The organism is Oceanicaulis sp., assembly GCA_040112665.1.
Taxonomy (GTDB): domain Bacteria; phylum Pseudomonadota; class Alphaproteobacteria; order Caulobacterales; family Maricaulaceae; genus Oceanicaulis.
In genome coordinates, this window is record CP157796.1 from 1523221 (window position 1) to 1746619 (window position 223399).

Sequence of the window (223399 nt, forward strand, 5' to 3'; positions counted from 1 at the left end):
AGCTCGAACCGGAGTCGATCGAGGCCCTGCGCGATATCGGCGTGTCCTACGACCGGATCGGCGACATCCTCGTCGAGCAGGGCGACACGGCCGCGGCGCTGGAGGCGCGCCTCGCCTCGCTTGCGATCTCCGAACAGCTGATCGAGATCGACCCGGAGTCCGCGCTTCATCTGCGCGGCGCGTCGGTCGACCTGCACAAGGTGGGTCACATCCTGCGCGGCCGGAACGATCTGGACGGGGCGATGGCGCACTATCAGCGCGCGTTCGAGATTCGCAGCGGGCTGGCCGAGAAAAACCCCGGCTCCGGCCGGGCGCAGCGCGATCTCACGGTGAGCCTCAACAATCTCGGCGATCTTCACATGATCCGCGCCGAACCCGCCGAGGCGCTCGCCCGGTACCAGGCCGGCCTCGGCGTCCGTCGCGCCCTGGCCGCGGACTATCCGGACTCCATGCAGTTCAAGCGCGATCTGGTGGTGAGCCTGGACAATGTCGGCGAGGCCGAGCTCGCGCTGGGCGATCACCAGGCGGCGCGCGCGGCGCAGACCGAGGCGCTGGAACTCGCCGAGCTGATCTACGACGCTGCCCCGGACTCCGCGCAGGCGGCTCGCGACGTGGCCCAGGCGCTCGTCCGGCTGGGCGCGATCGAAACCGAGGCGGGCGATCCGGCCGCCGCGCTGGACCTGCTCGTCCGGGCCCGATCGATCTATGACGGACTTCTGAGCGACGATCCCAGCTCCGTTCTGGTCCTGGGCGCGATCGCGACGACCGACCAGGCGCGCGGCGCGGCGCTGGCCGCGTCCGGGGCGCCGCAGGAGGCGCGCGCCTCGCCCGACCTGATCGCGGCGCTGAGGGCGCGCCTGTCCGCTGCCCCGGTGACGCTGGCCTATGTCGGCGCCGAGGCGGGCGAGGACGCGCTGCGCATCGCGCTGGGCCTGCGCGAACGGGCGCTGACAGAGACGCTGTTCGACGCGCCGGTCTTCCTGCCCGTGCGCAAGGGATCGGGTCTGCCCGCCCATGAGGGCGGGGCGGCGTTCGCCGCCGGGGTTCCCGTGCTCGCCTGCGCGAGCTGGTCTGAAGTGATCGCCGCTTCGGGCATGCTGGACAGGACGCCGGACGGTCTGGCGCGCGACCATCACGAGGCCTATCGCATCCAGGACGGCGACGGGCCGGCCGCCGCGCCCTGGGAGGCGCTCGCTGAGCGCTTCCGACAATCCAATCGCCGCGCGGTCGCCCATTTGCCCGCCAAGCTGGCGAGCCTGGGGTTCGATGTCACCCCGCTGACCGGCGAGGCCGGGTTGTCTCCGGAGTCCCGGCCGTCGCTCGCACCCGAAGAGACGCTGTACCGCAACGCCACCGAGCTGATGGAGATCGCCCGGCTCGAACACTTGCGCTGGGCTGCGGACCGGCTGGTGGACGGCTGGCGCTTCGGCGAGGTGCGCGACGACGCGGCGCGGACCCATCCCAACCTCGTCGACTTCGACAGCCTGCCCGCCGAGATCCAGGCCTACGACATCCGTCTCGCGGCGCTGCTGAGCCGATGGGTGCGTCCCGGCGAGGGCGGGCTCCGCCGCGTAACGGGCCGCCGCGCCGCCCCCGAAGAGATCGCAGCCGATCGCGCCGCCGTCGAGGCCGCCGGAATCGATCTCGGCGAACTGGCGTAAGCGGCGCGAGCGCCAGACAGCGGCTTGCCGGGTACGGCGATCGTGAGTAATCGATCCTGCATGCGCCGCTCTGTTCTAATCCGTGTCGCCGCCGCGTTCGTCGCGTTGCAGGCGTTATGGTCCGGCTTCGCCGCCACTGCGCTGGCCGCCGGCGTGGACGAGGCGCGCTATTTCTGCGGCGTTCTGACGCCGAGTGCGGAAGCCCGAGCCGCAATGGCCGAGCTCATCGAACTCGCCGGCCTGGAAGACCCCGCGGCGGAAACGGCCTTCACACCTGACGATTGCCCGGCCTGCACCTTCGCGGCCTTGCCGCCGTGTGAGCCGTGTACGCCGTTCAGGCCCGCCTTTACGCTATCCGCAGCCTCCGCCACGCAGGCCGGCGTCCTGACGGTCCGCCAGATTCGCGGCCCGCCCGTCGGCCTCAGGGCGCCGCCTTTCTCCGTCTGAGCTTTCGATCACCATCGACCAGCCGGCCGCCCGGCCGGCGCGGCGCGTGTCTGCGCCTTGCTCTGACGGAAAGATTCCATGACTTCTCTTCTGCTTGCGGGCGCGGCTGCGCTCGCCCTCGACGCTGCTGTCCAGGCGGACGCTCCTGACGCCGACCCGCGCTGGGTCGACGTGATCCAGGTGACCGGCCGACCCATCGAGACCGGCGCGGTTCGCCCCGAAGACGCTCCGGCGCTCGAGGCCGACGCCGCCGCGCTCGCCGCTCGCCTTCCCGGCGCGGCGCTGATCGACAACGGCGCGCTGTCGGGCCAGCTCCAGCATCGCGGCCTGTTCGGCGCGCGCGTGCCCGCCGCGATCGACGGCGTAAGGCTCGCCTCGGGCGGTCCGAACCTGATGGACCCGCCGCTGCATTATGCGCCGACCCCGCTCGTCGAACGGATCGAATTGACCCGCGGACCGGCCCCGGTGTCTGAAGGCCCGGCGCTGGGTGCGGCGGCGAATGTCGTGCTCAAGTCGATCAGCTATGCCCCGAGTGCGACGCCGGAGGTCTCGGGGTCGTTGACGGCGGTCGCCCGAAGCGTCGATGACAGTTACGGCGTAGGCGCCGTCGCCGGGATCGCGACGGCGCGCCAGCGTCTTCAGATCCTCGCCTCGCGCGAGGAAGGCGGCGATCTCGACACGCCGTACGGCACGCTCGACGGGACCGGACATGAGCGCCTCGTGTACGGCGCGGGTTATACGATCCGGCCCGCCAAGGGGATCGAGGCGCGGCTGGACATGCGCCGTCAGGAAACCGGCGAGACCGGCAATCCGCCGTTTCCGATGGATATCCGATTTTTCGACACCACGATCACCCGCGCCGGCGTCACGGTCGAGCGCGGCGGCTGGACGGTCGATCTGACGGCGCGCCATGGCCGGGTCGATCATGCGATGAACAATTTCACGCTCCGACCTGCGCCGGCGCCGATGCAGCGGAGGGAGACCTTCGCCTCGGCGGAAACCACAGGGTTCGAGGCGGAAGCCGCTTACGCGCTGGCGGATGGAGAGATCCGCTTCGGCGCGGATTTCGAAGCCTCAGACCACGACGTGACGATCACCAATCCGGTGAACCCGGACTTCTTCGTCACTCCGGTCAAGGACGCCGAACTCGCCCGCACGGGCGCGTTCGCAGAATGGGACGGGCGCGCGGGCGGGCTGGAGCTTTATCTCGGCGCCCGCATCGACGCCTATGAGGCCGAGGCGCGCAGCCCGCTGATCGGCCCGGCTCTGCCGATGGGTCCGCGCATGCTGGCGGCGGCCTATACGGCGGCGGACCGGGACTGGGACGCGGTGACTGCGGATGCGCTCGTGCGGGTCGCACGTCCGGTCTCGGATACGACACGCCTGCGCGCCGCGCTCTACAGGAAGTCCCGCGCGCCGGGCTATCTCGAACGCTTCGCCTGGCTGCCCACGCCGGCCAGCGGCGGCCTTGCGGACGGAAACACCTATGTCGGTGATCTCGATCTCGACGTGGAAACCGCAACCGGCTTCGAAGTCGGCGTCGATTGCGCCGGCGCGCGCGCCTATGTCCGCCCCACCGCTTATGTCAGCTGGATCGGCGACTACATCCAGGGCGCGCCGGCCGAGCCGGTCACGCCGGGCGTCGTCGACACCCCGCTTGAAATGGTTTCGGCCATGAACGGCGATCCCACGCCGCTGCGCTTTTCCAATGTCGAGGCGCGGCTTCATGGCTTCGACGCCGATTTCGGCGCCGCGCTTTTCGAGGCCCTGGGCGGGGCCTGGCGGGTGGACGGCGTCATCAGCATCGTCAGGGGCGAGCGGACCGATATAGAGGACAATCTGTACCGGATCGCGCCGGACCGGCTGACCGCGACGCTCAGCCATGAGCGGGCGAGCTGGTCGGCGGGGCTGGAGGTGAGGGCTGTCGCCGAACAGGACCGCGTTTCAGCCTCCAACAGCGAGGCGAAAACGCCCGGCCATGTCGTTCTGGGTCTGGTCGCCTCGGCCGATCTGGGCGCAAGGGCTCAGGTCTCGGCCGGCGTCGACAACCTGCTGGACCAGCCCTACCGCGATCATCTCGGGGGCTATAACCGCAATTCAGGCCTCGGCGTGCCGGTCGGCGAGCGTCTGCCCGGCGCGGGCCGCGGGGGCTGGCTGCGGCTGAGCGCGGCGTTTTAGGCGGGCGGCGCGGCGGCCTTGGCCATTCGGCCGCCGCGCCGTACACTGAGCGTGTGAAATGGCTGTTCGCCGTCCTCGCCGTGCTGGTCCTCGTGGAGGCCGGCGCAGGCTTCTGTCAGACCGCCCATGCGGCCGGTCCGACCCCGCACGCCCAGAGCCATGCCGTTCATGATGAAGCTGCGCCGCCCTGTCATGGGGCGGGGGCTTCCCAAGATGAATCCGACGACGTGCGCCCTGCCATGAACGCCGCCGGTCACGACTGCGGCGGCGGGGCGGCCTGCCTTGATTGCGTGCTTCTGACCGCCACGCTGGGCGATATCCCGCAGGCCCCCGCCGCGCCGGAGCCGGGCCTCGTCCGCGCGTTCGCGCCGGCTTCCGCGCCTGATCTCGTCTACGGCTTCGACCCGCCCCCGCCGAGAGGCTGACGCGCATTCAAACGCGTCAACTCTAACGGCAAGGGACTAATTCCATGCGCAAAATCGCGCTCGCCGCAGCCTGCGTCCTCGCAGGCGCCGCGGCGGCCGAAGCTCGTCCGGTCAGCTACGAAGGCGGCTGGACGGTGATCGGCGAAACCGACCGGGAATCCACTTACGGCCTGGTCCATTACACGCCCCACCATGAATGGTCGGTGGGCTGGCGCACCGAATGGATGCGGGAGTCCGACGTTCTGTTCAACGGCGTTCAGGCGACTCATCTGGTCAAGCGCTGGTTCGCGCCCGACAGCCAGGGCAATCTGTACGCCTCCGCCGGCGCAGGCCTGGCCGAGGGGATCGACGCCAACCCGATGGACGCCGAAGCCGCAGGCTTCATCGGCGTCATGGCCGACTGGGAGACCCGCCGCTGGTTCGTCTCCTACGAGGCGCGCCTGTCGGACATGGGCGCGGGCGGGGACGCTATGCAGGCCGCCCGGCTCGGCGTCGCGCCCTATGTGGGCGATTTCGGCGACCTTCACACCTGGCTCATGGTCGAGATCGACCAGCGGGCCGAGCGCGACGAGCCGGTGGCCGTCACCCCTTTGGTGCGCTTCTTCAAGGGGCCCGTCCTGCTCGAGCTCGGCTACACGCCGGTCGACGACGAACCCTTCGCAAGCTTCATCTACCGTTTCTAGGATCGAGAGGACCTCACCATGATCCGCACGCTTCTCACCGCTTCCGCCCTGTCGCTGGCCCTGTTCGCGCCGGCTTACGCCCAGCACGCCGGTCACGGCGACGACCACGCCCATGAAGGCGAGGCGCACAGCCCGACGCTTCACGCCGACATCGAGGCGGCGCTCGCGCAAGGCGGCTCGCTCGTCCTCGCCGAGGTCAACGGCATGGTCTGCGACTTCTGCGCCACCGCCATGACCAAGACCTTCGGCCGCCGCGACGAAGTCGCCGCCGTCCATGTCGACCTCGACACCAAGCAGCTCCAGCTGGTTCTGCGCGAAGGCATGTCGATGGACGACGAAGCGATCTCCGATCTCGTCACCCGCTCGGGCTACGAGACGGTGGCCATCCGCCGCGGCACGGGGGCGTAAATGTTCGCTTCGGTTCGCGAGACCGCCGCGCCGGCGCTCGCGCTGTTCGCCAGCGCCTCGACGCTGATCTGCTGCGCGCTGCCTGCGCTGCTGGTCACGATCGGGGCGGGGGCGGCGATGGCGGGGCTGGCTTCCAACGTGCCCTGGCTGATCGCGCTCAGCGCCCATAAGGGATGGGTGTTCTCCATCGCCGCGCTGATGCTCGCTGGGGCGTGGTACGCGCGCTGGGCGACGCGCAACGCGCCGTGCCCGGCCGATCCGGCGAAAGCCAAAGCCTGCGCCCGCCTGCGCGCCTTCGGCGGCGTCACGCTGTGGGTGGCGAGCGTCCTGCTCGCGGTGGGGGCGTTCTTCGCCTTCTTCGCCGCAGACCTGCTGCTCTAGACGCATCGCCCCGGCCGGACCCTCCGGCCGGGGCCACGCGCCCTACTGGCTGCAGAAGGCGTCCCAGGTGGTCCAGTAGGTCGCCGACTTCCCGTCCTTGCTCGCCACGATGCCCACCATCGAGGCGCAGTTCGCGTTGCAGCCGATATCGGACGGGCTGCCTGACGCCTGAAGCTCGGTCGGCCCCCAGCCCTTTCCGGACGCGACGACCTTTACGTCGAACTCGCCCGACAGGCCCGGCGTCTGCAGGTGCTGATCGCCGGTCTTGCTCATCTTGCCGGTCCAGTTTCCGTCCTTCTGGGTGAGCGTGATCTCCCAGTCGGTCAGCACGTCGGCGGTGTCGTTGCTGGGCGAGATATAGGCCCAGAACTGTGCGCCTTTCGCAGCGCCCACTTCGAGTTTGCGTGTCTGGCTCATGATGGCTGTCCCCTGTGCCTGGTTTCGCGCAGAAGTTTTGCGTAGGCTGTACGCTATCAGAGGTATACAAACCTGCGTAGTGGCCCCGTAGAGAAATCGCGCAATCGTATTTTCTCTCGAAATCGCAGCGCGCAGCGCTAGCATGCCGCCATGCGCGCACACGCCCTCTCGCTTCTGGCGTTCATGGCCGCCGCCTGCGGCGAACCCGAGCCGCTGGCGCGCGGGGAGGCGGGGCGGGTCTGGTCGGGACACGCCTTTGATCTTGAGACTGCCGAGGGGGTCGTGCCCGTCGTGCTCGCCGGCGTGACGGGCCCGAACCGGGAGCTGCATCCCGAGGCCGCAGACGCTACACGCGGCGCGCTGCTGGACAGGGTCGGGCCCGGCCTCCAGGCGCGGCCGGCCTCTGACCCCGAGACCGACCGCTACGGCCGGATGATCGCGGCGGTGACCACGTCCGACGGCGATCTCGCCGAAAGCCTTGTGCGCGCAGGCTGGCTCATCGTCTGGCCGCGCGAAGGCCAGACCCTCGATTTCGGCCCGCTCTACGCCGCCGAGGCCGACGCGCGGGCGGAGGGGCGGGGCGGCTGGGGCGCGGGGGCGTTCGCGATTTCAGACACCGATCCTGACCGGCTCGCCCAGCGGCTGGACGGGCCGGTGATCGTGCAGGGACGGGTGGTCGCGACGGGAGAGGCGCGCGACGGAAGGGTGTTCGTGAATTTCGGTCTGGACTGGCGCAGCGATTTCACCGCCACCGCCGACCGCAACGCGCGAACGCGCTTCGAAGAGGCCGAAATCGACCTTTACGCGCTCGAAGGCGCGGTGGTGCGGGTGAGGGGTTGGCTCTACGCCTATAACGGGCCGGCGATCGAGCTGTCTCACCCTGCGCAGATCGAGATCCTCGACGCGCCGGACGGGCGGGCCTTGCCGCGCTAGCCTGGACTAGCCCGCCGGGATGAGACCGGCTTCCTCGGGATCGCCGACGGTTTCGGTCAGCGCCTTTTTGAGTTTGCCCAGCGCCTGATGCTCGATCTGGCGCACGCGCTCTTTCGAAATGCCCAGACGTTCGCCGAGCTTCTCCAGCGTCACGGTCTCTTCGGTCAGCCGGCGCTCGCGGATGATCAGCTGCTCGCGCTCGGTCAGCGTCTGCATGGCGGTCTCGAGCCAGGAGCTGCGGGTGTCGGTGTCGCGCCGGTCCATCACGGCGGCCTCGGGATCGGGGCCTTCGTCGGCCAGAAGATCCTGCCACTCGCCGTCGCCGTCCTCGGTGAAGGGGGCGTTGAGCGAGCGGTCGACTGCGGCCAGGCGCGCGGCCATCTGTTCGACATCGTCCTCGCCGACTTTCAGCGCCTGGGCGACATAGGCCCGGTTCTCCGGGCTGAGCGCGCCCGAGCCGACATCGCGAATGAGCGCGCGCAGACGGCGCAGATTGAAGAACAGCGATTTCTGCGCCGCGGTCGTGCCGGTGCGCACGATCGACCAGTTTCTCAGCACATAGTCCTGGATCGAGGACCGGATCCACCAGCTGGCGTAGGTGGAAAAGCGCACGCCGCGTTCGGGCTCGAAGCGCGCGGCGGCCTGCATCAGGCCGATATTGCCTTCCGAGACCAGGTCGGGGAAGGGCAGGCCGTAATGCTTGAACTTGGCGGCCACCGCGACGACCAGGCGCATATAGGCGGTGGTCAGCTTGTGCAGCGCCTGCTCGTCGCCCTCCTCCTTCCAGGCCGTGGCGAGCGCGAGTTCTTCCTCGCGTTCGAGCAATGGGGCGGCCATCGCCCGTTTCAGGAAGCGGCGATCAGGATCTGGCGTGCGGGCGGGCGCGGTTCGCGTGGTCATGTCGGGCGGCCTTCGAGCGGTGGCTGCGTCATGGTTCGTTCATATGTACGGACCATTCGCGCCCCCGGTTCACCCCGGCCCGCCGGTTTGTGCAGCAGCCTTGCGAGCGGCCACGAAAAAGCCCCGCCCGGAGGACCGGACGGGGCTCACATCGTGGGCTGAGGAAAGCGCCGGTCAGGCGGCTTTCTTGGTCAGCGTCTGGGTGAGCATCTCGAGCGCCTTGTCGCGGTCGAGCTTTTCGACCGCGGCGACTTCGCGGACCATGCGGTCGAGCGCGCTTTCATAGAGCTGGCGCTCGGAATAGCTCGGCTCGGGCTGGTCTTCCTGGCGGTGCAGGTCGCGGACCACTTCGGCGATGGAGATCAGGTCGCCGGAATTGATCTTCGCTTCGTATTCCTGGGCGCGGCGCGACCACATGGTGCGCTTGACCTTGGGCTTGCCCTTCAGCGTGTTCAGAGCGTCCTTGAGGATCTTGTCGCTCGCCAACGGCCGCATGCCTGCGGAGCTTGCCTTCGCGGTCGGCACGCGCAGGGTCATCTTGTCCTGCTCGAAGGACACCACGTAGACCTCGATGTCGAAGCCGGCCACGGTGTCTTTCTCCACGCCGGTCACCCGGCCCACGCCGTGGGCGGGATAGACGACATGGTCGCCTTTCTTGAAGGTCTTGTTGTCGTTGGCGGTTTTCTTGGTCATGGATGCTCTCTTCTTATTGATCCGGACGCCGGTCCGATTGAGCCTGTCCGTTTCGCGCCCCTGAGCCGCCGGGCCGCCGCGAAGTCCGCGCTGCGTCCGGCACGCAAAAACCTGAACCGCACCCTTGCGGGGCGGCCGAACAGGGGTTTTGATGCCGGTCAGTTCAAAGCGGTGCGTCGTCCCGGATGGTGCGCGAGGCGCGTAACCGAAGACCTTCAACATATCAGAATTTTTAGCGAATTGCAATTTGTTGCGCGCGCGAAGACGCTCAGCGTCCGGAACGTGGTTCCGAAAACTGTAACATTATGTAAAAATTAGGTTAACGGCCTCAGCCGGCTTTCGGGGAGAAATACTTCTCGAGCTTGCCGGTCTCGGTCTCGTACTTCTCGGCGTCCGGCGGCGGGTCCTTCTTGACCGTGATGTTCGGCCATTTGGTCGCATACTCGGAATTGAGCGCCAGCCACTTGCCGTCCTTGTCGTCCTCGGTGTCGGGCTTGATCGCCTCGACCGGGCACTCGGGCTCGCACACGCCGCAATCGATGCACTCGTCGGGATGGATGACGAGCATGTTCTCGCCTTCGTAGAAGCAGTCCACGGGACAGACTTCCACGCAGTCGGTGAACTTACATTTGATGCAGGCGTCGGTGACGATGTAGGTCATCGAGGGAGCGGCCTCGCGGATACGGACGACGTCGAGCGGATTGAGTTTGCGGGAGATTGCCTCCCGCGCCCGGTTTGTCAACGCCGCCGGTGCGCCCGCGTGTGAACTCGGCCTGTCAGCCGGTCTGCGCGCCGCCCTCGGCCGCCTGACGCGCCTCGGCGCGCTCGCGGTCCGACAGCGCCAGGAGCGGTGAGAGCCGGCGCAGCAGCGAATCCTCGTGATCGTCGCGTACGCCGTCGGCCAGGGCGACCATCCACAGATGGGTCATCACCGCCATCCGGTTCGCCTTGGGCATCCGTTTGACGACCTTGGTGTAGCTGTGATGGTCGACCGCGCCGTGGGCGATCTCCTCGGCCTGGTTCAGCACCGCGTCGGCGCGGGCCTGTTCGAGGCGGAAGCCTTCTTTGAGGATCAGGCAGATCTTCTCGCGCTCGGCCTGGGAAAACTCCCCGTCGGCCAGCGCGGCCTGCACCATCAGCACGGCGGCGGCGACTTCCGGAGCCGGGTCGGCGGGCTCGGCCTTGTCAGACCCGCCGCCGGTGAACAGGCGCTTGAGCGCGTCGATCATCACTCTTCCTTTTCTTCGGCCGTCTCGAGGACGTACAGGGTCCGCGCCTCGGCGGGCGGGCCGCGGCGTGCGCCCAGGGCCGTCACCCCGATGCGCACGAGCCGTCCGGATCTGACATACACCAGCCGGTCGCCAGGGCGAACCGGCGCGCTCGCTTTGGTCAAACGCGAGACTGCGCCTGCACGCTCCAGTCGCACCGCGCCGCCTTCGATGAACCGTCCGGCGCCCGAGCGCGACTTGAAGAGCCTCGCGCGGAACAGCCAGACGTCGGCGCGCTGGGTCTCTTCGCTCACGCGCGCGCCTTTCTCATGAGGCGTCAGGTCCGGGCTTGCGCCTGCGGCGGCGCTTTTTCTTCGCAGGCGCTTGGGCGGTCTGGGGCTTTGCAGAGGCTGCAGTCGTCGCAGCCTCGGGCTTGCGACGCTGTTTCGGTTTGCGGCGCTGAGGCGCAGGACCTCGGGCGACGGGCAGCTCGGCGAGGATGGCGAAGGGCGTGTCGGCCGGGGCGGGCGCGGGCGCGGGCTCCTCACGCTGTTTCAGCGATCTCGCGCGCCCGGCCCAGAGCTCGGCCTCGGCGGTTTCACCTTCGCCGGAGCCCTTGCGGACGCGGCGATAGCCTAGCGCCTTGAGGATCAGGCGCAGCTCCTCGTTGGTCGCGCCCAGAAGGCTCGTCATCGCCGGGCTGGGCGTGAAGGCATGCTTGTGGGCGGGATCGCGCGCCTCGCGGATCGTGTCGGCGAGGCGTTCGAGCATGTCCAGGCGCACCGCCCGCGGCCCGCAGCGCTGAAAGCCCGCTGCGCCGTAATCGGCCTCGCCGCGGCGCGGCTCGACCTCGAGGCTCGTCAGGCCCGGCGGGGGCAGAAGCGCGGCGGACGGATCGCCGGCATGGGCGGCTTTCAGAAGCGAAGACAGCCGCGCCGCTTTCGGTTTGAGCAGCGCCGGCATGAACACCGCGTGCTCGCCGATGCGCACGCCGGCGCGGCGCAGCTGGCGGCGCTCGTTTCCAGACAGCTGGGCGAGGTCGGCGGCCAGCGCGCTTCTCGGCGCGGCGCCGTAGCCTTCCACCAGCCGGTAGCCGATTCCGCGCGCCAGCCCGTCCAGGCCCGATCCCCCCGAAACCATGGCGCGCAGCTTCAGAAGCGGGCTCAGCGCCTCTTCGGCCCGGCTCGCCACGAAGCGTTCGAGCCGGCGTTCGGCGCGGGCCACCGCTTCGCCTGCGCCGAGCTCGCCGCCGACCAGCGTGACCGCCGGCGCGAACGGGTCGGGCCCTGCGGCGATGCGGCCGATCCTCTCGTCCTTCCAGTAGAGCACGCCCGCTTCGTCGAGCGACAGGTCGGCGTCCTCGGCTTTGGCGAGGCGTCCCAGGCGCCGGTTCACCTCGGGCCGGACCGCCTTCATCGCGGCGTTGGCGACAGCGCGGCGGGCCAGCGGGCCGCCTTCAGTGTCCGCGTGGAAGCTCAGCCCGGTCAGCCGGCCCACGTAATGACCCTCGACCGTCACCTCGCCCTTGCCGTCGAGCCCGGCTTCGAGATCGGTCTTCTCGCGCAGACCCTTCATCAGCGCGCTGGTGCGCCGGTCGATGAAGCGCGCGGTCAGCTGTTCGTGCAGCGCGTCGGAAAGCTGGTCCTCCACCTCGCGGGTGCGCCCCTGCCAGTAGGCCGGATCGCGCGTCCAGTCGCCGCGATGGGCGGCGTAGGCCCAGGTGCGCACATAGGCGAGGCGCTGGCTGAGCGCGTCGACATCGCCGGAGGTCTTCGCCAGCCGGTCGATCTGGGCCTCCAGCCAGGCGTCGGGCAGCTTGCCGGCCTTGGAGGTGAGATGGCCGAACAGCGTCTTCACCAGCCGGGCGTGGTCGTCGATCGTGGTCTTCCTGAAGTCCGGCGTGCGGCACACGTCCCAGAAGCGCGCCAGCCCGGCGCGGCTCTTGAGCTGGTCTTTCAGCTCCGGATCGCGCGCGCAGATGTCCAGCACCTCCTCGTCGACGGCGTGACGCACGCGTTCGAGCGCAGGGTCGGGCGGGGGCGTGTTCAGGCTGACGCGCAGGGCGTGAAGGCTCGACAGGTCGAGATCGGAATTGCGCCAGATCAGCCTGGTGACCGGATCGAACTCATGGTTCTCGATCCGGTCGATCACGTCGGGATCGGGCGCGCGCGCATCGGCGGTGATCCCGAACGTGCCGTCGGACCGGAAGCGCCCGGCGCGGCCGGCGATCTGGCCGATCTCCTGGGGATGCAGGCGGCGGCGCTTGCGGCCGTCGAATTTCGACAGCGAGGCGAAGGCGACATGGTCGACATCCATGTTCAGCCCCATGCCGATCGCGTCGGTGGCGATGAGGAAATCCACCTCGCCGGACTGGTAGAGCTCGACCTGGGCGTTCCGCGTGCGCGGGCTGAGCGCACCCATCACCACCGCCGCGCCGCCGCGCTGGCGGCGGACCAGTTCGGCGATCGAGTAGACGTCCTCGGCGGAAAACGCGACGACCGCGGTCCGGCGCGGCAGCTTGGAGAGCTTTTTCGAGCCCGCGTAGGTCAGGACCGAGAAACGCTCGCGCTCCTCGATCTCGGCCTCTGGGACCAGCCGGCGCAAAAGGGGACGCATGGTCGACGCGCCCATGAACATCGTCTCTTCGGTCCCGCGCGCATGCAGCAGCCTGTTGGTGAAGACGTGGCCGCGATCGGGATCGGCGCAGAGCTGGATCTCGTCCACGCCCACGAAGGCGGGGCGCAGCTCCATCGGCATGGCTTCGACCGTGCACAGGAAGTACCGCGCCGTGGGCGGGCGGATCTTTTCCTCGCCGGTGATCAGGGCGACCGCGTGCGCGCCCTTCACCTTGACCACCCGGTCGTAGAGCTCGCGGGCGAGCAGGCGCAGGGGCAGGCCCATCACGCCCGATCCGCGCGCCATCATCCGCTCGAGAGCGAGATGGGTCTTGCCGGTGTTGGTCGGGCCGAGCACCGCGGTGATCTTCGCAGCGCCCGGTCTGGGGCTCGTCATGGCTCCGCCCTCGGCGATCTCACCGATCAAGATAGGGCGGGCGCGCGCCGGTTATAAGCGGCGCGCGCCGCTTATGCACAGTCACTCGCTCGGCGGCGCGCCCAGCGTGATGCGGTTGGCCGTGACGTTGATGTTGCCGATCCGCGTGCTCGCGCGGAAACGCACCGGCACGTACACGTCGTCGATCGGCGCGAGCCAGATATGCACCGGCGTGTTCTGCTCTTCTTGGTCGGGCCGGTCGCCGTCGTCATAGCCGCTGATCGGCTCGACATAGGCCCGGCAGCGGATCGCCTCGCCCTGCCAGGCCCGGGTGCGGACCTCGTCCGTGCCGGCGTTTTCAAAGCGCAGATCGTATCGCGCCTTGCCGTCGAACACCGGAAGGCGGCCGCTGCACGGCTCGTCGCGGTCGCCGGGCATGGCCAGGGTCAGACCCAGCATGACCGAGATCGGATCGAGCGCGCCCTGGCGCTCTTCGTCGGACGCGGGCGGCTCGCCCATCGACCCGAAGGGCGGGTTGATGTCGGGCACGGCGCGGCCGTCGGGAAAGTCGATGCCGACCACGCGCCCCTTTTCCGAGGCGTAGTTGATGTGCTCGTACCGGTAGGGCGCGAGGCCCTCGGCGTTGCGGTAGCCGATCGAGGTCGCCACGATGTCGGTGTCGTCGAACCAGCGCAGAAGGCCCGCGCTCTGAAAGCTCGCGCGGGCGGCGTAGTCCGCGTCGCCGAAGCGGGCCGACAGCGACACGTTGGCCACCTGAAGAAAATAGACCGAGCCCGAATAGCTCACCGAAAGCCCTTCGGGCGGGGTCACGGCAGGGCCGTCATCGAGCAGCTGGGCGTTCGCAGCGGGGCCGGCGGCGATCATCAGCGCGGCGGCGGCGAGGCCGGAAAGTCTGAGTGCGTGCGTCATCAAGCAGGCGTATCCGTTTATTGCGGTCCGGCCTGATATGGGACGAGCGGACCGGGCGGCGCAAGCCGGGCGCCGCGAAACCGGGCCTATGATGTATGAAACGCACTTGAGACCGCGATAAGGCGGCTTCATGACCATGCGCCTTGACGCGGGTGCGGGCCTCCGGTAGATCGCCCGCTCCCGCGCCGCACCGTGTATCGATGCGGTCGCGCCGATATTGAAGACGTCCGTATTCACGACGCACGAAAACAGGTGGAAGCCATGTCGCGCCGCTGCGAACTGACGGGCACCGGCCCGGTCTCGGGTCACAACGTGTCCCACGCCAACAACAAGACGAAGCGCCGCTTCCTGCCGAATCTGTGCCAGGTCACCCTGGCGTCGGAGACCCTGGGGCGGTCGTTCAAATTCCGCATAGCCGCGCGCGCCCTGCGCAGCGTGGACCATGTCGGCGGTCTCGACGCCTTCCTTCTGAAGGCCCGCAACGAGAACCTCTCGCCGGCCGCGCTGAAGCTCAAGCGCGAGATCAAGAAGGCCCAGACCGAAGCCGCCGCGTAACGCGCCGCTTCGATCGCCGGAACGAAAAACGCCCGCCGGATCCCGGCGGGCGTTTTGTTTTGGCCGGCGCAGGGGCCTAGCTGCAATCGGCCCCGCCCATCTGGGCCTGCATGTAGCGCTCCTCGCCGACCTTCTCGATCAGGCCTAGCTGGGTCTCCAGGAAGTCGATATGCTCTTCCTCGGAGGCGAGGATCTTGTCGAAGATCTGCCGGGAGACGTAATCGCCGACGCTTTCGCAATAGGCGATCGCTTCCTTGTAGATCGGGTGTGCGCGCCGTTCGGCCTCGAGATCGAGCTCCAGGCATTCCTTCAGCGTCTCGCCGATCAGCACCTTGCCGAGGTCCTGCACGTTGGGCAGGCCTTCGAGAAACAGGATGCGCTCGATCAGCGCATCGGCGTGCTTCATCTCGTCGATGGATTCCTCGTATTCGATCTTCGCGATACGATGGAAGCCCCAGTCGCGGAACATGCGGGCGTGCAGGAAGTACTGGTTGACGGTGGTCAGCTCGAGCTTGAGCGCCTTGTTCAGATGCTCGATGACCTTCGGATCGCCCTTCATCGCAGGCCCTTTCTGTTCGGTTCGTCCTTCAGACTTAGCCGCGACCGACCGCCCCGCCAAGCGCACCGGGCCGGTTATCTTCGCAAGCGCGACGCGTTCGCGGCCCGCCGGGCGGAACGCGGCGCAATATGGAGCGTTCGAGCCTCATGCCCCGTGATCACGCCACGCCTGAATCCGCTCTGCCGCCCGCGCTCGCCCGCGCGCGCGGCTGGGCGAGATTGCTCGACGACCGGTTCGAGATCGCCGGCTTCCGCTTCGGCTTCGACGGCATACTGGGCCTCATCCCCGGCGTCGGCGGGCTCGTCACGCTCGCCGGCGGGATCGTCATGCTGACGAGCGCGCACGAGCTCGGCCTGTCCACCGGGGTGAAGCTGAGAATCGCCGGCTACACCGCGCTGGACGCGATCATCGGCGCGGTGCCGCTCATCGGTGACGTGTTCGACTTCGTCTTCAAGGCTCACAAGAAGAGCCTGAACACGATCGAAAAGGCGCTCGCCAGGCAGGCGGGCCGCTAGCCGGCTGCGGCCGGAGCGGCGACCGAAGCGCCGATCATCTTGGCGGCCTCTTCAAAGCAGCGGCCGCATTTGGGCTTCGCGCCGCAGGCCTTGAACACGCCGGGCACGTCGCTTACGCCTTTCTCGGCGGCGGCTTTGACGTCGCGGCAGCGGATGACGTTGCAGACACAGACGATCATGGGCGGGCGTTCCGGTGGTTGGCGGCGCGCGCTGCGATCAGGCGCATCCGCAAATCATTCTCAGAAACTCATATCGCTCTGCTGCGAACGATTGTCAATCGCGCACGGCGCCGGTGCGGCGCCGGGGCGCACCCGCGCCACCCTCCCGGCGCCGTCTCACCCTTTCCGGGCCGCATCGGCGGCCTAGAACTTCTCCCTGACGCCGCGCCAGCGACCTTGGGCGCGCTTGCACGCCCTGCGCCTTTCATGGTGCAATGCAATAAAGTCCGGACAAATAAGACAGGCCGACCGGGCCGGCGAGCCGACGGTGAGGAGACCGCCCGTGCTCAAATTCATCCATGTCGACCAGCGCTATCCCGACAAGCGGGCCCCCGAGGACCGCAAGCGCGATTTCGGCGAGATCTACGCCCCGTTCGATCCCGAGCGCGGCGAGGATCAGGCTGCGCGCTGCTCGCAGTGCGGCGTGCCGTTCTGCCAGACCGGCTGCCCGCTTCAAAACGACATTCCCGACTGGCTGATGCTGGCCGCCGAAGGGCGCATGGAGGAAGCCTACGAGCGCTCCAGCGCGACCTCGACCATGCCCGAAGTGTGCGGCCGCATCTGCCCGCAGGACCGGTTGTGCGAAGGCGCCTGCGTGATCGAACAATCCGGCCACGGCTCGGTGACCATCGGCTCGGTGGAAAGCCACATCACCGAGACCGCATGGAAGGAAGGCTGGGTGAAGCCGATCCGCCCGAAGGCGGAAACCGGGTTCTCTGTCGGCATCATCGGCGCAGGGCCGGCGGGGCTCAGCGCGGCCGAACGCCTGCGCGAGAAGGGCCACGCCGTCACCGTCTACGACCGGCACGACCGGGCGGGCGGGCTTCTGGTCTACGGCATCCCGAACTTCAAGCTCGACAAGACGGTGGTGACGCGCCGGGTGGAGCGGCTGGAAGAAAGCGGCGTGTCGTTCGTCCTGAACTTCGAGGTCGGCAAGGACGCCACGCTTGAAGAGCTGCAGTTCAAGCATGACGCGGTCTATATCGCCGCGGGCGCCTATGCGGCCCGGGCCCTGACCTGCCCTGGCGGGGGCGGGCGCGGCCTGGTCCCGGCGCTGGAATACCTCACCGCCTCGAACCGCCGCGGCTTCGGCGAGGAGGTCGCCGATAACGGCCGGCTGGACGCGAAAGGAAAGCGCGTGGTCGTGATCGGCGGCGGGGACACGGCGATGGACTGCGTGCGCACCGCGATCCGTCAGGGCGCGGACACCGTCGCCTGCCTGTACCGCCGCGACCGGGCGAACATGCCCGGCAGCGCGCGCGAGGTCGTCCACGCCGAGGAAGAAGGCGTCTCGTTCGAATGGCTCTCCGCGCCCGCCGCCATACTGGGCGATGCGGAGACGGCCACCGGCGTGCGCGTTCAGAAGATGGCGCTGGGCGCGCCTGACGCCACCGGCCGCAGAAAGCCCGTGCCTCAGCCCGGCGAGGAGCAGGACTACGCCGCGGACATGGTCGTCGCGGCCCTGGGCTTCGAGCCTGAGAACTTTCCTCAAGCCTTCACTGCGGAGGCGCTGGAGATGAACGCGCGCGGCACGCTGCGCGTCACCGAAGGCTGCCGCACCTCGATCCCCGGCGTCTACGCCGGCGGCGACGCGGTGCGCGGCGCCTCGCTGGTGGTCTGGGCGATCAAGGACGGCCAGGACGCGGCGAAGACCATCCACGCCGATCTGATGGCGAAAGCCGAAGCCGGGCGCCAGGCCGCGCTCGCGGAGCCCGCCGAATGAGCGATTATCTCACCCGCTACCACACCGAACGCCAGCGCCTGATCGAGGGCGGCGCCTACGATCCCGAGAGCGAGCGCGACGCCTGCGGCGTCGGGCTGGTCGCCGACGTCGAGGGCCGGGCGCGGCGCGAAACCGTCCAGCTCGCCATCGACGCGCTGAAGGCCGTCTGGCATCGCGGGGCGGTGGACGCGGACGGGCGCACCGGCGACGGGGCGGGGCTCAGGGTCGGCATCCCCAAGGCGTTCTTCGAAGCCCAGGTCGAGCGCACCGGCCACGCGCCCGAGGAGGGCACGCTGGGCGTGGGCATGGTCTTCCTGCCGCGCACCGATTTCGCCGCCCAGGAGCGCGGCCGCGCGATCGTGGAGACCGAGGTGCTGCGCGCGGGCATGCGGCTTTACGGCTGGCGGCAGGTGCCGATCGATCCCTCCTGCCTGGGCGACAAGGCTGCCGCGACCCGGCCCGCGATCGAGCAGATTCTGTTCTGCGACCCCAAGAAGCGCTCCTCGGACGCGCTGGAAAGGGCGCTCTATCTCACCCGCCGACGGATCGAATCCCGCGCCCGTGAAGACGCCGTGCCGAGCTTCTATGTCTGCTCTCTGAGCGCCCGGGACGTCGTCTACAAGGGCATGTTCCTGGCCGAGGCGATCGACGTTTTCTATCCCGACCTTCGCGACGAGCGCTTCGTGTCGCCGTTCGCGATGTTCCACCAGCGCTATTCCACCAACACCTTCCCCGAGTGGAAGCTGGCCCAGCCCTTCCGCATGCTCGCCCATAACGGCGAGATCAACACGCTCAAGGGCAATCGCAACTGGATGAAGAGCCATGAGATCCTCATGGCCTCCAAGGCCTTCCGGGACGCCGAGGACGCGGTCAAACCGGTGATCAGCCCCGGCGCGTCGGACTCTGCCGCGCTCGACGAGGTGTTCGAGATCCTCGTGCGCGCGGGCCGCTCCGCGCCCATGGCCAAGACCCTGCTCATCCCAGAAGCCTGGTCGAAACGCGCCGACATCATGCCGGCGGCCTGGCGCGGGCTTTACGAGTACTGCAACTCGGTGATGGAGCCCTGGGACGGGCCCGCCGCGGTGGTCGCCTGCGACGGGCGCTGGGCGATCGCGGGGCTCGATAGGAACGGGCTGAGGCCGCTGCGCTGGTCGCTGTCGGATGACGGGCTGCTGGCGGTCGGCTCGGAGACCGGCATGGCCGAGATCGACCCCGAGCGCGTGACCGAGCGCGGCGCGGTGCAGCCGGGCCGGATGATCGGCGTGGATCTTCAGGGCGGCGGCTTCCGGCGCGAGACCGAGATGCTCGATCTTCTGGCCGAGAAGCACCCCTATGAGAGCTGGCTGAAGAACGTCCGGGAGGTCGAGTCCGACATCGGTCCCGGTCCCGAAGACCCGATCTATGACGAGCCCGAACGCCTGCGCCGTCAGGCCGCGGCGGGACTGTCGCTCGAGGAGATCGAGCTCATCCTTTCGCCCATGGCCGAGAGCGGCAAGGAAGCGGTCGGCTCGATGGGCGACGACAGCCCGCTGGCGGTGCTGTCGAACCGCTACCGGCCGGTCTATCACTATTTCCGGCAGAACTTCTCCCAGGTCACCAACCCGCCCATCGACCCCTTGCGCGAAGGCCGGGTGATGAGCCTGAAGACCCGGTTCAAGAACCTGGGCAACATCCTGGCTGAGGACGAGACCCAGACCAACGTCTTCGTGCTGGAAAGCCCGGTCCTGACCAACGGCATGTACGACCGGCTGATCACGCTTCTGGGCGAGCGGGTGGCGTTCCTGGACGCGACCTTCCCCGCCGAGGAAGCGAAGGGTTCTGGCGGCGGGCTGATGCGCGCGCTCGACCGGTTGCGCACCGACGCGGCCGAGGCTGTGCGCTCGGGCGCCGAGCATCTGGTCCTCACCGACGAGGCGCAGGGGCCCGAGCGCTGCGCGGTGCCCATGGCGCTGGCGGTCGGCGCCGTGCACGCGCACCTGACCCGCAAAGGCCTGCGCACCTACACCTCGCTGAACGCACGCGCCGCGGACGTGACCGACGCGCACGGCCTCGCCGTTCTGATCGGGCTGGGGGCCACCACGGTGAACCCCTATATCGCGTTCGAGACGGTGGCGGCGCGCGCCAAGGGCGGTCTCAAGGGCCTCGATCCCGGAACCAAGGCGGCGAACATGCAGGCCGCCTTCGAGGCGGGCCTTCTGAAAATCATGTCCAAGATGGGCATCTCCGTCGTCAGCTCGTATCGCGGCGGGTGCAATTTCGAGGTGCTCGGCCTCTCCCGCGCCGTGGCGAGCGAGTATCTGGGCGGGGTCACCAGCCGGATCTCGGGCATCGGCCTGTCCGGGCTCGAACAGAAGCTCTCCGAGCTGCACGCCTGGGCGTGGAGTTCGCCCGACGCCGTCAGGCTGCCCATCGGCGGGTTCTACCGCCAGCGCGCCTCCGGCGAAGCCCATGCGGTGGAGGCCCGGTCCGTCGCCGCCCTGCAAAAGGCCGTGCGCGAGGAGAATTACGCCTCGTTTCAGGAGTATGTCCGCCTGCAATCGCGCGAAGAGACGCCGATCCAGCTGCGCGACCTTCTGGAGCCGCGCCCGCTGGGCCCGAAGATCGACGTCTCCAAATGCGAAAGCGTCAACGAGATCCGCCAGCGCTTCGTCACGCCGGGCATGAGTCTCGGCGCGCTGAGCCCTGAAGCGCACGGCGCGCTGAACGTTGCGATGAACCGGATCGGCGCGAAATCCGTCTCCGGCGAAGGCGGCGAGGACCGGGCGCGCTACAAGCCGCTGCCCTCGGGCGACAACATGAACTCCGCGGTCAAGCAGGTCGCTTCGGGCCGGTTCGGCGTGACCGCGGAGTATCTCAACCAGTGCCGCGAGATCGAGATCAAGGTCGCCCAGGGCGCCAAGCCCGGCGAGGGCGGCCAGCTGCCCGGCTTCAAGGTGACCGAGTTCATCGCCAAGCTGCGTCACGCCACGCCCGGCACCACGCTGATCAGCCCGCCGCCGCATCACGACATCTACTCGATCGAGGATCTCGCCCAGCTCATCTATGACCTGAAACAGATCAATCCCGACGCCCGGGTCTGCGTAAAGCTGGTCGCGGCAGAAGGCGTGGGCGCGGTGGCCGCGGGCGTGGCCAAGGCGCACGCCGACGTCATCCTCATCTCGGGCAATGTCGGAGGCACGGGCGCGAGCCCGCAAACCTCGATCAAGTTCGCCGGCGCGCCTCTGGAACTCGGCCTGTCCGAAGCCCATCAGGTGCTCTCACTGAACGGGCTGCGTGAGCGGGTGACGCTGCGCGCGGACGGGGGCATCCGCACCGGCCGGGACGTGGTGATCGCGGCCATGCTGGGCGCGGAGGAGTTCGGCATCGGCACGACGAGCCTCATCGCGCTGGGCTGCCTCATGGTCCGGCAATGCCATTCGAACACCTGTCCGGTGGGCGTGTGCACCCAGGACGACGATCTCAGGAAGCGCTTCACCGGGCTCGCCGACCATGTGGTGAACCTGATGACTTTCATCGCCCGCGACACCCGGGAAATCCTCGCCAAGCTCGGCGCGTCGAGCCTCGAGGAGATCATCGGGCGGGCCGATCTGCTCGATCAAGTCAGCCGCGGCGCGTCCCATCTCGACGATCTCGACCTCAACCCGCTTCTGGTCCGTGTCGACCCGCAGGCGCGTCCGCCGCGCTCCACCCGCAAGCAGCGCAACGCCGTCGCGCCGAGCCTGGACGAGCAGATCCTCAAGGACGCCTCGGCGGTGTTCACCCGGCGCGAGAAGATGCAGCTGGTCTATGACGTCAGGAACGTCGACCGGGCGGTGGGCACGCGCACCAGTTCCGAGATCGTCCGCCAGTTCGGCGCGGACGGGCTCGAGGAAGGCCAGCTCACCCTGCGCCTTCGCGGCAGCGCGGGCCAGTCGCTCGGCGCGTTCGCCGCGCGCGGGCTCAGGATCGAGCTCGAGGGCGACGCCAACGACTATGTGGGCAAGGGGCTCTCTGGCGCGACGATCGCGATCCGTCCCTTCGGCGGCTGCAAGCGCCATGCGCCGGGCGACGTGATCATCGGCAACACCGTGCTCTACGGCGCGACCTCGGGCCGGCTCTTCGCCGCGGGCGGGGCGGGCCAGCGCTTCGCGGTCCGAAACTCCGGCGCGGACGTCGTGGTCGAGGGCTGCGGGGCGAACGGGTGCGAGTACATGACCGGCGGAACGGCGGTGATCCTGGGCAAGGTCGGCGACAATTTCGCAGCCGGCATGACCGGCGGCGAAGCCTTCGTGCTCGACGAGGACGGACGGCTCGAACCCCGGCTCAACACCGACAGCGTGTTCGTCACCGAGGTGAGCGGGGAGGCCGAAGCCCGGCTTCTGGCGATGATCGAATCCCACCGCGAAGCCACCGGCAGCCTTCACGCCGCGGCGATCCTCAACGACTGGGACCGCCGCAAGGCGCAGTTCCGCCATGTCGTCCCGTTCGAGCCTGCGAAGATCGAAGCGGGCGGGCAGAAACGGGCCTGACGGTTCAGCGCCCGAATCATCCTGATCGCGCTAAGCTCGCCCCATGACCCGTCGCAGCGTCACCCTGTCCGGCCAGCAGGTCGATTTCACCGTCGCGCGGTCGAGGCGCCGGCGCACGATCGGGCTGAAGGTCGCCGAGGAGGGGCTGGTCATCACGCTGCCCTCCTCGCTCGGCCTGCACCACGCCGAGCGGGCCGTTCGCGAGAAGGAAGCCTGGGTGCTCGACAGGCTGGAGCGGGCCAGGGCGCGCGCCCGGCCGAAGCTTCAGGGTCTGGACGGCGAGGAGATCGGCTGGCTTGGCGGCACGCTCACCCTGTGCGTGACCACGCACGACCGGGCGCGCACGATCGTCGAGCGCGGACCGGATCGGCTGGAAGTCCGCGTCGATGCGCGCCTCGACGACGCGATGACGGCGGCCACGGTGATCCGCGCGCTGCAGCGCTGGAGAAAAGACGAGGCGCTCAAGCTGATGACCCCGAAGGTCGAGCGCTACGCTGAGGCGCTGGGCGCGAAACGCCCCAGGGTCATGGTGCGCGAGCAGGAGAGCCGCTGGGGCAGCTGCGCGTCGGACGGCTCGATCCGCATGAACGCCAGGCTCGTTCATTTCGACGAAGCGCTGATCGATTATGTCTGCGCGCACGAGGCCTGCCATCTTCTGGTGATGGACCACTCGCCGCGCTTTCATGCGCTGATGGACAAGCTCATGCCCGACTGCAAGCGCCGCCGCCGGGCCCTGCGCGACGCCGTCGCGCCGGGCGTAGCCTTCTAGCGCGCTCCCACTCATGAATTCCCGGCCGGACCCCGGACCTGATCCGGGGGAGGGCCGGGACCTTCCTCAGAACGAGGCGCTTGCTTCTGAAAGAGGTCCCGTACTCGCGGCCTTCGAGCGAGAGATCAGGTTCAGACGAACAAAAAAATCCCGGCGCGCCGGAGGCGGCCGGGATTTTCCTCAAGCCTTGAGAGGCTGAACGCCTAGCGGACCTCGACCGGTTCGCCGTCGGCGGTCACGCGGGTCTCGATGATCTCGGCGGCTTCTGCGAAGGCGGTCTCAGTGTCCTTCGCGCCGAAGAACACGGCCTGGCCTTCGCTGAGCACCGGACCGTAAAGCAGGGTGCCGTCCGCGTCGTCCTCGGTGGTGAAGGCGTCGGCCAGCATGATCTCGTTCCACGCCTCGCGCACGTCCGCCCAGAAGTCCGCCGTCGCGGTCCAGTAGGCTTCCGCCGCGTCGTCACCGGCGAGATCGGTGCGGGTGTAGGTGTTGATGCCGTGCTCGCGGACGATCTCGCGCGGGGTGTCTTCACGCAGCACGACCTTCGCGTTGTCCTGCTCGTGGGTCCAGCCCCAGCTCAGGATGGTGTGGCGGTTCACCGCCTCGATCGCGTCGTAGTCGTCACGCACGGTGGCGTCGCGGCGCGGCAGCGGGCGGTAGGTCGCTTCAGGTTCCCAGGTCGAGGCGCCCGGCGCGTGCTCCCACCGGGCGATGCCGGCGTAGCGCGGGGAATCGTCGACCTGATAGACGGTCTGCGCCCAGGCGCCGGCCGCGTCCTCGGCGCTCACCGGGTCCATCGTCCAGCGATTGAAGCCCTGATAGGCCATCAGACGGCTCGGCTCGTAGGCCCAGTCCTGGCGCCAGTGCTTGATCACCATCGGCTCGTCTTCAGGGCCGACCAGCAGAAGATGCTGCAGCGAGATGAAGTCGCCTTCGTCCGCGATCACGTAGACCACTTCGCGCGCGGGGGTGACCTTGGGCTCCTTCAGCTCATAGCCCGCCTCGATCGGCAGGTATTCGGTGAAGTCGAAGGTCACGGCGTATTCGCCGGCCATGGCCAGGATCGCCTGACGGTCGGCTTCGAACTGCGCCGGATCGACGGGCGCGGCCGGGGCGGCGGCCGCAGCCGGCGCAGCGGCGGTCTGGGTCGAACTGGTCGTGGCGCAGGCGCCGAGCGCGAGTGCGGCGGCGCTGACGGCGATGAGCTTTGAAACGGTGGTCATCGGTTCTGGTCCCTTGCGGCGCGAATGCGCCGGCGTCTTCTGTCCTGGTTTCCCCGGGCCGGGCCGCCGGTTGCGGCGCGGCCGATCATGGCGATGTGATATTGCGAACGATTCCGACTTGCAATCGCAAAACTGAGCGTTCTATACGTCGCGCAAACGCGAACCATTTGCAAGAGGGAGTTCCGGGACGTGTCGTCGCAGGGAAACTTTGGAAGCCGAATGAAATCCGCGCTCGTCATGAGCGCGAGCCTCGCCGCGCTCGCCGCAGCGCCGGCCTTCGCCAAAACCGCCGTTGACGCTGCGGCGGCGGACACCGAGACGAGCGATGTCATCGTGGTGACCGCCACCAGGACCGCGCTGTCGAATTTCGACTATCCGGGCCTGACCAGCGCCATCGTGCTGGAAAATCTCGAACAGGAGCGGCCGACCGATCTGGCCGGCCTGCTCGAGGACGTACCCGGCCTCGAAGTCGCCGGCGGTCCGCGCCGCACCGGCCAGACGCTCAACCTGCGCGGCTTCGGGCGTGAGAGCGTGACGCTTCTGGTCGACGGCGCGCGTCAGAACTTCGCCTCCGCCCATGACGGCGTGCTTTTCCTCGATCCTTCGCTTCTGGGCCGGGTGGAGACGGTGCGCGGCTCGGCCGGCGCGCTTTACGGCTCCGGCGCGGCGGGCGGCGTGATCGCGTTCGAGACGCTGGAAGCCGACGATCTTCTGCGCGAGGACGAGACCTTCGGTGCGCGCGCCTCTCTGGGCTATCGCTCAGTCAACGAGGAAACCCGCGGCTCCGGCGCGGTGTTCGGCGAAGCCGGCGCGTTCGAGGGGATCGCCGCGCTTTCGGTGCGCCGCTCGGGCGACATCGCGCTGGGTTCGGGCACGGATCTGCCGTCCGAAGACGAGGTCGTGTCCGGACTGCTCGCCGGCGAGTGGGACGTCACCGACGCGCTTGAGATCGAGGCGGGCTGGCTCAGCTTCCGCAACGAGGCGCGCGAGCCCAATAACGGGCAGGGCAATGAGACGGTCGGCGGGCTCAACCCGCTGGTCGACAAGGACGTGATCTATGACAGCCTGCGCCTGACCGCCGCCTTCGATCCCGACAGCGCGCTCGTCGATTTGCAGGCCACGGTCTATCGCAATGTCGGCGAGGTCGACGAGGTCGATCCGGCCATCAACCGCTTCATCGAACGCGATCTGGAGACCGACGGGATCCGGCTCGAGAACCGGGCGGTGTTCGCGCTGTTCGGCAACGAAGCGGCGCTGGTCTCCGGCGCGGAATGGTATCGCGACGAGCAGATCGGGTTCGACTCCGCCACCATCGACAACCGCCGCGGCGGCGTGCCTTCGGGCGAGACCGAGTTCACCGGCGCCTGGCTGCAGCTCGAAACCCGTTTCGATCTCGGCGAGGCCGGCGAACTGATCGTCCTGCCCGGCGTGCGCTTCGACAGCTTCGAGACGAGTTCGGACGTCGCGGCGTCGAACTCCGACGACGCGGTCAGCCCGCGCATCGCGGCGACCTGGGCGCTCGATGACGGGGTGCGCCTGTTCGCCAGCTGGTCGGAGGCCTTCCGTGCGCCCTCGCTCAACGAGCTCTACATCACCGACACGCACTTCTCTCTGCCGCACCCGGTGCTGGGCCCGCCCACCTTCATCACCAACGAATTCATCGCCAACCCCGACCTGCGGCCTGAACACACCGAGACGTTCGAGATCGGCGCCGGCTTCATCGAGGAGGGCGTGTTCGCCGCCGACGACCGGTTCGAGATCAAGGGCGCGTACTTCAACACGACGGCTGAAGATCTCATCGATCTCGGCGTGAACTTCGCCTTGTCGCCGACCTGCTTCGCGCCGCCCTTCTTCTCGCCGTGTTCGGCGGGGACGAGCTTCTCGACCAACCGCGCGGAAGCCACGCTGGAAGGCTTCGAGATCGCGGCGGCCTACACCTACGGCCCCCTGCGGCTCGACGCGGCTCTCTTCGAGGTCGACGGCGAGGACGAAGCCACCGGCGATCCGCTCGGCGCGCTGCAGCCGCGCATGGGCCATGTCCGGGCTCGCTATGAGGTCAATCCGCAGCTTACGCTCGGCGGACGGCTCGGCTTTGCGAGCGAATTCAACAAGACCACCGATCCGGCGGCGGAACGCGACGGCTACGCCGTGCTCGACCTCTATGCGGGGTGGAAGCCCTTCACCAGCGAGCGCGTCCGCATCGATGTCGGCGTGGATAACGTGCTCGACGAGGACTATGAGCGCGTCTTCGCCGGCGTGTCCGAGCCGGGCCGGTCGTTCCGCATCGACCTGACTTGGACGGGCGGCTGGTAGGGTCCGCCGCCGCTGAAACAAAAGCCCCTCCCGCGGCCTGCGGGAGGGGCTTTTTTCTTCGGGCCTGAAGCGCCGGCTTAAGCCGCGCCGACCGCGCCGTGGCAGTGCTTGTATTTCTTGCCCGACCCGCAGGGGCAGGGGGCGTTGCGCTGCACCCGGCCCCAGGTTTCCGGATTGCTCGGATCGATCGCCGCCGAGGCGGTGCGAGTGGCCAGCGGGCTGGGCGGGCGCTCGGACGCGCCGGCTTCGGGATCGTCGCCCATCTCGTTGCGGCCGGTGACCGGATCGGCGTGCCGGGCCTGCATGTTCTCGGGCAGTTTCGGTGCAGGCGCGGGCTGGGCCGGCGCAAGGCGCATGTTGAACAATACGCGCGTGGTCTCGAAGCGCAGCTCGTCGAGCAGGCGCTCGAAAAGCTCGAAGGCTTCGGTCTTGAATTCGTTGAGCGGGTCGCGCTGGGCGTAGCCGCGCAGGCCCACCACGCTGCGCAGCGCGTCGAGCTGCTGCAGGTGTTCGCGCCAGTTCTGGTCGATGGTCTGCAGCAGGATCTGCTTCTCGATCCGGCGCATCAGCTCGGGGCCGATATCGGCGACCTTCTCGGCGTAGGCCTCGTCGGCGGCCTTGATCAGGCGCTCCTTGATCTCCTCGTCGGCGATGCCTTCCTCGGCCGCCCAGTCCTTGATTGGCAGATCAAGGCCGAAATGCTTCTTCACGTCCTCGTCCAGGCCTTCGACGTCCCACTGGTCGGCGTAGGCCTTGGGCGGGATATGCCGGGTGACCAGATCGTCGGCGGCCTGAGCGCGCATGTCGGCGACCACGTCGGAGACGTCCTGGGCGGTCATGAACTCGATGCGCTGCTCGAAGATCGCCTTGCGCTGGTCGTTCATGACGTCGTCGTATTTCAGGATGTTCTTCCTGATGTCGAAATTGCGCGCCTCGACCTTCTTCTGGCTGGTCTCCACCGCCTTGGTCATCCAGGGGTGCTGGATCGCCTCGCCGGGCTTCATGCCGAGGGTCCGCATGATCGTGTCCAGGCGCTCGGGCGCGAAGATGCGCAGAAGATCGTCCTCGACCGACAGGAAGAAGGCCGACCGGCCCGGGTCGCCCTGACGGCCAGAACGGCCGCGCAGCTGGTTGTCGATCCGGCGGCTTTCATGGCGCTCGGTGCCGATCACGAAGAGCCCGCCGGCGGCAAGCGCCTCTTCCTTCTTGGTCTTCACGTCCGCGGCGATCTTCTCGCGCTCGGCCCTGATCTCGTCCTCGGAAGGCTCCTTGCCGGCTTCTTTCTGCTGCTCGAGCCATTCGGCGAGGCGGAAATCGACGTTGCCGCCGAGCTGGATGTCGGTGCCGCGGCCGGCCATGTTGGTGGCGATCGTCACCGCGCCGGGCACGCCGGCCTGCGCGATGATGCCCGCTTCCTGCTCGTGATAGCGGGCGTTCAGCACCTGGTGAGGGATCTTGCTCGCGGTCAGCACGTCGGAAAGCTGCTCGGAGCGCTCGATCGAGGCGGTGCCGATTAGCACGGGCTGTTTCTTCTCGTAGGCGGCGCGGATGGCGGCGACGATGGCGTCGTTCTTCTCCGCCATGGTCCGGTAGAGCTCGTCTTCCTGGTCCTCGCGCGCGACGGGCTTGTTGGTGGGGATCTCCACCACGCCGAGCCCGTAAATGCCGGCGAACTCGTCCGCTTCGGTGGCCGCCGTACCGGTCATGCCGGCCAGCTTGTCATACAGGCGGAAGTAATTCTGGAAAGTGATCGAGGCGAGGGTCTGGTTTTCGGGCTGGATTTCCACGCCTTCCTTGGCCTCGATGGCCTGGTGAAGCCCGTCCGACAGCCGTCGGCCCGGCATCATCCGCCCGGTGAATTCGTCGATCAGGACGACCTTGTCCTCGCGGACGATGTAGTCCTTGTCTTTCTTGAAGAGCTTGTGCGCCTTCAGGCCCTGGTTGACGTGGTGGACGACGGAGATGTTCTCCACGTCATAGAGATCGCCGCTTTCGATCAGGCCGCGCTCTTTCAGAAGCTCCTCGATATGCTCGTTGCCTTCTTCGGTGAAGGTGCACGAGCGGGCCTTCTCGTCGATGGTGTAGTCTTCTTCGTCGAGAAGCGGGATGAGCGCGTCGATCGTCTTGTAGAACTCGGTCCGGTCGTCGGTCCGGCCCGAGATGATCAGCGGCGTGCGCGCCTCGTCGATCAGGATGGAGTCCACCTCGTCGACGATGGCGTAGTGATGGGTCGCCTTCTCGATCGGGCGGCCGCCGAACTGAACCATCTCGTTGAGCGCGTATTTCATGTTGTCGCGCAGATAGTCGAAGCCCAGCTCGTTGTTCGTGCCGTAGGTGATGTCGCAGGCGTAGGCCGCGCGGCGCTGGTCGTCGAACATGCCGTGCACGATCACCCCGGTGGTCATGCCGAGCTTGGCGAAGACCTGACCCATCCACTCGCTGTCGCGCTTGGCGAGATAGTCGTTAACCGTGACGATGTGCACGCCCTTGCCGGGCAGGGCGTTGAGATAGGCCGCAAGCGTGGAGACCAGCGTCTTGCCCTCGCCGGTTTTCATCTCCGAAATGTCGCCCTGGTGCAGAACCATGCCGCCCATCAGCTGCACGTCGTAATGGCGCTGGCCCAGCGCGCGCTTGGCCGCCTCCCGGACTGCGGCGAAGGCTTCGGGCAGCAGCTTGTCCAGGCTCTCGCCGTTCTCGTGGCGCTCGCGGAACTCCTTGGTCTTGGCGACGAGCCCCGCGTCGTCGAGCGCCTCGAACTCGGGCTCGAGCGCGTTGATCCGCTCGACGGTGGAGCGCATCTTCTTGACGGCGCGGTCGTTCGACGAGCCGAAGAGCTTGCGGGCGATATTGAGCATGACGTATCAGCCTCGACAGGCGAAGAATGTTAAAACCGCCGCGCTGACGGCGGTCCGGCGCGGCGCGCGCGGCGGGTGCGTAACCTGCGCGCGCGTAAAGGACACCGTGACTTAAGGAGGCCCCGATTGAGTGTCAATCAAGCCAGCCTGCTCGTCTTCGCCGCGCTTGCGGCGCTGGGCCTGTCCGCCTGCAACCCGCCGTCCGATCCGCAGACCGGCGCGCCGGCGCCGTCCGCCCGCGACGGGCTGCGCTTCATGGAGCGCGGCGCCGGTGAGGGCCGCGTGGCCGCGCGGGTCGGCGACACCGTCATCACCGTCGCGGACGTGCGGCGCGAAGCCGCGGTGCGCGAACTGGTCGAGGACCCTGACGCGCTGACGCCCGAAGACGCGGCCTTCCGCGAGGCGCTGGAGGAACTGATCGATCAGCGCCTGCTCGCGCTTGAAGCCGTCCGGCGCGGGGTTCAGAACGATCCCGAAGCGCGCCGCAGGCTCGCCGCGGCCGAGGAGCGCATTCTCGGCAACGTGCTGGTCGAGCAGGCCGTTTCCGACGCGGTGACCGAAGAGGCGATCGCGCGGGTCTATGAAGAACAGTCCCGGCTCGCCCCGCCTGCGGAAGAGCTGCGCGCGCGGCATATCCTGGTCGATACGCGCGAGGAGGCCGACGAGGTGGCCCGCCTGATTGCAGAAGGTGCGGATTTCGCCACGCTCGCCGCCTCCATCAGCCAGGACCCGGCGACCCGGTTCGAGGGCGGCGATCTGGGATATTTCACCCGCGAGGGCATCCTGCCGGCGTTCGCGCGGGTCGCCTTCGCCACGCCCGAGGGCGGGGTGAGCGCGCCGTTCCAGACCGAGAACGGCTGGCATGTCCTCACCGTCGTGGACCGCCGCACCCAGGCCCGGCCCGAACTGGACCGGATGCGGCCCAATATCGTGCGCTTCCTGACCCTGCAGGGGATCGACACGCTTCTGGGCCGGATCCGCGAGACCTATCCGGTCACGATCGTGGCCGGTTCGGTCCCCGCAGGGCTGCGTGCGCCCGAGCCCGCCGAGGGTGCGGACGAGCCCGAAACCGCCCCCGAGGACGCCCCCGGCGGCGCGCCGGGCCGTTAGACTCTCGTAAACCCTGATCGCCGGTTCGCCTTCGGCGGGAGCGCTTTTCATGGCAGTGTCAAAACAGCGCCTTCTTCTCGTCGCGGCGTGCGCCCTGGTCGACACTGACGGCCGGGTACTGATCGCGCAGCGGCCCGAAGGCAAGCCGCAAGCGGGGCTCTGGGAGTTTCCAGGCGGCAAGGTCGAGGCGGGAGAGAGCCCTGAACAGGCCGTGATCCGCGAGCTGCGTGAGGAACTGGGAGTCGAACCGTGCGAACAATGCTTGCAGCCTTTCGCCTTCGCCTCCCATCCGTTCGCGGACGGCCGTCACCTGCTGATGCCGCTTTTCGTCTGCCGGCGCTGGGACGGCTTCGTCGATCCCAGGGAAGGCCAGCAGATCGCCTGGCTGAGACCGGAACGCCTCAGCGACAAGCCGCTGGTCCCCGCCGATCTGCCGCTGGCCGCCGAGCTGCGCGACCGGCTGGTGGGCGCGCGGGTCTGAACAGCTTTCTCGCCGACGAGCGCGGCGCCACGGCGATCGAATACGGTCTGGTCGCGGCCCTCATCACGCTGGTGATCATCAGCGGGATTACGGCGCTGGGCGGGGGCGCGGACGGCATGTGGAGCAATAATTCCGACCGCATCAACGCCGCCTTCCAATCCTCGCCCTAGGCGCCGGACGCGCCGGAGCGCACACTGTCTTTCGGCATCCTGTCGAAACCGGCGCGTCTGGCGCGTCGTGTCTCGTGTGAGGACGCACGGGAGGCGAGACCATGATCACCGTTTTTGCCGCATTGCTGGGCGCAGCCGCGCTTCAGGCCGCGCCCGTCGAGGCGCAGCCGGACCGCATCGAAGCGGGCTGGCTGGAAGGGTGCTGGGAGGGTCGCGGCTTCGGCCTGCCGGCCACCGAATGCTGGATGAGCGCGCCGTCGGGCCGGATGACCGGCATGTTCCAGTTGCTCGAAGAGGACGGCGGCCAGCGCTTTTCCGAGATCCTGATCATCGACACGTTCGAGGACGGGCCCGCCCTGCGCCTGAAGCATTTCGACGCCGAGCTGAAAGGCTGGGAGGAGAAGGACGAGTTTCTGAGCTTCCCCTTCGTCGAGCAGTCCGAAAACCGGCTCGTCTTCCGCGGCCTCGAATTCCGGCTCGAAGCCGAGGACCGACTGGTCATCGATCTCAGCATGCGCCGCGGCGGCGAACCGCACGTCGAACGCTTTGAGTTCGTCCGGGCGCGCTAGCCGCCCGCGGTGTCGCCTGCGCCGTGCTCGCGGGTCCCCAGCGCGTCCGCAAGCCTGTGCGTCGCCGAGCCCGGCCGTTTGGGCCTGGGCTGATCGGGATGGGGCGCCCAGCCGGCGAAATGGATGATCTCGAAGCTCGCCGGGACCTTGCCGTCGTCTTCGGCGAAGGCGTGGGCGTAGGCCTCGGCGGTCTTCACGAACAGCGCTTTCGTGCCCGGCGTGCGGGGCCGGTCGGATAGCGCGCTGGTTTCGCCCATTTTCCGTAGGTCGCGCATCAGAACGAAGGAATTGCCGTAGCGCGCGGTGACCCGGTCGACATCGCCGACCGGCATGGCGAACCCGGCCCGGCTCAGAAGCCCGGCCATGTCGATCGTATCGGCGAAGGGCGAGACGCGGGGCGCGGGTTCGCGGCCCAGTTCGCTCTCTGCGGTCTTCATCGCCTGTCTCAGCTCGGTCAGGGTCGCGCCGCCGAAGATCGCGCCCGCGAAGAAGCCGTCGGCCTTCAGCGCGTAATTGATCTGGATGAGCGCGCCGACGAGATCGTTCGTCCAGTGAAGCGAAAGGCAGCTCAGCACCAGATCGACCGAGCCCTCGCGGACCGGCAGGAATTCCTCGTCTAGGGCGAGGGAAGGATGATCGCTCAGCGCCGCCATGGCGGGCGACAGATCGGCCTCGATCAGCGTGCCGATCTTCTTCGCCGCGCCGGGCCGGCCGGTCAGCGCCCGGCCCACCGCGCCGCCGCCGCCGATCACAAGGCAGGTGTCGAAATCCCGGCTGATCGCCTCGACCCGGTCGAGAAGATCGTCCGCGACACGCGCATGAAGAAAGTCGTAGGATGAAAATTCCCCCGCTGCGCGATCGCGCCGCCGCCTCAACAGCGCGCGGTCGAACAGGCGCGGCGGGCCGTCTTCGGGAGGAGGGGCGGGCTTTGCGGAGATCAGGTTCAGCGCCATGGCTCCGATATGGCCGGAGCGGGCTTGAAAGCAAAGCCCGTGCTGTGTTCGGCGTGTTCGCAGACCTCGTCTGGCCGCCGGTCTCGCCCATGTCGGGGCGGCCCGTTTCCGCGCCGGGCGAGCTCGACGCGGAAGACTGGACGAAGATCACCTTTCTTGACGCGCCCTGGTGCGCACGGTGCGGGGTCCCGTTCGATTATCCGAGCTTCGAGGGCGTGGACTGTCCCGCCTGCAGCGCGAAGCCGCCGCCCTGGGGCAGGGCGCGCGCGGCGATGGTCTATGACGAACATTCCCGCGGCCTGCCTCTGGCGCTCAAGCATGCGGGCCGCACAGACGGGCTCGCCGCCTTCGGGCGCTGGATGGCGCGGGCGGGCCGGGAGTTCCTGCCCGAAGCCGACGCGCTGGTGCCCGTACCGCTTCATCCCTCGCGGCTGAGGCAGCGGCGCTTCAACCAGTCGCTGCTCCTGGCCCGCGCCGTGTCGCGGGCGAGCGGGGTCGCGGTCGAGCCCCATGCGCTGGCGCGGGTTCGCAAGACCGGCACCCAGGGCGGGCTCAGCGCCAGGAGCCGGACGCGCAACGTCGCAGGGGCGTTCCGGGTCCGCGACCGGTCGAAGGTGGAGGGAAGGCGGCTCGTGATCATCGACGACGTGCACACCACCGGCGCGACGCTCGCAGCCTGCGCCCGCGCGCTTTCACGGGCCGGCGCCGCAGAGGTGAACGCGCTCACGCTGGCGCGCGTTGTGAAACCCGTCGATCCGACTAAATAATCGCTGCCGGGGCCGGGCGATTCCCGGCATGTTCGAAGGCAATGCAGGAGGCGCCGATCATGGCCGCCGTCACCGTCTACACCCGCCCGCTCTGCCCTTACTGCGTGCGCGCGGTGTCGCTGCTCAAGCAGAAGGGCGTCGATTTCGAGGAGATCGACGCAGGGTTCGACGCCGAGAAGAAAAAGGAGATGGTCCAGCGGGCGAACGGCGCGCGGACCTTTCCGCAGATCTTCATCGGCGACACCCATGTGGGCGGCTGCGACGACATGATGGCGCTCGAACGCGCCGGAAAGCTCGACCCGCTTCTGAAAGGCGCGGCGTGACCCGATGAAGATCGCTCTGGTTCAGATGCGCACCGGGATCGACCCGGCAAGGAATATCGACGACGCCGAAGCGCTGATCCGCGAGGCCGCCGCGAACGGCGCGCGGCTGATCGCTACGCCCGAGACCACGCATCTGATGGAGCGCGACGGCGACAAGCTGTTCGATCTGCTCTGCCCGCCCGAGGAAGACCCTGCGCTGGTGCGCTTCTCCGACGTCGCCGAGAGCCTCGGGATCACGCTCGTCGTCGGATCGCTGGCGCTTCTGGGCGCCGACGGCCGGGCGGTGAACCGCCAGCACGTCTTCCGGCCGGACGGAAAGCTGCTGGCGACCTACGACAAGATCCACATGTTCGACGTGCGGATCGATTCCGGCGAGGTGTATTCCGAAAGCACGAACTACGCGCCCGGAAACCGCGCGGTGGTCGTCGATGCGGCGGGCACGAAGATCGGCCTGTCGATCTGCTACGACGTGCGCTTCGCTTATCTCTACCGCAAGCTCGCCCTCGCGGGGGCGACGATCCTGACCGTGCCGAGCGCCTTCACCAAGCCCACCGGCCGCGCCCATTGGGAGGTGCTGCTGCGCGCCCGCGCGATCGAAACGGGCAGCTTCGTGATCGCCCCGGCGCAGGGCGGGGTGCATGAGGACGGGCGCAAGACCTGGGGCCATTCCATGGTGATCGGGCCCTGGGGCGAGATCATCGCCCACAAGGACGACGACAAGCCCGGCCTGCTCTACGCCGAGATCGATCCGGTCGAGGCGGAGAAGGCGCGCGCCCGCATCCCCGCGCTCGCCGGCGGCCGCGAGGTTGAAGGGCCGTGATCCGCTACGCGCTGGTCTGCGAGGACGAACACAGGTTCGAGGCCTGGTTCTCCTCCTCGGAGGATTATGACCGCCAGGCCGAGCGCGGGCTCGTGGAGTGCCCGCATTGCGGCTCGGTGCATGTCAGAAAGCAGATCATGGCGCCCGCCGTCTCCACCAGCCGCCGCAAGGAGGCCCGCCAGACCACGATGAGCGGGTCCGGAGACGCGCCCGACTTCGCCGCCCTGGCCCGCAAGGTGCAGGCGCATATCCGCTCCAATTACGACTATGTCGGCGACAGCTTCGCCAAAGAGGCGCGGGCCATCCATGACGGCGAGAAGCCCGAGCGGCTGATCTACGGCGAAACCACGCCTGAAGAGCGCGAGAAACTGAAGGAGGACGGCGTGCCGTGCGCGCCGCTGCCCGCCCCGTTCGCGCCGACGCCGCCGAAAAAGGCGCACTGACGCGCCTTCATTTTTCTTGGTAAAGCCTCCTTGACATCGAAAGCGGCGCGTGGCTATTTAGGTAAAGCTCACTTTACAAAGTTCGCCCTGAGGAGACCCGCCATGCCGAAATCCATCTTCATTCGCCGCCTGCTCGTAGGGCTGGGGGCCGTCGTCTGCCTCGCCGCCTGGGCGGTGGTCGGCGCGTCGGTCCTGCTCGACTGGGAGCGCTCGACCTCCATCGTGGTCTTCGTCATCGCCCTGCTGGCCACCGAAGCGCTGTTCTGGCTGTGCGCGGGGCTGCTCGGCTGGAAGGTGTTCGAGAACCGCGCCGCGATCTGGCGGCGCCTGACCGGGCGGGGCGCAGCCTGATGGGCCTCGAATTCCTGCCCGAATGCGCCTCCGCGCCGCCCCGCGCGCGGCGGCGCTATTTCTTTCGCAGCACGCTCGCCGGCTTGGTGTTCGCCGCGTCGATCGTCGTCGGCTTTGCAGTGCTCGAACCGGGCATGGTGCGTCTGGCGGTGCTCGGGCTCGGGCTTCTGGCCGTCGCGGCCGGGTTTTACGAGTTTTACCGTCTGATGGCCGCCCTCGACGAGCTGCAGCGGCAGATCCACACGACCGCAATGTCCTTCGCCGGCGCCATCGTCATCGGGATCGCGACGGTCTGGTCGGTGCTGTCGGCGGCGCTGGACGGTCCTCAGGCTGAGGCGATCTTCGCCATTCCGGTCTGGGCGGCGGCGTATTACCTCTCGCTCTTCTTCGTCGCCCGCCGATTCGCATGAACAATCGTCTCAAGGAGTTGCGCGCCGAGCGCGGGTGGAGCCAGGCGGTTCTGGCCGAAAAGCTCGACGTGTCGCGCCAGACGGTGATCTCCATCGAGAACGGCAAGTACGATCCCTCGCTGCCGCTGGCCTTCAGGATCGCGCGCACCTTCGATCTCAGGATCGAGGAGATCTTCGACGACGAGGCGTGAGACGCTTGCGTCCCGCCCTGTCCGCAGGCCAGATCGGGCGATGGACGTTTCAGGACTTCGCCGCGCCAGCACGCACTTCGCCGAACTCAGCTTCTGTTCGGGCTTCGCGGCCTATCTCGATTTCAAGGATTGCGGGCTGAAGCCGCAGGCGAACGAGGCGGCGCAGGCGTTTGCGCGCATGCTCGCCGGAGCGCCGCTGGACGAGGCGATCGAAACCGTTCGCGCGCTCGACGCCGGGCGGCGCATGTTCGGCGATCCGCCCGGCTACATGCCCTATCCCGTCGCCATGGCGGCTGCGTCCGTCTGCAAACGCTGGGAGGAGGCAGAACCCGGCAAGGCCGAGCCGCTGCTGCTGCGCGCAGCCTTTGAATGGAACCCCGACCTCGTCACCGAAGCGGTGCGCCGCGAGCCGGGCCATCAGGGTGCGCTCAAAAGCGAAATCCGCCGTCAGCTCGCCTGGATGAGCGACGCGTTTCATCACGCCCACGAAGGCGCGGTCCTCGCCGACAAGCCCGCGCTGCGGGAGGCGATCGCGGAGGCCCGCGCGCTCTGCGGCCGGGTCGAGGAGGCCGAGTTCGTCCAGGCGGCGCAGGCCAGGCTCGACGAGCTCGCCGCGCTGACCGACGGGCACGACGCCTGGGAGGCGCAAGGCCGGCCCGGCGACTTTCCCGCCTTCATGCAGGCGCGCGGGGTGCGGATCGACGCGGCGGCGACCTATTACTTCGCGCGCTGAGGCGGGCTGCGGGACCCGGCCGCCCGCGCCCTGAGACGTTGACCCTCGCGCGCGCGGGTTCTACTTGGCGCCCTCAGGCCGCAACCGCTTTTGAAAGCCCCCGTCATGACCGACTTCGCCGCCCTCGCCGCAGACGCCAAAGCCTGGCCCTTCGAACAGGCGCGCGCGGTGCTCAAACGGGTGGAGAAGGCTGGGCTGGACGGCGGCGCGGTGATCTTCGAGACCGGCTACGGCCCTTCCGGGCTTCCCCATATCGGCACGTTCGGCGAGGTGGCGCGCACCGCCATGGTCCGCCACGCCTTCCGCGTGCTGACCGAGGACCGGTATCCGACCAAGCTCATCTGCTTTTCAGACGACATGGACGGCATGCGCAAGGTGCCGTCGAACCTGCCCAACCAGGAAATGCTCGCCGAGCATCTGGGAAAGCCGCTGACCGCGGTGCCCGACCCGTTCGGGACCCATGAAGGCTTCGCCCAGCACAACAACGCCCGGCTCCGCTCCTTCCTCGACAGCTTCGGCTTCGAGTACGAGTTCTATTCGGCGACCGAGCGCTACACCTCGGGCGCGTTCGACGAGGCGTTGCTGCGCGCGCTCGAGAAGTTCGACGCCATCATGGACGTGATGCTGCCCACGCTCGGCGAAGAACGGCGGGCGACCTATTCGCCCTTCCTGCCGATCTCGCCGACCACCGGCCGGGTGCTCTACGTGCCGATGAAGAAGGTCGATGCGAAGGCCGGCGAGATCACCTTCGAGGACGAGGACGGGACCGATGTGACCATGCCGGTCACCGGCGGGCGCACCAAGCTGCAGTGGAAGCCGGATTTCGGCATGCGCTGGGCCGCGCTGGGCGTCGATTTCGAGATGTTCGGCAAGGACCACCAGGCCAACGCGCCGATCTACTCCAAGATCTGCCGCATCCTGGGCGTCGAGCCGCCCGTGCAGTTCGTCTACGAGCTGTTTCTGGACGAGCAGGGCGAGAAGATCTCCAAGTCCAAGGGCAACGGCATCGCCATCGAAGACTGGCTGCGCTACGCGCCCCAGGAAAGCCTCGCGCTGTACATGTTCCAGAAGCCCCGGACCGCCAAGCGGCTCTATTTCGACGTCATCCCGAAAGCCGTCGACGAGTACCGCCAGCATCTGGCCGCCTATCCCGGTCAGGACGCCGACAAGCGGGTCGAGAACCCGGTCTGGCACATCCATGACGGCGACCCGCCCGCGTCCGGCGCCCCGATCAGCTTCTCGCTGATGCTCAATCTCGTCTCCGCGGCGAACGCGCAGACCAAAGACCAGCTCTGGGGCTTCATCACGCGCTACGCCCCCGGCGCGACGCCGGAGACCGAGCCCTTCATCGACCGCCTCGCGGGCTATGCGCTGGCCTATTACGAGGACTTCGTCAAACCGGAGAAATCCTACCGCGCGCCGACCGGCAAGGAGCGCGCGGCGATGGAAGATCTGATCGCGCGTCTCAAAGCGCTCGACCCGGCCGAGACCGATCCCGAGATCATCCAGACCGAGGTCTTCGCCGCCGGAAAGGCGCACGCGTTCGAGAACCTGCGCGACTGGTTCCAGGGGCTCTACGAGGTCCTGCTGGGCCAGAGCCAGGGGCCGCGCTTCGGCGGTCTGGCCGCGCTTTACGGCGTGCCCGAAACGATCCGTCTGATCGAGCGCGCGCTTCAGGGCGACGACCTGTCCAGGGGCTGAGGCGGGAACGCCCGGCCCGGTTCGGGCGCTTGGCTTGTGACGCAGCAAGCGGAGCGCCCCATGGCCGGAACTCTCAGCCGTTATTTCAGCGCCGCGAAAAGCGCCGCAGGCGACGCAGGCGAGGACAATCTCTCCTTCATCGCCGGCGGCGTGGCGTTTTTCGGCTTTCTCGCGATCTTTCCCGCCTTGTCCGCCGCGATCATGGTGTGGGGCCTGTTCGCCGATCCCGCAGACGTGCAGGACCGGCTGGCCCAGCTCGGCCAGGCCATGCCCGAAGCCGCCTGGGGCGCGATCGAAGGTCAGATGAGCGCGATCGCGGGCGGGGAGGCCTCCACGCTGGGGATCGGGCTTCTGGTGTCGCTGTTGCTCGCCTTCTGGAGCGCGGCGAAGGGCGCCCGCGCGCTGATCGCGGCGATGAACATCTCCTACGCGGAATCCGACGACCGGGGGTTCATCGCGAACAATCTCGTCGCGCTCGCCTTCACCGTCGGGGGGATCTTCTACGCCATTCTGACGATCGTGCTGGTCGGCGCTCTGCCCGCCCTGCTCGCCGCGCTGCAGCTGGGTGATTTCGTCGAGGCGGCGATCCAGGCGGGCCGCTGGCTTGTCGCGATCGGCCTGTTCGTGCTGGCGCTGGCCGCGCTTTACCGCTGGGCGCCGGACCGCGAGGGCGAGGACCGCAAGAAAACCGTCCTGCCCGGCGCGGTCGCCGCGACGCTCCTGTGGGTGATCGCCAGCGCCGGGTTCTCGATCTACACGGCCAATTTCGCGAACTACAACGCCACTTTCGGCGCGCTGGCCTCGGTGGTGGTGCTGATGCTCTGGCTGTGGATCTCGGCCTTCATCGTCTGCCTGGGCGCGGTTCTGAACGCCGAGCTCGAACCCGGCGCGCGCACCTGAGCCGGCCTTGACGGGCCGGCTTCGCCTGATGATGCTCCGCCGCGCTAATCGGAGGGCGGCATGGACCATATCAGAGACGCGATCCGGACCATTCCCGACTACCCCAAGCCGGGGATCATGTTCCGCGACGTCACCACGCTTCTGGGCGACGCGGCGGCGTTCCGCGCCACGGTCGACGCGATGGTGTTTCCCCATGCGGGCCGCAAGATCGACAAGGTGGCGGGCATCGAGGCGCGCGGCTTCATCCTGGGCGGCGCGGTGGCCCATCAGCTCTCGGTCGGCTTTGTGCCGGTGCGCAAGAAGGGCAAGCTGCCCCACGAGGTGCTGAGCCAGGCCTATGAGCTCGAATACGGCGTCGACGAGGTGGAGATCCACACCGACGCGATAGAGCCGGGCGAAAAGGTGCTCCTGATCGACGACCTCATCGCCACCGGCGGCACGGCCGAAGCGGCCATCCTGCTCTTGCGCGCCGCCGGGGCGGAGGTGGTCGGCGCCAGCTTCGTCATCGACCTGCCTGATCTGGGCGGCGCGAAGCGGATCGAGGCGATGGGCGTGAAGACCGCGAGCCTCGTCGACTTCGAGGGCGACTGAGCCGCGTCGCCCGGCGGGCGTCCTCCCCTGCTTGCGGGGGAGGTGGTCGCGAAGCGACCGGAGGGGGCGGGGCTTCAGACGCCGTGCTCACTCGATTGGCATTGTTCGCGAAACCCCCGATATTGCGGGCATGACCGAGGCGGCCGCCCATATTCTCGTCGTCGACGACGACGACCGCATCCGCGATCTTCTGGCGAAGTTCCTGCGCCAGAAGGGCTTGCGCGTCTCCACCGCGTCCGACGGTGCGCGGGCGCTCGCGCTTCTGTCCCAGATGCGCTTCGACCTCGTCATCCTGGACGTGATGATGCCGCAGGTGGACGGCTTCGAAGTCACGCGCACCGTCCGGGAGACCGACGATACGCCGCTGATCCTGCTGACCGCGCGCGGCGAGCCCGAAGACCGGATCAAGGGTCTGAGCCTGGGCGCGGACGATTACCTGCCCAAGCCGTTCGAGCCTGAGGAATTGCTGCTGCGCGTGCAGGCGATCCTCAGGCGCGCCGCCCCCAGGCGCAATGCGCCGGCCGAAGTGGTTTTTGGACCGTGGAGCTTCACCCTGTCCACCGGCCAGCTCGCCCGCGAGGGCGCGCCGGTGCGCCTCACCGGCGGGGAGGCCGCGCTCCTGACCGCGCTCGCCCGCGAACCGGGCAAGCCGGTGAGCCGGCAGTCGCTGTCCGAGAACGCGGCGAACGGCGCGGGCGAACGCGCCGTGGACGTGCAGATCACCCGGCTCAGGCGCAAGCTCGAAGCCGATCCGCGCGCGCCGGTCTGGGTGCAGACCGTGCGCGGGGAGGGCTACAAGCTCGTCGCCGAGCCGGTGCTGAGCCAGGGGCGCTAGACCATGCGCCTGTCGATCAAGCGCTATCTGCCCACGGGCCTCTTTCAGCGCTCGCTGCTGATCATCGTGCTGCCCGTCGCCCTGATGCAGGCGGCGGTGACCTGGGCCTTCTTCGAACAGCATTGGCAGACCACCACCGCGCGCCTGTCTGAAAGCGTGGCCGGCGACGTCGCCATGGTGGTCGCGCTCTACGAACAGCAGGGGCCAGAGAATTTCGACCGCATCGCGCGCACCGCGTTTTCCACCACCGGGCTCAGCGTCGATCTCAGGGAGGGCGCCGAGCTGCCGCTCAGCCGGCGCACGGCGTTCTTCCGCGTGCTCGACCGCACGCTCAGACGCGCGCTCGACGCCCGGCTCGACAACGCCTTCTGGTTCGACACCACGCGCTATCCCGAATACGTCGACATACGTGTCGAGGTGGACGCCGGCGTGTTGCGCTTCATCGCGGTCAGGGACCGCGTCTTCGCCACCACCGGGCACATCTTCGTCATCTGGCTGTTCGGCGCGAGCGTGCTCCTGAGCGCAGTGGCGATCATCTTCATCCGCAATCAGGTCAAGCCGATCCGCCAGCTCGCCGAGGCCGCCGAAGCCTTCGGCCGCGGCCAGGACGCCGAACGCTTCAAGCCCGCCGGCGCGCGCGAGGTCCGCCAGGCCGCGCTCGCCTTCATGGACATGCGCAACCGTCTGAGGCGGCATATGGAGCAGCGCACCCAGCTGCTCGCCGGTGTGAGCCACGACCTCAGAACCCCGCTCACGCGGCTGAGGCTGCAGCTCGCCCTGATGCCCGAGAGCGAGGAGCGCGAGGCGGCCCGCCGCGATCTCGCCGACATGGAATCCGCGCTCGAGGAATATCTCGCCTTCGCCCGCGGTCAGGCCGGCGAGGAGATCGAGCCGATCGATCTGGCCGAGCTGTGCGAGACGCTGGCCGACGACGCCGCGCGCGAGGGCGTCGATCTCGAGCTCGACCTGCAGCCCGATCTGGTGGTTTCCGGCCGGCGCGGGGCGCTCAAGCGCGCCTTCGCCAATCTCGTCCAGAACGCCGCCGCCCACGCCGACCGGGTCGCGCTGAGCTGCCGGGCCGAGGGCGGCCGTGCCGTGATCGTCATAGACGACGACGGGCCGGGCATCCCCGCCGAGGCGCGCGAGGAAGCCTTCAAACCCTTCTCCCGCCTTGACGAAAGCCGCAACGCCAACCGCACGGGCGTCGGCCTCGGCCTCGCCATCGCGCGCGACACGGTCCGCGCCCATGGCGGCGAGCTTCGGCTGGAAGACTCCCCGCTGGGCGGGCTCAGGGCGCGGGCGATCGTTCCGATCTGACGTTTCGCGCGTTGTCCGTCCGGCGAGAGCGAAGTAACCTACCGTTAAGACTTTGCGGCCTGAGGGGGATGCGCAGGTGGACGACCAGACGATCATCGAAAGCGCGCCAGGCGAGCGCCCGGAACCGGGCCTTTTCGCGCCCGCGCCCGGCGAGGGCGAGCGGGAAAACGCCTACGCCATGCGCTCGACCGGTCAAGTGGCGCTTCGGCTCGAAGATGCGGAATTCGACCTCGACCATGACGGCGCAGGCCAGCGCGCGGGTTGGCGGATGCACGCGCTCGCCGCGCTCGCCTTCACCGGCCTGACCGTCGCGCTCGGCTTCGCCGCCGGCTATCCGGGACCTGCGTCAGGGCTCGTCCCTCTGCCGATGGGCGTGATCCCGTTCGCTGCGACGGCGGCTGCTGTGGCCTCTGCGGTCGCGGCCTTCGTGTTCTGGATGGGCGCTGTGAAGCGGGCGGCCAACGGCGGCCCGGCGCGCGGCGCTTCGCGGCTGAGCAGGCGCGCCCTTTTCGTCGGCTCGGGCGCATACGCGGTCTCGGTCGGCCGCGAGGGGCTGGCGGTCGGCTCTGCACGCAAGCGCTTCATCGCCCGGTGGACGGCCTTTCATGGCCCTGACCTCTATGCGACCGACATGCATGCCGGCTTTCCAGTCATCACCGAGGCGGAGGCCAATGGTGTGACCCTTGATGACATCTTCGGTGGCCGTGACGATCACGAGGGACTGAACCGATTGCTGGCGAGCGCGGCCGACTGGGCCAGGAGCAATACGGTCATCCGCCTTCCTCTGAAGAGCGATGAGACCTTCGCCGTACGCAAGACCCGCAAGGGCGTCGAGCGGGCCGTCGCCCGTGTAAGCGAGCGCGAGTACCTCCGCCTGCCGCGCAGCGCCTTCGACACGGGAGAGAGCGATCTCACCTGGCCGCGCTTCGTGGCCGCCTGCGTGTTGATGATCGCCAAAACCGATCCGAGCTGGCCGCACCGCCTCGACCCCGCCTGAAGCGGACCGGCCCGGGACTTGCGTCCGGCGCTTTCATCGTGAGGATAGCCGCCGGGGAGGCGTGCCTTGATGAAACGCATCGCAGAATTCGCCGCGGCGCTCGCGCTGAGCCTGGCCGCGCTGGTGCTGGGCTCGGTCCCGGCGAGCGCGCAGGCGATCGGACCTGAAGAGCGCGCCTATGCGGTCGACAGCAACGAGGGCCGTTACACCGCCCAGTTCCGGCGCGGCGGCCGCTATGAAGACAGCCGCGGCGCACGCGGCTCGTGGAATTTCGACGGCCGCACGCTGTGCATGATCGTCCAGCCGCCGCGCGGCGGGGAGTACGAAGTCTGCCTGCCCTGGCAAAATCTCGGCGTCGGCGAAAGCTTCACGACCCGGTCGTGGACGCCGGACGGCTCGGCGGCGCGCATCACGCGCATCGAATAGGCCGTGCAAGACAGCTCCGGCCCGGTTTGCTAGGCTGGGGATCATCCGCGCCGTGGGGGACGGCGCGCCGATACGAGGGACACCATCATGGGCCGTATTTTCGGGCGCACCGCCAACGCGACCTTCACGATCTTTCTCGCCTTCATCCTCAGCTACGCCATGCTGATCGCCATCGCCCTGATCAGCCCGACCACGCTGAACTGGATGCTGGACGGCGCTGAAATGCTCGAGGACTGGCTGACCCACACCGCGCTGGACGACCGGTACAACAACTGGCTCCGGATCTTCATCGGCGAGGAGCAGATCCTGGTGCTGTTCTTCGCGATCCTGGCGCGTTTCGTCATTGCGCTGCTGGGCAGCTCGTTCAACGCCGCGATCGGCCGGGACGCCTAGAGCCTTTTCAGCGAAAGCGGGAACCGGTTTCGCGGTTCGAAAAGGCGATAATGCAAAGACCTGGAGCGATATCGGGCGATCAGGATCGACCGAAATCGCTTTAGGACAGCACCGCTTTCGGCCGCGTTTCAGGATCGAGCTGGTCGAGCGCGACCAGCACGGCGGCTGTATGCACCGGCAAATCCTCGCGTCGCGCCCGCTCGAGCACGGCGTCGCAAGCCCGGTCGAGCACGCCGCCCCATTCGGTGCGTATCGCGTCTTCGTCCACCGAGGCCGGATCGGCGTAGGCGCGCCATTCGAAGAAGCTCGCCGCAACCCCGCCGGCATTGGCCAGCACGTCCGGCGCGGTCCAGCGGCCGCGCTTTTCCAGCGCCTCGTAGCCGCGCCGTGTGACGGGGGCGTTGGCGATCTCCACGATCGCGCGCGCCTTCACCTTGCCGGCCTTGCTCGCTGTGATCACGTCGGACTTCGCGGCGAGCACGAGCACGTCCGCGTCCGCCTGGATGATCCTGTCCGGATCGCCGCCCTCGCCGACTTTGCCTGTCTCCGACTTGCGCTCGCCGATCGCGTCTGGATCGAGCCCGCCGGGATCTTCGGCGAGGCTCCTGGAGTCCGCGACGGCGACCAGCGTCGCGCCGGCTTTCGTGGCCGCGTCGATGAAGCCCCGCGCCGCCTTGCCGTAGCCCTGAAGCGCGATGCGCGGCTTCGCCGGCGCGCCGCAATCGGGCGCGAGCCGCTCATAGACCCGCCAGGCGCCCTGGCCGGTCGCTCCGGTCCTCAGCGCCAGCCCGCCTTTGTCCTGCGGCAGGCCGGTGACCGGCGCGCGATCCTCGCCCGGCGCGATCCCGAGCGCCTCGGCCATCGCGCCCATTTCCAGCGTTCCCGTCGCCACATCAGGGGCGGGCACGTCGCTGTCAGGGCCGATAATGTCTGAGAAGGCGCGGGCGTAGCTGCGGGCGAGCTCCGCGCGCGCCGCATCGTCGAGACCGGACGGCTCGATCTTCACCGCGCCCTTGGCCCCGCCGAAGGGCAGGCCGAGCAGGGCGCATTTCACGCTCATCAGGAGGGCCAGGCGCTCGGCCTCGTCAGACGAGGCGTCGTCGGAGAACCGGATTCCGCCCTTCGTGGGCGTGCCGGCGTCGGGAAAGCGCACGCGGAACGCCTCGACCGGGCCGTCGGGCCCCTCGATCGTCCGGCTGGTGATCGCCGCCCCCTCGGCGAGCGTGCGCGCGGCCCGCTCGGCGGGCTTGCCGCCATGGCGGCGGGCGAGGGCGCGCATGCGCTGTCTGGCGTCGTCGAGCGGGTCGAAATCGAGCACGTGATCGGCCTCCTGATGCTCGGATGTGAACTGGCCCGCCGCGCTGCGGTTTCAAATTTGCGCGAGCGCGGCGCAGCCGGTTTGCCTTCGGCGGCGGATCGCGCTTTCTTTCCCGGCGACAAAAAACATCATCACCGGGGAGACCAACATGTTGAAATCGCTGCTCACCGCAGCCGCCGCTGCGACAGCCTTCGCCGGGCTCGCCCTGGCTCAGGAGTCTGGTAACGGCGCTTCGGACATTCCCGAGCCTCGCAGCTGGGAGACCCGCGGCCAGGTCACCGCCGACGGCGAACGCATCCGGTATCGCGTCGTCGCGGGCGAGACCTATCTCGAAAACGACGACGGCGAGCCCACGGGCGCGATCTTCTCCACCGCCTATCTGAAGGAAGGCGTGGAGGATCCGCGCACCCGTCCGGTGGCCTTCGTCTTCAACGGCGGGCCGGGCTCGGCCTCGCTGTGGCTGCACATGGGCGTGATCGGGCCGCGTCGCGTGGTCCTGCCCTCCGAGCCGCCGGGCGACGACGGCGCGGCGCCGTTCGACGTGCGCGACAATCCCGAAACCCTGCTCGACGAGGCCGATCTGGTCTTCATCGATCCGGTCGGCACCGGCTGGAGCCGGGCGCTGGGCGACACCGATGCGACTGAAGAGTTCTGGGGCGTCAACGAGGACGCGGCCTCGATCGCCCAGTTCATCCGCCGCTGGCTGGCGGAGAACAAGCGCTGGAATTCGCCGAAATACCTCATCGGCGAGAGCTACGGCACGACGCGGATCGGCGCGCTGATGAACCAGCTCGAAGGCGGCTGGAACGACGTGTCGATCAACGGCGTGGCGCTGATTTCCGTCGTGCTCGACTTCAAGCTCGACCACACCGCCGAAGGCAACGATATCGGCTATGTCGGGCTGCTGCCCGGCTATGCGGCGACGGCCTGGTATCATAACCGGGTCGACCGCTCGGCCTGGAACGGCGATTACGACGCCTTCCTCGACGATGCGCGCGCGTTCTCGACCGACGTCTACCTGCCGGCTCTGGTCCGCGGCGTGACCCTGCCGGACGCTCAGCGCCGCGAGGTGATCGCCCGCATGGCCGCGCTGACCGGCCTGTCGCCGGTCTATCTCGACCGGGCGAACATGCGCGTCAGCCTGTCTGAATTCCGCACCGAGCTGCTGCGCGACCAGGGCCTCAGCGTGGGACGGTTCGATTCCCGCTTCACCGGGATCGAGCCCGACGGCAACCGCACCTGGCCTGAAGGCGATCCGTCCGGCTACGGCATCGACGGGGCCTACACCGCCGCGGTGCTGGACTACTACACCCGCGAGCTGGGGATCGACATCACCACGCCCTACACCACGCTGGGCGGCGTGCGCGAGTGGAACTGGGACGCGGGCCAGGCCGGCGGCGAGAACTCCTACGTCAACGTCTCGCCCTGGCTCGAACGCGCCATGCGCCAGAACCGCGATCTCAGGGTGCTTGCGGCGAACGGGATCTACGATCTCGCCACGCCCTTCTTCGCCACCGAGATGACCTTCAACCGGCCCGGCTATGATCAGGACCGCGTGACCCTGACCTACTATCCGGCCGGCCACATGATGTACCTGCACCAGCCTTCCATCGAACAGCTCGGCCGCGATCTCAGGGACTTCGTGGAGTAGCGCTCGCTGAATCCCCGGCCCGTCTTCGGATCTGATCCGGAGGCGGAGCCCGGCGATTCACGCAAATCACCGCTGTTGCCGCAACCGGCCTGCATCGCTAAACCGCTCGCCTCTTGTCACTGCGACGAAGGCGAGCGGCGATGCGCCATTTCCTGACCACCGAAGACTGGTCCCGCGAGGAGCTTCAGGCTCTGATCGACCGGGCGCGGCAGTTTCGCGACAGCCCGCAGGGCGACGCCCTGAAGGGCAAGTCGATTGCGCTTTTATTCTTCAATCCCTCCCTGCGCACCCGATCGAGCTTCGACATCGGCGCCTATCAGCTGGGCGGTCACGCGGTGATGCTGGACGCGCGCGGTCAGACCTGGCCGCTCGAGTTCGAGGAAGGCGCGGTCATGGACGGCGAGCCCGAGGAGCATGTGAAGGACGCCGCGCGCGTCCTGTCGCGCTACGCCGACCTGATCGCCATCCGTTGCTTCCCCAAGTTTCAGAACTGGGAGACCGAGCGCGAGGACCCGCTGATCACGGCCTATGCGAAATACGCGACCGTGCCTGTGATCAACATGGAGACCATCGTCCATCCCTGTCAGGAACTCGCGCTGATGACCGCGCTGCAGGACCGGATGGGCGAGGTTCAGGGCAAGAACTTCCTTCTGACCTGGGTGCCCCATCCCAAGCCGCTGAACACGGCCGTTGCGAACTCCGCGCTGCTGATCGCGTCGAAATTCGGGATGAACGTCCGGCTTCTGATCCCTGACGAGGTCTACCGGCTGGACGATCGCTACATGGACGCCGCTGCGCGCTTCTGCGCTGAGGCCGGTTCGACCTTCTCGGTGACCACCGACATCCAGGAAGCCTATTTCGGCGCGCACGCCGTCTACGGCAAAAGCTGGGGCGCGCTGCCCTTCTACGGCGCCTGGGAGGGCGAAGCGGAATACCGGGCCAAGGGCGCGGGCTACATGATCGACGAAGCCAAGATGGCGCTGACCGATAGCGGCGTGGTGAGCCACTGCCTGCCGATGCGGCGCAATGTGAAGATCGCCGACGCGGTGGTGGATTCAGACGCATTCCTGGGCATCGACGAGGCCGAGAACCGGCTGCACGTGCAAAAGGCGATCATGGAGCGGCTGATCAAAGGCGCTTCGGCGTGAGCGGGGCTCCGGAGACCGCGCCCGAACGCTCGGTGGTCCGTTCGGCCATCGTGCGGCTTCTGTCGAACATGCGCGACGGCAAGGAGATCCGCGAATACCTCAACCGCTTCTCCCGGCTCGATCAGGAACGCTTCGCCGTGGTGAAGGTGGGTGGCGCGATCATCGAGGAGGATCTCGACGCGCTCGCCGCGGCCCTCGCCTTTTTGCAGTCGGTGGGCCTCGCCCCGGTCGTCGTTCACGGCGGTGGGCCGCAGCTCAATCTCGCGCTGGAAGCGGCCGGTTTTCCCGAAGAGCGGCGCGAGGGGCTGAGGATCACGCCCGACGCGGCGATGGGCGTAGTGCGCGACACGCTGACCGCGACCAATCTCAAGCTCGTCCAGGCGATCCGGGACGCTGGCGGCCGCGCTGCGGCGATCCCCTCGGGCGTGTTCGAAGCCGCGCTGATCGACCCAGACGGTCTCGGCCGGGTGGGCGAGCCCACGAAGGTGCGGCTCGATCTGGTCGCCGCCGCCGCCCGCGCCGGTCAGGCGCCGATCCTGGGCTGCCTGGGCGACACCGCCGACGGCACGCTGGTCAATGTGAACGCCGACAGCGCGGTGCGCGCGCTCGTCCACGAGCTGCAGCCCTACAAGATCGTGTTCCTGACCGGGACAGGCGCGCTTCTGGACGCGGACGGCAAGCCGATCTCCGCGATCAACCTCGCCACCGATCAGGACGAGCTGTTCGCGGCGGACTGGGTCACCGGCGGGATGCGGCTGAAGCTCACCGAGATCAAGCGCCTGCTCGACGATCTGCCGCTGTCGAGCTCTGTCTCGATCACCCGGCCCGCTGAGCTCGCCAAGGAGCTGTTCACCCACGCCGGGGCCGGAACGCTGGTGCGGCGCGGCGAGCGTATGCTCGAGATCGGCAGGCTGGGCGAGCTCGATCAGGCCCGCGCCGCACGCCTGATCGAGGAGAGCTTCGGCCGGCCGCCCGTCGCGGACTATTTCGACAGGCTCGCCTTCGACCGCGCCTTCGTCACCGAGAACTACCGCGCCGCGGCGATCACTGCGACGCTCGGCGACACGGTGTATCTCGACAAGTTCGCGGTGCTGGACGAAGCGCGTGGCGAGGGCCTGGGCGGCGCGGTCTGGAAGCGGCTCGTGGCCTATGCGCCGCGGCTTTACTGGCGCTCGCGGAGCGACAACCCGGTCAACGAGTTCTACTTCAACACCTGCCACGGCGCGGTGAAGACCGGCCGCTGGACGGTGTTCCAGCGCGGCGAGGACGATCTTTCGCGCATGCCCGCCATGGTCGAGAAGATCGCCACCTTGCCGCCCACGCTCGAGGACCGCTGATGAAACGGATCGGCCTTGTCGGCGCGCGCGGCCATACCGGCCGCGAGCTGATCGCCCTGATCGGGCGGCGCAACGACATGACGCTCGATTTCGCCGTCTCCCGCGCCATGGCCGGCGAAGCGGTCAGCGCGGCGGCGCCGGGCGGGCCTTCGGGGCTCCTGTTTGAAAATCTCGGCCCCGAAGACGTCGCCGCGCGCGGTGCTGATGCGGTGATCCTCGCCATGCCCAACGGCGAGGCGGCGGCCTGGGTCGCCGCGATCGACGCCGCCGCGCCGGACGCCGTCATCGTCGATCTCAGCGCGGACTACCGCTTCGACGAGGCCTGGACTTACGGCCTGCCAGAACTTTACGGCCGCGAGCACCTGAAAAAGGCGACCCGCATCTCAAACCCCGGCTGCTACGCGACGGCGGGTCAGATCTGCGTGCATCCGATGCGGGACGCGCTCTCAGGGGCCGCGCATCTGTTCGGGGTGTCGGGCTACTCCGGGGCGGGCACGACGCCGAGCCGGAAGAACGATCTCGCCGCGCTCGAAAACAACCTCATGCCCTACAGTCTCGCCGGTCATCTGCACGAAAGGGAGATGGCGCGGCATCTGGGCGCGCCGGTCCGCTTCAGCCCGCATGTCGCGAGCTTCTTTCGCGGCCTGACCGTCACCGCCCAGCTGAGCTTCGACCACGAAGTCGACGAGGAAGCCCTGCGCGCCGCCTACCACGCGGCTTACGATGGCGAAGCGCTTATCCGCATCTCCGACACGATCCCGGAGATCACCGACGGCGCGAACGCGCCCGGCGCGGTGGTCGGCGGGTTCGCCGTCTCGGCGGATCGCAAGGGCGCGGTCATGGTCTGCGCGCTCGACAATCTCCTCAAGGGCGCGGCGGTGCAGGCGACCCAGAACCTCGCTCTGGCGCTGGGGCTCAGCGAGCTCGACGGGATTTCCTGAACCGATCGCTCGCAGCTTCGTGACTTGGCGCGGCCGCACGCCGGGACAATGTTAAGGCCGAGCCTACAGGAGATCCGCCATGCGCCTCGTCCTCGCCGCGGCCGCAGCCGCCGCCTTCACCGCCGCCGCCTGCGCCCAGGAGGACGGCGGCTTCGTCGAGCCCGCCGGCCCTGACGCCGCGCTTCCGAACGGGCTGGCCCAGGCCGTGTTCGCCTCGGGCTGTTTCTGGTGCACCGAAGCCGATTTCGAAAAGCTCGACGGCGTGGTGGAGGTCGTCTCCGGCTTCGCCGGCGGCGAGGAAGAGAACCCCTCCTATCGCGCTGTGGTGAATGGTCAGACCGGTCACACCGAAGCTGCGCGTGTGATCTACGACCCGTCCGAAGTCAGCTACGAGGCGCTGCTCGATCATTACTGGGTCAATGTCGATCCGTTCGACGGCGCCGGCCAGTTCTGCGACCGCGGAGCGCACTATGCGCCCTTCATCTTCCCGGCCTCCGAAAGCCAGGCCGAGGCCGCCCGCGCGAGCCTGCAGGCCGTCGAGGCGAGGTTCGGAAGGGACGTGGCGGTGGAGATCGAGCCGCTCGACATGTTCTGGCCCGCCGAGGCCTACCACCAGGACTATGCGGACAAGAATCCGGCGCGCTATTCGCGCTATCGCTTCGGCTGCCGCCGCGATCAGCGCCTGCGCGACGTCTGGGGCGACGACGCGCTGGGCGGCGCGCCCTGATCGCACGCGACGGAATGCGCATGTCAGCTCCGTATGGACGATGACGTCTGACGGAGGAATTCGCCGATGCTGAGACTTGTCGCGGCCGTAATCGGCCTAACCGCCACCGTCCCTGCAGCCCACGCCGTGCCCTGCGCTGCGCTTTCGGAGATGAACGCCGAGGCGGGCGGCGTCAGCCTCGTCGTCATCAAGGACGGCGCGCTCGCATGCGAGGATTATCCGGCGCCGGGTGCTCCGGACAGGGCCTGGGAACTCGCCAGCGGAACCAAGAGCTTTTCCGGAATCATGGCCGCTGCAGCCGTGCAGGACGGGCTTCTGAGGCTGGACGAGCCGGTCGCGGCCACGCTCGAAGAATTTCGCGGCGATCCCGCGCTCGAACAGATCACGATCCGCGACGTGCTGAGCCTGACCTCGGGCCTCAGCTTCGGCGAGCACGACCGGATCGGCCGCCCGCCCGCCTATGACCAAGCGGCCGGCGCAGCCCGATCGGTCGCCGCGCGGGGCGCGACCTTCGTCTACGGTCCTGGACCGTTTCAGCTTTTCGGCGCGGTGATGCAGCGAAAGCTGGACGCGGCCGGGCTCGACGCCGATCCGGCCGCCTATTTCCAGCGCCGCATATTCGATCCGCTCGGGATCGTTCCGGCGCGCTGGCGCGACCGGGGCGGGGATCCCCACCTGCCTTCGGGCGTGGCGCTGACCGCGCGCGACTGGGCGGTGTTCGGGGTGTTCGTGCTGGAAGGCGGGGCGTGGGGCGGCGAGCACCTGGTCGACGCCCGGGCGTTCGCGGAGCAATTCCAGGGCACGGCGGCCAATCCCGCCTACGGGCTGGGATGGTGGCTCGCCGAGCCGGTCGATCCCGCGCGCAGCGCCGACATTCGTCAGTTGCGCAGGGCGACCGACATCACCGAAGCCGGCGCCGCCTGGCCTGACGTCTACATGGCCGCGGGCGCGGGCAAGCAGCGGCTCTACGTGATCCCGTCCGAGGGCGTCGTCGCGGTCCGCCAGACCGACCGGGTGATGGCCTCGCTGCGCGGGCGCGGGCCGGACTGGTCGGACGTCGCCTTCGTCGAGCTTCTGCTGTCGGATTAATCGCCCGCGCGCCGTTCGGCGACCCAGGCCTCGAATTCGGCGTCGCGGGCGGCCGGGGCGTACCCTTCGGCCAGGAAAAGGCGGTACCGGCGTTCCCGGCCGCCGCCGAGATCGATCGCGATCTCTCCAGCGGGCTGCATCGTTTCAAAGTCGCGGCGCATGACCTCGATCTCTTCGGGCCGTTCCGAGGCGATCAGCACGCGGCCTTCATATCCGGCGGGAAGCGGCCAAGTCGCCTCGGCGAAGTTCAGCGGATGATCGTAACGCATCCACATGAAGAGCTCCGCGTCGAACTCGCCGTAGCGCTGCATCTGATGGAAATCGTTGCGGTTGTCGAACGCGATCGCGTCGGCGCGGACTTCTTCGGCGACGCGTTCGAGGGCGTCTGCGGTTTCAGGCCATTCCCTGATCCGCTTGAACGCGTTGGCGAGCCCCACCGAATCGGAAAGCGGCGTCGAGGCGGCGAGGGCGATCAGGACGAGGCCGGCGATTGCGTGAAGCCCCAGGCTCACCCAAAGGACGATTCGCCGCCAGCCGGGGCCGGTCATGAGCCAGCTTGCGACAAGGATGGTTCCGGCGGCGTAGGCCGAGGCCGCCCAGTTCGCATGCGCGCGGCTGATGAAGGCCTGAGCGGCGACGATGACGATCGCCGGTGCGCTGAAAAGTGCGAGCATGAGGCGCGGCCGCGCGGCGGCGAGACCGCCGCGGAGCTCCTCACGGGCGGCCGTAACGATCGCAGCGACTAGGGCGAAGAAGGTGAGCGGTCCGAACACGCCGAGCTGATCGATCACGAACTGGGCGAGCTCGTCGGGGCGGAAAAGCGGTCCGCCCCAGTTCGCGTTGGCCGCCGTATGCGAGACCGTGGCGAACTCGTTCGCCGCGTTCCAGGCGATGTTCCCGGCGATCAGTGCGAGGAAGATCGCACCGGCGGCCAGGCCCTTCAGCGAGATCAGGGCGCGCCGCAACGGCGCGTCGACGATCGCCCCGAGTCCCAGGCCCAGCAGGAAATAGATTGTCGCGTATTTCGCGAGGAACGCCCAGCCGGCGGCGACGCCGAGCATGATCGCGAACGCCCAGCTCGGCCGTTCGCGCAGCCGGATGACCGCGTAAAGCCCGGCGCTCCAGCCCACTAACAGCACCGCGTCGGTGGAGATGATCTGCCCGCTCAGCCAGACCGCCGGCATGGTCAGCCAGATCAGCGCGGCGACCGCGCCGGTTCGAGCATCGAACAGGCGTGCCGCGCTCAGGCCCAGGAAAGTCGCCGTCGCGGTGTGCAGGAACGGGGAGGCGATTCGCACCGCCCAGTCCGCATCGCCGAAAATCCCCGTGGTCAGCGCGATGACCCAGGCGATCAGCGGGGGTTTGGAAAAGTAGCCCCAGTCGGGGTTCAGCGACCAAAGCCAGTACTGGGTCTCGTCCGCATAGAGGCTGTTCGGATCGAACAGCAACGCAACGACGCGCAGCACGAGCAGACCCGCCGCTACGGCCAGCGCGGCACGCACGAGTCGGTTATCGTCAGGTGTCTGGATCGCTGCTCTCCCCATGGGCGTCTTCTGGGCGAGGCAGCGAGGCTTGTCAAAGCCAGGCGCTGCAAGGCCTGCCCGAAACCGCCTCTCGGGGCCGTGTTGTTTACGCCACGGCGCCGGTTGGCCGCGCAGTCAATCTGTTCGAGCTCGAATATTCGTACGGGAAATAAAAAGGCGACAATCAATTACGCCCGGCTGCGGTTCGGGTGGCCAGAAAACCGATGTGGCGTTTGTATAGGGCTTGATAAATGCTTCACGAAGTCATCGAGCGTCATAAAACAGTTAAAAACTCGTCGCCTAACCTTCAGCAGCCGCGCCTAATCGCCGCCCCCAGCGCCGTGCTTTCGCCGCGCGCCCATCCTTGCTGACGGTCGATTTAGGGGGACCTCAATGGCTCTGTTCAAAAAGCTCGCCTACGGCGCTTCCGCCGCCGCGCTCGCCGCGCTGGCGCCGGTCGCCGCCGCCTACGCCCAGGAAACCTCGTCGCAGCTGCGCGGCACGGTCGTGGACGCTTCGGGCGCCGAGATCGAAGGCGCTCAGGTGACCATCCTGCACGTTCCGACCGGCACCGCCTCGGTGGCCGTCACCGGCGCGTCTGGCGCGTTTTTCCAGTCCGGCCTGCGCGTCGGCGGTCCCTACACGATCACGATCGTCGCGCCGGGCTTCAATGGTGAGGCGCTCTCCGACGTCAATCTTCGCCCCGGCCCCCAGGCTCCGCTGCGCGTTTCGCTGAACGCCCAGGCGACCGACGTGATCACGGTCACCGGCCAGGCGATCAACACGCTCGACCTCAATAACGGCGTCGGCTCCACCTTCACCAGCCGCGATGTCGCCAACCAGCCCTCGATCGCGCGTGACGTGATCTCCACCCTGGCCCGCGACCCTCTGGCCATCTCCGGCGGCCCGAACAATCTGTCGGTCGGCGGCGTGAACCCCCGCTTCAACGGCGTCACCATTGACGGCGCCCGTCAGCAGGACAATTTCGGCCTGGGCTCGAACACCTTCGCGACCGCCCGCTCGCCGATCAACATCGACATCATCGAGAGCGTGTCGCTCGTCGCCTCGACCTATGACGTGACGTCGTCGGGCTTCACCGGCGGTCTGGTCAACGTGGTCACCAAGGGCGGCACGAACGAGTTCGACGGCTCGGCGTTCTACTACTACCGGGACCAGGACTATGTGGGCGAGTCCACCTTCGGCGGCGCGGGCAGCTTCAATCCGGGCCCGTTCGAGGAGAAGGAATACGGCCTCACCTTCCGCGGCCCGATCATCGAGGACACGCTGTTCTTCTCGCTGAGCTGGGACACGTTCGAGACCGCGGCGTCGGTCGACTTCACCTCCCAGGACGCGGGCGACGGCCTTGATCCGGCGTTCTTCTCCACGCTCAATCAGCTGGTCCAGACGACCTACGGAATCGACATGGGCGGCCGTCCTCAGCAGGGTGCCGTTCCCGAGGAAACGACCCGCTGGTTCGCCCGTCTCGACTGGAACATCAACGCCGACCACCGCGCTCAGTTCAGCTATCAGCAGACCGAAGACGCGGGCGTTTCCAACGTCGGTCAGAACAACTTCGTCTCGGCCTGGTACGACACCCCGACCGAGCTGAAGAGCTACACCGCACAGCTGTTCTCCGACTGGACCGACCAGCTCTCCACCACGGTGCGTGCGAGCTTTATCGATTATTTCCGCGGCCAGAACTGCCGGGCCGCCGACGGCGTCGGCGCGCTCGAGTTCACTCTGAGCGCCGCTGATCTGGTCGGCACCGCGCTCGACGGCCTTTACACCGGCGGGGAGACGACCTTCCTGGGCGGTTGCGATCGTTTCCGCCACGCCAACGAATACGCCGACGAGCGTCTGCAGCTTTCGGCCTCGGCGGACTATATCTGGAACGACGTGGTGTTCACCGCGGGCCTCGAGTACGAGACCCTCGAGCTCTACAACCTCTTCGTCGAGCGCTCGCTGGGCCGTTTCCGGTTCGACAACGTCACGCAGATCCTCAATCAGGAAGCGCGCGTCGAGTATCGCAACGTCACGAGCAACAACGCGCAGGACGGTGCGGCCGACTGGGGCTACGCCCGCTTCTCGATGTTCGGTCAGGCCCGCTGGCAGGCGCGTCCGGATTTCGAACTGACCGCCGGTCTGCGCTATGAGCGGATTTCGACCGACGACACGCCGGTGCTCGATCCGACCTTCCAGGCCGATGTCGGCATCCCTAACAACTCCACCACGGACGGCCTCGACCTGCTGATGCCGCGCGTGGGCTTCCGCTACGAGCCGTTCTCCCGCACCACGCTCACCGGCGGCTTCGGCCTGTTCGCCGGCGGCGATCCGGGCGTGTGGACCTCGAACGCCTTCCAGGTGCCGGTCGTGTTCGCGTCGGGCAACTTCACCGGCGTGACCGGTCAGGACGTCCCCGCGGGCCTGATCGCTCAGGTGGCCGCCGGCACCCCGGTGGCGATCGACGCGATCGACCCGAACTTCAAGCTGCCGTCCGACTGGAAGGCGTCGGTCCGCCTCGATCAGGAGTTCGACATCAACCTGTTCGGCATCGATCTGGGTTCGGACTATCTGGCTTCGTTCCAGGCGCTGTACTCCACCTCGAAGGACAGCTTCCTGTGGGAAGAGTACGCTCAGACCGTGCAGACGCCGCAGGCCAACTTCATCGGCGTGGCGCCGGACGGCCGTCCGATCTACGCCGACCTCGAAGCGCTCGGCGTCAGCAACCGCACCGTGCTGACCAACGGGTCGGGCGATCAAAGCCTGGTGCTGACCGCCTCGCTTGCCAACGAGTTCGACAACGGCTTCGGCTTCTATCTGGCCTACGCCTGGCACGACATCGAGATGATCACCGAGGGCTCGTCCTCGCGCGGTATCTCGTCCTGGCGCGGCCAGCAGGCGCTAGATCGGAACAACCCCGAAGCCCGGACCTCGATCTACGAGACCGAGCACGCCTTCAAGCTGGCCCTGTCCTATGAGCGGGACTTCGTCCGTGACCTGACCACCCGGGTCGATCTGTTCGGCGAATTCACTTCGGGCTCGCCGTTCACCTACACCTTCGACGTGAACAACACGAACCCGCTGTTCGGCCGCGCCGGCAACGGCGAAGGACCGTTCGACAACAACCCGCTCTACATCCCGACGGTCGGCGACCCGCGCGTCGTCTACCGCAGCACGTTCAATCAGACGGCGTTCAACGCCTATATCGACGAAGCGGGCCTGGAGCGGGGCGCGCCGCACGCGGTCAACTCCGACAAGTCGGCCTGGAACCAGCGCTGGGACATCCGTCTCCAGCAGGACCTGCCGGGCGTCCCGGGCGCCGACCGCTTCTTCGGCGACAACCGGTTCAAGCTGGTCCTCGACGTCGAGAACTTCCTGAACCTGCTGCACGACGAGTGGGGCACCCGATATAACGGTCCGAGCAACGGTCAGCTGCAGATCGTCTCTGCCGACCTGGTCCGCGCCGCCGACGTGACCGCGCTCGGCGTCGACGCCGCTCCGGCGCTCGACTACCGGGCGGGCTCTGCCTACGACCCGACGCTCGATCCCTCGCGCGTCTGCGTCGTGGCGACGGACTGCGTGTACCGGTTCAACAGCTTCACCGACCGCGACTCGAGCTTCCGCTCGAACTCCGGCTCGGTGTGGCGCGCTCGTATCGGCCTGCGTTACGAGTTCTAGAATCGGCGGCTGTGAGCGGGGGTCTCGACCCACCGCTCACAGCGCTCACCGACGGAACCAGGGGCGGTCCTTCGCGGGACCGCCCCTTTTGTCTGTGGCTGAGAAGTCACGGTCCCAGGGAACCGATCAGCCGGATCTGCGTTGAGGTGAGGTTATCAACCGGTCCGAAGATGCTTCGGGGCGATATTTTTCGTGCCCGAAACATGCTTGTTTTCCAGCCGTGCAAGAGTGATCGCGGTGAAGGCCGATTATCCGGCCGCGGAGGGTCAAATCATCCGGCTCATAACAAATATGTCACAAATCGTTCGCCGATCTGTCAGCCTGGACCGGTAACCGCCCCCTGAACGACGTGGCTCCGCGTCGTCGCTGCACCCAACACGGTCGATTAGGGGGACCTGTTCCATGTTCAAGAAGCTCGCTTACGGCGCTTCGGTCGCTGCGCTCGCCGCGCTCGCGCCCGTCGCCGCCGTTCACGCCCAGCAGACCGACGCCACCGTGCGCGGCTCCGTGGTGGACGCCAACGGCGCGCCGATCGCCGGCGCCACCATCACCTTCCTCGACACCCGTACCAACGCGGTGGCCACCGCGACCACGTCGGAGACCGGCAACTTCGCCCGTCCCGGTCTGCGCGTCGGCGGTCCTTACACCGTCACGGTCACCGCGCCGGGCTTCCAGCCGCAGCAGGCCACGATCAACGGCCTGGCCATCGGCACCAACCCCGACCTCGATCTGGAACTGGCGCCGGCCGGCACGGGCGACGTGATCGTCGTTCAGGGCCAGCGCATCGGCAACGCGCTGGAAATCCAGAACGGCGTGGGCACGACCTTCACCTCTGAAGATCTGCAGGACCTGCCGCTGCTCGATCGCGACCTGACCAACATCATCAACCTCGACCCGCTGGTCTCGGTCGAAGGCTCTGAAGGCGAATCGGGCGTGGTGTCCTTCGCCGGCATCGAGCCGCGTCTGAACGGCTTCACCGTGGACGGCGCCGTGATCGCCGACCGCTTCAAGCTCGAAGAAGCGTTCTACCCGACCCTGCGTCAGCCGATCTCGTTTGACGTGATCGAAGCGGTCGCGGCCACATATTCGGAATACTCGGTCCTGACCACCGGCGCCCAGGGCGGCCTGGTCAACACCGTGACCAAGTCCGGCAGCAACGAGATCGACGGCGCCGCTTTCTATCGTTACGGCGACGACAACCTTCAGGGTTCGGAAACCGAATTCGGCCCGCTGCCGGGCGAAGCGGACTTCGAAGAGAAGGAATGGGGCGTGACCGTCTCCGGCCCGATCATCGAAGACACGCTGTTCTTCCTGGCGAGTTATGAAGAGTACGAGCAGGTCAACCCCGATCTGTACGACCTTTCGGCGGCTGACCTCGCGGTGTTCGCGAACATCCGCAATATCTTCCAGACCGAGCCGCGTTTCGGCGGTTTCGACCCGGGCGAGAAAACGAACGTCATCGACGATACCCGGACTTCCGAGCGCTTCTTCGGCAAGCTGGACTGGCAGATTAACGACGCGCACCGCGCCTCTGTCTGGTACACCAACATCCAGGAACAGCGCCTGCAGAACCGCGGCAGCTACGAGTTCGCGTTCCCGACCAGCGCTTACGACAAGACCACCGACATTGACATGTATCTGGGCACGCTGCAGTCGGACTGGACGGACAACCTGTCCACCACGCTGCGCATCGTGCGTAAGGAGCAGGTGGTCGGCCAGACCCCGCGCGTCAGCCTGACCAACGGCGTCGCCGATTTCGGCACCTTCATCATCGACGCCGGCCTCGCCGACGACGTGGAAGCCGGCTCCGATCCGTTCCGTCACGCCAACGCGTTCGAGGACGAAGAAACCGAACTCTTCGCTTCGGCCGACTATGTGTGGAACGACCACCTCATCACGGTCGGTGCGCAATATCTGGACTATGGTCTTTACAATCTGTTCGGCCAGTTCTGCCGCGGCGAGTTCGAGTTCGGCTCGATTGCCGATCTGCAGGCGGGCAACGCCGACGTGTCCTACCAGAACACGCCGACCAACGACTGCCAGGACCGCGTTGCGGACTGGGGTTACAAGCGTCTCGACCTGTTCGTTCAGGACGAGTGGCAGATCTCCCCGACCCTGTCGATCAACTACGGTCTGCGTTACGAGCGCTTCATGACCGACGACGAAGCCCCGATCCAGGGTAACTTCGCCGCGGAGTACGGTGCGGACAGCGCCGGCAATCTCGACGGTCTGGACATCCTGCTGCCGCGCTTCGGCTTCAACTGGGACGCGCCGTACGACACGACGGTCCAGGGCGGCTTCGGCCTGTTCTCGGGCGGCGACCCGGTCGTGTGGTTCTCCAACGCCTACTCGCCGATTCCGACGATCGCTTCGGGTTCGGTCACCGGCTACAGCGACTTCTCGCAGATCCCGACGGCTCTGCAGAACCAGGTCGCTCTGAACACCGGTCCGTTCAGCTACGACCACATCTCGCCGGACTTCAACATCCCGTCGCTGTGGAAGGCCTCGATCCGCGCCGAGCGCTTCTTCGACTTCGGCCCGCTCGGTGAGGACTACCTGATCGGCGCGCAGATCGTGTACTCCACGGTCAAGGACAGCGCGGCGTTCATCAACCGGGCCCAGCTGGCCAGCGAGATTCTCGACCCGGCGCTCGCCGCGACGGTCGCGGCCAACACCGGCGTCGCGCCGGACGGGCGTCCGATCTACAGCGACGCGCGGTCGACCGGAGACGCCATCCAGCTGATCAACTCCGACGAAGGCGAAAGCTTCACCGCCTCGATCTCGATCGAGAAAGAGTTCGACTTCGGCCTGACGCTGTACGGCGCCTACGCCTACACCGACTCCGAGCGTCTGATCCCGGGTTCGTCCTCGCGTCACATCTCGAACTACCGTTCGCTGGTGACCACGGACCGCAACTCGGCCAGCCCGGCGGGCACCTCGGTGTTTGAAGTGGAAGACCGTTTCGTCTTCACCGCGAAGTACGAGCGTGACTTCTTCCGTGACCTCGAGACCCAGGTCGTCCTGCGCGGCACGATCGAAAGCGGTCCGGTCTCGAACGTCGGCTATGTGCACTTCTCGAACTCCGGCTTCTCGCGCATCTTTGGTCGTGCGGCCGGCGGTTCGCCGTTCTCGGGTGTGGATATGCTCTACGTGCCGACCCTGAACGCGGCCGGCACCGGGTTTGACGATCCGCTCGTTGTCTTCTCCTCGCCGTCCGTCGAGACTGCGTTCTTCAACGCGGCCCAGGAACTGGGCATCCTTGAGAACGCCGGCGGCACCGTCGAGAAGAACGGCCTGCGCGGTCCGTGGAACCAGCGTTTCGACCTGAGCTTCACTCAGGAGCTTCCGGGCATCCCGGGCGCCGAGCGCTTCGTCGGCGAAAACCGTCTGATGTTCGAAGTGGACATCTTCAACGTCGCCAACCTGCTCAACAGTGACTGGGGCGGCCAGATCCGTGATCCGAACTTCGACACGATCTCGCTGATCCGTCCGGCGCTGGTCACCACGGCCGACGCCAACGCGTTCCGCGCCGGCACGCTGACCAACATCAGCTCGGCGTTCATCCCGTCCAGCGCGGCCGGGGCCACCTGTCAGGTCGCTTCGGACTGCGTGTACGTCTATGACGCGGTCTTCGGCGGCGACAAGTTCGACACCGACCTGAATAACTCGGTCTGGCAAGTCCGCCTCGGCCTGCGTTACGAGTTCTAAGAGCTCGCAACACAGAGTCGAAAGACGAAACTGGGGCGGTCCGGCTTATGCCGGGCCGCTCTTTTCGTATATGAAACAGCTTGATCGTGATCGCTGCGGCTGTCGCGAATCCGTCAAGCGCGGGCGCTATCTCTGCTCCGGCTCGCGTCATGAAGGGGTCTTACAGATGCGCCTGATCCGTCCCGTCTCCCGCCGTCTGATCCTGGTCTCCGCCGCCGCCGGCGCTGCGGCCGCTCTGGCCTCGGGCTGCCGCGTGTCCGGGCTCGAAGGCCGCTCGCCGGTCTTTCGCAACGATCCGTTCAGCCTGGGCGTCGCATCAGGCGATCCGGCGTCTGACGGCTTCGTTCTGTGGACCCGGCTCGCGCCCAACCCGCTCGATCCCGACGGCGGCATGGCGCCCGAGCCCGTCGACGTCGCCTGGGAGATCGCCGAGGACGAGGGCTTCTCATCGATCGTGCGTTCCGGCGTCGAGCGCGCTCTGCCCGCTCACGGCCATTCGGTGCACGCCGAGATCTGGGGCCTGCCGGCGGGGCGGACCTATTTTTACCGCTTCCATGCGGGCGGCGCGACGAGCCCGGTGGGCCGGGCGAAGACCGCGCCGGCCTATGGCGCAGGGCTCGACGCGATGAAGATCGCATGGGCGAGCTGCGCGCATTACGAGCAGGGCTTCTTCCACGCCTATCGCGACATGGCGGCGGAGAACGTCGATCTGGTCATCCACACCGGCGATTACATCTACGAATCGAGCTGGGGCCCGCAGGTGCGCCGCCATGTCGTGCCCGAGCCCTATACGCTCAAGGACTACCGCATGGTCCACGCGCTCTACCGGCTCGATCCCGATCTTCAGGCGGCCGCCGCGATCGCGCCCTGGCTGGTGACCTGGGACGATCACGAGGTGGACAACGACTATGCCGGCGACGTCTCCGAGGAGCCGTTCGTCGCGCTCGAGGACTTTCGCGCCCGCCGGATGGCCGCCTACCAGGCCTATTGGGAGAACATGCCGCTCAGACGCCGCTCGATGATGGAGCGCGCTTCAGGCCGGATGCGGATCTGGGGGCAGACCGTGTTCGGCGATCTCGCCGAGATCAACATGACCGACGGCCGCCAGTTCAAGACGCCGATGGCCTGTCCCACCGAGGAAGATCGCGGCGGTCAGCTGATCGTGCGCGACTGCGCAGAGCGGCTCGATCCTGCGCGCACCTATCTGGGCGAGGCGCAGGAGCGCTGGCTGCGCTTCTCCTTCGCCCGCTCCGGCGCGGCGTGGAGCTTCCTGGTCCAGCCCACCCTGTTCAGCCAGTTCCACGGCGCCGATCCCGAGACCGGCGTCCCCAACGCCTGGTCGGACGGCTGGGACGGATACCCCGCCGCGCGCCAGCGCCTCGTGGACACGTTCGCGAGCCGGGAGGCCGCCGATCCGATCGTGCTGGGCGGGGACACCCATTGCTACTGGGTGAGCGAGGTGAAGGCCGATTACGCCGATCCGGCCAGCGCGTCGGTGGCGTCGGAGTTCGTCACCACCGCGGTCACCAGCCACCACACCAATCACGACGCGTTCGCCGCGAACGTCCCGAACTTCCCGCACATCAAGCATTTCGACGCGCGCGAGCGCGGTTACGGGCTGATCGATCTGACGAAGGAGCGCGCCGAGGTGAGCCTGCGCACGGTCGGCGAGGTGAAGCGCCGCGACGGCTATGCGCCGGCCGACCAGAAGCGCTTCGTCGTCGAACGCGGCGCGCGCCGGCCGGTGCAGGCCTAGAGCTCCAGCGCGGCCTGCACGTCCTTCGTCCAGCCCACGTGAACCGCGCCGCCTGTCTCGATCACCGGGCGTTTGATGAGCGCCGGGTGATCCTTCAGCAGGCCGGCGGGATCGGTGTCCTTGCGCGCGCGCTCGGCGTCGGAAAGCCCGCGCCAGGTCGTCGAGCGGGTGTTCACCAGCGTGTCCGCGCCCACAGCGCCGAGCCAGGCGGGCAGCTTCGCGTCGAGATCGGCTTCGGCGCGCACATCGACGAACTCGGCCGGCTTGCCCGCCGCATCGAGCGCTTTCAGCGCCTTGCGGCAGGTGTCGCAGGTTTTAAGGCCGTAAAGGGTGATCGGGCTCATCGTCTCATCCGGTCAGTGCGAGAAGGTTCAGAGCCGCCAGCCCGAACAGGCACAGCGTCGCCAGCGTGAAAAGCACAAAGCGGACGGGCACGAAATTCACCGTGGCCTGGAAGATCGAGTGAGCGATGCGGAAGGCGACATAGCCCCAGGCGAGCCCGGCGGTCAGCGCGGTCTCCGCGCCCGCGAGATGGGTGTAGATCGCCAGCGCGTAGAAAATCACCGGCTGTTCGTGCAGATGGTTGTAGTTCTCCGCCACCTGACGCACCGATTTGGGCAGGGCGTCGAGCTCGGACTTCTCCTTGAGCTTGGCCGGGTCGATGCCGGCCTTGTTCATCGCCGGGATGCGCGTGGCGTACATCCACAGCCACATCACCAGCGTCCAGCAGACGAGCGCCAGAACCGGCGTCAGGGTCGAGACCATCGGAACCTCTCCAATTTTTCATCATCGCAGACCGAGTCCGGGCCTTCAGGCAAGCGGTTCCGGGCTTGCCGAAAAGCCCCGCCGGGGCTAGGTCCGGGGCCATGACGACCGACCGCGCGCTGCCCCTCTCAGGGGTTCACAACTTCCGCCGCTTCGGCGCCTATGAAACGGCGGACGGGCGGCGCGTGCGCGACCGGCTCTATCGCTCCGGTCAGTTCTCCCGCGCCACCGAGGAAGACCGCCAGACGCTGGCGTCGCTCGGGGTGAAGACCGTCGCCGATCTCCGCCGGCCCAGCGAGCGCGAAGCCGAGCCGTCGCACTGGCCTGACATGCGAGGCGTGACGGTCATCGCCAGCGATCACGGCGGGCCCGCCGAAGCGCCGCATCTGCGCTTCCTGCGCGAGGCCGAGCTGACCTTCGACTCCATCCGCGAATTCATGACCGCGACCTACAAGCGCCTGCCCTATGACACGGGCAATCAGGAGGTCTTCAAGCGCGGGGTGGAGGCGCTCGCCGAGCACGGCGACGAGGACGGGTTCATCGTCCACTGCGCCGCCGGCAAGGACCGCACGGGCGTGTTCTGCGCGCTGGTGCTGTGGGAGCTTGGCGTCGATCACGACATCGTGATGGACGACTATCTGATGACCAACCGCGTGGTCGATTTCGACCGGGTCGCCACGGTGATGCGCGACCGGCTGAACGCGAAATACGGCCGCGAATTCGGCGACGCCGAGTTGAGGGCCTTCCTGGGCGTGGACGCCGATTACCTGCACGCCACCCTGAACGCGATCGGCGATCCGCGCCGCTATCTGCGCGAGGACCTCGGCCTGTCCGAGGACACGCTTCAGCGCATGCGCGAGCGCATGCTCACCGGTTGAGCGCCGTGACGAGCCCGGCCTCCGGCGCGCACGCCTGCATCGAGACCGGCTGGATCGAGCCCGCCGAGGCCTATGCCCGGCTGCGCGGCGCGCCCGGCGCGCTTCTGATGCAGGGCGGCGGGGCGGGGCGCGGCCGGTACAGCTATCTCACCGCCTTTCCCGATTTCACCGTGACCTCGGCCGACGCCGCAGCCGGCTTCGCCGCGCTGCGCGAGGGCTTCCGTCCGTCCGCCCGGCCCCGGCCTGAGGGCTTCAGCGGAGGTTATGCGGGCCTTCTGTCGTACGATCTCGGCGCGGCGTTCGAGCGCGTGCCCGCCTGTCCTCCAGGCCTCTCTGACTGGCCGGCCCTGTCCATGGGCTGGTACGGCGCGGCCGTTCGCTTCGATCATCAGACCCGGCGGGCCGAGGCGCGCGGAGAGCCGGCCGCTGCGGCGCGGCTGGCCGATGCGATCTCAGCGCCCGGCCCCGCGCTGCAAGCCGGAGCCGGCCCGCTCGACATGGTCTGGAGCGAGGCGCGCTATCTCGAAGCGGTCCGCCGCGCGGTCGCCTATGTGCGGGCCGGCGACGTCTTCCAGGTCAATCTCTCTCACCCCTTCAGGGGGCGCCTGACCGGGCCGGACGCGCCGGCTGCGCTCGCCGCGAAACTCGCCGAGGCGAGTCCCGCCGCCTTCGCAGCGGCGCTGCAGCTCGACGACGCCCGCGCCGTGGTCACCAACTCGCCGGAACGCTTTTTCAGGCTGGACGTCGACGGGCGGGTGGAGACCCGGCCGATCAAGGGCACGGCCGCGCGCAAGGCTGATCCGGCCGAGGACGAAGCCGCCGCCGCCGCGCTCGCGGTTTCGGTGAAGGACCGGGCGGAGAATCTGATGATCGTCGATCTGATGCGCAACGATCTGGGCCGGGTCTGCGCCGCCGGTTCCATCGCCGCGCCCGATCTCTTCGCGGTGGAAAGCTTCGCCAACGTCCATCACCTCGTCTCCACGGTGACCGGAAAGCTCGCGCCGGGCCGAGACGTGTTCGATCTTCTGGCGGCGAGCTTTCCGCCCGGCTCGATCACCGGGGCGCCGAAGCCGCGTGCGATGGAGATCATCGCCGAACTCGAGGGCGAGAGCCGCGGGCCCTATTGCGGGGCGCTGGGCTGGATCGGGCCGGACGGGGCGGCCGATTTCAACGTCATGATCCGCACCGCCGCCCTGGTCTGCAGCGGCAAGGACTGGGAGGTGGAGGTGCGATCAGGCGGCGCGATCACCATCGATTCCGATCCCGGCTCCGAACTCGCCGAAACCCATGCGAAAGCCGGCGCGCTGCGCCGGGCGATGGCGGCGCTATGAGCGCCCGGGTCTGGATCGACGGCCGGTTCGTGCCGGCAGGCGAGGCGAAGATCGCCGCCAACGATCGCGGCTTTCTGATGGGCGACGGCGCGTTCGAGACGATGCGGTTCGAGACAGGAAGGCTGCGCCGCTGGCCGCGTCATCGCGCCCGCCTCGCCGCCGCGCTCGCCTGGCTCGAGATCGCCCCGCCCGATTTCGACGCGATCGAACCGGCCGCGGCCGAGCTCGCCGAAGGGCTGGAGACGGCGATCATCCGGCTGACGCTCAGCCGCGGGGCGCATGGCGGCGGGCTGGACGCCCCGTCCGGCGCATCGCCGACCGTGGTGATGACGGCGAGACCACGCCCTGCGCCGCCCGTGTCGGTCAGCCTCGTCACGACGCCCGCCCGGCGGGCTGGTGCCGCCAGCGAACGCTTCAAGCTCGCCCAGTACGCCGAGCCGCTTCACGCCCGCCGCATCGCGAAGGCCTCAGGCGCGGACATGGGGCTTATGGTCGATGGCGGGGGCCGTCCGGTCTGCGCAGACTGCGCGAGCCTGTTCGTGATCTCCGGCGGCGACGTGTTCACCCCGCCTGTCGCCTCGGGCGCACTGCCCGGCACGGCGCGAGCCGCGCTGATCGAGGCGGCGGCAGGGGAGGGGATCGCGATCGGCGAACGCGACGTCGAGCCCGGCCTCGCCGGCGCCGAGGCGGCGTTCGTCACGAACGCCGCGATCGGGCTGGTGGCGGTGTCTTCGGTGGACGGTCGCGCGCTGGCGGCGGATCATCCGATGATCGCGAAACTTTCAGAGATCGAGCGCGGCGCGCTCTAGCCGCGCCGGACCCAGGGGCTGCGCCGGGGCCGCATATAGGCCGTGTCGGTCAGCGTCCAGCCGTCGCCATTATATTTCAGCGGGCTGGAATAGACGTATTGCGCCTCGACCATGACGATCGAGTTCATCGGGGCGAGCAGGCCCTCGGGCAGATCGGGCAGGTCGTCGGTGTCGATCGGCTGGAGGCCGCGCCCCTCGCTCCAGTCCACGAAGATTTCCCCGTCCGCATTCATGCGGACCGAGGTGATCCGCAGCGCCAGCTGAGCGCCGTCATAGGGCGCAAGCACCGCCTCGCCCGCCTCGTAGACGTCGGCGAGATCGTTGTCTGTGACGAAATCGTCCTGGGCGACCAAGTCGGCGACGACGTTCGACGCGCCGGTCACCTTGCGGTCCGCCGTCAGGAGTTGGGTCAGCTCCGCCGAGCCCAGATACATCGCCACCATGACCGGTGCGATCAGCGCGAACTCGACGGCCGAGACGCCCTCGCGGGCGCGGCCGAACTCAGCGAGCAGGGTGAGGGCGCGTTTCATGGTCACTGCTCCGCGTACGGTTCGTTGCGGAAGGCGGTCGCCGCACTGACGAGCCGGCGATTGCCGGGGAGATTGGAGAGCCCGTTCACGAAGCCCGGCCCGAGCAGCTGGTAGTCGTAGAACACACGCACCAGCACCACGTCGCCGGCCGCGCCGGGATCGAACTGGAAGCCGCTCTCGTCGAGATCGCCGTCTTCATCGCGCGGCGTGGTCATATCGATCGAGCCGAAAGCGTTGAACGGGCGGACATCGACCGCCAGCCTGCTGCAATCGGCGACCGTGTTGATCCGCGCGCAGATCGCCGCGCGGAAATCGGCTTCCTGACCGCCGCTGGTCTGAAGCTCGCCGGTGCGGATGTCCCGCGCCGCCTCGCTGACCGCGTCCTCCACGACCGCAGTGGTGAAGAAAACAAGAGCGATCTCGAGAATGCCGAAGAGCAGAATGAAGAAAGGCGTCGCGACGAGCGCGAACTCGACCGCCGCCGCGCCGGAGCGGTCGCGGCGGAACCGCCGGAGAGAGGGGGCTCGGAGCCCGGCCATGGCTAGTTCTGTCCCGGACCGCCGGCCAGAGCCGCCGACGCCTGCCCGCCGCCGGCGGCGGGCACGAGCTGGCAGACCGGATCGCAGGTATAGGTGAGCCGGGCGGTGTTCTTGAACACGTCCACCGAGCCGCGCTCGCTCGCGGTGACGGCGAGATCGGCGGTGAAGATCACCCGGCCCGCCTCGTCCAGCGCGATCAGATTGGTTCGGCCATGCACCTTGCCGGTCACGAACAAGGTGCGGGCGTCATAAAGCGTGGCGTCGGCGATGTCGGGATTGCCCACGACGATGCCGGCCGCATCGGCGGGCAGGCGGACCAGGCTGGCGTGGTCGGCCGGTACGCGCACGGTCTGGGCGAAGGCCGAAGCCGCAGTCAGGGCGGCCAGAGCGAAGGCGGTGAGCACGATGCGCAGCGACATGGAAACGTCCTCTCAAACGGCGTCGCCTACCGGTATCGCGCGCGCGGGTGAAGGAAGTCTGAAGATCGTTCCGCGCTTGTCTATATAGTATAGGTGGCCGCCAAACATGTTTACCAGCTGTTCACCATAAGCATGGGTTTTGGTGTTTACAGAAAATAAAGCATGGATTTTTACCCGACCTCAATCGTCTTGGGTTTTACTCCTCCATGTTCAGGACGGGTCGGGACGGACTTGGCTCCTGGGCCGAGAAAAAGCAAACGGAGTGGATGGGATGAAAAACCTTGTTTCGAAATTCGTCGCCGACGAGTCCGGCGCGACCGCCATCGAGTACGGCCTGATCGCCGCGCTCATCGCCGTGGTCATCATCGGCGCGATCACCACGATCGGCACCAATCTGGGCACCGCGTTCCAGACGATCGCCGACGGCACCGCGCCGGCCGAAGAGTAATCGGCACGCCTCGCCAGGCTCGTCTGGCGACACGAACCAGGGCCGCTTCCGATCCGGAGGCGGCCCTTTTCGTTTCTGCCCCGCGGAAACCTGACGTTAAGCACGCCAGGGTGAAGACTTGGCGCCCGAGCGGACGGAGCGCCCCATGGCCGGAATGATCATCGCCAACACCGCCATTATCGCGTTTGCGGTCCTGATGGGCTGGGCGGCCTGGCGCGACGTGGCCAGCTATACCATTCCCAACTGGATCCCGGCGGCGATGATAGGTCTGTGGCTGGTCGCCGCGCCCTTCCTCGGGCTCGGCTGGGTCGGCGCCGGTCAGTCGCTGGCTGTGTTCGCCGTGGCTCTGGCGATCGGTCTCGCGGTCTGGGCGCCTGGCTGGCTCGGCGGCGGCGATGTTAAGCTGATCGCCGCGGGCGCCTTGTGGTTCGGCTGGCCGGACGCGGTTGCTTTCGTGCTTTACGCGCTTGTTCTCGGCGGGGTTCTGGCCCTGGCGCTGCTCACCTTGCGGCGGTTCACGCCGGCGCTGAAGATCAGCGCGGACCTGATCGGGAAAACCCCGCTTGCCTCGGGGGCTCCGGCGCCCTACGCGGTCGCGATTGCGGGCTCTGCGCTGGTGCTTCTGCCCGGCAGCGTCGTTTTTTCCGCCTACATGCCCTGAAAATAAGCGCCTCTCAGAAACGCTTAACCGCTCCGGTTAACGCGGCTTTGAGGTTTTGACGGCCAGATTCGGCACGCAAAGCAAGCTGCGGGCCAAAGGGGCGTCGCCGTCATGAACATCATCAGGATCGTCGTTCTCGTCGTCGCGGGACTGGCCGCCGTCATCGCGGCGGTCTTCGTGCGCGGCGCGATGCAGCCCGCCCCCGCCGCCGCGCCGGCTCAGGTCGAGGCCCCCGCCGCGCCCGAACCGGTCCGCGTGCTCGCCGCAGCCCGGGACGTGGTCCCCGGCGCGCGGCTGACCGCCGCAGATCTGCGCTGGGCGCCCTGGCCGGAGGAAGCGGTGCTGCCTAACCATATCGTCCGCGAAGCGGACCCGGATGCGGCCGACCGGATCGAAGGCGCGGTGAGCCGCAACGGGCTGACGGCCGGCGAGCCGATCATCGAGGCGCGCCTCGTCCATCCCGGCGAGGCCGGCTTCATGGCCGCCGTCCTGCAGCCGGGCATGCGCGCGGTCGCGGTGCCGACCTCGGCGCGGGCGGGCGCGGGCGGCTTCATCCTGCCCAACGATCGGGTCGACATCCTGGTCGCGCTCGATCGGGACGGCGCGCTGACCACCGACGTGGTGGTCGAAAACGTGCGGGTCCTGGCCATCGACCAGAGCTATTCGGAGACCGAAGACGGCGCGGTGGTCGGCTCGACCGCCACGCTGGAGCTTCTGCCCGACCAGGCCCGCGCGGTCGCGCTGGCGGTCGCCGCCGGCGATGTCAGCCTCGCCCTGCGCTCGGTCGCCGACGGGCAGGGCGGTCCACGCCTGCCCGGAGAGTTGACCGACACCAATGAGGCCGGCGAGCCGGCGCGCTCGGTGCGGGTGTTCCGATATGGGCGCGAGGAAGTCGTCGCCCTGGGAGGCCGTCAATGATCGCCGCCGGTTTCAAAGCCTTCGCCGCCGCCGCGCTCGGCGTCTGCGCGCTGGCAGCGCCCGCCGCAGCCCAGCTCGCCGGCGACCGGATCGAGCGCAACAACACCATGCAGATCGTGATCCGCGAACCCGGCGACGGGCCGGTTTCTGAAAGCGTCATCCTGCCGCTGGGTCAGGCCGCGATCGTGCACCTGCCGATCGACGCCGCCGAGGTGATGGTGGCCAGCGACGCGATCGCCGACGCGGTCGTCCGCACGCCCCGCCGCGCCCTGCTTCTGGGCCAGACGGTGGGCCGGACGAACGTCTTCTTCTTCGCGGCGGACGGCTCGCTGATCCTCGATCTCGACGTTCGGGTCGAGCGCGACATGGACGCGCTCAACGACGCGCTCAGCCGCTTCGTGCCGAACGGCCGGATCACGGCTGAAAGCATGAACGCCAACATCGTGCTCTCGGGCTCTGCCCCCTCGGCGTCCGCCGCCGATCAGGCGCTGCAGATCGCCCGGCGCTGGGCGGACAACGAAGACCAGGTCATCAGCTTCCTCACCGTGGAGGGACGCGACCAGGTCGCCCTTCGCGTGCGCATCGTGGAGATGGAGCGCAACATCGTGCGCCAGCTGGGCATCAACCTGTCCGGCCAGCAGAATTTCGGCGATTTCGATCCGACCACCCGGATCCGCGCCACAAACGATCTCGGCCAGCCGCTCAGCGACGAATTCGGCGCGCCGATCTTCGAGGTCTACGAGCCCGGCCGTTATCAGAACCGCACCGGTTTCTCCACCCAGAACGCGTTCGGCATCGCCGGCGCCGCGCTGGGCGGGCTGTCTGGCACGCTGGGCACGACCAATCTGGTCGACGGCGTGGTGCAGAGCTCTCTGGGCGCGACCCTGAACGCGCTCGAGCGCGTGGGCCTCGTCCGCACGCTCGCCGAGCCGAACATCACCGCGATTTCCGGCGAGGCCGCGCAATTCCTGGCCGGCGGCGAGTTTCCCGTCCCGGTCGGCCGCGACGACGACGGCGCGCTCGCCATCGAGTTCAAGCCCTTCGGCGTGGGCCTGGGCTTCACCCCGGTCGTGCTCAGCGAGGGCCGCATCTCGCTCAGGATCTCAACCGAGGTCTCCGAGCTGTCCAACGAAGGCGCCATAACGCTGGGTTCGAGCCCGATCTTCGACGATGCCGGCAACATCGTCGGCTCACAGCCCTCGATCTCGATCCCGGCGCTGTCGGTGAACCGGGCGGAGACCACCGTCGAGATGCCCTCGGGCGGCTCGCTGGTGATCGCCGGGCTCATCAAGGAAGAAACCCGCCAGGCGCTGGACGGCGTGCCCGGTGTGGAGCGCCTGCCGGTTCTGGGCTCGCTGTTCCGCTCGCGCGACTTCGCCAACAACGAGACCGAACTCGTGGTCGTGGTCACGCCCTATCTGGTCGACCCGACCGACCCCGACGCGCTGAGCGAGCCCGGCGAGGGTCTGGTCGCCGCCTCGACCGTGTCGAACCTGTTCCTGGGCCGAATCAACCGGGTCTACGCCGCGCCGGGCGCGCAAGTGGACGGCCGCGGCTGGCTCGGCCCCGTCGGCTTCGTGCTGGAGTGATCGCCATGATCCGCACCTCTCTCATCGCCGCCGGCCTCGCCGGGTTCGCGCTCGCTGGCTGCGCCAGCCAGGCGCCCGCGCCGCTGCCGCAGGCCAGCGCCGTGCCCGAGACCGTCCGCGTCGAAATGGCGGTCGATCCCCGTGACAACGGCCTGACCTGGAGCCAGATCGATCTGGTCTCCGCGCTCGCCTCCGAATACAAGGCGCGCGGCCACGGCCCTCTGGTGATCTCCTATCCGCGCGGGGCGGGCAACGCCGAAGCCGCGATCGACGCGATCGCCGCGGCGCGTACCCAATTCTACGAAGCCGGGCTCGACTGGCGGCAGATCGCCGGCGGCGCGTATGACGCTTCGGGCCGGGCGAGCGCGCCGGTGATCTTCTCCTTCACCCGCTATCAGGCGGTCGCACCCGACTGCGAAACCGGCTGGGGCGATCTCAGGGGCCGCGACGCATGGGACAGCTTCGGCTGCGCCACCGCGTCCAACCTCGCCGCCATGGTCGCCGATCCGCGCGATCTGGTGAGCCCGCGCGGCATGGACGCGCCCGACGCGGACCGCCGTCAGACCGTGCTCGACCGCTACCGCCAGGGCCAGCCGACCGCGTCCACGCGCGGAGACGGCGAGAGCGGCGCGGTCAGCGACGCGGTCGAGAACTAGGAGGGATGAGATGAGCAAATACGCCGACGCCCTCGACACCGATTTCGACGCCCAGGACGACTTCCTGGACGCCGAGCCGAGCGACACCGATCCCTTCCTCGACGCCGAGGCGGTCGAACGCCGCATGCTCGGCGAGGAGGACATCGATCCGCGCAAGCCCGCCGAGCCCGAACCGCACCGCCCGTTCGGCGCGCGTCTGGCCGAGGCCAACAAGGACGCTCCGCCCATGGCGGACGATTTCGGCGATTTCGAAACCGATTTCGACGGCGAATTCGGCGATCTGGCGACCGAGCCGCGCAATGCGCCGCCGCCGCGCGCCCAGGCAGCGCCTCAGCGCCCTGAACCTGCGCCGAAGCGGGCCGAGCCTGCGCCCGAGCCGGCCCCCGCCGATCCCTTCGCCTTCGACCCCGAAGCCGAAAGCGGCGCGCTCGCCACGGTTCCGGGCGCCGATCTGAGCGTGGTCGGCGACGAGGAGGACGGCGGGCCGGTCCAGCCGGTCCCGCGCATCGCGATCCACGCCTTCTGCGAATCCCCCGACACCGGCCAGCTGATCCATCGCGCCGGCGCGGACCGGCGGCTTCAGAAGGCCCATGTCACCGTCGAACTCGGCGGCCTGGCCGCTGCGATCGAGCGCTTTCACGATGAAAGCACGCCCGAGCTTCTGATCGTCGAGACCGGCATGCGCGGCCGCGAGCTGTTCGGTCAGCTCGACGAGCTCGCCTCGGTCTGCGACCCGGACACGCGGGTGATCATCGTCGGCGCGGCCAACGACATCGCGCTTTATCGCGAGCTGATCCGGCGCGGGGTGAGCGAGTATCTCGTCCCGCCGATGACGCCGCTTCACCTGATCAAGACGATTTCGAACCTGTTTCTCGATCCCGAGCAGCCGTTCGCGGGCAAGTCGCTCGCCTTCGTCGGCGCCAAGGGCGGGGTGGGCAGCTCGACGATCGCCCATAACGTCAGCTGGCACCTGACCGAGTCGCTGCGCTCTGACGCGGTGCTGGTCGATCTCGATCTCAGCTTCGGCACCGCCGGGCTCGACTTCAATCAGGACCCGCCCCAGACCATCGCCGAGGCGCTGGCCCAGCCCGATCGTCTCGACGACGCGCTGCTCGACCGCCTGCTGGTGCGCTGCACCGAGCGGCTGAGTCTGTTCTCCGCGCCCTCGACGCTCGAAAGCGACTGGGACTTCCAGCCCGAGCATTTCGAGACCGTGCTCGACAAGGTGCGCCGCCAGGCGCCGTTCGTCGCGCTCGATCTGCCCCACGCCTGGAGCCCCTGGGTGCGGCGCACGATCCTGTCCGCCGACCAGGTGGTGGTGACGGTCACGCCTGATCTGGCCTGCCTCAGGAACGCGAAGAACCTGTTCGATCTGGTGCGCCAGTCGCGGCCGAACGACGAGCCGCCGAAAGTGGTCGTAAACATGGCCGGCTGCCCGAAAAAGCCTGACATCCCGCTCAAGGATTTTGCCGACGCTCTGGGCGCCGCGCCTGCGCTGGTGCTGCCCTTCGAGCCGGCGCTGTTCGGCAAGGCGGCCAATAACGGCCAGATGATCGCGGAGATCGATCCCAAGTCGAAGGCGGCGGAGGGCTTTTCCCATCTCGCGGCGCTGCTGACCGGCCGCGCCGCGCCGCAGCCCAAGCCCAAATCGCTCATCGGCAAGCTGTTCGGGAAGGGGTAGGCCCGCCTCATGTTCGGCAAGCGCCCCACAACCCCCCAGGGACCCGGCGGCTTCGGCCAGGGCGGCCCCAAGCCTCAGGCGGCCCGGCCCGAGCCCGGCGAGGTCGCGGTCAAGGCGCGGCCCGACACGCCCGAGCGCGTGGCTGAAGCGGCCGCGCCGCGCCGGCCCGCGCCGCAGGCGCAGCCCGCCCAAACGGCCAAGCCCGCACCCAAGCTCGCCGCGGCGAAGCCGCGTCCGAAACCGGCGGAGACCGAGACCGTCGGCGCGGAGCGCTCGGCCGAGTACTATGCGATCAAGACGACGATCTTCAACGCGCTGATCGACACCATCGATCTCAGCCAGCTCTCTCGCCTCGACAACGAGACCGCGCGCGACGAAATCCGCGACATCGTCACCGAGATCATCTCGATCAAGAACGTCGCGATGTCGATCGCCGAGCAGGAACAGCTCCTGCAGGACATCTGCAACGACGTTCTGGGCTACGGCCCGCTGGAGCCGCTGCTGGCGCGCGACGACATCGCCGACATCATGGTCAACGGCGCGGGCGACGTGTTCATCGAGGTCGGCGGCAAGGTCAAGAAGACCAATATCCGCTTCCGCGACAACGGCCAGCTGATGAACATCTGTCAGCGGATCGTCAGTCAGGTCGGCCGCCGGGTCGACGAATCCAGCCCGATCTGCGATGCGCGTCTGGCCGACGGCAGCCGTGTGAACGTCATCGCGCCGCCGCTGGCGCTGGACGGCCCCACGCTGACCATCCGGAAATTCAAGAAAGACAAGCTCAAGCTCTCAAACCTCGTCGATTTCGGCTCGATTTCGCCCGAAGGCGCGCGGATCCTCGAGATCATCGGCGCGTGCCGGGCGAACGTGCTGATCTCCGGCGGTACGGGTTCGGGCAAGACGACGCTTCTGAACTGCCTGACCGGCTTCATCAGCCCGGACGAGCGGATCATCACCTGCGAAGACGCGGCCGAACTGCAGCTGCAGCAGCCCCACGTGGTGCGCCTCGAGACCCGCCCGCCGAACCTCGAAGGGCAGGGCCAGGTCACGATGCGCGACCTGGTGAAGAACTGTCTGCGGATGCGCCCCGAGCGGATCATCGTCGGCGAGGTGCGCGGCCCTGAAGCCTTCGACCTCCTGCAGGCGATGAACACCGGCCATGACGGCTCGATGGGCACGCTGCACGCCAACTCGCCGCGCGAGGCGCTCTCGCGGATCGAATCCATGATCACCATGGGCGGCTACAACCTGCCCACCAAGACGATCCGGGAGATGATCTCCGGCTCGATCGACGTGATCATCCAGGCCGCCCGCCTGCGCGACGGCACGCGCAAGATCACCCACATCACCGAAGTGCTCGGGATGGAGGGCGACGTCATCATCACCCAGGACCTGTTCCTGTACGAGATGCGCGGCGAGGACGCCGAGGGCAACGTGGCCGGCAAGCACGTCTCCACCGGCATCGCGCGCCCCGCCTTCTGGGACCGCGCGCGCTATTTCGGGCTGGAAGGCCAGCTCGCCGACGCGCTCGAAGCGGCGGAGGCGTAAAGCGGTGTCGCCCGATTTCGCCTTCATCGCTGCAGCGGTCTGCGCCTTCATCGCCGTGGCCGGGGTGGGCTTCGCCTTCACCACGGGCGGCGAGCCGAAGACCAGGAAGAGCCGGCTTCAGGCCGCCGTCGGTGCGCCGAACAAGCAGCAGAACCGCCAGCGCAAGGCCGATCCGCGCGCCGACAAGCGCAAGCAGATCGCGGACTCGCTGAAAGAGATCGAGGACCGCCAGAAGGCCGAGCGCAAGAAGTCGCTGACCCTGCGCGCCCGCCTCGAACAGGCGGGGCTGAAATGGAGCCCGGCGAAGTTCTGGATCCTGTCCGCGGTCATGGGGGTGCTCACGACCGGGGCGGTCTTCATCACGGGGCTGAACATCCTTCTGGTGCTCGCCGCCGGCGTGGTGGCCGGTTTCGGCCTGCCGCGCTGGATTCTGGGCATGATGAAGGCGCGCCGGCTGAAGAAGTTCACGGCCAATTTCGCCGACGCACTGGACGTCGTCGTGCGCGGCATCAAGTCCGGCCTGCCGCTCAACGAGTGTCTGAAGATCATCGCGCGCGAAGGCGAACAGCCGGTGAAGGCCGAGTTCGAGATGCTGGTCGAAGGCATTTCGGTGGGCGTGGACGCCGACGAAGGCCTCAAGCGCATGCTGCGCCGGGTGCCGCTGCCTGAACTTTCCTTCTTCGCCATCGTGCTGGCCATTCAGGGAAAGACCGGGGGCAATCTCGCCGAGGCGCTGTCGAACCTGTCCGCCGTGCTGCGCGCGCGCAAGATGATGCGCGAGAAGGTCGGCGCGCTGTCGAGCGAGGCGAAAGCCTCGGCGATCATCATCGGCTCGCTGCCGCCGGGGGTGGGGATCATGGTCTCCATCATCTCGCCGGACTACATGCAGCCGATGTTCACCGAACCGCTGGGCCAGATGATGCTCATGGGCGGCGTGATGTGGATGGCCATCGGCATCTTCACCATGCGCGGCATGATTAACTTCAAGATGTAGGCGAGGAGACGATCATGCTTTCCTTCGCCGACTGGATCACCTCGCCGCAGAATCTGTTCGCGGTGATCGCCGCCGTGCTGGTGTTCGCCACGGTGTGGACGCTGAGCGCGCCGGCGCTCAACAAGGACCAGACGAACAAGCGCCTGAAACAGGTCTCCGAGCGCCGCGACGAGCTTCGCCGGAAGGCGCGCGAGGCGATCGACAAGGAGAAGGGCTCGGCGTCGCTGCGCGGGACCGACACGCGCAGCGTCTACCGGAAGGTCGTCGAACAGCTGAACCTCGTAAAGCTGCTCGAGGATCCCAACCTCAAGACCAAGCTGACCCAGGCCGGCCTGCGCGGGCAGAGCCCGGTCTACGCCTTCTATTTCGCGCGCTTCGTGATGCCGTTCGTGCTGTTCGGCTCGGGCTTTCTCTATCTGGCGCTGATAAACGATTTCGGCCTTCAGACCTTCCAGCAGCTCTCGATCATGATGGGACTTGCGCTGCTGGGCTATTACGCGCCGGGCATCTACCTGTCGAACCTCGCCCAGAAGCGGCGCGACTCGATCATGCAGGCCTTCCCCGACGCGCTCGACCTCTTGCTGATCTGCGTGGAGGCGGGGATGAGCATCGAAGCGGCCTTCCAGAAGGTCGCCTCGGAGATCAGCTCGAACTCGCTTGAGCTCGCCGAGGAGCTGTCTCTGACCACCGCAGAGCTCGCCTTCCTGCAGGACCGCCGGCAGGCCTATGAGAACCTCGCGATCCGGACCGCACATCCCGGCGTGAAATCGGTGGCGACCGCTCTGGTGCAGGCCGAGCGCTACGGCACACCGCTGGGCCAGGCCCTGAGGGTCATGGCCAAGGAGAACCGCGACATGCGCATGAGCGCGGCGGAGAAGAAGGCCGCGGCCCTGCCCGCCAAGCTCACCGTGCCGATGATCGTGTTCTTCCTGCCGGTGCTGTTCCTGGTCATCATGGGCCCGGCGATCCTGACTTACCAAAACATGTGACGAAACCTTCGGGTCTCTTTAGGGTTCGCCTTTCGGCGGGCCGTGTCCGCCGAAAAGCGTTTCGAGGGAGGCCTTCGCCCATGTTCGGCGGGGAGAAGGCGGCAGAGCGCCGCCGCGAGATCATGCGCCTGGCCGACGAGGCCGCCGACCACGCCCTGGACGCGCTGGCCGAAGGCGATCCCAAGCGCGCGAAGAAAGAACTTGAAGCGGTCCCAAAGAAAGTCAGCTTCGCCGACGGCGGCTGGAAGCCGGCGCTGGCGCTGGCGGTCACCGAGCTGCGCCTGGGCAAGCGGCGCGCCGGGCTGTCGCGCCTGATCGAGGTGGTCGCCGGGCTCGACGAGACGAGTCTGAGCCGCGACGACCGCAATTACCTCAGGCTCTACGCGCTCTACCGCGCGATCGAGGCGTCCAAAGACGGCAAGCCGCCCGCCGAGCTGCGCGCGCAGGCCGAGGACTTCCGCTTCGACCAGACGCTGGTCTCCGGAAAGCTCAAATCCCGGTTTCCGTTAAAGAAGATCGAGGAGACCACGCCGGCCCCGCCGCCGATCGCGCGGCGGCCGGACGACGCGGTCTAGGCTTCCCCGAACAGGTCTCAGACCTCGTCGTATTGCGCGATAAGAGCGTTCAGATGACGGCGCTCGGGCGCGAGCCGGGTCAGGAACTTTACAGCCATCCACGACAGCGACACCACGAGCGCGCCGCCGAGCACCAGGGCCGCGGAGCGCATCTCGTGCGGCGCCATCTTGCCGGTCGCGACCAGCTGGTTGAGCAGCACGTAGAGCAGGGGCGCGAACACGACAGTCGCTCCCGAGATGATGACGACTCGCCGAATAGCGGCGGCGTTGTCGGCGCGCAGAGCCTCGAAGGTTTCAAGCAGGGTGTCTGCGGGAGCAGACGCCGGAGCCGCGCGCGCGGCGATCAGGATCAGCGCGACGAACGGGATGAGGGCGAAGGGGACGAGCCCCCATTCGCGCGTCAGGTCGATGCTGTCGGCCTGGCCGGTGAGGATATCGATCCCCATCAGCGCCAGCGGGATGGTCAGCATGACGCCGGCGAACGCCATGAGCCGCCGCAGGCCGGCGCGGCGCCTGGCCAGCATCGCCTGGGCTTCGGCGGCCAGATAGGCGCTGGCGGCTTCGTCAGGCGTGTTGGCGTTCGACGCCCAGACGCGGCGCATCAGGTCATAGTCCATCGTCAGTCTCCATCAGAGCAGTGAGCTTGCTGCGGGCACGGCTCAGGCGCGCCCCGATATTCGTCTCGCTGAGGCCGTGGATGGCGGCGATGTCGGCATAGGACTGGCCCTCCAGCGAGAGCAGGACGATCGAGCGATCGACGCTGGGAAGCTCGCGGATGGCGGCGTACAGGAGCTCCACCTGAGGATCATCCGGTTCGGGGTCTGCGACGTGCAGGCGCTCATACTCGCTTTGGCGGCGGCGCCGGCGCATCTCGCTCCTGCGCCAGGTCAGGGCGCGATTGTGCGCGACCTGGAATATGAAGGTCGTCACCTTGCTGTCGCCGCGAAACGACGGCGCAGCGCGCCAGACCGCAAGCAACAGCTCCTGCAGCAGGTCGCGCTGATCCTCCCCGTCGGCGAACGCGCGTGCGATGCGGTGAAGCACGCCGGCGTGCTCTCTCACCCATCCCTGAAACAGCTCGTCGCCCACGGTTTCCCCCTGTTTTGTGAGATTAGACGCCGCGAGCGCGGCGGTTCTTACGACAAGGGGGAAAGAAAGACGCAGCCGCGCCCGGCGAGCGCGGCTTTGGTGGCTCGAAGTCGGAGAACCGGGAATGTCTCGAGGCGGTTCGTGGCCGCCGAGCCGCTGACCCCGGGCATGGCCCGGTCCGAGCTAGCGCAGGCCCTGGCGTTCCATCTCGCGCAGCCGGTCATAGCTGCGTCCGGTGCTCATCAGGGCGCGGACGTAATCAAGGCTCGCCTGAGCCATTTCAGGCGTGACGTCCACGTTCGCAAAGCGCTCGGCCTCGTCGAACCGGCCCTGAAGCGCAAGGGCGAGCGCGAGGTTCTGGCGCACTTCCGCGCCCGCTTCGTCGCGGTCTGCGGCCCGGCGCAGAAGATCTTCTGCGCGCTCGGGGTGACCGGCGAGCAGATGGGCCATGGCGAGATTGTTCAGCACCACCGGTTCGCCGCCCGACAGAAGCAGCGCCTGTTCGAACTGGGCGCGGGCGCGGTCCGACCGGCCCGACTGTTCGAGCGCGACGCCGAGCGCGTTCGCGAGCTTCCAATCATCGGGGTTGGCGCGCTGGGCCCGGCTTAGCGGTTCGATGGCCTGCTGGCCGCGGCCCGAGGCGGTGAGCGCCAGGCCGAAAGCGGTCTGAAGCTCGGCGTCTTCGGGGTGAAGCGCCAGCGCCTGACGGGCGATCTCCGCAGCGCGGTCGGCGTTCGACAGCTGGCGCAGCACGGTTGAGAGCTTGAAGGCGGCTTCGCGGTCGGCGGGGTTGAGCTCGTAGGCTTCCGCCCAGAACGCGGCCTGGGTCAGCAGATCCTGGTTCTCGATCGCGGCGCGCTCGTCTGCGGTCGCGGGCACGATGGACCGCGCCTGCAGCTCGGCGGCGAGCGCGGCCTCCTGCTCGGTCGGCTGCAGCTCGGCGTGAGTGGCGCAGGCGGTGAGGGCGAATGCCGCCAGACACGTTGCGGACAGGCGCGCGCGCATGCTCTACCTCATGGCTCTTCGATCCGGCCGACCTTGCGCCGCTCCGGGTCAAGAAGCCGTTAAAGTCCGTTACGATCGGAAAAAGGGACACGCCACGCTCATGACCGCCCTGTTCGCCAGCCCCGGTTCGAAAGCCCGCACCGCGCGCATCGTCGCCGCCGCCGATCTCGACGCGGCGCTGGACGCCCTGCCTGATGCGGCCGCCGCGCACGCCCGTTCGAGCGGGTTCGAGGCCGGGCCGAGCCAGGTGGTGATCCTGCCCGGCGGCGCAGGCGTGGACGCGCTCATCGGCGCAGGTCCCGCGCTCAGCGCCTTCGATATCGCCGGCGCGGCCATGGCGCTGCCCGAAGGCGACTGGGCGCTCGAAGCGATCCCGTTCGACCCCACCGAGACCGCGATCGCGTTCGCGCTCGGCGGCTATCAGTTCACCCGCTACAAGGCCGCCCGCCGCGCGCCCGCCCGGCTGGTCGCACCCGAAGGCTGCGAGGCCGCCGAGGCCGAGCGGGTCGCCGCAGGTGCGATGTTGACGCGCGATCTCGTCAACACCCCGGCCGGCGACATGCTGCCGAGCCATCTTGAAAAGGCCGCACGCGGGCTCGCCGAAGCGCATGGCGCGACCGTGTCGGTCGTCGTCGGCGACGATCTTCTGAAACAGAACTACCCGATGATCCATGCGGTCGGTCGGGCGAGCGCGGACGCGCCGCGGCTGATCGAGTTCGAATGGGGCGATCCTTCCCATCCGCGCCTGGCGCTGGTGGGCAAGGGGGTGTGCTTTGATTCCGGCGGTCTCGACATCAAGCCGCCCGAGGGCATGCTGCTGATGAAGAAGGACATGGGCGGCGCGGCGAACGTGCTGGGCCTGGCCTCGATCATCATGGACGCGAAGCTTCCCGTGCGGCTTCACGTACTGATCCCGGCGGTGGAGAACGCGATCTCGGCCAACGCCTTCCGCCCCGGCGACATTCTGAACAGCCGCAAGGGGCTGACCGTCGAGGTGGGCAACACCGACGCCGAGGGCCGGCTGGTGCTCGCCGACGCGATCACAAAGGCGATCGAAAGCGATCCCGAGCTTCTGATCGACATGGCCACGCTGACCGGGGCGGCGCGGGTCGCACTCGGCCCCGAACTCGCACCGGTCTACACCGAGGACGAGGCCTTCGCCCGAAAACTTAGAGAGGCCGGCGCGGCGTGCGACGATCCGATCTGGCCGATGCCGCTCTGGAACGGCTACGACGCGTGGCTGGAAAGCGAGATCGCCGACCTCAGCTCGACCGGCAAAGGCAAGTTCGCCGGCTCCATCACCGCCGCGCTCTTCCTGCGGCGTTTTGCGGGCGATGCGAAGGCGTGGGCGCATTTCGACATTTTCGCCTGGAACCCGTCCGCGCGTCCGGGCCGGCCGGCCGGTGGCGAGATGCTCGGCTCGCGCGCGCTCTGGCGCGTGCTGAAGGCGAAGTTCGGCGGCTGAGATGGCGACGGTCTACCAGGTCACCTCCGGCATCGCGCCGATCCGCAGGACGCCTCAGCCCGACGGGCCGCAGGACACCCAGCTTCTGGCCGGGGAGACGTTCACCGTCGAACGCGAGGAGAACGGCTTCGGCTACGGGACCAGCGGGCTCGACGGCTATCAGGGCTGGGTGGACATGGAGGCGCTGAGCGCGCCGGCTCTGATCCCGACCCATCAGGTCAAGGCGCTTCGGACCTATGTCTTCTCCGAGCCCGACATCAAGAGCGCGCCGGTCTGCCTGATCTCGCTGAACGCGAAGATCGTCGGCGCGCGGCGCTCGGGCCGGTTCGTCGAGGCCCAGCGCATGGGCTGGGTGATCGAAGCGCATCTGCGGCCGGTGGGCGAAGACCACGAGGCCGACTGGGTCGCGGTCGCCGAACGGTTCCTGAACGCGCCCTATTTCTGGGGCGGCAAGGAGAGCCTCGGGCTCGATTGCTCGGGCCTGATCCAGACCGCGATGGAGGCGGCCGGCCGCCTGATCCCGCGCGATTCCGGCCCGCAGGAGGCCTGGGCGAAGGAACGCTGGACGCCGGTCGAGATCCGCGAGGATTTCTCCGGCCTGCAGCGCGGCGATCTGGTGTTCTGGCCCGGCCATGTGGGCGTCATGACCGACGCCGAGACGCTGCTGCACGCCAACGGCCATCACATGATGACCGTCGCAGAACCGCTCGCGCGTGCGGCCAAGCGCATCGCGCACCAATACGCGCCGATGAGCGGAATCTATCGCGATCCTGGGCGCGGTGGACACGGCTGACCGGACGGGGCGACTGCTAAATTCTCTCCGGACCCGGAACGTTTTCTTGCGTTCGCGCGTCTTATGTGACAGATTTGTAAAGTCCCTCGCAGAAAGGGGTTCTGTCATGCCTCGCTTGTTTGTGCCTGTCCTGCTCATCGCCGCCTGGCTCGGTTTCGCGTTCGCCGCGCCGCGCCTGTTCGACGGCGAAACCACCGTCCTGCTCATGCTCGCCGGCATGGCCGCCACGGTGATCGTGCTCGCGGTGAGCGGCCACGTCTCCCGCCCCGACCCGCTCTCGCTCAGCCTGACCGGCCGCCGGCCCTTCCGCGAGACGCGTTAGGGGGGGGTGAAGCCGTCACATCGCGCAAAGAAAAACCCCGGCCGGGCGACCCGGCCGGGGTTTGCTTTTCAGGTGCGGCTTCGAGCTACTCCGCCTGAAGCTGACCGGTCAGGGCGCGGTTGGAGAGCACCTTGTCGAAGTTCGACCAGACGCCTTCATCGCCGTGCCATGCGCCTTTGGTCGCGCCCTTGGAGTACTCGGTGGCGCGCGCTTCGAAGAAGTTCGCGTGCTCGACCCCGTTCAGGATCTCGGTCAGCCACGGGATCGGGTGGTCCTTCACCCCGTAGATCGTCGGAAGCTTGAGCTGCTTCATGCGCCAGTCGGCGATGTAGCGAATGTACGCCTTGATGTCCTCGGGCGTCATGCCTTCCACTTCGCCGGCCTCGAAAGCCAGGTCGATGAACTTGTCCTCGAGCTTCACCACCGTCTTGCAGCAGTCCGCGATCGTGTCCTTGACGTCCTGGGTGAGGGCGCCGGTCTCCTCGGCGAAGGTGTGGAACATCTTCATCATGCCCTCGCAGTGCAGCGACTCGTCGCGCACCGACCAGGACACGATCTGGCCCATCCCCTTCATCTTGTTGAAGCGCGGGAAGTTCATCAGCATCGCGAAGCTGGCGAACAGCTGCAGGCCCTCGGTGAAGCCGCCGAACACCGCCATGGAGGTGAGGATGTCCTTCTCGCTCTCCACGCCGAACTGGCCGAGATAATCGTGCTTGGCCGCCATCTCCTGGTACTCCATGAAGGCGGAGAATTCGGAGTCCGGCATGCCGATGGTTTCCAGCAGCAGGGCGTAGGCGGCGATATGCACCGTCTCCATGTTGGAGAAGGAGGCGAGCATCATGCGCACTTCAACCGGCTTGAAGAGCGGCATGTAGTTTTCCATGTAGTTCGCGCCGACCTCGACGTCGGACTGCGTGAAGAAGCGGAAGATCTGCGTAAGCAGATTGCGCTCCTTCTCGGTGAGCTTGGTCGCCCAGTCCTTGCAGTCCTCGCCCAGCGGCACCTCTTCCGGCAGCCAGTGGACCTGCTGCTGGGTTTTCCAGAAATCGTACGCCCACGGATAGCGGAACGGCTTGTAGGAGAAGCTCGGGGTCAGCAGGCCGGGGCGGTCGGACGCGATCTGGGTCATGGTGACGCTCTTGCTGGGTTGCGGCGGGTTTCCGCGATGGGTTGCGGTCTACAAGGCAGTGATACACTACATCTTGTGTCGCCGCGATTCAGTTTCCAGCTGATTAACGCCTTTTCCACGGCCGATCGCAACGCCGGTTTGCGCTGTTTGATGTGAAGAACCCGCGGCGTTTTTCGTCGGAGGCTGAAACGGAAAAGCGCGGCCGAAGCCGCGCTGATCCGGACCTTTGAGCGGTCTCCCCTACCGGCGCGCCGGCGCCGGAGCTCGTCCTAGCGCCGCCAGGTCAGCGAGAACGCCGCGAAGTTCTCGGTCGTGTCCCAGCTCTGCGAAGGCATGGAGTACTCGGTCTCCCGCATGACGTAGGCGAAGCTCACGTCCGCCGGGCCCATGCGCATGGCCACGCCGGCCTGCGCGTCGCCGACGAGCGCATAGGGCTCCATCGCAAACGCGTCGCGCATGTCCAGCCCCTGTCCGGGGTCGTACATCACGGCCTGACGGTCCGCGCCGGCGAAGAACCACCAGGCGGGGCGGTCGAAATCATTGTCGAGATACTGGCCGAGCCGCACGGTCGCGCCGGCTTCGGCTGCCGTCGCGCCGTCGTCGCCGACAGACAGTCCGGCGCGCGGGGCGAGGCCGAAATCAAGGCCGTCCGAGCCGGTGGTGTCGAACGAGCTTTCATAGCGCACCGCCATGCGGCTCGCGCGGTCTTCCACGCCGAAGGCGCGGCCCGCGCTCTCGGCGAATTCCGGATCGAAGCTCAGCTGCGCCAGGCCGGGCCTGTCGGCGTCGGCGAAAGCGACCGACAACCGGCCCGAACTCCCGAGAGAGGCGATGGTCGCGCCCGGCGCATCGAAGGCGGACAGGCTGTTGCGGCTGACCGGTTCGGCGCGCGCGTTCAGGACGGAGCCTGCAAAATCGGCCGCGGCCGGACGGGTCAGCGTGAAGCGTTGCCCTGCCGTGTCGGCAGGCGCGAATCGCAGGCCTGACACGTCCGCGCTGCGGCCGAAGGCGGCGCCGGGCTGACGCGGCAGAGCCTGCATCTCTTCGTAGAACGGCGCGAGCGTCATGGTGCGCGCGTCGACCTCAGCGGCAGGGGGCTGCTGAAGCGCGCTCGCAGGCGCGGCGGCGGCGAAAACCGCGCCGGCGCAGAGCGCGAACGCAGACGCGGCCTGTGCGGCGCGCGTCATGTCCAGGGAAGGGGAGGCGGTCTTGTTCATGATGCCGTCTCGCCGGGTCCTCGCGGACCAGAGGGCGATCTCCTGTCTCGACCTTGTCTATACCATAATCCCGACCGCTGCAGAGCCTGCTTTCCGCAGTTTTTAGTTAACAACTCCCTACTTACGGGCCGGGGGCTTGACAGGAAAACGGGAGGCCTTCTGGCCGGTTCCGGATGAACGGGGCGTGAAAGCCCGGCGCTGCGGCGGCGCGCCGCATGGGGGCAGGCGATCCGGGGGCTGCAATGAAAACGCCCCGGCCGCAGCGGCCGGGGCGTTCGCATCACCATAAGCGCTGGGCAGCCTACTGGCAGGCGAGGCACTCGTCGTAATCGGTGGGCGCGGCCTGCTCCATGCTGCGCTCCATTTCCGATTTCTCGCCCGAGCCGGCGTAGGCGGCGCGCTGCACGGATTTGGACCGGCAGTAGTAGAGCGATTTCACGCCCTTCTCCCAGGCCGTCCAGTGCAGCATGTGCAGGTCCCATTTGTTGACGTCGCCGGGCAGGAAGATGTTCAGCGACTGGGACTGGCAGATATAAGGCGTGCGGTCGGCGGCGTGTTCGATCACCCAGCGCTGATCGAGTTCGAACGCGGTCTTGAACACGTCCTTCTCGTCCTGGGTCAGGCAGTCGAGATGCTGCACCGAGCCCTCGTGTTCGAGGATCGAGGCCCAGACCGCCGGCGTGTTCTGCCCCTTCGCCTCGAGGATTTCCTCAAGATAGGGGTTCTTCACCGTGAACGAGCCCGACAGGGTCTTGTGGGTGTACACGTTCGCCGGGATCGGCTCGATGCCCGCGCTGGTGCCCCCGCAGATGATCGAGATCGACGCGGTCGGCGCGATCGCGAGCTTGTGGGAGAAACGCGCCTTCACCCCGTGCTCCGCCGCGTCAGGGCAGGCGCCCCGCTCTTCGGCGAGCTTGACCGAGGCTTTGTCGGCTTCCTGGCGGATGTGCTGGAACATGCGCTTGTTCCAGGACTGCGCCATCGCGCTTTCGAACGGCACGTTCATCTTCTGAAGGAAGGAGTGGAAGCCCATCAGGCCCAGACCCACCGAACGCTCGCGGAAGGCGGAGTACTTGGCGCGCTCCATCTCGTCGGGCGCGCGGTCGATGAAGTCCTGCAGCACGTTGTCGAGGAAGCGGAACAGGTCCTCGATGAAGGTCTCGTCGTCCTTCCACTCGAGATACTTCTCCGCGTTCAGGGACGACAGGCAGCACACCGCGGTCCGGTCCACGCCCAGATGATCGACGCCGGTGGGCAGCATGATCTCCGAGCACAGATTGGACTGGCGCACCTTCAGCCCCAGCTTGCGCTGGTGGGCGGGCAGGTTGTTGTTCACCGTGTCGGAGAAGATGATGTAGGGCTCGCCGGTCTGAAGCCGCAGCTCAAGGATCTTCTGCCACAGCTTGCGCGCGTTCACGGTCTTCACGACCTCGCCCGATTTCGGCGAGCGCAGTTCAAACTCGCGATCCTCGCGCACCGCCTCCATGAAGGCGTCGGTGATGTTGATGCCGTGGTGCAGGTTCAGGCTCTTGCGGTTGAAGTCGCCCGAGGGTTTGCGGATCTCGAGGAATTCCTCGATTTCCGGGTGATGGACGTCCAGATACGCCGCCGCCGAGCCGCGCCGCAGCGAGCCCTGCGAAATCGCGAGCGTCAGAGAGTCCATCACGCGGATGAAGGGAATGATGCCCGAGGTCTGGCCGTTCTGACCGACCTTCTCGCCGATCGAGCGCACGCCGCCCCAATAGGTGCCGATACCGCCGCCGTTGGAGGCCAGCCACACGTTCTCCGTCCAGGTGCCCACGATGTCGTCGAGCGAATCGGCGACCGAATTGAGGAAGCACGAGATCGGCAGGCCGCGCTCCGCGCCGCCGTTCGACAGAACGGGCGTGGCCGGCATGAACCAGAGCTGGGACATGTAGTCGTACAGGCGCTGGGCGTGCGCGATGTCGTCGGCGTAGGCCGTCGAGACGCGCGCGAACATGTCCTGATAGGACTCGCCGGGCAGCAGGTAGCGGTCGACCAGCGTCTTCTTGCCGAACTCGGTCAGAAGCGCGTCCCGGGAGGGATCGGTCTTGACCTTCTCGACAAGGCGCAGCTTGACCGCCTTGGGCTTGCCCCGCGGGCTCTCTGCGGCCCGCGTCGCGGCGCCGCTCGTCGATTGGGCGTGATCGAATGGCGTCATCTCGTCCGTCCTTCCAGCTGCGCGCAATTCGCCTGTGCGGCGGAAGCCCCAAACCCCGCGCGCGGCTTGAGAAAACCTAGTTGTGGTGCGAGTTCCGTCCAGGAACGCAACATATAGTGCTCGGCGCTCTGAGGGCCGTCAACGGGTCGAACCCGCCGAACAGCGATTTTTTGGTAAACGAGTCCTTACCCGAAGACCGTCCGCGCCCGGAGTCGTTAAGGAGTCCGAGCAAACCGTAAAACCGGCTTTTGCTGTGGATAGTTCGCGCCGCTTTCAGCCGCGCCGCACCGCTGCGCTTTTTACGCTTTGCGCACGCTCAGACCGGCATGGCGGACGAGGCCCGCATAAGCCGCCGGCAGCGTGATCTCCGCCGTTCCGGCCGTTCGGTCCCCTGCGAGGCGTTCGGCGTCCGCGAGCGCGGCGTCGAGGTCCGGCGCTGTGTCGGAAAGGCGCGCTTGAGCGCCGTCGGCCCGCGTCCAGGCGCCCGAGCGCGGATCGAAACGGTAGTCGGCGGCGAATCGAACGCCGAAGCGGGCGATCTGCGAAATGGCGGCGATGACGTAGTCGCGCTCGGCCGCGCTCATCGACCAGTGAAAGCTCACCCGCACCCAGCCCGGCCGCAAACCGGCGTAGCCGTCATGCACGGCTGCGCGATGGGCCTGAGTGGCGCTGTCGTCCAGGCCCAGAAGCGCGTGACCATAGGGCCCCGCGCAGGAACAGCCCGCCCGCGCCTGGATCCCGTAAAGATCGTTGAGCAGCCGCGCGACGAATCGCGGGTGCAGCGGGTCGCCGCCCTCGGGCCGGATGTTGAAGCTGAACAGCGCGATGCGCCGGCCGGCGTCTTTCGGACCGTAGATCTCCACGCCCCGATTGCCGGACAGCGCCTCCAGCGCGGCCTGAAGATGGCCGTGCTCGATCGCTTCGATCGCGTCCCAGCCGATCTCCTCGAGCAGGGTCAGGGATTCGGCTGCGCGCAGGGTCTGCATCAGCCCCGGCGTGCCCGCCCGCTCGCGCGCCTCGATGTCGGCGATGAAATCGTGATCGCACGGGGTGACGTAGCGCACTGTTCCGCCGCCTGCGACCGTGGGCGCGAGCGCGGCGTCATAGAGCGACTTTCTGAAGACGAGCAGGCCGCAGGCGCCCGGCCCGCCGACCATCTTGTGCGGGCTGAGGCTGACCGCGTCGGGCGCGGCGTCCGGATCGGCCGGGCTCATGTCGATGGGCAGGTAGGGCGCGCTGGCCGCGCAATCGAGCGCGAGGATCGCGCCGTGGCGGTGCAGCAGCCGGGCGAGAGCGGCGACGTCGGTCTTCACCCCGGTGACGTTCGAGGCGGCGGAAAACGCGCCGATCTTGCGCCGGCCCGAAAAGCGCGGATCGCAGAGCTTCGCTTGCAGGTCGCTCAGATCGATCCCGCCGTCGGCGTCGAGGCCGATCGTGACGACCTCGGCGAGGCTCTCGCGCCAGCCCAGCTCGTTGGAATGGTGCTCGTAAGGGCCCACGAACACGACCGGCGCAGCCTCCTTGAGCGCAGCCTCGAAGGCCTCGCCCAGCTGCTCGCGCAGGAGGCGGCGCGTCGCCGGGGGCAGGGCGAGGCCGAGGATCTCCTGAAGCTTGGCGATCGCGGCGGTCGCACCCGACCCGCAGCTGATCAGCGCATGGTCCGCGCCCGCGCCCAGCGATTGCTTGATGCGCGCACAGGCCTCGTGCAGCGCGGCGGTCGCGGCATGGCCGGTGGCGCTGTCCTCGTTATGAGGGTTGGCGTAAAGCGCGGCGATCTGATTGACCCGCGCGTCGATCAGCGCGCTCGGCCGGCCCGACGCGCCGTAATCGGCGTAGACCAGCGGTTTGGTCCCGTAACCGGCCTCCACGCCCGCGCCGTGGCCGTAAAGCGAGCCGCGCACCGCGTCGATCTTCGCGGTGAGCATGGACGCTTGAGCGTAGGGGGAGGTGCGATCGTCGAGCATGAGAGGAGAATGCCACGCATGCAGTGGCGATTGCCGCCAAAATGCGTGTAGGTTCGCCAGGAAGCGTGGTGAAAATCACTACGAAGCTCAGGAGGTGCGGCATGGATCGCTATGACCGGGCGCTGCTGAAGGCGATTCAGGCGGACGCGGACAGGACGGTGAACGAACTCGCCGAGGAGATCGGCCTGTCGCCCACCCCGACCGCGCGGCGGCTGAAGCTGCTGGCCGAGCGCGGCTATATCGAGAAGCGGGTCGCCCTGCTGCGGCCCGAGGCGCTGGGGCTGAAGACCACGCTCTTCGTCTTCGTGCGCACCAGCCGGCACGACGAAGCCTGGCTCAAGCAGTTTTCCGAAGGCGTCTCGCGCATGCCTGAAGTTGTGGAGTTCTACCGGATGGGCGGGGAGATCGACTATCTTCTGAAGATCGTCCTTCCCGAGATCAGCGCCTATGACGCGGTCTACAAGCGCCTGATCGCGGTCGCGCCGCTCGCAGACGTCTCCGCCGCCTTCGCAATGGAGGCGATCAAGAACACCACCGAGCTGCCTTTACCGGCTGCGGGTTAGCGCGGGCCTAGCCGCGCGCGGGAAACCCGCCGGCCTTGGCTAGGGCTGAATAGACCGGGTGCTTGAGCGCAATCTCTTCGAGCCAGATCGCGGTCTTGATCAGCGTGTCGAGATCGAGCCCGGTCTCATACCCGCCCTTTTCGAGCAGATAGACCACGTCCTCGGTGGCCACGTTGCCGGTGGCCTTGGGCGCAAAGGGGCAGCCGCCGATCCCGCCGACCGAAGCGTCGATAACCTCCACGCCCGCCTCGACGGCGGCGTACACGTTCGCGATCGCAGTGTTGCGGGTGTTGTGGAAATGAAGGCGCAGCCGGGCCTTGGGCGCAGCCTCTCGCACCGCCTCGGCGGCTTTCGTGACGTGCCAGGGCGTCGCCACCCCGATCGTGTCGCCCAGCGCAATCTCCACTGCGCCGGCCGCTTCGGCGCGCCGGGCGAGCTCTGCGACGCGGGCGACGTCCACCTCGCCGTCGAACGGATCGCCGAACGCGACCGAGATCGTCGCCGACAGCGGGATCTTTGCGTCATGGGCGAGCACGGCGATCCGATCCAGAAGATCGGCGGTGTCTTCGGGCGTGGCGTTCTGATTGCGCTTTCCGAAGCCTTCGGAGGCGACCATCACGAAATTGATCTCGTCGCATTGCGCCTCGATCGCTGCGCGCATCCCGCGCTCGTTCAGCGCCAGTCCGATATAGGCGACGCCCCGGTCGCGGGGCACGTGCGCCATCAGGTCTTTTGAGTCCGCCATCGCCGGGACGAGCTTGGGGTTCACGAAGCTCGCCGCCTCCATCCGCTTCACGCCCGCCTCGATCAGCCGGTCGACGAATTCGAGCTTCACCGAGGTGTCCAGAAGCACGGGGTCGTTCTGAAGCCCGTCGCGCGGGCCGACTTCAACGATGTCGATGCGGCGGCTCATGGGCGAGGCTCCTGTGCGCAGGCGTGATCGAGGATGAGGATGGATGTCGGGTCGCCGCGGGAATAATTGAACCCCTCCACCAGGTCCACAGCGCAGGCGGTCTCCGTCAGCCGGTCCAGCGCCGCCTGACGGGTTTCGCGCTCGTCTTCGGTCTGCGCACCCTCGAGCCAGCGCGCGGTATCGACCGCCAGAACGAAGGGGGCGGGCGGGGGCTCGGCCGTCACCGCAGCCGGTCCGGTCAGGGTGAGATCGCCCCCGGTCAGGAAAGCGAAGCTGGGTTCGGTGTAGGTGGAATAAAGGGGCGCGCCGTTCGCGGTGCGCTCGAGCGCGATCCCGGCCGCGGGCGGCGAGAGGAAGAGGTCGGACGCGCCCGGCACGATCACCCCGCGCACCGCGACGTGAAAGACGAGCCCGGTGGCGACCGCCGCGATCAGCGCTGCGCCGGGCCGCCGCCGTCCTGCGGTGACGGCGGTGATCACTGCCGCGAGCAGGAGCGCGGAACTCAGCCACCACGCAGCGCCCTCAGGACCGCCATAGCCGGCCGGGACCCAGCGCATCGCCACCGCCAGCGCCAGCGCGCCGGCGAGGAGCAGCGCTGCGCCGGTCCACCGCCAGAGCGGGGCGGTCTCCGACAGCCTGGCGAAACCCAGCCCGGCGAGCACGGCGAGTGCGGGATAGGCCGGGAGGACGTAATGGGGCAGCTTGGTTGGCAGAAGCTCGAATGCAATCCAGATCGGGACCGCGAAGGCGATCACCAGTTTCGCAGCGAGCCCGGCGCGGCGGGCGGCGGGGTCGGAACTTGCGCGCCAGTCCTTGATCGCGGCGCGCACGCCTGCCGGCAGAAAAACGATCGCGGGAAAGAAAAGGACGGGCAGCAAGAGAAGGTGAAGGCCGGGCGGAGCGCCGTGGCCTTCGTCGCCGGAGACGATCTTGGGGGCGAGATCGCCGCCGATCGCGCCGGCCAGAAACCCGCCTTCGGTCATGAGCTGCACGGCGACGAGCCAGGGCGCGACGATGAGCGCGGCGAGCAGCGGGCCCGGCCAGAAGGCCAGCGGCAGAGCCCAGCGCCAGCGCCGCTCCAGCCCGGCCAGAGCCAGTACGGCGAGCCCGGCGGCCACAGGCGCGACCGGGCCCTTGATCAATGCGCCGATCCCCACCGCGGCCCACCAGGCGGCCGCCCAGGCGCGCCCACCGTTCCGGCGCGCGGTCGGATCTGTAAGGTCGAAGGCCAGTCTCAGCCTGACGAAGGCGTAGAACGCCGCCGCGCAACTCGCAGTCAGCACGGCGTCGGTCTTTGCGATGCCGGCCTCGGTCCCGAGAAGGACGCCGACGGCCAGGGTCGCGCCTGCGCCGAGCGCCGCCCGGCCGCCATACAGCCGGCCCGCCGCGAGCGCGGCGAACGCTGCGGCGAGCGCCGCGCCCAGCAGGGAGGGCAGCCGATAGGCCCAGATCGCGCGGGCTTCTTCTGAGGAGACGAGCGCGACCGCGGCGGCCTGCATCCAGTAGATCCCGACAGGCTTTTTATTGCGAGGCACGTCGAGATACCGGATTTCGACGAAATTCCCGCTCTCGATCATCTGCGCGGCGGCCTGGGCGTAGCGGGCCTCGTCGCGGTCCAGAACAGGCAGGGTGAAGACGCCGGCGAGCCCTGCAAACAGCGCCAGAAGGGCGGCGACAACGGCGGCGCGAGCCGGCGTCGGCATGTCGAGGACTCCGCCCTTCAAACCCTCGTCCTTCTGGTTGGAAACAGAAAAAATGCGTGCTTCGCTCAGCGATACGGGTATGAAACGCGGCGATCCGAACTGCAAGCGCGCCGGGCGAGCTGACCCCGGCGGGATGAAACGGCGAAATGACCAACACCTCCACCGCACCGGTCGCGAGCGCGCGCGAAGACCTCGTCTCCATCGTCGCGCCGATGCATGACGAAGAAGGCAACGCCGCCGCGCTGGCCCGTGAAATCTACGCGGTCATGAAAGAGCGTGCGCACGAGATCGTGCTCGTCAACGACTGCTCGAAGGACGGCACGCTCGACGAGCTGGTCGCGGCGAAATCCGACGTGCCGACGCTGCGCGTGGTCAGCCACCGCGCCAACGCCGGGCAGAGCCGTGCCATACGCACCGGCGTGATCTGCGCGAAGGGAGCGGTGGTCTGCACGCTGGACGGGGATGGTCAGAACCCGCCTGAATTCATTCCCGCGCTCGTCGACAGGCTGACCCGCGCCGACGCGCCCGCCGCGCTCGGCATGGTGGCGGGCCGCCGGGTGGGCCGTCAGGACAGTGCGGGCAAGAAGCTCGCCTCACGCCTGGGCAATGGGATCCGCAAGCGGCTCCTCAACGACGACGCTGACGATACGGGATGCGGGCTCAAAGCGTTCAAGCGCGACGCCTATCTGCTGCTGCCCTTCTTCGATCACCAGCACCGCTTCCTGCCGGCCCTGATGAAGCGCGAAGGCTTCATCGTGGAGTTCGAAAACGTGGGCCACAGGCCACGCACCGCGGGTAAATCGAAGTACACCAATCTGGGCCGCCTTTTCGCCTCTTTGAGCGATATGGTAGGTGTTATGTGGCTCAACAGCCGGGCCAGACGGCCTGGCGGCTGGGACGAGTCCTGAAACCCGCCGCTTTGCTTGGGCGTTGTTTCAGAGCACTCGTCGGGGGGAGAGGAGACTGACGATGGCCGGACCCACAGGCAGCGGCGTGGCGGTCGGACTTGCGTCCGCAGACCAGCAAGGCAACCAAGGCGGGGGACTCAGCGTGTTCAACATTTTCCCATTAATGCTCATTCCGGTGCTGATCTACGTGGTCGTAGGTCTGATCACCGGCATGGGCGACGTGACCGGCTTTGTCGGCACGATCCAGGATTTCCAGTCCGGGCTTTGCCAGGGCATGGCCAATGCAGGCCCTGACGCCGGCGCCTGCCGCGTGGGCGCGCTGCATGGCACGCTGTTCTCGCTGGGCCTGCCCAGCGGGGTCTGGACGATCTCCACCGGCGACCTGATCCTGATGATCGGCCTGGTGGTCCTGTTCATCGAGATGATCAAATCGGCCGGTTCGGGCACGGCGACGCTGCTCAATCACGGCCTGTCCATGGCCACCTTCCTGATCAGCATCCTGCTGTTCCTGCTGGTGCCCATGTTCGCCACCTCGGTGTTCTTCCTGATCACCCTGATGGCGCTGATGGACGTCGTCGCGGGCTTCTCGATCACCGCGATCGCCGCGCGCCGCGACCTCGGCACCTAAAGCCGGCGCGCATCACCGAACGGAAAAGCCCGGCTTGATCGAGCCGGGCTTTTTCATGTCCGGGCCAGCCCGGTCAGATCATGAAGAAGAAGACCGCCAGCACGATCGCGCCGTCGCAGGCGCGCGCGGCGAGTTTGCCCGCCCGCGCGCTCACGCCACACGCTCCATGCTGGGACGGCTGGCCGCGGCGGGGCTCTGCGCGCTGGCGTAGGCGCGGCGATAGCGGTCGCGTTCGACCGCGTCCGCGCGCAGGCCGCGGCGCGGCGCCGGGGTGTCGGTCTGAAGCGTGAGGGCGGCGCGCGCGCAGCTGCGCGAGACGGTGCCCGGGACGGTTTCGCGGTGATCGGGCCGCGCGCCGTCGCGGCGCGGCCCGGCGGGGACGAGCGCGCGCTCGCGGCTCTCCCCGCCCGCCTGACCGGCGTCCGAAGACGCCTCGACGCGACGGGCCGCCCGGGTCGGGACGGTGGAGCGGGGGCCGCGCGCGTATGGGTCGAAACCGATCATACACAGGACAATGCAACAGCCGGGCCGAAGTTTAACCCGGGATTCACCTGTGTTGACGTTTCGTTACCGGCCGCACGGGCCGTTCACGCGCAAAAACCGTCCCGAAACGGGACCGCTCAGCTCTCGCCGGCCAGCTTGTCGAGCCGCTTGCGCATCGCTTCGAGTTCGGCGCGCAGCGCCTTCACGTCCTGATCGCCTGCGTCCTGTTTCGGTTCGCTGCGCGCTTCGGCGCCGGGCATGGCCGGGGTGAACATCTTCATGGCCTGCTGGAACATCGCCATGTTGCGCTTGGCGGTCTCCTCGATCAGCGCCATCGAGGCGGCCGGATCGGTCATCGCGCCGGCCATCTTGTCGCGCAGCTCGGCCTGCTGCTTGGCGAAGCTCTGCATGCTCATGTTCAGATAGCCCGGCACCATGGACTGCATGGAGTCGCCGTAAAACCCGATCAGCTGGCGCAGGAACTCGACCGGCAGCAGGGTCTCGCCCTTGCTCTCCTCCTCGAAGATGATCTGGGCGAGCACGGCGCGGGTCAGATCCTCGCCGCTCTTGGCGTCGACGACCTGGAAGTCGCGGCCCTGTTTCACCAGCTCGCGCAGATGGTCGAGCGTCACGTACCGGCTCGCCGAGGTGTCGTAGAGCCGCCGGTTCGCGTATTTCTTGATTACGATCGGCGTTTCGCTTCGGTCTTCCGCCATGGGTGCTCCTCCGTTCGCCGGCGCGCGCCTCCCGCTGCCGGCCCGTCTCGAATTTTCTTGTCCTGCGGCTGACGATCGCCTCGACAGCCGCCGCTTATGAGTCGATAAAACCCCGGTCGGACGGGGCCGCCGGCGCCGTCCTCTCAGACAGCGATTGCTGCGCTAGCGAGGCGGCGTTGCTGCGCAGCATAGACCCATGACGGTCCGGGGGACAGGGAGATTTGAACATGGCGAGGACGGCTCTGGTGACGGGCGGAACCCGCGGAATCGGCAAGGCGATTTCCGTCGCGCTGAAGGACGCGGGCTATACCGTGGCTGCGAACTACGCAGGCAATGACGAAGCGGCGAAGGCGTTCACCGAAGAGACGGGAATCGCCGCTTATAAATGGTCGGTCGCCGATTACGAGGCCTGCGCGGCCGGGATCGCCAAGGTCGAGGCCGAGCACGGACCGGTCGACATTCTTGTGAACAACGCCGGCATCACGCGCGACGCGCCGTTTCACAAGATGACCGTCGAGCAATGGCGCGAGGTCATCGACTGCAATCTCTCCGGCGTGTTCAACATGACCCATCCGCTCTGGAACGGTATGCGAGACCGCAATTTCGGCCGCATCGTCCAGATCAGCTCGATCAACGGCCAGAAGGGCCAGTTCGCTCAGGCGAACTACTCCGCCGCCAAGGCCGGCGATCTGGGTTTCACCCGCGCGCTCGCCCAGGAAGGCGCGCGCAAGGGCATCACCGTGAACGCCATCTGCCCGGGCTATATCGCGACCGAAATGGTCATGGCGGTGCCCGAGCACGTGCGCGAGCAGATCATCGCGACGATCCCCACAGGCCGCCTCGGCACGCCCGAGGAGATCGCCCGCTGCGTGGTGTTCCTGGTTTCCGACGAGGCCGGTTTCATCACCGGCGCCACGCTGACGGCCAATGGCGGCCAGTACATGGCCTCGTAAAGAGCGCGGCTTATACGAGCGATGTTCATCAAGGCGCCGAAAATTGGGCGGCCCGGCGCCCCATAATCGCCACGCGACCGGGTAAGCTGCGCGACCATGATCAGGGGTCTTTCAACCCTTTTCGTGCTGGCGGCCGGGGTGTTGGCGCTGCTGGGCGCGGAAGGGGCCGCGCAGTCGAATCCGTTCCAGCAGCTGGCGCGCTCCGGACAGGAAGCGTCCGGCTCGCACTGGTATGAGCGCGTCGACGGGCGCGGCCGGCTGATCTTCGATCAGTCCGGACGGGCGGGCCTCGTGTGGGAAGAGGGTTCGATGGAAGTCGTCGCGGTCTATCGCAGCCGCGCCGCCGGGGGCGGAGAAGTCTGGCTCACCGACACGGACCGCACGCTGCTGCGCCAGACCAATCTGGGCGGCTGGACGTATTTCCCGCCCGACCGCCGCGACGGCGTCATCATCGAACAGCTCGGCCCGGCGCGCACGATCGTCGGCGCGCCTGCAGGCGAGTCCGAGCTTCAGCGCGCCGCCGAAGAGATGGTCGACCGGCTCGTCCGGCTCAGCCGCAACGAGGTCACCGTCCAGCTCACCAGCCTGTCTGCGGCGGAAAACGCCTATATCATCGACGCGCTGGCCATGATCGTTCTGGGGGCGGAAGCCGCCCCGCGACGCGATCTGCGCGGGCTCGAAGTGGTCCGCGTCGGCTTCGGCGAAGCGCCCCGCGCCGACTATGACGGCCGGACCCTCGACGTGACGGTGGACGTGCGCCGCGGGTATGCGGGCCGGCCGAGCTCGGATTACATCCGCCGCACGATCGAGGACGGCGCCTAGAGCGGCGGGCCGTCCGGCGAGGGCCGCCAGTGCGGCGGCGCCAGCTGAAACCCTGAAAACTCGAAACCGGGCGCGACGACGCAGCTGACCAGCGTCCAGGCGCCGAGCGATTCGGCGGCCTGCCAGGCGTTCGCCGGCACGATCGCCTGGGGCCGTTCGCCCGCTCTCAGATCCGGCCCGAGCCGGGTGGACGCCGCGTTCACGCCGTCTTCTGAGATCGTCAGCGCAAGCGGCGCGCCGGCCTGCCAGAGCCAGATTTCCGCCGCGTCCACCTTGTGCCAGGCCGACACCTGATCGGCGGCGAGCAGGAAATAGATCGCAGTGAAACGCGCCCGCCCGTCGGGCCCCGGACCGTCGCGGAAGGTCTCGACGAACCAGCCGCCCTCGGGGTGCGGGCTCATCGACAGCATGCGCACGATTTCCTGAACCCCCAGATCGCCGGCCGGTCTCGTCATCTCGCACGCCCTGTTCACCAAATTTCCATTTCAATATGCGACTGAGGCCAATCAAACCGGTCACGGCGAACGATGCAAGCATGGCCCGAGACAGTTACGGCAAGCTCAGTTTTCTGAAGCGCGGCGGCTCGACGAGCCGCGTGATCGACCTCGTGTCGATCCGCGAACGGTTCGGCGATACGCCGGGCTGGGCGAAGCGGCCGCTGTTCAGGATGAGCCGGCTCAATCGTGGTTTCGTGGTCAAGCACACCCTACGCGCCTGGGAACGTGATCAGCTGGGCGGCGACCGCACCTCGGCGACGAAGGTCATCATCCCGATCTCCGATCGCGATCTGGATCTCGGCGGGCATTCGATCTTCGTGGAGAGCCACGATTTCGAAGCCAAGCTCTCACACCATCTCGGGGTGACGTCCGATACGCCGGCCTTTGCGCTCGACGCGCAGCGGCTGCGCCAGCTCGCGGGCCTGCCGAGCTTCGATCCCTATCTCCTGCACGAGTTTTTCCGCCGCGAAGGCGCGGACATCGACCCGTGCTATTTCACGATCTCGGACGGCGAGCTCGCGAAGATCACCGAATTCGTCGCCGGCCAGATCGACATGCTGGTCAGAAAGGCGATGGGCGGCTCGGATCTGGCGACGCGCGAGAAGTCGCGCAGGCTCGCGAAGGTGCTTTTCGAAGACGAGAACTCCGAACAGCTCGTCGTGCTGCGCGACGCGCTGCGCATGACCGAGAAGGAGTATCGCGACGGCGTCTTCGGCTGGAAGGGCACGCTCTATTATTCGTGGCGGTCCAGCGACTGCTACGCCGACCTGACCGGGTTCCTGCGCGATCTCACCAGCACGCGCATCGTCGGACTGAGCGACGCCGACCGGTCCGAGATCCGCACCGTCATCGCTTCGATCACCCAGCTGTCCATGGGCCGCTGGAGCCGGCTGAAGAGCCGGCTCGACGCCTATCACACCGAGTTCCGGCGCTTCGTCGAGCGCGGCGACCCGGGCGCGCTGAAGACATTCATGACCCGCGCGCCGACCCTGTTCGTGGAGATGGGCGAGGATATCGGCCGGCTGCAGCACGTCTCGTCCTACTGGCGCTTCTGGACCAAGGACCGGCGCAGCCGCCAGATGAGCGGTATGGAAGCCTTCGACCTCCTGCCTGACTTCGAAGCCGCCCTGCAGGTCACCGACCACCGCGACGCGGCCTGAGTGTCGGCGCCCCCCACCCCGGCCCTCCCCCGAGGGGGAGGGAGGGCTGTCCTTATGGCCGCGTCCGATGATGAACGCCGAGCAGAGGCGGCCTATGCAGGCTTTCGTCAGCCGGCTCGACGCCCCTCCCTCCCCTTGAGGGGAGGGCCGGGGTGGGGTGGAGCGGCCTGCATCAAAGGTCGTTGTTAAAACGCGTCCTTCCGCCGCCGAACCTCGGCGAAGACCTCCCAGTCCTCGGCCTGCTGCAGGCCGAGGCGCGCCCTGAGCGCGGGATCGTCCCAGCGCAGGAACGGGTTCGCTTCGAGCTCTGCGGCCAGCACCGTGGGCACGGTCGGCTCGTTTTTGCTGCGCAGCAAATCGACCTTTTCGGCATAGCGTTGAAGCGCCGGATTCTCCGGATCGACGCTGAGCGCAAAGCGGGCGTTCGCCTGCGTATACTCGTGCGCACAATAGATCACCGTTTCGGGCGGCAGGGCGCGAAGCCGCGACAGTGAGGCGTGCATTTGCTGCGGGGTGCCTTCGAACAATCGCCCGCACCCCAGCGCGAACAGCGCGTCGCCGACGAAGGCCGCGCCCTCGCTTTCAAACCAGTAGGCGATATGGCCTTTCGTGTGCCCGCCGACATCGATGACCTGGGCTTCGAGATCGCCCAGCCGCACCCGGTCGCCATGGCTCACCGCCCGGTCGACATGGCCGATCGCAGCCGCTTCGGCCGCCGGTGCGATCACGGCCGCGCCGGCCGCCTTGCGAATCTCATCGTTGCCGCCGGCATGGTCCCAGTGATGATGGGTGTTCCAGATCTCCGCGATCGACCAGCCGGCCGCCTCGGCCTCTTCGAGATAGCGGTTCGCGTCCGGCGTATCGATCGCCGCGCACGCGCCGGTCTGCGAGCACGCGATGAGATATCCGTAATTGTCCTGAAGACAGGCAAAGCGGCGGACCTGAAGGGCCATGATTTCACTCCGGTTCGCTGGGCGCCTTATCGACGCGGCGCGGCGGGCCTATGTTCCTGATGAACACGCGGGACCCGTCCGCAGGAGAGGCTAGGCATGCGCACCGACGCCGTCGAGATCGAACGCTTCTACCGCAGCATACGCGGCGGGGCGGCCGTTGAAATGGTCGGCCGGCGCCTCGGCGCGCTCTGGCCGGACGTTCAGGGGCTCGACATTCTGGGCTACGGCTACGCCTCGCCCTGGTTGGGCGCCTGGACGAAAACCGCGCGGCGCACCGTCTCCTACATGCCCGCGAGCCAGGGCGCGGTGGTCTGGCCGCAGCGCGCGCCCAGCCTCACGGCGCTCGGCGAAGACGCGCGGCTTCCGTTCAAGGAAGCGATGTTCGACCGGATCGTGCTCGTCCATGCGCTCGAAGAGGCGGGCGATCTCAGGAAATTGCTGCGCGAGCTCTGGCGCGTCATGGCGCCGGAAGGGCGTATGGTGATCGTCGCGCCGCATCGCAGCGGGCTCTGGGCGCGCGCGGACTGGACGCCGTTCGGCCATGGCCGCCCGTTCTCGCGCCGTCAGCTCGCCCGGTTTCTCGAAGACGCCCTGTTCGAGCCCTGCGCCTGGTCGCGCGCGCTCTACGCCCCGCCCTGGCGCTGGGCCTGCGGGCCGAAGGCCGCAGACGCCTTCGAACGCGCCGGAGAAAAGGTCCTGCCCGGGGTGGGCGGGCTCATCCTCGTGGAGGCGGTCAAGCATGTCGGCGCGGTCCGGCCCGGCGGCACGCCGGCCCGGGTGCGGGTCAAGGCGCTTGAAGGCGCCGCCAAGCCCGCGCTATCTCGCGACCGAACCGATAACCAGACGCGGAAAGACGCTTCATGACGCTCACGCCCCGGCCCGGCCTTCTCGACATCAAGCCTTACACGCCCGGCGCCGCTGCGCCGAAGGGTGCGGTGAAGCTCAGCTCGAACGAGAACGCGCTGGGGTGCAGCCCCAAGGCCGCCGAGGCCTTCAAGGACGCCGCCGCGCATCTGCACGTCTACCCCGACGGCGGGGCGACCCATCTGCGCGCCGCGATCGCCGAGGCCGAAGGGATCGACGCGGGCCGCATCGTGTGCGGCGCGGGTTCGGATGAATTGCTGCAGCTGATCGGCCGGGCCTATCTCGATCCCGGCGACAAGGTCGTCCAGAGCCAGTACGGCTTTCTCGTCTACCGCCTCGTGGCGATGCAGTCCGGCGCCGAGATCGTCTCCGCGCCCGAGACCAACTACACCGCCGATGTCGACGCGCTGATCGAGACCGCCGGCGCGGACGCGAAGATCGTCTTCCTCGCCAACCCGAACAATCCCACGGGGACGTGGATTCCGGGGTCCGAAGTCCGCCGTCTGCGCGAAGGCCTGCCCGAAGACACGCTTCTGGTGCTCGACGGCGCTTATGAAGAATTCGTCGACGCGCCGGGCTGGGAAAACCTGATTGCGATCGCCGACGACTACGCGAACACCGTGGTCACCCGTACGTTTTCGAAGATCCACGGCCTCGCCGGTCTGCGTCTGGGCTGGATGTACGGGCCGAGCGAGATCGTCGACGTGATCCACCGGGTGCGCGGACCGTTCAACGTGAACCTGCCCGCCATCGAGGCGGGGATCGCGGCGATCGGCGATCGCGACTTCGTGCGCCGCTCCAAGGAGCATAACGACCGCTGGCTGGCCTATCTGGCCCAGCAGATCGGCGGGCTCGGCCTCGAGGTGACGCCCAGCGTCTGCAATTTCGTGCTCGTCCATTTCCCCGCCGGATCAGGCAAGAGCGCGGACGACGCCAACGCCTTCCTCGCCTCGAAGGGCCTGGTCGTGCGCGGGGTCCAGCCCTACGGCCTGCCCGACGCGCTGCGCATCACCGTCGGCGAGGAAGACGCCAACCGCCGCGTCGTCGACGCTCTGCGGGAATTTGTGGAGGGGTAGCCCTATCAATCCACCGCGCCGACGCTGCCGATCCGTGCGGGGCCGAGGAACAGGCCGCCGTCCTGCAGGCGGAACGGCAGGGCGATGCCGGTGTCCCGGCGCGGCGCCATCAGGGCGAAGAGCCGCAACGCCTCGCCCTGCTCGTCATGCACGAGCCCTGATTCCACCAGCGCGGTGATCAGCGTTTCAGGATCGGTGACGACCAGGGACAATCGGCCGGCCGGGCGCAGCTCGGGGTCGAGCGTGATCTCGCCTGCGCCGTTCAGATCTGCCGGCCCGAAGACCAGCTGGGCGGCGTTGATCACCACCGCTCCGCCGTCCGCGGTCCAGGCGAAGGGATCGCCGGCGGCCAGAACGCTCCACTCGGTCAGCGCGCCGTCCATGCGGAAAACCTGAGCGGTCCGTCCGAAGGCGCGCTCGACCTGGGGGCTGACCGCGGCTTCGGCGAGCACGGCCTGATCGGCCTGAAGGCGGAAGGCGAACTGGTCGTCTTCGCCGATCCGGCCCGACAGCACGACCCGCTCTGCGGCCTGAACCGCCGGCGGCGGTCCGGCTTCGGCGACGAGCGTCAGGTTATCGATCGTCGCGCCGACCTGGGTCGTCGCGCCTTCCTCGCTGGAAAGTGACAGCCGCGCGAGATCCGCCGTCATCAGGTATGAGACGGTCTCGCCGTCGACCTCTGAGACGAAACGCGCCCCCCCGCCCAGCGTCGCGATCCAGTGCGTGAGATCGTAGAACTGCGCCGACACCGCCAGCCGGTCGAGCTCGAGCGTCCAGCCGCCTTCGGCCTGCGGCGCGGTGATGCGCGGCTCGGCGGCCCGCAGCGAAAAGCGGAAGGGGTAGCCGCCCACTCTGAGCCCCGCGTGCTCGATCTCGTATCCCGCCGCTTCCTGCGCGGCGATCCAGCGCCGGGCCCGGTCGTCGAGCCCGCCGGCCACCACGATCCAGTAGATCGCGTGGATCAGCACGACGATCAGAAGGATCAGGAACGGCACGATCAGCCGCATGCGGGAGTTCGACATCAGCCCTGCCATTACGCCGCTCGCTCCTTGTTCGGCGCGGCCTCGGCCAGAAGGGCGTCGGACGCGGTCTCGATCCGGGTTTCCAGTTCGGCCATGAAGCGCTTCTTGTCGAGCCCCGGCTCGATCGGGGGGAGGAACTCGACCACGATCCGCCCCGGCTTGCGGGTGATCCCGTGGGCGGGCCAGTAGAGCCCCGAATTCAGCGCGACGGGAACGCAGGGGACCTTCATCGCCGAATAAAGCCCCATGACGCCGGGCTTGTAGACCTCCGCCGCACCCGGCACGAGCCGCGTGCCTTGTGGGAAGATGACCACCTGCCGGCCTTCGCTCGCCCGCTCGCGGGCCTGCCTCAGCATGTCCTTCAGCGCCTTCGAACCCGCGCCGCGATCGACCGCGATGTTCTTCAGCTTCATCGCATACCAGCCGAAGAAGGGCAGGTAGCTGAGCTCTTTTTTGAGGATGATCGCGGGGTCGTCGAGAATGCGCCAGAAGGCCAGCGTCTCGAACATGGACTGATGCTTGGAGGCGACCAGCGCGCCGCCTTTGGGCATGTGCTCGGCGCCGCGCACCTCGTAATCGACGCCGCACAGAAGCTTCAGCGCCCCGAAAACGAGGTCGAGATAAAAGCGGAAACAGGCCTTCACCCAGCTGCGCGGGCCCAGGAGCGCCGGGCTGAACAGTATGCCCAGCACGACCATAAGGCCGTAGGTGAAGACCACGAAGATTGCCGATCGAAGCGTGTTCACGCGCTGATGTCCCGACCCCTGGGGCGGCGGATCAGTCCAGTGCGTCGCGCAGACCCGCCGCGCGCACCCGGACGAAGACCGCCGCGTACTTGGCGTATTCCTGAAGCCAGCGGCGCGCCTCGGCGGTCTCTGAAAAGGGACCTTCCGTGGGCACCGCATAGGCCAGAAGCCGGGTATCGGGCATGGCGGCCTGCAGTTCAAGCAAAGCGCGCGGCATGTGGTAATCGTTGGTCACCACGATCAGGCTGTCATAGGCGTTCAGCGCCGCCCAGCGCGCGGTCTCCTGGGCGTTGCCGATCGTGTCCAGCGCTTCCGCCCCGGTGTCGATGCAGCAATTGAACAGCTCCGCCGAGGCGCCCGCAGCCGCGGCGATGTCGGCGGGCGGCACGCCGGGATTGACCCCGGAGATCAGAAGCCGCCTTCCCTTGCCGTTCTTCAGGAGCCGCACGCCGGTGACGACCCGTTCCTCCCCGCCGGTCAGGACGACGATCGCGTCCGCGCGGGCGGTTTCGTCAGGCGTCATGGTGCGCGCCTCGCGCAGGAACAGGGCGAAGCCCAGCGCGAAGGTGAACAGGACCACGAAGGCGAGGCCCCTGATGACGGCGGCGAGGCGGTTCATGACGAACCCTCCCGGATCGATGCGATCACGCTCATGTCCAGCGCGCCTTCAGTTCCGCACCGACCGCGCTGCGCGCCGCGGCGGCCGAGATCAGCCCCGCGATCAGGGCTGCCGCGGGCGGGATCGCGAACGCGCTCCAGCCCAGCTCCAGGCTCGGCAGGAAAAACACCGACCCGGCCGCCCCGCCGGCATAGGCCAGCGCGAGCGCGGCGAGGGCGGCGAACACCGCGCCGGTCATCCCCGCCTTCAATCCCAGAAGGAAGAAGCGGGTCTGAAACAGCCCGGTGACGTAACGATCCGGAGCGCCCACGAGATGCAAGGCTTCGGCGACGTCCCATCGCGCAGCCAGCGATGCGCGGGCCGCGAACGCCACCACGGCCGCCGCCGCAGCGGTCAGAAGCGCGACCAGAGCGAGCGCGAAATAGCGCACCGCGGCGGCGGCGCGCTGCACCGAGTCCTCCCATCGGCGATGGTCGTCGACGACGAACTCATAGTCCGAGTCGTCCAGCAGCGTCTCGATCGCGCCGGGCGCAGGCCGGTCTTCAGGATCGACGGTGACGGCGACGAGCCGCGGCACGGGCAGGTCGTCGGGCAGACCGCCGCGTCCGAGCCAGGGTTCGAGCAGGGCTTCTGATTCCGAGCGGTCACGCGCCTGGGCGGCGATGACGCCGGGCAGGTTCGCGATCCGGCTCGCCGCTTCGCGCGCATCGGCGTCCGCGTCCCGTCCGTCTCCGGGCAGGATCTGAACGGTCAGCTCGCCGGTGAGCTGGGCGGTCCAGCCTTCCGCCGCGCGCCAGGCGCCGGCTGCGCCCAGCGCCGCCAGGCACGCCAGAAACACCAGGATCGCCGCAACCGCGAACAGCGGCCGGTCGCGCCCGGCGTCGGGCGGCAGCAGCGGCGCGTCCTTGCGCTTTTTCACAGGTTTGGCGTCTTGCTCGGTCATGCCGCGCGCGCGCCTCCGGAAATCAGCCGCCCGTCGGCGAGTTCGAGCACGGGCGCGTCGAGCGAGCGCACCAGCGCGATGTCGTGGCTCGCCACAAGGACCGTCGTGCCCAGCCGGTTGAGCTCGACGAACAGTCTGAGCAGGCGGCGCGCCATGGCCGGGTCGACGTTTCCCGTGGGCTCGTCTGCAATCAGCAGATCAGGCTTGGAGATCACCGCGCGCGCGATCGCGGCGCGCTGCTGCTCGCCGCCCGACAGGGTCGGCGGGTAGTGGTCGACCTTTTCGCCCAGGCCCACCCAGGCGAGCAGATCGACGACGTCGTCGGCGTAGCTCGACGCGGACTGGCCGGCCACGCGCAGGGGCAGGGCGACGTTCTCGAACACGGTCAGGTGATCGAGCAGGCGGAAGTCCTGAAACACCACCCCGATTCGCCGCCGCACCTCGGGCAGCGATTCGCGCGGCAGCAGCGCGCTGTCGCGTCCGAACAGGCTGATCAGCCCCCGCGAGGGGCGCTCGGCGAGATAGATCAGCCGCAGCAGCGAGGACTTGCCCGCGCCGCTCGGCCCGGTGAGGAAATGGAAACTTCCGCTTGGTAACTGAAAGGTTAGGTCGCTCAGCACCTCGGGGCCGCGGCCATAGCGCATGCCGACCGCGTCGAACCGGACGGCGGGTTCGGTGTCGCCGGGCTTTGCGTCGCGGGTCTGAGGGGACATGGTGACCTTTGCGGAGAACCGCTGAACCGTCGGGGTTTCAGCCGACTATGCCGGAAGAACGAGGCGCGCGTCCATGATCGTGACCTGTCCCAGCTGCGAGGCCAAATATCGCGTCGAGCAAAGCGCGCTCGAAGCGCGCGGCGGCCGCGTGCGCTGTGCGGCGTGCGCGCATGTCTGGACGGTCGAGGACGAGGCGCTGACCCTCAGCGAGCCCGCCGAAGCCCCTGCGCCGAAACCCGAACCCCGGCCTGAGCCGCAGCCCGAACCCGCGCCCGAACCCGAGTTCAAATCCAAGCCGCACGCCGCGATTCGCGCCCGTGCGGCCGACCGCGCGCGCAAGACCCGCCTTGCTGTCGAGGGCGCGGGCTGGGCCGGAGTCGCGGCCTGCCTCGCCGTCGTGCTGGGCGCGGCCTTCCTCTTCCGTGTCGACGTCGTGCAGGCCTGGCCGCGCGCGGCCGGCGCTTATGCTGCGGTCGGGCTGGACGTCGACCCGGTCGGCCTCGCGGTCGAAAACCTCGACGCCCAGCTCACCGAGACCGGCGAAGGCCCCGTCCTCGTGGTCGAAGGCGTGGTGCGCAACACGATCGGACGCGATCGCCGCCTGTCGCCGCTCAAGGCGCAGATTCTCGACGCCGGCGGCGCCGTGCTCGCCGAATGGCCCGTCGCGCTGGAAAGCCCTTATCTGGTCTCCGGGGCCTCGGAACGCTTCCGCACGACCTTCCCCGCGCCGCCCGAAGGCGGGGTGCGGGTCGAGGTGGTGCTCGACGGCTAGAACCGCTCCAGCAGCCGGTCGATATAGTCGAGCTCGTCCTGCGGCCGGCCGCGTTCGGCGGCGCGGCGGCGGAGTTCTTCGAGGATCTCGCGGGCGCGCTGGCGCTCGGCTTCGCCGGGCACGCCGGTTTCCGTGCCTTCGCCGTTCGGGCCTGCGCCGCTCGCCCGGCCCAGCGGATCGGTCTGTCCGTCCCCGCCACGGCCGCCGCGCGCCTGTTCCAGCCGCTCGGCTGAGGCGCGCGCGGCTTCGCGCAGGGCGGCCACGGCCCGGTCCTGGTCTTCCAGAGCGCCCTCTAAGTCGCCGCCATCAAGCGCCTGACGCGCGGCCTGCATGGCCTGACGCGCCGCGTCGATGGCCGCGCGCGCTTCGGGGCTGGCCGCTTCGCCCATGGCGTCTTCGAGCCCGCCCAGACCCTCTTCGATCGCGGCCTGACGCTCGGCGAGCCCGAGGCCGGTTTCGCCCCCTTCCTCTCCGCCGCCGCCCTGGCCTGCGCGGTCTTCGCCGAAACCGCCCGGCTCGCCGCCTGAGCCCGGCTCTGCGCCGGTCATGCCGCCGGCGCCGGGCTGGCCGGGCGCGGGCGCGCCCTGGGCGCCCTGACCCTGAGAGCCTTGACCCTGAGAGCCCTGGCCGGGCGATCCCTGACCTTGCGAGCCTTCGCCTTCGCGGGCCTGCTCGAACGTGTCCTCCATGATCGAGCGCTGTTCGCCGATCTGGTCGCCGAGTTCTTCGAGCGCTTCGCGCAAGGCCCGCTCGATCGGACCTTCGGGGCCGCCTTCACCCTCGCCGCCGCCGCCGAGCGTCATCTGGAGATTTTCCAGAAGCTCTTGTAGCTGGGCCAGCGCCTGGCGGGAGCCTTCGGTGTCGCCCAGTTCCGCGGCTTCGCGCAAAGCGTCCAGCAGGGCCTGAAGCCGGTCCGCGCTCATCGACCCGCCGCCGCCTCCGCCTTCTGCGAAGCGGCCTTCCTCCAGCGCCTCGCGGGCGAGCGCCTGCATGTAGCGCGAGACCGCCTGCTCATAGGCGTCGAACAGGGCGGACAGCTCCATCGCGTCAGCGCCGCGGGCCATGGCGTCCAACAGGGCGCGTTCGGCCGCGCGCAGGGCTTCCTCGGCGTCGGCGAGGCTGCCGAGTTCGGCGCGCAGCGCGATCTGCCAGAGGTCCTCGTCGAGATGGTCGAGATCGTCCATCTCGCGCGCCCGGCGCACCTCGCGCATGGCCGTGCGCAGCCCCATCCAGACGATCGGATCGTCGAAATAGGACGCCGGCGCGTCGGACACCGCGTCTAGCGCGGCCGCGAGCCTGCGGGCTTCGGCGGGCGCGCGCTCGATCCGGCGCTCGGGCTCCTCGCCCATGAAGCCGCCCGCCACCGCGTTCGAGACGCCCTCGGGCATCGGGGCGTAGTCGGCGTCCGCGCCGATGAAGCGCTTGCGCTCATAGGCGACCGCGCGCGCGAGCGGGTCGAGGAAGACGCGCTGGGGCAGGGTGAGGGCGAGCGGGCCGGACACCCCGCGCTGGCCCGCGCCGTCAAGGGCGGCCATGCGGATCACCGCGCGCTCGCCGGCGAGTTCGGAACGCGCCAGATCGATCGTCGCGGTTCTGAGCCCGTCCTCGCCGGGCGGGCTGACCGCGCCGGGTGCGAGCGCGAGCGTTTCGAAGGACTGAGGCTGGCCGCCGTCCTGAGGCTCTGCGGCGTATTCGAGCACGAAGGTCTCGATCCCGTAATCGTCCTCGGCGGCGAACTCCAGGATCAGACGGCCTTGCGCGTCGCCTTCGGGCTCGGCGGCGAGGCGCACGTCAGGGGGCGTGTCCTCGATGATGGTCAGCGCGATCCGGTCGCGCAGCGCGCCGGCGCGCAGTGTCACCGGGCCGTCGGCCTCCGGCCGGATCGCGACCTGGCGCACGTCTTCAGACAGCGCCTCGACCTCGTAGGGCGCGCCGGAGACGGTGGGATCGCGTCTGAGCCCCGTGATACGGGCGGACAAGATCGAGCCTTCAGGGATCTCTGCGGTGCGCCGGTCTCTGAGATAGAGCACGGGGCGGCCGGTGTAGGCGGGCGGCTCCACCCAGAACTCAACGCTCGCATCGAGCCCGCCGCCCGCGAGGATGCGCGGCGCGAAGGAGTCCTTCAGGCGCGGCCAGGCGAGATCGCCCGCCAGCCCGGCGCCCGCGATCACGATCACGATCAGCGAGACGCGCACGCCGTACCGGTCGAGCCGCGCCCAGGCCGCTTCAGGCCGGCGTGCGCGGGCCCCGGCGAGGCGCTCGGCCATGCGCGCGCGGTGCGCCGCCCAGAGCCCGGCCTCGCCGGCGACGGGCGCGTCGCGGAGGGCTTCGTAGGGACGGTTCCTGAGACCTGAGTCGCGCTCGACCCGGCGCTCTGCGTCCGCTTCGGTCGGAAGGGAAAAACCCGGCCAGGCGAGCCGGATCGCGGCGGCCGACGCGGCGAGCGCGAGAAACAGCGCGATCGCGCGCCAGGGATCGCCTGCGACCTCGAACACGCCGTACAGCGCCAGCGCCGCATAGAGCCCGATGGCGAGGGCGGGACCGATCAATAGCGGCGCGGCGCGCTCCCACAGGAGCGCGGCCCGGGCCAGAAGGATCGGGGTCCGCCGCATCATGACGGGCAAGATAGCGTTCGTAGCCGGGCTTGGCACGGGGCTGCGCGCAGCCGCCGGACCTTAGAGAGGCTCGGCCGGATCGGTGATCTCGCCGGGCACGTCCTGGGGTTCGGGATCGGTGGTGTCGATCGGACCGTCGGGCGGCGCGATGTCGCCCTCGTGCTCGCGCTCGGCTTCGGTGCGCATGTCCTCGCCCCAGAGCGGGGGCGGGCGTTCGAGATCGCCGCGGATCCCGCATCCCGACAGGACCAGGGCTGCGGCGGCGCCGAGAAAGGCTGCGGCGTAGGCTCTCATCGCGTCGTCTCCCTTCAAAGGCCCAGCCGGGTTTTCCAGCGTTCGACCTGTTCGCGCACCCGGACCGGCGCGGTCCCGCCATAGCTCGTCCGGCTGGACATCGAGGCGCGGGCGGACAGCACCGCGTAGACGCCTTCGCCGATGCGCGGCTCGATCTTCTGATACTCGCTGAGCGGCAGTTCGGCCAGCGGCACGCCGGCCGCTTCCGCCGCCTTCACCGCCGAGCCGGCGACGTGATGGGCGTCACGGAAGGGCATGTCGAGCTCGCGGACGCACCAGTCGGCGAGATCGGTCGCGTCCGAATAGGCTTCACCGGCGGCGGCCTGCATGACGCCGGTGTCGAAGCTGAGGTCGGCGGCCATGCCCGTCATCGCCGAGATCGCGAGCGCCAGATCGTCGAACGCGGTGAAGACCAGCGCCTTGTCTTCCTGAAGGTCCTTGGAATAGGCGAGCGGCAGGCCCTTGCAGACCAGGATCAGCCCCTGAAGCGCGCCCGCGATGCGGCCCGGCTTGGCGCGGACGAGCTCTGCGGCGTCGGGATTGCGCTTTTGCGGCATGATCGAGCTGCCGGTGGAGAACGCGTCTGTGAGCCTTGCAAAGCCGAACCGGCGCGAGGTCCACAAGACGATCTCCTCGGCGAAACGCGAGAGGTTCACCGCCGTGATCGCCGCCGCGCTGAGCGCTTCCAGGGCGAAATCCCGGGAGCTGACCGCGTCGAGCGAGTTCGCCATCGGCCGGTCAAAGCCCAGCGCCTTCGCAGTCGCCTCGCGGTCGATGGGAAAGGCCGTGCCGGCCAGCGCCGCCGCGCCGAGCGGGCTTTCGTTGAGGCGCTTGCGGCAGTCTTCCAGCCGCCCGCGGTCACGCTCGGCGGCTTCGACCCAGCACAGAAGGTGATGGCCCAGGCTGATCGGCTGGGCGGTCTGTAGATGGGTGAAGCCGGGCATGACCGTGTCGGCGTGGGCTTCGGCCTGTTTCACCAGCGCGGCCTGATACGCGGCAAGGCCTTCGCTCGCGGCCTCCAGCGCCTCGCGCAGCCACAGCCGGAAGTCCGTGGCGACCTGGTCGTTTCTGGATCGCGCCGTATGCAGACGGCCCGCCGGCGCGCCGATCTTGTCCTTCAGCGCAGCCTCGATATTCATGTGCACGTCTTCAAGCTCGGGCTTCCAGACGAAGCGGCCTGCGCGTATGTCCTCGCGCACGGCCTCGAGCCCGCGGCGGATCGCCGCCTCGTCTTCGCTTGAAATCACCCCGCAGGCGGCCAACATCGCCGCATGGGCGAGCGAGCCGGCGACGTCGTGCTCGTAAAGCCGCTTGTCGACGTCGACCGAGGCGTTGATCGCCTGCATCACGGCGGACGGGCCGGCCTTGAAACGGCCGCCCCACATGCCGCTGGGGCCGGTGTCCTCGGTCATGATCGGATCCTTTTTCTCGGCGGAGCGAAGCGCGCGCCGGACAGTACGAAGACGGGAGCGGGCATGAAAGCTTTGAGCTTGAAGAACGGTCTGATCGCCGCGGCGCTGATCGGCGGGGCTGCGGTGATTTATGTCGTATTTTCCGCGCTCGTCAGCTCTGAAAAAGGTCCGATGGACAGTTTCGCCGTCGGCGCGATGAGCGGTTTCCGCACCGTGTCCGACCCGCCCGACCAGCCGCTGACCGCGCTTCTGACCGGCGAGGGCGATGAGATCACCCTCGCCGACAAGCGCGGCAAGGTGGTGCTGGTCAATTTCTGGGCCACCTGGTGCGCGCCCTGCGTGGTGGAGATGCCCTATCTCAACGAGCTGCAGGCGCGGTACGGCTCAGACGAGTTCGAGGTGGTCGCGGTGTCGATGGACCGCTCCATCGAGGACGCGCGCGCCTTCTATCGCGAGCACGGGCTGACCTCGCTGGGGCTCTATCACGACCAGTCCTTCCGCGCCGCAATGGCCGCGGGCGCCCGCGGCCTGCCGCTCACCGTTCTGTATGATCCGCACGGCGGAGAGATCGGCCGGCTCGACGGCGAGGCGGAATGGGCGAGCGAGGAAGCCTTCGCTCTGATCGAGGCCGCGATCGAGCGGTATTAACGCAGCTTCATTCGACAGGCGGACCGATCGGCGCTCTCATCTGGCTCACAAAGATGGAGACCGCCTCATGATCAGAACCCTCGCGCTCGCCGCAGTCGCCTCCGCCGCCCTCATTCAGCCCGCCGCCGCACAGGAGACGCCTGAGGCGGCGGTGCACGCGCTCTACGACGTCATCTCCGGCCCGGTCGGCGAGGCCCGCGACTGGGACCGCTTCCGCGCGATGTTCCTGGACGGCGCGCAGATGACGATCCTCGCGCCCACGCCCGAAGGCGGCGAACGGCTCGTGGTCTGGAGCGTGGAGGATTACATCGACCGCAACGGCGAGGCGCTGTCGCAGATCGGCTTCACCGAGACCGAAACCCGCGGCGAAACGGTCACTTATGGCGGGCTGGCCGTCGTGATCAGCGCCTATGACGCGGTGCGCGCGGACACCGGCGAGACCGTCGCCACCGGGGTGAACACCATCACGCTCGCTCGCGACGGCGAGGTCTGGAAAGTCGCAGCCCTCGCCTGGCGGCCGGCCACCCCCGACTGGCCGGTGGACCGCGCGTTCGAGGCGTTCGGCGACTGACACGGGACGCGGCGCGGGCGCGGCGCCGGACCGAGACCTGCGCGCTGGAACGGCTGCGCTCCGCCGCCGTTGTCAGGCGATGGCCGATCAGGAACATGCCTCTGAAAGCGAAAGCGGGCTGAAGCGCTCGCTCGGGCTCAGCGGGCTGACCTTCTACGGGGTCGGCACGGTGCTGGGCGCAGGGATTTTCGTGGTCGTCGGCGAGGTCGTCGCCGAAGCCGGAGCGCTTTCCCCGCTCGCTTACATCTTCGCCGGGCTGGTCGCGCTGACCACCGCCCTGTCCTTCGCCGAGCTCGGCGCGCGCATCCCGACCGCGGGCGGGCCCATCGATTATGTCGAGCAGGCGTTCGGGGTCAGCTGGCTCGCCAATCTCACCGGATGGGCGCTGGCGATCGCGAACATCGTGTCGGGCGCGACGATCACCACCGGGTTCGTAAGCTATCTCAGCGCCTTCATCGACGTTCCGTTCTGGATGGCCGCCACGGGCCTGCTGCTGCTTCTGGGCGTGATCTCGATCGCCGGGATCAAGCAGAGCGCGTGGTTCATGACGGTGACCACGGTGATCGGCCTGATCACGCTCGTCGTGGTGATCTGGGCGCGGCGCGACGCGGTGATGTCCGCCCCCGCCGAGATGACCGAAGCGTTCGGCCAGCTCGACGCCACGATGCTCGCAGGCCTTTATGCGGGCGCGTTCCTGGCCTTCTATTCCTTCATCGGTTTCGGCGACATGGCCCAGACCGCAGAGGAGACGCGTGACGTCTCGAGAACCCTGCCCTGGGCGATCGTGCTCACCCTCGTCACCGTCTTCGTCTTTTACGTGCTCATTTCCGCCGCGCTGATCGGCGGCGAGCCGGTGGACTGGAAAGCCGCCGAAGCGCCGGTGGTCCGGGCTGCGGAGATCGAAGGCTATCCCGCGTTGCCAATCGGCGTCGCGAGCCTTCTGGTGATCGTCAACGGCGGGCTGACCCAGATCGTCACGGCGGCGCGTTTGCTGCTCGATCTGGGACGCGACGGGCGCGGCGCGCCGGGCTGGCTGGGCCGGGTCAATCCGCGCACCAGCACCCCCGTCCCGGCGACGCTTCTTGTGCTGGCGGTGGTGCTGGCCCTGACCCTGGCGGTCCCCCTCGCGGGTCTTGCGAACGCGACCAGCCTGGTGGTCCTCGTGGTCTTCGTGGCGGTGAACGCCGCGCTCTGGCGGCTGAAGACGCAAGGCCAGCCGGACGGGCCGCCTGACATACCGATCGTCATACCGATCGCCGGGGTGATCCTGTCCACGCTGGCCGCCGCCGGTCAGATCGCGCTCTGGGCCGGGGTCGTCTCCACCTAGTCGATCGGCTCCCAGCCCCCGTCCGGGGTGCGGCACAGGGTAAGGGTCTCGCTGACATAATCGCCCTCAGGGGAGAAGAATTCCGCGTCCGCGCGCCGGCAGGACTGATCGCCATAGCCCTGGATCGGCGCGCCGGCGTGCACCACGCCGCGATAGCCGGTGGCCGGGTTGCGCCAGAAGGCTGCGTCGTCATTGTCGAACGCGATCCTGGAGGCGGTGCTGAACTGCGCCCGGTCGCAATCAGACAGCGCCGCGCCCAGCCGGGCGCCGGTGTCGGTGTCGCCCAGAAGCGCGCCGAGGATCACGCCCGCCGCGCTGGCTTCGGTGTTCGCGCACGCCGCTTCAAAATAGCGGAAATCCCGGCCGGCGAAGCGCTCCATGTACTCGGCGGGGTAGTCGCCGGTCTTATCGCGATAGCCGTGTGCGGGCGCGTGGTCGGGGGGATCGGTCAGGGCGGGCACGGCCAGGACCAGGGCGGCGATGCCGCCAAGGGCGGCGGTGGTGACGATGCGGCTCATCTTCGGCTCCTCAACTGACTGAATAGATGAATAATCGCGCATATAACCGGCGGCCCGGCGCGCCGGTTCCTGCGCCATATTCCCGGCGCCAGCCCGCCGCTCAAGAGGCGGAACCGCTCGCCCGCGCCCGCCGTTCGCCCCTCTGAGATCATCCCCCGAGACCGAGGAGAGCGGCTATGAAAGTGCTACTGGCAGGCGCGCACGGCGCAGTGGGCGAACATCTGATCCGGGCGCTGCACGCGCGCGGCCACGAGGTCACCGCCGGCGTCCGTGACGCGGACCAATTTCCCGAAATGAAGGCCGACGGCGCCGAGCCTGTGATGCTCGACCTCACAACGCCCGAGCAGTTCGACGCCGCCCTATCGGGCGCGGACGCGGTGATCTTCGCCGCCGGCTCCAAGGGCCAGGCGCTCGAAGACGTGGACCGGGACGGCGCGAAGGCCCTGGCCGATCACGCCCGCCAGACCGGGACCGATCGCTTCGTCATGCTCAGCTCGATCATGGCCGACCGGCCCGAGGAGGGTCCCGAAAAGCTCCAGCCGTATCTTCACGCCAAGCACGAGGCGGACGAGCACCTCAAGCAGAGCGGGCTGGACTGGACAATCGTGCGCCCCGGGGGGCTGACCGACGACGCGCCGACCGGCCAGATCCGCACCGGTCAGGGTTTCGAGGGCGAGGACGCGGTGATCCCGCGCGCCGACGTCGCCGAAACCCTGGCCGTCGCGCTGGGCGACCCGGGCACGATCGGCAAGACCTTCGAAATCATCAGCGGCGACGTGGTGATCGAAGAGGCGCTTAAGGAGGTTTAGAGAATTTCGGGAACGCCCGACAAAAAAGCCCCGGAGCGGCGCTCCGGGGCTTTCTCGTTTCAGCGGATCAAAAAGACCTAGTAGCCGATCTTGCCGAGCTCTTCTTCGAGCGCGGGCACGGCCTGGAACAGGTCTGCGACCAGGCCGTAATCGGCGACCGAGAAGATCGGCGCCTCTTCGTCCTTATTGATCGCGACGATGACCTTGGAGTCCTTCATCCCGGCCAGGTGCTGGATCGCGCCGGAAATGCCGACCGCGATGTAGAGCTCGGGCGCGACGACCTTGCCGGTCTGGCCGACCTGGTAGTCGTTGGGCACGAAGCCCGCATCCACCGCGGCGCGGCTGGCGCCCACGGCGGCGTTGAGCTTGTCGGCGACCTTTTCGAGGATCTCGAAATTCTCGCCATTGCCCATGCCGCGGCCGCCGGAAATGACGATCTTGGCCTGGCTGAGCTCGGGGCGGTCGGACTTCGACAGCTCCTCGGAGACGAATTCCGACGCCGCGCTGGGTGCGGGCGTGTCGATCGTCTCGACGCTCGCCGAACCGCCGTCGCCGGCTTTCTCAAACGTCGTCGGACGGACCGTGATCACTTTCTTCGCGTCGGACGACCTCACCGTCATCATCGCGTTGCCCGCATAGATCGGGCGGATGAAGGTGTCCGCGCCCTCGACCGCGGTGATGTCGGAGATGATCGCCACGTCCAGCTTGGCGGCTACGCGGGGCATGAAGTTCTTGCCCACGGTGGTGGCCGCGGCGAGGATCGCGTCATAGCCGTCGGCGACCGAGAGAACGACGGTCTCCATCGCTTCGGCCATCTTCTTGCCCAGCGGCTCGCTTTCGGCGTGCAGCACCTTGGCCACGCCGTCGAGCTTGGAGGCGGCTTCGGCCGCGCCGCCGGCGTCCTTGCCGGCGACCAGGACGTGGATGTCGCCGCCGATACCCTTCGCCGCGGTGATCACCGCGCGCGTGGCGTCGTTCAGCGACGCATTGTCATGTTCTGCGATGACGAGCACGGACATCTAGAGCACCCCCGCTTCGTTCTTCAGCTTGTCGACCAGTTGCTCGACGCTTTCCACCTTGATGCCGGCTTCGCGCTTGGGCGGCTCGGTGACCTTGAGCACTTGCAGGCGCGGGCTGACGTCCACGCCGAAATCGTCAGGCGTCTTGGCGTCGATGGGCTTGCGCTTGGCCTTCATGATGTTGGGCAGCGAGGCGTAGCGCGGCTCGTTCAGGCGAAGGTCGGTCGTGATGATGCCGGGCAGGGCGATCTTGATGGTCTGCAGACCGCCGTCGATCTCCCGGGTCACGTTCAGCCCGCCGTCGGCCTTTTCGACCTTGGAGGCGAAGGTGGCCTGCGGCCAGCCCAGCAGCGCGCCGAGCATCTGACCGGTGGCGTTGCTGTCGTCGTCGATCGCCTGCTTGCCGAGGATGACGAGGTCGGGGCTTTCGGCCTCGACGATCCCCTTGAGGATCTTCGCCACGGCCAGCGGCTCGACCACCGCGTCGGTGGTCACGTGGATGCCGCGATCCGCGCCCATGGCCAGGGCCGTGCGGATCGTTTCCTGGGCCTGGGCCGGGCCGATGGAGACCGCGACGATCTCTTCGGCGTCGCCCTTTTCCTTCAGGCGGATGGCCTCTTCGACGGCGATTTCGTCGAAGGGGTTCATGCTCATCTTCACGTTCGCCAGGTCGACCCCGGTCTGGTCGGGCTTGACCCGGACCTTCACGTTATAGTCGACCACCCGTTTGACGGGGACGAGGATCTTCATCGACGGCTCCGGTCTGTTGTTGCGTGCAAGGGCGGCCGGGGAGGGCTGGCCGCCCGACTTATGTCAGGCTTGAAACTAGGCGCGGAACCTGCCCTCGCCACCTTTCGAAGTCAACGCGCCGCAGGCGGCGTGTCCGGACATATCGCACGCCTGCGCGAAATGCGAACGGCCGGCGCCGGATCGCTCCGCCGCCGGCCGCGCATGGAGCCTCGAGGGGAGGGGCTTATTCGGACGCGTCGTCTTCGGACGTCACCAGCGCCAGCTCGGTCTCGATCGAAAGATCGATCTCGTCGGACACCGCCGGCGCGGCGTAGCCCAGACCCCACTCGGAGCGGATGATCGTGCCGCTGGCGGACAGGCCGGCGACCTGCTGGCCTTCGCGGAAGGGATGATCGCCGAGATGGTTGAGCGTGACGTCGAGCGTGACCGGCTTGGTCGTGCCCAGAAGCGTGAGGTCGCCGGTCATCGTGCCGGTCTCGCCGTCTTCGGTCTCAAAGCCGGTCGCGACGAAGCGGGCGGTCGGATACTCTTCGGTGTTGAAGAGATCGCCGCTGTTGAGGTGGCCGATGAACCGGTCCTGGTTCGCGCCGACCCAGAACCCGCCGGGCAGGTTGAAGGTGATGTCGACGGTGGAGTTCTCCGGCTCTTCGAAGTCGAGCAGCAGGACGCCGTCGTAATCGGTGAAATGGATCGACTGCTCGGACATGCCGAGATGGTTCCAGGTCGCGCGGATCGTGGTGTGGGATTTGTCGAACTCGTACTCGGCCGGCTCGGCGAAGGCGGCGCCGGTGAGCACGGGCGCGGCGAGGAAGGCGGCCAGCGAGGCGGCGGCGTAAGCGGTCTTCATGGGTCGTCCCTTCAGGTCTCTGTCGCATCACGTGCGGCGTCGCGCCGCAGCGGTGAACTTGGGCGCCGCGACGCCGCTTCGCCACCCTCCGGCGCGAAATTTCGGGTTTCCAGGACGGAAAGACTGGCCTAGCGGCTTGCGCCGGGCGTCCATTTCACATCGCCGCGACCCTCGTCGTTGGCGATGCGCGCGGCGACGAACAACAAGTCCGACAGACGGTTGAGATAGGTGATCACAGGCTCGCTCACCGGCTCGCCGGTGGAGGCCAGCGCCACCACGCGCCGCTCGGCGCGCCGGGTGATCGTGCGGGCGAGATGCAGGCGGGCGGCGGCTTCGGTCCCGCCGGGCAGCACGAAGCTGTCCAGCGGGTCGAGCCGGGAATTGAGCGCATCGATCTCGGTCTCGAGCCGCGTGGTCTGCCCCGCGGTCATGCGCAGCGGCTCCCATTCGAGTTTTTCGCCCCGGCCGGGCACGCACAGATCCGCGCCCAGATCGAACAGGTCGTTCTGAACGCGCAGCAGGATCACGGCCAGCTCATGGCCCGGGTCGAGCGCGGCCAGCGCTACGCCGATCGCTGCGTTGGCCTCGTCGACCGTACCGTAAGCCTCCACGCGCGGGTCGTGCTTGTCGGCTTCGCTCATGTCGCCCAGGCGCGTGCGGCCTGCGTCGCCGGTCTTGGTGTAGATTTTCGTCAGTCGGACCATGGGGGCTCCTTCCGCCGCGAAGCTAGTGCCGGCCGAGGGCTCGCGCAAACCGCCGCGCCGAAAATTCCTGATGTAACCCGCAGGTTACTCTTGACGGTGGGTTCGCCGTGGGTCATGTGTTACGAACGTCACCTTTGGGTTACACGCACGAAAGGCCCGCCATGATCCGCACCCTCGCCAGCGCCGCTGTTCTCCTCGCCGCCGCCGCTCCTGCGATCGCACAGGATCTGACGGGCGTCGCCGAAACGCTGCTCAATGAGAGCGGCGCGCCGGGCGCCGCGGTCGGGCTCGATTGCGGCGCGGGCTTTTCCGAAGGCGTCGCCGGCGTCCGGCTTGAAGGCGGCGAGGCGGCCGTCCAGCCGGGCGATTTCTGGCACATGGGATCGAACACCAAGGCGATGACCGCGACGCTCGCCGCCCGGCTGGTGGAGCAAGGCGTGATCGCATGGGATACGACGCTGGGGGCGGCCCTGGCCGGGCTCGATCTGCAGATTCACCCTGATCTGGCCGAAGCCACGCTCGCAGACCTGCTCGCCCATCGCGGCGGTGTGACGGCCAACGCGGGCATGCTCACCGCCCTTCGCATCGCCGGCGCCGATGCGGACCGCGACGTTCAGGCCGACCGGCTCGTCTACGCCGAAGCGGTGACCTCGCAGCCGGGCGGGCCGCGCGGTGCGTATCTCTACTCCAACGCCGGCTACGTGCTCGCCGCGCTGATGCTCGAGCAGGCCGCCGGGGCGCCCTACGAGACGCTGATGCGGCGTGAGGTGTTCGGCCCGCTCGGGATGGACGGCGCGGGCTGGGGCCCGCCGGGGGAAGCGGGCGCCGAGGACCAGCCGCGCGGGCATTCCGGCGGGCTGTTCGGCGGGCTGCAGCCGCGCGAACCCGGCGCGCGCGCCGACAATCCGCCTGCGCTCAATCCGGCGGGCCGTGCGCATCTGCCGCTCGCCGATCTCGCCGATTTCCTGCGCGCGCACGCCGACCGGCCGGACGGCTATCTCGGCGCGGACAGCTGGGCGCGGCTGCAGACACCGCCGGAAGGCGATTACGCGCTGGGTTGGGGCGTGCGCGAGGACGGCGATCTCGTCCACGCCGGATCGAACACGATGTGGTTCGCCCGGATGCTGGTCGATCGCGAGACCGGGTGCGTCGCGGTCGCTGCGGTGAATATGGCGGGCGATGCGGCGCCGGCCGCGACGAACGCTGCTCTGCGGACGCTTATCGTCGACCGCTAGCCGCCGAACGCGCCCTTGGCCCAGAAGCCGACGACGATCACCAGCACGGCGATGAACTGGAACAGCACGCGCATCCGCATCAGCCGGTTCGACCAGGTCCGGCCGAAATCCCCGCTCCGGAAGAGCGCGTAGATGCCCGCCGCGAGGATCAGGAAGACGACGCCGAGCAGGACGTAAAGAAGAGTGTCGATGGTCTGGATCATGGCCGCCCATCTAGACCGGGCGCGCGCTGCGGGCAACGCGGCCCGGCGCCGCGCCAACCGGCATAGAGAAACTCTATGAGGGGTATAAAGAATGACCGTCTGCCGCACCGGTTTGCATTGAATTGTCTGATCATTCGTTCATTCTCGCGATTCAGGGTCAGAAGGCGTCGGTTAATGAGAGACATGCAGTCGCGAATCACGCGGCGCGATCTTCAGCGCGAAGCGACCAAGGCGGCCGTGCTCGACGCGGCCCGCAAGGTCTTTCTGTCTGAAGGGTTCGACGGCGCCACCATCAAGGCGATCGCCGACGAAGCCAACGTCTCTCCGGGCACCGTTCTGAACGCCGAACCCTCCAAAGCCGCCCTGCTCGTGGCGATTCTCCGCGAGGAGAGTCGCACCATGGCGGAGACCTGCGAGCAGATGGAGGGCGCGCTGTCGGGGGCTGCGTCCGAGCGTCTGTCGACGCTTCTGCACATCGTGCTCGACCATCATGTGCGGCATGGTGAGCTTTACGCCGCTGCGATCGGCCATTCCTGGTTGACGGGCGACGGCGATTATCACGCCGCATTCGAGGCGCTCGATTTCGCCTGGGGGTCGATCAAGCGCGTGCTGGAGGACGGCCGGCAGGCCGGCGAGTTCCGCTCCGATCTCGACGGCAACGCCGCGTTCACGGTGATCTGCGACGCGGTTTACGGCGCGCTGCGCTCCGCACGCCGCCATGACGGCCCGGACGCCAGCGACACGCTGACCAAGCGGCTCTCCATCATCATCGCAGGGCTGAAAGCCTAGGTGTGATGTCTCACGACGTTGTTCAGGTCTGAGAGCGCCTGGAGCGGCGTGCGTCGATTGAGAGCGTAGTGCCTTCGGCAGGTGTTGTAACGCCGGATCCAGTTCGGCAGGTCTTCGCGCCTTGCCTCGGCTGAGGGGAAGGGTGCGGCGTAGGCCCATTCTCTCAGCATGGACTGGATGAAGCGCTCGGCCTTGCCGTTGGTCTTCGGCGTGTAAGGCCGGGTGCGGATATGGCGCAGGCCCAGCCGGCGCACGGTGCGGGCGAAGAGCTTTGAGACATAGGCCGAGCCGTTGTCGCTCATCACCCGCTCCACGCCGACGCCCTGATCGCGATACCATCGCACTGCGCGCACCAGGAAGCCTGCTGCGCTGGCCCGGCGCTCGTCAGGCAGCACCTCGGCATAGGCCAGACGCGTGGCGTCGTCGATCGCGACATGGACGAAGTCCCAGCCCGCGCCTGTGTTGCGGTTGCCGGCGCGCACCTTGGTGATGCGGTGGCCGGGCCGGGCGAACCGGCCCAGCTTCTTGATGTCGATATGGATCAGCTCGCCAGGCCGGTCGCGCTGATAGCGCCGCACCGGCTCGGTCGGCCCCAGCCGGGCGAGCCGCGACAGGCCCGCCTCGGCCAGCCAGCGCGCCACGCTGGAGCGGGCCAGGCGCAGCGCTTCGGCGATCTGCTCGCCGGTCATCTTGAAGGTCCGCCGCATCAGCAGCGCCGCCTCGCGATAGCGCGGCGCGACCGCGCGCGGCGAGCGAAGCGGGCGGCTCGACCGGTTCGCCAGCCCCGCCTCGCCCTCCGCCCTGAAGCGAGAGAGCCACTTGAAAACCGTGCGCGGCGAAACGCCGAACGCCGCCGCGATCTCACGCACCGGCACGCCCGCTTCGCGCCGAGCCACCATCGAGGCTCGCGCATACCGCGTCGTTCTGGCATTGATATGACTGTTCATCCGGGCTCCCCCTGTCAGCTAGCTGTCTCGCAACAACCAGCTTCAGGCGGTCAGTCCGGATGAACAACCTTATGAGAGATCACACCTAGGTCCGGTATCGCAGGACGGCGGGTTTGACCGGGTTCTCGAAGGCGCGGCCCTCGGCGCGCGACTTCGCCCATTCGCGCTTCAGCCGCCGGTACCAGACCATCAGCGTGTCCGCGTCGGGGATCTGCATCAGCGGCGGGTCGTGCGCCAGGCCTTCGCCCTGAAGCCGCATGATCCGTGCGTCCTGATCGAGGAAGGTCTTTGTGAAAGGCCGGGCGAACGGCCTTATGAAATCAAGGCTCGGCGCGTTCCAGTACATGATCTCGCGAATTTCGCACAGATCGTTCCGGATCGGCGTGATCGCTGCGAGCCCCAGAAAGCTGTGCCGGTCGGTAGTGATGCTTTCCGCGCGCAGGCCGGGCAGCAGGAACTGGATCTCCACCTTCACGCCGCGGCCCAGGATCCAGGTGTAGAGCGGTGAGTTCACCGGCGCGTGGCTGAGCATGGTGAAGCCCATCTCGCTCGGCGCGTAGTGCTTCTCCTTCTCCTTCAGCGTCTTCGAGCTGCGCCAGAGCGGGCTCTTGTGCACGAAAGGGGTGTGGGCGGGATCGATCAGCCCGATCACCGCATGGTCCATGTGGCAGGCGAGCTCGGCGCGTTCGACGAACTTCACACGGCCCTCGCTCGCGCCCCTGTTCAGGACCATGTTCTGAAAGCGCGGCGGCGGCCCGTCCGGCCGGCTTGCGGCGTCTGCGCCCATGTAGATCCAGATCAGATCGTCCTGTTCGGCGACCGGATAATCCCGCGTGCTGATCTTCGAAACGTCGAAGGCCTGGTCCTCGACCAGCGAGGGAATGTGGCGGCAGACCCCGTCGGCCAGTCCGAACCGCCAGCCGTGATAGGGACACTGCACCGTGCCGGTTCCGTCCGGCTCGACGGTCAGCTCACCGGCCGACAGCGGCACGGCGCGGTGCGGGCAGATGTCTCTCAGGGCGAAAGGCGCGCCGTCCGGCCTGCGGCCCATTACGACCGGCTCGCCCAGGAACATTTTCTTGTAGAGCTTGCCCGCTTTCAGATCGCCGGCGGTCATCGCGACATACCAGATGTCGCGCAGGAACGCGCCGCCTTCGGCCTTGAAGGGCTCCTCACTTCTGGAGCCGCGGATCGGAAGCTCGGTCATGGAGCCGGTGTAGCCGGGCCGGGCGGAGGCGTCGAGACCGCCGGGCGGGCGCGCTGCGCAGCGTAGACGCCGGCGAGCACCAGACCGGCGCCGGCCCACTGGATCGCGATCAGCGCCTCGCCGAAGATCACCCAGCCCGCGACCGCGGCGACGACGGGTTGGATCAGGATGATCAGAGAGGCCAGCGCCGCCGGGGTGCGGCCCAGGCCATAGGCGATCCCGCCCTGACCGGCGCAGTGCGCGAGCACGCCCAGGCCGATCAGCGGCCACCAGCCCGCCGCGCTCGAGGGTAGAAGCGTCTCCCCGAAGCCCAGCGTGATCAGAAGCGTGATCGGGCTCGCCACGAGGGTGGACCAGAACATGACCTGCACCGTCGCCGCCCCGGCCCGCCGGGCGGCGCGCACGGCCAGAAGGTAGCCTGCGTACCAGCACGCGGTCAGCGCGCTCAGCACGTCGCCGGGCAGGCGCTCGGGGGCGAGCTGGAAGTTCGCCGCGCTCAGAAGCACCGCACCGCCCAGCGCTAGCGCGCCGGCGACCAGAAACCGGCCGGTGATCTTTTCACCGAACAGGACGAGCGCGGCGATGGTGACGGGGATCGGCGTGAGATTGGCCAGCAGGGTCGCGTTCGCGGCGGTCGTGATCTTGATGCCCGCGTGCCAGAAGGCGAGATCTCCGGCGAAGAACAGGCCCGCAAGGGCCAGCATTCTCAGCCCCTTCTCACGCTCGGGCAGCAGCCGGACTCGGCCGCGCCGGTGCTCGATAAAAAGCCAGACCGCCAGCACGGGAAGCGCGATCGCCAGCCGCCAGAAGGCGATGGCCTGCGGGCCGAGATCGGAGGCTTTCACGAGGATCGGCGCGAACCCGAGCACCGCGGCCGAAACGAACAGCACCATGACGCCGGCGAGGGCGGCGCGGCTGTCGGCGTCGTCTGTCTGGGGCGTCGCGGCCACGAACCGTCTCCGGAGTCCGCACGGAATGTGCGGGTTTCAGGGCCGTGTGTTTGGATGAAGCTGAACCGGCTGGCAATCGCCAAACGCGCTGCGCCGGGCGCCGCCTCAGCGTTCGAACACCCCCGCTTCGAGCATGCGGTCGATGACGGCGCGCTGGTTGGCGAGCGCTTCCTCCTGGCTCAGCATGCCGCGGCCGGCCATGGCGTTCGGGCCTGCGCGGGTCTGGCCTTCATAAGCGGGCGCGAACGCGCCCAGGGGCAGGCGTGAGGTGAGATTGGCCATGCCGGTCCGGCGGCGCACCGCGCGCAGCTCGGGAAGGTCGATCACCGCGTTTGCGTTAAGGCTCTCCCCGCTCTCGGCCTCGGCCAGCACCGCGCCGTTCCAGTCCACGATCTTGCTCATCGCGTCGGTAGAGGCGGCGGGCACCGGCGTGCCGACGATCTCGGCTGAATTAGACGAGACGACATAGGCGAGGTTCTCGATCGCCCGGGCGCGCTTGGCGACGTCTTTGACGGTGAGGTTGGGACTGCCCACCTCGCTGGTCGGATGCAGCAGGATCTCCGCGCCCTTGAGGCCCAGCATGCGCCCGATCTCGGGATAGAGGATCTCCTCGCTCGCGATCGTGCCCAGCTTTCCGATCGGCGTGTCGGCGACCGGAAACACCGCGTCATAGCCGTAAAGATCGAGATACGCGTCCCACACGTCCCAGGGCGTGGGGGTGTAGAGCGAGATCATGCGGCGATAGCGCAGGATCGTCTCGCCGGTCGGGTCGATGACGAAATTGGCCTGAAAGTAGAGGTCGGGAAAGTTCGGGTCGTTCTCATAGAGATTGCCCGCCAGATACACCCCGAATCGCTGCGCGATTCCGGCCAGCGCCTCGTACTCGGGGCCGTCCATGTCGACGCTCGCCTTCGCCTTCCACGCTTCGCGGCTCTCGCGCAGCGGAAAGCCGGTGAGGAAGTATTCGGGCAGACAGACCAGCTTCAGCTCGGTGCCGTTGAAGGTGCGCAGGAAGGCCTTGGTGGTGGCGATCTGCCCGCCGATCCGCGCGATCGAGGCGGCCATGCGGCTGCGCGCGGCTTCGACGGTCGTGTCCTGATTGACCGCGTCACACACCACCTGCAGCGCCACCGCGGAAAAGCGCGGATCGTCCTGGGCCCGCGCGGCGCCGGGCAGAGCGGCTGCGGCGGCGAGCGCGGCCGCGCCGGTGAAGAGTTCACGACGCGTGGTCATGACCGAACTCCTTCAATCGGTCGGTGTTTTCACCATCCCATTCGGCGAGAAAGCGCTTGGGAGCCTGCTTGCGCCACACCTTGAACAGGTTTGCGCGCGCCCAGTCGGCGTCGAAGGCTTCAGGACGCATCAGCACCATCGCCCAAGGCCTGTGATGATCGGTGGTGAAGAACAGCTCCGGCGCCGCGTCGAGCAGGAAATCGCGTTCCTCCGCAGCCACCTTGAAGACCGGTGCGTTCGCGTCAGCTTGCGGCGCCCACCACGTCCAGAGCTTGCCGTGCGCCTTCAGGCACGGATTGCCCCACGAGACGGCGTCTTCGACGCGCGGCAGTTCGAGCGAGAGCGCGAAAGTGCGAAGATCGTCCCAGCCGTTCATCACTATTCGTCCTTGCTCAGCCCTTCGAACAGACCGGCCGCCTCGCTCGCCGTGACCGTGAGGGTGCGTGCATCGCCTGACAGACCGTCGAGCATCGCTTCGAGCGCGCTCATCCTGAAGGGCTGGCCGGCGACGAAGCCGGTCAGGGTGAAGCCGAGCATTTGTGCGCCGTAGCGATCGTGTTCGGCCTTCAGGTAATCGCGCGCTTCCAGGATCTGCCGGGTCCAGACGTCTTCGGTCTGGGTACGCTCGATCAGAAGCCTGAAATCGTCGAGTTCGTTGTGAAGCGGCAGCGCGCCGAGCCGTCCCGCCCGGGTCTTCATGAAGACCGGGACCTGATCGGTCTCCCAGTCCAGCACGTGCCTGAAGCCCGCCTCGGCCAGAAGATCGGGCGTGGCGAAGCTTTCCTGCCGGGCCGGCGAGAGCCAGGTGACCGGCTCGACGCCCGCCGAAGCGAAGGCTCGCTGCGTCTTCTCGATCAAGGCGCGCTCGTCGGCTTCGGAGAGGCCTGCGTGATGGATCGCATCGCCGTGCAGCCCGGCCGCAGCGATCTCGCAACCTGCCTCCAGCGCCGCGTCCAGCAGCGGCCGCGCCCGTTCGACCAGCGCTGCGGACATCGCCACGGTCGCTCTGATTTTGCGCGCGGCGAGCGCGTCGAGAATACGAAAGGCGCCGACGCGGTTTCCATAATCGCGCGTGGTGTAGTGGCGCAGATCGGGGAAGGGGGTCTTCATCCCGTGCGGGTGGGCGAAGGGGGTTTTCGTCGGGTCGATCGGGTGGTGCTCGCACACCAGCACCGGCATGACTGCGACCAGCGCGCCGCCGGGCAGATCGACGCGGGAGCGGTCCTTCGCAAGCCGCCAGGCGTGACGGTCGATATCCTGGCCGTGCCGGCGCTTGGAATACTCGAGATAGGACGGATCGAGGGTCATGCGGACCTCCTCAGACCGTGAGCACCAGCCTGTGACCGGCGAGGTTCTTGTCGCGCGAAAGCAGCCGCGCGCCTTCGGCCTCGGCCTGCAACAGCAGCATCTCGTCGAACGGATCGCCATGCGGCAGGGGCGGGTCGAGCGCGGCGCAAACCGGGCTGGAGTGCAAAGGCAGGATCGGCAGCCCCAATTCGCCCAGAAGCGTCTGCACGGCGTCGGGCGAGGCGGGGCCCTTGCGCGCGCCGGAACGATGACGGGCGTTCCATTTCAGCCGGATCTCCCACAGCGAAAGCACGCTGGCGGTGAGCGAGGCGCGGTTCCAGTTCAGGAAGGCCCGCTCCTTGGCGGAGGTCCGGACCGGCGCGCCGACGACCGCGTAGACGTAGTGCGTGTCCAGAAGAAGCCTCACCGCCCGGGCGCTTTTTTCTCGCCGTCCTCGGCGCCGAGGACGGAGCGGCCGAAAGCGGGATCGTCGAATTCATCGGTCCATTCGGGCCAGTCGGCGTCCTTGACGCCGAGCCGTTGCTTCGCCGCCTCGGCGTCGGCGAACAGATCGCCCTTGCCCGCCTTGTTCCGGACGAAGTCGACGAGCGCCTCGCGCGCCAGCGCCTCGACCGACATGCCGCGCTCTGCGGCCATGCGCCTGAGGGCGTCGTGGACGTGGTCGGGCAGCTTGCGGATGGTGATGGCCGACATGAGCTCGCCTCCATGGCGAAAATGATATCATCTGATGATATCACGACCCGCTCCACCGGTCGAACTGGGTGCCGCCTGTGGCGAGGCCCCTGGCTTTCAGATCGTCCTGGACCGTCTCCCAGTATTGCGTGCGCCAGTGCTCGGCGATGTCGACCGCACGGGTGATCCACACGTCGGCGGCGTGCGCCTCGACATGCCTGAAGGCCTCTTCGAAGGCGCGCATGCGGTGGGGCTGGGCGACCAGATAGGCGTGCAGCGGGATGCACATCACCGTGCCCGAGGTTTCGCCTTCTTCCAGCAGCCGGTCGAACTGACGCTTGAGCACGTCGGCGTAGCGCCAGGGATCCATCGCCAGCGCGCCGTAGGTGATGACGTCGTTCACCTCCAGCGAGTACGGCATCGAGCACAGCTTTCCGGTCTTCGTCTTCACCGGCTGGGGCTGGTCGTCCTGGAAGAGGTCACACGTGTACCAGAAGTCATATTCGGCGATGAGGTCGAGCGTGCGCGTCGTATGGGTCAGCGCCGGGGCGAGATAGCCGCGAATGCGCTGGCCGGTCGCGTCCTGCACCGTGCGGATGGAGTCCTCGATGACGGCGCGTTCCTGCGCCTCGTCCATCTCGTAGGAATACCGGGTGTTGTAGATCCCGTGGCTGAAGAACTCCCAGCCGCGCTCAGAACAGGCCTCGACGATCTCCGGGCAGTGATCGCACATCGCCACGTTCAGGCTGACCGAGCCTTTTATGGCGTACTTGTCCATCAGCTCCATCAGCCGCCAGTGGCCGACCCGGTTGCCGTAATCGCGCTGGGAGTAGCCGGTCACGTCCGGCGCGGGGCGAGGCCAGCCGGGGCGTTTTGGATTTTTCGGCGGATCGAACTCGTAGAACTCGATATTGGGCGCGACCCAGAAGGCGAGCTTCTTTCCGCCCGGCCAACTGATCTTCGGCCGGTCGCGATACGGGTTGAAATCGTAGAGGTTCGGATCGGCGATCACGACGCGCGCGCCTTTCCCGCGTAAGCCTCCAGCCAGTCATAGACCTCCTTCACCTCCACCACGTCGGCGTATTTCAGCTGCAGGTCGGTGAGATTGGCGAAGTGGTAGCTCTCATGCTTGTCGGCGACGCATTCGATCGGGACGATGGTGCGGTAGCCGTGGCTGAGCGCGTCCACAGCCGTGGCGCGCACGCATCCGCTGGTCGACCCGCCGGTGATCACCACGGTGTCCACCCGGTGCCAGGTCAGAAAGCTCGCCAGCGGGGTTTCGAAAAACGCCGAGGGCATGCGCTTGGTGTAGACCGCGTCGACCCGCTCATCGATCTGCACCCGGTCGTCGAAGGCGTGCCGGTCAGAGCCGTACTTGATGTTCTGAAGGCTGTCGGGCGTGTCGGTGCGCGTGCCCCAGACCCCGGCGTCCGCCGCGTCGTCCATATAGGCGACATGGGTCCAGACCACGGGCAGGCCCTTGGCCCGCGCCCGCTTCGAGATCTCGTCGACATGGGTCAGCTGGTCGGGATCGGTGACGTAGGCGGTCTTGGGAAACAGGTCGGGCCGGGTGTAGGCCTTTTGCGGATCGACATTGACGATCGCCAGCTTCTCTCCGAACCCGAAGCGCGCACGGGACGGATTTGCCCGCACCTCCTCGAAAATCTCCCGCGCGGTCTTGTCGCTGCGGATCATGGTGGGCTCGAATTTCGGCGTGTCGGTCATGGACGGTCCTTCGTGGTCTTACGTCGTCGTATCTTTCTTCCCTCCCCTTGACGGGGAGGGTGTCCGGCGAAGCCGGACGGGTGGGGTGGGGCCACGGGCGCTGAGCTTTCACAAGGCTGGCGCAACCCCCCACCCGACCCGAGGCTTCGCCTCGGCCCACCCTCCCCGCAAGGGGGAGGGAAAGGGCGTCTAGTCTCTCAATCTCCCACCCTGTCATAGGCGTTCGCCACCCCGCCGGGCGGGCCGAACACGGGGGCTCCGCTGGCGGCGTCGCGGCCGAATTCGGAATGGGTGAAGCGGTCGCCGGCGACGGTGAATTCCGCGCCGATGAGCATCTCCACCCCTGAGCGAGACGAGGTGATCCGGCAGGTGTCGTCTGCGACCTCGCCGCGCCACAGCGCGCCTTCGTCATACCAGGAGAAATCGCAGCCCGGGTTGAAGCGCACCAGGTCCGCGGCGCGCAAGCCCGCGAGCCTGTCGAGGCCGGCCTCCTCGAACGCCGCCGGGTCGGCGAATTCGTAGACCGCCATGACGACCTCGCCTTCGGTGTCGCCTTCGCTGAAGGCGTAGACGCGCTGGCGGTAGGTCTCGCCGCCCGGCCCGCCCAGATCGAGCTCGGCGTAGACGAGCACGCCCGGCGCGGCGTCGCTTTCAAAGCGGGCGTGGCGCACGTGCAGGCGCGGCCGGGCGGGATCGCCTTCGGCCTCGATCTGCGCGGCGTTGTCCCAGCGTCCTTCCAGCGCGGTCGCGAGCCGTTCGGGAGAGACGCCGTTGGGATGGGCGATCAGGGCGAGGGCGGCGAGAAGGGTCATTGTGCGGCCTGCAGCGTCCGGATCTCCTCGAGGTCGGCGGGCGGCTCCATCCAGAGCGGGGCTTCAGCCTCGACATAGCTGCGCATGGTCTCGGGCAGGTCGTCATAGTCCTCCACCCGCCAGGTGATCAGGTGCATCACCGCCTGGCCGCCGCCCGCCCAGGCCGGCAGCTGACCGACGCGCGCCCAGCTCAGCTGATGGGGTTCGTCGACCGTGCCTTCGGGGTGGATGAAGAAGTCGTAGTTCTCCCAGGCCTGAATGCGCGCTTCGGAATTGGGGATGGGAAAATCGAGAAACACCGGCGCGGTGAAGACCTGTGTGTCGCCCACCGGACGCCAGCTCAGCGAATCGTCCTCGATCACCGCCAGGCGCGGGCCCGAGCCCTGCTCGACGCGGGTTTTCATCCCGCCGCCCTCGAGCGTGTAGGTGATGAACTGATAAGGGTAGGCGACCGCCACGCTCTCGGGGACGATCTCCAGAGTCTCGGGATCGCGGAAGACGTAGATTTTCCGGTTGTACTGATGGGCCACCGGCGCGCCTTCGCCCTCGGGCCGGAAGGACCGCGCGGAGTCCCAGCCCTCCATGACGTAGCGCACGTCGCCGGAGGGGTAATCGCGCACCGTGCCGATCGAATACCACCAGACCGGCTCGCCCGTCCCGGCGCGGGCGGCGACCCAGTCCTCGAACACCTCCTGGGTGAACGGTTCGGCGCCGGGAACCTGTGCGCCCGACCCCGCTGCGAGGCCGAGGGTCAGTACGGCGGCGGCGATTGCGTGCTTCATCGGTCGTCTCCCCAATCATCGGCGGCGCCCGGGTCTTTGCGCCTTCAGCCGCCCTCGTCGGGCAGGATAGCAAGGCGGGCGCGAGAGGAAACGGAAAAGATATATCCTTTCCAGCCGCGCGCTCTTTCATTGATGACGCTTTCATGTCTCAATACCGCCCAGACGGGGGTCTACGGGATGATCGAGGGAAAGCTGGTCTGATGGGATCCGGCGAACCGGCTGCCGGCGTCGTGCTCGCGACGCTCGTCGCCTACAAGATCGTGCTGATCGCGATCGGGATCTGGGCGTCCCGGCTCAACAGGAACGAATCCGATTTCTTTCTCGGCGGGCGGGGCCTGGGCGCATGGGTTGCGGGTCTGTCCTACGCCGCCTCGACCAGCTCGGCCTGGGTGCTTTTGGGGTTCTCCGGCTTCGTCTACGCGGTCGGCGTCTCGGCGCTGTGGATGGTGCCGGGCATCTGGCTCGGCTACGTGCTGGTCTGGCTGTGGTTCGGGCCGCGCCTGAGGGCGGAGACCGCCGAGCGCGGCCATGTCACCCCGTCCGATTTCATGGCCGCAGAGGCCGGGCCCTGGGCTGCTGCGATCCGCGCGCTCGCAGGCTTTCTCGTGCTCTTCACCTTCGTGTTCTACATCGCCGCCCAGTTCGGCGCCGCCGCGATCGCGTTCGAAAGCCAGTTCGCGCTCAGCCGGTTTGAGAGCGTCGCGATCGGCGCGGGCGTGATCCTGATCTATGGCCTCCTGGGCGGGTTCTGGGCGGTGTCGCTGACCGACACGCTGCAGGGCGCGATCATGGCCGTGATCGCGGTCGTCCTGCCCGTGTTCGCCGTCATCGCGGCGGGCGGTCCGGCCGGGATCGCCGAGACGCTGAGCGCCAGCCAGCCCGCCGCCTATCTCGACCCCTGGGGCGGCCGGGCCGGATTCGCGTTCCTCGGCTTTGCGATCGGCATCGCCTCGATCGGCCTGGGCACCTACGGCCAGCCGCATCTTCTGTCGCGCCTGATGGCGGTGAAGGACGAACGCGCGCGCCGGCGCGGCTTCGTCGTGGCGATGAGCTGGGGCGTGATCGTCTATATCGGCATGGCGGCGATGGCGCTGGCGGGCCGGGCGATTCTGCCGGCGGTCGCCGACGGCGAGGCGCTGTTCTACGAGCTCGCCGCGCTTTTACTGCCCACCGTGCTCGCCGGGATCGTGATCGCGGCGATCCTGTCTGCGGTGATGAGCACGGTGGACTCCCTTCTGATCGCCGCATCCTCCGCCGCCGCGCATGATCTGCGGCTGGTGAAGATCCTCAGGGGCCGGGAGGTGCTGGTCAGCCGGGCCGTCATGGCCGCGATCTGCGCGCTTGCGGTGATCCTGACGCTCAGCCTGCCCGCGACGATCTTCGACCGGGTGCTGTTTTCCTGGTCCGCGCTGGGCGCGGCCTTCGGGCCGGTGATCGTCGCCCGTGTCGCCGGAGTGGAGCCAAAGGGTTGGGCCATCCTGCTGGCCATCCTCGCCGGCTTCTTCACGACCGTCCTCTTCTACGCCTTCGGTCAGGCCGGGACCGAGGGGCTCTCCGGCCTGCCGCTCCTGCTCGCCGAACTCGCCGCCATACCCGGCGATCCGTTCGAACGGATCGCGCCCTGGGCGCTTCCGCTCTTGCTCGTGTTCACCCTGCGCAAGCGCGCCGCCGCGCCTGCGCCCGTCACCCGCCTGGAGACTGCAGAATGACACTCTCTCGTTCGCTGACCATCGCCGTCGGCTCCGGCATCGCCGGGGTCGCCCTGGGCCTGATCATGGCCGGCGGGGTCGACGCCGGGCAGGCCTCGGCCGACACCCACGCCGCCGCGCCGGAAACCGGCGCCTACATGATCGTGCTGGGCACGGTGCATGACCGTCAGGCCTTCATGAGCCGCTACGCCAGCCAGCTCGGCCCGCTCTATGAGCGCCATGGCGGCTCGTATGTCGCGGTGACCGGCGACGTGGAGACGCTCGAAGGCGACACGCCGTTTGAATCGGTCGTCATGAGCCGCTGGCCGGACGAGCAGAGCGCGCGCGATTTCTGGAACGATCCCGAATACCGCGAGCTCGCCGACCTCAGGATCGAAAACGAATGGGGCGACTTCAACGTCGTTATCGTGCCCGCCCTGCCGCAGGCGGGCGATGAGTGACGCCGTTCCGGTCTTAAGGACCGAACGGCTGATCCTGCGCGGCTTAACCGCCGACGACGCAGACGCGTTCGCCGCGATCTGGGCTCATCGCGGCGTCGCCCGCTACATCACCGGAAAACCGTCGAGCCCGGCGGAGTCCTGGGGCCGGCTTCTGCGGCTCGCCGGCGGCTGGGCGCTTCTGGGCTACGGCTACTGGGCGGTGGTGGAGGCTGAAAGCGGCCGGCTCGCCGGCATGGCGGGCCTTGCAGACTTCCAGCGCGAGATCGACGCCGACGTGGCCGGCCTGCCCGAGGCGGGCTGGGTGTTTCATCCCGAGTTTCACGGGCGGGGCTACGCCACCGAGGCGATGCGCGCCGCGCTGGCCTGGATGGATGACCGCCCTGAAGGCGCGCGCAGCTGGTGCCTGATCCACCCTGACAACGCCGCCTCGCTGAAAGTCGCGGCCAAGCTCGGCTACGGGCAGGCGCAGGAGGCGCTCTTCGACGGGGCGGCGACGACGCTGCTCTGGCGGGCGAGGGGGGCTTAAAAAAAGGGCCGGTCCCGCAGATCGCGGTGACCGGCCCAGTCTTGCATACCTGATCGGGGAGGAGACGGTATGCGCAAGGGGAAAGACGTGAAACGCGGTGGCGTTCCGGCGTCGTTCGAGGCGGTATATGCGTCCGCGCCGCGTCCGCCGCAAGGCCGCCCAGCGATAGCGGCTATGCAATTTTGCCGGTCAGCCGCAAAGCGGTCTCATTCGGGTCACCGCTCTGTCATGAAACGGGTTTTCCGGAATAAACGAACATTCCCGCACCTCCGGTGAGGGCTCCTTCGCTAAGCCGTTGACGGCGCGGGCCGGGCGGGCTTGCATCGCGGCCATGAACTTCCTGTCCGACACCACCGCCCCCGCCCATCCCGCCATTCTCGACGCGCTCGCGAGGGCCAACGAGGGCTTCGCGCCGAGCTACGGCGCCGATCTCGTCAGCGCGGGTGTAAAGACCTGGCTCGAAGAGGTTTTCGAGACCGGGATCGAGGTGCTGTTCGCCACCTCCGGCACGGCGTCGAACGCGCTCGCTCTGTCGGTGCTGGCCGGTCCGGACACGATGATCCTCTGCCATGACGAAGCGCACATCCACCGCGACGAGCGGGGTGCGCCGGAATTCTTCACCGGCGGGGCGAAGCTTCTGCCGATCAAGGGCGCGCACGCGAAAATGCCCGCCGACGCGCTGGCCTCGGCGCTGGCCGAATGGCCGTCCGATTTCGTGCACGCCACCCCGCCGGCTGTACTCTCGATCAGCCAGCTCAACGAATCAGGCTGCGCCTATACGCTCGAGGAGATCGAGACGCTGGCCGAACTCGCTCGGAACGCCGGCCTGTTCGTGCACATGGACGGCGCGCGGTTTTCCAACGCGCTCGTCACGCTCAACTGCACACCGGCCCAAATGACCTGGAAGGCGGGCGTGGACGTGCTCTGCCTGGGCGCGACCAAGAACGGCGCGATGGCGGCCGAAGCGGTGATCCTGTTCGGCCGCGCGCGGGAGCGCTTCGCCCAGCTTCAGGCGCGGCAGAAGCGCGGCGGGCACATGCTGCCGAAAATGCGCTATGTCGCCGCCCAGATCGGCGCCTGGCTCGAAGACGGGCTGTGGCTCGACCTCGCCCGGCGCGCCAATGCGCGCGGTCAGGCGCTGGCGGCGGGGCTGGACGCGCTGCCCGGCGCCGGGCTCGCCCATCCGTGCGAGGGCAACGAGGTGTTCGCCCGGCTCGACCCTGAACTCGCCGAGCGCCTGCGCGCGGCCGGGGCGGGGTTTTACGGCTGGCCGGACGGCTCGGCGCGCTTCGTGGCGAGCTGGTGCACGACCGAAGACGAGGTCGAGGCGCTGCTGCGCGCCGCGCGGGGAGCCTGATCGGGGCGAGCGGGTTATACTGCGCACAACCGCCCTGGAGGTTCGTCATGATCCGCCTTCTCTTCGCCGCGCCGCTTTTGCTCCTCACCGCCTGCGTCCTGCCGCCCGACCGGCTGGAGGGCGACGCGCCGCCCCCGGTCGTCGACCAGGTCGATCTCGACCGCTACGCCGGGCGCTGGTTCGAGATCGCCCGCTATGACGTGAGCTTCCAGGAAGGCTGCGAAGGGGTGACCGCGCAGTACGCGCCGCTGCCCAGCGGCCGGATCGAGGTGATCAACGCCTGCCGCAAGGGCGGGCTCGACGGCGAACTCGACACCGTCACCGGCGAGGCGCGCGTTGTGGAAGGCTCGAACGGCGCCAAGCTCGAGGTGAGCTTTTTCGGACCCTTCTTCTTCGGCGATTACTGGGTGATCGAACTGGCCGACGATTACAGCTGGGCGGTGGTGTCCGAGCCGCGCGGCCGGTTTCTCTGGATCCTCTCGCGCACGCCCCAGATGGAGCAGTCCGTCCTCGACGCCCGGCTCGAACGCCTGAGGACGATCGGCTACGACACCGGCGCGCTGCGCTACACCGAGCAATGGGAGAGCCTCGAGGCCGCCCCGCCGCCCGTTCAGCCCTGAGCGGCTGCGGACGTGACGCTTTGGTCACTTGATCGGGGCCGCGCCGAAGCTCATTTTCCCGGCATGCGCAAAATTCTTCTCTCCCTCGCCGCCTTCGGTCTTCTGGCCGGCCATCCCTTCGCCGCTGCGCCTGAAGCTGCGGCGCAGACGCCGAACGCCACGCCCGCCTATCTCGATCTGGGCTGGGCGGATCTTCTGCCCGAGGGCGAGGCCGAGCGGATCGCCCAGCTGCAGCAGATGCAGGCGGTGCAGTCCGGCTTCGACCATTTCGGCGCCGACGCCATGCCGCAGATCCAGACCTTCAACGTGGTCGACGATCTCGACGGCGAGCGGGTGCGCATTCCGGGCTATATCCTGCCGTTTGATTTTTCAGGCTCGGGCGAGGTTACGCGCTTCCTGCTCGTGCCGTATGTGGGCGCCTGCATCCACGTGCCGCCGCCCCCGCCCAACCAGCTGGTCTACGTGACCACCGAGACGCCGATCACGGTGGAGCGGATGTGGGATCCGGTCTTCGCCGAGGGCGTCATGCGGACCGAGCGCCAGGACAACGAGCTGGGCGACGCGGCCTATACGCTCGAGCTGATCGCGGTCACCCCCTACGACAGCTGAACCCCTCCCTGAACGGGTGCTGAACGGGTTCGCCGGAAACCCGCCCCGAGTGGGGCGTCATTTCCTTTTTCACGCGCAAATCACGCCCTTATCGCCCGCCATATTGGGATCGTGGCGGAAGGGGCCTCCCTGCCTCCCGCCGCAAAGAGCCTGAGCGCGGGACGCTTCGGCCGGTCACGCTCCTCCCTGTGCGGCCGGTTCGCAGTGTCCCGCCGGGCCGGACCGGCGCGCCAGTTCCTCCCCCCGTGTGCGGCGGTCCGGCCTTCAGGCCTTGAGTTTCGATCCGGCGCGGGGCCGGACGGCCGGGTCCTCGCCTGCGCGTCTTGCACGCGCCTTGCGTGGCCTGGTCCGGGGCTCGCCCACGCTGTGTCAGCGCGGCACACCTGTCGTCAGAGGGGGGCGATGAGCGCCAGCGCGACCGCTGGGCGGGTCCCACCGCGCCCGGCTCTGAAGGGGGAGCCGGGCGCACCTTTTTTACAGCGCGCTCACACCGACCCACCCTGCCTCGCCCCGCCGCTCCGCGGCGGGGTTTTTTCTTCAAGAGCAATGCGGCGATACAAACGCGCCGGTTGGACTCGGTCCGGCCAGGTGAGCGGGCCGCGGTGCGCCGCGAGCGCCCGCAGGCGCTCGCCAGCACTCAGAACGGCTTCACGCTCGCAAAGAAGCAGGTCGCCGCGATCAGCACCCAGTACATGTAGGCCACGCCCCGGCCGATCCCGATCGAGCGCTTGAGCGCGGTCTCCACCGCCTCGTTCGGGCCCTCGGCGAGGATGCGGAACTTGTGCTGCCATTCATGCATCACCAGCCGCAGGATCACCCCGATGATCAGCGCCAGCCCGTAGGTCAGCACTTTCGCGGCGTACCAGCTCTGGCCCTGGCCCGCCTCGAACGGTCCATAGCCCAGAAGCGAGGTGAGGCCGGTGATGATCAGTGTCGGAATGAGGATGTAGCGCGACCAGTCCTCGATGCCCGACAGAAGCGGCCAGATCGTCTTGCCGCGGGTCAGGAAGGCGCCCCAGGTCACGCCCATCCAGGCCGCCCAGATCACCCACATCAGCAAGAGCCAGTTTCCGCCCAGCGGCTGCACGTTCCACAGATAGCCCATGTGCAGGCCCAGCGGCAGCAGGGTGATGATCCCGGTGCGCGCCAGGATGTCGATGCGGTAGGCGGTGTCCATGTGCCGCATCCGCTCGTCATAGGAGAGCCTGGGGTTCACCACCTTGTAGCTGGTCTGAAACACCCCCCACTCGCCGCCAAGCCAGTAGACCATCGCCAGAATGTGCAGCCAGCGCAGGATCGCCAGCTCGTGCTGGATGATGAAGTCGGCCATGTCGTGTGCTCCCCGCCCGGAACGTCCCTGTTCTGGGTAAATGATATACCATTTACCTGCGGGCGGAACGCAAGCGCGTCGCGACAGCCGGTCGCATGAAAAACCCCGCCGGCGGAACCGGCGGGGCGTTTCGTTTCGCCGCTGAAGCTGCCTCAGCCCTTGGTGGCGCGCAGCATCCAGGCGAATTTTTCGTGCGCTGTGATGCGCGGCGCGACCAGATCGGCGGTGGCTTCGTCGTCGTGTTCGTCGGCGAGCTTCAGCGCTTTGCGCGCGGTGCGGACGACCTGCTCGTGACCGTCGATGAGATTGCCGATCATCGTGTCGGCGTCCGGGGTGGACTGATCGGCCTTCACCGAGGCGCTTTCAGTCATCTCCGCATAGGAGATCGGCGCCATCAGCCCCAGCGCCCGGATGCGCTCGGCGATGTCGTCGGTGGCCGCCCATAGCTCCTGATACTGCTCCTCGAACATGGCGTGCAGGTCGTGAAAGCGCGGCCCCGTCACGTTCCAGTGATAGGCGTGGGTCTTGAAATACAGCGCATAGGTGTCCGCCAGAAGCGCGCCGACGGCCTTCGCCATGGTTTCGCGCTGGCCTTTGTCCAATCCCATATTGATGTCCATGATCGTCTCCGTTTTTCGTCGAGCACCGCCGCAGTATCGCCCCGGCGTCGCCCTTGATCAAATTTATAGTCGCGCTCGATGATATAGGTAGAGGCTATATCTCAGCTCACCGCCTCGCAGAACGCCACGATCCGCTGACCCGCCTCTTCCAGCGCCGCGTCGTCTGTGGCGTAGGACAGGCGGAAGCCCGGCGCCGCGCCGAAGGCTTCGCCGGGCACGACCGCGACCGCCTTCTCGCTCAGGAGCGCGTCGCAGACGTCGAGATCGGTTTTCATCTCCCGCCCGCCGGGGCTGGTCTTGCCGATCAGGCCCGCGCAATCGGCGAAAATGTAGAACGCGCCTTCGGGCCTGGGCGCGGTCAGGCCCGGCGCGCGCTCGATCTTCTCCAGCATCGCGTCGCGGCGCTTCCTGAAGGCCTCGTTGCGCGGGGCGAGGAAATCGTGCGCACCGTTGAGCGCGGCCACAGACGCCCACTGGCTGATCGAGCACGGGTTGGAGGTGGTCTGGCTCATCACCTTGGCCATCGCCTTGATGAGCTTTTGCGGGCCGGCCGCATAGCCGATCCGCCAGCCGGTCATCGCATAGGCCTTCGACACGCCGTTCATGGTCAGCGTGCGCTCGTAGAGCGACGGCACGGCCTCGGCGATCGTGGCGAACTTGAAGCCGTCATAGACCAGGTGCTCGTACATGTCGTCGGTCAGCACCAGGACGTGGGGATGACGCTCCAGCACTTCGCCAAGGGCCTTGAGCTCGTCCATCGTGTAGGCGGCGCCGGTGGGGTTGGACGGCGAGTTCAGCACCACCCAGCGCGTCTTCGGCGTGATCGCCTTGTCGAGGGTTTCGGGCTTGAGCTTGAACCCGTCCTCGACGCCCGCCGGCGCGAACACCGGAACCCCGCCGCACAGCCGCGCCATCTCCGGATAGCTGACCCAGTAGGGGGTGGGGATCACCACCTCGTCGCCCGGGTCGAGCGTCGCCACGAAGGCGTTGTAGAGCACCGGCTTGCCGCCGGGCGACACGTTCACCTGCTCGGGTTTGTAATCGAGGCCGTTATCGCGCTTGAACTTCGCGCAGATCGCCTCTTTCAGCTCGGGCAGGCCGTCGACATTGGTGTATTTCGTCGCCCCGCGCCGGATCGCCTCGATCGCGGCCTCCTTGATATGGTCGGGCGTGTCGAAATCGGGCTCGCCGGCGCCCAGCCCGATCACGTCCACGCCCTGGCTCTTCAGCTCGCGCGCCTTCTGGGTGACCGCGATGGTCGCCGAGGGCTGAACGCGGGACAGCGCCTCCGAGCTGCGCAGGATGTCGGACGTCTTCAAATCGGCCATGAAAGAATTCCTCAAGCGGGCGGAGGCGCTCCGGCGCGGCGGAGCAGCACGAAAACGGTTTCGTTGCGCGCCGGACTTTCGAGCGCCCGGGCGCGGACTTCAAGCCCGAAGGCCTGCGACAAACCCGGCGGACCGGCCGCGCCCCAGCCCGGCTCGGCGCCGTCGCGAACGCTCGCGAGCCCGGCGGTGTTCGACGCAGCCTCACGGGTCTTCAGACCTTCGCGCGCGACGAAGCCTGCGATCTGGCTGAGCGCCTTGGGATGACCGTAAACGCCGATGAGCGGGCCGAGGTCCTCTGCGCGCCTGTAAAGATCGAAGCTCACCGGCAGGGCGATCCGGCCGATCTCCTCGACCGTCCCGGAAGCGAGCACGGCTTGCGTCTCGGCGATCGGGCCGGCCGCGCTGTCGAGGGCCGCGACGGCGAAGGCCGCCTCGCCGTCATCAAGCGCGGCGAGCACGGCCTCGAGATCGGCGTAGGCGGCCAGCATAGCGCCCTCGGGCGCGAGCTTTTGCGCCGCAGCGTGGCTGAAACTGCCTTCGGGGCCGAGAAAGGCGAGGCGGGGTTCGGTCATGACGGCCGAGCCTAGCGCCAGCCGCCGCGCCCGCAAATCGCCTCAATGTTTCACGCCGCCGCCCCAATTGCGTCCATCGGCGGCCCGGAACCGGGCGTTTCTTATTCATACACGGTTCAGCGATCGGCTGGGGCCGCACGACGGGAGCGAAGGGAGGACGCGATGACCAGACGGACGCAAGCGGGAGGGCTCAGCGGGCTTCTCATCGCCGCGGCGTGTCTCGTCGCGACGGTCTTCGTCTTCCAAGGCGACGCCCCCGGCCAGAGCAGCCTGTTCATCGCCGACGCGGGCGTGACGCTGCAGTCACGCTGATCGGGCGGCTCCCGCCCCCTCTCACAGCGTTTTCATTTGTTTGCGCGCACCCGGCGCCCCATTTTCGCGCGGGTGACCGCTTTCAGCCCGACTTCCGCTTTCGCCGCGATCGATCCCGGCGCAGCCGCCGCCGATCCGGCGGTGCGGCGGCGTGCGGCCGCCTATGGCGCGGCGATCCTGCTGCACGGACTTTTGTTTGCGGGGCTGCTCGCCGCGCCGGCGGCGGTGCGTGAAGAAGCCGGCCGGATGGCGCGTGCGATCGAGGTGCGGTTCTACACGGTCGCAGGCGGGGAGGGGGCGGAGACCGACGCCCCGCTGTTCGAGCCGCCGCTGGCCCAGAGCGCTGAAGCGGGCGAAGGGGCGCAGGACGGGGAGACCGAACGCCCGAGCGGCGCCGATCCGGCTGCGGACGAGGCGCAGGCGGGCGGCGCTGAAGCTGCGGAGGTTCAGGAAGCCGCCGAAGATGCTGAACCCGCCGACGCGCCGGAGCCTGTCGCCGAGACAGCCGTCGAGACCGAGGAAGCGGCCGCTGAGCCGGCTCCGGCTGAGACGGGCGATGCGGTCCTTTTCGCTCCCGCAGCCACGCCGGAGCCCGCTGGCGAGAGCGCGGATGCGCCGTCTGCGGGCGCCGCCGCCGGGCCCGCCCCGGCGCCGGCGGCGCCGGCCGATCCGGATCGGCCGATGGCGACGAGCCAGCTTTCCGATCTGCCGCCGCCCGGCGCGCGGCGTGCAGGCCCGCCGAGCTTCGCGGATATTCTGGCGCGCGCCCGCACCCGGCTCGATCCCGCCGATTTCGAAGTCGCCAATCTCGCAGGCGGGGTGAGGCTGACGACACGCGAGGTGTTCTGCCTCAGCTCGGCCTCGGGCAATCGCGACGCGATGGACTGCGGCGACGCGCCGAACGCCGCGTCGGCCGAACTGGCGAAATACGGGCTCATGGATCTGGGCGAGGAGCCGCCGGACTTTCTCGAAGACCTGACGCGGCTCGAGTACCAGCTCCAGACGCTGGGCGCGAACGACAACGCGGTCGCCCGCATCCTGACCGCCCTGCGCGAGGCCCGCCGCGAGGCGATCGCCACCGACCCGATCCAGCGGCAGATGACGCGCGACGGCGAAGGCTACGATAATCTCGGCGTTCGCCGCCGGGATGAAGGCGCGCCCGGGCGCGGCCCGGCGGGCGGGGGCTAGGGCCGAAGCCCGTCGATCCGCGCCGCCTTCATCGCCGCCAGCGTCCCGGAGTCGGGCTGTTTGAGCTTGCGGGTCTCAAGGTCGAGCAGGCAGCCCACCGCTTCGAGCGACCATAGCCCTTCGCCGGTTTCCGGATCGCAGACCCAGTGCACCAGCGTGCGGATCTTGTCGGTGACGTTCGCGATCCCGGTTCTGATCACATAGCCAGAGCCCGCCGCAGGAAAGCGCCGGAAGATCAGCCGGGCTTCGAGCACCGCGCTGGCCGCGGCGATGGGCGCGCCGGTGCGGTAGCTCTCCCATTGCTCGGGAAAGCCCGCTTCGAGATGGATCACGGCGTCCGAGACCTTGCCGAAGGCGAATTCCAGCCGCATCCGGCCGTTCACGTCGGTCTCGTAAGGATGGATCATCCCGCGGGCGAGGGGTTCGAGCCCCAGCGTTTCCGCGCGAACGAGCGAGATGGCTTCCGGCGCGCCGTCGGACAGGCTGCGGGCGGCGAGTTCGGCCGGCGCGTCCACGCGCATCCGGTCGAGCGCGGCGCGGGCGCGTTCGGGCCATGCGAAGACCTTGCCCGAACTCGGATCGGCATGGTCGAGCCGGACCCTGAACACCGCCGCCGGCCGGCCGAGCGCGCGATGGTCGAGCACGAGGGCGGCGGTCAGCCCGGTGTCGTCGTGTTCGAGCACGCCGCCCCGGATCTCCAGCGGCGCGCCGGGCCGGGCTTCGGCCAGGAAGCGGACGACCATCTCGCGGGCGATCAGCGTGGCGGTGGCCGAGCGCGAGAACGCCCCGCGCATGCCGATCATCTGGCTCAGGACCGCGACGGCCTCGCGCGCCTTGGCGAGATAGAAGCGCACGTTGAGATGCCCGAGCTCGTCGCACTCCCAGGCGTTCGCATTGCCGCGCCAAAGACTTTCCATCGCCTCGCCCCCGTCGTTGAGCGAGGCGAAGGCTAGGCCGGTTCGGGCGGCGATGTCATGGGGTGGGCGATCACCCGCAGGCCGCGCAGCGCCCGTAATGCTCGATCACGGAGCGCGCCACGGTGAAGCCGGCGGGCGCGTGCTCCGCATCCGCGTGCACATGGCGTTCTTCCACCGCGCCGCAGCCTTCGCAGATGAACAGCTCCGCGCCGCCTTCCTCCTCGCCGTGGAGGCAGGCGGTGTAGGCGTTCAGCGCCTCGACCTTGTGGGCCAGCCCCGCCTTGGTCAGGAAATCCAGCGCCCGATAAACCGTCGGGGGCTGGGCCGCGCCGCCGGGCTTGAGCGCGGCGAGCAGGTCGTAGGCCTTCACCGGACCGCCCGCCTCGACGAGCAGTTCCAGAACGCGGCGGCGGACAGGGGTGAGCGACAGATTGCGCCGGCGGCAGAAGCGCTCGGCGGTCTTCATCGCTTCGGCGGCGGGGTGAGTCGCGGCGGTCGTCATGGGGTCAATCTACTCGCTGCGGGTCGATGTTGCGAGCCCGACACGCCGCCCGGGTCTGCGCGCGGAAACCGCAGGCCGGGGCTTGTAGGGCCGATTTGGCGCCGTTACAGAGTAACGCCGCTGAGCAATACTATAACATTACGGAGCCGTTCATGTCCCGCCCCGCCCGCCTCGCCGCGCGTCTTTCCGCTGCGGCCAGCCTGATCGCCCTGTCCTCCCCCGCCTTCGCCCTGGACGCCGCCCCGGCCGCCGAAGAGACCGACGTGATCGTCGTCACCTCCGCGCCGATCCGCGTCACCTCCGACGAGTTGGTCGGATCGGTCACCGTGATCGACGAAGACCAGCTGATCCGCGATCTGGACGGCAATATCGCCGACACGCTGGAGCGCCAGCCGGGCGTCACCTCGAGCTATTTCGGCCCCGCCTCCGGCCGGCCGATCGTGCGAGGCCTGGGCGCGGAGCGGGTGCGCGTTCTGATCAACGGTCTGGGCGGGCTGGACGCCTCCACCTCCAGCCCCGACCACGCCGTCGCCGCCGAGGTGCTGGGCGCGACCGGGGTGGAAGTGCTGCGCGGCCCCGCGGCGATCGCCTACGGCGGCAACGCCATCGGCGGGGTGGTCAACATCCTGGACGGCCGGGTTCCCACCGAACCGGTCGACTGCGCGTTCGACGGCTTCGTGTATCTGGGCTCGACCAGCGTGGACGACGGCACGCAGCTCGCCGGCCGGCTGACCGGCGCGATCGGACCGATCGTGCTGCAGGGCGACTTCGTCCGGCGCGAGGCGGACGGTTTCGAGATCCCCGGCTACGCGGAGACCGAAGAGGCGCACGATGATCATGACGAAGACCACGGTGATCATGACGACGACCACGACGACGACCATGATCACGACGAGGAAGAACGCGCCTTCGGCCTGGTCGAGGACGCCTTCTACACCTTCGAAACCGCCTCGTTCGGCGCCTCGCTGGTGCAGAACTGGGGCTATGTCGGGATCAGCGTGAAGGACACTGAGGCCGAATACGGCCTGCCCGGACACGTGCACGCGCACGAGCATGACGACGACCACGACGACCACGACGAAGACCACGACCACGAGGAGGAGGAAGCGCCTGTCCTCGTCATGGATCAGACCCGGATCGACCTGCGCGGCGAGCATGCGCTGGGCGGATTTTTGAACCGTCTGCGCTGGTCGTTCGCCCACTCCGACTACGGCCACGCCGAGATCGAGGAAGGCGAGATCGGCGCCCTGTTCGACCTCGAAGGCGCCGAGCTGCGCATCGAGCTGGCCCACGACCATGACGGCGTCCGCCAGGGCGCATGGGGGATCCAGGCGCTGGCCCAGGACTTCGCGGCGATCGGCGAGGAAGCCTATATCGAGCCGGTGACCACCCAGGACTGGGGCCTGTTCGCCACCGAGCGCTGGGATTTCGGCGAGTGGGGCTTTGAAGGCGGCGCCCGGATCGAGACCCGCAATCTCGACGGCGAACGCGCCGAGCGCACCTTCGACACGATCTCCGCGTCAGGCTCGTTCTTCTTCCGCCCGTCCGAGCCCTGGTTCCTCGCCGCCACCCTGTCGCGCACCGAGCGCGCGCCCAGCGATGTCGAGGTCTTCGCCTTCGGCCCGCACGCGGCCACGCAGACCTTCGAGATCGGCGCGCTCGATCTGGGCAAGGAGACCGCCTGGTCGGGCGAAGCGACCGCCCGCTGGCGCGGCGATCGCATGCGCGGCGAGGCGAACCTGTTCTACGCCGATTATGACGGCTTCATCGCCCTGTTCCCGACCGGCGCGGAAGAAGACGGCTTCGACGTCTTTGAATACCGCCAGCGCGACGCGCGGCTTTACGGGTTCGAGCTCGCCGGTGAGGCCGGGCTCGGCGCGTTCGCCGGGTTCGAGCTGACCGGCGAGGCGGGCGTGGACTATGTCCGCGCCGAACTCGACGGCGGCGGCGACCTGCCGCGTATTCCGCCGCTGTCGGCCACCCTGGCCCTGATCGCCGAGAAGGGGATTTGGTCGGCCCGCGGCGAGGCCCGTCTCGTTGCAGAACAGGACGAGGTGGCCGAATTCGAGACGCCGACCGACGGCTATGCGCTGTTGAACGCCGATCTGGTGGTCAGCCCGTTCGCGAACCGTGACGTGTCGCTGATCCTCGGCGCGCGCAACATCACCGACCAGGAGGCGCGGGTGCACACCTCCTTCCTGAAGAACCAGGTGCCGTTGCCCGGCCGGTCCTTCCGGATCGCGCTTCGCGCGGGCTTCTAGCCACGCATAAGCGCACCCCTGCGGCGGGACGCCGCGCGGCGGCCCGCCGCGCGGCGCCTTGCCCTATCCCCTTTCCCCGCAGGCGGGCGCAGAAAACCCCCATCATTTTTATGGGAAAGGGGAAACCTCATGAAACGCCTGCTCGTCACCGCCGCCGCGGCCGCCATGACCGTCACCGGTCTCGCCGCTCCTGCCCACGCCGACAAGGGCGACTGGCTGTTCCGCCTGCGCGCGATCAACGTGACGCCGGACGAGAGCGCGTCGATCGATCCGATCGGCGGAGACGTCGACATCGACACCTCGATCGTGCCCGAGCTCGACATCACCTATTTCTTCGCCGACAACTTCGCCGCCGAGCTGATCCTCGGCGTCACGCCGCATGACGTGACCGCGGTGGACACCGCGCTGACCGACGTCGATCTGGGCTCGGTCACGCTGCTGCCGCCGACCCTAACCTTCCAGTATCACTTCAACCCCGAAGGCCGGTTCCGGCCCTATGCCGGGGTCGGCGTGAACTACACGATGTTCTTCAACGAGGATCTGCCCACCGGCTCGCCGCTGGTCTCGATCGATTATGACGAGAGCTTGGGTCTGGCCCTTCAGGCCGGCGCGGACGTCGCGATCAACGACACCTGGTTCGTGAACTTCGACGTCAAGAAGATCTGGATCAACACCGACGTGACGATCGACGCCGGCGGGCTCGGCATGGTGGCCGCAGACGTCGACATCGACCCGGTCGTCTTCGGCGTGGGCGTGGGCTTCAAGTACTAGGCTCCCAACCCCCGAACGCCCGCCGCGCGACCCTCCTGTCCTCTCCCGGACGCGCGGCGGGCATTTTTCTTGCACGGCGCCGGGCTTTGTTGCCACCGCCAGCCGTCTGCGGTAACCAACCGCGACGTTCATTCCAGGGGGAAAACCGCCATGGCCGACGCGCCCGAAAATCAGGCCTCCGTGCAAGGATCGCTTCCGCTGTACAAAAAGCCGGAGCCGCTCAACGCCACCGCCCACAAGGGCAAGGGTCTCAAGTTCAACGACCGACCGTTCGACTTTCTCAAGGACACCCATTTCGTGCCGGTCACGCTGGGTGAATTCGGGATGGCGGGCGCGCGCTTCCCGATCATCTTCCTGGGCGACAGCCGCACCCCGGTCGCCGCGATGGGCCTGCAGGCCGGTCTGAACGTTTTCGTCGACGACAAGGGCCAGTTCGCCCAGGACACCTACCTGCCGGCGTACGTCCGCCGCTATCCGTTCGTCGCCGCGACCCATTCCGAGCAGAACGACCGTTTCACGATCTGCGTCGACACCGGTTCGCACCTGTTCTCCGACAAGCCGGACGAGCCGTTCTTCACCGACGACGGTCAGCCGACCGAGTTTCTGAATCGTGCGATCGAGTATGTTCGCCGCTTCGAATCCGACGTCCAGATCACGATGAACTTCGTCGAGAAGATGAAAGAGCTCGACCTGTTCGACCAGCAGCAGGCGACCTTCCAGCCGCGCGACAGTCAGGGCAACCCGACCGGCGACCCGCAGACTGTCGCGACCTATTGGGGCCTCAGCGGCGAAAAGCTGATGAAGCTCGACAAGGACAAGCTCGCCGAGCTGCGTGACAACACTTTCCTCGGCGCGATCTACGCCCACATGCTTTCGATGACTCAGTGGGACGTGCTGATCCAGCGCACCCTGCGCGCCCAGGGCCAGCAAGCCGCCAAGGGCGGCCAGCAGCCCAAGCCGGGCTCCGTGCCGCCGCCGCCTGCGCCCGAAGCGTAAGCTGCGCGTACGCGCTTAAAGAAACGGGCCGGCCGCGAGTTTCGCGGCCGGCCTTTTTCTTTGTCCGATCACAAGGTTGTCAGCCCGCTTCCGCCGTCTGGCTCATATCGCCTATATGACGGTCTGAAGCTTCGGAGAGCCGCATGACCGCCTTTCTCGCCCGTCTTCTGCTTATCGCCGCGCTGGCTGTGTCCGGCGCGGCCGCGCACGCCCAGTTCGGCGGCGCCGATCCGATGGTGGATGCGCGGCTGGTCTCCGACCGGGCTTCGGTCGCGCCGGGCGAGACCTTCCATATCGCGCTGCATCAGGACATCACCGAAGGCTGGCACACCTATTGGCGCAATCCCGGCGACAGCGGTGAACCGACGCGGCTTGAACTGGATTTGCCCGAAGGCTGGACGACGGGAGAGATGATCTGGCCCGCGCCCAAGCCCTATCCGCTCGGACCGCTGACCAATTACGGCTACTCGAACGAAGTCACGCTTCCCGTGCCGGTCACCGTGCCGGCGGACGCGCCCGCGGGCCGGATCGAGATCCCCGCCCACGCCACCTGGCTCGTCTGCGAAGACGTCTGCATTCCTGAAGAAGCCGATCTGACGCTGACCCTGCAGGTCGGGGAGTCCCGTCCAGACCGCAGCGGCGCGCGGCTGATCGAGGCTGCGATCGAGGCCGCCCCGATCGCCGCGACGGATCTCGCCGCCGGTGTCGAAAAGGGCGAAGGCGCGCTCGCCTTCACCTTCGCCGGTGAGGCGCTTCAAGGCGCGTCGGACGTGTACGTCTACCCCTACGAGTCCGGTGTGATCGACCACGCCGCGCCGCAGCGCGTGCGTATCGAGGACGCTGCAGCACGCGTGGACGTGAAGAACGGCTATCTCACCCGCGGCGATCTATCGGGGCCGTATCGCGTGCTCCTGAGCGTCGACCGCGGCGGCGAGCGCTTCGCCTACGAGGTCGCCGCCGAAGCCGGAACGCTGGTCAACGCGCTTGCTCCGGCCGCCGCCGCTGGGCCCGGCGCGGCGTCAGCGAATGACGGCGAGGCGGCCGGCGGGCCTCCGGCCGCCCCGTCGATCGGCTTCTGGCGCGCGGCGCTGTTCGCGCTGATCGGCGGTCTGATCCTCAATCTGATGCCGTGCGTGTTCCCGATCCTGTCGATGAAGGCGCTCACCATCGTCGAGAAGCGCGGCGCGGCGCGCGGCGAGGCGCGGCTTCTGGGCCTGATCTTCGCGGCCGGCGTGATCGGGACCTTTCTGGCGCTGGGCGGGCTGCTTCTGGCGCTGCGCGTGGCGGGCCTGCCCGATCTGTGGGGCGTTCAGCTTCAGGTGCCCGGCGTGGTCGCCGGCCTCGCGCTTCTGATGTTCTTGATCGGGCTCAATTTCCTGGGCGTGTTCGAGATCGGCTCGAGCCTTCAGACCGTCGGCGGCGGGGTGCGCGACACCGGACGGCGCGGCGCGCTTCTGACCGGCGTGCTCGCGGTGTTCGTCGCCGCGCCCTGCCTTGCGCCCTTCATGACCGGCGCGCTCGCCTTCGCCCTGTCCCAGCCGCCCGCGGCCTCGCTCGCGGTGTTCGCGTTTCTGGGCGTCGGGCTCGCCGCGCCCTTCGTGCTGGTGAGTTTCTTCCCCGGGCTGCTCGGGTTCCTGCCTGCGCCGGGCCTGTGGATGGTCCGGCTGCGCCAGGTCCTGGCCTTTCCGATGTTCGCGACAGCCGTGTGGCTGGTCTGGGTGCTGACCAGCCAGGTCGGCGCCACCGGCGTCGTCTGGGCGCTTCTGGCCTTCCTCGCCGCGGGGTTCGCCGCCTGGGCGTTTTCGCTGGGCGGCGCGGCGTGGCGCGCCTCGTCAGCCGTCGCAGCGCTCCTCGCTGCGGTTTGCGTCTTCGCAGCCGCGCGCATGGAGCCCGCCGAGATCGGCACGCCTGCGGGCGAGGCCTGGGCGGAGTGGAGCCCGGCGGCGGTCGAGACCGCCCGCGCCGAGGGGCGGCCGGTCTTCATCGACTTCACCGCCGCCTGGTGCGTGACCTGCCAGTTCAACAAGCTCGGCCCGCTCAGCGAACGCGCGGTGAAAGACGCGTTCGAGCGTAACGACGTCGCGCTTTTCCGCGCCGACTTCACCAATCGCGATCCGGAAATCGCCGCCGAGCTGGCCCGCCACGGCGCGCCGGGCGTTCCGCTCTACGTCGTCTATCCCGGCGGCGAGGGGGCGGCGGAGACCCTTCCGCCGCTTCTGACGCGTGATATTGTGATCCAGGCCGTCGACAGGGCCGTACAAGGAGGTTCGTAAACCATGGAAGACCCGACCATGACGTTCTCGCGCCGCACCCTCGCCACCGCCGCAGGCCTTCTGGCCGCGTCCGGTCTCACGCTCGCCGCCTTCGCCGCCGAAGCGCGCGCGGACGCGATTCCCGGCCAGCCCGCCCCGGCCTTCACCGGCCAGACCGCGAACGGCCAGGAAATCTCCCTGTCGGACTTCGCCGGCCAGACGGTGGTCCTGGAATGGACCAATCACGGCTGCCCCTACGTGCAGCGGCACTATCAGGGCAACATGCAGGCGCTGCAGACCCGCGCCGCCGATGAAGGCACGGTCTGGATCCAGGTGATCAGCTCCGCACCCGGCGAGCAGGGCCATGTCGAAGGCCCCGACGCGCTGCGCATCAACGCCGAGCGCGGCTCCGCGCCGGCCTGGACCATCCTTGATCCCGACGGCGTGATCGGCCGCGCCTATGACGCGCGCACCACCCCGCACATGTACGTCATCGACGGGGAAGGCGTGCTGCAATACGCCGGCGGCATCGACGACCAGCCCCGCCCGCGTGACGGCGATCCCGAAGCCACGCCGTTCGTCGCGATGGCGCTCGACGCCGTGGCCGCCGGCGAAACGCCGGACCCCGCCGCGACCGCGCCCTATGGCTGCTCGGTGAAGTACAAGGGCTAGTCAGAGCTGCAGCTCATCGCCGGTCCCGACGCCTCGGGATCGGCGGCGATCTGTTCGGCCTGGCGGGCCAGCCGGGCGATCTCGGCGTAGGCGCGGGACATGTCCGCGCGGGTCTCTGCCGCGTCCAGCGCCTCGATCCGCGCGCCCGCGTCCCGGCTCATCCCCCGGAAAATGCATTTCAGGTCCTCAGGCCCGCCGCGGGCTTCGATCTCGGCGCTGAGCGCCCTCGCGGCGAGGGCGAAATCGGTGAGGTCTGCGAGCAGCCGGTCGCCGGTCGCCGGGGCCTCGGCGGGCGCGGCGGGCGCGGTCCTGAAGGCGTCGGCGCGCGTTTCAGCCTCGCCTGCGATCCGGCCTGCGAGGTCGATCACGCGCGCGCTGTCGGCGAACGCCGCGCCCGAACATGCGGCGAGAGCGAGGGCGGTGAGGACGGCGCGGATCATCGTGAGGCGGCTCCTTTGCTTCGCCCCGCGGACATGCAAGGCCTGCGCCGCTTGATCGGCGGACGCCGCGAGGCTAACCCGTGCCGGACTTCCAAAACGTTTGATCCGGAAAGCTTCCCATGGCGAAACAGAAGGCGTTCAAGCCCAAGGCCCGTCGTCCGCGCGGTTTCGAGGACCGGTCCGCGCATACGCTGCGCGCCGAGCGCGCCCTGGTCGCCGCGGCGAGCGGGGTCTACGAGCGCTGGGGGTTCGAGCCGCTGGAGACGCCGGCCTTCGAGTACGCCGACGCGCTGGGCAAGTTCCTGCCCGACGAGGAGCGGCCCAACGAAGGCGTCTTCGCCATGCAGGACGACGACGAGCAGTGGATGGCGCTGCGCTACGACCTGACCGCGCCGCTCGCCCGTTTCGCCGCAGAAAACTATCAGGACCTCGCCAAGCCTTTCCGCCGCTATCAGTTCGGCGAGGTCTGGCGCAATGAAAAGCCCGGCCCGGGCCGCTTCCGCCAGTTCGTCCAGTGCGACGCCGACAGCGTCGGCGCAGCCGGCCCGGCTGCAGATGCGGAGATGATCGCGCTCGCCAGCGAAGTCATGGCTGCGGCGGGCCTGGGGCAGGGCGAGTATGTCATCCGGGTGAACGACCGCCGGCTGCTGGACGCCGTGCTCGAACAGCTCGGCGAGGGCGCGGCGGACAAGCGGCTGCGGGTCCTGCGCGCGATCGACAAGCTCGACCGGCTGGGCCTTGAAGGCGTCGAGCAATTGCTCGGCGAAGGGCGCAAGGACGAGAGCGGGGACTTCACCGAAGGCGCAGGCCTGGACGCGGCGCAGCGGCGCACGGTGCTCGACTTCGTCGCCATCCAGAAGGCGGTCGCCGAAAGCAACGCCTCGGCCAACGAGGCCAATCGGTACACGCTCGAGCGGCTGGCCGCGACCCTCGGCGGGTCGAACACCGGCAAGGCGGCGGTGAGCGATCTTGAAGAGATCACCGCCATACTGGACGCGCTGGGCAAGTCGGGCCGCTGGCTGCTGGACACCACGGTGGTGCGCGGGCTGGGCTATTACACCGGACCGGTTTTCGAGGCCGAGCTGCTGGCCCAGGCGACCTATGCGGACGGCAGCCCGATGCGCTTCGGCTCGGTCGGCGGGGGCGGGCGTTATGACGATCTCGTCGCGCGCTTCACCGGCCAGGCCGTGCCCGCGACCGGGTTCAGCTTCGGCGTTTCCCGCTTTGCGGCCGCGCTCAGCGCGCTCGGCCGTCTGGATGCCGCCGAGGCCGATCCGCTCGTGGTGGTGATCGCTGCGGAAAAGGACCGTATGGCGGACTATTTCGCGCTCGCCGCCGAGCTGCGGGCCGCCGGCCTCAGGGCCGAGGCCTTCGTGGGCGGCGGAAACATGGGCAAGCAGCTGAAATACGCCGACCGGCGCGGCGCGGCGTTCGCGGTCATCATCGGTTCCGAAGAGCGCGAAAAGGGCGAAGCGCAGATCAAGGATCTCGCGCTCGGCGCCCGGCTCGCCGTCCAGATCGAGGACAACAAGGCCTGGCGTGAGGACCAGCCCGCCCAGTTCACGGTCAGGCGCGAGGCGGTCGTTTCGGCCGTTCGCGAGCGCCTGGGCCGCTGAGCCCGCCATGCGCACGGCGCATAGCGGCTCTGTTTCAGGGGCTTGACGGGCCTTGTTGAAGTGAGTCAGTCTGATTTCACGACAAGGCCTGACCGTCTTGTCTCTTAAGCGGTGTCTCTGGGGAGGAGACGTCTCTTAATCGACCAACCATTTCTTTGCGCCCGGCGTCTTGCGACGCCGGGCCTTTTTTTGATCTCCGCTCAGTCCCGCGGCGCAGGCGGCGGCGGGGGCGGGGTGGGCGCGCCGGCAAGCCGGCTTTCATGCTCGGCCAGCAGCTCGTCCAGGGCCGAGCCGGTCACTTCCTCGCCGTCCACCCAAGCGCGGACTTCCCCGTTATTGCGGCGGATGCGCACCTCGCGGCGCTCGCCTGGACCGCCCAGCGCTTCGAGCCGTTCGGCGAGCTCCGCGCGCTCCGCCCGGAGCTCTTCGAGCGCCTCTTCCAGCTCGGCACGGCGTTCGTTGTCGAGCTCGACCCGTTCGCCGCCGTCATGAACCCAGCCGCGTTCCAGCGCGCGTTCGATCCCGCGTGCGCCGGACTCGATCCCCCGCAGTCCTTGCGCCAGGCCGAAACGCTCCATCCGCGCGCCGAAGGCTTCAGCGTCGTGACCACGCTCCGCGGCGCGCTCGGCCAGACGCTCGGCGTGCCGGGCCATGCGTTCGGCGTGACGCTCCATGCGCTCGGCGTGGCGTTCGATCCCGGCTTCGTCGAAGTCGAGCTCGCCCTCGAAATCAAAGTCGAAATCGGAGTTTGCAAACGCCACGACCATGGCGTCGCGGGCGAAGCCGTTGGCGAGCGCGGCCATGGCCTCGGCGAAGGCTTCGATCTCGCCCTCGTCCCAAAGCTCGTCTTCGAGGATTTCCAGCCTGAGATCGACGGTCTTGCGGTCGCTGCGCTCGATGGCGCGCTCGATCGCCTCGGCGGCGTCTCCGCCGTCGCCGATGGCGATACGCTCGCCGTTGACGATGAGGATGCGCGTGTTGCGCTCCGCGCCGGCGAGGTCGGCTTCCTGGGCGCCGGCGGTGGCGCAGGCGACGATGAGCGGGGCGGCCGCACAGGCGGCGAGAAAATGTTTCATGGCGAAATCTCCCTGTAAGCCCCGCCAGACTGACCCGCCTCACATTACGCCGCCTCGTCCGCAGGCTTAATTCGTCGTCATGGGCGGGAAAGGCGCGCCGGCGTGGACCTCGCCCGCCAGCGCCGGTATCGTCTCGGCTGACGGACAGACGGACCTGCGCGAGGGGCGCGGGCGAGGGGCGACAATGACCATCACACTCGACCGGCGCCGCTTTGTCGGCGCGGCCGCGGGCCTGGGGCTCGCCTCGATGACTGGCGCGACCGCTGCGGCGTCGTCCTCCTGGGCCGACGCGCCGCTGGAGCGTCTGGTCGGACGGATGCTGATCCTGGGCTTTCTCGGCGATGCGCCGGGGGGCGGGGACACCGACGCGCTGACCGATCATCTCGCCGAAGGCCGGGTCGGCGGGGCGCTGTTCCTGCGCCATAACGCGCGCTCGCGGGCGGGTATTGAAGGGCTGACCGCGCAGTTTCGCGCCGCCGCGCCGGACGCCTTCCTGTCGGTCGATCAGGAGGGCGGCTTCGTTCAGCGCCTGAGCGGAGACATGGGCTATTACAAGATCCCCACCGCCTCGGCCCTCGTCGAAGCCGGTCCCGAAGCCGCGCGCGCCGCGTTCGACCGGGGCGCGGAGGAGCTGGCTGCGGCCGGGTTCAACATGAACCTCGCCCCGATCGCGGACCTTCATCAGGACGGCAACGCCGTCATCGCCCGCTGGGAGCGCGCCTTCGGCGACGACCCGGCCGCGGTGGCGCAGTATTGCGCCCTGTTCGTCGAGGCGATGGAGGCGCGCCGCATCGCCTGTTCGATCAAGCACTTCCCCGGCCACGGCCGTTCGATCGGCGACAGCCATGACGGCTATGTCGACCTCACCGAAACCTGGAGCTTTGAAGAGGTCGAGCCCTTCGCCCGGCTGATCGACACCGATCACGCGCATCTGATCATGGGCGGGCATCTGGTCAATGAGCGCCTCGACCCCGAAGGCCTGCCCGCCACGCTCAGCCGGCCCATGCTGCGCGGCCTGCTGCGCCAGGCGATGGGCTATTCCGGCGCGATCATCACCGACGATCTCGACATGGGTGCGATCCGCTCGCACTACAGCCGGGAGGAGGCGATCGTGCGCTCGATCGCAGCGGGCAACGATCTCCTGCTGATCTCGAACTCGGCGGACGCCGATCCCGACCTGCCCCGCCGGGCGGTCGACTGGGTGGGCGCGGCGGTCGAGCGCGGCGATCTGACGATGGATCGCCTCGTCGAAGCGAGCATCCGCATCGACGCGCTGCACCAGATCACCGATCCGGTCTAGAGAACGCCTCAAGCACCTGCTTTAAAACGCCTTCCTGCTCGGGGCGTCACACCCGGGCGGCGTTCGCTCGCGCGCTGCACGTGCGGGCGTCGGCGCGGTGCGAATTTCGCAGACGGGGCGTTGATCCGTACGCGGACAGCCCTTATGTGACATTTTTATGAAAGCCAGTTTCGTCGCCCTCTGCCTCGCCGTGCTGCTTCCCGGAGCGGCGCTCGCACAAACCGTCAGCAGCGTTTCCGGTCCCGATATCAAGGCCGGCGAGCGCGAACTCGAATACCGTCTGGGCGCAGCGTTTGGCGAAACCGTGGACGACGCGGCGTTCGCGCACCGTGTTCACTATCAGCAGGCGATCAACGAGCGACTGCGCTGGCGGGTGCGCGGGCTCTGGCGCGATCCGTCCGGCGCGGGGATCACCCTGGATCATGTCCAGGGCGAGCTGCACCTGCAGCTGATCGAGCCGACGCCGTCAGGCTATTCCAGCGGCCTGCGCTTTAACGCGCGCGCCGCCGTGCGCGACGGCGCGCCTGACGAGCTCGGCGTGACCTGGCTTCATCAATGGCGGCTCGACGAGAGCTGGCGCGTGCGTGCGATGGCGTCCGTGGATCGCGAACTCGGTGCGGGCGCCTCGGACGACTGGTTCCTGGAGGCGCGCGCAAGCGTCTACAGGTCGTTCGGAGACGGGTTCGCGCTCGGCGTCGAGAGCTTCAACGATTTCGGCGCCATGGGCGTGAGCTTCGGCAGTTTCGACGACCAGAGCCACCAGCTGGGCCCGGTCGTGAGCGGGGAGATCGACGCGGCGGGTCTGGAATGGTCGGTGGGCGTGCTGTTCGGGCTGTCGGACGGCGCCGACGATCAGGACCTGATGCTGCGCCTCGAGCGCGCGCTCTGAGCGCCGCCCTTCTCAGGCGGCGCCGAAGGCGTCGGACGCTGTTGCTTTGAGTATTCATCGGGCCGGCTGCGCCGTTGTAATATCGCCTATGCGTCCGATCAGGGCGACGTTCCGATTATCCGGAATTGCTACGGAAAAGCGATAATATCGCCTGGAACATCATTCTCATTGAGTGTTCGTTCCCGGTTCTCTAAACCGCGATTTCACGGGTGATTTACTGGGGGGGATCGTGGTTAGAACGGCGTTGGCCGCATGTTTTGCGGCGTTGCTTTGCGAGTCGGCTGCATCCGCGCAGATTTTCGGTTTTGGCGGCGAGGCGGGCCAGGTTCAGCCCGACGCGGCGCCGCGTTACGGACAGCATGTTTTCGGGACCGGCGGCGAGCCCGATCCCTATGTCATCGCGATCCGCTCCGGCGGTGATTACGCGGCGCGCCGGTCCGGCTTTCCCGACCGCTGCTACGGCGTCGTCACCGAAGAACCCACCATCGTGCTCGATCATGTGGGCGGTGCGCCCTCGCTGAGCATCTTCACGGCCGGCCGGGCCGACACGACCCTCGCGATCATCGATCCGTCCGGCGCCTGGCGCTGCGACGACGACGGGGCGGGCCGGGGCACGAACGCCGCGCTGACCTACCGGTCGCCGCAGCCAGGGCTTTACCGGATCTGGGTCGGCGATTTCAGCGACCGCGAGTCCAATTCGACCCTTGTGATCTCGGAAAGCTCGCCCTTCGCCCACCCTATCGGCCGGCCGAACGCGCGCGCGCAGACGACCCCGGCTGTAGAGCTGAGCCTCGCGCCAGGGTTCACGCCCGATCCGCTCACCATCGACGTACGCACCGGCTACGGCGTCGAGCTCGGTTCGCTCGACGTGTACGGCGAGGAGCAGTGGGGGCGTTGCTCCGGATCGGTGGGCGAGACGCCCAGCGCGGTGGTGGACTGGGCCGGTGGCGGCACGCTCTCCTTCGTGGCGGACGGCGAGTACGACTACGTCATGGACGTCCGGCCGCCCTCGGGCGAAGCGATCTGCAATGACGACGTCGGCGAATTCGACGAGCGGGCCGGCCTGACCTTCGAAAACGCGGAAGCCGGCTTCTACAGAATCTATGTCGGGCTGTTCTTTGGGGGAAACAGCGAGGTGGACGCCACGCTCACGATCTCCAACGGCCCGATCGTGGTCGACGACCGCCCGTTCAACCCCGGTTGGCCGTAGGACTGGAGCGCATGATGAAATCGGTTTTCGCACTCGCCGCGCTCCTCGCCGGCCTTTTCTCCGCCGCCGCGTTCGGCCAGCAAGCGCCGTTCTACGGCCAGCACCTGTCCGGCGAGTACGGGCTGTACGACCAGTCGGGCGCGCGCGTGTGCACCGTGCGGCTGACCGACCAATTCAACCAGCTTCGCGAGACGTTCCAGATGGATGCGCGCGACTGCCCCGAACCGATCGCATCCGCCGCCCGCTGGGAGCTTGAACGCGGGATGGGGACGGGCCGCCATCAGATCGCTTTCTGGTCTGGCGGTTTCACGCCGGCCTGGCGCGGCGCGGTTCCCAGCCGAGAGGCCGAAGTCTGGGTCGGAGAGGGGTCGGACGGGACTAGCTACCAGTTACGGCCCGAGAGCGAGAGACCGCGCGCCTGGTTGCGCGGCGAGCCGCAGGCTCAGCGCCGCGCGCTTGAACAGGCGAACCGCTTGCGACCCGGCGATCTTCTGGGCGTATACCGGCTGAGCCCGCGCAACGGGTATCCGCGCGAGTGCTATCTGACGCTGTTCAGAGGTCCGAACGGGGGCGGCCGCGTCCGCGTGGAAGGCGAGGGCTGCGGGCCGTTCGCCAACGCCGACCGGTTCAGATATCAGCAAGGCCGGGTCGTGATTTTTGATCGCCGCAATCAGGGCGTATGGGGCGGCGACGTGCGCCGGCCCGACGGCGCCATCCGCATCGTCGGCGGCGATCGCCAGATCGGCCAGTGGGAACTCAACCGGCTCGGCGCCGCGCTCCCGCGCACGGCTGAAACCGTAACGATGGAGACGCTGGCGGGCCGCTGGACGTTCGAGGAGAACGGCGCGCGCTGCGCAGTGACGCTTCTGGCGGACGGGCGGGTCGACGCGGCGTTCGCCTGCGAAGACCCCGCGCAATTGTTCGGAAGCTGGCGGCTGGAGGGCGATCTCGTCGTCATCTCCGACAGCTCCGTTTTCAACCCGTCCGACATCTGGCGCGGGCGCGTGGTCGACATGAACACGATCGAGGGGCGGGGTACGGACGTGATGGTCGGCCTGCCGCCGCGGCGCGTCGGCCGGTCCGCCCTAAGACGCTAGAACCCGCCTTCGTCCAGACGCTCGCCACGCCCGCGCCGCATCAGCAGGCGGCCGGCGATGACCATCCAGGTGATCAGCGTGAAGCCGGCGATGCGCTCGACCGCGCCGTTATACGCCTCCGGCGTGACGATGAAGGCCGGCCAGGCGATCAGCCAGGCGCCCGCCGCGATGAAGCTGAACCGGTAATACCCGGTGTCGAGCTCGCCGAGTTCCCTGGCCAGCAGCCCGAGGGCTGCGGCGAACAGCAATCCGATCACCAGGGTGAGCGGCTTGTGGAAGACGAACCCGCCCGGCTCGCCGTCGCCATAGGCGTTGTGCCAGGCGAGCAGGACGACGCTGAGCCCGGTGAGCGCCATGACGGCGCAGCCCGCGATGAAGCGCGGATTGCGCCCCAGGCTCCAGTGATGAAGTCCGGCCGCGATCGCGACCAGGCCCAGCCCTTCCAGCGTCAGCCCAAGATCGACCCAGATCGAGTGCGGCCCCGCCGCGCCCTGGGAGACGGTGTTCGCGACGAAGTTCAGCTGATCGTTCAGCCGCACGGTGATGATGTCGCCCGAAAGCCCGGCCACCGCGCCGAGCACGGCGGCGATCCCGCAGGCGAACAGAACCGGATGCGGCACGGCGGGGCGGTCCGGTCGGAGGGCGTCGATGATGCGCATGGGAGGGAAATGCGGCCGGCTCGCCGATGGTTTCGCGCTGCGGCGCCTGTCCCACACGGTTTTGCTCCCTGTCCGGACCGAGTCCGGCTAGCGTTCAGGCTCGAACCCTTTAGCGCTCGGGGCCGCCATGAAACGCGACGAGATCGAACGGCTGAAACACAACGCCCGGCTGGACGTGCGCATGCCCGATCAACTCAAGGACGAGTTCCTCGCCCGCTGCCGGGAAGAGGGCGTGTCCAGCGGCGCGGTGATCCGGTCGATGGTCGTCGATTATTTGCTGGCCCAACCCCGGCGATGGCCGGACATGACGGTGGGCGTGAAGGAGGCGATCACGAAACGAGCCGAATGGTTGCTGGGCGGCTTGGGCGGGGCGGCGACCGCCGGTCTCGCCGCAGCGGGATTGCTGTTCGCGCCGCTGGCGGGCGCGGAAGATTATGTCGTGGACTTCGACCTCGCCCTTCAGGAGGCGACCGACAACGAGCTTCGGTCCAACCGGATCGAGACCACGGTGCGGCTGACTTCCGGCGAACCGCTCCGCTTCGAGCTGCCCCATGCGCGCAGCGGATCGGCTGCCGAGTTCGCGATCGAGCTGACCGCGTCCCCGTGCGCGCCCGCGCCCGAGCGGGCGTGTCCGGAGAACGGCGTGGCGATCGGCATGGTCATCACGCGGCTTTCAGACGACGTGATCCTGTCTTCACCCCGGCTGATCGTCGCGGCCGGACAGCCCGCGCAGATCGAGGTCGGCCACCAGCCGGGCGTGCAGATCCTGGTGAACCTGCAGGCCGATACGGTCGCAGAGTAATCCGGCGGCGCGAAGCAAAAAGGGCGGCTCGATCGAGCCGCCCTTTCCGTTTCAGCCGTGAGCTGCGGGACTTCTTAGAAGCCCATGCCGCCCATGTCCGGAGCCGCCGGGGCGGGCTCGTTCTTCTTCGGCTTTTCGGCCACGGCCGCTTCGGTCGTGATCATCAGGGCGGCCACCGAGGCGGCGTCCTGAAGCGCGATGCGGGCGACTTTGGCCGGGTCGATGACGCCGGCTTTCACCAGGTCTTCGTAGGTCTCGGTCTGAGCGTTGTAGCCGAAATTGGCGTCGGAGCTGTCGAGCACCTTGCCGACCACGATCGAGCCTTCAACGCCGGCGTTCTCGGCGATCTGACGGATCGGGGCCTGCAGGGCGCGCGCGATGATCGCGATGCCCTGGTCCTGATCGTCGTTGTCGCCGGTCAGGCCTTCGAGCGCCTTGGAGGCCTTGAGCAGGGCGATGCCGCCGCCCGGCACGATGCCTTCCTCGACCGCCGCGCGGGTGGCGTTCAGCGCGTCGTCGACGCGGTCCTTACGCTCTTTCACTTCGATTTCCGAAGCGCCGCCGACCTTGATCACCGCAACACCGCCGGCCAGCTTGGCGAGGCGTTCCTGCAGCTTCTCCTTGTCGTAGTCAGACGAGGTGTCCTCGATCTGACGGCGGATCTGGGAGACGCGGCCTTCGATGGCCTCTTTCTCGCCCGCGCCGTCCACGATCGTGGTGTCGTCCTTGGTGATCGTGACCTTCTTGGCGGTGCCGAGCATGTCGAGGGTGACGTTCTCGAGCTTGATGCCGAGGTCTTCGCTGACGACCTGGCCGCCGGTCAGGACGGCGATGTCTTCCAGCATGGCCTTGCGGCGGTCGCCGAAGCCCGGCGCCTTCACCGCGGCGATCTTCAGGCCGCCGCGCAGCTTGTTGACCACCAGGGTCGCCAGCGCTTCGCCTTCGACGTCTTCAGCGATGATGAGCAGCGGACGGTTGGACTGGACCACCGCTTCGAGCACGGGGAGCATGGCCTGCAGCGAGGAGAGCTTCTTCTCGAACAGCAGGATGTAGGGGTCTTCCAGCTCGGCCTGCATCTTGTCGGCGTCGGTGATGAAGTACGGCGACAGGTAGCCGCGGTCGAACTGCATGCCTTCGACGACTTCGAGCTCGGTTTCGAGGGATTTGGCTTCCTCGACCGTGATCACGCCTTCATTGCCGACTTTCTCCATGGCGCGGGCGATCATCTCGCCGATCTCTTTTTCGCCGTTCGCGGAGATGGTGCCGACCTGGGCGATCTCTTCAGAACCCTTGATCGGGGTGGAGATCGACTTGATGTTCTCGACGACCTTCAGGACGGCCTTGTCGATGCCGCGCTTGAGGTCCATCGGGTTCATGCCCGCGGCGACCGACTTCATGCCTTCGCGGATGATGGCCTGGGCCAGCACGGTGGCGGTGGTGGTGCCGTCGCCGGCTTCGTCGTTGGTGCGCGAAGCGACTTCGCGGACCATCTGGGCGCCCATGTTCTCGAACTTGTCCTCAAGCTCGATTTCCTTGGCGACCGACACGCCGTCCTTGGTGGTGCGCGGGGCGCCGAAGGACTTCTCGATCACCACGTTGCGGCCTTTCGGGCCCAGGGTGACCTTTACGGCGTTGGCGAGGGTGTCCACGCCCTTGAGCATTTTCTCGCGCGCGGAGGCGGAGAATTTGACGTCTTTAGCAGCCATGTTTCGTCTCTCGTTTCAAACGGTTGAACTTTGAAAGGGATCGTCGCCGGGCGCTGATCAAGCGGCCTTCGCGGCGGACTTGCCTTCCAGGATGCCCAGGATGTCGGACTCTTTCATGATCAGGAGTTCCTGACCGTCGACGGTCACTTCGGTACCCGACCACTTGCCGAACAGGATCCGGTCGCCGGCTTTCACGTCCAGCGGACGCACCGTGCCGTCTTCCTTGATGGCGCCGCCGCCGACCGCGACGATTTCGCCTTCCTGCGGCTTCTCCTTGGCGGTGTCGGGAATGATGATCCCGCCCTTGGTCTTGGCTTCTTCCTCGACGCGCTTCACCAGCACGCGATCGTGCAGAGGACGAAAATTCATTGCCGTAGCTCCGTGTCTGAGCGGTTCCGCTCGTTCAGGATTTCATCAGGTTTAGCCGCCGGACGGCGTGTTGGCACTCGCCGGGCCCGGCTGCTAACGAGCGCCGAGGTAAGACTGGGGCGGAAATGCGTCAAGGGGCGGGGGAAGGCCGGAGGCGAAAAAATTTCGCGGTTCCAATCGATCGCCCGAATTCCGCCGCGAAACGCCGCGATCACCCCTGAGCGGAGCGATCCGGCCCGCCTCGCGTTACAGGCCTTCACGACGGGTTCATGCGCCCGCCGTTTAAATGGGTTAAGAAGGGCGGCCGGACGGTTCCGCCATGAAGCGGGTCCGCCGCTTACGTTCACAAGGAGACGCTTTGATGATCCTTCGTTCTCTCACCGCCGCCGCGCTGGCCCTGGGCCTGGCCGCGGCGTGCACCACCACCGACCAGTACGGCAACGTCACGCGCAACAACGCCGGCACCGGCGTTCTTCTGGGTGCGGCCGGCGGGGCCCTGCTCGGCACGCTCGCGGGCGGCGACGACGCGCGCAACGCCGCGGTCGGCGCTGCGGCTGGCGCGGCCCTCGGCGGCGGCGTCGGGGTCTATATGGACCGCCAGGAAGAAGCCTATCGCGAGCGCCTGCGCGGCTCGGGCGTCTCCGTTCGCCGCGTCGGCGACGAGCTCATCCTGACCATGCCCGGCGACATCACCTTCGAGACCGACAGTTCGCGCGTCGCGCCGCGCTTCGATCCGGTGCTGTCTGACGTGGCCGACGTGATGATGACCTACCCGGCCACCTATGTGGACGTGATCGGTCACGCCGACCAGCGCGGCGACGCCAGCTACAACCAGGCGCTTTCCGAACGCCGCGCCAGCGCGGTGGCCGCCGAGCTGATCGCGCGCGGGGTGAACGGCGACCGGTTCTACGTCGCCGGCATGGGTGAGCGTCAGCTGCTCGACCCGGCCAACAACCCCACCGCCTGGGCCGCCAACCGCCGGGTGGAGATCAAGATCTCTCCGCCCCGCCGCGGCACCATGTAATCAGCGCCCTTGCGGCCTGAACGAAGCGGCGCGCTCCATCCGGGGCGCGCCGTTTTCATGTTCACGGTTCGGCAACCTCCCTTAACGCAGGCTATTCTCCACGCGGCGCGTATCGATTCGCGCCTTTGACGGGGGAGCCATGCCGCGCGCGGGCGACATACTGGTGGTGCTCACCTACGCCATGGTGGCCGTGGTGGCCGCGCTCGGATTCGACCGGCTGGGGCTGATGAACACCCAGATGGCCTGGTTGATGGGCGCGCTGGTCTTCCTCATCGCCGGCCAGGTGCACAGCGCCGCGGTGCGGGCGCAGGAAAAATCCCTGTTCGAGGACGAGCTGCACCAGCTCAAGGCCGCCAATCTCTCCATGCTCGAAGAGCTCGAGGCCGCCCAGGCGCGCATCGACGAACTCGCCCAGACCGGAGGCGGCAAGCCCGGAGAGCCGGCCCGGCAGGACGAGACCCTGCTCGCCGAGATCCTCAGCCGGCTCGACAAGGCCAAGGCCGAGCCCGAGCCGGTCGAAATCCGCGCCGACGCCGCCGATATCGTCCGCGACGCGCTCGACGCGAACCGGGTCGATCTCTATCTGCAGCCCGTGGTCGGCCTGCCCCAGCGGCGCACCTATTTCTACGAGGGCTATACGCGCATCCGCGACGCAGAGGGCCAGGTCATCCCGCCCGGCGAGTTTCTGGCCGCCGCCGAGCAGGCCGGACTCATCACCGATGTGGACAATCTGCTGCTGCTGCGCTGCGTTCAGATCGTACGCCGTCTGACCAAGTCCGATCGGCGTGTGGGCGTGTTCTGCAACGTCTCGATCCGCAGCCTGGCCGACGAGGACTTTTTCCCGGCCTTTCTCGATTTCCTGCGCCGCAATTCCGATCTCGCCGGCGCGCTGATCTTCGAGATGCCCCGCGCCGCCTTCGAGGCGCGCTCGGCCGTGGCGGCGCGCAACATGGCGCGCCTTGCCGATTACGGCTTCCGCTTCTCGCTCGACCAGATCAGCGATCTCAATATCGACCTCGCCGAGCTTCAGCGCGCCGGCGTGCGATTCCTGAAAGTCCCCGGCCGGCGCCTGATCGAAGCCGCCCATGGCGGCGAACCGATCGCGGGCCGCGAGCCCGGCGCGGTGCGTCCTGAAGACATGGCCGGACTGTTCGCGCGCTATGGCGTCGATCTGGTCGCCGAGAAGATCGAGGCCGAAGCCACCGTCGTCGAAGTCCTCGATCTCGACATCGCCTACGCCCAGGGCCACCTCTTCGGCGCCCCGCGCCCGGTCCGCGACGACGTCATCACCGCCGCCGACCAGGAGGTGCGGCGGACGGGGTGAGCAGGAAGGAGGAGCGTAAGCGAGAACGCGAACGGTTCTTCGCCAAATGGGCGATGACCAGAGTGTTCCCGTCCGCAAGCCTAATTGACCAAGCCGCCGGTTCCGCTGATTTCCTCGTCACATCGGAGAATTTCGCATTCTACTTAGAATGCACAGAGGTGTTCGTTGATCGCAGTGAGCGAAAACGCGGCTCGTTTTTAAGGCAACGCGAGCGACATGAAGATCGATGGCTCGACGCGGTCCGACTCGAATACGCCTCTCAGGCGGGCCCGCCCATCCGGGCTCAGGTGCTCTTGCCCCCAAGTGACAGACAACTGCCCGATGTTGCATCTACTGTAGCGGAGTTGCTCAAGAAATTGCCTTCGAGCATACCGACCATCTTCGAGACACCAATTCGTTTTAGACTATCTTCGGGAGTGGTGCTTCACGTAAGAGAGAGTGTGGGGACCGAGCCGTGGTCAACTCCACGGGCAGGCTGGATGGTGTCAGACGTCGGCCCGCTAGTGGATAATGTCGTTCGCGAGAAAGCGAGGAAGATCGCTTCTTACTCTCGCTAGCTGCCGATACCGACCCACATTCTGATCATTGCTGACCGCCGCAATCCTTCAAGCAAGATTGTTTTTGACGAAGCCACATTGTCATTTCCCACTCCGCATCGATTATATCTTGTCTCCTATCCTGAGGAAGTGCGAGTGGTGGAGGAGGGGGCCCGGAGATGAGTGACTTGGCTTCGGTGCGCGACTTCCATGACGCCCTTGCGCGCGGCGAGGAAGAGCTGTTGCCCGATGCGGTGGTGGGCCGCCTGCTCGACGGCGAGAGCCCCGTCCGGGTTTGGCGCGAGCATCGCGGCCAGTCGCTGCGCGGTCTCGCCCGCCTTGCGGGGCTCAGCGCGGCCTATCTCAGCGAGATCGAGAGCGGCGTGAAATCGCCGAGCGTCAGAACCCTTCAGGCGCTCGCGACCGCGCTCGGCGTGAGCCTCGACGATCTCGCTCCGGCACCCGCGCCCGCCGGTTGACGCCGCACCAGCCCGGGCCTACGCCCGAGGCCATGACCGACCATCCCCGCCTTTCCGACCTCGCCGCCCAGTATGACGCCGTGCTGTGCGACGTCTGGGGCGTGATCCGCGACGGGCGCAGCCTCGTCCAGCCCGCGCTGGACGCGCTCGAAAAGTACCGCGCCCAGGGCGGAACGGTGGTGCTGGTGTCGAACTCGCCCCGGCGATCGGCCTCGCTGAAGACCCATCTGTCAGAGCTCGGCGGGACGCCTCGGCATTTCGACGAAGCGGTCACCTCGGGCGACGCCATCCATTCGGTGCTCACCGCGCGCGCGCCGGGGCCCGCCTTCAAGCTCGGGCCGGACTGGGACGATCCGCTCTACGAGGGCACCGGGCTGGACTTTGCGCCGCTGAAGGAGGCCGAATTCGTCTCCTGCACCGGCCTGTTCGACTACGAGACCGAGACGCCGGACCAGTACGAAGACCTTCTGCGCGAGGCGCAGCTCAGGCGGTTCGACATGGTCTGCGCCAATCCCGACATCATCGTCCAGGTCGGCGACGAGCTCAGATACTGCGCCGGCGCACTGGCGCAGATGTACGAAAAGATGGGCGGGACGGTCATCCTCGCCGGCAAGCCGCATCCGCCGATCTATGATCTCGCCTACGCCAAGATCGAGGCGATCGGTGGCGAGCCGGCCGACAAGTCCCGCATTCTCGCGATCGGCGACGGGCCGGGCACCGACATCGCCGGCGCCCAGCGCGAAGGCGTGGACGCGCTCTTCATCGCCGGCGGGATCACGTCAGGCCGCTTGCAGGGCGGCTTTTCCGAAGAGCGCGCGCAGGCGCTGCTCGCCGAAGACGGGCTCAGCGCGCGTTTTTGCGCGCCGGGCCTTGTCTGGTGAGCGGCGAGGCCGGGCGGTTCTAGCCTTCGATTTCCCAGCTCGCGCTGACCTGGACCCGAACCGTCAGCTCGCCCGGCGCGACGGGGGTTCTCATGTCCATGCTCTCCATACGCGCCGCCGTCATCACGATCTGGGGCCGCATGCCGCCGCTCTCGGTGAAGCTTTCAAGCCCGACGATGGTGAACCCGGCGGCCTCGGCGTAGAGATCGCGCAGCGCCATCAGCTCGGCGACCGCCCGGCGGCGGGCTTCATCGCGCGCGCCCTCCGCTTCGCTCGAGAGAAACTGCACGCCCTGAAGCGTGTTCGCGCCGGCCTCGAACATGGCGTCGATCACTGCGCCGATATCGCTGATGTCGCGGACCAGGGCGCTGACCTCGTTGCGCGCTTCGTAGCCGGTGATGCGCGCCTCGGAATTGTCGGAGTCCCGATCGGGACGGGCGTAGACCGGATTGACCGACAGGTTCGCGGTCTGAAGATCGCGCTCGGCGATCCCCGCCCGGCGCAGCGCGGCGAAAACCCGGTTCATCGCTTGCGCGTTCGCCCGCACCGCCTCGGCGGCGGTGTCCCCGCGCGTGACCACGCCGGCGGTCGTGCGCGCCTGGTCTGGGGTGAGGCTCACCTCTCCGGTCGCGCTCAGCGACAACAGGGCCGGGCTTTCGGCCGGCGCGGTCTGGGCGAACGCAGACGCGGGCAGGGCCGCAGCAGCGGGCAGGGCGAGGGCGGTGCAAAGCGCGAGCGCGCGGATCATGAAGGCCTCCTTCAAGGCGTAAACCGAATGAAGGATACTGCCCCGGCGAGTGCGGCGAAACTCGGGCCGCGCCCTGACCGCGCCCTGACCGCTTCGTGCCGCTTTGAAGGCTCGTCCCCAGGCGTCGGGAGCCGCAGACATCTGCGCTTGCACCAGACGCTTTGCGCCGCGCGCCGCCCGCGCTAAGAACATCGTCCGCGCCTGACGCGCCGGGCCTGTAGCTCAATTGGTTAGAGCCGGCGGCTCATAACCGCTTGGTTGGGGGTTCGAGTCCCTCCGGGCCCACCAATTCCATAAAACACGCGCCTATAGCGTCACTGTCCGGAAGGTCAGCGACACGCGGCGTTTTCTGGGCTGGCGCATTCCCCCGATCATGTCGGATTTGCGCGCCGGAATCTCGTGCGTCCAGTCATAGCGCGCCTCGCCGGCCAGGATCAGGAGGTTAAGCGGAGCGAGCATCAATGGTCGCCGCTCTCCGCTCCTTCGGTTTCTGAACACCATCTCCGTCCGACCGCCAAGACTGAGCGAAGCGACCGCTGGCCCGAAGCACGGCTCGCAATCGACATGGGCGGAAATGCCTTGCCCGGGAAGATACTCGTTCACGATCACCTGGTCGGGTCGCCGATCAAACTCCGGCAGATCTCCAAAAGCCTCGGCGACGGGAAGAAGCCAGTCCGGCAGCGCGCCGAGCCGCATGTCGCTCGTTACGCGACGCTCGCGATAGTCGTACCGCCAGCCGTAGTGCTGCACGCGCCGTTTCAGATCCGCGCGCCAGGTTGATGTGTCTATCGCTGTGAGAAGTCGGTCACCGGCCTGCTCCGACACGAAGTCGCGAATGAGACGTGCGCCGGGCGGTAAACTCACCGAGTCCGCCATCCTATCGCCTCACCGAATTAAAGACCCAGGTGCTGCAAGACCGGTATTTCGACAAAGCGCTCTCGCTTGCATCGTTGGTGTTGACATGACCATACCCCGACCAGGCGGACCGATAAAACGGAAGCACCTCCACGACTTCGCAGCCCGCCCATTGCGCCGCCGAAGGCGGATCAAATGCGCCGAGATGATGCGGGCTATTCACAAGCGTGACTGCAATCCGACCGCTCAACTTAAGTCGTGAGGCCGCCGCCCGGAGGAACCGGCGCAACAGAACATGATTATCTGTACGACCGTGGACCGACCTTCGCGTGCCCGTGTTCGGGAACTGAAACGCGATCAGCTCCGCCATTGTCGGCAAGTTTCGCTCATTTAGGTTTCGGGCGTCGACGCCGTGCAACACCTTGGCGCCTAGATCGCTCAGTGATCGGGCGTTTGTCCTTCCCTCCAGACAAACGCTGCGCTCGGCTTCAAAGGTTGTCGCTATGATATTCCCGGCGCAACTTTTCGGGTCGCGAGCCAAAGCACGTGCGAAGCTCAGATCGCCTTCACCCACAAAAACGCATTTGCCAATCCGAGTTGCAGCCGAGAAATCGAACGTCCGCCGCTTCTGCTCGAGAAGCACGAAAAGGCGCTCAAGGGCGGCCGCCGCGTCCTCCTTAGCATTCAGTTGACGATTTCCTGCAGTGTGCAAAACAGCCATGTTCGACTTCGCGTGAACATAAACGAAGTCGGCATTCTCACTCATCATGCAGGGGGAGCGGATTTCTTTGCGGCGAATCCGCCGCCGGCGGTGTCTTCAGCTGGGATTAGGCTCCACGGCCTGTGGGATAGGCCCAACATTTTCGCTGCTGGCCGGTCTGGTAAGCACCTCCTCCATCTCCTCCAGCGCTTCAATCAGTGCTTCGGGGTTCGAGAAATGTCCCGTTAAGTCCACCATTTTCTCTAATCCTCGAGCCCTTACGGGCTCTCGGGCGCGGCGCGGTCCCGCTCACCAGGCCGAACTGATCACACTCGGTTCCGCTAACCGCCCTTGCCTTGTGCGCCGGTCGGTCAGCGCCGCTTCATCCGCACCGGTCCAGTGTCGCTTCCGCATACCGGTTCAAGCCCGCGCCGCCGTTCGAGCCGGCGTCGTAGACGAAGCGATAGACTGGCGCGCCAGCGTCGTCTCGATAGATCGCGCCGCGCACCCAGGAGCCGGTGATCCCGCTGACTTCCAGCCGGGGCGGGGTCCAGCCGCCGAGGCAGTACTGAGTGCTGTAGATCGACCCGGTTTCGGCCTCGATGAACAGCGCGGCGAGCGCGCCGGCGCCTGAGGCGAGGTCGGCGGCGACCTGCTGGGAGTCGACCGGGTTGGTGATCACGGGGCCGGGGGTGATCTGGCGGGGGTCGCTCAGCGCGTCGCCTGTGAGCCGCCGCTCCCATAACGTCCCGTCCGAAAGCCGGTAGGCGATGACGAGCGCGCCGGTGGCTTCGAGCCGGGCCAGCGGCAGCACGGCGCCGAAATCGTCCTCGCCGGTGACAGCGCCCCGGGCGATCTCGATCGGTGCGGACGGCGCGCCGCCGGGTTCGAGCGTGGTGAGCCAGACCGTCCCGCCCGTGTCGGCGTAGGCGACCTGCACGGCGCCGCCGGGCACGGCGAGCGCCTGCGGGCCGACGGTGACGTGCGCGGCGGCCGGATCGAGCGGGCGCATCGGCGACCAGGCGCGGTCTTCGGATTGCTCGGTCACATAGAGCCGGTCGCCGAGAAACACCGCGGTGAGGCGGCCGTCGGGGCGGGCGGCGAGGCTCGCCATTTGCGACATCGCCTCGGCTTCTGCGACGGGCCGGTCTGTGGCGATCCAGCGGTCGGGGGTCTCGGGATGGTCGGACGTGGCGAAGACGTGCAGGACGACCTCTTCGGTGATCTGGTGAAGGATGTGCAGCGCGCCGTCCACGAGCCGGGCGTCGACCGCTTCGAGATCGCCGGTGGCCGGGCGGTTCGCGCCGTCGATTTCCGCCCAGCTGCGCCCGCCGTCTTCTGACTTGACGACCATGAACAGATTGTCGGTCTCGGCCGGCTCCATGATCACGTAAAGATCGCCGTTCGAGGCCTCGAACGGCCCGATCCGGCCCGGCGTCTCCACGAACGTGCCGCCGAGATGATTGTCCGGGACGGTCAGGGTCAGGCGTATCGGCGCGTCCGCCGCCGGCGTTCCCGAGGCGTCGACGAGGCGGAAATCGAACACGTCGCCGGCTTCGTTGGTCAGCGCGCCGTCTGCAAAGCGGCGGATCACGATCGGCCAGGCGGTCTCGCCTTCGCCGAACACGGCTTCGCCTTGGGTGGAGACGCGGCTGACGCGCGGCGTCGCCGCTTCGCCTGCGATCTCGACGCTGCGGATCCCGGCGCTTGCGCCCTCGGGAAGGTGAAGGCCCAGCCGTTCCGAGGCGAGCCCGCCTGGACGGGGAAGCTCAAGGACCGCTTCGCCGTCCCCAAGCTCGACCGTGAGGACCCCGTCTTCGCCTTGCACTCCGGCGGTGAGCCACACGCCGCGGGCGATCTCGGCGGTCATTTGCGCGAGGACGCGCGCTGCGCCGTTCTCGACGCGCTCGACCCGGATCGCGCCGGCCTCGGGGTCGAACACGGCGCGCGCGTAATTCTCCGGGCTCTCATAGCCGAACACCAGCGCCGCGCCGGGGCCGGTCTCGGCCAGGCGGAAGACGGCGGCGTAGCTGAAATCATCGAGCGGCCAGAGGGTGTCGTAGAGCGCGAACCCGTCCCCGCCGCGCGCTTGAGCTGACAGCACCCCTCCGTCAGCGCCCTCGAGCGTGGCTGCTCCGATCATCGTCCAGCCCGGGGGTGGCGCGCCGGGGGCGAGACCGCCGAAATCGAGCGTCAGCTCGCGCTGGGGCAGGGGGAAGTCATGAAACTCGACCGCGGTCCAGGCGCCCTCATTACGCCGGTATTGCAGGCTGAGCCCGGCCGTATCGGCCTCGGGCGCAGGAAGGCGCAGGGTGAAGGGGTGGTCGGCCCGCACCGTCACCGACGCGGTCTCATCTCCTGGCGCGGTCGCGCCTGCAGCCACAGGCGCGCCCGCCTGCGGCTCTATTGAACAGGCGGCGAGCATCGCCGCAGCGGACAGAAGCGCAGCGCGCAGGATCGGCATGATCAGCTCCCCCGGTCAACGTCGTGGCGGCCTTATACAGGCTCGCGCCGGGGGTGGCGACGCAAACCGGGACCCTAGCCGCCGCGGCGCGCCTCGATGCTGGCGCCGGGGCCTTGCAGGGTCAGCGCGCCGTCGCCCTCGATCACGATCCGCTCGACCGAATCCAGCGCGTCCAGGAAGCGTTCCTCGATCCGCATCGCGGTTTCAGAGCAGGCCATCTGGGTGGTCTCGGCGGGCTCGATGGTCAGGGTTTCGCCGGTGAGGGCGTAGCCGGCGCGGAAGGTGTTGCAGCCGGTCGACCCGCCCGCGTCGTCTTCAGAGAAGCGGATCGAGGGCGGGGTGTCCGCGCCTTCCACCGTCATGTCGCCGATCGCGGTCACGGTCCATTTGTCGCCGGTCAGAAGCTCGCGCGGCTCGCCGCCGCAGCCCTGAAACGTCTGATCCTGATAGCGCACCTCGACGGTGAAAGGATGGGGCATGCCCGACGCGGCGGTGCAGCGCTCTTCGGTCAGGCGCGCGGTGAAGGGCTCGTCCTGGGCCTGGAAGACGATCCCCTCGCTGGTCTCGCGCGGTTCGGGCGTGCGCAGCCTCACCTGCTGCTGGCCGTAATCGTATTCAAACTGTGTCGTCGACCCGGCCATCTCCAGGATCCAGCCCGGCTCGGTCCCGCGCGCGGTGAAGGGCAGCAGCGCGCGGTCTCCGGACGCCTGCGCGTCGGGCGCTTCCAGCGTGGCTTCGCCGCCAGGCCGGCCCTCGATCGGCAGTTCGGCGGATTCAGCGCCGCTGGCCTCGGTGGAGGCGCGGTCGTTGACGTCCTCTTCCTCGCCGACCGCGAACTCGCCTTCCTGCGGTTCGGTGTCGGCGTACATGTCGTCCTCGCCGCAGGCGGCCGCGAACGGCAGGGCGCAGGCGGCGGCGAAAAGGGCGCGGTTCATGGCGGTGCTCCCGTGTCGGTGTTCGACAGGGACAACACGCGAACTGGCGATGCGTGCCGCCCGCTTCGCCGCGTTTTGCCCAGGCAGCGCGGCGCCTGCCGGAATTTCCCGTAATCGGGAACGGGTCTTTTGACGGAGTGTTCGCTCAGGACCGCGGCGACACCCGGCCGCCCCCTCAGCCCGACGGAGCCCCCAATGGCTTTCAATCCCCTCCAGGAAAATGGCATCCCGCTCGATCGCCAGCTGCGCAGCTGGCAGGAGCTGAACGTCCAGCCCTACGATCCGGACTCCGTGCATCCCTATACCCGCACGCGTGTGATCACGCTGAACGGCGTCGAGGTGGAGAGCGTGATGTTCTCCCACCAGTTCGCCCGGCACACGATCGACACCGGCCTGAAGCAGCAGCTCGCCCAGATCCGCCGGATCGAGCAGCAGCAGCAGAAGGTCGTGAACTGGCTCATTCCAGGGCGGGAGAGCACGCTCGAAAACACGATCGGTTACGAACAAGTGGCCGTCGACCTGACCGCCTGGGTCGCGCGCCATGAAAGCGATCCGTACCTGAAGCAGGTCTACGAATTCGGCCTTCTGGAGGATTTCGACCACCTCTATCGTTACGCCAACCTGCTCGACCTTATGGGCTCGGACCCCTCGAAGATCGTCGGCAACTACACCGAGATCATTCCCGGCCGCCCGACCATTTTCGAGCACCGCGATCCGCACGACGAGATCCGCCGTCCGATGACCGTGGAGGCGAGCGCGTTCCAGTCGATCATGAACGCGATGACCATCGTCGCCGCAGAGCAGCAGACGATGAATTTCTACATGACGGTCGGCAATCGTCCCGAGGATCCGCTCGCGCGCGGGCTCTATCTCGAGATCGCCGAGATCGAGGAGCAGCACGTCAGCCACTACGAGACGATCATGGACCCCTCGACGTCCTGGCTGATGCGCAACGTGCTGCACCAGTATCATGAGTGCTGGATGTACTGGTCTGCGATGGAGGACGAAACCGATCCGCGCATCCGCTCGATCTGGGAGCTCCATCTCGGCATGGAGATCGAGCATTTGCGCCTGGCCTGCGAGGCGATGAAGGCGATCGAGAAGCGCGACCCGGCCGAGTTCCTGCCCGCGAACGGCATGGAGCACGGCGTCACCTTCCACGAGAACAAGGCCTATGTGCGCGACGTGCTGGAAAATCAGGTGGATCTCACCGGCTATGACAGCGCCTTCGTGCCGATCGGCGACCTGCCCGAGGGTCATCGCTATTTCGAGTACCAGGCCAGGGTCAACGACGGCGGCGTGCCGTCCGAACAGGTCGTCGACAAGCGGATCGCCGAGAAGGGCGAGGACTATCGCCTCGAGACCGAAGGCGAACACCCGGTCGCGCCGCTGCGCCGGGACGGAAACCTCGACGATCTCGGATACGGGAAGCATGGGGCCGGCCGGGCCTAGGAGGCGAACATGTCAGACAGCGAACACACCGGACTTCGCGGCGCGATCGATCGCGCCGCCGACGCGATGGGCGGGCTCGCCGGCAAGGGCGCGGCCGGCATGACCACCGGCGGATCGAAATTCGTCGAGCGCGCCGTGAACGGCAACCGCTACGAGCTTCAGGCCGCCGCCATCGCCCTGAAGCGCAGCCGCAGCGAGGCCGTCCGCGCCTTCGCGCAGCGCATGAAGGCCGATCATACGACCGCCCATCACCAGATGGCGTGCACGCTCCAGAGCATTCCCGACGCGCCCGAGCCGCCGGCCGAACTCGACAGCCGGCACGGTCAGATGATCGACCATCTCGAGAAAGCGTCCGACGACGATTTCGACCAGCGCTATCTCGAGCAGCAGGACCTGGCGCACCAGGAAACCGCCGAGCTTCTGGACACCTTCGCCACCCAGGGCGACGACCCCAGGCTCGTCATGTTCGCCAGGGGTACGGTCCCCACCGTGAAGCGCCATCTCGAGCACGTGCGCCGTCTGCGTAACGGCTGATCGCGCGCCGGCGGGCCGGTGTCAGGCGCTCCGCCCGTCGGCGACGTGCACGTGCGGCCCGCGCGGCACGACGCCGCTCGGATTGATCGTGTCGTGGCTCTCGTAATAGTGCCGTTTGGCGTGATCGAGATCGAACAGATCCCCGATCCCGTGTCCGGTGTGCAGGCGCCGCGCGTAGGCCGAGAGCGCCGGAAAATCGATCAGCCGTTTCAGATTGCACTTGAAATGGCCGTGATAGACCGGATCGAACCGCACCAGCGTCGTGTAGAGCCGCCAGTCCGCCTCGGTCAGGGTGTCGCCGAGCAGATAGGGGCGTCCGTCTGACAGCTGGGTCTCCAGCCGGTCGAGGGCCGCGAACAGCGCCGTCACCTCTTCTTCGTAGACGTCCTGCGCGGTGGCGAAGCCGGACTTGTAGACGCCGTTGTTCACGTGTGAATAAATTTCGGCGTTCGCCGCGTCGATCTCCGGGCGGAGGCGCTCGGGATAAAAGTCGCCCTCCGCCGCGCCCACGCCGTCGAACGCTGAATTGAACATTCGGATGATGTCCGCGCTTTCGTTGGACACGATCGTGCCGCGCTGCTTGTCCCACAAGACCGGCACCGTCACGCGGCCGGTATAGTCGGTCTTGGCCGCCAGATAGACCTGATAGAGGAAATCCGCGCCGTGCAGCGGATCGGGGATCACGCCGGGCCCGTCCCTGAACTCCCAGCCGTTATCTTTCATCCGCCAGTGCACGACCGACAGGCCGACCATGTCCTCCAGCCCTTTAAGCCGGCGGAAGACCAGCGTGCGGTGCGCCCACGGGCAGGCGTAGGAGACGTAGAGATGATACCGGCCCGGTTCGGCCTTGAAACCGCCCTCGCCGGTCGGGCCGGGCGCGCCGTCGGCGGTCACCCAGTTGCGGAACACGCTGTCCTGGCGTTTGAACCGGCCGCCTGTGGACTTGGTGTCGTACCATTGGTCACGCCAGACGCCGTCGACGAGCAGGCCCATGGGGTGCTCCTTCGGTTGCGAATAAAAATCGGTTCAGAAGCGGCCCTGTTGGTAGTCCAGCATGGCCTGCCGCACCTCGCCTTCGGTGGTCATCACGAAGGGCCCGCCCCAGAAGATCGGCTCGCCGATGGGCTTGCCGGCGGCCAGCATAACGCGCGCGCCGTCCGGGCCCGCTTCTAGCCGGACCATGCCGCCCCGGCCGTAAACGCCGAGCATGGCTTCTCCGAGCTTTGCGCCGCCGGTGCTGACCGAGCCGGAATGCACGGCGGCGAAGGCGGTCTTCGCATCGTCGATCGGTTCTTCGAACACTGCGCCGGGCGCCATGCGCAGCTCGGCGTATAGGGGTTCGACCGTCACGCCTGTGACCGGGCCCTCGACGCCGATCGAGGTCCTCCCTGCGACGATCTTGGCGACGACGCCGGGCCGTTCGTCGGCGGGCACGGCCGCTTCGCCGTATTCCTGATAGGCGGCCGGTTTCATCTTTTCGGCTTTGGGCAGGTTCACCCAGAGCTGGAAGCCGCTCATCAGCCCGTCTTCCTGCTCGGGCGTTTCGGAATGCACGATGCCGCCCGCCGCGGTCATCCACTGCACCCCGCCCGGTTCGATTACGCCCTCATGGCCCTTGTTGTCGCGATGGCGCATGCGGCCAGCGACCATGTAGGTCACCGTCTCGAAGCCGCGATGGGGGTGGGGCGGGAAGCCCGCGATGTAATCGTCCGGATCGTCGGAGTGGAACTTGTCGAGCATCAGGAACGGGTCGAGCACGCGCAGCTCCGGCGTGCCCAAAAGCCGGGTCAGCTTCACGCCTGCGCCGTCGGAGGTCGGCGTGCCGCGCGTGGTCTTGATGATGGGGCGTTCGGCCTGGCTCATGGGTTCCTCCGCTCGTCTGTGTGTGTAAGCCAAAATCGGTGCTCGGGGCGCGTTTGAACAGGGCGGGGACGCGAAACGCCGCGTTTCCGGTTCGGAAAGGGCGCGTGGACCTTTGCTCCGGCCCGCGCTAGGGCTTGCCGCGCATCGCGCCGACGCTGACGAAGGACTGTCATGACCGAAGACCCGTTCGTTCTGGGCTGGGAAGAGTGGGCCGCCTTTCCCGGGCTCGGCCTTCCCGCCATCAAGGCCAAGGTGGACACCGGCGCGCGCACGAGTGCGCTGCATGCGGTGGCCGTCGAGCCGTTCGGGCCTGAAAGCGCGCCTCAGGTGCGTTTCATCATGCACCCCATCCCCGACCAGCCCGAGGTGGAGGTGATCTGCTCGGCCCCTGCGGTCGACCGCCGCGAGGTGACGAGTTCGAACGGGGAGAGTGAGCTGCGCTGGGTGATCGAGGCGCGGGTCAGGATCGGCGGGCGCGAATGGCCCATCGAGGTGAGCCTCACCAACCGGGAGACCATGCAGTACCGCATGCTTCTGGGGCGCACGGCGATCCGCGACGACATGGTGGTCAATCCCACCCGCTCCTGCGTGCAGGGGCAGCTGAGCTTCGACCTCTACAAGGATTTCCCGCGGAAAAAGCCGGTCAAACGCCCGCTCAGGATCGCGATCCTGACGCGCGAGCCGAAGAACTACTCCTCCCAGCGCCTGAAGGAGGCGGCGGAGAAGCGCGGCCATGTCGCCGAGATGATCAACACCGCCCGGCTGACCATGGCGATCAACGCGATGAACCCGGCGGTCTATCTCGACGGCCGCAAGCTGCCCCGCTACGACGCGGTGATCCCCCGCATCGGCGCCTCGATGACCGATTACGGCATGGCGGTGCTGCGCCAGTTCCGCATGACCGGCGCCTATGTGCTCAACACCGCCGAAGCGATCGGGGCGAGCCGGGACAAGCTCTACGCCCACCAGGTGCTCGCGCGCGCCGGGATCGGCATGCCCACCACCGCGTTCGCCCACTCGCCGAAGGACACGCGCAATCTCATCGAACATGTCGGCGGCGCGCCGCTGGTGGTGAAGCTGCTTGAAAGCACGCAAGGCCGCGGCGTGGTTCTGGCCGAAACGAAAAAGGCCGCCGAGAGCGTTATCGACGCCTTCCGGGGCCTGGACGCGAACTTCATCGTGCAGGAATTCGTCAAGGAGGCGGGCGGGGCGGACATTCGCTGCTTCGTCGTCGGCGGCAAGGTGGTCGCCTCGATGAAGCGTCAGGCGCAGGCCGGCGAGTTCCGCTCCAACCTCCACAGGGGCGGCGAAGCGGTGAAGGTGCGCATCAGCAAGGACGAGCGCGCCGCCGCGGTGAAGGCCGCCCGCGCCATGGGGCTCGCGGTAGCGGGTGTGGATCTGCTGCGCTCGGATTCAGGGCCGAAAGTGCTGGAGGTCAATTCCTCGCCGGGGCTGGAAGGCATCGAGGCGACCAGCGGCAAGGACGTGGCCGGCCTCGTGATCGAGCATATCGAGACCCACGCCCGGGCGGTGTCCCGCCCGCCGGCGCGCCGCAAGGCGAAGGCCGCCGGCGCGGCGGGCGACTCCGAGCCTGAAAAAAAGACCCCGCCGCCCCGGGGATAGGGGGCGGCGGGGCGTAAGGCCGCTGCGGCGTGACAGGGGAACGTCGCAGGACAGGGAGTTCGGCCTTACATGCCGGGGGTGATCACCGCGTCGATCGCGTGGATCACGCCGTTGGACGCGTCGACGTCGGCCAGGACGACCGTCGCGCCGTCCACGGTCACCGTGCCGTCTTCGCCAACGACGATGTTCACCGTGTCGCCCTGAACGGTTTCAAGCTCGTACGTACCCGCCGGGGTCTCGGCGGCGAGGTATTCGCCCGGAACGACGTGGTAGGTCAGGATCGCGGTCAGCGTGTCGCGATTGCCTTCCTCGAGAAGGCTCGCGAGCTGGCCTTCAGGCAGGGCCTCGAAGGCGCTGTTGAGCGGTGCGAAAACCGTGAACGGGCCTTCGCCGGACAGGGTTTCGACCAGACCCGCGGTCTGCACCGCGGTGACCAGGGTGGAGAAGCGCTCGTCGCCCGCGGCGATGTCGACGATCGTCTTGGCTTCGTGCATGTCCGAGCCGTGGTGATCGGCGGCGTAGGCGGGCGCGGCGGCGCCGGCGAAAGCCAGCGCGGTCGAGGCGAAAAGCGTGGTGAAGCGCATGTCGGAACATTCTCCGTAGACTGCGTCGGGGGACCGGCCGGGCGATTCAGCCTGCGGCCGGGCTTCATCGCTCATGAAGCACGCAAGTTTACGGGGCCGCGTGGAAACCGGATCACGGCGCGCAGCGAAGGTTACCGATTGTTAATGCTTGCGGCGCCCGGGCTCAGGCCACTGATCGGGCGCGTCCTCGTCGAAGAATTTGGGAAGACCGCCGGCGAGCTTGCCGAGCCAGTAGACGCCGGAATGGGCCGCCAACGCCTCGTCCGACGCGAGATCGCCGGGCCGGATGAAGCGGAAGGGCCAGTCGGAGAACCGGCCCTCCTCGGAAATCTCCATCGTCAGCACCACGAAATCGGAATGCCGGCGATCGGTCCAGATCCGCTCGACCACCTCGCGGACCTTGCGGGGCTCGCCTTCGAGCACGCCCAGGCAACGCCGCTTGTTCATCAACCACGCGCCGCACAGGCCGAAGGCGGCGTTGTCCTCCGCCGCCTTCGCGACGATCGCCGCGATTTCCGCCTCGCCGACGCCGGCTGACAGATTCGACCTGTAAGCGACGCGAAACACGCGAACCGACCCCCGCCGTTAATGCGTAGCGCCGATTAAGCGAGGCAATGCGATTCGAATAAAGCGATAGAATGCTTACTGACCGCGTTCAGCGCACTGTAACACGTATGAAATTTAGGGATTTAGGCGTTGCTGAACCCTGCACCGCCGGGGGTTTCGATCTCGATCGCGTCTCCGGCGTCGATCTGCACCCGGAATTTCGCGGGCAAGTTTTCCACCGCTCCGCCGGCCTTCACCAGGCGCTGCTTCCCCGGCGCGCCGGCTTCGCCACCGTTCAGCCCGGGCGGTGCGACCGTGCGGCGCCCGGACAGGAGCGCGGCCTGCATCGGTTCGAGGAATTCGATCCGCCGCACGGAGCCGTCACCGCCGCGCCAGCGCCCCGCGCCGCCCGAGCCGCGCCGGACCGCGTGGCCGAGCACGCGGATCGGATAGCGTAGCTCCAGCACTTCGGGATCGGTGAGCCGGGAGTTGGTCATGTGCGTATGAACCGCCGAGGCGCCGTGGAAACCGCGCCCCGCCGCGTCGAGCCCGGCGCCGGCGCCGCCGCAGATCGTTTCGTAATACTGCCGCGCGCCGTCGCCGAAGGTGAAGTTGTTCATCGTGCCCTGGGCGGCGGCCATGCGGCCGGTCGCGGCGAACAGCGCATCGACGACGAGCTGGCTCGTTTCGACATTGCCCGCCACCACGGCAGCGGGCGGAACCGGCGAGAGCATCGAGCCCTCCGGCACGATCAGCCGTATGGGTTTCAGACAGCCCTCGTTGAGCGGGATCGGATCCTCGACCAGGCAGCGCAGCACGTAGAGCACCGCCGCCCGCGCCACGGCCGAGGGGGCGTTGAAATTGTCCCCGAGCTGGGCGCTCGTGCCGGTGAAGTCGATTTCCGCCTCGCCGGCCTGCCGGTCCACCCGGATCGCGACCCGGATCGACGCGCCGTCGTCGAGCGCCATTTCCGCCTCGCCGTCGCTGAGCGCGCCGATCACGCGGCGCACGGCGGCTTCGGCGTTGTCCTGCACATGGCCCATGTATGCGCGCACGACGTCCAGGCCTTCGGTCGCGATCATCGCTTTGAGCTCGCGCGCGCCGCGGGCGCAGGCGGCGAGCTGGGCCTTGAGGTCGGCGATGTTCTGGCCGGGCCTGCGGGCGGGGTGGGCGCCGCTTTCAAGCACGCCGCGCACCGCGTCCTCGTCGAACCGGCCCCGGCTGAGGATCTTCACCGCGTCGAAGACGACGCCTTCGTCCTCGATGGTCTTCGAAAACGGCGGCATGGAGCCCGGCGCGATCCCGCCGATATCGGCGTGGTGGCCGCGCGAGGCGACGAAGAACAGGCGCTCGCCGTCTTCCGCGCACACCGGCTGGATCACCGTCACGTCGGGCAGGTGGGTGCCGCCGTTATAGGGCGCGTTCAGCGCCACCGCGTCGCCGGGCCCCAGGTCCGGGTGCGCCTCGATCGCCGCGCGCACGCTGGCCGACATCGAGCCCAGATGCACCGGCATGTGCGGCGCGTTCGCCACCAACCCGCCGTCCGCGTCGAAGACCGCGCAGGAGAAATCCAGCCGCTCCTTGATGTTCACCGAGTGGGCGGTGCGTTCGAGCACGACGCCCATCTGCTCGGCCACGCTCATGAAGCGCCGGTTGAAAAGCTCCAGCGTCACCGGATCGCGCTCGGTCGAGGCGCGGGGCTCAGCGCCTGCTTCGGCCTGGCGTACCAGCACCAGCATGCCGTCTGCGCGGCGTTCGGCGCGCCAGCCGGGATCGAGCACGATCGTCTGGTTCGCGTCCATGATCAGCGCCGGGCCGGTGAGCTGTGCGCCCGCGCCGAGATCTGAGAGCGAGTAGACCGAAGCCTCGCGCCACGCGCCAGCGTGGTGAAGCCGTGCCGCGCCTGCCGGCTGGGGGGCGCCGGTCTGGGCGCCGAGCGCGATCTTCGCCCCGCGCGCGCCGCGCGGCCGGCCTTCGCCCATCGCCGCGACGCTGTCGATGACGATCCCGTCCGCGCCGGGCGCGAAGCCGAAAAGCTGCTCGTGTGCGGCGTCGAACCGGGCGCGGATCTCGTCTTCCGATCCGAAGCCGACCGGCACTGCAGTGTCGGACCCGGCGGCGCGCAGACGGATTTCTTTTCGCGTGTGAATATCCTCGCCGCCCTGACGCGCCACCGCGTCACGGACCAGGGCCTCGAGCGCGTCCAGCGTGTCCGCCGCCCGCGCCAGCCCGCCGTCGAGCGCGGTTTCGAGCCCCTGCTCGGCGGCGTCGCGCACCGGGGCGAGGCCGATCCCGTAGGCGGACAGGAGCCCGGCCTGCGGGTGGATCAGCGCCGTGGTCATGCCCAGCGCGTCGGCGAGCTTGCAGGCGTGCTGGCCGCCCGCCCCGCCGAAGGCGTTGAGCGCATAGCGGCGCGGATCGACGCCCTGGCTGGTGGAGATTTGCTTGACCGCGTCGGCCATCGCCTCGACCGCGACGGCGAGAAACCCTTCCGCCGCCGCCTCGGCGCTGTCGAGCCCCATCTGCTCGGCGAGCGCTTTCAGTTTCGCATGTGAAGCACCGGCGTCCAGCGGGGCGTCGTGGTTCGGGCCGAAGACCTTGGGAAACCAGTCGGGCTGGATGCGGCCGAGCACGACATTGGCGTCGGTCACCGCCGGCGGTCCGCCGCGGCCGTAGCAGGCGGGGCCGGGATCGGCGCCGGCGCTTTTGGGGCCGACCAGAGCGCGCTCGCCGTCAAACCCCAGCACGGAGCCGCCGCCCGCCGCCACGGTGTGGATCTGCAGCATGGGTGCGCGCAAGATCCGGCCGTCCAGAAGCGCTGTGTCGGTGCGGGCGTAATCGGTCCCGTCGAAGCGGGAGACGTCGGTGGAGGTGCCGCCCATGTCGAACCCGATCACCTTGTCGAACCCGGCCGCCTTCGCGGTCAGCGCCATGCCGACCACGCCGCCGGCGGGACCGGACAGGACCGCGTCGCGCGCCCGAAACCGCTTCGCCTGTGAAAGACCGCCGCCGGACTGCATGAAATAAAGTGGCGCACCGGCCAGGCCGCGATCGACCCGGCCGACATAATCGCGCAGCACCGGTTCGAGATAGGCGTCGATCACCGCGGTCGACGCGCGGGGAAACAGCTTGATGAGCGGGCTCGCCTCGCTCGACAGGGTGACGTGGTCGAACCCGGCCTTCCGCGCGAGCGCTTCGATGCGGCGTTCGTGATCCTCGTTCACATGCGAATGAAGTAGCGCTACGGCGACCGCCTCGAACCCGTCCGCCTTCGCCGCCTCGAGCGCGACCCGCGCCGCGTCTTCGTCCAGCGCCGCGACTTCGGCGCCGTCTGCGGCCAGCCGTCCGGCGATCTCCACCGTACGGGCGGGAAGGGGGGCGGGGCGGGTGATGTTCAGCGCGAAGATGTCCGGCCGGGTCTGATCGCCGATCTCGAACAGGTCGCCGAACCCTTCGGTGACCACGAAAAGCGTCTTCGCCCCGTCGAGCTCGAGCAGGGCGTTCGTCGCCACCGTCGTGCCCATCTTCACCGCCGCAAGCGCGCCTTCGGGGATCGCCGCGCCGGGTGCAAGGCCCAGCATGCGCCGCACGCCTTCGGTCGCCGCGTCGCCATAGGCGTCGGAGTCCGACAGAAGCTTCAGCGCCTCGATCGACCCGTCCGCCCGCCGCGCGATCACGTCGGTGAACGTGCCGCCCCGGTCGATCCAGAATTCGGTGGGCTCTGTCGGGGCGTCGGCCAAGTCCGGCTCCTTGCGTGCGGCGAGAGGCGATGAGAAGCACGTCGAGGCGGCCTGCGGCAAGCCGCGCGGCCCCGCCGCATGGCGCCTGCGAGCGACGTGCGCTAGAGTTTTTGCAATGCAGCGAAGGCCCCTTCCGACCCACGCCGCCGCCCTTGAGAGGCGCTCATGAGCTTCTGGCGCAAGCTCGCCGATCTCGTCATGGGATCGCGCGACCCGTTCGACTGCGACACGGAAGACTGCCCGCCGGGCCGGCGGGTGGACGATGCGGACTACGCCATGGCGCTGATCGGGCTGGGCGCGAAGATGGCCAAGGCCGACGGGGAGGTGACCCGCGACGAGGTCGCCGCCTTCGCCCAGGTCTTCCGCGCCCCGCCCGGCTTCGAGGCGCCGCTGCGCCGCGCGTTCGATCTCGCCAAGCAGACCACGCTGGGCTTTGACGGTTACGCCAGGCGCCTCGCCCGGCGGTTCCGCCATCACCCGGCCGTGCTCGAAGACGTGCTCGACGGGCTGTTTCACATCGCCAAGGCGGACGGACGCGTGACCGCGGACGAGGAGGAATATCTCTCCCGGGTGGCGGAGATTTTCGGCTTCCGCGCCCTTGATTACGACCGGATCAGGGTGGCGCATCTCGGCGCGCCGGAGGACGACCCCTGGGCGCTTCTGGGCCTTGAACGCGGCGCGTCGCCCGAGGAGATCAAGCGCGCCTACCGCCGGGCGGCCGCACAGAACCACCCCGACCGGCTGATCGCCCGCGGCGCGCCGGCCGAGATGCAGCGGATCGCAGACGCGAAGATGGCCGCGATCAACGCCGCCTATAAACAGATCGCCCCCAGGCTGGAGGCGCCGGCGGGCGGTTGAGCCCTGCGGCCCCGCCGGAACCGGGCGTCCGGCACGAATGTTGCGCCTTCGTAATCGTTCGTGTGGCGCCGCGCCATTGACCCCCGCCTCGGCGCGCCCAACTATATATCCCCGACGGGGGAGCGATCCGGCAGGGCGCGAGGAGATGCGACCATGACGCAGAGCCAGATTTCCGGTGTTTCGATGATGAACGGCCTGCGCGCCGTGCTCGCCGGCGTGATTGCGATCGGCCTTGTCGCGCTGGTCTTCGTGCTCGCCGCGTTTCTGACCATGGCCGCGCTCGTCGCCGCCGGGGTCGCCGCGGTCGGCGCGTCGGCCTGGTGGCTCTACCAGAAAGTCCGCGGGCCCCGCCGCAAGGAAGGCCCGACCGTGCTGGTCGCCCGCCGCGGCCCGCACGGCTGGACGGTGGACGGCGATCAGCCCCGCGGCGCCTGAGCCGGCCGGCTTGCGGGCGGGCGCCGGCTCGCTTAAGCCGGGCCCATGACACCACGCCATTTCGGCCTTCTTTTCCTGATCTGCCTGATCTGGGGCGTCAATTTCGTCGTCGCGAAATGGTCGGTCTCCGGCACGCCTGCGATCGTGCCGGGCTTCGAAGGCAGCCCGCCGCTTTTCTTCGCCTTCCTGCGCTTCGTGCTGCTTTACGCGATGCTCGCGCCCTTCCTGCGGCCGATCCCGAAAAAGATGGGCCCGGTGATCGGCGCGGCGCTGACCATGGGCGCGGTGCAGTTCGCGCTACTGTTCATCGGGCTGAAATACGCCACCCCCTCGGCCATCGCCATCGTGGTCCAGCTCTCGGTGCCGTTCACCACGGTGCTGTCGATCCTGTTCCTGAGCGAGCGGGTGCGCTGGATCCGCGGCCTGGGCATGGCGATCGCCTTCGCCGGGGCGGCGCTGGTGGTGTTCAAGCCCGCCGAGTTCAGCTTCACCGCCGGGCTTTTCGCCGGGGTCGGCGCAGCGCTCGCCGCCGCGGCGGGGACGATTTTCGTCAAGCGTGCTGAGGTGTCCGCCCTGTCGCTGCAGGCCTGGATCGGGCTGATCAGCTGGCCGCCGCTCCTGCTCGCCTCGCTTCTGCTCGAGCAGAACCAGATCGGCGCAATGCTGGCCGGGGGCTGGCCGTTCTTCTGGACGGTGATCTTCACCGTGGTGCTGGTGAACGTTTTCGGCCACGGCAGCTTCTACTTCTTGCTGCGGCGCTACGACGCCTCGCTGATCGCGCCGATGACGCTGATGGCGCCGCTGATCGGGGTGATCTGCGGGGTGGTGCTGCTGGGCGATCCGATCACATGGCAGCTCGTGCTCGGCGGGGCGCTGGCGCTCGCCGGCGTGGGCGTGGTCGCAGCCCGGCCCGCGCGCACGGTGAACGCTGGTGAAGCGATGAAGCGGCCGCGCTAGGATGACGTCATGGCCCTGAAGATCACCGACCGTCCCTCGCCGAACTTCAACACCCGCAAGGCCGAGGTCTCGCTGCTTGTCCTGCACTATACCGGCATGGAGAGCGCTGAGGCCGCGCTCGAACGGCTGTGTGATCCCGACGCCCAGGTCAGCGCGCATTATCTCGTCGACGAAGACGGATCCGTGGTCCGCCTGGTCGAGGAAGACGCGCGCGCCTGGCACGCCGGGGCCGGCGTCTGGGCCGGTCAGACCGACGTGAACTCCGCCTCCATCGGGGTCGAGATCGTCAATGGCGGGCATTGCTACGGCCTGCCTGATTTTCCCCGCCGCCAGATCGACGCGGTGATCGCGCTGTGCGAAGCGGTCATGGCGCGCTGGGCGATCCCGGCGGCCGGCGTGATCGGTCATTCCGATCTCGCGCCGGAGAGAAAACTCGATCCCGGCGAGCGCTTTCCCTGGGCGCGGCTGGCCGATCACGGGATCGGGATCTGGCCCGATCCGGTCGATGTCGATCACGGCCTGGCCTTCGCGCCGGAGCTCAACGAGGGTCAGGCGCTCGCCGCCGTTCAGTCCCGCCTTGGCGAGATCGGCTATGGCGTCAAGGCCGACGGGGTTTACGGCATGCGCACCCGCGCCGTGGTCGCCGCCTTCCAGCGCCGCTTCCGGCCCGCCCATGTCGACGGCCTGATCGATCACGAGACCGAAGCGCTGATCGAGGCGGTCGCCGATCTCGCGCGCCGCCGCGCTTGACCTTTTTCGAGTTCGGGCCGACTTAGAACGCCGATCGGGCGGCCGGGCGGCCGCGCCTGCAAGCGCCGAAAGGCCGCAGGCGAGGAAAGTCCGGGCTCCACGGAAGCAAGGCGCCGGAGAAAATCCGGCGGGCCGGTTTACCGGTTCAGGGACAGCGCCGCAGAAAACAGACCGCCGGGATCGCTCGCTCGCGGGCCCCGGCAAGGATGAAACGGTGGGGTAAGAGCCCACCGCCCCGACCGCAAGGAAGGGGGCACGGCAAGCCCCGCCTGGAGCAAGGCCGAATAGGGACGCAACGGGCTTCGGCCCAGGCGCGACTTCCGCGTCCGCGTCCGGGTAGGCCGCTAGAGGCGCCGCGCAAGCGGCGTCCCAGATGAATGGTCGCCACGCCGGGCCTCGGCCCGGCGGACAGAACCCGGCTTACAGGCCGCCCGATCGGCTTTCTTTCTCTTGATGCTCGCGCCCGTCCGGGCGCTCGCGGCGCGCCGTGGTCCTGTTCAGACAATCCGCGACAATCTCTCCTCCTCGTTTCCCGGCCAAGCGGCGTAGCCGCGCAGAGCCGGGATCCACGGTCGGCGCTCAGCCAGGATTGCTGAGTGTTTCCGGTGGGTCCCGGCTCGGCGGCCTTCGGCCTTGGCCGGGAAGCGAGGGGAATGTGTTCTGGATCAAGCCAGCCGATCGCCCCCCTCGTCACCCAGACGAACGAGAGCCCCCAATGGGCCGTCATGGGCCGGCGCTCATCAGTTCTTTCTCTGTTCTATTTCTTAACGCGCCGGGCGGGGTGTTTTTTCTTTATGCGCCCAATGAAACAGGGGTGAAGCACGCCTTTCGGCATTGTTTCCCATGCTGCCCCATGTTATCCCATAGTTAACCAGCGCGAGGGGTGCGCGGGTCATCGGGGAAGCGCCAGACCGCCATGTTCGTCTCCACGACCACCAACGGCATCGACGCGAAAGGCCGGGTCTCCGTCCCGGCCGATTTTCGCGCGACCGTGACAGGTCAGGGTTTCGCCGGCGTTTACGTGTGGCGCTCGCCGTACGGCGATTATCTCGAAGGCGGCGGGCTCGCTCTGCTCGAGGATCTCGCTGACGCGATCGAGGACATGGACCCGTTCGATCCGGTGCGCACCGCGCATGAGCGGGTGATCTTCGGCGGGGCCAAGCCGCTGATGTTCGACTCCACCGGACGGGTCACCCTGCCCAGGGACCTGATCGAGCACGCCGGCCTTGAAAAGCAGGCCGTGTTCATCGGTCTGGGTCAGCGCTTCGAGATCTGGGACCCGCAAGCCCACGCCGAGGCCGCCGACGAGGCGCTCAAGCTCGCCCGCGAAAATCGCGGCGCCCTGCGCAGCCCGCGCCGCCGCCGCCGGGAGGAGGGGTGATGGCTCACGTCCCGGTCATGCTCGACGAGGTGCTTCATGCGCTCGAGCCGCGCGACGGCGGGCTCTATGTCGACGGCACGTTCGGCGCGGGCGGATATTCGCGCGCCATCCTGGAAGCCGCCGACTGCCGCGTGCTGGGGATCGACCGCGACCCCACCGCGAAGGACGCCGCCGAGCGCATGAAGGCCGCCTACAAGGGCCGGTTCGCGTTCGGGTTCGGTCCGTTCTCCATGATCGAGGCGATCATGGACGAGGCGCAGAGCTCCGGCGCTGACGGGATCGTCTTCGATCTCGGCGTCTCCTCCATGCAGATCGACCGGGCCGAACGCGGCTTCTCGTTTCAGAAAGACGGCCCGCTGGACATGCGCATGTCGATCGCGGGGCCCAGCGCGGCGGACGCGGTGAACGGGCTCGAGCACGGCGAGCTCGCCTCGATCTTCAAGATCTACGGCGAAGAGCGCGAGGCGGGCCGGGTCGCGACCGCGATCCTGCGCGAGCGCGAGGTCGAGCCGATCACCACCACGCTGCGCCTCGCTGAGATCACCGCCAAGGCGGTCGGCGGCAAGCCGGGCAAGATCCACCCCGCCACCCGCGTCTTCCAGGCGCTGCGCATCTATGTGAACGACGAGCTGGGCGAGCTGATCCGCGGTCTCGAAGCCGCCGAACGCTCCCTCAAGCCCGCCGGCCGGCTGGTCGTGGTCACCTTCCACTCGCTGGAAGACCGCATCGTGAAAACCTTCCTGCGCGAGCGGGCGGGCCTGGTCCCCGGCGGCTCGCGCCATCAGCCCGAGCTCAAACCCGCCCAGGCGCCGAGCTTCGCGCTCCTGTCGAAGAAGGCTGAAGCGGCGAGCCAGGCCGAGGCGGCCGAAAACCCGCGCTCGCGCTCGGCCAAGCTACGCGCCGCGGCGCGCACCGAACATCCCGCCCATCCCCGATCCGGCGGCGCCTATCCCGGCGCGCCGTCCTATCAGCGCCTGCTGGAGGTCGTGAAATGATCCGCTTTGCAACCATCGTCGCGGGCCTGGTCGCCGCCGCCCTGGTCGCCGCGCTCTATCTCGCCCAGGCCGGCGCGTCCGAAGACCGCGCAGAACTCGCCCGGCTGGAAGCCGCGATCGCCGACGAGAAGGAACGGATCAAGGCGCTCGACGCCCAGATCGCCTATCAGGAAGACCCCGAGAACCTGCGCCGGCTGGCGCGGATCTATCTCGGCTTCGAACCGGTGCGCACCGATCAGGAAATCGCCTTCTCCCGGCTGCCGCGCATGGACGCCGAGGAGCCCGGCGCGCGCGAGGAGGGCGGCGTACTGAGCGCGGCGCGGGTGTCCTATCCGGTCTCGGGCGGACGGCCCTGAGCCATGAAGATCCTCCGGCGCATCCTTCGCAAGGTCACGGTCAGCGCCGAACCCCGGCGCGTGCCGCCCGCGCCGGCCGAGGGCGCGCCGGCGGCCTTCACCCGCAGGCTGAGGCTCGAACGCCCCGGCGCCGCCGCGCCGCAGCGTCAGGCCGGCCGTCTGCGCGTGATCGGCCTGGTGCTGGGCGCGGGCTTCGCCGTCACCGGTGCGCGCGCGGTCGAGGTCGCCGCCTTCGGCGAGGCCCCGCCCGCCCGGATCGCCTCGGCCGACACCGAGCGCAGCCGCGCCATGATCCTTGATCGGGACGGTGAAATCCTCGCCTCGACGCTGGATTTCCACACCGTCTACGCCGATCCCCATTACGTCTGGGACGCCGAGGAAGTCGTGCGCCGGCTCGCCACCGTGCTGCCCGATCTCGACACCGAGCGCCTGCTGCGCCGGCTTCAGTCCGACACCCGCTATGTCGAGATCGCCGCCGACGTCAGCCCGCGCACGCGTCAGGCCATCCATCTGCTCGGCCTGCCCGGCGTGTTCTTCGACACCCGGCCCGCGCGCATCTATCCCAAGCGCTACGCCGCCGCCCATGTCATCGGATACGCCGGACGCGACATGCAAGGGCTGGCGGGCGCGGAGCGCGCCTTCGAGGCCGAGCTGAGCGATCCGTCCGGCCGGCCGGTCTCGCTGTCGATCGATCTCACCGCCCAGCACCGCGTTGAAAGCGTGCTGCGCGAGCGCATGGCGATGTATCAGGCGGTCGGCGCCTCGGCTGTGCTGATGAAGGTCGGCACCGGCGAGATCATCGCCATGGCCTCGCTTCCCGATTTCGACCCCAATCTCTACGGCGAGGCGCACGCCGCGCCGGGCGGGATCGATCCGCTGTTCAACCAGGCGAGCCTGGGCGTGTTCGAACTCGGCTCGGTGTTCAAGCCGCTGGCGCTGGCGGCGGGTCTGGATTCCGGCAAGGTCAGCCTCGACGACGTGTTCGACGCGTCTGAGCCGATCCGTATCGGCGGGCATACGATCGACGATTATCGCGGCGAGGACCGGCCGCTGACCGCGCGCGAGGTCATTCACTACTCCTCCAATCTGGGCGCCGCGCGCATGGCGCTTCAGATGGGCAATGAGACGCTCACCGATTTCTACCGCGCCTTGCGCCTGTTCGAAGCCGCCCCGATCGAGCTGTCGGAGACCGGCCGGCCGCAGCTGCCGCGCCGCTGGGGCGACGTGCACACCATGACCGCCTCCTACGGCCACGGTCTGGCGGTCAGCCCGCTCGCGCTCACCGCCGCCTACGCCGCGATCGCAAACGGCGGCGTCTACGTGCCCCCGACCCTGCGCCCGGTCGCGCCCGGCGAGGTGATCCACGGCGAGCCGGTCACCAGCCCCGCCGTCGCCGCCCAGGTGCTCGCCGTGATGCGCGAGACGGTGGTGCTCAGTCAGACCGGATCCGCCGACGTTCCCGGCCTCGCGGTCGCGGGCAAGACCGGCACCGCCGAGCGCGCGGTCGCCGGCGGCTACGCAAAGGACAGCCGTTTCAACACCTTCGTGGCGGTCTTCCCGTTCGACGATCCCGAATACGTGCTCACCGTCACGCTCGACCGCCCCCGCCCGAGCGCGGAGACGCGCGGGTTTGCGACTGCAGGCTGGACGGCGATGCCCACCGCCGGAGCGATCCTGACCGACCTTGCGGGCGTTCTGGATATCGACCGCCGCGACGCGGACCCGTCCGCGCGCGCCTCGGTGGTGCGCGAGCTGTTCATGCCGCGGCCCCGCGCGGTGGTCCCGGCCGAGGAGCCGGTTCCCGTTCCGCAACCGCGCCCCGCGCTGGAAGAGTAAGCATGAGCCGCACGCTTTCCGAACTTCTGCCCGAAGGCCTGTCCGTCCCCGACGGCGCGGGCGGGCTGACCGTCACGGGCCTGAGCCTGGACAGCCGCACCGTGAAGCCCGGCGACCTGTTCGCCGCGCTGCCCGGCCTCAGGACCGACGGGCGGAAATTCATACCGATGGCCGAGGAGAAGGGCGCGGTCGCCGTGCTCGCGCCGAAAGGCACGAAGGCCGGGGTTCCCGTGATAGAGGCCGACGACCCCGCCGCAGCGCTCGCCATGATCGCGGCCACGTTCCACCCCCGCCAGCCTGAAACCATCGCCGCGGTCACCGGCACCAACGGCAAGAGCTCGACCGTGGAGTTCCTGCGCCAGATCTGGACCCGCGCCGGGCTGGACGCCGCAGCTCTCGGCACGCTCGGGGTGACCCGCGCCACCGGCCGGACCGAGTTCGGCTACACCACCCCGGACGCCATCGCGCTTCACAGATCCATCGACGCCCTGGCCGGTGAAGGGGTCACCCATCTCGCCATGGAAGCCTCCAGCCACGGGCTGAAGCAGCGGCGCATGGACGCGGTGCGCGTGACGGCGGCCGCCTTCACCAACCTCACCCAGGACCATCTCGATTATCACCCTGATTTCGAGGACTATTTCGCCTCCAAGATGCGGCTCTTCCAGGAGCTGGCGATCGAAGGCGCGCCTGCCGTGATCAACATGGACTCAGACTGGTCCGACCGGGTGCTTCAGGCCGCCGAGGCGATGGGCATGACGCCGGTCACCATCGGCTGGCGCGGCCGGGACCTCGCGGTGACCGAGATCGTGCCTGAACTGACGAGCCAGCTCGTCCGCTTCACCTGGAAGGGCGAGGCGCACGAGGTGCACCTGCCGCTGGTGGGCGAGTTCCAGACCGCCAACGCGCTCGGCGCAGCTGCGCTGGCGCTCGTCACCGGTGTGAGCGAGGCCGACGCCTTCGCCGCCCTGGCGGAGCTCAAGGGCGTGTCGGGCCGGCTGCAGCAGGTGGGTGAGACCAAGGCCGGCGCGCCCGTCTTCATCGACTACGCCCACACGCCTGACGGCCTCGACAAGCTGCTGCGCGCGGTGCGTCCGCACACCCAGGGCCGCATCTTTCTGGTGTTCGGCGCTGGCGGCGACCGCGATCCGACCAAGCGCGAGAAGATGGGCGCGATCGCCGAGAAGCTCGCCGACAAGGTCTATGTCACTGACGACAATCCCAGAAGCGAGGACCCGGCGAAGATCCGCAAGGCGGTGCTGAGCGGCTGCCCATCCGCGACCGAGATCGCCGACCGCGCCGAGGCGATCCGCACTGCGATCGACACGCTGGAAGACGGCGATGTTCTTCTGATCTCCGGCAAGGGCCATGAGACCGGCCAGATCTTCGCCGACCGCACCGTCCCGTTCGACGAGGTCGAGATCGTGCAGACCCATCTGAGGAAGACCGGCAAATGACCGCCCCGCTCTGGACCGCGAAAGACGCCGCGACGGCGGTGAACGGACGGCTGACCGAGGGCGGCTGGAGCGCGAGGGGCGTGTCCATCGACACCCGCACGCTTCAGCCAGGCGATCTTTTCGTCGCCCTGTCGGACAAGCGCGACGGCCATGAGTTCGCCCAGGCCGCGCTCGACAAGGGCGCCTGCGCGGTGCTCGTCTCCAAATCCGACTGCGCGTCGGGTCCGCGTCTCGTCGTCGACGACGTTCTGAAAGCCCTGCGCGATCTCGGCGCGGCGGCGCGCACCCGGTCTGACGCCTGGCGGGTCGGGGTGACCGGCTCTGTCGGCAAGACCAGCGTGAAGGAAGCGCTCGCCGCGGTCTTCCGTGCGGCCGGCAAGGCGCACTGGAGCGAGAAGAGCTACAACAATCACTGGGGCGTGCCGCTGACGCTGTCGCGCATGCCCGCCGAGACCGAGCGCGCGGTCTTCGAAATGGGCATGAACAACGCCGGAGAGATCCGCGATCTGGTCACCATGACCCGGCCGCACATCGCGATGATCACCAAGATCGCGCCCGCCCATCTTGAAAACCTCGGCTCGATGGAAGCCATCGCCGACGCCAAGTCGGAAATTTTCGAGGGCCTGGTCGAGGACGGCGTGGCCGTGGTGCCTTCAGACGACGAATTCGCCCCGCGCCTGTGCGAAGCCGTGCGCCGGTCCAAGGCCGGCTTTCTTCTCGAATTCGGCCGCTCGGAAGAAGCCGCCGTGCGCGTGCTGAGCTGGGAGGAGGGGCCTGACGGCGGGTCCGGCGAGATGGCCGTGCTCGGCCGCACCTTCCCCTTCCGCCTCAAGCTCACAGGATCGCACCAGCCGGTGAACGCCGCAGGGATCGTCGCCGCAGCGCTGGCCGCCGGCGTCGAGCCCGAGCTCGCGCTGGAGGTGCTCGCGAGCCTCAAACCGGCTGCAGGCCGCGGCGCGTCGTTCGAGGCCGAGGTCGCCGGCAAGAGGATCTCGGTCATCGACGACAGCTACAACGCCAACCCCGCCTCCATGCGCGCCGCGTTCGGGGCGCTTAAGGCGCGCGCGCCGAAGAACGGCGGCCGCCGCATCGCGGTGATCGGGGAGATGCTGGAGCTCGGCCCGCGATCGGCCGAGATGCACGCCGATCTCGCCGATCCGCTGATCGAGGCGGGGGCGGAACTGGTCCTGACCGTCGGCAAGGGCGCAGCGCCGCTGGCCGACGCGCTGGGCGCGCGTGGCGAGGTCTGCGCCGATCCCGACGCGGCGCTGAAGCTGCTGACCGAGCGGAGCCGCGCGGGCGACGTCGTGTTAATCAAGGGCTCGAACGCCTCGGGCGTTCACAGAATCGCCGCATCCCTTCTGAACTCTGCGCCCTCGGGGCGAAGCTGAGCGTACATATTCAATGCTTTATCTCCTGCTTTCCCCCTTCGCTGACCAGTTCCAGCTGTTCAACGTTCTGAATTACCTGACCTTCAGGACCGGCGCGTCGCTCATGACCGCCTTCGTGATCGCGCTGATCATCGGCAAACCCTTCATCGACTGGCTGAGAAAGCAGGGCTCCCAGCCCATCCGCGACGACGGTCCTGAAGGCCATGTGCTGACCAAGGCCGGCACCCCGACCATGGGCGGGTTCATCATCCTTCTGTCGATCCTGGCGGGCACCCTGATCTGGGGCGACCTGTCCAACCCCTATCTCTGGGTCGTCCTGTTCGTGACCGCGGGCTTCGGCGGCATCGGGTTCATCGACGACTGGCGCAAGGTCACCGAGAAGTCCCACAAGGGCCTGTCGGGCAAGGGAAAGCTGATCCTTCAGTTTTCGCTGGCCTTCATCGCGGTGCTCTGGATGGTCCAGCTTCTGGACGGCGCGCCGGGCACGCCGGACAATTTCTCCACCTCGGTGGCGGTCCCCTTCTTCAAGGATCTGCTGATCCCGCTGAGCTTCGCCTTTTATCTGTTCGGCATGTGCGTGATCGTCGGCGCGTCGAACGCGGTGAACCTCACCGACGGTCTCGATGGCCTGGCCATCGTGCCGGTGATGATCGCAGCGGGCAGCTTCGGCTTCATCGCCTATTTCGTCGGCTCGGCGGTCTACGCCGATTACCTGTTCCTGAACTTCACCCCCGGCACGGGCGAACTCGCCGTGATCTGCGGGGCGATGATCGGGGCGGGGCTCGGCTTTCTGTGGTTCAACGCGCCGCCGGCCATGGTCTTCATGGGCGACACCGGCTCGCTGTCTCTGGGCGGGGCGATCGGGGCGATCGCGGTGGCGGTCAAGCACGAGATCGTGCTGGTCATCATCGGCGGCCTGTTCGTGCTCGAGGCCGTCTCGGTCTTCGTGCAGGTGTTCAGCTACAAGGTCTTCGGCAAGCGCGTCTTCAAGATGGCGCCGATCCACCACCATTTCGAAAAGCAGGGCTGGGCCGAACCCACCATCGTGATCCGCTTCTGGATCATCGCCTTCGTGCTCGCCCTCATCGGACTGTCGACCCTGAAACTGCGCTAGGAGGTGCCCCGCCATGGTTCCGGTCCGATCGCTCGCGGGCCGACGCGTCGCGATCCTCGGCCTGACCGGACCCGGTCTCGCCGCGGCGCGCGCGCTGCGGGCGGGCGGGGCGGAGCTGATCTGCTGGGACGATGACGAGACCCGCCGCGCCGCCGCCGTGCGCGCGGGCTACCGGGTCGAGGACCTGACCACGCGCGACTGGAGCGGGCTGGCCCGGCTGGTGATCGACGACGCCGGCCTTCTCGACGCCGACCCCCGACCCCGCCTGCTCGATCTGGCCGAGGCGGTCGGCGCCGAGATCACCCCCGCCCTGACCCTGCTCGCTGAAGCGGCGACCGCCCCGCACGAGGCGGGCCTCGCCGTCGTCACGGGGCGCAACGCCGAGGCCGCCGCCGCGCTCGCCGCGCATCTTCTGGCCAATGCGGCCACGCCTGCACGAAGCCTTTGCGATCCGCGTCCCGGCCGGGCGATCCGGATCGCAGCGCTCGCCTCCGGCGAAGCCGCGCGCCTGCCCGAGAGCGTCACGCCCGAGGCCGTCGTGCTCCTCAGCCAAGCCGACACGCGGTCCGAACTGCTCGATCTCGCGGCGCGAAGCGGCGTGCTGATTTCCGCCGCCGATCTCAGGAAAGGCGCGCGGCTGGCAGCGGGGCGTCTGCGGGGGACAGCTGCGCTGATCTCCGGCCGCATGGTGGTGGGCGGCGGCGTTCATGCGGTCTCAGGCCGTCTGATCGACGCGCTCGACGGCGTCGCGCGGCCCGCCGGGGCGCTTCCCGCCTGGGCGCCGTTCGAAGCCGTCGCCGCCGGCTGGGCGCTCGCCCGGCGTCTGGGCGCGAGTTTCGCGGATTGCCGCACGGCGCTGAACGACTGGACCGGCGCGCCGGGCCATGGCTGCGAGATCGCCAGGCTCGGCCGTTCGCCCATCGTGGACTGGAGTGCGGCTGTGAGCCCAGCGCTCGCCGTCGACGCGGTCACCGAAGCGCCCTGCGTCTGGATTGCCGGCCCGGCCCTCGACAAAAGCGCGGCGGATCTCCTGGACGCGGCGCGCACGCCGCCGCGCGCCATCGTGCTGATCGGCGACAAGGGCCGGGCCGAAGCGCGTCTGCAGGCCTACGCCCCCGTCACGATCGCCCGCACGCTGGACGAGGCGCTGGGCCGGGCGCTGCACGCGGCGGCGCGGCATGGTTCACCGGTCGTTTACGCTCCGGGAAGTGTTTCCGGGCAAACAGGAAGTGCGCTGCCCGACGCGCTCGGACGTCTGACGGCGCGCGCGCTTTCTGGAGACGCCGCATGAGCGTGAAGCACCGCCGCACCGGCCTGTGGAGCGGGCTGGACCAGCCGATCCTGACCATCGTCATCCTGCTGATGGCGGTCGGCGTGGTGATGTCGTTCGCCACCAGCCCGGCGGTCAGCAGCGGCGAGGACCCCTGGTACTATCTCAAGCGCCAGACCGGCTTCACCATCGTCTCGCTCGGCGTGGTGATGGTCACCGCGGCGCTGTCGAGCACCGGGATCAGGCGCATGTCCGGTCTCGCCTTGCTCACCGCCTTCGCCATGCTGATCACGGTGGCGATCATCGGCCATGACGTGAACGGCGCGACCCGCTGGATCCGCTTCGCGGGCATGTCCTTCCAGCCCAGCGAGCTGTTCAAGCCCGCCTTCGTGGTCGTCGCCGCCTGGCTCTTCGCCGAGGAGGACCGGGGCGCGCCGCTGCCCGGCCGCGCCGTCGCCACCGGGCTCTATCTCGCCGGCGCGGCGCTTTTGATGATGCAGCCCGATTTCGGCCAGACGGTGCTGATCTCGCTGGTGTTCGGCGCGATGCTCTGGGCGGGCGGGCTCAGCTGGACGCACAGCGCGGGGCTGGGCGGTCTCGCCTGCGCCGGCGCGGCGGGCGCCTACGCCGCCCTGCCGCACGTGCGCGACAGGATCGCGGATTTCCTCACGCCGTCGAACCCGCTGGCGCGCAGCCAGACAGACATCGCCATGGACGCCATCTCGCGCGGCGGGCTGTGGGGCGCGGGGCCGGGGCAGGGCGAGGTCAAGCACGTGCTGCCCGAAGCGCATAACGATTTTGTGTTCTCCGTCGCCGCCGAGGAATTCGGCCTCGTCGCCTCGCTCGCCATCATCGGGCTCTATGCGCTGCTGTTCGCGCGCGCCTGGATGCTGGCCATGCGCCTGTCAGACCCGTTCCACCAGCTCGCAACGGCGGGGCTGGCGCTGCTGTTCGGGCTGCAGGCGCTGGTCAATATCGCGGTCAATCTCGACATCGCGCCACCGACGGGCATGACGCTGCCCTTCATCTCTGCGGGCGGATCGTCCATGGTCGCGCTCGCGTTTTCGGCCGGACTGCTGCTCGCCCTGACCCGCAGACGGCCCGGCGCCTATATGCCCAAGGCCCGCCCTGCAGCCGCCTGAGAGAGTTTTCATGACCGGACGCTGCCTGATCGCCGCCGGCGGGACCGGCGGGCACATGTTCCCCGCGCGCGCCGCCGCCGACGCCCTCATCGCCCGGGGCTGGGCGGTCCAGCTCGTCACGGACGCGCGCGGCGCGAAGCACGCCGAGGGCTTTCCCGGCGAACCGGTGAAGACCATCGAGGCGGGCAGCCCGTTCGCGAAGAACCCGATCAAGATGGCCGGCGCGCTGTCCAAGCTCGCTCGCGGCTACGGCCAGGCGCGCGCGATCTTTTCCGAATTCAAGCCCGACGTCGTCGCCGGTTTCGGCGGCTACCCGGCCTTTCCTGCGCTCGCCGCGGCGCGGTTTTCCGGCACGCCCTTCGTCATCCATGAGCAGAACGCGGTGCTGGGCCGGGTGAACAGGCTGTTCTGCCGGGGCGCGGAAGCGGTCGCCTCGGGTTTTGACCGCCTCGACAGGGCGAGCTCGAAAGCGCTGCATGTCGTCACCGGCAATCCGGTCCGCGCCGCGATCCTCGAAGCGACGGAAAAAGAATACCGCGCGCCGCGGCCCGGAGAGCCGATCCGGATCCTCATCCTCGGCGGCAGCCTGGGCGCGCGCATCCTGTCGGACGTCGTGCCCCGGGCGCTCGCCGCCATGCCCGAGGAGCTCCGCAAGCGGCTGAAAGTCACCCACCAGGTCCGCGAAGAACAGCTCGACGAAGCGCGCAAGACCTATGACCGCGCGGGCATCGAGGCCGAGCTGTCGAGCTTCTTCACCGACATGGGCGGGCTTTACGCCGACGCGCATCTGATCATCAGCCGGGCCGGCGCGAGCTCGGTCAGCGAGATCGCTGCGGCGGGCCGGCCGGCCATCTTCGTGCCGCTCGCCATCGCCATGGACGACCACCAGACCGCCAACGCTCATTCGCTGGTCCGGGAGGGCGCGGCTGAAAGCGTTCCGGAACGCGAACTCACTCCCGGGCGTCTGTGTGAGCATCTTGCAAGGCTTCTCGCCGACGGCGAAGCTTTGTCCAAGCGCGCCGAAGCGGCGCGCAAGCTCGGCCGCCGCAACGCCGCCGAGCGTCTCGCCGATCTGATCGCCACCGCAGCGGAGACCTGACCTACATGCCGCCCATCGACCTCGCCGCCTCTGTCGCTCCTGTTCACTTCGTCGGCATTGGCGGCATCGGGATGAGCGGCATCGCCGAAGTCATGCTCAATCTCGGCTATGCGGTCACGGGTTCGGACATCAAGGACAGCCCCAACGTCCAGCGCCTGCGCGACAAGGGCGCGACCATCCATATCGGCCACAGGCCGGAGAACGTGCACGGGGTCGGGGCGCTCGTGGTCTCGAGCGCGGTCAAGCGCGACAATCCCGAACTCGCCGAAGCCAGAAAGCAGCGTACGCCCGTGGTGCGCCGCGCCGAGATGCTCGCCGAGCTGATGCGGCTGAAGCATGCGGTCGCCGTCGCCGGAACGCACGGAAAGACCACCACGACCAGCCTCGTCGCCGCGCTGATGGACGCGGCCGGTTTCGACCCCACCGTGATCAACGGCGGGATCATCTCCGCCTACGGCTCGAACGCGAAAATGGGCGAGGGCGACTGGATGGTCGTCGAGGCCGACGAGAGCGACGGCAGCTTTCTGAAGCTGCGCGGCTCGGTCGGCATCGTCACCAACATCGACCCCGAGCACATGGAGCATTACGGCAGCTTCGACGCTCTGAAGGACGCCTTCGACCAGTTCGTCCACAATCTGCCCTTCTACGGCTTCGCGGTGCTGTGCATCGACCATCCTGAAGTGCAGGCGCTCGCCGCTCGGATCGAGGACCGGCGGATCATCACCTACGGGGTGAGCCCGCAGGCCGACGTGCGCATCGCGCGGCTGACCATGGACCCGGCCGGGGCGGGCTTTGATCTGATGTTCCAGAACCGCGGCCGCGAGCCGGAGGTCTGGACCGCGCTGGGCCTGCCGATGATGGGCGAGCACAACGTGCTGAACGCCGCGGGCGCCATCGCCGTTGTCGAGGCGCTGGGCGGCCGTGAGGACGAGATCCGGAAGGGCCTCGCCGGCTTCTCAGGCGTCAAGCGCCGCTTCACGGTCACCGGCGTGGCGAACGGGGTCACGGTCGTCGACGATTACGGCCACCACCCGGTGGAGATCGCCGCGGTGTTGAAAGCCGCCCGCCAGCGCGCCGGGAACGGCCGCGTGGTCGCGGTCATGCAGCCCCACCGTTTCTCGCGGCTCAACGCCCTGTTTGAAGACTTCTGCACCTGCTTCAACGACGCCGACAGCGTGCTGGTCACGCCCGTCTACTCCGCTGGCGAAGATCCGATCGAAGGCGCGGACCGGCAGGGCCTGGTGGACGGGCTCTCCCGCCACGGCCACCGCGACGCCGCGCCCACCGATCGCGACAGCCTGACCGAGGACATCGCCCCGCGCGTGAAACCCGGCGACCTCGTGGTGTGCCTGGGCGCAGGCGACATCACCGCCTGGGCCGCCGAACTGCCCGAGCGGCTGGAGGAAAAGATTTGAGGTCGCCCGGCTTTCTTCCCTCCCCCTTGCGGGGAGGGTGGGCCGAGGCGAAGCCTCGGGTCGGGTGGGGGCGCCGCGCGGGACTTTCAGACGACGGAGCACGCGGCTCCACCCCACCCGTCCGCTTCGCGGACACCCTCCCCGTCAAGGGGAGGGAAGGGGCGGCTCGGCCTTTCCTCTCCGCGCCCCGCTCTGAACAAAACCGCTGCTCACGCTTTGCTGGGCCGACCAATTTGAAGCAAGAGATTTGACCCCATGAGCTTTCCTTCCATACTCGACCGCCTGCCCGAGGTGCGCGGCAAATATGTCGAGAACGCCCCGCTGTCGGACTTTTCCTGGCTGCGCGTGGGCGGTCCGGCGCAGGTGCTCTACATGCCCGCCGACGAGGCCGATCTGGCCCGTTTCCTGGCCGAGACCCCGCGCGATATCGACGTGAGGGTGGTCGGCGCGGTGTCCAACACGCTGGTGCGCGACGGCGGCTTGCCGGGCGTGACGATCAAGCTCACCCCGGCTTTCGGTCAGGTCGAGGCCGAGGACGGCGCGAAGATCCGCGCCGGGGCGGCGGCGCTGGACAAGATGGTCGCGAAGAAAGCGGCCAAGGCCGGCGTGGGCGGTCTGGAGTTTTATGTCGGCGTGCCCGGCACGATCGGCGGGGCGCTGGTGATGAACGCGGGCTGCTACGGGACCGAGACCAAGGACCGGCTGATCGAGGCGGTGGCGCTGGACCGTCAGGGCCGCCGTCAGGTCGTGCCCGCCGAGCGCTTCGGCTACGCCTACCGCCATTCCGACATTCCCGCAGACTGGATCTTCACCGAGGCCCTGTTTCAGGGCGAGGCGGACGATCCCGAGGCGGTGACCAGGCGCATGGACGAGATCACCGAGCGGCGCGAAAGCTCCCAGCCGATCCGGGAGAAGACGTCCGGCTCGACCTTCAAGAACCCCGATCCTGAAGAGAGCGGCGGCAAGTCCGCCTGGCAGCTCGTCGATGCGGCGGGCTGGCGCGGCAAACCGATCGGCGGGGCGCGCTTTTCAGAGCAGCACTGCAATTTCCTGATCAATGACGGCACAGCGACCGCCGCCGATCTGGAGACCTTGGGCGAGACGGTCCGCGCCGAGGTGAAGGAGAAGTTCGGCGTCGAGCTCCACTGGGAGGTCCGCCGCGTGGGAGAGCCTGCGAATGGCTAAGAAGATCGCCGTCCTGATGGGCGGGCTGTCCGCCGAGCGCGAGGTCTCTCTGTCCTCGGCGAAGAAATGCATCGCCGCGCTCAAGGCCCGGGGCCATGAGGTGGTGGAGATCGACCCGCGCGACGCCGACTGGCCCGATCAGATCAAGGCGGCGAAACCCGATCTCGCCTTCAATGCGCTTCACGGCGAGTGGGGCGAGGACGGGCGGATCCAGGGCGTGCTGGAATATCTGCGCGTGCCCTACACCCATTCCGGCGTGCTCGCCTCGGCTCTGGCCATGGACAAGCAGCGCGCCAAGGGCGTGCTGGAAGCCGCCGGCGTCAGATGCCCCGAAGGCCTTCTGGCGAACCGGTTCGAGGCGGCGAAGACCCACCTGATGGACCCGCCCTATGTGGCCAAGCCGAACGCGCAGGGCTCCTCGATGGGCGTGATCATCGTGCGCGAGGGCGAGGCGTCCCCGCCGGAGATTTTGGGATCGGACGACTGGCCCTACGGCGACGAGGTGCTGATCGAAAAATTCATCCCCGGCCGCGAGCTCACCGTCGCCGTGATGGGCGACCGGGCGCTGGCGGTGACCGAGATCGTGCCGAAAACCGCGTTCTACGATTTCGAGGCGAAATACGCCGACGGCGGCTCTGCTCACCAGATCCCCGCCGACATCCCCGAAGACATCGAGCGTTACTGCCTGAAGGCCGCGCTCGACGCCCATCAGATCATCGGATGCCGCGGGCTGACCCGGTCCGATTTCCGCTATGATCCTGAAACCGGTAAGGTTTGGTTACTCGAAATTAATACCCAACCGGGCATGACTCCGACATCGCTCGCGCCTGAACAGGCGGCTTATTGCGGGATCGACTTCGCCGATCTCGTCGAGTGGATGGCGGAGGACGCGTCTTGTCTAAGGTAGGGCGCGCCGGCGTACGCGACTCTACCAAAGGCGCAGGCTCCCGGCGCAAGGCAAAGCCGAAAACGACCAAAAGCCCGAGCCGGCTGGGCAACTGGGCGGCTGCGCAATGGCGCGCCGCACGCCACCGTGCGGGCTATGCGATCAAGCTGGTTTCGCTCGCCGGGCTGGTGCTGGGCGGGCTGACGCTCGGCGTGCTCGCCCTGCTGGGCCGGCTCGACGACACCGGCGCGGCGGTGCTCGCCTTTTCCAGCGAGAAGCTCGCCGAAACCGGCCATACCGTCGCCTGGCTCGACGTCGCCGGGGCGGAGCGTCTCACGCACGAAGAGATCGCCGCGCTGATCGGCGCGGCGCCGGGCACGGGCCTTGCCGATATCGACCTCGCCGCAGCGCGCGAGACCCTGCAGGCGCAAAGCTGGGTGAAGTCCGCCGACGTGCTGCGCCTCTGGCCCGACCGCCTGGCGGTGCTGATCACCGAGCGGCGGCCGCGCGCGCTGTGGCAGCTCGAAGAAGTCTACCGCGTGATCGACGCGGACGGGGTGGTCATCGACGGCGCCGATCCGGCCGATCATCTCGACCTGCCGCGCGTCGTGGGCGCCGGCGCGAACACCGGCGCGGACGAAATCCTGAGCCTCGTCGCGCTGCACCCCGAGATCGCCGCGCGCACCCGCTTCGCCATCAAGGTGGGCGAGCGGCGCTGGTCGCTGCGGCTCGAGAACAACGGCGAGATCCTGCTGCCCGCCGACGATCCGGCGAGCGCGCTGGCCACGCTGAGCGCGCTTCACGCCGAACGCGGCGTGCTCGATTACGACGCGCAGATCATCGATCTCAGAAACACCGGCGAAATGGTGATGCGGCCCTGGCCGGACCGCGCCGCCGAAGCCGCCGGACGGGGAGCGTGACCAGATGGGCTTCATGAGCAGGATCAGGGCCGGCAAGGCCGAACCGGGCGCCGCGCCGCGCAAGCCCGGCGTCTACGCTGCGCTCGACATCGGCGCGGCCAAGACGATCTGCTTCATCGCCAAGACCGAGCAGACCCTGGCGGGCCTGCGTCCCCGCGTCATCGGCGTGGGCCATCAGTCCACCCGCGGCGTGCGCGCCGGCGCTGTCGTGGACATGGACGCAGCGGCGGAAAGCGTGCGCGCGGCGGTGGAGAACGCCGAGCGCATGGCCGGCCACACCATCACCGAAGTCACGCTGTCGGCCTCGGCCGGCGCGCCGGGCAGCGCGCGCATCGACGCCCAGCTCGATCTGGCCTCCAGCGAAGTCGCCGACCGCGATCTCAGAAAGCTTTTGAACTCCGCCCTGCGCGAGCATCACGAGCCGGGCCGGGCCATCCTGCACGCGCTGCCGATGAGCTGGCGCGTGGACGGCCATCGCGGGGTGAAGGACCCGCGCGGCATGTTCGGCGAGACTCTCGGCGTGGACCTTCACGTGATCAGCGCTGCGGCCGATCCGCTGAAGAACCTCGTCGCCTGCGTTGAGCGCTGCCAGCTCACCGTCGCAGGGATAGCCGCCACGCCCTATGCGGCGGGCCTCGCCGTGCTGACCGCCGACGAGATGGAGCTCGGCGCGCTCGTGATCGACATGGGCGCGCACACCACCACGCTGGCGGTTTTCGCCGAGGGCGTGCTGCAGCATGTCGACGCGCTGCCCGTGGGCGGCGCGCACGTCACCAGCGACATCGCGCGGGGGCTTCAGACCACCGTGAGCGCGGCCGAGCGGGTCAAGGCGCTCTATGGCTGCGCGCTCGACAGCCCTGACGACGACCAGCAGATGATCGAGGTCCCGCCCTTGGGCGGCGGTTCCACCTCGACCATGACCCAGCATCCGCGCGCGCTTCTGAACGCGGTGATCCGCCCGCGCCTCGAGGAAATCTTCGAGCTTCTAAGAGACCGTCTCGACGCCGCCGGCGCTGCGCGCGCCGCGGGCCGCTCCATGGTGCTCACCGGTGGCGCCTCGCAGCTGCCCGGAACGGCGGAACTCGCAGGCCGGGTGCTCGGAAAGCAGGGCCGTATCGGCCGCCCCGACAGCCTCGCCGGGCTGGGCGACGCGGTCTCAGGACCCGGCTTTTCGGCCTGTGCAGGCGTGATCAAGCGCGCCGTGGGCGGCCCGGTCGAAGCGATTTCGGGACCGCCGGTGCTGCATCCGTCCGGCGATCGCCGCCGCGCGCCAGCCGCCTCCGAGCGCGGCCCCGCCGCCGTGCTGCGCTGGTTCGCCGAAAGCTTCTGACGCGAAGCGGGACGCACCGCCCACGGAAGGTCCCGTTAACCCTTCGTTCGCGAACCGTTCCTGAAAAAGCATTTGCATGCCGGGGGTTGGCTTAACTCGCGATTAAACAACGCGGCGCAAGGTGGCCGTTACAAGTCCCTTAACCTTGAGCCCCGCGACGGAGCCCGCCCCATGCCTCTCAATCTGTCCGCGCCGGAATCCACCGAGCTGAAGCCGCGCATCCTTGTTTTCGGGGTCGGCGGCGCCGGCGGCAACGCGGTCAACAACATGATCGACGCCGAGCTTGAAGGCGTCGACTTCGTGGTGGCCAACACCGACGCGCAGGCTCTGGCCCGCGCGCGCACCGATCGCCGCGTGCAGATGGGTGCGGGCATCACCGAAGGTCTGGGCGCCGGGGCGCGCCCCGAGGTGGGCGAGCAGGCGGCCGAGGACTCTCTGGCGGAGATCACCGAATACCTGCAGGGCGCACACATGGTCTTCATCACCGCCGGCATGGGCGGCGGCACCGGGACGGGGGCGGCCCCGGTGATCGCACGCGCCGCGCGGGAGCTGAACATCCTGACCGTGGGCGTGATCACCAAGCCCTTCCACTTCGAAGGCACCCGCCGCATGCGCATCGCGGAGTCCGGTATCGAACGGCTCCAGCAGCATGTCGACACGCTGATCATCATCCCCAACCAGAACCTGTTCCGGATCGCCACCGAGAAGACGACCTTCGCCGAAGCCTTCGGCATGGCCGACCAGGTGCTGCATTCGGGCGTGCGCGGCATCACCGACCTGATGGTCATGCCCGGCCTGATCAACCTCGACTTCGCCGACGTGCGCACGGTGATGAACGAGATGGGCAAGGCGATGATGGGCACCGGCGAAGCCAGCGGCGACAAGCGCGCCGTGGAAGCCGCCCACAACGCGATCAACAACCCGCTTCTCGACGACGTGTCGATGAAGGGCGCCAAGGGCGTGCTCATCAACATCACCGGCGGCATGGACATGACGCTGTATGAAGTCGACGAGGCGGCCAACGAGATCCGCAACGAGGTCGATCCGGACGCCAACATCATCGTGGGCTCCACTTTCGACCCCGAGCTGGACGGGATCATCCGCGTTTCGGTCGTGGCCACCGGCATCGACGCGGAAGAGGCCCAGCAGCCGGTCCGCCGTCCCGACAACGTCACCCCGGCCTGGAAAGGCCGCGAGACCCGGCCCCAGCGCCAGGTCGAGCCGATGGTGCGCCGCGCCGCGGACGCCGTCGCGGTGAACGAAAGCCCGCGCGCCGAAACCCCGGCCGCCGCGCGCGCCGAAGCGCCGCGCACTGTCGAGGCCCACGCCGCCGAACCGGTCTCCCAGCCCGAGATCGACACCTACGCCGAGCCGCACAAGCCGGCCGTGGTGGAGACCCGCGAACGGCTCGAGCGCGAACTGTCCGCGCCGCGCGCCGCCGCGCCCCGCACCGAGCATCCGCGCGCCCGTGAGGCCGAGCCCGAGCAGCCGCGCCGCGGCCTGTCGCTCTTCGGCCGCCGGCCCAAGCCCGCGCCGCAGCCCGAACACCGCCCCGACCCGCTGAGCACCCGCCGAGCCGAAGCCCCGCGCGCGCAAGCCAGCCCGGTTCAGTCCACCGGCGGCGATCTTTTCGGCGACAATGTCGACGAGACCGATCTGGAAATCCCCGCCTTCCTGCGCCGTCAGGCGAACTAGGCGGCTTTTCGCAATCAGGTGAAAGGCCCTGCGCGAACCCGCGCAGGGCCTTTTCATGTCAGGGCGATCGGGAACCGGCCCGCCCGCGCCGGGTTGCGGACGGTAACACGGTGCAACAATCGTTTAATTGCTGCAGACGCGAGAGCCCCTAGAGTGCGAGGCGTGCCAAGAGGGGCCGCGCCGCTTTACCCGGGGGGAGACGGCGGCGCGCGGAGCAGTTCAAGCATTTCGGGGCCGTCATGACCCAACGCACCACTCTGGCCGCCGCCGCCGTTTGCGCAGGCGTCGGCCTTCACACCGGCGCCCGCGTGCGCATGGCCATGAAGCCGGGTCCTGTGGGCTCGGGCATCGTCTTTCACCGCATCGATCTCGACCTCGCCGACGCGCGCGTGCCTGCGCGGCGCGAGTTCGTGCGCTCGACCGATCTGGGCACCACGCTGGTCAACGATCACGGCGCGTCGGTCTCCACCGTCGAACATCTGATGGCCGCGCTGGCCGGCCTCGGGATCGACGATCTCGCCATCGAGCTCGACGGGCCTGAAGTGCCCGCCATGGACGGCAGCTCCGCGCCGTTCGTCGATCTCATCCTGCGCGCAGGACTGAAGACCGCGCCCGCGCCGCGGCGCGCCATTCAGGTGCTCAAGCCCGTCAGCGTCGAGGACGGCGCCCGCCGGGCGGTGTTTCTGCCGTCGCTGAAGCCCGCGATCGATGTCGAGATCGATTTCGAGGACGACGCCATCGGCCGTCAGCAATTCCAGTTCGAGGTGACCCGCGAGGCCTTCGCCGAGCTGGTCGCGCCTGCGCGCACCTTCGGTTTCCGCCGCGATCTCACCCAGCTTCTGAGCATGGGTCTCGCCCGCGGCGGCTCGATGGAGAACGCGGTCGTGCTCGACGAGGGCAAGGTCGCCAATCCCGAAGGCCTGCGCTTCGCCGACGAGTTCGTGCGGCACAAGGCGCTCGACGCTCTGGGCGATCTCTACCTCGCCGGCGCGCCGATCCTGGGCCTTTATCGCGCCGTCCGCCCCGGCCACGGGCTCAACGCCCAGGCCGTCTCCGCGCTTCTGGCCCACGAGACCGCCTGGCGCTGGACCACGATGCGCGACACCGCAGAAACCGACCAGCGGCTGGTGCGGTCGTAAGACCGCCGAGCCTGAAGCGTCGGCGTCACTCCCTCCCCACAGAATGGGGGAGGGAGCAAGTCGCTGCACTATCGGAATGTCGGAACGGAAAGCTGAAGCCCAACTCCCTCCCCTTGATGGGGAGGGTCCGGCCGAAGGCCGGGGGTGGGGTGAGGATCGTAGGGCGACCACACCTGCAGACGCTGGCGCTCCCCCCACCCGTCTCGGCGCTATGCGCCGATCCACCCTCCCCACAAGGGGGAGGGAATTACGCGTCGGCATTCTCTGAAACGTTCGAGCAGAGCGCTTAAACCCCACTCCCTCCCCTTGATGGGGAGGGTCCGGCCGAAGGCCGGGGGTGGGGTGAGGATCGTAGGGCGACCACACCTGCAGACGCTGGCGCTCCCCCCACCCGTCTCGGCGCTATGCGCCGATCCACCCTCCCCACAAGGGGGAGGGAATTACGCGTCGGCATTTTCTGAAACGTTCGAGCAGTGCGCTTAAACCCCACTCCCTCCCCTTGATGGGGAGGGTCCGGCCGAAGGCCGGGGGTGGGGTGAGGATCGTAGGGCGACCACACCTGCAGACGCTGGCGCTCCCCCCACCCGTCTCGGCGCTATGCGCCGATCCACCCTCCCCACAAGGGGGAGGGAATTACGCGTCGGCATTCTCTGAAACGTTCGAGCAGAGCGCTTAAACCCAACTCCCTCCCCTTGATGGGGAGGGTGTCCGCGAAGCGGAGGGGTGGGGTGAGCGCTGGTCCGCAAAGCGGATGAAAGGGTCCGGGGGACCCTTTCAAGGCGGCGAATGGGCCGGCAGGCCCCGGGACGGATCGTAGGGCGCCGAAAGGGCAGGAAGCACCGACTTCGGCCCCGAAACACCTGACAGCATGCTTTCGCCTTTCGTCCGCATCGGTTAAACCACTAGCGAACCGTAAATTCTGGTGCGCGCGGTTCGCGCGCCGGGGACGTCAAAGAGGCCGATCCTCATGAAAAACGCCGTTCGCGCTCTTCTGATCACGGCGACCGCCGCGCTGGCGGTGACCGCCTGCGCCGGTAACGACACCGAAGAACTGGCTTATGTCGAGACCCCGGTCGAGGCGCTCTACAACGAGGGCTTCGACGCGCTGGAGCGGCGGCGCTGGGATCAGGCGGCGGCCTATTTCGACGAGGTCGAGCGTCAGCATCCGTTCTCCGAGTGGGCGCGCCGGGCCATGCTCATGGCGGCCTATACGAACTACGAGGCGCAGCGCTATTCCGAGGCGATCTCCGACGCCGAGCGCTTCATCGCGCTCCACCCGGGCAGCTCGAGCGCGCCGTACGCCTACTACCTGATCGCGATCAGCCATTACGAGCAGATCTACGACGTGGGCCGGGACCAGTCGACGACCCGCAACGCGCTGGACGCGCTGGAGCAGGTCGTTCGCCGCTATCCTGAGACGCCTTACGCCGCCGACGCCCGGCTGAAGATCGACATGACGCGCGATCACCTGGCCGGCAAGGAGATGAGCGTCGGCCGCTGGTATCTCCGGAACGGTTATCATCTGGCCGCGATCAACCGCTTCCAGAACGTCATCCGCGACTATGAGACCACCAGCCACACGCCCGAGGCGCTGCACCGGCTGGTGGAAGCCTATGTCGCGCTCGGCGTGGACGAGGAGGCCCGTCAGGTCGCCTCGGTGCTCGGCTATAACTTCCCGGGTTCGGAGTGGTATGAGGACAGCTACGATCTTCTGACCGCCCGCGGCATCGCGATCCCCGGCTCCGAGGACTTCGAGCGGGATCCCTCGCTGCTCCGCCGGGCGCTCGATCGCGTCTTCGGCTAGGGGGAAGGGCGGACCGGCGTGCTGGCTTCGCTCTCGATCCGGGACATCGTTCTGATCGACACGCTGGATCTCGAATTCAGCGCAGGCCTGTCCGCGCTCACCGGCGAGACCGGGGCGGGCAAATCCATTCTTCTGGGCGCTCTGGGCCTTGCTTGCGGCGACCGCGCCGAGCGCAGCCTGGTGCGCGCGGGCGCCGATCAGGCGGTCGCCACGGCCGTCTTCGAACCCGAGCCGGGCCATCCTGCTTTCGCCGCGCTTGAAGAGGCCGGCCTGAGGGCCGAGCCCGGCGAGCCGCTGATCTTGCGCCGCACGCTGTCCGCCGACGGCCGTTCGCGCGCGCATGTCAACGACCAGCCCGCCAGCGTCGGCCTGCTCGCAAGCCTGGGCGAGCTGCTGGTGGAGATCCACGGCCAGCATGACGGGCGCGGCCTGCTCGATCCCAAGACCCATCGCGGCCTTCTGGACGCCTACGCCGGCGCGCGCGCCGAGCGAGACGCCGTCGCCACCGCCTTCACGCGCCTGTCTGAAGCGAAGAGCCGTCTCGAGGCGCTGTCGGTCACACGCGACAAGGCGGCCAGCGAGGAAGCCTTCCTGCGCGACAGCCTCGAAGCGCTCGACGCGCTCGCGCCCAAGCCCGGCGAAGAAGCCTCCCTCGCCGAGGAGCGCAGATTCCTGCAGCAGGCCGAAGCCGCGCTCACCGAACTCAGCGAGGCCGCCGACGCGATTTCGGGCGGGGAGGGGCTGTCGGGCCGGCTCAACAGCGCGCTGCGCGGGCTTGAACGGGTGCGCGCCGCACTGGGCGAGGACGCCGGCGCGGAAGGCGACGCGGCGGCGGCGCGCGCCGCCGTGGACCGGGCCGCCGGAGCGCTGGACCGTGCGCTCATCGAATTCAACGAGGCCGAAGACGCGCTCGCCGACGCCGCCCAGCGCTTCGACGTCGAGCCCGGCCGGCTCGACAAGGTGGAGGAGCGGCTGTTCGCCCTGCGCGCCGCCGCCCGCAAGCATGACGTCGCGGTCGACGCCCTGGCGGGCTTGCGCGACACGCTCGCCGAACGCCTCGACCTGATCGAACACGCAGACGACCGCCTGAAAGAGGCCGAGGCCGCCCTGCGCGCCGCCGAGGCCGACTACGCGAAAGCCGCAGGCGCGCTCACGAAAATCCGCAAGGCCGCCGCCGAGCGCCTGGCCTCCGCCGTCGAGGCCGAGCTCGGCCCGCTGAAGATGGACAAGGCGCGCTTCCGCGCCGCCGTCGAGCCCGACGAGAGCCGGCCCGGCGCGAAGGGCTGGGACCGGGTCGCTTTCGAGGTCGCCACCAATCCCGGCGCGCCCTTCGGCCCGCTCGACAAGATCGCCTCAGGCGGCGAGCTCTCCCGCTTCGCTCTGGCGCTGAAGGTCTGCCTGGTCGGCGGGGGCGGCAAGGTCATGGTCTTCGACGAGGTCGACCAGGGCGTGGGCGGCGCGGTCGCCGACGCGGTCGGCCACCGGCTTTCGCGGCTGGCTGAAACCGGCCAGGCCCTCGTGGTCACCCACTCGCCCCAGGTCGCCGCCCGCGCCCGGTCCCATTTCCGCACCGAGAAGGCCGAAGCCGAGGGCCGGGTGCGGACCTCAGTGCGGCTGCTGCCGCCTGCGGAACGGCGCGAGGAGATCGCGCGTATGCTCTCTGGCGCGGAGATCACCGATGCGGCCCGCGCCGCTGCCGATCAGCTGATGGCGAGCTAGGAACCCTTGCGACTGCGCGAAGCCAGGCCGGGCGACATGGTGCGGCTGTATGAAATCTGGCAGGCCGCCGTGAACGCCAGTCACGACCACCTCACCGAGGACGGGAGGCGCGAGGTCGCGATGCGGTTCATCGAGCACAAGCTGCCCGGCGACGAGATCACGGTGGCCGAAAACGGCGCGGGGATCTGCGGCTTCATGGGCTGGAAGGCGCTTGATGACGGGGCGGCCAAAATCGACCATGTCGCGGTCGATCCCGATGATGATCCCGACGAGACCGGCCAGGCGCTCATCAGGTGCGCGCAGGAACGTCATAACGCTCTGAAAGTCGAGGTGAACGCCGGGGCGCGTGCGATCCTCGCCTTCTACGAAACCCTCGGATTTGAGGAAACCGGCCGCTCGCCGGCCGCCGCGGATACGCCGGGCGACTATCCCACGGTGCACTTGCGCTGGACGAACGAGGCCGGCCGGTCTTGATTTTCCCCCGGCTGCGGGCTCTCTCAGCCTTCACGGGAAGGGGAATCGGATGACCGCCGCGCTCAAGGACGTCGAGACACTCACCGAGGCCGAGGCGAAAGCCGAGCTCGAACGCCTCGCCCGCGAAATCTCAAGGCATGACAGGGCCTATTACGAAAAGGACGCGCCGGTCATTTCCGACGCCGCCTACGACGCCCTGCGCCAGCGCAACACGCTGATCGAAGAGCGGTTTCCGGGTCTCAAGCGGAGCGACAGCCCGTCCGAGCGCGTCGGCGCGCGACCCTCGGACCAGTTCGCCGAAGTCCCCCACGCCGTGCCGATGCTCTCGCTCGGCAACGCGTTTTCAGACGAGGACGTCAGCGACTTCGTCGAGCGGATCCGCCGCTTCCTGAACCTCGGCGAAGAGACCCCGGTCTTCACCGCCGAGCCGAAGATCGACGGGTTGAGCGCAAATTTGCGCTATGAAAACGGCGAGTTGGTTCTGGGCGCGACGCGCGGCGACGGCCGCAGCGGGGAGAACGTCACTGCCAATCTCAAGACCATTTCCGACATCCCCCACACCCTGGGCCCCGGCGCGCCGGAGGTCGTGGAGGTGCGCGGCGAAGTCTATATGAACCACGCCGACTTCGCGGCGCTCAACGCCCGTCAGGAAGAGGCCGGAAAGCCCGCCTACAAGAACCCCAGGAACGCCGCGGCCGGCTCTCTGAGGCAGATCGACCCGAACGTCACCGCCCAGCGTCCCTTGCGATTTTTCGCCTACGCCTGGGGCGAGCTCTCAGAGCCGCTGGCCGACACCCAGTTCGAGGCTGTGCGGCGCCTCGCCGAGCTGGGCTTCGTCACCAATGAGGAGATGGCGCGCTGCGACGGCGTGGAGGCGATGCTCGCGCGTTATCGGGCGATCGAGGAGAAGCGCGCCGGGCTCGGCTATGACATCGACGGCGTGGTCTACAAGGTCGACCGGCTCGACTGGCAAGCCCGGCTGGGCTTCGTTTCCCGCGCGCCGCGCTGGGCGATCGCGCATAAATTCTCGCCCGAGAAAGCCACGACCCTGCTTCACGCCATCGAGATCCAGGTCGGCCGCACCGGCGCGCTCACGCCCGTGGCCAAGCTCGAACCGGTCACGGTGGGCGGCGTGGTCGTCTCCAACGCCACGCTCCACAACGAAGACGAGATCGCCAGGAAGGACGTGCGCGTGGGCGACACGGTGGTCGTCCAGCGCGCCGGCGACGTGATCCCTCAGATCGTCGAAGTGGTGAAGGACAAGCGGCCCGAAGGGGCGAAGCCGTTCGACTATCCGAAAACCTGCCCCTGCCCGCTGAAGACCCCGGCCGAGCGCGAGGTCAATCCGCGAACCGGTGAGGTCAGCGTCGTCCGCCGCTGCACCGGCGAATTCGCCTGCCCCTTCCAGCGCAAGGAGCACCTCAAGCACTTCGTCTCGCGCAAGGCGTTCGACATCGAGGGGCTGGGCGAAAAACAGATCGAGGCCTTCTACGAGGAGGGCGCGATCCGTGAACCCGCCGACATCTTCACCCTGCAAACACGCGACGGGGCCGGCGATCTCAGCCCGCCGCTGAAAGAGCGTGAAGGCTGGGGCGAGAAGTCTGTCACGAACCTTTTCGCCGCGATTCGCCAGCGCAAGACCATCGCGCTCGCCCGCTTCATCAACGCGCTCGGCGTGCGCCATGTCGGCGAGGAAACCGCCCGGCTTCTGGCCCGCACCTACGGCGACTGGGCGAGCTTCCGCGAGGCCGCCGAAGGCGCGCGCGAGCCCGAAAGCGAGGCGCGCGCAGCGATGCTTGGGATCGACGGTCTGGGCGACACGGCCGTGGACGCTCTGGGCCGCTTCTTCGCCGAGGACCACAACGCCGCCGCGCTCAACCGCCTGCTCGAGCATGTCACGGTCGAGGACGCCGAACAGGTCGCCGCCGACAGTCCTGTTTCGGGCAAGACGGTGGTGTTCACCGGCAGCCTTGAACGCTTCACCCGCGACGAGGCCAAGGCGAAAGCCCAGTCCCTGGGCGCGAAGGTGGCAGGGTCAGTCTCTGCGAAAACCGACTATCTCGTCGCCGGTCCGGGCGCCGGCTCGAAGCTGAAAAAGGCCGCCGAGCTGGGCGTTCAGACCCTTACCGAAGACGAGTGGCTGGCGCTGATCGGGGACGGGTGAGCGCCGGTGCGCGCAGCGCATCAATCGATCCGGTGGATCGATTGAAGGCGGCGAACGGGCCGGCAGGCCCCGGAAGGGATCGTAGGGCGCTGATATCTGCAGACCGAAGCGCTCCCCCACCCGACCCGGACCTTCGGCCCGGACCACCCTCCCCACAGAGGGGGAGGGAGTTGAGGTCGGCGCTTCCCTTCAGGCGCCGCCCGCCCATGACAGCGCGACCCGGCCCGTCTAGCCTTCACCGATGCGTTTCGTCGCCATCGATTTCGAGACCGCCAACGAGCAGCGTGCGAGCCCGTGCGCGGTCGGGCTGAGCCTGATCGAGGACGGCCGCCTGGTCGGCACCGAAGAATACCTCATCCGGCCGCCCGAGATGCGCTTTTCCAGCTGGAACATCGCCATTCACGGCATCCGGCCCGAGGACGTGCGCCGCGCCCCCGAACTCCCCGAGCTGTTTGAATCGCTTCGATCCCGGCTCGAAGGCGCGACGCTGATCGCCCATAACGCCAGCTTCGACATGAGCGTGCTGCGCCAGACCTACGCGGTTTACGGGCTCGACTGCCTGGAGGCGGTCTATCTGTGCACGGTGAAGGGCGCGCAGTCGGCCTGGCCGGAGATCGGATCGGCCAAGCTGAACGTGCTCGCGGACCATTTCGGCCTGACCCTCGACCACCACCGCGCCGGCTCGGACGCGGAAGCCTGTGCGCGCCTTGCGCTGATGCTCTCCGAGCATGCGGGCGAGGCCGATTACCTGGCGGCGGCGCCGAAGCTCGGGATCACGCCGGGGCGCCTGGCGCGGGACGGCTACGCACCGTGCTCTCTGAGGCGGAAGCGGGCCAGGCCGGTCCCGGCGCGTTGATCCGCCCGGCCATTGCTCCGCGCCGCGCCGCGCGCGATACCTCGCCGCCATGAAAATCTCCTTCGCCGACTATGAGACCGCTGCGGCCGAGTTCGACACGGTCATCGACGTGCGCTCGCCGTCCGAGTTCGCCGAAGACCGGCTGCCCGGCGCGGTGAACATGGCCGTGCTCGACGACGCGGAGCGGGCGAAGGTCGGCACGATCTACGTGCAGGAGAGCCCGTTCCTGGCGCGCAAGGTCGGTGCGGCGATCATCGCGCGCAACACGGCCGGCTGGCTGGACAGCGCGCTCGCGGGAATGGAGGGCGGCTGGAAACCGCTGGTCTATTGCTGGCGCGGGGGCGGGCGCTCGGGCGCGTTCTCGACCATCCTGCGCGCGATCGGCTGGCGGGTGACGGTGCTCGAAGGCGGGTACAAGGCCTATCGCGGCGCGGTGGTGAAGACGCTTTACGACGACGCGGTGCGGCTGCGCGTGGTGCTGCTGGACGGCGACACCGGCACGGCCAAGACCGCGCTTCTGGACCGGCTCGCCACGCGCGGCGTGCAGACGCTCGATCTCGAAGCGGCGGCGAACCATCGCGGCTCGCTGTTCGGCTGGCGGCCGGGCGGCCAGCCCAGCCAGAAACTGTTTGAAACCCGCTTGCGCGAAGCGCTCAGCCGCTTCGACCCGGCCAAGCCGGTGCTGGTCGAGGCCGAAAGCGCGCGCATCGGCGCGCTGAAACTGCCGCCTTCGCTCTGGGCGGTGATGAAGGACGCCCCGCGTCTCGTCGTCAAAGCGCCGCTCGAGGCGCGTGCGGCCTTCCTCGCCAGCGCCTACGCCGACATCGCAGAGGACACGCCCCGTCTGATCGAACGGCTTCAGGCGCTCAAGCCGTTCCAGGGCGGCGAGCGTATCGCGCGCTGGGAGGGGCTGGCGAAAGCGGGCGAGATCGAAACGCTCGCGGGCGAACTGATGGAGCGCCATTACGATCCCGCTTACGCGCGTGAGCGCAGCCGCCACGACCGCCCGGCCCTGGCCGAGCTTGATGCGGCGCGTCTGGACGCAGACGGCCTGGATGCGCTGGCCGCCGCAATCGAAGCTGAGCTGGACAGGCTCTAACGCGCGCGGATCGCGGCCTGGCCCTCGCCGCGCTCTTCGACGCGTCCGATCCGCCAGACCATCTCTCCGGCTTCAGTCAGGGCGCGCATCACCCGTTCGATCCGGTCTTCGGGGACCGCAGCCAGCAGCCCGCCGGCGGTCTGCGGATCGGTCAGAAGCGCGGCGCGGGCCGTGTTCGGCGCGTTAAGCTCGGTGTTCGACAGCGCATTTGCCTCATGCAGGGTGGAACGCACGCCGGCCTCGGCGAGGCTTTCAGCCCCGGAGAGCAGCGGCAGGGCGGCCAGATCGATCTCCGCCCGCGCGCCGGCGGTCAGCATCTCCAGAAGATGGCCCGCCAGCCCGAACCCCGTCACGTCGGTCATCGCGCGCGCCTCGCCCGCCAGCATCCGCGCCGCCGCGCCCTGGCTGCGCGCCATCGACGCCCAGCACGCCGCGACGTCCCTGCCGCGCGCCTTGAGCGCCATTTCGCCGGCGAGCAGCACGCCGGTCCCCACCGGCTTGGTGAGCAAAAGCCCGTCGCCTGGCCGCGCGCCGCGGCGCGGGATGGCGCGCTCGGCGACGCCTGTGACCGTGAACCCCACGGTGAGTTCGGCGCCGACGCTGGTGTGCCCGCCCACGAGATCGGCGCCGGCCTCGGCGAACACCTCCGACGCGCCGGCGAGGATGTCGCGCACGGCCGCCGCCTGCATGGCGGGGCGCATCTGCGGCAGGATGATCTGCGCGAGCCCGGCCTGCGCCGCGGCGCCCGACGCCCAGACATCGCCCAGCGCATGCACAGCGACGATCCGGCCGAGCAGGAAAGGATCGTCGACAAAGGCGCGCACATGGTCGGTGGAGATCGCCTGGACCCGGTCGCCGAAGGCGAGCACGGCCGCGTCGCCGCCCGCGCCTGCGATGACGTCCGCCCGGCGCGGCGCGGGCAGGTCGGCCAGCCCTTCGGCGAGGGGGCCGCGCGCGGCCTTTGACCCGCACCCGCCGCAAAGCGGCTGTCCGTCGCCGACGAGTTCGCGCACGCCTGCGGCCGTGCGGCCCTTCACCGGCTCTGACGTCATCGGTTCGAGCGCGGTGAGCTTGTTCATGAAGGTCCGGTCGATCCGGTTTTTCAGGCCCCAGAGCATCGGGCCCTTCACGGTCAGACCCCATTTCTCTGCGACTGCAGCCCTGGGGCCGGTCGAGACGAGCTTGAGATAGTCGCGCTGGGGCGAGAAAGCGGCGTCGGGCTTTTTCTCCTGCAGCGCCTTTCTGAGATTGTCGAACAGCACGGGCGCGCCGCGCACCGCGAAGACGCCCGCCTTTGGACGCGGGGCGTGTTCGAAATGCGCGCAGTCCCCGGCGGCGAAAACATTATCGTGGCTGACGCTTCGAAGACCGCGGCCGACTTTCACATAGCCGTCCTGCACCGCCAGCCCGGTCTTCGCGATCCAGGGCCAGGGCGCCGCGCCGGCCGCGCCGATGATGAAATCCGCCCGGATCGCCGCGCCGTCGGCGAGCCGTATCGCGCCGGGCTGGATCTGCCGGATCATCGCGCCGGTGCGCACCTTCACGCCCGCCTTGTGAAGCGCGCTCAGAAGCGCCTTGCGGGCCCCGCCGCCCTCATGGGGCAGGATGGTGTCGCCAGCCTCGATCAGCGTGATTTCCGCGCCCTGCGGCCGGGCGGTCTTCAGCCTGTGCGCAGCGGCGAGGGCGAGTTCGGTTCCGCCTGCGCCCGCCCCGATCACGGCCACGCGCGGCTTAACCTCACGCCGGTCGAGCGCGTCGAGAAAGTCCGTCCAGCGGTCGGCGAAGGGGCCGAGCGGCTTGGCGGTCACCACGTGATCCTCGAACCCGTCGATCTCCGGCGCGCGGCCGCGCACGCCGATATCGAGACTGGCCACGTCGAAGCGGATCGGCGGCCGGCCCTGGACCGTGACGAGCCCGCGTTCGGGATCGAGGGCTTCGGCCCGACCCAGCACCAGCCGCGCGCCGGCGAACCGGGCGAGGCGGACGAGATCGATCTCGAGATCGGCGCGGTTGTAATGGCCCGCTACGAAGCCCGGCAGCATGCCGGTATAGGCGGTGGCGGGATCGGGATCGATCACCGTCAGGCGCGCGCCGGCCAGCGGGTTCATCCCCCATTTCTTCAGCACCAGCGCATGGGCATGGCCCCCGCCGATCAGAACGAGATCGCGGGTCAGGGGAAGCGTGGTCTGCATGAACGGGCGGGCCTTTCTCACCGGCGGAGCGAAGCGGCGGGCGGGAGGCTAGTTAGCCCGCTCCGCCCGGTCGCGCCAATCAACGCGCGAGCGCGCGTGAATATCCCTCATCACCGCGCGCTGAATTCGATTGACTTGAGACCGGCGCAGACCCAAATGCGCGCCGTCGTCCGCGCTGGCGGGCGGCGTTCTCTCAGGACCGGGTATGAGCGGGGCGCTTTTCTCCTCCAACCATCCGGCGGCCGACCGGCGCGCCGCCTTCGCCGAATCGATCGCCGCCGAGCGCGATTTCGCCGCGGCTGCTGAAGTCTACGCCGGCGCGCTCGAACTCGCGCCGGGCTGGGCGGCGGGCTGGTACAGGCTCGGCGAGCTGCTTGAGGCGGGCGGCCTGCTCACCGAAGCCGCCGCGGCCTGGGACCGCGCGGTGGCGCTCGATCCCGAAGACCCGTTCGGCGCGGCGCTGAAGCGCGATCTCTTGCGCGAGCGGCCGGTCAGCGAATCGATGCCGGCCGCCTTCGTGGCGCTGTTGTTCGATCAATACGCCCCGCGCTTTGAAAGCGCGCTCGTCGACCGGCTGAACTATCGCGGCCCCGAGCAGATCCTGGCTGCGCTCATGGCGGCGGGCTTCGCCCGCGCCGAGCACGTGCTCGATCTGGGATGCGGGACCGGGCTGATGGGCGAGGCGCTGCGCCCGCTCTGCGACCGGCTCGAAGGCGTGGACCTGTCTGCAGGCATGCTCGCCGAGGCCGCCGCGAAAGGCGTCTATGACCGGCTGGAGCGCGGCGACATCACAGCCCTGCCGCTCACAGGGGCGCACTACGATCTGATCGTGGCCGCCGACGTCTTCGCCTTTGTCGGCGCGCTCGAACAGGTGGTGGCCTGGTGTGCGGCCTCGCTCGCGCCCGGCGGCCGCCTCGCCTTTACGGTGGAGGCCGGCGAAGCGCCGGTGATGCTTCAGGAAAGCCGCCGATTCGCCCATTCGCGCGCCTATCTCGAAACGCTCGCCGCCGACGCCGGCTTCGGCGCGGCGTCGATCGAACCGTGCGTCGTACGCACAGATCGCGGCGCGCCGGTGGCGTCCTGGTGCGTGGTCTATGCGCTCGACCCGGCCGGTCAGGCGCGCGAAGGCGACGGCGAGGCCGCGCTGGCGCTCTGACGAGGCCCGCATGCGCGTTCAGCGATGTCTGGAAGTTATGGCTCCCCGGGCCGGACTCGAACCAGCGACCCAGCGGTTAACAGCCGCTTGCTCTACCAACTGAGCTACCGGGGAACACCCCATCGACGATGGAGGCTGGGTCTTTAGCAACGGTTTTCCGGCCGCGCAAGCGCCGGTCTGGCCCGTTTCGCAGCCCGTTGCAGCCGGGCCTGCGGACCGGACAAAAAAATCGGGAGCCCGAGAGCTCCCGAAAAGGCATTGGGTGGATGGTGGGGTGTCTTCGAGGGAAGACACGTAAAGAAATACTGAGTCGGCGGTTAACAACGGCCTAACGTTAACGGCCTTGTGCAAAAAAGTTTGCGGACCCTGAATCGCGCTCGCCGGCGCGCCGCCCGCCTGCGTGGCTGCTTCGCGCGCAGACGCGGTGCGTGTTATGGTCTGCCTCAAGAAAACAACACCCCCGGAGGAGACGATGTCCGACCGCAAAGCGAGCTACGCCGAGTTCTGGCCGTTCTATCTGCGTGAGCACGCAGAGCCGGGCACGCGCTATCTGCACTATGCAGGCACCGTGATCGGGTCGGGGCTGCTGATCTGGGCGCTCGCCACGCAGACCTGGTGGGCGATCCTGCTCTGGCCGCTGGCCGGGTACGGCTTCGCCTGGGTCAGCCACGCCTTCGTTGAGAGGAACAAGCCGGCGACCTTCACCCACCCGCTCTGGTCGCTGATCAGCGATTACCGGATGACGTTCCTGGCCTTCACCGGCCGGCTCAAGCCCGAACTCGAGCGCGCCGGCGTGATCGGGCACCCTGAGGCCGGCCCCGCCGAATAGGCGCCGCGCCGGAGCTGAAAAGGAAAACGGCCGGAGCGGGGAGCTCCGGCCGTTTCGTATCCGGCGAACCGTTCTGGAGGCGCCACCCGGAATCGAACCGGGGTACAAGGATTTGCAGTCCTCTGCGTCACCACTCCGCCATGGCGCCAGCCGGAACGGGCGACGATGCTTACCCAAACACGGCCGCGCCCGCAACACGGATCGGCCGTGCAAGCTCAGCGCCGCGGCGTACGCGCCGCGCGGCGGCCTTGCCCGATGGAAACCGGCGGGTCTATAGACGGCCCCGACCTTTCCATCCACGAGGACACGCGCCGCGCCATGTACGATTACGCGAAGGCCCGCCTGGCGATGGTCAACAGCCAGATCCGCCCCTCCGACGTCACCGATCACCGCATCCAGGATGCGATGGGCGAGACGTCCCGCGAGCTGTTCGTGCCGAAAAGCCAGATCGCGAAGGCGTACGCCGACGCCGAGGTGCTGGTGGGTGAGAACCGCACCATGCTGCGCCCGCGCGAGTTCGCAAAGCTCGTCCAGGCCGCCAAGATCGGCCCCAAGGACGTGGTGCTCGACATCGCCTGCGGCCGCGGCTACTCGACCGCGATCCTGGCCCGGCTCGCCGAAACGGTGATCGGGCTCGAAACCGCCGACAGCGGTCTCGCGGCGAAAGCCTCCGACCGGCTGTCGAAAGTGGGCGCGGACAACGCCGTGGTGATCGAGGGCGATCTGGCCGAAGGCGTGCCCGGGCAGGGCCCGTTCGACGTGATCATCGTGCAAGGCGCGGTGGCCGAACCCAGCCCGGCCTGGATCGAGCAGCTCGCCGAAGGCGGCCGGCTCGCGGTCATCGAACGCGACGGCGTCGTGGGCCGCGCGATGATCTACACCAAAGCCAGAGGCGTGACCGGCGAACGCGCGGTCTTCGACGCCGCGCCGCCTTATCTGCCCGGCTTCGAGCCGGTGAGCAGCTTCGAGTTCTAGGTCTGCGCAGGAAGTCCGCTGCGCATTAATTCTCCGAAAAGTGAACGCTGTTCACTTCCCTTTTCACCTGTGGGCATGCATATCATGCACGGCGCGCAGGGAAGATGCGCGTCAAGGCCGGCGAAGGGGCGAGTTCATCATGCGACATTTCCGGCTCGGGGCCGCCGCAGCGGCGCTGCTCACCACGCTTCTCGGCGCAGCAAACGCCCAAACGCTCGAAGAGACGCTCAGCGCGGCCTACGCCTCCAACCCGGTGCTCGCCGCACAGCGGGCGCGGCTCGAGCAGACCGAGGAAGGATACTTCCAGGCGCGCGCCGGCCGACTGCCGCAGCTGTCGGCAGACGCCGGCGTTTCTGAAAGCGAGACCTGGGGCGGCGGACCGTTCGGCCAGCCGGGAGGGGGCCAGGCCAGCTACGGCGTGACGCTCAGCCAGTCGCTTTATCGCGGCGGACGGATCTCCGGTCAGATCGACGCCGCCCTGGCGCGGATCGAGGCGGGCCAGGAGCAGCTGCGCAGCGTCGAGCAGGACATCCTGATCGCCGCGGTCGCCGCCCATTCCGACGTCGTGCGCGACCAGCAGATCCTCGCCATCCGCTCCAACAACGTCGAAGTCCTCGCCCAGCAGCTGCGGGCCGCGCAGGACCGGTTCGAGGTCGGCGAGATCACCCGCACCGACGTCGCCCAGGCCGAGGCCCGGCTGTCGGGCGCCAGGGCCCAGCTCTCCGCCGCGCAGGCCGCGCTCGCCGCCTCGCGCGCCGCCTATCAGCGGGTCACCGGTATCGAGCCGGTCGAGCCGGCCGATCCGGACGGCGCGCCTTTCGTTCCCGAAAGCTACGCCGACGCGCTGGACGTGGCGCTCGGCAACAATCCTGATCTGCTCGCCGCCCAGTTCGCCGAGATCGCGGCTGAAGAGGGTGTTCAGATCGCGCGCGGAGCGCTTCTGCCGGAAGTTTCGGTCAGCGCGAGCGCGTCGGAGAACCGCGAATCCGATTTCACCGGCCAGGCGCGCGGGTCTGCGACGGTCCGCGCTCAGGTGAGCGTGCCGATCTTCACCGGCGGGCTGAACCGCTCGCGCGTGCGCGAAGCGCGCGCCGTCGCCGACGAGGCGCGTCTTCAGGGCGTGTCGGCGCGCCGCCAGGTGATCGAGGGCGTCTCGAACGCCTGGAACACCTATCTGGCCGCGCTCGCGGTCATCGAATCGAGCCGTGAAGCCGTGCGCGCGAACGAGATCGCGTTCGACGGGGTCGAGCAGGAGGCGTTCGTGGGCCTGCGGACCACGCTGGACGTGCTCAACGCCGAACAGGAACTCTTGAACTCGCGGCTGGAACTGGTGCGCGCCGAACGCGATCTGACAGTGGCGAGCTATGCGCTGATGCAGGCTATGGGCCTTCTTCACACCGGCCGGCTGGCACTGCCGGTTGAGGAATACGACTCCGGCTTCGAACGCGCCGGGCTTTTCAACTTCGACTTAACGCCCTGGGACTAAGGCTGAGATAAACGGCGCCCGCGCGCTGGACAGGACTCGCTGCGCGCGCCTAACCTTGCGCTAAGCCGTTTCCCCTCGACGGATGAAGGATCTTCCATGGCCCAGGAAAACGCCGAACAGGAACCGACGATGGAGGAAATTCTCGCCTCCATCCGGCGCATCATCAACGAAGACGACGAGCAAAAGCCGGCCGAGGCCGCGGCGCCTGAACCTGCTCCGGAGCCCGAACCTGAGCCTGAGCCGGAGCCTGAAGCTGCGGCGGAGCCTGAACCCGAGCCCGAACCCGTCTTTGACGCCGAACTCGAAGGCGAACCCGACGACGTTCTGGAATTGACCGAGCGCGTCGAGGAAGAGCCCGAGCCTGAAGCCGCCGATGAGCCGATCCCGGCGGCCGACGATCTGATGATCGTCGATCGCGAGGACGAGCCGGCGTTCGAGCCCGAACCCGAGCCTGCGGCGACCGCGCCGGAAGAGGACGAGGACGGCCTGGTCGATGCTGCGCCCGCCAGCGCTGCGGCCGGGATGTTCGCCGCGCTGTCGGAGAACCTGCGCGTTTCTTCCGATCAGGGCCAGACGCTTGAAGGCATCGTGCGCGAACTGCTTCGCCCGATGCTCAAGCAATGGCTGGATGAAAACCTGCCCGGGATCGTCGAAGAGAAGGTCCAGGCCGAGATCGAACGCATCGCCCGCCGCCGCCGCTAGGCGCGTGTCCGGCGTCGTTATCTGATGCGGGCGCCGGGCCGACCGGCGCCCGTTTTCATGTCCGGGGAGAGGGCATGCGCACGCTCGACACCGCCTGGGAAGACATCCGCCCCTGGCTCGAAGGCCTCGAAGACCGGCGCAAGGCCGGGGTGAAACGCTTCTGGCGTGCGGTCCCGCTGGCGATCCTGGCCGGCGCCGGAGCCGGCGTGCTCGCGGCGATCTGGAACGCGCCCGATCCGGTCGCGGTGATCGGCGGGGTGCTGCTCGCAGCCCTCGTCATGGGCTGGGGCTGGGCGCCGCTGGGCGAACTCAGAACCGAGCTGAAGGCCGGGCTCAACACCCGCGTCGCGGAAGCCTTCGGTCTTCGCTACGCCGCAGAACCGCCGCGCCCCGCCGGATGCCGCGAGCTTCAGGCGTTCGGCCTTCTTCCCGGCGCGGACCGCACCAGTTTCGAGGATCATTTCGCCGGCGAAACTCATGGCGCGGATTTCGAAGTCTACGAAGCCCATCTCGAACAACGCCGGCGCACCAAGAAGCGGACCTATTACGTTACGGTCTTCCGCGGCGTGATCGTTCGCGTCAGCTTTCCGCGCACGATCGAGGGCGTGATCCTGGTCGCCCGCGACATGGGCGTTTTCAACGCCTTCGAGGGCTGGGGCGCGCGCACCTTCGGACGGGCGGGGCGCAAGCTCGACCGGGTGGGTCTGGTCGACCCGAAGTTCGAGAAACTCTTCGAGGTCTACGGCACCGATCAGGTGATGGCGCGCTACATCCTGACCCCGAGCTTCATGGAGCGGCTTCTCAGGCTTGAAGCGCTGCTGGAGGGTTCGAACGTGCGCTGCGTGTTCGACGAGACGCTGGCTGAAGGCGCGGGCCGCGGCGAGCTTCTGATCGCGGCGGAGACCGGTGACAAGTTCGAGCCCGGCTCGGTCTTCAGCCCGCTCGCCGAGAAGGAGCGCGTGCGTGCGCTTTACGAAGAGATCGCGCTGATCGAGCAGATCGTCTCCACGCTCGTCGAGCCCGCGCGCCTTGAAGACGGCACGGCGTCCTGAAGACGGCCTGACCGCAGCGGTTCACCGCTTCGGCGCGGCCTGCTAGCGTAGGGTCATGGCGCGGATCGTGATCAATCGGGACGACGGATGCGTGGGCGGCGGCGGCTGCCTCGGCGTGGTGATGCTCGCAGGCTGGATCACCGCGGTGGTCCGCGACGCGATGATGCTGAAATGGCTGTGGCTGATCTTCGATCTCGTGCTCGCCCCGCTCGGCGCGATCCGCGGGATCCTGATGTGGTTCGGGCTGGCCTGAGCGGTCAGCCGTCCAGAAATTCTGCTTTCAGATCGACCGTGGAGCGTTCGCCCACCACGTCGGCGTGCGCGTCGAGCCAGGCGAGCGCGGCCTGCCTTCCACGGTCTCTGAGCGCCGTCAGGAACGGCCAGCCCGTCTCATACTTGGTGCTCGCCGGATAGTCCGCGAGCGCGTCGTCGGCCCTTATCGCGTGCACAAGAATGTCTCTCAGCCGGGCTTTCTGCGCATCGCCGAGATGGCCCTCGCCGATCAGCCGTTTGACGAAGGCGATCGCGCGCAGCTCGGCCAGGAGGCTGGCGTTGAAGGTGATCTCGTTGGCCCGGTCGATGATGTCTGCAGCCGATTTCGGCGTGCCTTCGCGGCGCATCGGGTTGATGTGCACGACCAGAAGATCGCGCGGCGTGTCCGCATAGAAGAGCGGCCAGAGCGCCGGATTGCCGGTGAATCCGCCGTCCCAGTAAGGCTCGCCGTCTATCTCGACGGCCTGGTGGATGAACGGAAGCACCGCGCTGGCTCTGACCGCGTCCAGGGTCACCTCTTCGCCGGTGAACACGCGCGCCCGGCCGGTCGTCACGCTGGTCGCGCAGATGAACAGGCGTGTCTCCTCGCAGGCCCGGACCGCGTCGAAATCGATCTGCTCTGCGAGAATGTCGCGCAGGGGATCGTAGCCGAACGGATTGAGGTCGTAGGGGCTCGTCAGCCGCGCGAACGCGTCCAGCATCGGAAAGAACCGGCCGAGCCCGGCGGGCTTCAGCGGCCCGCCCGCCCGGCTGACCGCACGCCAGAACCGCTCCAGCGCTTCGCGCGCGCCGTCGCTGCCGCCCTGGACCCGGCCCATGGCGAAGGCGCAGGCGTTCATCGCGCCGGCGCTGGTCGCCGTGATCGCTCGGGGATCGAGCCGTCCGTCTTCAAGGATCGCGTCGAGCACGCCCCAGGTGAACGCGCCGTGCGCGCCGCCGCCCTGCAGAGCGAGCGAGACCGGTTTCGGCGCGCCGGCCATCGGCCTAGTTCGCCGTCCAGCCGCCGTCCACGGTGATGGCCTGGCCGTTCATGTTCGCGCCGTCTTCGCTCACGAGATAGAGCAGCGCGCCGACAAGCTGGTCGTAAGTGACGAAGCGTTTGGTGGGCTGGGCGGCGAGCATGACGTTTTCGACCACCTCCTGCTCGGTGATCCCGCGCGCTTTCGCGGTGTCGGCGATCTGGTTCTGAACGAGCGGGGTCTGCACATAGCCCGGATTGAGGCAGTTCACCGTGATCCCGTCGCGCGCGGTCTCCAGCGCCACGGATTTGGTGAAGCCCATCACCCCGTGCTTGGCGGCGACATAGGCGGACTTGTAGGGGCTCGCGACGAGCCCGTGGACCGAGGCGACGTTGACGATCCGGCCCCGGCCGGCGGCGCGCATGATCGGCACGGCGGCCTTGGTGGCGTGAAACACGCTTGAAAGATTGATCGCGAGGATCGCATCCCACTTGCCTTCGGGAAACTCGTCGACCGGGGCGACATGCTGGATGCCCGCATTGTTCACGAGGATGTCCAGCCGGCCGAGCTCGCCTTCGGCGAAGCGCACGAGATCGGCGATCTCCTCGGGCTTCAGCATGTTCGCGGGGTGATAAAGCGCGGTCACGCCGTGCTCTTCGGCGATGCGGGCGCGCAGCGCCTCGATCTCATCGGGATCGCCCAGCCCGTTCAGCACTACGTTCGAACCGTTCCGCGCCAGACCCTCGGCAAGCGCCGCGCCGATCCCGGACGTGGAGCCGGTGACGACGGCCGTCTGGCCGGTGAGATCGACGCGGACCGAACCCATGTGCTGCTCCGGAATATCGAGAAATTGCTGCGGTGCAGAAACACCGATGCGCGCCGGGGCGTCAAGCCCCGCGGGCCGTGACTGGAACCGGCCTCAGGCCTTGAGATAGGGCGGCCGGTCGAGGCCGGCGGGGGACTTGGTGAAGATCTCCACCCCGTCCTCGGTGACGCCCACCGAATGCTCGAACTGCGCCGAAAGCGACTTGTCGCGGGTCACCGCGGTCCAGCCGTCCGACAGCACTTTCACGTTCGGCTTTCCGGCGTTCAGCATCGGCTCGACGGTGAAGAACATGCCCGGCTCGAGCACGGCGGTCTTAAGACCCGGCTCGTCGAAATGCAGAACGTTCGGCGCGTCGTGGAAGAGCCGCCCCAGGCCGTGGCCGCAGAAATCGCGCACCACCGAGAAACGCTGGCTTTCGGCGTAGTCCTGGATCGCCCGGCCGATATCGCCGAACGTGTTTCCCGGCTTGATCTGGTCGATCCCGCGCATCATCGCTTCATAGGTCACCTCGACCAGCCGCTCGGCCTTGCGGCGCGGCTCGCCGACCATGAACATCCGGCTCGTGTCGCCGTGCCAGCCGTCCTTGATGCAGGTGACGTCGATATTGACGATGTCGCCGTCTTTCAGCGGCTTGTCGTTGGGGATGCCGTGACAGACCACATGGTTGATCGAGGTGCAGCTCGACTTGGTGTAGCCGCGATAGAACAGGGTCGCGGGCACCGCGCCGTGCGCCAGGAAATGCTCGCGCACACGATCGTCAATCGCCTGGGTCGTGACGCCCGGCTCGACGAAATCAACCAGCATGTCCAGCGCAGAGGCCGAGATGCGGCCCGCCGCGCGCATGCCCTCGAAGCCCTCGGGCCCGTGGCGCTTGATCTGGCCGTCGCGCACCGGCGCGGTCTCGGTCTCGGTCACGTCATGCTCCGTTCGTCAGTGCGGGCCTTCTTATCACGCGCCCGCCCAAATGAAACGCCCCGGCGCGGCGATGGAGCCGGCCGGGGCGCAAGATCAGCG

Annotated in this window: 218 protein-coding genes, 3 tRNA genes and 1 other RNA gene (1 of these 222 cut by a window edge); 136 read left to right on the plus strand and 86 right to left on the minus strand. The window is 68.3% G+C overall.

Annotation, left to right across the window (positions count from 1 at the left end; all coding sequences use genetic code 11):
* The 7 genes from ABL308_07265 to ABL308_07295 form a co-directional block, all read left to right on the plus strand.
* On the plus strand, window positions 1-1661 hold the 3' portion of the coding sequence (locus tag ABL308_07265; protein XBQ17673.1) for a tetratricopeptide repeat protein. Its footprint begins 1117 nt before the window's first position; only the last 1661 of its 2778 coding nucleotides appear in the window; its start codon lies off the left edge, out of view; it ends in the stop codon at window positions 1659-1661.
* Window positions 1662-1721: 60 nt separating this feature from the next.
* Entirely contained in the window at window positions 1722-2108 is a 387-nt protein-coding gene (locus ABL308_07270; protein ID XBQ17674.1) for a hypothetical protein, read from the plus strand.
* Window positions 2109-2186: 78 nt separating this feature from the next.
* The gene (locus tag ABL308_07275; GenBank protein ID XBQ17675.1) at window positions 2187-4286 is read left to right on the plus strand and encodes a TonB-dependent receptor; all 2100 of its coding nucleotides are present in this window, start codon (window positions 2187-2189) and stop codon (window positions 4284-4286) included.
* Window positions 4287-4339: 53 nt separating this feature from the next.
* Window positions 4340-4711, plus strand: a complete 372-nt coding sequence (locus tag ABL308_07280) for a hypothetical protein (protein ID XBQ17676.1) — start codon at window positions 4340-4342, stop codon at window positions 4709-4711.
* 44 nt (window positions 4712-4755) lie between these two features.
* The gene (locus ABL308_07285; GenBank protein XBQ17677.1) at window positions 4756-5394 is read left to right on the plus strand and encodes a hypothetical protein; all 639 of its coding nucleotides are present in this window, start codon (window positions 4756-4758) and stop codon (window positions 5392-5394) included.
* 18 nt (window positions 5395-5412) lie between these two features.
* Window positions 5413-5802, plus strand: a complete 390-nt coding sequence (locus tag ABL308_07290; protein XBQ17678.1) for a heavy-metal-associated domain-containing protein — start codon at window positions 5413-5415, stop codon at window positions 5800-5802.
* Window positions 5803-6183, plus strand: coding sequence for a hypothetical protein (locus ABL308_07295; protein XBQ17679.1), 381 nt, complete (start codon window positions 5803-5805; stop codon window positions 6181-6183).
* Between the two features lie 42 nt (window positions 6184-6225).
* On the opposite strand, the gene ABL308_07300 is transcribed toward ABL308_07295, so the two are convergent.
* The gene (locus ABL308_07300; GenBank protein XBQ17680.1) at window positions 6226-6600 is read right to left on the minus strand and encodes a hypothetical protein; all 375 of its coding nucleotides are present in this window, start codon (window positions 6598-6600) and stop codon (window positions 6226-6228) included.
* A gap of 150 nt (window positions 6601-6750) precedes the next feature.
* Here ABL308_07300 and ABL308_07305 point away from each other — a divergent pair, with 150 nt between their 5' ends.
* A complete protein-coding gene (locus ABL308_07305; GenBank protein ID XBQ17681.1) occupies window positions 6751-7533 on the plus strand; it encodes a hypothetical protein in 783 nt (260 codons plus the stop codon).
* Between the two features lie 6 nt (window positions 7534-7539).
* On the opposite strand, the gene ABL308_07310 is transcribed toward ABL308_07305, so the two are convergent.
* The 7 genes from ABL308_07310 to ABL308_07340 all read right to left on the minus strand — a co-directional run bounded on the left by ABL308_07310 (window position 7540) and on the right by ABL308_07340 (window position 14255).
* Entirely contained in the window at window positions 7540-8433 is an 894-nt protein-coding gene (locus ABL308_07310) for an RNA polymerase factor sigma-32 (GenBank protein XBQ17682.1), read from the minus strand.
* A gap of 174 nt (window positions 8434-8607) precedes the next feature.
* Window positions 8608-9126, minus strand: a complete 519-nt coding sequence (locus tag ABL308_07315; GenBank protein XBQ17683.1) for a CarD family transcriptional regulator — start codon at window positions 9124-9126, stop codon at window positions 8608-8610.
* A 328-nt stretch (window positions 9127-9454) separates the two neighbouring features.
* On the minus strand, window positions 9455-9787 hold the full coding sequence (gene fdxA, locus ABL308_07320; protein ID XBQ17684.1) for a ferredoxin FdxA: 333 nt from the start codon (window positions 9785-9787) through the stop codon (window positions 9455-9457).
* A 115-nt stretch (window positions 9788-9902) separates the two neighbouring features.
* A complete protein-coding gene (locus tag ABL308_07325; protein XBQ17685.1) occupies window positions 9903-10355 on the minus strand; it encodes a TerB family tellurite resistance protein in 453 nt (150 codons plus the stop codon).
* A complete protein-coding gene (locus ABL308_07330; GenBank protein XBQ17686.1) occupies window positions 10355-10648 on the minus strand; it encodes a S4 domain-containing protein in 294 nt (97 codons plus the stop codon). Before ABL308_07330 ends, ABL308_07325 begins: the two co-directional genes overlap by 1 nt.
* Before the next feature lie 13 nt (window positions 10649-10661).
* On the minus strand, window positions 10662-13346 hold the full coding sequence (locus ABL308_07335; protein XBQ17687.1) for a helicase-related protein: 2685 nt from the start codon (window positions 13344-13346) through the stop codon (window positions 10662-10664).
* Window positions 13347-13427: 81 nt separating this feature from the next.
* Window positions 13428-14255: a DUF3108 domain-containing protein gene (locus ABL308_07340; GenBank protein ID XBQ17723.1), complete on the minus strand. Its 828-nt coding sequence runs from the start codon at window positions 14253-14255 to the stop codon at window positions 13428-13430.
* A 261-nt stretch (window positions 14256-14516) separates the two neighbouring features.
* On the opposite strand from ABL308_07340, the gene rpmB reads away from it, so the two are divergent.
* On the plus strand, window positions 14517-14810 hold the full coding sequence (gene rpmB, locus ABL308_07345) for a 50S ribosomal protein L28 (protein XBQ17688.1): 294 nt from the start codon (window positions 14517-14519) through the stop codon (window positions 14808-14810).
* A 76-nt stretch (window positions 14811-14886) separates the two neighbouring features.
* Here rpmB and bfr read toward each other — a convergent pair whose 3' ends face one another.
* Window positions 14887-15369: a bacterioferritin gene (bfr, locus tag ABL308_07350; protein XBQ17689.1), complete on the minus strand. Its 483-nt coding sequence runs from the start codon at window positions 15367-15369 to the stop codon at window positions 14887-14889.
* 146 nt (window positions 15370-15515) lie between these two features.
* Between bfr and ABL308_07355 the strand changes: the two genes are divergently transcribed.
* Window positions 15516-15884, plus strand: coding sequence for a DUF4112 domain-containing protein (locus ABL308_07355; GenBank protein XBQ17690.1), 369 nt, complete (start codon window positions 15516-15518; stop codon window positions 15882-15884).
* On the opposite strand, the gene ABL308_07360 is transcribed toward ABL308_07355, so the two are convergent.
* A complete protein-coding gene (locus tag ABL308_07360; GenBank protein XBQ17691.1) occupies window positions 15881-16063 on the minus strand; it encodes a (2Fe-2S)-binding protein in 183 nt (60 codons plus the stop codon). The two genes, ABL308_07355 and ABL308_07360, sit on opposite strands and share 4 nt — an antisense overlap.
* Before the next feature lie 322 nt (window positions 16064-16385).
* On the opposite strand from ABL308_07360, the gene ABL308_07365 reads away from it, so the two are divergent.
* Genes ABL308_07365 through ABL308_07375 form a run of 3 tightly spaced genes read left to right on the plus strand, consistent with a single transcriptional unit; the run spans window position 16386 to window position 23102 of the window.
* Complete coding sequence (locus ABL308_07365) at window positions 16386-17825, plus strand: NAD(P)-dependent oxidoreductase (GenBank protein XBQ14783.1); 1440 nt, start codon at window positions 16386-16388, stop codon at window positions 17823-17825.
* On the plus strand, window positions 17822-22333 hold the full coding sequence (gene gltB, locus ABL308_07370) for a glutamate synthase large subunit (GenBank protein ID XBQ14784.1): 4512 nt from the start codon (window positions 17822-17824) through the stop codon (window positions 22331-22333). The genes ABL308_07365 and gltB overlap by 4 nt, the downstream gene beginning before the upstream one ends.
* A gap of 43 nt (window positions 22334-22376) precedes the next feature.
* Window positions 22377-23102, plus strand: coding sequence for a SprT family zinc-dependent metalloprotease (locus ABL308_07375; protein ID XBQ14785.1), 726 nt, complete (start codon window positions 22377-22379; stop codon window positions 23100-23102).
* Between the two features lie 203 nt (window positions 23103-23305).
* Here ABL308_07375 and ABL308_07380 read toward each other — a convergent pair whose 3' ends face one another.
* Window positions 23306-24325, minus strand: coding sequence for a DUF6607 family protein (locus ABL308_07380; protein ID XBQ14786.1), 1020 nt, complete (start codon window positions 24323-24325; stop codon window positions 23306-23308).
* Window positions 24326-24544: 219 nt separating this feature from the next.
* Here ABL308_07380 and ABL308_07385 point away from each other — a divergent pair, with 219 nt between their 5' ends.
* On the plus strand, window positions 24545-26638 hold the full coding sequence (locus ABL308_07385; protein XBQ14787.1) for a TonB-dependent receptor: 2094 nt from the start codon (window positions 24545-24547) through the stop codon (window positions 26636-26638).
* Window positions 26639-26715: 77 nt separating this feature from the next.
* On the opposite strand, the gene secA is transcribed toward ABL308_07385, so the two are convergent.
* Window positions 26716-29493, minus strand: coding sequence for a preprotein translocase subunit SecA (gene secA / locus ABL308_07390; protein XBQ14788.1), 2778 nt, complete (start codon window positions 29491-29493; stop codon window positions 26716-26718).
* Between the two features lie 126 nt (window positions 29494-29619).
* Here secA and ABL308_07395 point away from each other — a divergent pair, with 126 nt between their 5' ends.
* The 4 genes from ABL308_07395 to ABL308_07410 all read left to right on the plus strand — a co-directional run bounded on the left by ABL308_07395 (window position 29620) and on the right by ABL308_07410 (window position 31823).
* On the plus strand, window positions 29620-30603 hold the full coding sequence (locus ABL308_07395) for a peptidylprolyl isomerase (protein XBQ14789.1): 984 nt from the start codon (window positions 29620-29622) through the stop codon (window positions 30601-30603).
* 49 nt (window positions 30604-30652) lie between these two features.
* Entirely contained in the window at window positions 30653-31084 is a 432-nt protein-coding gene (locus ABL308_07400; GenBank protein XBQ14790.1) for a (deoxy)nucleoside triphosphate pyrophosphohydrolase, read from the plus strand.
* On the plus strand, window positions 31081-31254 hold the full coding sequence (locus ABL308_07405; GenBank protein XBQ17724.1) for a Flp family type IVb pilin: 174 nt from the start codon (window positions 31081-31083) through the stop codon (window positions 31252-31254). Before ABL308_07400 ends, ABL308_07405 begins: the two co-directional genes overlap by 4 nt.
* A gap of 101 nt (window positions 31255-31355) precedes the next feature.
* Entirely contained in the window at window positions 31356-31823 is a 468-nt protein-coding gene (locus ABL308_07410) for a DUF6265 family protein (GenBank protein XBQ14791.1), read from the plus strand.
* Here ABL308_07410 and ABL308_07415 read toward each other — a convergent pair.
* Window positions 31820-32776 (minus strand): methyltransferase domain-containing protein, encoded by a 957-nt coding sequence (locus ABL308_07415; GenBank protein XBQ14792.1) that lies wholly within the window; start codon window positions 32774-32776, stop codon window positions 31820-31822. The two genes, ABL308_07410 and ABL308_07415, sit on opposite strands and share 4 nt — an antisense overlap.
* 53 nt (window positions 32777-32829) lie before the next feature.
* Here ABL308_07415 and ABL308_07420 point away from each other — a divergent pair, with 53 nt between their 5' ends.
* The 16 genes from ABL308_07420 (at window position 32830) to ABL308_07495 (ending at window position 43974) form a co-directional block, all read left to right on the plus strand.
* Entirely contained in the window at window positions 32830-33543 is a 714-nt protein-coding gene (locus tag ABL308_07420) for a ComF family protein (GenBank protein ID XBQ14793.1), read from the plus strand.
* A 59-nt stretch (window positions 33544-33602) separates the two neighbouring features.
* A complete protein-coding gene (gene grxC, locus ABL308_07425; GenBank protein XBQ14794.1) occupies window positions 33603-33866 on the plus strand; it encodes a glutaredoxin 3 in 264 nt (87 codons plus the stop codon).
* Window positions 33867-33870: 4 nt separating this feature from the next.
* Window positions 33871-34686, plus strand: coding sequence for a carbon-nitrogen hydrolase family protein (locus tag ABL308_07430; protein ID XBQ14795.1), 816 nt, complete (start codon window positions 33871-33873; stop codon window positions 34684-34686).
* Window positions 34683-35129, plus strand: a complete 447-nt coding sequence (locus tag ABL308_07435) for a DUF1178 family protein (protein XBQ14796.1) — start codon at window positions 34683-34685, stop codon at window positions 35127-35129. The genes ABL308_07430 and ABL308_07435 overlap by 4 nt, the downstream gene beginning before the upstream one ends.
* A 102-nt stretch (window positions 35130-35231) precedes the next feature.
* Window positions 35232-35480, plus strand: a complete 249-nt coding sequence (locus ABL308_07440; protein ID XBQ14797.1) for a hypothetical protein — start codon at window positions 35232-35234, stop codon at window positions 35478-35480.
* Entirely contained in the window at window positions 35480-35890 is a 411-nt protein-coding gene (locus ABL308_07445) for a hypothetical protein (GenBank protein XBQ14798.1), read from the plus strand. Before ABL308_07440 ends, ABL308_07445 begins: the two co-directional genes overlap by 1 nt.
* Window positions 35887-36081, plus strand: a complete 195-nt coding sequence (locus ABL308_07450; protein XBQ14799.1) for a helix-turn-helix transcriptional regulator — start codon at window positions 35887-35889, stop codon at window positions 36079-36081. The genes ABL308_07445 and ABL308_07450 overlap by 4 nt, the downstream gene beginning before the upstream one ends.
* Before the next feature lie 40 nt (window positions 36082-36121).
* Complete coding sequence (locus tag ABL308_07455; GenBank protein XBQ14800.1) at window positions 36122-36814, plus strand: hypothetical protein; 693 nt, start codon at window positions 36122-36124, stop codon at window positions 36812-36814.
* A 105-nt stretch (window positions 36815-36919) separates the two neighbouring features.
* On the plus strand, window positions 36920-38515 hold the full coding sequence (locus tag ABL308_07460) for a lysine--tRNA ligase (protein XBQ14801.1): 1596 nt from the start codon (window positions 36920-36922) through the stop codon (window positions 38513-38515).
* Window positions 38516-38575: 60 nt separating this feature from the next.
* Window positions 38576-39415, plus strand: coding sequence for a YihY/virulence factor BrkB family protein (locus ABL308_07465; GenBank protein XBQ14802.1), 840 nt, complete (start codon window positions 38576-38578; stop codon window positions 39413-39415).
* A gap of 60 nt (window positions 39416-39475) precedes the next feature.
* A complete protein-coding gene (locus tag ABL308_07470; GenBank protein XBQ14803.1) occupies window positions 39476-40006 on the plus strand; it encodes an adenine phosphoribosyltransferase in 531 nt (176 codons plus the stop codon).
* Between the two features lie 130 nt (window positions 40007-40136).
* On the plus strand, window positions 40137-40841 hold the full coding sequence (locus tag ABL308_07475) for a response regulator transcription factor (protein XBQ14804.1): 705 nt from the start codon (window positions 40137-40139) through the stop codon (window positions 40839-40841).
* A 3-nt stretch (window positions 40842-40844) separates the two neighbouring features.
* The gene (locus ABL308_07480) at window positions 40845-42158 is read left to right on the plus strand and encodes an ATP-binding protein (GenBank protein XBQ14805.1); all 1314 of its coding nucleotides are present in this window, start codon (window positions 40845-40847) and stop codon (window positions 42156-42158) included.
* A 76-nt stretch (window positions 42159-42234) separates the two neighbouring features.
* The gene (locus ABL308_07485) at window positions 42235-43155 is read left to right on the plus strand and encodes a hypothetical protein (GenBank protein ID XBQ14806.1); all 921 of its coding nucleotides are present in this window, start codon (window positions 42235-42237) and stop codon (window positions 43153-43155) included.
* A 69-nt stretch (window positions 43156-43224) separates the two neighbouring features.
* Window positions 43225-43581: a hypothetical protein gene (locus ABL308_07490; GenBank protein XBQ14807.1), complete on the plus strand. Its 357-nt coding sequence runs from the start codon at window positions 43225-43227 to the stop codon at window positions 43579-43581.
* Between the two features lie 87 nt (window positions 43582-43668).
* Entirely contained in the window at window positions 43669-43974 is a 306-nt protein-coding gene (locus ABL308_07495) for a hypothetical protein (GenBank protein ID XBQ14808.1), read from the plus strand.
* 100 nt (window positions 43975-44074) lie between these two features.
* Here the strand turns inward: ABL308_07495 and ABL308_07500 are convergent, their stop codons facing one another.
* Window positions 44075-45292, minus strand: a complete 1218-nt coding sequence (locus ABL308_07500; GenBank protein ID XBQ14809.1) for a Glu/Leu/Phe/Val dehydrogenase dimerization domain-containing protein — start codon at window positions 45290-45292, stop codon at window positions 44075-44077.
* 148 nt (window positions 45293-45440) lie between these two features.
* On the opposite strand from ABL308_07500, the gene ABL308_07505 reads away from it, so the two are divergent.
* The 6 genes from ABL308_07505 (at window position 45441) to ABL308_07530 (ending at window position 52185) form a co-directional block, all read left to right on the plus strand.
* Window positions 45441-46943, plus strand: coding sequence for a peptidase S10 (locus ABL308_07505; GenBank protein ID XBQ14810.1), 1503 nt, complete (start codon window positions 45441-45443; stop codon window positions 46941-46943).
* A gap of 140 nt (window positions 46944-47083) precedes the next feature.
* A complete protein-coding gene (locus ABL308_07510; protein ID XBQ14811.1) occupies window positions 47084-48091 on the plus strand; it encodes an N-acetylornithine carbamoyltransferase in 1008 nt (335 codons plus the stop codon).
* A complete protein-coding gene (locus ABL308_07515) occupies window positions 48088-49428 on the plus strand; it encodes an acetylglutamate kinase (GenBank protein ID XBQ14812.1) in 1341 nt (446 codons plus the stop codon). Before ABL308_07510 ends, ABL308_07515 begins: the two co-directional genes overlap by 4 nt.
* On the plus strand, window positions 49428-50369 hold the full coding sequence (gene argC / locus ABL308_07520; protein ID XBQ14813.1) for an N-acetyl-gamma-glutamyl-phosphate reductase: 942 nt from the start codon (window positions 49428-49430) through the stop codon (window positions 50367-50369). The genes ABL308_07515 and argC overlap by 1 nt, the downstream gene beginning before the upstream one ends.
* A 79-nt stretch (window positions 50370-50448) precedes the next feature.
* The gene (gene msrA / locus ABL308_07525; protein ID XBQ14814.1) at window positions 50449-51096 is read left to right on the plus strand and encodes a peptide-methionine (S)-S-oxide reductase MsrA; all 648 of its coding nucleotides are present in this window, start codon (window positions 50449-50451) and stop codon (window positions 51094-51096) included.
* A 66-nt stretch (window positions 51097-51162) separates the two neighbouring features.
* Window positions 51163-52185 carry a serine hydrolase gene (locus ABL308_07530; protein XBQ14815.1) on the plus strand — a complete coding sequence of 341 codons (1023 nt, stop codon included), beginning with the start codon at window positions 51163-51165 and terminating at the stop codon, window positions 52183-52185.
* On the opposite strand, the gene ABL308_07535 is transcribed toward ABL308_07530, so the two are convergent.
* On the minus strand, window positions 52182-53687 hold the full coding sequence (locus ABL308_07535; GenBank protein XBQ14816.1) for a glycosyltransferase family 39 protein: 1506 nt from the start codon (window positions 53685-53687) through the stop codon (window positions 52182-52184). The genes ABL308_07530 and ABL308_07535 overlap by 4 nt on opposite strands.
* Before the next feature lie 414 nt (window positions 53688-54101).
* Between ABL308_07535 and ABL308_07540 the strand changes: the two genes are divergently transcribed.
* The 3 genes from ABL308_07540 to ABL308_07550 all read left to right on the plus strand — a co-directional run bounded on the left by ABL308_07540 (window position 54102) and on the right by ABL308_07550 (window position 62850).
* Entirely contained in the window at window positions 54102-57386 is a 3285-nt protein-coding gene (locus ABL308_07540) for a carboxypeptidase regulatory-like domain-containing protein (protein ID XBQ14817.1), read from the plus strand.
* A gap of 402 nt (window positions 57387-57788) precedes the next feature.
* Complete coding sequence (locus tag ABL308_07545; protein ID XBQ14818.1) at window positions 57789-61094, plus strand: carboxypeptidase regulatory-like domain-containing protein; 3306 nt, start codon at window positions 57789-57791, stop codon at window positions 61092-61094.
* 166 nt (window positions 61095-61260) lie between these two features.
* Window positions 61261-62850, plus strand: coding sequence for an alkaline phosphatase D family protein (locus tag ABL308_07550; GenBank protein XBQ14819.1), 1590 nt, complete (start codon window positions 61261-61263; stop codon window positions 62848-62850).
* On the opposite strand, the gene ABL308_07555 is transcribed toward ABL308_07550, so the two are convergent.
* Together ABL308_07555 and ABL308_07560 are read right to left on the minus strand one after the other, a co-directional pair.
* Window positions 62847-63194, minus strand: a complete 348-nt coding sequence (locus tag ABL308_07555) for an ArsC/Spx/MgsR family protein (GenBank protein XBQ14820.1) — start codon at window positions 63192-63194, stop codon at window positions 62847-62849. The genes ABL308_07550 and ABL308_07555 overlap by 4 nt on opposite strands.
* Window positions 63195-63198: 4 nt before the next feature.
* Window positions 63199-63615 (minus strand): MAPEG family protein, encoded by a 417-nt coding sequence (locus tag ABL308_07560; protein ID XBQ14821.1) that lies wholly within the window; start codon window positions 63613-63615, stop codon window positions 63199-63201.
* A 101-nt stretch (window positions 63616-63716) separates the two neighbouring features.
* Here ABL308_07560 and ABL308_07565 point away from each other — a divergent pair, with 101 nt between their 5' ends.
* Genes ABL308_07565 through ABL308_07575 form a run of 3 tightly spaced genes read left to right on the plus strand, consistent with a single transcriptional unit; the run spans window position 63717 to window position 66633 of the window.
* Window positions 63717-64493, plus strand: coding sequence for a tyrosine-protein phosphatase (locus ABL308_07565; protein ID XBQ14822.1), 777 nt, complete (start codon window positions 63717-63719; stop codon window positions 64491-64493).
* A 5-nt stretch (window positions 64494-64498) separates the two neighbouring features.
* Window positions 64499-65824, plus strand: a complete 1326-nt coding sequence (locus tag ABL308_07570; GenBank protein XBQ17725.1) for an anthranilate synthase component I family protein — start codon at window positions 64499-64501, stop codon at window positions 65822-65824.
* A complete protein-coding gene (locus ABL308_07575; protein XBQ14823.1) occupies window positions 65821-66633 on the plus strand; it encodes an aminotransferase class IV in 813 nt (270 codons plus the stop codon). Before ABL308_07570 ends, ABL308_07575 begins: the two co-directional genes overlap by 4 nt.
* On the opposite strand, the gene ABL308_07580 is transcribed toward ABL308_07575, so the two are convergent.
* From ABL308_07580 to ABL308_07590, 3 genes are read right to left on the minus strand one after another with little or no spacing between them, the layout of a single operon-like run.
* Window positions 66630-67163, minus strand: coding sequence for a TadE/TadG family type IV pilus assembly protein (locus ABL308_07580; GenBank protein ID XBQ14824.1), 534 nt, complete (start codon window positions 67161-67163; stop codon window positions 66630-66632). The two genes, ABL308_07575 and ABL308_07580, sit on opposite strands and share 4 nt — an antisense overlap.
* Window positions 67164-67165: 2 nt before the next feature.
* On the minus strand, window positions 67166-67702 hold the full coding sequence (locus ABL308_07585) for a TadE/TadG family type IV pilus assembly protein (GenBank protein ID XBQ14825.1): 537 nt from the start codon (window positions 67700-67702) through the stop codon (window positions 67166-67168).
* Between the two features lie 2 nt (window positions 67703-67704).
* Entirely contained in the window at window positions 67705-68121 is a 417-nt protein-coding gene (locus ABL308_07590; protein XBQ14826.1) for a pilus assembly protein N-terminal domain-containing protein, read from the minus strand.
* Window positions 68122-68392: 271 nt separating this feature from the next.
* Between ABL308_07590 and ABL308_07595 the strand changes: the two genes are divergently transcribed.
* From ABL308_07595 to ABL308_07640, 10 genes are all read left to right on the plus strand, one after another.
* Window positions 68393-68569: a Flp family type IVb pilin gene (locus tag ABL308_07595; GenBank protein ID XBQ14827.1), complete on the plus strand. Its 177-nt coding sequence runs from the start codon at window positions 68393-68395 to the stop codon at window positions 68567-68569.
* A gap of 145 nt (window positions 68570-68714) precedes the next feature.
* Complete coding sequence (locus tag ABL308_07600) at window positions 68715-69230, plus strand: prepilin peptidase (GenBank protein ID XBQ14828.1); 516 nt, start codon at window positions 68715-68717, stop codon at window positions 69228-69230.
* Window positions 69231-69341: 111 nt separating this feature from the next.
* Window positions 69342-70148, plus strand: a complete 807-nt coding sequence (cpaB, locus tag ABL308_07605) for a Flp pilus assembly protein CpaB (protein XBQ14829.1) — start codon at window positions 69342-69344, stop codon at window positions 70146-70148.
* Complete coding sequence (locus tag ABL308_07610; GenBank protein ID XBQ14830.1) at window positions 70145-71737, plus strand: type II and III secretion system protein family protein; 1593 nt, start codon at window positions 70145-70147, stop codon at window positions 71735-71737. The genes cpaB and ABL308_07610 overlap by 4 nt, the downstream gene beginning before the upstream one ends.
* Window positions 71738-71742: 5 nt before the next feature.
* Entirely contained in the window at window positions 71743-72393 is a 651-nt protein-coding gene (locus ABL308_07615; protein ID XBQ14831.1) for a CpaD family pilus assembly protein, read from the plus strand.
* A 10-nt stretch (window positions 72394-72403) separates the two neighbouring features.
* Window positions 72404-74074: an AAA family ATPase gene (locus ABL308_07620; protein ID XBQ14832.1), complete on the plus strand. Its 1671-nt coding sequence runs from the start codon at window positions 72404-72406 to the stop codon at window positions 74072-74074.
* A 9-nt stretch (window positions 74075-74083) separates the two neighbouring features.
* Complete coding sequence (locus ABL308_07625) at window positions 74084-75622, plus strand: CpaF family protein (GenBank protein ID XBQ14833.1); 1539 nt, start codon at window positions 74084-74086, stop codon at window positions 75620-75622.
* A gap of 4 nt (window positions 75623-75626) precedes the next feature.
* Window positions 75627-76616, plus strand: coding sequence for a type II secretion system F family protein (locus ABL308_07630; protein ID XBQ14834.1), 990 nt, complete (start codon window positions 75627-75629; stop codon window positions 76614-76616).
* A gap of 14 nt (window positions 76617-76630) precedes the next feature.
* Window positions 76631-77605, plus strand: a complete 975-nt coding sequence (locus ABL308_07635) for a type II secretion system F family protein (GenBank protein ID XBQ14835.1) — start codon at window positions 76631-76633, stop codon at window positions 77603-77605.
* Window positions 77606-77685: 80 nt separating this feature from the next.
* Window positions 77686-78180: a hypothetical protein gene (locus tag ABL308_07640; protein XBQ14836.1), complete on the plus strand. Its 495-nt coding sequence runs from the start codon at window positions 77686-77688 to the stop codon at window positions 78178-78180.
* A gap of 17 nt (window positions 78181-78197) precedes the next feature.
* Here the strand turns inward: ABL308_07640 and ABL308_07645 are convergent, their stop codons facing one another.
* From ABL308_07645 to ABL308_07655, 3 genes are all read right to left on the minus strand, one after another.
* Window positions 78198-78797 carry a hypothetical protein gene (locus ABL308_07645; GenBank protein XBQ14837.1) on the minus strand — a complete coding sequence of 200 codons (600 nt, stop codon included), beginning with the start codon at window positions 78795-78797 and terminating at the stop codon, window positions 78198-78200.
* A complete protein-coding gene (locus ABL308_07650) occupies window positions 78787-79269 on the minus strand; it encodes a sigma-70 family RNA polymerase sigma factor (GenBank protein XBQ14838.1) in 483 nt (160 codons plus the stop codon). Before ABL308_07650 ends, ABL308_07645 begins: the two co-directional genes overlap by 11 nt.
* A gap of 183 nt (window positions 79270-79452) precedes the next feature.
* Window positions 79453-80274, minus strand: a complete 822-nt coding sequence (locus ABL308_07655; protein XBQ14839.1) for a tetratricopeptide repeat protein — start codon at window positions 80272-80274, stop codon at window positions 79453-79455.
* Window positions 80275-80374: 100 nt separating this feature from the next.
* On the opposite strand from ABL308_07655, the gene ABL308_07660 reads away from it, so the two are divergent.
* From ABL308_07660 to ABL308_07670, 3 genes are all read left to right on the plus strand, one after another.
* Window positions 80375-81739: a leucyl aminopeptidase family protein gene (locus ABL308_07660; protein XBQ14840.1), complete on the plus strand. Its 1365-nt coding sequence runs from the start codon at window positions 80375-80377 to the stop codon at window positions 81737-81739.
* Between the two features lies 1 nt (window position 81740).
* On the plus strand, window positions 81741-82532 hold the full coding sequence (locus ABL308_07665) for an NlpC/P60 family protein (protein XBQ14841.1): 792 nt from the start codon (window positions 81741-81743) through the stop codon (window positions 82530-82532).
* Between the two features lie 106 nt (window positions 82533-82638).
* Window positions 82639-82854, plus strand: coding sequence for a hypothetical protein (locus ABL308_07670; GenBank protein XBQ14842.1), 216 nt, complete (start codon window positions 82639-82641; stop codon window positions 82852-82854).
* Window positions 82855-82939: 85 nt separating this feature from the next.
* Here the strand turns inward: ABL308_07670 and ABL308_07675 are convergent, their stop codons facing one another.
* The 4 genes from ABL308_07675 to ABL308_07690 form a co-directional block, all read right to left on the minus strand.
* Window positions 82940-83983, minus strand: coding sequence for a ribonucleotide-diphosphate reductase subunit beta (locus ABL308_07675; protein XBQ14843.1), 1044 nt, complete (start codon window positions 83981-83983; stop codon window positions 82940-82942).
* Between the two features lie 269 nt (window positions 83984-84252).
* On the minus strand, window positions 84253-85200 hold the full coding sequence (locus tag ABL308_07680; GenBank protein XBQ14844.1) for a lipid A-modifier LpxR family protein: 948 nt from the start codon (window positions 85198-85200) through the stop codon (window positions 84253-84255).
* Window positions 85201-85501: 301 nt separating this feature from the next.
* Window positions 85502-87382: a ribonucleoside-diphosphate reductase subunit alpha gene (locus ABL308_07685; protein XBQ14845.1), complete on the minus strand. Its 1881-nt coding sequence runs from the start codon at window positions 87380-87382 to the stop codon at window positions 85502-85504.
* Window positions 87383-87681: 299 nt separating this feature from the next.
* On the minus strand, window positions 87682-89346 hold the full coding sequence (locus tag ABL308_07690; protein ID XBQ14846.1) for an aminotransferase class V-fold PLP-dependent enzyme: 1665 nt from the start codon (window positions 89344-89346) through the stop codon (window positions 87682-87684).
* 101 nt (window positions 89347-89447) lie between these two features.
* Here ABL308_07690 and ABL308_07695 point away from each other — a divergent pair, with 101 nt between their 5' ends.
* Complete coding sequence (locus tag ABL308_07695) at window positions 89448-89909, plus strand: Lrp/AsnC family transcriptional regulator (GenBank protein ID XBQ14847.1); 462 nt, start codon at window positions 89448-89450, stop codon at window positions 89907-89909.
* 7 nt (window positions 89910-89916) lie between these two features.
* Here the strand turns inward: ABL308_07695 and ABL308_07700 are convergent, their stop codons facing one another.
* Both ABL308_07700 and ABL308_07705 read right to left on the minus strand, forming a co-directional pair.
* Window positions 89917-90822, minus strand: a complete 906-nt coding sequence (locus ABL308_07700) for a hydroxymethylglutaryl-CoA lyase (GenBank protein ID XBQ14848.1) — start codon at window positions 90820-90822, stop codon at window positions 89917-89919.
* A complete protein-coding gene (locus ABL308_07705) occupies window positions 90819-92525 on the minus strand; it encodes a glycosyltransferase family 39 protein (protein XBQ14849.1) in 1707 nt (568 codons plus the stop codon). Before ABL308_07705 ends, ABL308_07700 begins: the two co-directional genes overlap by 4 nt.
* Before the next feature lie 146 nt (window positions 92526-92671).
* Here ABL308_07705 and ABL308_07710 point away from each other — a divergent pair, with 146 nt between their 5' ends.
* Both ABL308_07710 and ABL308_07715 read left to right on the plus strand, forming a co-directional pair.
* Complete coding sequence (locus ABL308_07710) at window positions 92672-93433, plus strand: glycosyltransferase (GenBank protein XBQ14850.1); 762 nt, start codon at window positions 92672-92674, stop codon at window positions 93431-93433.
* Between the two features lie 61 nt (window positions 93434-93494).
* A complete protein-coding gene (locus ABL308_07715; GenBank protein ID XBQ14851.1) occupies window positions 93495-94061 on the plus strand; it encodes a hypothetical protein in 567 nt (188 codons plus the stop codon).
* A 150-nt stretch (window positions 94062-94211) separates the two neighbouring features.
* Here ABL308_07715 and ABL308_07720 read toward each other — a convergent pair whose 3' ends face one another.
* Complete coding sequence (locus tag ABL308_07720; GenBank protein ID XBQ14852.1) at window positions 94212-94565, minus strand: hypothetical protein; 354 nt, start codon at window positions 94563-94565, stop codon at window positions 94212-94214.
* A 116-nt stretch (window positions 94566-94681) separates the two neighbouring features.
* A complete protein-coding gene (gene phaR / locus ABL308_07725) occupies window positions 94682-95260 on the minus strand; it encodes a polyhydroxyalkanoate synthesis repressor PhaR (protein XBQ14853.1) in 579 nt (192 codons plus the stop codon).
* Between the two features lie 227 nt (window positions 95261-95487).
* Between phaR and ABL308_07730 the strand changes: the two genes are divergently transcribed.
* Entirely contained in the window at window positions 95488-96213 is a 726-nt protein-coding gene (locus tag ABL308_07730) for a beta-ketoacyl-ACP reductase (protein ID XBQ14854.1), read from the plus strand.
* A 96-nt stretch (window positions 96214-96309) separates the two neighbouring features.
* Window positions 96310-97035: a DUF4908 domain-containing protein gene (locus ABL308_07735; protein ID XBQ14855.1), complete on the plus strand. Its 726-nt coding sequence runs from the start codon at window positions 96310-96312 to the stop codon at window positions 97033-97035.
* Here ABL308_07735 and ABL308_07740 read toward each other — a convergent pair.
* Entirely contained in the window at window positions 97032-97490 is a 459-nt protein-coding gene (locus tag ABL308_07740; GenBank protein XBQ14856.1) for a cupin domain-containing protein, read from the minus strand. The genes ABL308_07735 and ABL308_07740 overlap by 4 nt on opposite strands.
* Window positions 97491-97570: 80 nt before the next feature.
* On the opposite strand from ABL308_07740, the gene ABL308_07745 reads away from it, so the two are divergent.
* The gene (locus tag ABL308_07745) at window positions 97571-98692 is read left to right on the plus strand and encodes a hypothetical protein (protein XBQ14857.1); all 1122 of its coding nucleotides are present in this window, start codon (window positions 97571-97573) and stop codon (window positions 98690-98692) included.
* Between the two features lie 185 nt (window positions 98693-98877).
* Here ABL308_07745 and gloB read toward each other — a convergent pair whose 3' ends face one another.
* Window positions 98878-99645, minus strand: a complete 768-nt coding sequence (gene gloB, locus ABL308_07750) for a hydroxyacylglutathione hydrolase (protein ID XBQ14858.1) — start codon at window positions 99643-99645, stop codon at window positions 98878-98880.
* 96 nt (window positions 99646-99741) lie between these two features.
* On the opposite strand from gloB, the gene ABL308_07755 reads away from it, so the two are divergent.
* Both ABL308_07755 and hisC read left to right on the plus strand, forming a co-directional pair.
* Complete coding sequence (locus tag ABL308_07755) at window positions 99742-100509, plus strand: methyltransferase domain-containing protein (protein XBQ14859.1); 768 nt, start codon at window positions 99742-99744, stop codon at window positions 100507-100509.
* The gene (gene hisC, locus ABL308_07760) at window positions 100506-101585 is read left to right on the plus strand and encodes a histidinol-phosphate transaminase (GenBank protein XBQ14860.1); all 1080 of its coding nucleotides are present in this window, start codon (window positions 100506-100508) and stop codon (window positions 101583-101585) included. Before ABL308_07755 ends, hisC begins: the two co-directional genes overlap by 4 nt.
* 5 nt (window positions 101586-101590) lie before the next feature.
* On the opposite strand, the gene ABL308_07765 is transcribed toward hisC, so the two are convergent.
* From ABL308_07765 to ftsE, 5 genes are read right to left on the minus strand one after another with little or no spacing between them, the layout of a single operon-like run.
* Entirely contained in the window at window positions 101591-102619 is a 1029-nt protein-coding gene (locus tag ABL308_07765; protein XBQ14861.1) for a DUF2125 domain-containing protein, read from the minus strand.
* Window positions 102619-103353, minus strand: a complete 735-nt coding sequence (locus ABL308_07770; protein XBQ14862.1) for a lysophospholipid acyltransferase family protein — start codon at window positions 103351-103353, stop codon at window positions 102619-102621. The genes ABL308_07765 and ABL308_07770 overlap by 1 nt, the downstream gene beginning before the upstream one ends.
* Window positions 103354-103384: 31 nt before the next feature.
* On the minus strand, window positions 103385-103972 hold the full coding sequence (locus tag ABL308_07775) for a YdcF family protein (protein XBQ14863.1): 588 nt from the start codon (window positions 103970-103972) through the stop codon (window positions 103385-103387).
* Between the two features lie 31 nt (window positions 103973-104003).
* Window positions 104004-104915 (minus strand): hypothetical protein, encoded by a 912-nt coding sequence (locus ABL308_07780; GenBank protein XBQ14864.1) that lies wholly within the window; start codon window positions 104913-104915, stop codon window positions 104004-104006.
* Window positions 104912-105628: a cell division ATP-binding protein FtsE gene (gene ftsE, locus ABL308_07785; protein ID XBQ14865.1), complete on the minus strand. Its 717-nt coding sequence runs from the start codon at window positions 105626-105628 to the stop codon at window positions 104912-104914. The genes ABL308_07780 and ftsE overlap by 4 nt, the downstream gene beginning before the upstream one ends.
* 73 nt (window positions 105629-105701) lie before the next feature.
* On the opposite strand from ftsE, the gene ABL308_07790 reads away from it, so the two are divergent.
* Window positions 105702-106400, plus strand: a complete 699-nt coding sequence (locus tag ABL308_07790) for a DUF3426 domain-containing protein (GenBank protein XBQ14866.1) — start codon at window positions 105702-105704, stop codon at window positions 106398-106400.
* On the opposite strand, the gene ABL308_07795 is transcribed toward ABL308_07790, so the two are convergent.
* The 3 genes from ABL308_07795 to argH are packed head-to-tail and all read right to left on the minus strand — an operon-like array spanning window position 106397 to window position 110721.
* Window positions 106397-109015: a DUF4175 family protein gene (locus tag ABL308_07795; GenBank protein ID XBQ17726.1), complete on the minus strand. Its 2619-nt coding sequence runs from the start codon at window positions 109013-109015 to the stop codon at window positions 106397-106399. The two genes, ABL308_07790 and ABL308_07795, sit on opposite strands and share 4 nt — an antisense overlap.
* A gap of 60 nt (window positions 109016-109075) precedes the next feature.
* Window positions 109076-109309, minus strand: coding sequence for a lipoprotein (locus ABL308_07800; GenBank protein ID XBQ14867.1), 234 nt, complete (start codon window positions 109307-109309; stop codon window positions 109076-109078).
* A 14-nt stretch (window positions 109310-109323) separates the two neighbouring features.
* Window positions 109324-110721 carry an argininosuccinate lyase gene (gene argH / locus ABL308_07805; GenBank protein ID XBQ14868.1) on the minus strand — a complete coding sequence of 466 codons (1398 nt, stop codon included), beginning with the start codon at window positions 110719-110721 and terminating at the stop codon, window positions 109324-109326.
* A 63-nt stretch (window positions 110722-110784) separates the two neighbouring features.
* On the opposite strand from argH, the gene ABL308_07810 reads away from it, so the two are divergent.
* The 3 genes from ABL308_07810 to ABL308_07820 all read left to right on the plus strand — a co-directional run bounded on the left by ABL308_07810 (window position 110785) and on the right by ABL308_07820 (window position 113267).
* Window positions 110785-111369 carry a TlpA disulfide reductase family protein gene (locus ABL308_07810; GenBank protein ID XBQ14869.1) on the plus strand — a complete coding sequence of 195 codons (585 nt, stop codon included), beginning with the start codon at window positions 110785-110787 and terminating at the stop codon, window positions 111367-111369.
* Between the two features lie 67 nt (window positions 111370-111436).
* Entirely contained in the window at window positions 111437-111940 is a 504-nt protein-coding gene (locus tag ABL308_07815) for a hypothetical protein (GenBank protein XBQ14870.1), read from the plus strand.
* A 79-nt stretch (window positions 111941-112019) separates the two neighbouring features.
* A complete protein-coding gene (locus ABL308_07820) occupies window positions 112020-113267 on the plus strand; it encodes an amino acid permease (GenBank protein ID XBQ14871.1) in 1248 nt (415 codons plus the stop codon).
* Here ABL308_07820 and ABL308_07825 read toward each other — a convergent pair.
* Window positions 113264-113785 (minus strand): hypothetical protein, encoded by a 522-nt coding sequence (locus tag ABL308_07825; protein ID XBQ14872.1) that lies wholly within the window; start codon window positions 113783-113785, stop codon window positions 113264-113266. The genes ABL308_07820 and ABL308_07825 overlap by 4 nt on opposite strands.
* 176 nt (window positions 113786-113961) lie before the next feature.
* Between ABL308_07825 and ABL308_07830 the strand changes: the two genes are divergently transcribed.
* Entirely contained in the window at window positions 113962-114594 is a 633-nt protein-coding gene (locus ABL308_07830) for an SDR family oxidoreductase (GenBank protein ID XBQ14873.1), read from the plus strand.
* Window positions 114595-114671: 77 nt separating this feature from the next.
* Here the strand turns inward: ABL308_07830 and ABL308_07835 are convergent, their stop codons facing one another.
* The 4 genes from ABL308_07835 to ABL308_07850 all read right to left on the minus strand — a co-directional run bounded on the left by ABL308_07835 (window position 114672) and on the right by ABL308_07850 (window position 117914).
* Complete coding sequence (locus ABL308_07835; GenBank protein ID XBQ14874.1) at window positions 114672-115613, minus strand: FAD-binding protein; 942 nt, start codon at window positions 115611-115613, stop codon at window positions 114672-114674.
* Entirely contained in the window at window positions 115614-116363 is a 750-nt protein-coding gene (locus ABL308_07840) for an electron transfer flavoprotein subunit beta/FixA family protein (GenBank protein ID XBQ14875.1), read from the minus strand.
* Window positions 116364-116586: 223 nt separating this feature from the next.
* Entirely contained in the window at window positions 116587-117210 is a 624-nt protein-coding gene (locus tag ABL308_07845) for a YceI family protein (protein XBQ14876.1), read from the minus strand.
* 128 nt (window positions 117211-117338) lie between these two features.
* Window positions 117339-117914: a cob(I)yrinic acid a,c-diamide adenosyltransferase gene (locus ABL308_07850; protein XBQ14877.1), complete on the minus strand. Its 576-nt coding sequence runs from the start codon at window positions 117912-117914 to the stop codon at window positions 117339-117341.
* Window positions 117915-118075: 161 nt separating this feature from the next.
* Between ABL308_07850 and ABL308_07855 the strand changes: the two genes are divergently transcribed.
* Complete coding sequence (locus tag ABL308_07855; GenBank protein XBQ14878.1) at window positions 118076-119149, plus strand: serine hydrolase domain-containing protein; 1074 nt, start codon at window positions 118076-118078, stop codon at window positions 119147-119149.
* Here ABL308_07855 and ABL308_07860 read toward each other — a convergent pair.
* The gene (locus ABL308_07860) at window positions 119146-119352 is read right to left on the minus strand and encodes a twin transmembrane helix small protein (protein XBQ14879.1); all 207 of its coding nucleotides are present in this window, start codon (window positions 119350-119352) and stop codon (window positions 119146-119148) included. The two genes, ABL308_07855 and ABL308_07860, sit on opposite strands and share 4 nt — an antisense overlap.
* A gap of 183 nt (window positions 119353-119535) precedes the next feature.
* Here ABL308_07860 and ABL308_07865 point away from each other — a divergent pair, with 183 nt between their 5' ends.
* Complete coding sequence (locus tag ABL308_07865; protein ID XBQ14880.1) at window positions 119536-120141, plus strand: TetR/AcrR family transcriptional regulator; 606 nt, start codon at window positions 119536-119538, stop codon at window positions 120139-120141.
* On the opposite strand, the gene ABL308_07870 is transcribed toward ABL308_07865, so the two are convergent.
* The 12 genes from ABL308_07870 to ABL308_07925 form a co-directional block, all read right to left on the minus strand.
* Entirely contained in the window at window positions 120138-121088 is a 951-nt protein-coding gene (locus ABL308_07870; GenBank protein ID XBQ14881.1) for an IS481 family transposase, read from the minus strand. The genes ABL308_07865 and ABL308_07870 overlap by 4 nt on opposite strands.
* 85 nt (window positions 121089-121173) lie before the next feature.
* Window positions 121174-122295: an aromatic ring-hydroxylating dioxygenase subunit alpha gene (locus ABL308_07875; GenBank protein XBQ14882.1), complete on the minus strand. Its 1122-nt coding sequence runs from the start codon at window positions 122293-122295 to the stop codon at window positions 121174-121176.
* Entirely contained in the window at window positions 122292-123245 is a 954-nt protein-coding gene (locus tag ABL308_07880) for a DMT family transporter (GenBank protein XBQ14883.1), read from the minus strand. Before ABL308_07880 ends, ABL308_07875 begins: the two co-directional genes overlap by 4 nt.
* A 105-nt stretch (window positions 123246-123350) precedes the next feature.
* Window positions 123351-124478, minus strand: coding sequence for a nitrilase-related carbon-nitrogen hydrolase (locus ABL308_07885; protein XBQ14884.1), 1128 nt, complete (start codon window positions 124476-124478; stop codon window positions 123351-123353).
* Window positions 124462-124854, minus strand: a complete 393-nt coding sequence (locus ABL308_07890) for an MmcQ/YjbR family DNA-binding protein (GenBank protein XBQ14885.1) — start codon at window positions 124852-124854, stop codon at window positions 124462-124464. Before ABL308_07890 ends, ABL308_07885 begins: the two co-directional genes overlap by 17 nt.
* Before the next feature lie 2 nt (window positions 124855-124856).
* Window positions 124857-125786, minus strand: coding sequence for a polysaccharide deacetylase family protein (locus ABL308_07895; GenBank protein XBQ14886.1), 930 nt, complete (start codon window positions 125784-125786; stop codon window positions 124857-124859).
* 10 nt (window positions 125787-125796) lie between these two features.
* Entirely contained in the window at window positions 125797-126192 is a 396-nt protein-coding gene (locus ABL308_07900) for a PIN domain-containing protein (GenBank protein XBQ14887.1), read from the minus strand.
* On the minus strand, window positions 126189-126479 hold the full coding sequence (locus ABL308_07905; protein ID XBQ14888.1) for a plasmid stabilization protein: 291 nt from the start codon (window positions 126477-126479) through the stop codon (window positions 126189-126191). The genes ABL308_07900 and ABL308_07905 overlap by 4 nt, the downstream gene beginning before the upstream one ends.
* A 40-nt stretch (window positions 126480-126519) precedes the next feature.
* The gene (locus ABL308_07910; GenBank protein XBQ14889.1) at window positions 126520-127470 is read right to left on the minus strand and encodes a polysaccharide deacetylase family protein; all 951 of its coding nucleotides are present in this window, start codon (window positions 127468-127470) and stop codon (window positions 126520-126522) included.
* Window positions 127467-128153, minus strand: coding sequence for an isochorismatase family protein (locus tag ABL308_07915; GenBank protein XBQ17727.1), 687 nt, complete (start codon window positions 128151-128153; stop codon window positions 127467-127469). The genes ABL308_07910 and ABL308_07915 overlap by 4 nt, the downstream gene beginning before the upstream one ends.
* Before the next feature lie 227 nt (window positions 128154-128380).
* Window positions 128381-128995, minus strand: coding sequence for a chromophore lyase CpcT/CpeT (locus ABL308_07920; protein XBQ14890.1), 615 nt, complete (start codon window positions 128993-128995; stop codon window positions 128381-128383).
* Window positions 128992-129777 carry a hypothetical protein gene (locus ABL308_07925; protein ID XBQ14891.1) on the minus strand — a complete coding sequence of 262 codons (786 nt, stop codon included), beginning with the start codon at window positions 129775-129777 and terminating at the stop codon, window positions 128992-128994. The genes ABL308_07920 and ABL308_07925 overlap by 4 nt, the downstream gene beginning before the upstream one ends.
* Window positions 129778-129977: 200 nt before the next feature.
* Here ABL308_07925 and ABL308_07930 point away from each other — a divergent pair, with 200 nt between their 5' ends.
* From ABL308_07930 to ABL308_07955, 6 genes are all read left to right on the plus strand, one after another.
* On the plus strand, window positions 129978-131486 hold the full coding sequence (locus tag ABL308_07930) for a sodium/proline symporter (GenBank protein XBQ14892.1): 1509 nt from the start codon (window positions 129978-129980) through the stop codon (window positions 131484-131486).
* Complete coding sequence (locus ABL308_07935) at window positions 131483-131926, plus strand: DUF1330 domain-containing protein (GenBank protein ID XBQ14893.1); 444 nt, start codon at window positions 131483-131485, stop codon at window positions 131924-131926. The genes ABL308_07930 and ABL308_07935 overlap by 4 nt, the downstream gene beginning before the upstream one ends.
* Window positions 131919-132452 carry a GNAT family N-acetyltransferase gene (locus tag ABL308_07940; protein XBQ14894.1) on the plus strand — a complete coding sequence of 178 codons (534 nt, stop codon included), beginning with the start codon at window positions 131919-131921 and terminating at the stop codon, window positions 132450-132452. Before ABL308_07935 ends, ABL308_07940 begins: the two co-directional genes overlap by 8 nt.
* A gap of 331 nt (window positions 132453-132783) precedes the next feature.
* Window positions 132784-133809: a beta-eliminating lyase-related protein gene (locus ABL308_07945; protein XBQ14895.1), complete on the plus strand. Its 1026-nt coding sequence runs from the start codon at window positions 132784-132786 to the stop codon at window positions 133807-133809.
* A gap of 47 nt (window positions 133810-133856) precedes the next feature.
* Window positions 133857-134429: a lipocalin family protein gene (locus ABL308_07950; GenBank protein ID XBQ14896.1), complete on the plus strand. Its 573-nt coding sequence runs from the start codon at window positions 133857-133859 to the stop codon at window positions 134427-134429.
* A gap of 63 nt (window positions 134430-134492) precedes the next feature.
* A complete protein-coding gene (locus ABL308_07955) occupies window positions 134493-135038 on the plus strand; it encodes a DUF3299 domain-containing protein (protein ID XBQ14897.1) in 546 nt (181 codons plus the stop codon).
* Window positions 135039-135675: 637 nt separating this feature from the next.
* On the opposite strand, the gene ABL308_07960 is transcribed toward ABL308_07955, so the two are convergent.
* The 4 genes from ABL308_07960 to ABL308_07975 form a co-directional block, all read right to left on the minus strand.
* Window positions 135676-136368 (minus strand): hypothetical protein, encoded by a 693-nt coding sequence (locus ABL308_07960; protein ID XBQ14898.1) that lies wholly within the window; start codon window positions 136366-136368, stop codon window positions 135676-135678.
* Window positions 136369-136520: 152 nt separating this feature from the next.
* Window positions 136521-136988 (minus strand): DNA starvation/stationary phase protection protein, encoded by a 468-nt coding sequence (locus tag ABL308_07965; GenBank protein ID XBQ14899.1) that lies wholly within the window; start codon window positions 136986-136988, stop codon window positions 136521-136523.
* A gap of 101 nt (window positions 136989-137089) precedes the next feature.
* Window positions 137090-138316, minus strand: a complete 1227-nt coding sequence (locus ABL308_07970; GenBank protein XBQ14900.1) for a pyridoxal phosphate-dependent aminotransferase — start codon at window positions 138314-138316, stop codon at window positions 137090-137092.
* 11 nt (window positions 138317-138327) lie between these two features.
* The gene (locus ABL308_07975) at window positions 138328-138888 is read right to left on the minus strand and encodes a prephenate dehydratase domain-containing protein (protein XBQ14901.1); all 561 of its coding nucleotides are present in this window, start codon (window positions 138886-138888) and stop codon (window positions 138328-138330) included.
* A gap of 162 nt (window positions 138889-139050) precedes the next feature.
* Between ABL308_07975 and ABL308_07980 the strand changes: the two genes are divergently transcribed.
* Together ABL308_07980 and ABL308_07985 are read left to right on the plus strand one after the other, a co-directional pair.
* The gene (locus tag ABL308_07980; protein XBQ14902.1) at window positions 139051-139200 is read left to right on the plus strand and encodes a hypothetical protein; all 150 of its coding nucleotides are present in this window, start codon (window positions 139051-139053) and stop codon (window positions 139198-139200) included.
* Between the two features lie 72 nt (window positions 139201-139272).
* A complete protein-coding gene (locus ABL308_07985) occupies window positions 139273-140388 on the plus strand; it encodes a hypothetical protein (protein XBQ14903.1) in 1116 nt (371 codons plus the stop codon).
* On the opposite strand, the gene ABL308_07990 is transcribed toward ABL308_07985, so the two are convergent.
* Window positions 140385-141305, minus strand: coding sequence for a thioesterase family protein (locus ABL308_07990; protein ID XBQ14904.1), 921 nt, complete (start codon window positions 141303-141305; stop codon window positions 140385-140387). The two genes, ABL308_07985 and ABL308_07990, sit on opposite strands and share 4 nt — an antisense overlap.
* A 70-nt stretch (window positions 141306-141375) precedes the next feature.
* Entirely contained in the window at window positions 141376-141807 is a 432-nt protein-coding gene (locus tag ABL308_07995) for a transcriptional repressor (protein XBQ14905.1), read from the minus strand.
* Window positions 141808-141959: 152 nt separating this feature from the next.
* On the opposite strand from ABL308_07995, the gene ABL308_08000 reads away from it, so the two are divergent.
* From ABL308_08000 to ABL308_08020, 5 genes are all read left to right on the plus strand, one after another.
* Window positions 141960-144068, plus strand: a complete 2109-nt coding sequence (locus ABL308_08000) for a TonB-dependent receptor (protein XBQ14906.1) — start codon at window positions 141960-141962, stop codon at window positions 144066-144068.
* 129 nt (window positions 144069-144197) lie between these two features.
* Window positions 144198-144839 (plus strand): OmpW family outer membrane protein, encoded by a 642-nt coding sequence (locus ABL308_08005; GenBank protein XBQ14907.1) that lies wholly within the window; start codon window positions 144198-144200, stop codon window positions 144837-144839.
* Between the two features lie 150 nt (window positions 144840-144989).
* Window positions 144990-145835: a SapC family protein gene (locus ABL308_08010; GenBank protein ID XBQ14908.1), complete on the plus strand. Its 846-nt coding sequence runs from the start codon at window positions 144990-144992 to the stop codon at window positions 145833-145835.
* 143 nt (window positions 145836-145978) lie between these two features.
* The gene (locus tag ABL308_08015) at window positions 145979-148108 is read left to right on the plus strand and encodes a protein-disulfide reductase DsbD domain-containing protein (protein XBQ14909.1); all 2130 of its coding nucleotides are present in this window, start codon (window positions 145979-145981) and stop codon (window positions 148106-148108) included.
* A gap of 3 nt (window positions 148109-148111) precedes the next feature.
* Window positions 148112-148759, plus strand: coding sequence for a redoxin domain-containing protein (locus tag ABL308_08020; protein ID XBQ14910.1), 648 nt, complete (start codon window positions 148112-148114; stop codon window positions 148757-148759).
* Here ABL308_08020 and ABL308_08025 read toward each other — a convergent pair.
* On the minus strand, window positions 148756-149199 hold the full coding sequence (locus tag ABL308_08025) for a hypothetical protein (GenBank protein ID XBQ14911.1): 444 nt from the start codon (window positions 149197-149199) through the stop codon (window positions 148756-148758). The two genes, ABL308_08020 and ABL308_08025, sit on opposite strands and share 4 nt — an antisense overlap.
* Window positions 149200-149318: 119 nt before the next feature.
* Between ABL308_08025 and hisS the strand changes: the two genes are divergently transcribed.
* On the plus strand, window positions 149319-150815 hold the full coding sequence (gene hisS / locus ABL308_08030) for a histidine--tRNA ligase (GenBank protein XBQ14912.1): 1497 nt from the start codon (window positions 149319-149321) through the stop codon (window positions 150813-150815).
* Window positions 150816-151015: 200 nt separating this feature from the next.
* On the opposite strand, the gene ABL308_08035 is transcribed toward hisS, so the two are convergent.
* Complete coding sequence (locus tag ABL308_08035) at window positions 151016-151891, minus strand: hypothetical protein (protein XBQ14913.1); 876 nt, start codon at window positions 151889-151891, stop codon at window positions 151016-151018.
* 184 nt (window positions 151892-152075) lie between these two features.
* On the opposite strand from ABL308_08035, the gene ABL308_08040 reads away from it, so the two are divergent.
* The 4 genes from ABL308_08040 to ABL308_08055 all read left to right on the plus strand — a co-directional run bounded on the left by ABL308_08040 (window position 152076) and on the right by ABL308_08055 (window position 156387).
* Window positions 152076-153191 (plus strand): glycoside hydrolase family 3 N-terminal domain-containing protein, encoded by a 1116-nt coding sequence (locus ABL308_08040; protein ID XBQ14914.1) that lies wholly within the window; start codon window positions 152076-152078, stop codon window positions 153189-153191.
* 157 nt (window positions 153192-153348) lie between these two features.
* On the plus strand, window positions 153349-154080 hold the full coding sequence (locus tag ABL308_08045; GenBank protein XBQ14915.1) for a hypothetical protein: 732 nt from the start codon (window positions 153349-153351) through the stop codon (window positions 154078-154080).
* Window positions 154081-154324: 244 nt separating this feature from the next.
* On the plus strand, window positions 154325-155290 hold the full coding sequence (locus tag ABL308_08050) for a hypothetical protein (GenBank protein ID XBQ14916.1): 966 nt from the start codon (window positions 154325-154327) through the stop codon (window positions 155288-155290).
* A 14-nt stretch (window positions 155291-155304) separates the two neighbouring features.
* On the plus strand, window positions 155305-156387 hold the full coding sequence (locus ABL308_08055; GenBank protein ID XBQ14917.1) for a hypothetical protein: 1083 nt from the start codon (window positions 155305-155307) through the stop codon (window positions 156385-156387).
* Here ABL308_08055 and ABL308_08060 read toward each other — a convergent pair.
* Window positions 156384-157046 (minus strand): DUF998 domain-containing protein, encoded by a 663-nt coding sequence (locus tag ABL308_08060; GenBank protein ID XBQ14918.1) that lies wholly within the window; start codon window positions 157044-157046, stop codon window positions 156384-156386. The genes ABL308_08055 and ABL308_08060 overlap by 4 nt on opposite strands.
* A gap of 127 nt (window positions 157047-157173) precedes the next feature.
* Here ABL308_08060 and ABL308_08065 point away from each other — a divergent pair, with 127 nt between their 5' ends.
* Entirely contained in the window at window positions 157174-157848 is a 675-nt protein-coding gene (locus ABL308_08065) for a hypothetical protein (GenBank protein XBQ14919.1), read from the plus strand.
* Between the two features lie 74 nt (window positions 157849-157922).
* On the opposite strand, the gene groL is transcribed toward ABL308_08065, so the two are convergent.
* On the minus strand, window positions 157923-159554 hold the full coding sequence (groL, locus tag ABL308_08070; GenBank protein XBQ14920.1) for a chaperonin GroEL: 1632 nt from the start codon (window positions 159552-159554) through the stop codon (window positions 157923-157925).
* 57 nt (window positions 159555-159611) lie between these two features.
* The gene (groES, locus tag ABL308_08075; GenBank protein ID XBQ14921.1) at window positions 159612-159923 is read right to left on the minus strand and encodes a co-chaperone GroES; all 312 of its coding nucleotides are present in this window, start codon (window positions 159921-159923) and stop codon (window positions 159612-159614) included.
* A gap of 361 nt (window positions 159924-160284) precedes the next feature.
* Here groES and ABL308_08080 point away from each other — a divergent pair, with 361 nt between their 5' ends.
* The 4 genes from ABL308_08080 (at window position 160285) to ABL308_08095 (ending at window position 164167) form a co-directional block, all read left to right on the plus strand.
* Window positions 160285-160947 (plus strand): OmpA family protein, encoded by a 663-nt coding sequence (locus tag ABL308_08080; GenBank protein ID XBQ14922.1) that lies wholly within the window; start codon window positions 160285-160287, stop codon window positions 160945-160947.
* Between the two features lie 139 nt (window positions 160948-161086).
* Window positions 161087-162271 carry an EAL domain-containing protein gene (locus tag ABL308_08085; protein ID XBQ14923.1) on the plus strand — a complete coding sequence of 395 codons (1185 nt, stop codon included), beginning with the start codon at window positions 161087-161089 and terminating at the stop codon, window positions 162269-162271.
* A gap of 715 nt (window positions 162272-162986) precedes the next feature.
* Window positions 162987-163286 (plus strand): helix-turn-helix transcriptional regulator, encoded by a 300-nt coding sequence (locus ABL308_08090; GenBank protein ID XBQ14924.1) that lies wholly within the window; start codon window positions 162987-162989, stop codon window positions 163284-163286.
* Window positions 163287-163318: 32 nt separating this feature from the next.
* On the plus strand, window positions 163319-164167 hold the full coding sequence (locus ABL308_08095; protein ID XBQ14925.1) for an HAD family hydrolase: 849 nt from the start codon (window positions 163319-163321) through the stop codon (window positions 164165-164167).
* 19 nt (window positions 164168-164186) lie between these two features.
* Here ABL308_08095 and ABL308_08100 read toward each other — a convergent pair whose 3' ends face one another.
* Window positions 164187-164915 carry an SIMPL domain-containing protein gene (locus ABL308_08100; protein XBQ14926.1) on the minus strand — a complete coding sequence of 243 codons (729 nt, stop codon included), beginning with the start codon at window positions 164913-164915 and terminating at the stop codon, window positions 164187-164189.
* A gap of 211 nt (window positions 164916-165126) precedes the next feature.
* Between ABL308_08100 and ABL308_08105 the strand changes: the two genes are divergently transcribed.
* Window positions 165127-165203 (plus strand) — tRNA-Ile (locus ABL308_08105).
* 18 nt (window positions 165204-165221) lie between these two features.
* On the opposite strand, the gene ABL308_08110 is transcribed toward ABL308_08105, so the two are convergent.
* From ABL308_08110 to ABL308_08125, 4 genes are all read right to left on the minus strand, one after another.
* Complete coding sequence (locus ABL308_08110) at window positions 165222-165791, minus strand: alpha-ketoglutarate-dependent dioxygenase AlkB (protein XBQ14927.1); 570 nt, start codon at window positions 165789-165791, stop codon at window positions 165222-165224.
* A gap of 1 nt (window position 165792) precedes the next feature.
* On the minus strand, window positions 165793-166539 hold the full coding sequence (locus ABL308_08115; GenBank protein XBQ14928.1) for a class I SAM-dependent methyltransferase: 747 nt from the start codon (window positions 166537-166539) through the stop codon (window positions 165793-165795).
* Between the two features lie 313 nt (window positions 166540-166852).
* A complete protein-coding gene (locus ABL308_08120; GenBank protein ID XBQ14929.1) occupies window positions 166853-168934 on the minus strand; it encodes a hypothetical protein in 2082 nt (693 codons plus the stop codon).
* Window positions 168935-169008: 74 nt separating this feature from the next.
* On the minus strand, window positions 169009-169869 hold the full coding sequence (locus tag ABL308_08125; GenBank protein ID XBQ14930.1) for an META domain-containing protein: 861 nt from the start codon (window positions 169867-169869) through the stop codon (window positions 169009-169011).
* Window positions 169870-170064: 195 nt separating this feature from the next.
* Here ABL308_08125 and ABL308_08130 point away from each other — a divergent pair, with 195 nt between their 5' ends.
* Complete coding sequence (locus ABL308_08130; protein ID XBQ14931.1) at window positions 170065-171321, plus strand: hypothetical protein; 1257 nt, start codon at window positions 170065-170067, stop codon at window positions 171319-171321.
* A gap of 9 nt (window positions 171322-171330) precedes the next feature.
* Window positions 171331-171855, plus strand: coding sequence for a DUF4142 domain-containing protein (locus tag ABL308_08135; protein ID XBQ14932.1), 525 nt, complete (start codon window positions 171331-171333; stop codon window positions 171853-171855).
* A gap of 21 nt (window positions 171856-171876) precedes the next feature.
* Here the strand turns inward: ABL308_08135 and ABL308_08140 are convergent, their stop codons facing one another.
* Together ABL308_08140 and ABL308_08145 are read right to left on the minus strand one after the other, a co-directional pair.
* The gene (locus ABL308_08140) at window positions 171877-172848 is read right to left on the minus strand and encodes a glutathione S-transferase family protein (GenBank protein ID XBQ14933.1); all 972 of its coding nucleotides are present in this window, start codon (window positions 172846-172848) and stop codon (window positions 171877-171879) included.
* A gap of 33 nt (window positions 172849-172881) precedes the next feature.
* Window positions 172882-173718: a pirin family protein gene (locus ABL308_08145; GenBank protein ID XBQ14934.1), complete on the minus strand. Its 837-nt coding sequence runs from the start codon at window positions 173716-173718 to the stop codon at window positions 172882-172884.
* Window positions 173719-173889: 171 nt separating this feature from the next.
* Here ABL308_08145 and rimK point away from each other — a divergent pair, with 171 nt between their 5' ends.
* Window positions 173890-175341 carry a 30S ribosomal protein S6--L-glutamate ligase gene (rimK, locus tag ABL308_08150; GenBank protein ID XBQ14935.1) on the plus strand — a complete coding sequence of 484 codons (1452 nt, stop codon included), beginning with the start codon at window positions 173890-173892 and terminating at the stop codon, window positions 175339-175341.
* A gap of 65 nt (window positions 175342-175406) precedes the next feature.
* Here rimK and ABL308_08155 read toward each other — a convergent pair whose 3' ends face one another.
* The 3 genes from ABL308_08155 to ABL308_08165 all read right to left on the minus strand — a co-directional run bounded on the left by ABL308_08155 (window position 175407) and on the right by ABL308_08165 (window position 180211).
* Window positions 175407-175925 carry a fasciclin domain-containing protein gene (locus ABL308_08155; GenBank protein ID XBQ14936.1) on the minus strand — a complete coding sequence of 173 codons (519 nt, stop codon included), beginning with the start codon at window positions 175923-175925 and terminating at the stop codon, window positions 175407-175409.
* 141 nt (window positions 175926-176066) lie between these two features.
* Complete coding sequence (locus tag ABL308_08160) at window positions 176067-176492, minus strand: BLUF domain-containing protein (protein XBQ14937.1); 426 nt, start codon at window positions 176490-176492, stop codon at window positions 176067-176069.
* A 122-nt stretch (window positions 176493-176614) separates the two neighbouring features.
* A complete protein-coding gene (locus tag ABL308_08165) occupies window positions 176615-180211 on the minus strand; it encodes a hydantoinase B/oxoprolinase family protein (protein XBQ14938.1) in 3597 nt (1198 codons plus the stop codon).
* Window positions 180212-180376: 165 nt separating this feature from the next.
* Here ABL308_08165 and ABL308_08170 point away from each other — a divergent pair, with 165 nt between their 5' ends.
* The 28 genes from ABL308_08170 (at window position 180377) to mnmH (ending at window position 211935) form a co-directional block, all read left to right on the plus strand.
* Window positions 180377-181069 (plus strand): molecular chaperone DjiA, encoded by a 693-nt coding sequence (locus ABL308_08170; GenBank protein ID XBQ14939.1) that lies wholly within the window; start codon window positions 180377-180379, stop codon window positions 181067-181069.
* A gap of 153 nt (window positions 181070-181222) precedes the next feature.
* On the plus strand, window positions 181223-181504 hold the full coding sequence (locus ABL308_08175; GenBank protein XBQ14940.1) for a hypothetical protein: 282 nt from the start codon (window positions 181223-181225) through the stop codon (window positions 181502-181504).
* Between the two features lie 45 nt (window positions 181505-181549).
* Window positions 181550-182461, plus strand: coding sequence for an EamA family transporter (locus tag ABL308_08180; protein XBQ14941.1), 912 nt, complete (start codon window positions 181550-181552; stop codon window positions 182459-182461).
* 9 nt (window positions 182462-182470) lie between these two features.
* The gene (locus ABL308_08185; GenBank protein ID XBQ14942.1) at window positions 182471-183211 is read left to right on the plus strand and encodes an N-acetylmuramoyl-L-alanine amidase; all 741 of its coding nucleotides are present in this window, start codon (window positions 182471-182473) and stop codon (window positions 183209-183211) included.
* A 34-nt stretch (window positions 183212-183245) separates the two neighbouring features.
* Window positions 183246-183650: RNase P RNA component class A (gene rnpB, locus ABL308_08190), an RNA gene on the plus strand.
* A 477-nt stretch (window positions 183651-184127) separates the two neighbouring features.
* Window positions 184128-184592 carry a division/cell wall cluster transcriptional repressor MraZ gene (locus ABL308_08195; protein ID XBQ14943.1) on the plus strand — a complete coding sequence of 155 codons (465 nt, stop codon included), beginning with the start codon at window positions 184128-184130 and terminating at the stop codon, window positions 184590-184592.
* The gene (gene rsmH / locus ABL308_08200; GenBank protein XBQ14944.1) at window positions 184592-185587 is read left to right on the plus strand and encodes a 16S rRNA (cytosine(1402)-N(4))-methyltransferase RsmH; all 996 of its coding nucleotides are present in this window, start codon (window positions 184592-184594) and stop codon (window positions 185585-185587) included. The genes ABL308_08195 and rsmH overlap by 1 nt, the downstream gene beginning before the upstream one ends.
* Window positions 185584-185943, plus strand: a complete 360-nt coding sequence (locus tag ABL308_08205; protein XBQ14945.1) for a hypothetical protein — start codon at window positions 185584-185586, stop codon at window positions 185941-185943. The genes rsmH and ABL308_08205 overlap by 4 nt, the downstream gene beginning before the upstream one ends.
* Window positions 185944-185946: 3 nt before the next feature.
* Window positions 185947-187779, plus strand: a complete 1833-nt coding sequence (locus tag ABL308_08210) for a penicillin-binding protein 2 (protein ID XBQ14946.1) — start codon at window positions 185947-185949, stop codon at window positions 187777-187779.
* 2 nt (window positions 187780-187781) lie between these two features.
* Window positions 187782-189233, plus strand: a complete 1452-nt coding sequence (locus ABL308_08215) for a UDP-N-acetylmuramoyl-L-alanyl-D-glutamate--2,6-diaminopimelate ligase (GenBank protein XBQ14947.1) — start codon at window positions 187782-187784, stop codon at window positions 189231-189233.
* Window positions 189230-190624 carry a UDP-N-acetylmuramoyl-tripeptide--D-alanyl-D-alanine ligase gene (gene murF / locus ABL308_08220; protein XBQ14948.1) on the plus strand — a complete coding sequence of 465 codons (1395 nt, stop codon included), beginning with the start codon at window positions 189230-189232 and terminating at the stop codon, window positions 190622-190624. Before ABL308_08215 ends, murF begins: the two co-directional genes overlap by 4 nt.
* 13 nt (window positions 190625-190637) lie before the next feature.
* Window positions 190638-191738, plus strand: a complete 1101-nt coding sequence (gene mraY / locus ABL308_08225; protein XBQ14949.1) for a phospho-N-acetylmuramoyl-pentapeptide-transferase — start codon at window positions 190638-190640, stop codon at window positions 191736-191738.
* 13 nt (window positions 191739-191751) lie between these two features.
* Complete coding sequence (locus tag ABL308_08230; GenBank protein XBQ14950.1) at window positions 191752-193029, plus strand: hypothetical protein; 1278 nt, start codon at window positions 191752-191754, stop codon at window positions 193027-193029.
* Window positions 193026-194150 (plus strand): putative peptidoglycan glycosyltransferase FtsW, encoded by a 1125-nt coding sequence (locus ABL308_08235; GenBank protein XBQ14951.1) that lies wholly within the window; start codon window positions 193026-193028, stop codon window positions 194148-194150. The genes ABL308_08230 and ABL308_08235 overlap by 4 nt, the downstream gene beginning before the upstream one ends.
* A 10-nt stretch (window positions 194151-194160) precedes the next feature.
* Window positions 194161-195249, plus strand: coding sequence for an undecaprenyldiphospho-muramoylpentapeptide beta-N-acetylglucosaminyltransferase (gene murG / locus ABL308_08240; GenBank protein ID XBQ14952.1), 1089 nt, complete (start codon window positions 194161-194163; stop codon window positions 195247-195249).
* Between the two features lie 5 nt (window positions 195250-195254).
* The gene (murC, locus tag ABL308_08245) at window positions 195255-196664 is read left to right on the plus strand and encodes a UDP-N-acetylmuramate--L-alanine ligase (protein XBQ14953.1); all 1410 of its coding nucleotides are present in this window, start codon (window positions 195255-195257) and stop codon (window positions 196662-196664) included.
* Between the two features lie 255 nt (window positions 196665-196919).
* The gene (murB, locus tag ABL308_08250) at window positions 196920-197849 is read left to right on the plus strand and encodes a UDP-N-acetylmuramate dehydrogenase (GenBank protein ID XBQ14954.1); all 930 of its coding nucleotides are present in this window, start codon (window positions 196920-196922) and stop codon (window positions 197847-197849) included.
* A complete protein-coding gene (locus ABL308_08255; protein XBQ14955.1) occupies window positions 197842-198756 on the plus strand; it encodes a D-alanine--D-alanine ligase in 915 nt (304 codons plus the stop codon). The genes murB and ABL308_08255 overlap by 8 nt, the downstream gene beginning before the upstream one ends.
* On the plus strand, window positions 198744-199655 hold the full coding sequence (locus tag ABL308_08260) for a cell division protein FtsQ/DivIB (protein ID XBQ14956.1): 912 nt from the start codon (window positions 198744-198746) through the stop codon (window positions 199653-199655). Before ABL308_08255 ends, ABL308_08260 begins: the two co-directional genes overlap by 13 nt.
* A 13-nt stretch (window positions 199656-199668) precedes the next feature.
* Window positions 199669-200985 carry a cell division protein FtsA gene (ftsA, locus tag ABL308_08265; protein ID XBQ14957.1) on the plus strand — a complete coding sequence of 439 codons (1317 nt, stop codon included), beginning with the start codon at window positions 199669-199671 and terminating at the stop codon, window positions 200983-200985.
* A gap of 171 nt (window positions 200986-201156) precedes the next feature.
* Window positions 201157-202680 carry a cell division protein FtsZ gene (ftsZ, locus tag ABL308_08270; GenBank protein ID XBQ14958.1) on the plus strand — a complete coding sequence of 508 codons (1524 nt, stop codon included), beginning with the start codon at window positions 201157-201159 and terminating at the stop codon, window positions 202678-202680.
* Between the two features lie 239 nt (window positions 202681-202919).
* Window positions 202920-203819 carry a UDP-3-O-acyl-N-acetylglucosamine deacetylase gene (gene lpxC / locus ABL308_08275; GenBank protein XBQ14959.1) on the plus strand — a complete coding sequence of 300 codons (900 nt, stop codon included), beginning with the start codon at window positions 202920-202922 and terminating at the stop codon, window positions 203817-203819.
* Between the two features lie 967 nt (window positions 203820-204786).
* The gene (locus ABL308_08280; protein XBQ14960.1) at window positions 204787-205623 is read left to right on the plus strand and encodes an outer membrane protein assembly factor BamD; all 837 of its coding nucleotides are present in this window, start codon (window positions 204787-204789) and stop codon (window positions 205621-205623) included.
* Between the two features lie 18 nt (window positions 205624-205641).
* On the plus strand, window positions 205642-207342 hold the full coding sequence (gene recN / locus ABL308_08285) for a DNA repair protein RecN (protein XBQ14961.1): 1701 nt from the start codon (window positions 205642-205644) through the stop codon (window positions 207340-207342).
* Between the two features lie 6 nt (window positions 207343-207348).
* Complete coding sequence (locus ABL308_08290) at window positions 207349-207816, plus strand: GNAT family N-acetyltransferase (GenBank protein ID XBQ14962.1); 468 nt, start codon at window positions 207349-207351, stop codon at window positions 207814-207816.
* 49 nt (window positions 207817-207865) lie between these two features.
* Window positions 207866-209980, plus strand: coding sequence for an NAD-dependent DNA ligase LigA (ligA, locus tag ABL308_08295; protein ID XBQ14963.1), 2115 nt, complete (start codon window positions 207866-207868; stop codon window positions 209978-209980).
* Window positions 209981-210221: 241 nt separating this feature from the next.
* Window positions 210222-210836, plus strand: a complete 615-nt coding sequence (locus tag ABL308_08300; GenBank protein ID XBQ14964.1) for a 3'-5' exonuclease — start codon at window positions 210222-210224, stop codon at window positions 210834-210836.
* A 49-nt stretch (window positions 210837-210885) separates the two neighbouring features.
* Entirely contained in the window at window positions 210886-211935 is a 1050-nt protein-coding gene (mnmH, locus tag ABL308_08305; GenBank protein ID XBQ14965.1) for a tRNA 2-selenouridine(34) synthase MnmH, read from the plus strand.
* Here the strand turns inward: mnmH and selD are convergent.
* Window positions 211932-214127, minus strand: coding sequence for a selenide, water dikinase SelD (gene selD / locus ABL308_08310; protein ID XBQ14966.1), 2196 nt, complete (start codon window positions 214125-214127; stop codon window positions 211932-211934). The two genes, mnmH and selD, sit on opposite strands and share 4 nt — an antisense overlap.
* Window positions 214128-214332: 205 nt before the next feature.
* Between selD and ABL308_08315 the strand changes: the two genes are divergently transcribed.
* Window positions 214333-215283, plus strand: coding sequence for a methyltransferase domain-containing protein (locus tag ABL308_08315; GenBank protein ID XBQ14967.1), 951 nt, complete (start codon window positions 214333-214335; stop codon window positions 215281-215283).
* A gap of 38 nt (window positions 215284-215321) precedes the next feature.
* Here ABL308_08315 and ABL308_08320 read toward each other — a convergent pair.
* A tRNA-Asn gene (locus ABL308_08320) sits at window positions 215322-215397 on the minus strand.
* 358 nt (window positions 215398-215755) lie between these two features.
* On the opposite strand from ABL308_08320, the gene ABL308_08325 reads away from it, so the two are divergent.
* The gene (locus ABL308_08325; GenBank protein XBQ14968.1) at window positions 215756-216112 is read left to right on the plus strand and encodes a DUF962 domain-containing protein; all 357 of its coding nucleotides are present in this window, start codon (window positions 215756-215758) and stop codon (window positions 216110-216112) included.
* 74 nt (window positions 216113-216186) lie between these two features.
* Here ABL308_08325 and ABL308_08330 read toward each other — a convergent pair.
* A tRNA-Cys gene (locus ABL308_08330) sits at window positions 216187-216260 on the minus strand.
* Between the two features lie 59 nt (window positions 216261-216319).
* On the opposite strand from ABL308_08330, the gene ABL308_08335 reads away from it, so the two are divergent.
* The 5 genes from ABL308_08335 (at window position 216320) to ABL308_08355 (ending at window position 220580) form a co-directional block, all read left to right on the plus strand.
* Window positions 216320-217087 carry a protein-L-isoaspartate O-methyltransferase gene (locus tag ABL308_08335; protein XBQ14969.1) on the plus strand — a complete coding sequence of 256 codons (768 nt, stop codon included), beginning with the start codon at window positions 216320-216322 and terminating at the stop codon, window positions 217085-217087.
* Between the two features lie 139 nt (window positions 217088-217226).
* A complete protein-coding gene (locus ABL308_08340; GenBank protein ID XBQ14970.1) occupies window positions 217227-218573 on the plus strand; it encodes a TolC family outer membrane protein in 1347 nt (448 codons plus the stop codon).
* A 96-nt stretch (window positions 218574-218669) separates the two neighbouring features.
* Window positions 218670-219275, plus strand: a complete 606-nt coding sequence (locus ABL308_08345) for a DUF2497 domain-containing protein (GenBank protein ID XBQ14971.1) — start codon at window positions 218670-218672, stop codon at window positions 219273-219275.
* A 74-nt stretch (window positions 219276-219349) separates the two neighbouring features.
* Window positions 219350-220327 (plus strand): DUF3137 domain-containing protein, encoded by a 978-nt coding sequence (locus tag ABL308_08350; protein XBQ14972.1) that lies wholly within the window; start codon window positions 219350-219352, stop codon window positions 220325-220327.
* 55 nt (window positions 220328-220382) lie between these two features.
* On the plus strand, window positions 220383-220580 hold the full coding sequence (locus tag ABL308_08355; GenBank protein ID XBQ14973.1) for a hypothetical protein: 198 nt from the start codon (window positions 220383-220385) through the stop codon (window positions 220578-220580).
* A 4-nt stretch (window positions 220581-220584) separates the two neighbouring features.
* Here the strand turns inward: ABL308_08355 and ABL308_08360 are convergent, their stop codons facing one another.
* The 3 genes from ABL308_08360 to map all read right to left on the minus strand — a co-directional run bounded on the left by ABL308_08360 (window position 220585) and on the right by map (window position 223300).
* Window positions 220585-221580, minus strand: coding sequence for a patatin-like phospholipase family protein (locus tag ABL308_08360; GenBank protein ID XBQ14974.1), 996 nt, complete (start codon window positions 221578-221580; stop codon window positions 220585-220587).
* A 4-nt stretch (window positions 221581-221584) separates the two neighbouring features.
* Complete coding sequence (locus ABL308_08365; protein ID XBQ14975.1) at window positions 221585-222385, minus strand: 3-hydroxybutyrate dehydrogenase; 801 nt, start codon at window positions 222383-222385, stop codon at window positions 221585-221587.
* Window positions 222386-222478: 93 nt separating this feature from the next.
* Entirely contained in the window at window positions 222479-223300 is an 822-nt protein-coding gene (gene map / locus ABL308_08370) for a type I methionyl aminopeptidase (GenBank protein ID XBQ14976.1), read from the minus strand.
* Between the last annotated feature and the right edge of the window lie 99 nt (window positions 223301-223399).

Bases quoted from the DNA above. Each gene is read 5' to 3' on its own strand.
- ABL308_07270 (XBQ17674.1), top strand. From the start codon at position 1,722: ATGCGCCGCTCTGTTCTAATCCGTGTCGCCGCCGCGTTCGTCGCGTTG.
- ABL308_07275 (XBQ17675.1), top strand. From the start codon at position 2,187: ATGACTTCTCTTCTGCTTGCGGGCGCGGCTGCGCTCGCCCTCGACGCT.
- ABL308_07285 (XBQ17677.1), top strand. From the start codon at position 4,756: ATGCGCAAAATCGCGCTCGCCGCAGCCTGCGTCCTCGCAGGCGCCGCG.
- ABL308_07290 (XBQ17678.1), top strand. From the start codon at position 5,413: ATGATCCGCACGCTTCTCACCGCTTCCGCCCTGTCGCTGGCCCTGTTC.
- ABL308_07295 (XBQ17679.1), top strand. From the start codon at position 5,803: ATGTTCGCTTCGGTTCGCGAGACCGCCGCGCCGGCGCTCGCGCTGTTC.
- ABL308_07300 (XBQ17680.1), bottom strand. From the start codon at position 6,600: ATGAGCCAGACACGCAAACTCGAAGTGGGCGCTGCGAAAGGCGCACAG.
- ABL308_07305 (XBQ17681.1), top strand. From the start codon at position 6,751: ATGCGCGCACACGCCCTCTCGCTTCTGGCGTTCATGGCCGCCGCCTGC.
- ABL308_07310 (XBQ17682.1), bottom strand. From the start codon at position 8,433: ATGACCACGCGAACCGCGCCCGCCCGCACGCCAGATCCTGATCGCCGC.
- ABL308_07315 (XBQ17683.1), bottom strand. From the start codon at position 9,126: ATGACCAAGAAAACCGCCAACGACAACAAGACCTTCAAGAAAGGCGAC.
- fdxA (XBQ17684.1), bottom strand. From the start codon at position 9,787: ATGACCTACATCGTCACCGACGCCTGCATCAAATGTAAGTTCACCGAC.
- ABL308_07325 (XBQ17685.1), bottom strand. From the start codon at position 10,355: ATGATCGACGCGCTCAAGCGCCTGTTCACCGGCGGCGGGTCTGACAAG.
- ABL308_07335 (XBQ17687.1), bottom strand. From the start codon at position 13,346: ATGACGAGCCCCAGACCGGGCGCTGCGAAGATCACCGCGGTGCTCGGC.
- ABL308_07340 (XBQ17723.1), bottom strand. From the start codon at position 14,255: ATGACGCACGCACTCAGACTTTCCGGCCTCGCCGCCGCCGCGCTGATG.
- rpmB (XBQ17688.1), top strand. From the start codon at position 14,517: ATGTCGCGCCGCTGCGAACTGACGGGCACCGGCCCGGTCTCGGGTCAC.
- bfr (XBQ17689.1), bottom strand. From the start codon at position 15,369: ATGAAGGGCGATCCGAAGGTCATCGAGCATCTGAACAAGGCGCTCAAG.
- ABL308_07355 (XBQ17690.1), top strand. From the start codon at position 15,516: ATGCCCCGTGATCACGCCACGCCTGAATCCGCTCTGCCGCCCGCGCTC.
- ABL308_07360 (XBQ17691.1), bottom strand. From the start codon at position 16,063: ATGATCGTCTGTGTCTGCAACGTCATCCGCTGCCGCGACGTCAAAGCC.
- gltB (XBQ14784.1), top strand. From the start codon at position 17,822: ATGAGCGATTATCTCACCCGCTACCACACCGAACGCCAGCGCCTGATC.
- ABL308_07375 (XBQ14785.1), top strand. From the start codon at position 22,377: ATGACCCGTCGCAGCGTCACCCTGTCCGGCCAGCAGGTCGATTTCACC.
- ABL308_07380 (XBQ14786.1), bottom strand. From the start codon at position 24,325: ATGACCACCGTTTCAAAGCTCATCGCCGTCAGCGCCGCCGCACTCGCG.
- ABL308_07385 (XBQ14787.1), top strand. From the start codon at position 24,545: ATGAAATCCGCGCTCGTCATGAGCGCGAGCCTCGCCGCGCTCGCCGCA.
- secA (XBQ14788.1), bottom strand. From the start codon at position 29,493: ATGCTCAATATCGCCCGCAAGCTCTTCGGCTCGTCGAACGACCGCGCC.
- ABL308_07400 (XBQ14790.1), top strand. From the start codon at position 30,653: ATGGCAGTGTCAAAACAGCGCCTTCTTCTCGTCGCGGCGTGCGCCCTG.
- ABL308_07410 (XBQ14791.1), top strand. From the start codon at position 31,356: ATGATCACCGTTTTTGCCGCATTGCTGGGCGCAGCCGCGCTTCAGGCC.
- ABL308_07415 (XBQ14792.1), bottom strand. From the start codon at position 32,776: ATGGCGCTGAACCTGATCTCCGCAAAGCCCGCCCCTCCTCCCGAAGAC.
- grxC (XBQ14794.1), top strand. From the start codon at position 33,603: ATGGCCGCCGTCACCGTCTACACCCGCCCGCTCTGCCCTTACTGCGTG.
- ABL308_07430 (XBQ14795.1), top strand. From the start codon at position 33,871: ATGAAGATCGCTCTGGTTCAGATGCGCACCGGGATCGACCCGGCAAGG.
- ABL308_07440 (XBQ14797.1), top strand. From the start codon at position 35,232: ATGCCGAAATCCATCTTCATTCGCCGCCTGCTCGTAGGGCTGGGGGCC.
- ABL308_07445 (XBQ14798.1), top strand. From the start codon at position 35,480: ATGGGCCTCGAATTCCTGCCCGAATGCGCCTCCGCGCCGCCCCGCGCG.
- ABL308_07450 (XBQ14799.1), top strand. From the start codon at position 35,887: ATGAACAATCGTCTCAAGGAGTTGCGCGCCGAGCGCGGGTGGAGCCAG.
- ABL308_07455 (XBQ14800.1), top strand. From the start codon at position 36,122: ATGGACGTTTCAGGACTTCGCCGCGCCAGCACGCACTTCGCCGAACTC.
- ABL308_07460 (XBQ14801.1), top strand. From the start codon at position 36,920: ATGACCGACTTCGCCGCCCTCGCCGCAGACGCCAAAGCCTGGCCCTTC.
- ABL308_07465 (XBQ14802.1), top strand. From the start codon at position 38,576: ATGGCCGGAACTCTCAGCCGTTATTTCAGCGCCGCGAAAAGCGCCGCA.
- ABL308_07470 (XBQ14803.1), top strand. From the start codon at position 39,476: ATGGACCATATCAGAGACGCGATCCGGACCATTCCCGACTACCCCAAG.
- ABL308_07475 (XBQ14804.1), top strand. From the start codon at position 40,137: ATGACCGAGGCGGCCGCCCATATTCTCGTCGTCGACGACGACGACCGC.
- ABL308_07480 (XBQ14805.1), top strand. From the start codon at position 40,845: ATGCGCCTGTCGATCAAGCGCTATCTGCCCACGGGCCTCTTTCAGCGC.
- ABL308_07490 (XBQ14807.1), top strand. From the start codon at position 43,225: ATGAAACGCATCGCAGAATTCGCCGCGGCGCTCGCGCTGAGCCTGGCC.
- ABL308_07495 (XBQ14808.1), top strand. From the start codon at position 43,669: ATGGGCCGTATTTTCGGGCGCACCGCCAACGCGACCTTCACGATCTTT.
- ABL308_07505 (XBQ14810.1), top strand. From the start codon at position 45,441: ATGTTGAAATCGCTGCTCACCGCAGCCGCCGCTGCGACAGCCTTCGCC.
- ABL308_07510 (XBQ14811.1), top strand. From the start codon at position 47,084: ATGCGCCATTTCCTGACCACCGAAGACTGGTCCCGCGAGGAGCTTCAG.
- argC (XBQ14813.1), top strand. From the start codon at position 49,428: ATGAAACGGATCGGCCTTGTCGGCGCGCGCGGCCATACCGGCCGCGAG.
- msrA (XBQ14814.1), top strand. From the start codon at position 50,449: ATGCGCCTCGTCCTCGCCGCGGCCGCAGCCGCCGCCTTCACCGCCGCC.
- ABL308_07530 (XBQ14815.1), top strand. From the start codon at position 51,163: ATGCTGAGACTTGTCGCGGCCGTAATCGGCCTAACCGCCACCGTCCCT.
- ABL308_07540 (XBQ14817.1), top strand. From the start codon at position 54,102: ATGGCTCTGTTCAAAAAGCTCGCCTACGGCGCTTCCGCCGCCGCGCTC.
- ABL308_07545 (XBQ14818.1), top strand. From the start codon at position 57,789: ATGTTCAAGAAGCTCGCTTACGGCGCTTCGGTCGCTGCGCTCGCCGCG.
- ABL308_07550 (XBQ14819.1), top strand. From the start codon at position 61,261: ATGCGCCTGATCCGTCCCGTCTCCCGCCGTCTGATCCTGGTCTCCGCC.
- ABL308_07555 (XBQ14820.1), bottom strand. From the start codon at position 63,194: ATGAGCCCGATCACCCTTTACGGCCTTAAAACCTGCGACACCTGCCGC.
- ABL308_07560 (XBQ14821.1), bottom strand. From the start codon at position 63,615: ATGGTCTCGACCCTGACGCCGGTTCTGGCGCTCGTCTGCTGGACGCTG.
- ABL308_07565 (XBQ14822.1), top strand. From the start codon at position 63,717: ATGACGACCGACCGCGCGCTGCCCCTCTCAGGGGTTCACAACTTCCGC.
- ABL308_07575 (XBQ14823.1), top strand. From the start codon at position 65,821: ATGAGCGCCCGGGTCTGGATCGACGGCCGGTTCGTGCCGGCAGGCGAG.
- ABL308_07580 (XBQ14824.1), bottom strand. From the start codon at position 67,163: ATGAAACGCGCCCTCACCCTGCTCGCTGAGTTCGGCCGCGCCCGCGAG.
- ABL308_07585 (XBQ14825.1), bottom strand. From the start codon at position 67,702: ATGGCCGGGCTCCGAGCCCCCTCTCTCCGGCGGTTCCGCCGCGACCGC.
- ABL308_07590 (XBQ14826.1), bottom strand. From the start codon at position 68,121: ATGTCGCTGCGCATCGTGCTCACCGCCTTCGCTCTGGCCGCCCTGACT.
- ABL308_07595 (XBQ14827.1), top strand. From the start codon at position 68,393: ATGAAAAACCTTGTTTCGAAATTCGTCGCCGACGAGTCCGGCGCGACC.
- ABL308_07600 (XBQ14828.1), top strand. From the start codon at position 68,715: ATGGCCGGAATGATCATCGCCAACACCGCCATTATCGCGTTTGCGGTC.
- cpaB (XBQ14829.1), top strand. From the start codon at position 69,342: ATGAACATCATCAGGATCGTCGTTCTCGTCGTCGCGGGACTGGCCGCC.
- ABL308_07610 (XBQ14830.1), top strand. From the start codon at position 70,145: ATGATCGCCGCCGGTTTCAAAGCCTTCGCCGCCGCCGCGCTCGGCGTC.
- ABL308_07615 (XBQ14831.1), top strand. From the start codon at position 71,743: ATGATCCGCACCTCTCTCATCGCCGCCGGCCTCGCCGGGTTCGCGCTC.
- ABL308_07620 (XBQ14832.1), top strand. From the start codon at position 72,404: ATGAGCAAATACGCCGACGCCCTCGACACCGATTTCGACGCCCAGGAC.
- ABL308_07625 (XBQ14833.1), top strand. From the start codon at position 74,084: ATGTTCGGCAAGCGCCCCACAACCCCCCAGGGACCCGGCGGCTTCGGC.
- ABL308_07635 (XBQ14835.1), top strand. From the start codon at position 76,631: ATGCTTTCCTTCGCCGACTGGATCACCTCGCCGCAGAATCTGTTCGCG.
- ABL308_07640 (XBQ14836.1), top strand. From the start codon at position 77,686: ATGTTCGGCGGGGAGAAGGCGGCAGAGCGCCGCCGCGAGATCATGCGC.
- ABL308_07645 (XBQ14837.1), bottom strand. From the start codon at position 78,797: ATGGACTATGACCTGATGCGCCGCGTCTGGGCGTCGAACGCCAACACG.
- ABL308_07655 (XBQ14839.1), bottom strand. From the start codon at position 80,274: ATGCGCGCGCGCCTGTCCGCAACGTGTCTGGCGGCATTCGCCCTCACC.
- ABL308_07660 (XBQ14840.1), top strand. From the start codon at position 80,375: ATGACCGCCCTGTTCGCCAGCCCCGGTTCGAAAGCCCGCACCGCGCGC.
- ABL308_07665 (XBQ14841.1), top strand. From the start codon at position 81,741: ATGGCGACGGTCTACCAGGTCACCTCCGGCATCGCGCCGATCCGCAGG.
- ABL308_07670 (XBQ14842.1), top strand. From the start codon at position 82,639: ATGCCTCGCTTGTTTGTGCCTGTCCTGCTCATCGCCGCCTGGCTCGGT.
- ABL308_07675 (XBQ14843.1), bottom strand. From the start codon at position 83,983: ATGACCCAGATCGCGTCCGACCGCCCCGGCCTGCTGACCCCGAGCTTC.
- ABL308_07680 (XBQ14844.1), bottom strand. From the start codon at position 85,200: ATGAACAAGACCGCCTCCCCTTCCCTGGACATGACGCGCGCCGCACAG.
- ABL308_07685 (XBQ14845.1), bottom strand. From the start codon at position 87,382: ATGACGCCATTCGATCACGCCCAATCGACGAGCGGCGCCGCGACGCGG.
- ABL308_07690 (XBQ14846.1), bottom strand. From the start codon at position 89,346: ATGCTCGACGATCGCACCTCCCCCTACGCTCAAGCGTCCATGCTCACC.
- ABL308_07695 (XBQ14847.1), top strand. From the start codon at position 89,448: ATGGATCGCTATGACCGGGCGCTGCTGAAGGCGATTCAGGCGGACGCG.
- ABL308_07700 (XBQ14848.1), bottom strand. From the start codon at position 90,822: ATGAGCCGCCGCATCGACATCGTTGAAGTCGGCCCGCGCGACGGGCTT.
- ABL308_07705 (XBQ14849.1), bottom strand. From the start codon at position 92,525: ATGCCGACGCCGGCTCGCGCCGCCGTTGTCGCCGCCCTTCTGGCGCTG.
- ABL308_07710 (XBQ14850.1), top strand. From the start codon at position 92,672: ATGACCAACACCTCCACCGCACCGGTCGCGAGCGCGCGCGAAGACCTC.
- ABL308_07715 (XBQ14851.1), top strand. From the start codon at position 93,495: ATGGCCGGACCCACAGGCAGCGGCGTGGCGGTCGGACTTGCGTCCGCA.
- ABL308_07720 (XBQ14852.1), bottom strand. From the start codon at position 94,565: ATGATCGGTTTCGACCCATACGCGCGCGGCCCCCGCTCCACCGTCCCG.
- phaR (XBQ14853.1), bottom strand. From the start codon at position 95,260: ATGGCGGAAGACCGAAGCGAAACGCCGATCGTAATCAAGAAATACGCG.
- ABL308_07730 (XBQ14854.1), top strand. From the start codon at position 95,488: ATGGCGAGGACGGCTCTGGTGACGGGCGGAACCCGCGGAATCGGCAAG.
- ABL308_07735 (XBQ14855.1), top strand. From the start codon at position 96,310: ATGATCAGGGGTCTTTCAACCCTTTTCGTGCTGGCGGCCGGGGTGTTG.
- ABL308_07740 (XBQ14856.1), bottom strand. From the start codon at position 97,490: ATGACGAGACCGGCCGGCGATCTGGGGGTTCAGGAAATCGTGCGCATG.
- ABL308_07745 (XBQ14857.1), top strand. From the start codon at position 97,571: ATGGCCCGAGACAGTTACGGCAAGCTCAGTTTTCTGAAGCGCGGCGGC.
- gloB (XBQ14858.1), bottom strand. From the start codon at position 99,645: ATGGCCCTTCAGGTCCGCCGCTTTGCCTGTCTTCAGGACAATTACGGA.
- ABL308_07755 (XBQ14859.1), top strand. From the start codon at position 99,742: ATGCGCACCGACGCCGTCGAGATCGAACGCTTCTACCGCAGCATACGC.
- hisC (XBQ14860.1), top strand. From the start codon at position 100,506: ATGACGCTCACGCCCCGGCCCGGCCTTCTCGACATCAAGCCTTACACG.
- ABL308_07765 (XBQ14861.1), bottom strand. From the start codon at position 102,619: ATGGCAGGGCTGATGTCGAACTCCCGCATGCGGCTGATCGTGCCGTTC.
- ABL308_07775 (XBQ14863.1), bottom strand. From the start codon at position 103,972: ATGAACCGCCTCGCCGCCGTCATCAGGGGCCTCGCCTTCGTGGTCCTG.
- ABL308_07780 (XBQ14864.1), bottom strand. From the start codon at position 104,915: ATGACCGAGCAAGACGCCAAACCTGTGAAAAAGCGCAAGGACGCGCCG.
- ftsE (XBQ14865.1), bottom strand. From the start codon at position 105,628: ATGTCCCCTCAGACCCGCGACGCAAAGCCCGGCGACACCGAACCCGCC.
- ABL308_07790 (XBQ14866.1), top strand. From the start codon at position 105,702: ATGATCGTGACCTGTCCCAGCTGCGAGGCCAAATATCGCGTCGAGCAA.
- ABL308_07795 (XBQ17726.1), bottom strand. From the start codon at position 109,015: ATGATGCGGCGGACCCCGATCCTTCTGGCCCGGGCCGCGCTCCTGTGG.
- ABL308_07800 (XBQ14867.1), bottom strand. From the start codon at position 109,309: ATGAGAGCCTACGCCGCAGCCTTTCTCGGCGCCGCCGCAGCCCTGGTC.
- argH (XBQ14868.1), bottom strand. From the start codon at position 110,721: ATGACCGAGGACACCGGCCCCAGCGGCATGTGGGGCGGCCGTTTCAAG.
- ABL308_07810 (XBQ14869.1), top strand. From the start codon at position 110,785: ATGAAAGCTTTGAGCTTGAAGAACGGTCTGATCGCCGCGGCGCTGATC.
- ABL308_07815 (XBQ14870.1), top strand. From the start codon at position 111,437: ATGATCAGAACCCTCGCGCTCGCCGCAGTCGCCTCCGCCGCCCTCATT.
- ABL308_07820 (XBQ14871.1), top strand. From the start codon at position 112,020: ATGGCCGATCAGGAACATGCCTCTGAAAGCGAAAGCGGGCTGAAGCGC.
- ABL308_07825 (XBQ14872.1), bottom strand. From the start codon at position 113,785: ATGAGCCGCATCGTCACCACCGCCGCCCTTGGCGGCATCGCCGCCCTG.
- ABL308_07830 (XBQ14873.1), top strand. From the start codon at position 113,962: ATGAAAGTGCTACTGGCAGGCGCGCACGGCGCAGTGGGCGAACATCTG.
- ABL308_07835 (XBQ14874.1), bottom strand. From the start codon at position 115,613: ATGTCCGTGCTCGTCATCGCAGAACATGACAATGCGTCGCTGAACGAC.
- ABL308_07840 (XBQ14875.1), bottom strand. From the start codon at position 116,363: ATGAAGATCCTCGTCCCCGTCAAACGGGTGGTCGACTATAACGTGAAG.
- ABL308_07845 (XBQ14876.1), bottom strand. From the start codon at position 117,210: ATGAAGACCGCTTACGCCGCCGCCTCGCTGGCCGCCTTCCTCGCCGCG.
- ABL308_07850 (XBQ14877.1), bottom strand. From the start codon at position 117,914: ATGGTCCGACTGACGAAAATCTACACCAAGACCGGCGACGCAGGCCGC.
- ABL308_07855 (XBQ14878.1), top strand. From the start codon at position 118,076: ATGATCCGCACCCTCGCCAGCGCCGCTGTTCTCCTCGCCGCCGCCGCT.
- ABL308_07860 (XBQ14879.1), bottom strand. From the start codon at position 119,352: ATGATCCAGACCATCGACACTCTTCTTTACGTCCTGCTCGGCGTCGTC.
- ABL308_07865 (XBQ14880.1), top strand. From the start codon at position 119,536: ATGCAGTCGCGAATCACGCGGCGCGATCTTCAGCGCGAAGCGACCAAG.
- ABL308_07870 (XBQ14881.1), bottom strand. From the start codon at position 121,088: ATGAACAGTCATATCAATGCCAGAACGACGCGGTATGCGCGAGCCTCG.
- ABL308_07875 (XBQ14882.1), bottom strand. From the start codon at position 122,295: ATGACCGAGCTTCCGATCCGCGGCTCCAGAAGTGAGGAGCCCTTCAAG.
- ABL308_07885 (XBQ14884.1), bottom strand. From the start codon at position 124,478: ATGACCACGCGTCGTGAACTCTTCACCGGCGCGGCCGCGCTCGCCGCC.
- ABL308_07890 (XBQ14885.1), bottom strand. From the start codon at position 124,854: ATGAACGGCTGGGACGATCTTCGCACTTTCGCGCTCTCGCTCGAACTG.
- ABL308_07895 (XBQ14886.1), bottom strand. From the start codon at position 125,786: ATGACCCTCGATCCGTCCTATCTCGAGTATTCCAAGCGCCGGCACGGC.
- ABL308_07905 (XBQ14888.1), bottom strand. From the start codon at position 126,479: ATGTCGGCCATCACCATCCGCAAGCTGCCCGACCACGTCCACGACGCC.
- ABL308_07915 (XBQ17727.1), bottom strand. From the start codon at position 128,153: ATGATCCGCAGCGACAAGACCGCGCGGGAGATTTTCGAGGAGGTGCGG.
- ABL308_07920 (XBQ14890.1), bottom strand. From the start codon at position 128,995: ATGACCCTTCTCGCCGCCCTCGCCCTGATCGCCCATCCCAACGGCGTC.
- ABL308_07925 (XBQ14891.1), bottom strand. From the start codon at position 129,777: ATGAAGCACGCAATCGCCGCCGCCGTACTGACCCTCGGCCTCGCAGCG.
- ABL308_07930 (XBQ14892.1), top strand. From the start codon at position 129,978: ATGGGATCCGGCGAACCGGCTGCCGGCGTCGTGCTCGCGACGCTCGTC.
- ABL308_07935 (XBQ14893.1), top strand. From the start codon at position 131,483: ATGACACTCTCTCGTTCGCTGACCATCGCCGTCGGCTCCGGCATCGCC.
- ABL308_07940 (XBQ14894.1), top strand. From the start codon at position 131,919: ATGAGTGACGCCGTTCCGGTCTTAAGGACCGAACGGCTGATCCTGCGC.
- ABL308_07945 (XBQ14895.1), top strand. From the start codon at position 132,784: ATGAACTTCCTGTCCGACACCACCGCCCCCGCCCATCCCGCCATTCTC.
- ABL308_07950 (XBQ14896.1), top strand. From the start codon at position 133,857: ATGATCCGCCTTCTCTTCGCCGCGCCGCTTTTGCTCCTCACCGCCTGC.
- ABL308_07955 (XBQ14897.1), top strand. From the start codon at position 134,493: ATGCGCAAAATTCTTCTCTCCCTCGCCGCCTTCGGTCTTCTGGCCGGC.
- ABL308_07960 (XBQ14898.1), bottom strand. From the start codon at position 136,368: ATGGCCGACTTCATCATCCAGCACGAGCTGGCGATCCTGCGCTGGCTG.
- ABL308_07965 (XBQ14899.1), bottom strand. From the start codon at position 136,988: ATGGACATCAATATGGGATTGGACAAAGGCCAGCGCGAAACCATGGCG.
- ABL308_07970 (XBQ14900.1), bottom strand. From the start codon at position 138,316: ATGGCCGATTTGAAGACGTCCGACATCCTGCGCAGCTCGGAGGCGCTG.
- ABL308_07975 (XBQ14901.1), bottom strand. From the start codon at position 138,888: ATGACCGAACCCCGCCTCGCCTTTCTCGGCCCCGAAGGCAGTTTCAGC.
- ABL308_07980 (XBQ14902.1), top strand. From the start codon at position 139,051: ATGACCAGACGGACGCAAGCGGGAGGGCTCAGCGGGCTTCTCATCGCC.
- ABL308_07990 (XBQ14904.1), bottom strand. From the start codon at position 141,305: ATGGAAAGTCTTTGGCGCGGCAATGCGAACGCCTGGGAGTGCGACGAG.
- ABL308_07995 (XBQ14905.1), bottom strand. From the start codon at position 141,807: ATGACGACCGCCGCGACTCACCCCGCCGCCGAAGCGATGAAGACCGCC.
- ABL308_08000 (XBQ14906.1), top strand. From the start codon at position 141,960: ATGTCCCGCCCCGCCCGCCTCGCCGCGCGTCTTTCCGCTGCGGCCAGC.
- ABL308_08005 (XBQ14907.1), top strand. From the start codon at position 144,198: ATGAAACGCCTGCTCGTCACCGCCGCCGCGGCCGCCATGACCGTCACC.
- ABL308_08010 (XBQ14908.1), top strand. From the start codon at position 144,990: ATGGCCGACGCGCCCGAAAATCAGGCCTCCGTGCAAGGATCGCTTCCG.
- ABL308_08015 (XBQ14909.1), top strand. From the start codon at position 145,979: ATGACCGCCTTTCTCGCCCGTCTTCTGCTTATCGCCGCGCTGGCTGTG.
- ABL308_08020 (XBQ14910.1), top strand. From the start codon at position 148,112: ATGGAAGACCCGACCATGACGTTCTCGCGCCGCACCCTCGCCACCGCC.
- ABL308_08025 (XBQ14911.1), bottom strand. From the start codon at position 149,199: ATGATCCGCGCCGTCCTCACCGCCCTCGCTCTCGCCGCATGTTCGGGC.
- hisS (XBQ14912.1), top strand. From the start codon at position 149,319: ATGGCGAAACAGAAGGCGTTCAAGCCCAAGGCCCGTCGTCCGCGCGGT.
- ABL308_08035 (XBQ14913.1), bottom strand. From the start codon at position 151,891: ATGAAACATTTTCTCGCCGCCTGTGCGGCCGCCCCGCTCATCGTCGCC.
- ABL308_08040 (XBQ14914.1), top strand. From the start codon at position 152,076: ATGACCATCACACTCGACCGGCGCCGCTTTGTCGGCGCGGCCGCGGGC.
- ABL308_08045 (XBQ14915.1), top strand. From the start codon at position 153,349: ATGAAAGCCAGTTTCGTCGCCCTCTGCCTCGCCGTGCTGCTTCCCGGA.
- ABL308_08055 (XBQ14917.1), top strand. From the start codon at position 155,305: ATGAAATCGGTTTTCGCACTCGCCGCGCTCCTCGCCGGCCTTTTCTCC.
- ABL308_08060 (XBQ14918.1), bottom strand. From the start codon at position 157,046: ATGCGCATCATCGACGCCCTCCGACCGGACCGCCCCGCCGTGCCGCAT.
- ABL308_08065 (XBQ14919.1), top strand. From the start codon at position 157,174: ATGAAACGCGACGAGATCGAACGGCTGAAACACAACGCCCGGCTGGAC.
- groL (XBQ14920.1), bottom strand. From the start codon at position 159,554: ATGGCTGCTAAAGACGTCAAATTCTCCGCCTCCGCGCGCGAGAAAATG.
- groES (XBQ14921.1), bottom strand. From the start codon at position 159,923: ATGAATTTTCGTCCTCTGCACGATCGCGTGCTGGTGAAGCGCGTCGAG.
- ABL308_08080 (XBQ14922.1), top strand. From the start codon at position 160,285: ATGATCCTTCGTTCTCTCACCGCCGCCGCGCTGGCCCTGGGCCTGGCC.
- ABL308_08085 (XBQ14923.1), top strand. From the start codon at position 161,087: ATGCCGCGCGCGGGCGACATACTGGTGGTGCTCACCTACGCCATGGTG.
- ABL308_08090 (XBQ14924.1), top strand. From the start codon at position 162,987: ATGAGTGACTTGGCTTCGGTGCGCGACTTCCATGACGCCCTTGCGCGC.
- ABL308_08095 (XBQ14925.1), top strand. From the start codon at position 163,319: ATGACCGACCATCCCCGCCTTTCCGACCTCGCCGCCCAGTATGACGCC.
- ABL308_08100 (XBQ14926.1), bottom strand. From the start codon at position 164,915: ATGATCCGCGCGCTCGCGCTTTGCACCGCCCTCGCCCTGCCCGCTGCT.
- ABL308_08110 (XBQ14927.1), bottom strand. From the start codon at position 165,791: ATGGCGGACTCGGTGAGTTTACCGCCCGGCGCACGTCTCATTCGCGAC.
- ABL308_08115 (XBQ14928.1), bottom strand. From the start codon at position 166,539: ATGATGAGTGAGAATGCCGACTTCGTTTATGTTCACGCGAAGTCGAAC.
- ABL308_08120 (XBQ14929.1), bottom strand. From the start codon at position 168,934: ATGCCGATCCTGCGCGCTGCGCTTCTGTCCGCTGCGGCGATGCTCGCC.
- ABL308_08125 (XBQ14930.1), bottom strand. From the start codon at position 169,869: ATGAACCGCGCCCTTTTCGCCGCCGCCTGCGCCCTGCCGTTCGCGGCC.
- ABL308_08130 (XBQ14931.1), top strand. From the start codon at position 170,065: ATGGCTTTCAATCCCCTCCAGGAAAATGGCATCCCGCTCGATCGCCAG.
- ABL308_08135 (XBQ14932.1), top strand. From the start codon at position 171,331: ATGTCAGACAGCGAACACACCGGACTTCGCGGCGCGATCGATCGCGCC.
- ABL308_08140 (XBQ14933.1), bottom strand. From the start codon at position 172,848: ATGGGCCTGCTCGTCGACGGCGTCTGGCGTGACCAATGGTACGACACC.
- ABL308_08145 (XBQ14934.1), bottom strand. From the start codon at position 173,718: ATGAGCCAGGCCGAACGCCCCATCATCAAGACCACGCGCGGCACGCCG.
- rimK (XBQ14935.1), top strand. From the start codon at position 173,890: ATGACCGAAGACCCGTTCGTTCTGGGCTGGGAAGAGTGGGCCGCCTTT.
- ABL308_08155 (XBQ14936.1), bottom strand. From the start codon at position 175,925: ATGCGCTTCACCACGCTTTTCGCCTCGACCGCGCTGGCTTTCGCCGGC.
- ABL308_08170 (XBQ14939.1), top strand. From the start codon at position 180,377: ATGAGCTTCTGGCGCAAGCTCGCCGATCTCGTCATGGGATCGCGCGAC.
- ABL308_08175 (XBQ14940.1), top strand. From the start codon at position 181,223: ATGACGCAGAGCCAGATTTCCGGTGTTTCGATGATGAACGGCCTGCGC.
- ABL308_08180 (XBQ14941.1), top strand. From the start codon at position 181,550: ATGACACCACGCCATTTCGGCCTTCTTTTCCTGATCTGCCTGATCTGG.
- ABL308_08185 (XBQ14942.1), top strand. From the start codon at position 182,471: ATGGCCCTGAAGATCACCGACCGTCCCTCGCCGAACTTCAACACCCGC.
- ABL308_08195 (XBQ14943.1), top strand. From the start codon at position 184,128: ATGTTCGTCTCCACGACCACCAACGGCATCGACGCGAAAGGCCGGGTC.
- rsmH (XBQ14944.1), top strand. From the start codon at position 184,592: ATGGCTCACGTCCCGGTCATGCTCGACGAGGTGCTTCATGCGCTCGAG.
- ABL308_08205 (XBQ14945.1), top strand. From the start codon at position 185,584: ATGATCCGCTTTGCAACCATCGTCGCGGGCCTGGTCGCCGCCGCCCTG.
- ABL308_08210 (XBQ14946.1), top strand. From the start codon at position 185,947: ATGAAGATCCTCCGGCGCATCCTTCGCAAGGTCACGGTCAGCGCCGAA.
- ABL308_08215 (XBQ14947.1), top strand. From the start codon at position 187,782: ATGAGCCGCACGCTTTCCGAACTTCTGCCCGAAGGCCTGTCCGTCCCC.
- murF (XBQ14948.1), top strand. From the start codon at position 189,230: ATGACCGCCCCGCTCTGGACCGCGAAAGACGCCGCGACGGCGGTGAAC.
- mraY (XBQ14949.1), top strand. From the start codon at position 190,638: ATGCTTTATCTCCTGCTTTCCCCCTTCGCTGACCAGTTCCAGCTGTTC.
- ABL308_08230 (XBQ14950.1), top strand. From the start codon at position 191,752: ATGGTTCCGGTCCGATCGCTCGCGGGCCGACGCGTCGCGATCCTCGGC.
- ABL308_08235 (XBQ14951.1), top strand. From the start codon at position 193,026: ATGAGCGTGAAGCACCGCCGCACCGGCCTGTGGAGCGGGCTGGACCAG.
- murG (XBQ14952.1), top strand. From the start codon at position 194,161: ATGACCGGACGCTGCCTGATCGCCGCCGGCGGGACCGGCGGGCACATG.
- murC (XBQ14953.1), top strand. From the start codon at position 195,255: ATGCCGCCCATCGACCTCGCCGCCTCTGTCGCTCCTGTTCACTTCGTC.
- murB (XBQ14954.1), top strand. From the start codon at position 196,920: ATGAGCTTTCCTTCCATACTCGACCGCCTGCCCGAGGTGCGCGGCAAA.
- ABL308_08255 (XBQ14955.1), top strand. From the start codon at position 197,842: ATGGCTAAGAAGATCGCCGTCCTGATGGGCGGGCTGTCCGCCGAGCGC.
- ftsA (XBQ14957.1), top strand. From the start codon at position 199,669: ATGAGCAGGATCAGGGCCGGCAAGGCCGAACCGGGCGCCGCGCCGCGC.
- ftsZ (XBQ14958.1), top strand. From the start codon at position 201,157: ATGCCTCTCAATCTGTCCGCGCCGGAATCCACCGAGCTGAAGCCGCGC.
- lpxC (XBQ14959.1), top strand. From the start codon at position 202,920: ATGACCCAACGCACCACTCTGGCCGCCGCCGCCGTTTGCGCAGGCGTC.
- ABL308_08280 (XBQ14960.1), top strand. From the start codon at position 204,787: ATGAAAAACGCCGTTCGCGCTCTTCTGATCACGGCGACCGCCGCGCTG.
- ligA (XBQ14963.1), top strand. From the start codon at position 207,866: ATGACCGCCGCGCTCAAGGACGTCGAGACACTCACCGAGGCCGAGGCG.
- ABL308_08300 (XBQ14964.1), top strand. From the start codon at position 210,222: ATGCGTTTCGTCGCCATCGATTTCGAGACCGCCAACGAGCAGCGTGCG.
- mnmH (XBQ14965.1), top strand. From the start codon at position 210,886: ATGAAAATCTCCTTCGCCGACTATGAGACCGCTGCGGCCGAGTTCGAC.
- selD (XBQ14966.1), bottom strand. From the start codon at position 214,127: ATGCAGACCACGCTTCCCCTGACCCGCGATCTCGTTCTGATCGGCGGG.
- ABL308_08315 (XBQ14967.1), top strand. From the start codon at position 214,333: ATGAGCGGGGCGCTTTTCTCCTCCAACCATCCGGCGGCCGACCGGCGC.
- ABL308_08325 (XBQ14968.1), top strand. From the start codon at position 215,756: ATGTCCGACCGCAAAGCGAGCTACGCCGAGTTCTGGCCGTTCTATCTG.
- ABL308_08340 (XBQ14970.1), top strand. From the start codon at position 217,227: ATGCGACATTTCCGGCTCGGGGCCGCCGCAGCGGCGCTGCTCACCACG.
- ABL308_08345 (XBQ14971.1), top strand. From the start codon at position 218,670: ATGGCCCAGGAAAACGCCGAACAGGAACCGACGATGGAGGAAATTCTC.
- ABL308_08350 (XBQ14972.1), top strand. From the start codon at position 219,350: ATGCGCACGCTCGACACCGCCTGGGAAGACATCCGCCCCTGGCTCGAA.
- ABL308_08355 (XBQ14973.1), top strand. From the start codon at position 220,383: ATGGCGCGGATCGTGATCAATCGGGACGACGGATGCGTGGGCGGCGGC.
- ABL308_08360 (XBQ14974.1), bottom strand. From the start codon at position 221,580: ATGGCCGGCGCGCCGAAACCGGTCTCGCTCGCTCTGCAGGGCGGCGGC.
- ABL308_08365 (XBQ14975.1), bottom strand. From the start codon at position 222,385: ATGGGTTCGGTCCGCGTCGATCTCACCGGCCAGACGGCCGTCGTCACC.